Origin of the sequence: Cohnella abietis (genome assembly GCF_004295585.1) — a bacterium.
Lineage (GTDB): Bacteria > Bacillota > Bacilli > Paenibacillales > Paenibacillaceae > Cohnella > Cohnella abietis.
Window position 1 is genome coordinate 760,514 of sequence record NZ_AP019400.1, and the last position, 230,686, is coordinate 991,199.

General features: G+C 44.7%; 177 protein-coding genes, 1 tRNA gene, 1 pseudogene and 2 riboswitches (2 of these 181 cut by a window edge). Of the genes and pseudogenes, 136 read left to right on the forward strand and 43 right to left on the reverse strand.

All coding sequences use genetic code 11. The annotated features are described in order from the left end of the window. Positions 1 to 2,252, forward strand: the 3' portion of a protein-coding gene (locus KCTCHS21_RS03130) for an S-layer homology domain-containing protein (RefSeq protein WP_130605077.1). 505 nt of this gene lie to the left of the window's left edge; only the last 2,252 of its 2,757 coding nucleotides appear in the window; the start codon falls outside the window, past its left edge; it ends in the stop codon at positions 2,250 to 2,252. A 159-nt stretch (positions 2,253 to 2,411) separates the two neighbouring features. Next, positions 2,412 to 3,104 carry a Crp/Fnr family transcriptional regulator gene (locus KCTCHS21_RS03135; RefSeq protein ID WP_130605078.1) on the forward strand — a complete coding sequence of 231 codons (693 nt, stop codon included), beginning with the start codon at positions 2,412 to 2,414 and terminating at the stop codon, positions 3,102 to 3,104. Between the two features lie 60 nt (positions 3,105 to 3,164). Here KCTCHS21_RS03135 and KCTCHS21_RS03140 read toward each other — a convergent pair whose 3' ends face one another. Together KCTCHS21_RS03140 and KCTCHS21_RS03145 are read right to left on the reverse strand one after the other, a co-directional pair. After that, positions 3,165 to 3,935, reverse strand: coding sequence for a response regulator (locus tag KCTCHS21_RS03140; RefSeq protein WP_130616322.1), 771 nt, complete (start codon positions 3,933 to 3,935; stop codon positions 3,165 to 3,167). Then, positions 3,907 to 6,870 (reverse strand): histidine kinase, encoded by a 2,964-nt coding sequence (locus tag KCTCHS21_RS03145; RefSeq protein WP_130605079.1) that lies wholly within the window; start codon positions 6,868 to 6,870, stop codon positions 3,907 to 3,909. Before KCTCHS21_RS03145 ends, KCTCHS21_RS03140 begins: the two co-directional genes overlap by 29 nt. Positions 6,871 to 7,032: 162 nt before the next feature. On the opposite strand from KCTCHS21_RS03145, the gene KCTCHS21_RS03150 reads away from it, so the two are divergent. The 6 genes from KCTCHS21_RS03150 to KCTCHS21_RS03175 all read left to right on the forward strand — a co-directional run bounded on the left by KCTCHS21_RS03150 (position 7,033) and on the right by KCTCHS21_RS03175 (position 16,603). After that, positions 7,033 to 10,110, forward strand: coding sequence for an S-layer homology domain-containing protein (locus KCTCHS21_RS03150; RefSeq protein WP_130605080.1), 3,078 nt, complete (start codon positions 7,033 to 7,035; stop codon positions 10,108 to 10,110). Between the two features lie 152 nt (positions 10,111 to 10,262). After that, positions 10,263 to 11,009 (forward strand): YdbT family protein, encoded by a 747-nt coding sequence (locus KCTCHS21_RS03155; RefSeq protein ID WP_130605081.1) that lies wholly within the window; start codon positions 10,263 to 10,265, stop codon positions 11,007 to 11,009. Between the two features lie 199 nt (positions 11,010 to 11,208). Then, the gene (locus KCTCHS21_RS03160) at positions 11,209 to 12,558 is read left to right on the forward strand and encodes an ABC transporter substrate-binding protein (protein WP_157993933.1); all 1,350 of its coding nucleotides are present in this window, start codon (positions 11,209 to 11,211) and stop codon (positions 12,556 to 12,558) included. Between the two features lie 19 nt (positions 12,559 to 12,577). Then, a complete protein-coding gene (locus KCTCHS21_RS03165) occupies positions 12,578 to 13,894 on the forward strand; it encodes an ABC transporter substrate-binding protein (RefSeq protein ID WP_130605083.1) in 1,317 nt (438 codons plus the stop codon). 195 nt (positions 13,895 to 14,089) lie between these two features. Continuing rightward, positions 14,090 to 15,256 carry a YecA family protein gene (locus tag KCTCHS21_RS03170; RefSeq protein ID WP_130605084.1) on the forward strand — a complete coding sequence of 389 codons (1,167 nt, stop codon included), beginning with the start codon at positions 14,090 to 14,092 and terminating at the stop codon, positions 15,254 to 15,256. 231 nt (positions 15,257 to 15,487) lie between these two features. Continuing rightward, positions 15,488 to 16,603 (forward strand): copper amine oxidase N-terminal domain-containing protein, encoded by a 1,116-nt coding sequence (locus KCTCHS21_RS03175; protein ID WP_130605085.1) that lies wholly within the window; start codon positions 15,488 to 15,490, stop codon positions 16,601 to 16,603. 43 nt (positions 16,604 to 16,646) lie between these two features. Here KCTCHS21_RS03175 and KCTCHS21_RS03180 read toward each other — a convergent pair whose 3' ends face one another. Continuing rightward, on the reverse strand, positions 16,647 to 17,126 hold the full coding sequence (locus KCTCHS21_RS03180; RefSeq protein WP_130605086.1) for an ion transporter: 480 nt from the start codon (positions 17,124 to 17,126) through the stop codon (positions 16,647 to 16,649). An 89-nt stretch (positions 17,127 to 17,215) separates the two neighbouring features. Here KCTCHS21_RS03180 and KCTCHS21_RS03185 point away from each other — a divergent pair, with 89 nt between their 5' ends. Next, complete coding sequence (locus KCTCHS21_RS03185; protein ID WP_232058054.1) at positions 17,216 to 17,752, forward strand: DUF402 domain-containing protein; 537 nt, start codon at positions 17,216 to 17,218, stop codon at positions 17,750 to 17,752. Positions 17,753 to 17,765: 13 nt separating this feature from the next. Here the strand turns inward: KCTCHS21_RS03185 and KCTCHS21_RS03190 are convergent, their stop codons facing one another. Continuing rightward, the gene (locus tag KCTCHS21_RS03190) at positions 17,766 to 19,154 is read right to left on the reverse strand and encodes a sensor histidine kinase (protein WP_130605087.1); all 1,389 of its coding nucleotides are present in this window, start codon (positions 19,152 to 19,154) and stop codon (positions 17,766 to 17,768) included. Continuing rightward, positions 19,144 to 19,818, reverse strand: a complete 675-nt coding sequence (locus KCTCHS21_RS03195) for a response regulator transcription factor (protein WP_130605088.1) — start codon at positions 19,816 to 19,818, stop codon at positions 19,144 to 19,146. The genes KCTCHS21_RS03190 and KCTCHS21_RS03195 overlap by 11 nt, the downstream gene beginning before the upstream one ends. 142 nt (positions 19,819 to 19,960) lie before the next feature. Between KCTCHS21_RS03195 and KCTCHS21_RS03200 the strand changes: the two genes are divergently transcribed. The 3 genes and pseudogenes from KCTCHS21_RS03200 to KCTCHS21_RS03205 all read left to right on the forward strand — a co-directional run bounded on the left by KCTCHS21_RS03200 (position 19,961) and on the right by KCTCHS21_RS03205 (position 21,142). Then, entirely contained in the window at positions 19,961 to 20,767 is an 807-nt protein-coding gene (locus KCTCHS21_RS03200) for a hypothetical protein (RefSeq protein ID WP_130605089.1), read from the forward strand. Between the two features lie 57 nt (positions 20,768 to 20,824). Next, a pseudogene (locus KCTCHS21_RS31900) lies at positions 20,825 to 20,881 on the forward strand (S-layer homology domain-containing protein); the annotation flags it as partial. Positions 20,882 to 20,905: 24 nt separating this feature from the next. Beyond that, complete coding sequence (locus tag KCTCHS21_RS03205) at positions 20,906 to 21,142, forward strand: S-layer homology domain-containing protein (RefSeq protein ID WP_232058055.1); 237 nt, start codon at positions 20,906 to 20,908, stop codon at positions 21,140 to 21,142. Between the two features lie 366 nt (positions 21,143 to 21,508). On the opposite strand, the gene KCTCHS21_RS03210 is transcribed toward KCTCHS21_RS03205, so the two are convergent. Continuing rightward, complete coding sequence (locus KCTCHS21_RS03210) at positions 21,509 to 23,248, reverse strand: helix-turn-helix domain-containing protein (protein ID WP_130605091.1); 1,740 nt, start codon at positions 23,246 to 23,248, stop codon at positions 21,509 to 21,511. 181 nt (positions 23,249 to 23,429) lie between these two features. Here KCTCHS21_RS03210 and KCTCHS21_RS03215 point away from each other — a divergent pair, with 181 nt between their 5' ends. The 11 genes from KCTCHS21_RS03215 to KCTCHS21_RS03265 all read left to right on the forward strand — a co-directional run bounded on the left by KCTCHS21_RS03215 (position 23,430) and on the right by KCTCHS21_RS03265 (position 38,342). Beyond that, complete coding sequence (locus KCTCHS21_RS03215; protein WP_157993934.1) at positions 23,430 to 24,461, forward strand: uroporphyrinogen decarboxylase family protein; 1,032 nt, start codon at positions 23,430 to 23,432, stop codon at positions 24,459 to 24,461. A gap of 33 nt (positions 24,462 to 24,494) precedes the next feature. Next, complete coding sequence (locus KCTCHS21_RS03220; protein ID WP_130605093.1) at positions 24,495 to 25,529, forward strand: ABC transporter ATP-binding protein; 1,035 nt, start codon at positions 24,495 to 24,497, stop codon at positions 25,527 to 25,529. After that, complete coding sequence (locus KCTCHS21_RS03225; protein ID WP_148669477.1) at positions 25,498 to 26,481, forward strand: ABC transporter ATP-binding protein; 984 nt, start codon at positions 25,498 to 25,500, stop codon at positions 26,479 to 26,481. The genes KCTCHS21_RS03220 and KCTCHS21_RS03225 overlap by 32 nt, the downstream gene beginning before the upstream one ends. A gap of 27 nt (positions 26,482 to 26,508) precedes the next feature. Next, positions 26,509 to 27,465, forward strand: a complete 957-nt coding sequence (locus KCTCHS21_RS03230; RefSeq protein WP_130605095.1) for an ABC transporter permease — start codon at positions 26,509 to 26,511, stop codon at positions 27,463 to 27,465. Positions 27,466 to 27,526: 61 nt separating this feature from the next. Next, positions 27,527 to 28,396, forward strand: a complete 870-nt coding sequence (gene opp4C, locus KCTCHS21_RS03235; RefSeq protein ID WP_232058205.1) for an oligopeptide ABC transporter permease — start codon at positions 27,527 to 27,529, stop codon at positions 28,394 to 28,396. A gap of 51 nt (positions 28,397 to 28,447) precedes the next feature. After that, on the forward strand, positions 28,448 to 30,100 hold the full coding sequence (locus KCTCHS21_RS03240) for an ABC transporter substrate-binding protein (RefSeq protein WP_130605096.1): 1,653 nt from the start codon (positions 28,448 to 28,450) through the stop codon (positions 30,098 to 30,100). 23 nt (positions 30,101 to 30,123) lie between these two features. Continuing rightward, positions 30,124 to 31,515, forward strand: a complete 1,392-nt coding sequence (locus KCTCHS21_RS03245) for a M20/M25/M40 family metallo-hydrolase (protein WP_130605097.1) — start codon at positions 30,124 to 30,126, stop codon at positions 31,513 to 31,515. Between the two features lie 35 nt (positions 31,516 to 31,550). Next, complete coding sequence (locus KCTCHS21_RS03250) at positions 31,551 to 32,732, forward strand: metal-dependent hydrolase family protein (protein WP_130605098.1); 1,182 nt, start codon at positions 31,551 to 31,553, stop codon at positions 32,730 to 32,732. Positions 32,733 to 32,825: 93 nt separating this feature from the next. After that, positions 32,826 to 34,886, forward strand: coding sequence for a hydantoinase/oxoprolinase family protein (locus KCTCHS21_RS03255; RefSeq protein ID WP_232058056.1), 2,061 nt, complete (start codon positions 32,826 to 32,828; stop codon positions 34,884 to 34,886). After that, the gene (locus KCTCHS21_RS03260; protein ID WP_130605100.1) at positions 34,883 to 36,868 is read left to right on the forward strand and encodes a hydantoinase B/oxoprolinase family protein; all 1,986 of its coding nucleotides are present in this window, start codon (positions 34,883 to 34,885) and stop codon (positions 36,866 to 36,868) included. Before KCTCHS21_RS03255 ends, KCTCHS21_RS03260 begins: the two co-directional genes overlap by 4 nt. Before the next feature lie 28 nt (positions 36,869 to 36,896). Beyond that, the gene (locus tag KCTCHS21_RS03265; RefSeq protein WP_130605101.1) at positions 36,897 to 38,342 is read left to right on the forward strand and encodes an aldehyde dehydrogenase family protein; all 1,446 of its coding nucleotides are present in this window, start codon (positions 36,897 to 36,899) and stop codon (positions 38,340 to 38,342) included. A gap of 104 nt (positions 38,343 to 38,446) precedes the next feature. Here KCTCHS21_RS03265 and KCTCHS21_RS03270 read toward each other — a convergent pair whose 3' ends face one another. Further along, on the reverse strand, positions 38,447 to 39,259 hold the full coding sequence (locus KCTCHS21_RS03270) for an undecaprenyl-diphosphate phosphatase (RefSeq protein ID WP_130605102.1): 813 nt from the start codon (positions 39,257 to 39,259) through the stop codon (positions 38,447 to 38,449). A gap of 171 nt (positions 39,260 to 39,430) precedes the next feature. Here KCTCHS21_RS03270 and KCTCHS21_RS03275 point away from each other — a divergent pair, with 171 nt between their 5' ends. Further along, positions 39,431 to 40,261: a hypothetical protein gene (locus KCTCHS21_RS03275; RefSeq protein ID WP_130605103.1), complete on the forward strand. Its 831-nt coding sequence runs from the start codon at positions 39,431 to 39,433 to the stop codon at positions 40,259 to 40,261. Positions 40,262 to 40,877: 616 nt separating this feature from the next. Then, positions 40,878 to 41,561 (forward strand): hypothetical protein, encoded by a 684-nt coding sequence (locus KCTCHS21_RS03280; protein ID WP_130605104.1) that lies wholly within the window; start codon positions 40,878 to 40,880, stop codon positions 41,559 to 41,561. A gap of 78 nt (positions 41,562 to 41,639) precedes the next feature. Here the strand turns inward: KCTCHS21_RS03280 and KCTCHS21_RS03285 are convergent, their stop codons facing one another. Next, positions 41,640 to 44,783: a beta-galactosidase gene (locus KCTCHS21_RS03285; RefSeq protein WP_130605105.1), complete on the reverse strand. Its 3,144-nt coding sequence runs from the start codon at positions 44,781 to 44,783 to the stop codon at positions 41,640 to 41,642. A gap of 238 nt (positions 44,784 to 45,021) precedes the next feature. Here KCTCHS21_RS03285 and KCTCHS21_RS03290 point away from each other — a divergent pair, with 238 nt between their 5' ends. The 7 genes from KCTCHS21_RS03290 (at position 45,022) to KCTCHS21_RS03320 (ending at position 56,381) form a co-directional block, all read left to right on the forward strand. Next, the gene (locus tag KCTCHS21_RS03290) at positions 45,022 to 46,803 is read left to right on the forward strand and encodes a sensor histidine kinase (protein ID WP_232058057.1); all 1,782 of its coding nucleotides are present in this window, start codon (positions 45,022 to 45,024) and stop codon (positions 46,801 to 46,803) included. Continuing rightward, positions 46,778 to 48,394: a response regulator transcription factor gene (locus KCTCHS21_RS03295; protein WP_130605106.1), complete on the forward strand. Its 1,617-nt coding sequence runs from the start codon at positions 46,778 to 46,780 to the stop codon at positions 48,392 to 48,394. The genes KCTCHS21_RS03290 and KCTCHS21_RS03295 overlap by 26 nt, the downstream gene beginning before the upstream one ends. Positions 48,395 to 48,517: 123 nt before the next feature. Beyond that, positions 48,518 to 49,840 carry an extracellular solute-binding protein gene (locus KCTCHS21_RS03300; protein ID WP_130605107.1) on the forward strand — a complete coding sequence of 441 codons (1,323 nt, stop codon included), beginning with the start codon at positions 48,518 to 48,520 and terminating at the stop codon, positions 49,838 to 49,840. Positions 49,841 to 49,918: 78 nt separating this feature from the next. Further along, positions 49,919 to 50,806 carry a carbohydrate ABC transporter permease gene (locus KCTCHS21_RS03305; RefSeq protein ID WP_130605108.1) on the forward strand — a complete coding sequence of 296 codons (888 nt, stop codon included), beginning with the start codon at positions 49,919 to 49,921 and terminating at the stop codon, positions 50,804 to 50,806. Then, positions 50,799 to 51,632, forward strand: a complete 834-nt coding sequence (locus tag KCTCHS21_RS03310) for a carbohydrate ABC transporter permease (protein WP_130605109.1) — start codon at positions 50,799 to 50,801, stop codon at positions 51,630 to 51,632. Before KCTCHS21_RS03305 ends, KCTCHS21_RS03310 begins: the two co-directional genes overlap by 8 nt. Before the next feature lie 13 nt (positions 51,633 to 51,645). Continuing rightward, positions 51,646 to 52,971 (forward strand): glycoside hydrolase family 125 protein, encoded by a 1,326-nt coding sequence (locus tag KCTCHS21_RS03315; protein ID WP_130616326.1) that lies wholly within the window; start codon positions 51,646 to 51,648, stop codon positions 52,969 to 52,971. Positions 52,972 to 53,093: 122 nt separating this feature from the next. Further along, on the forward strand, positions 53,094 to 56,381 hold the full coding sequence (locus KCTCHS21_RS03320; RefSeq protein WP_130605110.1) for an S-layer homology domain-containing protein: 3,288 nt from the start codon (positions 53,094 to 53,096) through the stop codon (positions 56,379 to 56,381). Positions 56,382 to 56,750: 369 nt separating this feature from the next. Here KCTCHS21_RS03320 and KCTCHS21_RS03325 read toward each other — a convergent pair whose 3' ends face one another. The 5 genes from KCTCHS21_RS03325 to KCTCHS21_RS03345 are packed head-to-tail and all read right to left on the reverse strand — an operon-like array spanning position 56,751 to position 61,388. After that, the gene (locus KCTCHS21_RS03325; RefSeq protein WP_130605111.1) at positions 56,751 to 57,890 is read right to left on the reverse strand and encodes a hypothetical protein; all 1,140 of its coding nucleotides are present in this window, start codon (positions 57,888 to 57,890) and stop codon (positions 56,751 to 56,753) included. 11 nt (positions 57,891 to 57,901) lie between these two features. Continuing rightward, the gene (locus KCTCHS21_RS03330) at positions 57,902 to 59,200 is read right to left on the reverse strand and encodes a hypothetical protein (protein ID WP_130605112.1); all 1,299 of its coding nucleotides are present in this window, start codon (positions 59,198 to 59,200) and stop codon (positions 57,902 to 57,904) included. After that, positions 59,197 to 60,081, reverse strand: a complete 885-nt coding sequence (locus KCTCHS21_RS03335; RefSeq protein WP_130605113.1) for an ABC transporter ATP-binding protein — start codon at positions 60,079 to 60,081, stop codon at positions 59,197 to 59,199. The genes KCTCHS21_RS03330 and KCTCHS21_RS03335 overlap by 4 nt, the downstream gene beginning before the upstream one ends. 1 nt (position 60,082) lies before the next feature. Continuing rightward, a complete protein-coding gene (locus KCTCHS21_RS03340; protein WP_130605114.1) occupies positions 60,083 to 60,844 on the reverse strand; it encodes a hypothetical protein in 762 nt (253 codons plus the stop codon). After that, positions 60,819 to 61,388, reverse strand: a complete 570-nt coding sequence (locus KCTCHS21_RS03345; RefSeq protein ID WP_130605115.1) for an RNA polymerase sigma factor — start codon at positions 61,386 to 61,388, stop codon at positions 60,819 to 60,821. Before KCTCHS21_RS03345 ends, KCTCHS21_RS03340 begins: the two co-directional genes overlap by 26 nt. 484 nt (positions 61,389 to 61,872) lie before the next feature. Then, a riboswitch (cobalamin riboswitch) is annotated at positions 61,873 to 62,058 on the forward strand. A 153-nt stretch (positions 62,059 to 62,211) separates the two neighbouring features. Between KCTCHS21_RS03345 and KCTCHS21_RS03350 the strand changes: the two genes are divergently transcribed. Next, positions 62,212 to 70,284 carry a DUF4430 domain-containing protein gene (locus KCTCHS21_RS03350; protein WP_130605116.1) on the forward strand — a complete coding sequence of 2,691 codons (8,073 nt, stop codon included), beginning with the start codon at positions 62,212 to 62,214 and terminating at the stop codon, positions 70,282 to 70,284. Positions 70,285 to 70,721: 437 nt separating this feature from the next. Here the strand turns inward: KCTCHS21_RS03350 and KCTCHS21_RS03355 are convergent, their stop codons facing one another. Continuing rightward, positions 70,722 to 71,723 (reverse strand): NADP-dependent oxidoreductase, encoded by a 1,002-nt coding sequence (locus tag KCTCHS21_RS03355; RefSeq protein ID WP_130605117.1) that lies wholly within the window; start codon positions 71,721 to 71,723, stop codon positions 70,722 to 70,724. A gap of 60 nt (positions 71,724 to 71,783) precedes the next feature. Then, entirely contained in the window at positions 71,784 to 72,122 is a 339-nt protein-coding gene (locus KCTCHS21_RS03360) for an ArsR/SmtB family transcription factor (RefSeq protein WP_130605118.1), read from the reverse strand. A gap of 307 nt (positions 72,123 to 72,429) precedes the next feature. On the opposite strand from KCTCHS21_RS03360, the gene KCTCHS21_RS03365 reads away from it, so the two are divergent. The 14 genes from KCTCHS21_RS03365 (at position 72,430) to KCTCHS21_RS03430 (ending at position 97,138) form a co-directional block, all read left to right on the forward strand. Next, positions 72,430 to 77,976, forward strand: a complete 5,547-nt coding sequence (locus tag KCTCHS21_RS03365) for an S-layer homology domain-containing protein (RefSeq protein ID WP_130605119.1) — start codon at positions 72,430 to 72,432, stop codon at positions 77,974 to 77,976. A gap of 257 nt (positions 77,977 to 78,233) precedes the next feature. After that, positions 78,234 to 78,662: a MerR family transcriptional regulator gene (locus tag KCTCHS21_RS03370; RefSeq protein ID WP_130605120.1), complete on the forward strand. Its 429-nt coding sequence runs from the start codon at positions 78,234 to 78,236 to the stop codon at positions 78,660 to 78,662. A gap of 51 nt (positions 78,663 to 78,713) precedes the next feature. Next, entirely contained in the window at positions 78,714 to 79,370 is a 657-nt protein-coding gene (locus KCTCHS21_RS03375; protein ID WP_130605121.1) for an MBL fold metallo-hydrolase, read from the forward strand. Between the two features lie 235 nt (positions 79,371 to 79,605). Then, positions 79,606 to 80,913: an ABC transporter substrate-binding protein gene (locus KCTCHS21_RS03380; protein ID WP_130605122.1), complete on the forward strand. Its 1,308-nt coding sequence runs from the start codon at positions 79,606 to 79,608 to the stop codon at positions 80,911 to 80,913. A 67-nt stretch (positions 80,914 to 80,980) separates the two neighbouring features. Beyond that, positions 80,981 to 82,699, forward strand: a complete 1,719-nt coding sequence (locus tag KCTCHS21_RS03385) for a cache domain-containing sensor histidine kinase (RefSeq protein ID WP_130605123.1) — start codon at positions 80,981 to 80,983, stop codon at positions 82,697 to 82,699. Beyond that, entirely contained in the window at positions 82,677 to 84,278 is a 1,602-nt protein-coding gene (locus KCTCHS21_RS03390; RefSeq protein WP_130605124.1) for a response regulator transcription factor, read from the forward strand. Before KCTCHS21_RS03385 ends, KCTCHS21_RS03390 begins: the two co-directional genes overlap by 23 nt. Before the next feature lie 76 nt (positions 84,279 to 84,354). Next, the gene (locus tag KCTCHS21_RS03395) at positions 84,355 to 85,218 is read left to right on the forward strand and encodes a carbohydrate ABC transporter permease (protein WP_130605125.1); all 864 of its coding nucleotides are present in this window, start codon (positions 84,355 to 84,357) and stop codon (positions 85,216 to 85,218) included. A 1-nt stretch (position 85,219) separates the two neighbouring features. Continuing rightward, positions 85,220 to 86,047, forward strand: a complete 828-nt coding sequence (locus KCTCHS21_RS03400) for a carbohydrate ABC transporter permease (RefSeq protein ID WP_130605126.1) — start codon at positions 85,220 to 85,222, stop codon at positions 86,045 to 86,047. 15 nt (positions 86,048 to 86,062) lie between these two features. After that, positions 86,063 to 87,814, forward strand: coding sequence for a class I mannose-6-phosphate isomerase (locus tag KCTCHS21_RS03405; protein ID WP_130605127.1), 1,752 nt, complete (start codon positions 86,063 to 86,065; stop codon positions 87,812 to 87,814). Between the two features lie 13 nt (positions 87,815 to 87,827). Continuing rightward, positions 87,828 to 88,760 carry an ROK family protein gene (locus KCTCHS21_RS03410; RefSeq protein WP_157993935.1) on the forward strand — a complete coding sequence of 311 codons (933 nt, stop codon included), beginning with the start codon at positions 87,828 to 87,830 and terminating at the stop codon, positions 88,758 to 88,760. A gap of 286 nt (positions 88,761 to 89,046) precedes the next feature. Continuing rightward, positions 89,047 to 91,080 (forward strand): sensor histidine kinase, encoded by a 2,034-nt coding sequence (locus KCTCHS21_RS03415; protein ID WP_162309257.1) that lies wholly within the window; start codon positions 89,047 to 89,049, stop codon positions 91,078 to 91,080. Between the two features lie 193 nt (positions 91,081 to 91,273). Further along, positions 91,274 to 91,972, forward strand: a complete 699-nt coding sequence (locus KCTCHS21_RS03420; RefSeq protein WP_162309258.1) for a response regulator transcription factor — start codon at positions 91,274 to 91,276, stop codon at positions 91,970 to 91,972. Between the two features lie 19 nt (positions 91,973 to 91,991). Then, entirely contained in the window at positions 91,992 to 95,108 is a 3,117-nt protein-coding gene (locus KCTCHS21_RS03425) for an RCC1 domain-containing protein (RefSeq protein WP_130605131.1), read from the forward strand. A 194-nt stretch (positions 95,109 to 95,302) separates the two neighbouring features. Continuing rightward, entirely contained in the window at positions 95,303 to 97,138 is a 1,836-nt protein-coding gene (locus KCTCHS21_RS03430; RefSeq protein ID WP_130605132.1) for a glycerophosphoryl diester phosphodiesterase membrane domain-containing protein, read from the forward strand. Between the two features lie 136 nt (positions 97,139 to 97,274). Here KCTCHS21_RS03430 and KCTCHS21_RS03435 read toward each other — a convergent pair whose 3' ends face one another. Next, a complete protein-coding gene (locus KCTCHS21_RS03435) occupies positions 97,275 to 97,904 on the reverse strand; it encodes a YfbR-like 5'-deoxynucleotidase (protein ID WP_130605133.1) in 630 nt (209 codons plus the stop codon). 170 nt (positions 97,905 to 98,074) lie between these two features. Here KCTCHS21_RS03435 and KCTCHS21_RS03440 point away from each other — a divergent pair, with 170 nt between their 5' ends. Then, positions 98,075 to 99,223: a glycerate kinase gene (locus KCTCHS21_RS03440; protein ID WP_130605134.1), complete on the forward strand. Its 1,149-nt coding sequence runs from the start codon at positions 98,075 to 98,077 to the stop codon at positions 99,221 to 99,223. A gap of 327 nt (positions 99,224 to 99,550) precedes the next feature. Here the strand turns inward: KCTCHS21_RS03440 and KCTCHS21_RS03445 are convergent, their stop codons facing one another. The 4 genes from KCTCHS21_RS03445 to KCTCHS21_RS03460 form a co-directional block, all read right to left on the reverse strand. Next, on the reverse strand, positions 99,551 to 99,973 hold the full coding sequence (locus KCTCHS21_RS03445) for a hypothetical protein (protein WP_130605135.1): 423 nt from the start codon (positions 99,971 to 99,973) through the stop codon (positions 99,551 to 99,553). A 96-nt stretch (positions 99,974 to 100,069) separates the two neighbouring features. Next, positions 100,070 to 100,873, reverse strand: coding sequence for a WYL domain-containing protein (locus tag KCTCHS21_RS03450; RefSeq protein WP_130605136.1), 804 nt, complete (start codon positions 100,871 to 100,873; stop codon positions 100,070 to 100,072). Further along, positions 100,860 to 102,173 carry a helix-turn-helix transcriptional regulator gene (locus KCTCHS21_RS03455; protein WP_130605137.1) on the reverse strand — a complete coding sequence of 438 codons (1,314 nt, stop codon included), beginning with the start codon at positions 102,171 to 102,173 and terminating at the stop codon, positions 100,860 to 100,862. The genes KCTCHS21_RS03450 and KCTCHS21_RS03455 overlap by 14 nt, the downstream gene beginning before the upstream one ends. A 131-nt stretch (positions 102,174 to 102,304) precedes the next feature. Next, complete coding sequence (locus KCTCHS21_RS03460) at positions 102,305 to 102,871, reverse strand: TetR/AcrR family transcriptional regulator (protein ID WP_130605138.1); 567 nt, start codon at positions 102,869 to 102,871, stop codon at positions 102,305 to 102,307. A 282-nt stretch (positions 102,872 to 103,153) separates the two neighbouring features. On the opposite strand from KCTCHS21_RS03460, the gene KCTCHS21_RS03465 reads away from it, so the two are divergent. The 20 genes from KCTCHS21_RS03465 (at position 103,154) to KCTCHS21_RS03555 (ending at position 130,720) form a co-directional block, all read left to right on the forward strand. Beyond that, the gene (locus KCTCHS21_RS03465) at positions 103,154 to 103,786 is read left to right on the forward strand and encodes a biotin/lipoyl-containing protein (RefSeq protein ID WP_130605139.1); all 633 of its coding nucleotides are present in this window, start codon (positions 103,154 to 103,156) and stop codon (positions 103,784 to 103,786) included. After that, positions 103,770 to 104,942 (forward strand): ABC transporter permease, encoded by a 1,173-nt coding sequence (locus KCTCHS21_RS03470; RefSeq protein WP_130605140.1) that lies wholly within the window; start codon positions 103,770 to 103,772, stop codon positions 104,940 to 104,942. The genes KCTCHS21_RS03465 and KCTCHS21_RS03470 overlap by 17 nt, the downstream gene beginning before the upstream one ends. A 114-nt stretch (positions 104,943 to 105,056) precedes the next feature. Beyond that, positions 105,057 to 105,143: transfer RNA gene (locus tag KCTCHS21_RS30740), tRNA-Arg, on the forward strand. Positions 105,144 to 105,467: 324 nt separating this feature from the next. After that, complete coding sequence (locus KCTCHS21_RS03475; protein ID WP_130605141.1) at positions 105,468 to 106,973, forward strand: TROVE domain-containing protein; 1,506 nt, start codon at positions 105,468 to 105,470, stop codon at positions 106,971 to 106,973. A 304-nt stretch (positions 106,974 to 107,277) separates the two neighbouring features. After that, positions 107,278 to 108,060 (forward strand): nucleotidyltransferase domain-containing protein, encoded by a 783-nt coding sequence (locus tag KCTCHS21_RS03480; RefSeq protein ID WP_130605142.1) that lies wholly within the window; start codon positions 107,278 to 107,280, stop codon positions 108,058 to 108,060. 680 nt (positions 108,061 to 108,740) lie between these two features. After that, positions 108,741 to 110,567 carry a sensor histidine kinase gene (locus tag KCTCHS21_RS03485; RefSeq protein WP_162309259.1) on the forward strand — a complete coding sequence of 609 codons (1,827 nt, stop codon included), beginning with the start codon at positions 108,741 to 108,743 and terminating at the stop codon, positions 110,565 to 110,567. Further along, entirely contained in the window at positions 110,548 to 111,696 is a 1,149-nt protein-coding gene (locus KCTCHS21_RS03490) for a response regulator (RefSeq protein WP_130605144.1), read from the forward strand. Before KCTCHS21_RS03485 ends, KCTCHS21_RS03490 begins: the two co-directional genes overlap by 20 nt. 54 nt (positions 111,697 to 111,750) lie before the next feature. Then, a complete protein-coding gene (locus KCTCHS21_RS03495; protein ID WP_130605145.1) occupies positions 111,751 to 113,769 on the forward strand; it encodes a hypothetical protein in 2,019 nt (672 codons plus the stop codon). 94 nt (positions 113,770 to 113,863) lie between these two features. Then, positions 113,864 to 115,507 (forward strand): helix-turn-helix domain-containing protein, encoded by a 1,644-nt coding sequence (locus KCTCHS21_RS03500; protein ID WP_130605146.1) that lies wholly within the window; start codon positions 113,864 to 113,866, stop codon positions 115,505 to 115,507. Between the two features lie 149 nt (positions 115,508 to 115,656). Beyond that, on the forward strand, positions 115,657 to 116,649 hold the full coding sequence (locus KCTCHS21_RS03505; protein ID WP_130605147.1) for an ABC transporter substrate-binding protein: 993 nt from the start codon (positions 115,657 to 115,659) through the stop codon (positions 116,647 to 116,649). A gap of 23 nt (positions 116,650 to 116,672) precedes the next feature. Next, complete coding sequence (locus tag KCTCHS21_RS03510; protein WP_130605148.1) at positions 116,673 to 117,692, forward strand: FecCD family ABC transporter permease; 1,020 nt, start codon at positions 116,673 to 116,675, stop codon at positions 117,690 to 117,692. After that, positions 117,693 to 118,682, forward strand: a complete 990-nt coding sequence (locus KCTCHS21_RS03515; RefSeq protein WP_232058058.1) for a FecCD family ABC transporter permease — start codon at positions 117,693 to 117,695, stop codon at positions 118,680 to 118,682. A gap of 581 nt (positions 118,683 to 119,263) precedes the next feature. After that, the gene (locus tag KCTCHS21_RS03520) at positions 119,264 to 120,367 is read left to right on the forward strand and encodes a GntR family transcriptional regulator (RefSeq protein ID WP_130605149.1); all 1,104 of its coding nucleotides are present in this window, start codon (positions 119,264 to 119,266) and stop codon (positions 120,365 to 120,367) included. A 303-nt stretch (positions 120,368 to 120,670) separates the two neighbouring features. Beyond that, positions 120,671 to 122,002, forward strand: a complete 1,332-nt coding sequence (locus KCTCHS21_RS03525; protein WP_130605150.1) for an ABC transporter substrate-binding protein — start codon at positions 120,671 to 120,673, stop codon at positions 122,000 to 122,002. An 83-nt stretch (positions 122,003 to 122,085) separates the two neighbouring features. Then, on the forward strand, positions 122,086 to 122,967 hold the full coding sequence (locus KCTCHS21_RS03530; RefSeq protein ID WP_157993936.1) for a carbohydrate ABC transporter permease: 882 nt from the start codon (positions 122,086 to 122,088) through the stop codon (positions 122,965 to 122,967). Between the two features lie 5 nt (positions 122,968 to 122,972). Next, positions 122,973 to 123,797: a carbohydrate ABC transporter permease gene (locus tag KCTCHS21_RS03535; RefSeq protein ID WP_130605152.1), complete on the forward strand. Its 825-nt coding sequence runs from the start codon at positions 122,973 to 122,975 to the stop codon at positions 123,795 to 123,797. Between the two features lie 34 nt (positions 123,798 to 123,831). Then, positions 123,832 to 126,861, forward strand: a complete 3,030-nt coding sequence (locus KCTCHS21_RS03540; protein WP_130605153.1) for an alpha-mannosidase — start codon at positions 123,832 to 123,834, stop codon at positions 126,859 to 126,861. A gap of 259 nt (positions 126,862 to 127,120) precedes the next feature. Beyond that, the gene (locus tag KCTCHS21_RS03545) at positions 127,121 to 127,858 is read left to right on the forward strand and encodes a hypothetical protein (protein WP_130605154.1); all 738 of its coding nucleotides are present in this window, start codon (positions 127,121 to 127,123) and stop codon (positions 127,856 to 127,858) included. 12 nt (positions 127,859 to 127,870) lie between these two features. After that, positions 127,871 to 129,559, forward strand: a complete 1,689-nt coding sequence (locus tag KCTCHS21_RS03550; RefSeq protein WP_130605155.1) for a vWA domain-containing protein — start codon at positions 127,871 to 127,873, stop codon at positions 129,557 to 129,559. 21 nt (positions 129,560 to 129,580) lie between these two features. Further along, positions 129,581 to 130,720, forward strand: coding sequence for a toxic anion resistance protein (locus KCTCHS21_RS03555; RefSeq protein WP_130605156.1), 1,140 nt, complete (start codon positions 129,581 to 129,583; stop codon positions 130,718 to 130,720). Positions 130,721 to 131,248: 528 nt separating this feature from the next. On the opposite strand, the gene KCTCHS21_RS03560 is transcribed toward KCTCHS21_RS03555, so the two are convergent. Beyond that, a complete protein-coding gene (locus tag KCTCHS21_RS03560) occupies positions 131,249 to 132,742 on the reverse strand; it encodes a DHA2 family efflux MFS transporter permease subunit (protein ID WP_130616328.1) in 1,494 nt (497 codons plus the stop codon). A 228-nt stretch (positions 132,743 to 132,970) separates the two neighbouring features. On the opposite strand from KCTCHS21_RS03560, the gene KCTCHS21_RS03565 reads away from it, so the two are divergent. Further along, positions 132,971 to 133,576 (forward strand): TetR/AcrR family transcriptional regulator, encoded by a 606-nt coding sequence (locus KCTCHS21_RS03565; protein ID WP_130605157.1) that lies wholly within the window; start codon positions 132,971 to 132,973, stop codon positions 133,574 to 133,576. 67 nt (positions 133,577 to 133,643) lie between these two features. Here the strand turns inward: KCTCHS21_RS03565 and KCTCHS21_RS03570 are convergent, their stop codons facing one another. Next, positions 133,644 to 134,075: a toxin-antitoxin system TumE family protein gene (locus KCTCHS21_RS03570; protein ID WP_130605158.1), complete on the reverse strand. Its 432-nt coding sequence runs from the start codon at positions 134,073 to 134,075 to the stop codon at positions 133,644 to 133,646. Beyond that, a complete protein-coding gene (locus KCTCHS21_RS03575) occupies positions 134,065 to 134,745 on the reverse strand; it encodes a hypothetical protein (RefSeq protein WP_130605159.1) in 681 nt (226 codons plus the stop codon). Before KCTCHS21_RS03575 ends, KCTCHS21_RS03570 begins: the two co-directional genes overlap by 11 nt. A gap of 256 nt (positions 134,746 to 135,001) precedes the next feature. On the opposite strand from KCTCHS21_RS03575, the gene KCTCHS21_RS03580 reads away from it, so the two are divergent. The 11 genes from KCTCHS21_RS03580 (at position 135,002) to mutT (ending at position 148,979) form a co-directional block, all read left to right on the forward strand. Continuing rightward, complete coding sequence (locus KCTCHS21_RS03580) at positions 135,002 to 135,586, forward strand: TetR/AcrR family transcriptional regulator (RefSeq protein WP_130605160.1); 585 nt, start codon at positions 135,002 to 135,004, stop codon at positions 135,584 to 135,586. Positions 135,587 to 135,598: 12 nt separating this feature from the next. Beyond that, on the forward strand, positions 135,599 to 136,354 hold the full coding sequence (locus KCTCHS21_RS03585) for a glycosyltransferase (RefSeq protein WP_232058059.1): 756 nt from the start codon (positions 135,599 to 135,601) through the stop codon (positions 136,352 to 136,354). A gap of 199 nt (positions 136,355 to 136,553) precedes the next feature. After that, a complete protein-coding gene (locus tag KCTCHS21_RS03590) occupies positions 136,554 to 137,852 on the forward strand; it encodes a family 43 glycosylhydrolase (protein ID WP_197726501.1) in 1,299 nt (432 codons plus the stop codon). A 187-nt stretch (positions 137,853 to 138,039) separates the two neighbouring features. After that, complete coding sequence (locus KCTCHS21_RS03595) at positions 138,040 to 139,197, forward strand: MFS transporter (protein ID WP_130605163.1); 1,158 nt, start codon at positions 138,040 to 138,042, stop codon at positions 139,195 to 139,197. Positions 139,198 to 139,317: 120 nt separating this feature from the next. Then, positions 139,318 to 139,815 (forward strand): hypothetical protein, encoded by a 498-nt coding sequence (locus KCTCHS21_RS03600; RefSeq protein WP_130605164.1) that lies wholly within the window; start codon positions 139,318 to 139,320, stop codon positions 139,813 to 139,815. A gap of 20 nt (positions 139,816 to 139,835) precedes the next feature. Then, entirely contained in the window at positions 139,836 to 140,366 is a 531-nt protein-coding gene (locus tag KCTCHS21_RS03605; RefSeq protein WP_130605165.1) for a hypothetical protein, read from the forward strand. Between the two features lie 139 nt (positions 140,367 to 140,505). Next, on the forward strand, positions 140,506 to 141,132 hold the full coding sequence (locus tag KCTCHS21_RS03610; protein ID WP_130605166.1) for a hypothetical protein: 627 nt from the start codon (positions 140,506 to 140,508) through the stop codon (positions 141,130 to 141,132). A 137-nt stretch (positions 141,133 to 141,269) separates the two neighbouring features. After that, on the forward strand, positions 141,270 to 144,077 hold the full coding sequence (locus KCTCHS21_RS03615) for an S-layer homology domain-containing protein (protein WP_130605167.1): 2,808 nt from the start codon (positions 141,270 to 141,272) through the stop codon (positions 144,075 to 144,077). 416 nt (positions 144,078 to 144,493) lie between these two features. After that, complete coding sequence (locus KCTCHS21_RS03620) at positions 144,494 to 145,369, forward strand: phosphorothioated DNA-binding restriction endonuclease (RefSeq protein WP_130605168.1); 876 nt, start codon at positions 144,494 to 144,496, stop codon at positions 145,367 to 145,369. 43 nt (positions 145,370 to 145,412) lie between these two features. Beyond that, positions 145,413 to 148,574, forward strand: coding sequence for a DEAD/DEAH box helicase (locus KCTCHS21_RS03625; RefSeq protein ID WP_130605169.1), 3,162 nt, complete (start codon positions 145,413 to 145,415; stop codon positions 148,572 to 148,574). Positions 148,575 to 148,586: 12 nt separating this feature from the next. Then, the gene (gene mutT, locus KCTCHS21_RS03630; RefSeq protein ID WP_130605170.1) at positions 148,587 to 148,979 is read left to right on the forward strand and encodes an 8-oxo-dGTP diphosphatase MutT; all 393 of its coding nucleotides are present in this window, start codon (positions 148,587 to 148,589) and stop codon (positions 148,977 to 148,979) included. Between the two features lie 9 nt (positions 148,980 to 148,988). On the opposite strand, the gene KCTCHS21_RS03635 is transcribed toward mutT, so the two are convergent. Then, positions 148,989 to 149,321: a helix-turn-helix domain-containing protein gene (locus KCTCHS21_RS03635; protein ID WP_130605171.1), complete on the reverse strand. Its 333-nt coding sequence runs from the start codon at positions 149,319 to 149,321 to the stop codon at positions 148,989 to 148,991. A gap of 129 nt (positions 149,322 to 149,450) precedes the next feature. On the opposite strand from KCTCHS21_RS03635, the gene KCTCHS21_RS30790 reads away from it, so the two are divergent. The 5 genes from KCTCHS21_RS30790 to KCTCHS21_RS03655 all read left to right on the forward strand — a co-directional run bounded on the left by KCTCHS21_RS30790 (position 149,451) and on the right by KCTCHS21_RS03655 (position 153,198). Then, on the forward strand, positions 149,451 to 149,621 hold the full coding sequence (locus KCTCHS21_RS30790) for a hypothetical protein (protein WP_157993937.1): 171 nt from the start codon (positions 149,451 to 149,453) through the stop codon (positions 149,619 to 149,621). Positions 149,622 to 149,791: 170 nt separating this feature from the next. Then, a complete protein-coding gene (locus KCTCHS21_RS03640) occupies positions 149,792 to 150,229 on the forward strand; it encodes a hypothetical protein (RefSeq protein WP_130605172.1) in 438 nt (145 codons plus the stop codon). Continuing rightward, positions 150,226 to 151,197: an MBOAT family protein gene (locus tag KCTCHS21_RS03645; protein ID WP_157993938.1), complete on the forward strand. Its 972-nt coding sequence runs from the start codon at positions 150,226 to 150,228 to the stop codon at positions 151,195 to 151,197. Before KCTCHS21_RS03640 ends, KCTCHS21_RS03645 begins: the two co-directional genes overlap by 4 nt. A gap of 71 nt (positions 151,198 to 151,268) precedes the next feature. Next, entirely contained in the window at positions 151,269 to 151,802 is a 534-nt protein-coding gene (locus tag KCTCHS21_RS03650; RefSeq protein ID WP_232058060.1) for a histidine phosphatase family protein, read from the forward strand. Positions 151,803 to 151,944: 142 nt separating this feature from the next. Next, positions 151,945 to 153,198 carry a hypothetical protein gene (locus KCTCHS21_RS03655; RefSeq protein WP_130605174.1) on the forward strand — a complete coding sequence of 418 codons (1,254 nt, stop codon included), beginning with the start codon at positions 151,945 to 151,947 and terminating at the stop codon, positions 153,196 to 153,198. Between the two features lie 117 nt (positions 153,199 to 153,315). Here the strand turns inward: KCTCHS21_RS03655 and KCTCHS21_RS03660 are convergent, their stop codons facing one another. Together KCTCHS21_RS03660 and KCTCHS21_RS03665 are read right to left on the reverse strand one after the other, a co-directional pair. Then, positions 153,316 to 153,963 (reverse strand): carbohydrate-binding family 9-like protein, encoded by a 648-nt coding sequence (locus KCTCHS21_RS03660; RefSeq protein ID WP_130605175.1) that lies wholly within the window; start codon positions 153,961 to 153,963, stop codon positions 153,316 to 153,318. An 89-nt stretch (positions 153,964 to 154,052) separates the two neighbouring features. Next, the gene (locus tag KCTCHS21_RS03665; protein WP_162309260.1) at positions 154,053 to 154,895 is read right to left on the reverse strand and encodes an AraC family transcriptional regulator; all 843 of its coding nucleotides are present in this window, start codon (positions 154,893 to 154,895) and stop codon (positions 154,053 to 154,055) included. A 143-nt stretch (positions 154,896 to 155,038) separates the two neighbouring features. Here KCTCHS21_RS03665 and KCTCHS21_RS03670 point away from each other — a divergent pair, with 143 nt between their 5' ends. From KCTCHS21_RS03670 to KCTCHS21_RS03680, 3 genes are all read left to right on the forward strand, one after another. Continuing rightward, positions 155,039 to 156,577 carry a glycoside hydrolase family 31 protein gene (locus tag KCTCHS21_RS03670; protein ID WP_130616330.1) on the forward strand — a complete coding sequence of 513 codons (1,539 nt, stop codon included), beginning with the start codon at positions 155,039 to 155,041 and terminating at the stop codon, positions 156,575 to 156,577. 199 nt (positions 156,578 to 156,776) lie between these two features. Next, a complete protein-coding gene (locus KCTCHS21_RS03675) occupies positions 156,777 to 157,106 on the forward strand; it encodes a helix-turn-helix domain-containing protein (RefSeq protein WP_130605177.1) in 330 nt (109 codons plus the stop codon). A 27-nt stretch (positions 157,107 to 157,133) separates the two neighbouring features. Beyond that, positions 157,134 to 157,424, forward strand: coding sequence for a hypothetical protein (locus KCTCHS21_RS03680; protein ID WP_130605178.1), 291 nt, complete (start codon positions 157,134 to 157,136; stop codon positions 157,422 to 157,424). Positions 157,425 to 157,520: 96 nt separating this feature from the next. Here the strand turns inward: KCTCHS21_RS03680 and dat are convergent, their stop codons facing one another. Continuing rightward, positions 157,521 to 158,357 carry a D-amino-acid transaminase gene (gene dat / locus KCTCHS21_RS03685; RefSeq protein WP_130605179.1) on the reverse strand — a complete coding sequence of 279 codons (837 nt, stop codon included), beginning with the start codon at positions 158,355 to 158,357 and terminating at the stop codon, positions 157,521 to 157,523. Positions 158,358 to 158,511: 154 nt separating this feature from the next. Further along, complete coding sequence (locus KCTCHS21_RS03690) at positions 158,512 to 158,796, reverse strand: hypothetical protein (RefSeq protein ID WP_130605180.1); 285 nt, start codon at positions 158,794 to 158,796, stop codon at positions 158,512 to 158,514. Between the two features lie 234 nt (positions 158,797 to 159,030). Here KCTCHS21_RS03690 and KCTCHS21_RS03695 point away from each other — a divergent pair, with 234 nt between their 5' ends. The 13 genes from KCTCHS21_RS03695 to KCTCHS21_RS03755 all read left to right on the forward strand — a co-directional run bounded on the left by KCTCHS21_RS03695 (position 159,031) and on the right by KCTCHS21_RS03755 (position 173,219). After that, complete coding sequence (locus KCTCHS21_RS03695; RefSeq protein ID WP_130605181.1) at positions 159,031 to 159,423, forward strand: hypothetical protein; 393 nt, start codon at positions 159,031 to 159,033, stop codon at positions 159,421 to 159,423. Further along, entirely contained in the window at positions 159,420 to 160,979 is a 1,560-nt protein-coding gene (locus KCTCHS21_RS03700; protein ID WP_130605182.1) for an alkaline phosphatase family protein, read from the forward strand. The genes KCTCHS21_RS03695 and KCTCHS21_RS03700 overlap by 4 nt, the downstream gene beginning before the upstream one ends. Beyond that, positions 160,930 to 161,688 (forward strand): glycosyltransferase family 2 protein, encoded by a 759-nt coding sequence (locus tag KCTCHS21_RS03705; RefSeq protein WP_130605183.1) that lies wholly within the window; start codon positions 160,930 to 160,932, stop codon positions 161,686 to 161,688. Before KCTCHS21_RS03700 ends, KCTCHS21_RS03705 begins: the two co-directional genes overlap by 50 nt. Positions 161,689 to 161,729: 41 nt before the next feature. Continuing rightward, the gene (locus KCTCHS21_RS03710) at positions 161,730 to 163,277 is read left to right on the forward strand and encodes a hypothetical protein (RefSeq protein WP_130605184.1); all 1,548 of its coding nucleotides are present in this window, start codon (positions 161,730 to 161,732) and stop codon (positions 163,275 to 163,277) included. Between the two features lie 39 nt (positions 163,278 to 163,316). Further along, complete coding sequence (locus KCTCHS21_RS03715) at positions 163,317 to 164,351, forward strand: hypothetical protein (protein WP_130605185.1); 1,035 nt, start codon at positions 163,317 to 163,319, stop codon at positions 164,349 to 164,351. Positions 164,352 to 164,382: 31 nt separating this feature from the next. Next, positions 164,383 to 165,864: a stalk domain-containing protein gene (locus tag KCTCHS21_RS03720; RefSeq protein WP_130605186.1), complete on the forward strand. Its 1,482-nt coding sequence runs from the start codon at positions 164,383 to 164,385 to the stop codon at positions 165,862 to 165,864. 84 nt (positions 165,865 to 165,948) lie between these two features. Then, on the forward strand, positions 165,949 to 166,872 hold the full coding sequence (locus KCTCHS21_RS03725; RefSeq protein ID WP_130605187.1) for an FTR1 family iron permease: 924 nt from the start codon (positions 165,949 to 165,951) through the stop codon (positions 166,870 to 166,872). Between the two features lie 57 nt (positions 166,873 to 166,929). Further along, positions 166,930 to 167,694 carry a Rossmann-fold NAD(P)-binding domain-containing protein gene (locus KCTCHS21_RS03730; RefSeq protein ID WP_130605188.1) on the forward strand — a complete coding sequence of 255 codons (765 nt, stop codon included), beginning with the start codon at positions 166,930 to 166,932 and terminating at the stop codon, positions 167,692 to 167,694. 126 nt (positions 167,695 to 167,820) lie between these two features. Beyond that, positions 167,821 to 168,498: a response regulator transcription factor gene (locus tag KCTCHS21_RS03735; RefSeq protein ID WP_130605189.1), complete on the forward strand. Its 678-nt coding sequence runs from the start codon at positions 167,821 to 167,823 to the stop codon at positions 168,496 to 168,498. A 32-nt stretch (positions 168,499 to 168,530) separates the two neighbouring features. After that, positions 168,531 to 169,937, forward strand: a complete 1,407-nt coding sequence (locus KCTCHS21_RS03740; protein WP_232058061.1) for a HAMP domain-containing sensor histidine kinase — start codon at positions 168,531 to 168,533, stop codon at positions 169,935 to 169,937. 17 nt (positions 169,938 to 169,954) lie between these two features. Next, on the forward strand, positions 169,955 to 171,049 hold the full coding sequence (locus KCTCHS21_RS03745; protein ID WP_232058062.1) for an extracellular solute-binding protein: 1,095 nt from the start codon (positions 169,955 to 169,957) through the stop codon (positions 171,047 to 171,049). A 35-nt stretch (positions 171,050 to 171,084) separates the two neighbouring features. Continuing rightward, the gene (locus KCTCHS21_RS03750) at positions 171,085 to 172,596 is read left to right on the forward strand and encodes a phytoene desaturase family protein (RefSeq protein ID WP_130605192.1); all 1,512 of its coding nucleotides are present in this window, start codon (positions 171,085 to 171,087) and stop codon (positions 172,594 to 172,596) included. Next, positions 172,593 to 173,219, forward strand: coding sequence for a hypothetical protein (locus tag KCTCHS21_RS03755; RefSeq protein WP_130605193.1), 627 nt, complete (start codon positions 172,593 to 172,595; stop codon positions 173,217 to 173,219). The genes KCTCHS21_RS03750 and KCTCHS21_RS03755 overlap by 4 nt, the downstream gene beginning before the upstream one ends. On the opposite strand, the gene KCTCHS21_RS03760 is transcribed toward KCTCHS21_RS03755, so the two are convergent. Then, on the reverse strand, positions 173,209 to 174,327 hold the full coding sequence (locus tag KCTCHS21_RS03760; protein ID WP_130605194.1) for a transglutaminase domain-containing protein: 1,119 nt from the start codon (positions 174,325 to 174,327) through the stop codon (positions 173,209 to 173,211). The genes KCTCHS21_RS03755 and KCTCHS21_RS03760 overlap by 11 nt on opposite strands. A gap of 80 nt (positions 174,328 to 174,407) precedes the next feature. Further along, positions 174,408 to 174,494, reverse strand: a riboswitch (cyclic di-GMP riboswitch). Positions 174,495 to 174,762: 268 nt separating this feature from the next. On the opposite strand from KCTCHS21_RS03760, the gene KCTCHS21_RS03765 reads away from it, so the two are divergent. Further along, entirely contained in the window at positions 174,763 to 176,448 is a 1,686-nt protein-coding gene (locus KCTCHS21_RS03765) for a methyl-accepting chemotaxis protein (protein ID WP_162309261.1), read from the forward strand. A gap of 48 nt (positions 176,449 to 176,496) precedes the next feature. Beyond that, the gene (locus KCTCHS21_RS03770; RefSeq protein WP_130605196.1) at positions 176,497 to 177,840 is read left to right on the forward strand and encodes a cytochrome P450; all 1,344 of its coding nucleotides are present in this window, start codon (positions 176,497 to 176,499) and stop codon (positions 177,838 to 177,840) included. 183 nt (positions 177,841 to 178,023) lie between these two features. On the opposite strand, the gene KCTCHS21_RS03775 is transcribed toward KCTCHS21_RS03770, so the two are convergent. Further along, positions 178,024 to 178,392, reverse strand: a complete 369-nt coding sequence (locus KCTCHS21_RS03775) for a helix-turn-helix domain-containing protein (RefSeq protein WP_130605197.1) — start codon at positions 178,390 to 178,392, stop codon at positions 178,024 to 178,026. Between the two features lie 295 nt (positions 178,393 to 178,687). Between KCTCHS21_RS03775 and KCTCHS21_RS03780 the strand changes: the two genes are divergently transcribed. Then, positions 178,688 to 179,020, forward strand: coding sequence for a LytTR family DNA-binding domain-containing protein (locus KCTCHS21_RS03780; RefSeq protein ID WP_157993939.1), 333 nt, complete (start codon positions 178,688 to 178,690; stop codon positions 179,018 to 179,020). A 71-nt stretch (positions 179,021 to 179,091) separates the two neighbouring features. Beyond that, on the forward strand, positions 179,092 to 179,376 hold the full coding sequence (locus KCTCHS21_RS30700; RefSeq protein ID WP_145988919.1) for a hypothetical protein: 285 nt from the start codon (positions 179,092 to 179,094) through the stop codon (positions 179,374 to 179,376). A gap of 847 nt (positions 179,377 to 180,223) precedes the next feature. Here the strand turns inward: KCTCHS21_RS30700 and KCTCHS21_RS03790 are convergent. Together KCTCHS21_RS03790 and KCTCHS21_RS03795 are read right to left on the reverse strand one after the other, a co-directional pair. Beyond that, positions 180,224 to 183,253 carry a DEAD/DEAH box helicase gene (locus KCTCHS21_RS03790; RefSeq protein WP_130605200.1) on the reverse strand — a complete coding sequence of 1,010 codons (3,030 nt, stop codon included), beginning with the start codon at positions 183,251 to 183,253 and terminating at the stop codon, positions 180,224 to 180,226. Further along, positions 183,250 to 184,902, reverse strand: coding sequence for an SWIM zinc finger family protein (locus tag KCTCHS21_RS03795; RefSeq protein WP_130605201.1), 1,653 nt, complete (start codon positions 184,900 to 184,902; stop codon positions 183,250 to 183,252). Before KCTCHS21_RS03795 ends, KCTCHS21_RS03790 begins: the two co-directional genes overlap by 4 nt. Positions 184,903 to 185,036: 134 nt before the next feature. Between KCTCHS21_RS03795 and KCTCHS21_RS31625 the strand changes: the two genes are divergently transcribed. After that, on the forward strand, positions 185,037 to 185,159 hold the full coding sequence (locus KCTCHS21_RS31625) for a hypothetical protein (RefSeq protein ID WP_331871787.1): 123 nt from the start codon (positions 185,037 to 185,039) through the stop codon (positions 185,157 to 185,159). Here the strand turns inward: KCTCHS21_RS31625 and KCTCHS21_RS03800 are convergent. Further along, a complete protein-coding gene (locus tag KCTCHS21_RS03800) occupies positions 185,152 to 186,057 on the reverse strand; it encodes a cation diffusion facilitator family transporter (RefSeq protein ID WP_130605202.1) in 906 nt (301 codons plus the stop codon). The two genes, KCTCHS21_RS31625 and KCTCHS21_RS03800, sit on opposite strands and share 8 nt — an antisense overlap. 245 nt (positions 186,058 to 186,302) lie before the next feature. Here KCTCHS21_RS03800 and KCTCHS21_RS03805 point away from each other — a divergent pair, with 245 nt between their 5' ends. The 14 genes from KCTCHS21_RS03805 to KCTCHS21_RS03870 all read left to right on the forward strand — a co-directional run bounded on the left by KCTCHS21_RS03805 (position 186,303) and on the right by KCTCHS21_RS03870 (position 199,082). Beyond that, positions 186,303 to 186,728: a MarR family winged helix-turn-helix transcriptional regulator gene (locus KCTCHS21_RS03805; RefSeq protein WP_130605203.1), complete on the forward strand. Its 426-nt coding sequence runs from the start codon at positions 186,303 to 186,305 to the stop codon at positions 186,726 to 186,728. Between the two features lie 68 nt (positions 186,729 to 186,796). Then, positions 186,797 to 188,077, forward strand: coding sequence for an MFS transporter (locus KCTCHS21_RS03810; RefSeq protein WP_130605204.1), 1,281 nt, complete (start codon positions 186,797 to 186,799; stop codon positions 188,075 to 188,077). A gap of 201 nt (positions 188,078 to 188,278) precedes the next feature. Beyond that, positions 188,279 to 189,388, forward strand: a complete 1,110-nt coding sequence (locus KCTCHS21_RS03815) for a site-2 protease family protein (RefSeq protein WP_408621790.1) — start codon at positions 188,279 to 188,281, stop codon at positions 189,386 to 189,388. Between the two features lie 678 nt (positions 189,389 to 190,066). Then, on the forward strand, positions 190,067 to 190,267 hold the full coding sequence (locus KCTCHS21_RS03820; protein WP_130605206.1) for a hypothetical protein: 201 nt from the start codon (positions 190,067 to 190,069) through the stop codon (positions 190,265 to 190,267). A 73-nt stretch (positions 190,268 to 190,340) separates the two neighbouring features. After that, positions 190,341 to 190,949 carry a TetR/AcrR family transcriptional regulator gene (locus tag KCTCHS21_RS03825; protein WP_130605207.1) on the forward strand — a complete coding sequence of 203 codons (609 nt, stop codon included), beginning with the start codon at positions 190,341 to 190,343 and terminating at the stop codon, positions 190,947 to 190,949. Between the two features lie 40 nt (positions 190,950 to 190,989). Further along, positions 190,990 to 192,231 (forward strand): MFS transporter, encoded by a 1,242-nt coding sequence (locus KCTCHS21_RS03830; RefSeq protein ID WP_130605208.1) that lies wholly within the window; start codon positions 190,990 to 190,992, stop codon positions 192,229 to 192,231. A gap of 95 nt (positions 192,232 to 192,326) precedes the next feature. After that, positions 192,327 to 192,524: a hypothetical protein gene (locus tag KCTCHS21_RS03835; protein ID WP_130605209.1), complete on the forward strand. Its 198-nt coding sequence runs from the start codon at positions 192,327 to 192,329 to the stop codon at positions 192,522 to 192,524. A gap of 17 nt (positions 192,525 to 192,541) precedes the next feature. Further along, the gene (locus tag KCTCHS21_RS03840) at positions 192,542 to 192,973 is read left to right on the forward strand and encodes a peptidylprolyl isomerase (RefSeq protein ID WP_130605210.1); all 432 of its coding nucleotides are present in this window, start codon (positions 192,542 to 192,544) and stop codon (positions 192,971 to 192,973) included. Positions 192,974 to 193,114: 141 nt separating this feature from the next. Next, on the forward strand, positions 193,115 to 194,746 hold the full coding sequence (locus KCTCHS21_RS03845) for an ABC transporter substrate-binding protein (protein WP_130605211.1): 1,632 nt from the start codon (positions 193,115 to 193,117) through the stop codon (positions 194,744 to 194,746). An 87-nt stretch (positions 194,747 to 194,833) separates the two neighbouring features. Beyond that, entirely contained in the window at positions 194,834 to 195,784 is a 951-nt protein-coding gene (locus tag KCTCHS21_RS03850) for an ABC transporter permease (protein ID WP_130605212.1), read from the forward strand. Positions 195,785 to 195,788: 4 nt separating this feature from the next. Then, the gene (locus KCTCHS21_RS03855; RefSeq protein ID WP_130605213.1) at positions 195,789 to 196,634 is read left to right on the forward strand and encodes an ABC transporter permease; all 846 of its coding nucleotides are present in this window, start codon (positions 195,789 to 195,791) and stop codon (positions 196,632 to 196,634) included. A gap of 46 nt (positions 196,635 to 196,680) precedes the next feature. After that, complete coding sequence (locus tag KCTCHS21_RS03860) at positions 196,681 to 197,667, forward strand: ABC transporter ATP-binding protein (RefSeq protein WP_130605214.1); 987 nt, start codon at positions 196,681 to 196,683, stop codon at positions 197,665 to 197,667. Beyond that, on the forward strand, positions 197,660 to 198,586 hold the full coding sequence (locus KCTCHS21_RS03865) for an ABC transporter ATP-binding protein (RefSeq protein ID WP_232058063.1): 927 nt from the start codon (positions 197,660 to 197,662) through the stop codon (positions 198,584 to 198,586). Before KCTCHS21_RS03860 ends, KCTCHS21_RS03865 begins: the two co-directional genes overlap by 8 nt. A 49-nt stretch (positions 198,587 to 198,635) precedes the next feature. Continuing rightward, positions 198,636 to 199,082 (forward strand): hypothetical protein, encoded by a 447-nt coding sequence (locus KCTCHS21_RS03870; RefSeq protein WP_130605216.1) that lies wholly within the window; start codon positions 198,636 to 198,638, stop codon positions 199,080 to 199,082. Positions 199,083 to 199,204: 122 nt separating this feature from the next. Here the strand turns inward: KCTCHS21_RS03870 and KCTCHS21_RS03875 are convergent, their stop codons facing one another. Further along, a complete protein-coding gene (locus KCTCHS21_RS03875; protein ID WP_130605217.1) occupies positions 199,205 to 200,335 on the reverse strand; it encodes a ParB/RepB/Spo0J family partition protein in 1,131 nt (376 codons plus the stop codon). Positions 200,336 to 200,566: 231 nt separating this feature from the next. Between KCTCHS21_RS03875 and map the strand changes: the two genes are divergently transcribed. Further along, positions 200,567 to 201,313: a type I methionyl aminopeptidase gene (map, locus tag KCTCHS21_RS03880; RefSeq protein WP_130605218.1), complete on the forward strand. Its 747-nt coding sequence runs from the start codon at positions 200,567 to 200,569 to the stop codon at positions 201,311 to 201,313. 34 nt (positions 201,314 to 201,347) lie between these two features. Then, on the forward strand, positions 201,348 to 202,007 hold the full coding sequence (gene rnhA / locus KCTCHS21_RS03885; protein WP_130605219.1) for a ribonuclease H: 660 nt from the start codon (positions 201,348 to 201,350) through the stop codon (positions 202,005 to 202,007). 2 nt (positions 202,008 to 202,009) lie between these two features. On the opposite strand, the gene KCTCHS21_RS30795 is transcribed toward rnhA, so the two are convergent. Next, positions 202,010 to 202,180 (reverse strand): hypothetical protein, encoded by a 171-nt coding sequence (locus KCTCHS21_RS30795; RefSeq protein WP_157993941.1) that lies wholly within the window; start codon positions 202,178 to 202,180, stop codon positions 202,010 to 202,012. 27 nt (positions 202,181 to 202,207) lie between these two features. Continuing rightward, the gene (locus KCTCHS21_RS03890; protein ID WP_130616331.1) at positions 202,208 to 202,393 is read right to left on the reverse strand and encodes a hypothetical protein; all 186 of its coding nucleotides are present in this window, start codon (positions 202,391 to 202,393) and stop codon (positions 202,208 to 202,210) included. Positions 202,394 to 202,492: 99 nt separating this feature from the next. Between KCTCHS21_RS03890 and KCTCHS21_RS31905 the strand changes: the two genes are divergently transcribed. Beyond that, entirely contained in the window at positions 202,493 to 202,627 is a 135-nt protein-coding gene (locus KCTCHS21_RS31905) for a hypothetical protein (RefSeq protein WP_269472742.1), read from the forward strand. Between the two features lie 725 nt (positions 202,628 to 203,352). On the opposite strand, the gene KCTCHS21_RS03895 is transcribed toward KCTCHS21_RS31905, so the two are convergent. From KCTCHS21_RS03895 to KCTCHS21_RS03905, 3 genes are all read right to left on the reverse strand, one after another. Then, positions 203,353 to 204,231 (reverse strand): carbohydrate ABC transporter permease, encoded by an 879-nt coding sequence (locus KCTCHS21_RS03895; protein ID WP_130605220.1) that lies wholly within the window; start codon positions 204,229 to 204,231, stop codon positions 203,353 to 203,355. A gap of 45 nt (positions 204,232 to 204,276) precedes the next feature. Then, on the reverse strand, positions 204,277 to 205,167 hold the full coding sequence (locus KCTCHS21_RS03900; RefSeq protein WP_130605221.1) for a carbohydrate ABC transporter permease: 891 nt from the start codon (positions 205,165 to 205,167) through the stop codon (positions 204,277 to 204,279). A gap of 73 nt (positions 205,168 to 205,240) precedes the next feature. After that, the gene (locus tag KCTCHS21_RS03905) at positions 205,241 to 206,512 is read right to left on the reverse strand and encodes an ABC transporter substrate-binding protein (protein WP_130605222.1); all 1,272 of its coding nucleotides are present in this window, start codon (positions 206,510 to 206,512) and stop codon (positions 205,241 to 205,243) included. A 497-nt stretch (positions 206,513 to 207,009) separates the two neighbouring features. On the opposite strand from KCTCHS21_RS03905, the gene KCTCHS21_RS03910 reads away from it, so the two are divergent. Next, the gene (locus KCTCHS21_RS03910) at positions 207,010 to 208,785 is read left to right on the forward strand and encodes an S-layer homology domain-containing protein (RefSeq protein WP_162309262.1); all 1,776 of its coding nucleotides are present in this window, start codon (positions 207,010 to 207,012) and stop codon (positions 208,783 to 208,785) included. A gap of 17 nt (positions 208,786 to 208,802) precedes the next feature. Beyond that, on the forward strand, positions 208,803 to 211,400 hold the full coding sequence (locus KCTCHS21_RS03915; RefSeq protein WP_130605224.1) for a hypothetical protein: 2,598 nt from the start codon (positions 208,803 to 208,805) through the stop codon (positions 211,398 to 211,400). Between the two features lie 48 nt (positions 211,401 to 211,448). On the opposite strand, the gene KCTCHS21_RS03920 is transcribed toward KCTCHS21_RS03915, so the two are convergent. Further along, positions 211,449 to 212,162 carry a GntR family transcriptional regulator gene (locus KCTCHS21_RS03920; RefSeq protein ID WP_130605225.1) on the reverse strand — a complete coding sequence of 238 codons (714 nt, stop codon included), beginning with the start codon at positions 212,160 to 212,162 and terminating at the stop codon, positions 211,449 to 211,451. A 342-nt stretch (positions 212,163 to 212,504) separates the two neighbouring features. On the opposite strand from KCTCHS21_RS03920, the gene KCTCHS21_RS03925 reads away from it, so the two are divergent. Next, complete coding sequence (locus KCTCHS21_RS03925) at positions 212,505 to 213,824, forward strand: 6-phospho-beta-glucosidase (RefSeq protein WP_130605226.1); 1,320 nt, start codon at positions 212,505 to 212,507, stop codon at positions 213,822 to 213,824. Further along, positions 213,821 to 214,552 (forward strand): glucosamine-6-phosphate deaminase, encoded by a 732-nt coding sequence (gene nagB / locus KCTCHS21_RS03930; RefSeq protein ID WP_130605227.1) that lies wholly within the window; start codon positions 213,821 to 213,823, stop codon positions 214,550 to 214,552. The genes KCTCHS21_RS03925 and nagB overlap by 4 nt, the downstream gene beginning before the upstream one ends. A gap of 108 nt (positions 214,553 to 214,660) precedes the next feature. Here the strand turns inward: nagB and KCTCHS21_RS03935 are convergent, their stop codons facing one another. After that, positions 214,661 to 215,539 carry a DNA-methyltransferase gene (locus KCTCHS21_RS03935; RefSeq protein ID WP_197726502.1) on the reverse strand — a complete coding sequence of 293 codons (879 nt, stop codon included), beginning with the start codon at positions 215,537 to 215,539 and terminating at the stop codon, positions 214,661 to 214,663. Between the two features lie 219 nt (positions 215,540 to 215,758). On the opposite strand from KCTCHS21_RS03935, the gene KCTCHS21_RS03940 reads away from it, so the two are divergent. Then, positions 215,759 to 217,102, forward strand: a complete 1,344-nt coding sequence (locus KCTCHS21_RS03940) for a cryptochrome/photolyase family protein (RefSeq protein WP_130605229.1) — start codon at positions 215,759 to 215,761, stop codon at positions 217,100 to 217,102. 74 nt (positions 217,103 to 217,176) lie between these two features. Beyond that, complete coding sequence (locus KCTCHS21_RS03945; RefSeq protein ID WP_130605230.1) at positions 217,177 to 220,788, forward strand: Npt1/Npt2 family nucleotide transporter; 3,612 nt, start codon at positions 217,177 to 217,179, stop codon at positions 220,786 to 220,788. 406 nt (positions 220,789 to 221,194) lie between these two features. Here KCTCHS21_RS03945 and KCTCHS21_RS03950 read toward each other — a convergent pair whose 3' ends face one another. Further along, positions 221,195 to 221,989, reverse strand: coding sequence for a hypothetical protein (locus tag KCTCHS21_RS03950; RefSeq protein ID WP_162309263.1), 795 nt, complete (start codon positions 221,987 to 221,989; stop codon positions 221,195 to 221,197). Positions 221,990 to 222,382: 393 nt separating this feature from the next. Here KCTCHS21_RS03950 and KCTCHS21_RS03955 point away from each other — a divergent pair, with 393 nt between their 5' ends. After that, positions 222,383 to 223,051, forward strand: a complete 669-nt coding sequence (locus tag KCTCHS21_RS03955; RefSeq protein ID WP_130605232.1) for a hypothetical protein — start codon at positions 222,383 to 222,385, stop codon at positions 223,049 to 223,051. 762 nt (positions 223,052 to 223,813) lie between these two features. On the opposite strand, the gene KCTCHS21_RS03960 is transcribed toward KCTCHS21_RS03955, so the two are convergent. Further along, entirely contained in the window at positions 223,814 to 224,512 is a 699-nt protein-coding gene (locus KCTCHS21_RS03960; RefSeq protein WP_130605233.1) for a peptidylprolyl isomerase, read from the reverse strand. A 169-nt stretch (positions 224,513 to 224,681) separates the two neighbouring features. On the opposite strand from KCTCHS21_RS03960, the gene KCTCHS21_RS03965 reads away from it, so the two are divergent. The 6 genes from KCTCHS21_RS03965 to KCTCHS21_RS03990 all read left to right on the forward strand — a co-directional run. After that, on the forward strand, positions 224,682 to 226,424 hold the full coding sequence (locus KCTCHS21_RS03965; protein WP_408621755.1) for an ABC transporter ATP-binding protein: 1,743 nt from the start codon (positions 224,682 to 224,684) through the stop codon (positions 226,422 to 226,424). Then, the gene (locus KCTCHS21_RS03970; RefSeq protein ID WP_130605234.1) at positions 226,405 to 228,237 is read left to right on the forward strand and encodes an ABC transporter ATP-binding protein; all 1,833 of its coding nucleotides are present in this window, start codon (positions 226,405 to 226,407) and stop codon (positions 228,235 to 228,237) included. The genes KCTCHS21_RS03965 and KCTCHS21_RS03970 overlap by 20 nt, the downstream gene beginning before the upstream one ends. Positions 228,238 to 228,404: 167 nt before the next feature. Further along, the gene (locus KCTCHS21_RS03975) at positions 228,405 to 229,097 is read left to right on the forward strand and encodes a phosphatase PAP2 family protein (protein ID WP_232058064.1); all 693 of its coding nucleotides are present in this window, start codon (positions 228,405 to 228,407) and stop codon (positions 229,095 to 229,097) included. After that, entirely contained in the window at positions 229,081 to 229,671 is a 591-nt protein-coding gene (locus KCTCHS21_RS03980) for a class I SAM-dependent methyltransferase (protein WP_179952657.1), read from the forward strand. Before KCTCHS21_RS03975 ends, KCTCHS21_RS03980 begins: the two co-directional genes overlap by 17 nt. 61 nt (positions 229,672 to 229,732) lie before the next feature. Then, positions 229,733 to 230,431, forward strand: coding sequence for a response regulator transcription factor (locus KCTCHS21_RS03985; protein ID WP_130605235.1), 699 nt, complete (start codon positions 229,733 to 229,735; stop codon positions 230,429 to 230,431). Beyond that, a protein-coding gene (locus KCTCHS21_RS03990; protein ID WP_232058065.1) for a sensor histidine kinase crosses the window boundary here: on the forward strand, positions 230,421 to 230,686 show its beginning. It continues 811 nt past the right edge of the window; only the first 266 of its 1,077 coding nucleotides appear in the window; the start codon lies at positions 230,421 to 230,423; its stop codon lies off the right edge, out of view. The genes KCTCHS21_RS03985 and KCTCHS21_RS03990 overlap by 11 nt, the downstream gene beginning before the upstream one ends.

The window sequence follows — 230,686 nt, forward strand, 5'->3', positions numbered from 1 at the left end:
TAGATGCCATTCATCAATTCGAGTGGTTATACAGCTACGACACAAATCCAGGTATGTTCCATTCCAATGAAACAGCTCTTTGGGGACCAAGACTTGATAAGAATACGTTGAAAAACGATAAAAATAAAACCTTTGAAGCTATCGAGTGGCTGAAAAATAACTATCCGGAAAGCTATGTATTGCTTAACCATCCATCTAGACACAATGGTGGCAGCGGTGTTGTTAATATTGAAGATATGCGCAAAATGAATGATATTGCTCCTGAAATTGTTTTTGGTATGGAAGGATTGCCTGGTAACCATATGGCAGCCGGTGGGAATCGAGCTGAATTAGTCGACATATACGGCGGAGCTGACGTCATGGTCGCAAAGGTCGGCGGAATGTGGGATGCTATGCTTGGTGAAGGTCGCCACTTCTGGAATTTCACAAATTCCGACTTTCATTTTAAGGTGAGCAGCAATCGGAATTACTCAAGCGGTTACTGGCCTAGCGAGTACTCCCGGAACAATACTTGGGTCGAAGGTAACAGCTTTAAGGATGTTGTAGAAGGTATGCGTTCAGGTAAATCCTATGCCGTCTATGGGGATCTTATCAACGCACTTGATTTTAAAGCAATTGGTAATGGAAATCAGGCTGAAATGGGCGAGAACCTACAAGTAACTGAAGGTGATCTTACAACAATAAGCATTCGCTTCAAGAGCCCGGAGCACAACAACTATGCACCTATTAGCCCGCATAATTCCTCAGTCACTAATAAAATCAATGTCGATCATGTCGATCTGATTTCTGGAGAAGTTACTGGCAAGCTCGATGAAAGTCAATATGCCAGCAATAAGACCAATGACACGACGAAAGTTATTAAACGTTTTACGAAAGACGATTGGGGACAACCGGATGCAGAAGGCTATTATACTGTTTCCTATAAAGTACCTGCTGATACTAGCCGTTATTATCGTTTGCGTGGTACGAACCTTGGTACAGACGTCGCAGGCTTCACAGCTAACGGCGAGCCTTTAAAAGATCAGTCATTTGACTATAGTGGTAGTCCTTCACCAGAGCAGAACGAGGAACGCTTCAATAATATTAATGACCGTAACTATACAGGCTTATGGTTCTATTCTAACCCGATCTTTGTAAATGTTGCTGCGCTAAGCGATGAGCAGGCAGTTACTGATACCGTTGCTAATTTAACTTCAACACTTGGTGATACTAGTGCGATTATCGCAAACATTGCTCTCCCTACTGAAGGGTTGCATGGTACTCAGATTGAATGGAAGAGTAGTCATGTGAATACCATTCGTATCGACAACAATAATGCGATTGTTACACGTCCATCCGCTGGCATGGCAGATATGAATGTTACACTAACTGCAACGATATCTCGCGGGAATCAAAGCATAGATAAACCCTATACCTTTATCGTGAAAGCTTATCCTTCTACTAGTTTGCCAGATAACAGCTCTAGCAAGCCGAATACGTCCGTCACAGGTGGTGGAGGAACAGCTACCGCTAATTCAAATGGTAGTGTTACATTTACACCGGATAAAGGTTACCAAGTTAAAGATGTTACAGTTAATGGAGTATCTAAGGGAGCACTCACTCAAGTGACAGGTCTGAAATCTACTGACCAAGTTGTTGTGACCTTCGAGAAAATTTCGGAGCCTCAGAAGCCGACTGATCCAACCGAGCCTACTAAGCCTGCTGTCACATTTCATGATGTTACGAATCATTGGGCGGCTTTATCCATTAGCTATGTAGTAGAACATGAGTTGTTCACGGGTACTGCGGCAAATACGTTTAGCCCTGACACAACGATGACTCGTGGTATGCTGGTCACGGTTATGCACCGCTTAGCTGGTAAGCCTAATCAAGCTGGTTCAAATCCGTTCAAAGATGTTAATACGAACGCGTATTACAATGATGCAGTAGTATGGGCAAGCCAGAATAGCATCGTTAATGGGGTTAATAGTACTCACTTCGCTCCAGATCAATCTATTACTCGTGAGCAGCTTGCACAGATATTGTTTAATTATGCTAAAGCAAACAAATTGAATATGAACGCTAGCCAGTCATTAGCCGCTTTCACAGATGCTAACAAAATCTCAACATGGGCAGCTGATGCGGTGAAGTGGTCCGTGAGCAACCAATTACTTTCTGGTAAGGGTAATGGCACGCTTGATCCAACGGGCGTCGCAACACGTGCTGAAGTCGCAGCCATTATTAATCGTTTTATGATTGCCTTCAATAAATAATCAGAAGTACAATTTTCAATGATATAGCTTGAATACGGTAGATGCTGTTAACTCAGTGTCTGCCGTATTTTTGTTTTTATAACCGCTTCATCTATCAATATTTATTAATGTTATAATTAACAAAAAGATATATTGCTTATACTGGAGGCAACTCTCAAGATGAACCCACAATTATTACGAGATTTCCCATTCTTCGAGCATCTTGATGATGAGTATTTGACTGAAATTGCTAAGTTATGTATCGAGCGTAGTTATACAAAGGGAGAGACCATCTTTTTTGAAGGTGAGGAGGGAGAGGAGCTCTTTCTCGTTATATCAGGAGTTGTTCAGATCTATCAGGATAACCATTCTAGGGATGTGATTTTTTCTATTTTTAGAGAAGGGGATTTTTTCGGAGAGATGGCTTTGCTGCAAAATGAAAAGGTACGCTCTGCTTCCGCGAGGACGATCGAGAAGTCTACTTTATGCATTTTGAAAAAACGCGATTTCATTCCCTTAGTTAAAAGCAAGCCTGAAATACTGATCGGCATTCTGGAAACAACCTTAGATCGTCTTCGTGATGCCAATAATTTAATCATGGACTTGACCATTCTCGACGTGCGCACGCGCATTGCTCGCTTGCTGCTACGACTGACAGAACAGCATGGAGTGCCCTCTGATGAAGGTGTTCTCATCGATGTGAAACTAACGCATCAGCACCTGGCAGATATGACGGGAACGGCACGCGAGACAGTGACAAAATCATTACTTGAATTACAAACCGATAATCTGATACGTATTGATCAGAAGAAAATACTCGTGTGTAACATAGATAAACTAAGAAATATACTCGACGCAGTCGCTAGAGCATAATATTGTAGCCTGCTCCAGTCGCGACTCAGTCGAAACAGGCTATCATTTGCATCTCGTTTTTTACTCGATAGAATCCCAACGATAAGCCCACAGATATCCTTTTGATTTAAGCAGCACGGAATCAGGGCCTTCTTTGGGCTCTAGTAAAATACTATTATTGGCCTTCATCATGTATCCATCGTTTATGCGTTCGATGACAATGGGGATATCCAGCTCCATGAACAGCTGCCGCATTCGGTAGATAGTATTATACAGATTGGATAGCGCTCGCTTGTCCTCCACATTGGTCCAGAGATCATCGATAATTCTCCACTTCAAACACAATTTGCCTTCATGAAGCAGAAAATAGTAAAAAAGCTCCTCCGTTATTCGGGTAGGCCACTTGATGAGCTGCTCCCCCTTCTTAACGAATGCATCGTCATAGAGGCGGACATGCAGTTCATTCTTATGGGTGTGCTGACTTTTTAGGCCGTAATATTTTTGAAGGCGTTCGTCTAGTTGTTTGACTATATTCGGGGTCATTGGCTTCAGAATATAGTCCAGAGCCTGTACGCGAAAAGCTTCAATAGCATATTGCTTGTGAGCTGTTGAGAAGACCACAGGTACGTCAATGCCGTTCTCCACTAAATTCTGAGCCAATTGTAGTCCCGTCATTCTTGGCATTTCAATGTCGAGCACGAGTACGTCCACATCTAATTTCGGTATTTCCTGCAATGCTTCGAATGGAGATTCAAAGCAGCCTACAATTTGAAAGGGGCCGTAGGTTTCAAGCAATCGGGCATGTAGCCCGAGAATCGGTTTCTCATCCTCTACGATAACTACTTTCCACATCATGTCGTCCCTCCTTAATGGGAATCGTTAAATGAATTGTTGTTCCTTTGCCGGGAATGGACCTGAGCTCCAGGCTACCTTGGCTGAGATCTTGCACACGTCGGCGTACATTCGTAAATCCGATGCCAGCGTTAGCGTTCTTTTCCCCCATTAATTGTGCACATTGCATTTCTGTCATGCCCACACCATCATCGGAAATTAGAATGTTCAAGAGAGATTCTTGTGCGGAAATCGTCACCTGAACATGTCCCGGCCCTTCTTTCTCAAATAAGCCATGGCGAATTGAATTTTCCACTAAGGGTTGTAAGAGCAAACTTGGAATTAAAATATTATCAGCTGTAATTAGGGGATCAATGCTATAAGCGAACGTTAATCGTTCACCGAATCTAGCCTTCTCTACTTCTACATAGGCTTCAATAATTTCAAGTTCCTTGTAAAGAGTAGAATATTGTCCATCCCGACTCGTTTCAAAAATATATCGTAAAAAGGAACTAAGCATCGTAAGAAGATAAGCTGCACGCACGCCATCCGTGTAACAGAAAGCAATAATATTGCTAAGCGCATTATATAGAAAGTGCGGTTTGATTTGAGTTTGCAGAAATGCCATTTCATAATCAATAGCTTTCAGCAGGGATTGCTTCGTTTGTTCAACAGCATTTAAGCGGGCCATCAATGTCTCTTTGGAGAAAGGCTTCATTAAATAATCATTTGCACCGGAAGCAAAAATCATTTCAATATTTCTGGGATATTCGGAGGAGGTCATCATTAAGATCGGCAGATCCATTAAAGATGCCTGCTTACGAATATGTTGAAGCAATTGTAGACTATTCCTGTTACCGGGGATGATATCATCAATGATCATCATCGCTATTTCTGGGTGGTTATTATAATAGTTAAGTGCCTCTTGAGCTGTATAAGCGATTTGTATCTTGTAGGACTCATTTAGCATGCCGCTCATGACTTCCGCGTGCATCACATCGTCTTCTACAATGAGGATCGTTCGTTGCTCGCGATCTTCCATGAGCATTCCAGATGGTATGGCGAATTTATGTTTTATTGCTGTGGCCGGATTTTTGTATTCACTGAAACCCAGTTTGATTGTGAAGCCAATACCGTTCTCCATACTTTCATACGTAATACTTCCTTTCATTTGCTGAATGAGCTCCTCCGTCATCATGAGCCCAGAGGGATGCTGCCGATCTATGTTCGCTGTCGGTGACTCGCGGGTTGTTGTTACTCTAAGCAGGACATCCGTCCCAACATGAAGGGATTCAATGGTCAGGCTGTCATCTGAGGTATCGTGAGATATCTCTGTCATAATGCGTAGAAGTACTTGCGTCAGCCGTTGCTCGTCTGTCCACACGTACAACTGCTCCGAAATATTTTCGTTTATTTGAATTCGCTTCTTCGCGAATGTAAGCTGCATCAGTTGGATGACATGGAGCATGACCATCCGAAGATTGGTTGATTTAAGATCAATTGCGTAATCATCAAATCGAATGCGAGTAAAATCGTGTAAATCTCTCAATAAATAAACCATGTTCTCCATTAACTGCTCTGCTAGGTATAATTGCTCGCCTTGCTTCTTTGGATTGTGTTCGCGAGTAATTGACTTTATTAAATGTACAGTATCGTGTAGAGGTCTCTGCAAATCTTGCGTTGTAACCTTCAAGAAATCATCCTTCGCATTGTTAGCCTTCTGCAATCTAGCTGTCAGTTGTTCCGATTCCTCGGCTCGATTCATCAAACGTATGCCTAAAAATACGTTCATCGCGATAACAAACCCCACCAGCCCGATTCTGTTCATACCGTTGCGACCGGAGAAGAAAAGACTATCCATGGAGCCGCTGACTGCGAACAAGGCTAGAAAAAAGAGCATAGACATGAGAATGAGGGCTTCATTTTTACGTATACCAATGCGGTTTTTTACAGTCAAATAGAATATGCGAATGATAATTCCTATGAATAATCCATCGGTGTAATAAAAGAACTCGTACTGTGCCCAAGACAGGGTTCTGGCCGGTAAAATAATATTAAATAACGTATAGATCAGTATGGGAAGGAACAGCAGAAGCAGCGTTCTTTGCTTCATAATGGTAGGAATCATTTTCACAATAAAGGCAATTAGCAATAGGGAGCTTAGGAATGTAAAGGTGTCTTGCATGCGAAAGTAGAGATCAAAAGGAATTGATGGGAACTCCCGAATCAACAGTCGCTCCCCTCGCAGCACAACGACCAAGGCTAGCAGCAGAAAGTACAATCCACTATACAGGAAAGCCTCATCTTTCGTTCGAAGCAAATAGATTGTCAGATGAAACATGCTGAATAACAGCAAGCATAAGACGGCTGTCCATTCCAATGAAAGATCGCGATTCACGTCCTCCTTCATTAGCTCAGCATCGCCGATATCGATTGGGAGGATGATGCCACCTCTAGCATTATAGAAGTTGGATACGTGAATGGTGATGAGAACTTGCCGGCTATCCGGTTTAAAATACACTTCAAAAGAACGATTATCTGGAGCTGTCTCTTGTTTAGAGGAAGCTACTTTTCCGTTTTCTGATATTTTTTTACCATCAATGTAGAGAGAATTAGCGGACCAAATATTTCTGACACGAAGACCAATATCGGACCAGTTATCTGGTAGATACACGATTAATTGGTAGGAGCCCCATTGTACATTGGATGCCCAAGGACCTGGTACGTGCTCATTATTCGCTTCTATTAAAAAGTCTGTAGGATCGACAAAAGAATCGGCTGTGAATTTCCAATCGCCTGCTAACGATACAAAGGGTGAATCAACGAGCTCTCGTAGGTCAAGCACACCGTCTACAGCTTTAATTTTGACTGAGCCTGTGCCCTTATCACTAAAAATCATATAGACAATGGCGATCAAGGCGCATATAGCTGTCAAGAAGCCAACCCATCTTTTCATATGTAGTCACATCCCTATGATTACTATAATACGAGAACAATCTCACAAAAAACTACCAAAGAGTTGTTAAGGAGAGTTTGAGAGTTTTTTGAGAGAAACCTCTGTTATGTTGGAAATAGTTCTCAGTTGCTTTCTAACACTTACAGGATGGTGGATGAACAGATGAAGAAAAAAATGGTTTCATTGTTTGTGGCATTAATAATGATAGTAACAAATACGTCAATGGCGTATGCACTATCTCCAGTAGCAGAGGTGTATTACAGCTTCGGAACGAGTAAATATGATTCTAGCCAGTATGAGAGCGCATTAAACGATGCGATAAAAGCTAAGCTAGTTGCAGCAGGTGTGAATCCTAAATATTTTAGTATTATGGATGCGAACGCAAACCCTGCATCTGTAACGGATGTAACTTATGTACATAGCGGTTATGACAGCTGGTATAATGGTTCCATTCCAGAAGTAGAAACTGCAGATTACAACCACGTCCAAATTGGAAATAATGGTAAATCAGTAACCTTCTACGGTTATACTGCACCTGCTTATAAGGATTTCATGCTAACGGATGCAAATCCTACCGGTAAGAAGATCATAACCTTTGACATGGATGAATCTAAGGTAAATTATCATAGTATGGAAGGCGGCGGCTTTCTATTCAATAGTAAGATCAGTAGTGAAGGGAAACTAAGCGGTTATGTGATTCTATATGTCGAAGGAAGCATAAAAATTTATAAGCTTGATGGATTGGATGCGACAAAATTTCATAATGAGTCTGGGAATCCATTGAGCAGTATGTCAGGGCCAGGTGTCACCCTGATCGGTACTTATGCGAAAGGGGCTTCCACGCAACACAGTATTAAAATTAATGCGACCGATACGAAGCTGAATATGTGGGATAATGGTGTGCAGATTATTAAAGATTTAGCCCTTACAACCGTATATGGAGATGAATTTGGTCCCTTTGTTAGTTATAAAAGCCATGGTTGCGGGATTATATCGATTTTTGCATTCGATAACATGAAATTGTTTACGACATCGGATAAGAAATTAGATACTGCAGTGGAGGAAATTTACTGGGAGCCAAATTCACCGGTACGCTACGTGATCAATGTTAATGACGATAATGACGAGTATTGGACAGATGACACGAAGAAAACCAGTCTGACCGATACGCTCAATAACAATGGCACGCAATATATTGGAGTAACTAGTGTGACTGGTGCGACTTATGAGAAAGAAAAAGAATTCGTCGATAACCTTTTGAAAGGCGGACTGATTCTTGATAAAGATAAACAGGGCGCCGATATTATCGATGCCATTGCCTCTCGTATAGCAGATCAGATTATTAATGGCTATAAGGATGCTATTCTGGCCATCGAAACGGCAGAAAGCAAGACGGATATCCAATTTGATTCTGGTGACACGAAAACTTCAGTTAAAAAAGATATTACGCTACAACAAGACGATAAAGTAACAACGGTATGGTCTTCAGACCAGCCTTCGATTATCGCAGCGGACGGAACCGTTACAAGACCGGTAACGACTCAAAAAGGAATTTACGTTAACTTGAAAGCAACAATTACAGAAGGTGAATTAACAAGCGAGAAAATATTCACAGTCTTTGTTGCTGCGGCAGATCCTGCTCCATTAACAACTTTGTCGGCTGTTGAAGGCGACAAGCAAATTACATTAAACTTTCCAGCTCTAGGGCAGACTTCTAGCATAATTGTTGAGCAATCTACAGACGGTACAACCTTTACTCCAGCTACTACAGCCGAGACGTTGGATAAGGATTCAACGAGCGCAACCGTAACAGGTTTAACGAATGGTACAACTTATTATTTCCGCATATTTGTTGGGTCTGGTTTTTATGCAGGTTTGTCCAATGTTGTTACTGTTAAGCCTATAGCAACTGTAATACCAGTAACACCTTCAGATGAGCAACCTACAATGAATACGAAGGTAACTGTGTCCGACCCATCTAACGGGGGCAAAGTTGTTCAGGACAAAATTACGAAGATAATTGGAGAAGACTTAAAGGTATCGGGGAAAATAAAATCGGCAAATGGCCAAGAGCTTAATGTGCCGGCAATTGTAATGAATGCAGATGGCAGCTTTACGCTTCCGAAGGTTGCACCAGGCGAGTATAAATTATCTTTGAATGTTACTGCGCCTAACGGAGAGAAGCTAGCTGGTCCTGTTGGCAAGCTAATTGTCGATAGCCAAGGAAATGCAACCTTATCGGTCGATTTGATTGATCCATATGGTACGATTGTAGATACAATAACAAAACAGCCAATTGCTGGCGTGAATATGCAATTATACTGGGCAGATACGGAGTTAAATCGTTCCAAAGGTAGAACTCCAGGAACTCTTGTTAATCTGCCTGAACTACCTAATTTCGCACCGAACAAAAATCATAATCCGCAGATTAGTTCGGCCAGTGGTGAATATGGCTGGATGGTTTACGCAGATGGAGACTACTATTTCTTGGGTGAGAAGGCCGGATACATCGTATTTGACAGCCGTAATGATAAGCGTAATGAGAAATTTGGAGATGACAGTTATATTAAGGATGGAATCATCCATGTTGGCGAATCCATCGTACAATTTAGCTTCTCCCATCAGCCTAAAGTGAAAGCTATAGGCGATCATAGTCCTTACATGGTCGGACTGCCTAACGGTGCTTTCCAACCAGAACGTGGAATTACCCGTGCTGAGGTTGCTGCGATCTTGTCACGCTTGTACACACCTGTCAAGAAAGCAAAGAACGTATCGTATGTAGATGTGAAAGCATCAAATTGGGCTTATGGTGCTATCGCGAGTGCAACCCAAAGCCAATGGATGATCGGTAATGGCAAAGACATGTTCCAGCCTAATAAACAAGTGACTCGTGCAGAATTCGCACAAACTCTCTTGAATGTGTATAAGTGGAATGTTGTTCATGAGAGCACGTTCACTGATGTACAGAAGCACTGGGCTAATGATGCAATTGCAACTGTCGAGAAACAAGGCGTCCTGTTTGATTTCACAGAGACTGCTTTCAATCCGAATCAAGCGATTACGAGATTAGAAGTTGTTAGGATCTTCAACAAACTGCTCGAGCGTCAGCCTTGGCATGTAAGCATTAAGCCAAAATGGAGCGATGTTGGAGAAGATCATAAGTACTATACAGATATTATGGAAGCTTCGATTCAGCATCCATTCGAGAATTTCGAAACTGGAATTGAGAATTGGAAATAATAGAAGCATATTATTGAACGACAAAGAGCACCTTGTTAGGTGCTCTTTGTCGTTGTGTGGCTAACACGAGCGTTATCTTAGCTGTGTACGAATATTGGGGAATAGTGTAAGCTGGTGAACGGAGAGATTACAACGGTTGGGAGGCACTGGGATTGTACAGTCACAGCAGGACAAACAAACAAAAGAAGCAAATAGATAGACCAGAGAACGAGTCTTGCCTGATGCTCATCTTGAAGTTTTTCGGCTCCATTGGTGTTGCGGGGATAGTCTGTTATTTACTGATTTCGATAGATGGTGTCATCGAGGCGATGCAGGTGAAGGCATTTGCTCACTCGGGCAGCTTGTTGTTCGTATTGTCGGCGGGAACGCTCACCCGTTTCTTAATATTATTTTTCTCATTGCTCGCAATCGTGATTTTATTCCTTGCTTTCCGAAGCGCGAATAGTCGGAAGACCAGAGTGTTGTTCGGCAGCTCTATCCTTGCCGTGTTAGCGGGGGTGTTCTTGTATTTCTTCTTATCGTTCGATCATTACTACGACGTGACGAAAGATACTATCTTTTACAAGAAAGGGATTACGACTAAGGAAAAGTCCTATTCGATAGAGGATGTATCGAGCGTGCAAGTCTCGTATCATTATCGGCCTAGTTCGAAAGGACGTGGGACTGTCCTGATTGATTATATGGTTACCATGAGGAACTGGGAGAGATTCAACGCCTTTAATGCCAGTCAGTTTTCTCAAAATATTGTGGAATTCGACAAGCTGCTTACGAGTAAGGGAATTCCGATTACAAGAGATCCACCGGGAGATAGCTATCTCTCAATCTTATGCGATTACGAAGAAGGAAAAAGCTGTCCCGTATGGATAGACTACATATATGGATTGAGCAAGCCTGAGTAAAATACACATATGGGCATAATGGACGGACCACCTGGGCAGGTGGTTTTTCTGTATGTTAAAGCCACTCATGCTTGTAAATCCCCGGCATTGTACCCCCAACAAGTAGAATAGAATCGCAACTAATTATCATAATATATCCCCTGTTTTACTAGGATCAACCACGATAAGATGTAAAAAGACGATGGGCGGGGGAGTGTCTATGAAAAGAAAATTCGTGATAGGATCTATAGCTGTTGCAGTCTTATTTTCTACTCAGGCTTGCACGAAAGTAGAAAAGGTCAAAGAGCCGGTTACATTAAAGGTTTGGAGCTGGGAAGGCAACTATGGTACCTATGCAACGGATTTCGCAGGGGCGCATCAGGGCATTCGTTTAGTACGAGTAGCTCCTATTGACGAAACTAATCCAATGAACGAATACGACCCGGACAAAATTAAACAAAGGTTCGAGCAAACTATACAAGCGATTGATGAGCTACAGCCTGATGTTCTACTTCTGGAGATGCCCCAGTACATAAAGCTGGCAAGAGAAGGCAAGCTGGTATCCCTAGAGCAGAGAGTGAAGGAGAAGAGTTTTAACGAGGCAACGTATTCACCGTCCTTACTGACAATGCTACGCATACAGGGTAATGATGAGCTTTACGGACTTTCGGATAACTTGTACAGCGAAGCTATCTATTATAACAAAACCCTTTTGAACAAAAATCAAATACCGCTCCCGCAGAGCTCTATGTCATGGGAAGAAACTTTGCGCTTAGCTAACAGGGTAACCAATACCAACGCAGGAATAGCAGGTTACTTTGCTGGCACTGATGAGAGAACGAGAGCATGGGTTACCATTTCCGGGATCGGAATGACATCTAAGCTGCAATATGTAAATGCTAAAGAGAAGAAAGTAACAATTAATACGCCAGCGTGGGCAAAAATTTGGCAGATGGTTCTTGATGGTTACAAATCAGGGGCGATCATCGAAAACACGAAAGAAATGTCCGTTAACCGAGGGGGCCACAATTACTATAAGCCTGAAGATTCATACGGTTTATTCTTATCGGGTAAAGCGGCGATGATTAAGGCGAGCCCGGGGTTCAAGGATATTCTGAACGAACAGAAGGTTGGATTCGAATGGGGAGTTGTAGCGGAGCCGAGCGATCCGACTCTGAACGAGGGAATTTCCATGCAGCCTTTAAACATTTACGCCATAAGCGCTGCATCCCCCTACAAAGATGAGGCTTGGCAGTTAATTGATTACTTGGTTGGCGAAGAGAGGCAGAAACAGCAAGCTGCCGTCATAAGTATGGGGGGGCTTCCAGCCCGAATACATGCGGATCAAGGTGAGGTGAGCTTCATTAAGCCTTTTATAGAGTTAGCACCATCACCTGTAGGGCAGTTCGTTGAATTTTACCGGGACGACATCCCTATCTCGTTCTTAGATAGCTTCTACAATTTAGCTAATGCTTACTTCCTTAAGCTGTTGGACGGAACACTAAGTGTGGACGAAGCGCTCAAGCAGCTTCAGGAGGAAGCGCAAGTGGAATTGAACAAGTTCAAGTAGACCAGGGGGGGGGTAGCCCATGTACAAAATTTTGGCTCTAATCTCCTTCTTGTTGATCGGAACGTTTCTGTCCGGATGTCAGACAAACTCTAAGGAAAAGCATAATGAACAAGGAACATTAGTCGTTCTAGATACGGACGAACAACGATTCCGCACAGAATATCTGGGTACAATTAATAGATCGTACCCGAAGCTGGAGGTCGTGCTCGTTCCGTATGAGAACTATAGGAATGAACAGGCGAAGCAAGGCAACCTCTCTAATCAGGAGATTTTAAGTGGCGCTATTGAACATTTTATACCTGATATTATCATCGCTCGGGAGCAATCCGATTTTAAGAAGCTGATGAGTGACAATAGGTTAGCTCCGCTTGATAGAGGAATTAAATCAGACAAATACGATCAGGACCCTTTAGATCCGAAACTCATTTCGGCTTTACAAGGGGATGATGGACTGCAATATGCGTTATCCTCTCATTTTACTAGTACAGTGCTTTATTATAATCGGTCAGCCTTCCAGCAGGCTGGTGTAGCAGCGCCTTTCGATGGAATGACATGGGAGGAAGTTTATTTAACTGCCGCTCGCTTCTCAGGTAATAGCACAAACAACAATAAACAATATGGGCTATACCTTCCCAATGCGAACAGCGCGTTTTCAGCTATTCTGAACCTGGCTTATGAAGAGGGAATTGGCTTTTTCACTCCGAAAAAAGAGCTTGCCCTACATACACCGGAATGGATCAAAGTATGGGAGACGGTAACAAAGGCTGTTCGCTCAGGGACTCTATTTCCTTTTGGTCAAGATGCTGCAGGTGAAGATCCGATTAAACAGTTTAGTGAAGGGAAAATGGCTATGATCTATGGTGATGATAAGCTGCTCACCCAGATCACTGATCGGAAAGCGGATTGGGCGATGGTTTCGGAGCCTTTTCATTCGAAACAACCGGATGTTGGAAAGAATTATCGCTATCTTCAATACATGGGGTTATCCGTGAACGCCCCGCATCGGGAATTGGCTTGGGAGGTAATGAAGCTATTGAACGGGGAAAAAGCTGCTTTGTCCTTTTCCGGTCAAGGGATTCCTATTCGTAAGGCAGTTGCTAATACTAGCTATAATAATTTCGATCTAAAGCCTTTTTATTCTTTGAGACCCAATGATTCTGAAGCGGCAGACCTTGCTCCGACCGGATTAAATCCGGAGTTCTATTTGGATTTGTATTCGGAAGGTGATAAGAAAGTGAAAGAGGTTATAGAGAGTAAGGTGACCATAGATCAGGCTTTACTTGAATTGGAGGAGCTAGGGCAGGCTCTGGTAAAACGTTATACGAAAGCAGAGTGAAGGCGTAAACGGACATATGGGGCATTAATCAAGCTTCGGCGAATCGTGGTTTTGCATAGCCATGGTTCGCCTCTTTTATTTGTAATTAAGCAACGAGCAGTATAAATCTATGATACACTGGAAATCAAATAGATATGTTTTTATCGTGGCTTATACAGGTATACTATCTAGAGGAAATAAAAAGGATGGATCATAATGGATTTTTCAAAACTCATAAGAGAAGCGAACATAGAGCATGCGATTAAAGGGGAAGTAAAGACAAAGCTGAGCGACATTCTTCAGCTTTTTTCCAAAGCTAGCTTGCTTACGGTAGCAAAGAATTACGAGCTTTCAGGGCGATCCAAGATGAATAAGCAGGAGCTTGTGGATTCGCTGTTCGAAACGGTTACGGATGTTAGCGAATTGGAGTCTGTGCTGATTATTACGGAGGAAAAAGGGTGGGATTTGTTCCAAAGCCTTGTAAATACTCCGTATGTCCAAGAAGAAACGTTTAACCCAGGGATGTATTTGTTTTTGCTGGAACGGAGCTTGCTGTTTTCATTCTATTATGAGGACAAGCTCTACTACACCATTCCGGAAGAAATTAAGGAAACTTATAAGCAATTGCTACAGGGAACGTTTCTTGAAGCTCGTGATCGCTATCAATTAATTAATCAGTATGTTACCGCATCATCGAATCTGTATGGGGCATGTAAGCTAGACAAGGTAGTCGAAATTTTTAATGCTCAGAATGAAAAGCAATTAGACCAGAAAGAGTTTATTCATTTTTATAGCATGGCTTCCAGCAAGCATCAACAATGGTATTTATATCAAGGGTACATTTTTAGCAATGATTTTGAATCAGATGATCAAGACGAAGACTTAGAAGCACATCTAGAGAGAACCAAGCATAAACCGTATTATACTCCACCTAAAGCGGAGTTTTTGAAACACGCGGATTCTGGATATTATCGAAAAACTGCACAACTAGATAACTTGAAAGCTTTTATTTTAAAGAACATGTGCAAGGATAAACAGCTTGTAGAAGTACTTATGGATGATATTCAGCTTGTTTGCTCAATGGAAAGGCCAATGAGTGATGTCATTAACGAGTTAGAGAGAAGAAACATCATTTTTGATAATCAGGGACAAGTTCAGGCGATTATGCCACTGATCATAGACGTCTATAATAATACGAGAATTTGGTCTAATAACGGTTATACACCTGCGGAGTTAGGGGCAATATCTGGTAAAACTACACCCAAATTTAGTCCTGCCATACCAAAGTTTAGTACTGCCACACCAAAACCGAGTAAAATAGGTAGAAATGACCCTTGCACGTGTGGGAGCGGGAAAAAGTACAAAAAATGCTGCGGCCAATGAGCTGTAATGGCGGAGTAACAATATTTATGAGCTAGAAGTATACCATTCATAATAATAGCTGCATGTGCAGCAAATCAAATGGACCGTTCTAAAGTTAATTTAGGGCGGTCTTTTGTGTGCTTTGCAGTGCATTCGACTAAGGTGCGAAAGCCACCATTCCAATAATTGCTTGCTGCAACCTATTGCGCTTAGCCTTCGTCAAACATGTATCACAGCTAGGGATGGTGCATAATGATGAAAAATAAAAAAATAGCCTTATCCGGACTAATCGTAGCAACTGCTGCTTCATTGTTTTCTGCTCCGCCATCGCATGCGGCAGAAGTAATTAACTCCGTACAATTTAAGTGGGGTCAACCTTCTTATACGAATAGCACAGGTAAACATCTCCTGGCGGTAGCACCTTATGAGCTTCATGGACATTCCATGGTTCCACTTCGGGCATTGACTGAATCACTTGGTACAAGCATCAACTGGAATAAAGCGAGTCAGACCGCTACTTTGTCAGGGAAGTCTTTCGGGCAAATTAAACTATCGGTAAACACCAATATAGCTATCAATGCGAAGGGTGAGAAGATAAAGCTTCCGGAACAAGTTAAGGTGGTAAAAGGAAGCCTGTTCGTGCCAGCTAGAAGTATAGCAGCTCTTATAGGGGCCAAGGCGAATTGGACATCCTCAACGCGTACAATTACGATTACGAAAATCGCTGATGTTAATGCCATTAAGCTTAGCTATCAGTTTGATAAAAATAACGAGGGCTGGAAAGGGGGATTTTCCGATCTTCCGGTCGATTATAATCAAGATATCTACGAATTGAAGCATGCCAGAGAGCTTCTACCTGTCGGAGATGCTAACAAGACCAATTATGGTTTGAAGCTTCAGGGGCATAACAGAAGTGATGATTTATTCATGTTTCTTTCCCGCAATGTTGGAGGGTTTGTGCCGAATGCCACCTATCAAGTTAAGCTAAATTTTGCGATTTATACAGATGTGGCCGATGGAATGATGGGAATTGGAGGATCTCCGGGTAACTCAGTCATAGTCAAGGCGGGAATCCTCAATAAGGAGCCTTTATCGGTTGAAACGGCTGGAGCTGGCGAAAAGTATTATAGGATGAATATTGACAAAGGGAACCAAACGACAGGCGGTACGGACGTGAAGGTACTTGGCAATATCGCTAAGCCAGACTCCGAGAAGCAAGGGTATCAACGTAAGGACTTTGAGTATAACGCTACTGTGAAAACAAACGCGAAAGGCGAGCTCTTCCTGCTGGTTGGCGTTGATTCGGGGTATGAGGGACTGACAACATTGTATTTCGACGATATTAATGTAACGGCTACGCAAAAATAAAAAAAAGGCTACCGACAAGGGAATGTCGGTAGCCTTTTGCAGCTTAGCTCAGTTTATTAGTAGTCTCTTTTTCTAATACTTCAATTCCTTTTACTGCTTTCGAAGCTTTTTTGCCAATTTTGTACGATTTAGCTAGCTTAACGCTTTTGGTTGCTTTGAATAGCTTCATCGATTTTAGCGATTTTAATGCCTTTAAGGATTTTAATCCTTTTACAGCTTTAAGCCCTGTTAATGAACCGACTCCGACAACTGCATCAATAAACTGTGTCACTGAAATCGAAGTTCCAACAGCTAATATGCTTAACCATTGTTCCTTAAAAAACGTACGGGCATTCTTGGTCATAAAGAACAGCACAATTAACTCAACAATGTAAAACCAAAGAATATAGTGAGCTATAGTGTCCAGCGGCGCTTTGATGTCTTTGGAAACAGAAGTGAAGCCTAGGATGGTGACAAATACTAGAAATAAAGAGAGAATAAACGATAAAATGAGATACCACTTCTTAAAATATTTGCGTTCCATCTTTGTTCCTCATTTGTCGTTTTATTGTTGTGTATAGATTTATTATCTTCCAAAGTATGCTGATTGTCTAGAAAGGTGGGTTATAGATTTTGAGAGGTATAGTCGTAGATTACATGAACAATGAGGAGATTAACATACGAGCGTTGAAATACGGCGACCATCCTCATTATGAGTGGAAGACCACATTGCTTGAGAGGACAGATACGCATGTCTTTGTACTAGGTCATTATGGACGGAAGCTGCAGCATTATACCAAAGGAAAAATTTTCACGGTTGAGAACTGGACGATAGAGTTTTTTTCATTTGATTCCTGGTTTACGGTGAGCGTAGACATAGTGGAAGGAAAAATCACGTCGTACTACTGTAACATTAGTGAACCAGCACGAATGGATGGAAATAAGGTATCATTTGTTGACCTAGATATCGATCTGATCAACAAAGAGGGCAAGTGGACTGTCGTAGACGAGGATGAATTCATTGTTAATTCGGTAAAATTCTCGTATCCACCAGATTTAATAGAAAAGGTTAGGCAGGAGCTCGCGAGCTTGCAGAAACGTATAGAAATGAAGAGCTTCCCGTTCGATGGAGCTATCGAGAAGTTTATTGAAGGTATTCCACAGCGTTAGTGAGAATATCTCGTCAAATCCAAGGAAGCTGAACTTTAAAAGAGCTACCCTCTCCAAGATGGCTTGTGACTCGAATGTTACCACCACTGGAGTCTACGATAGTTTTGGCGATAGCTAGACCCAAGCCATGACCGCCTGTTTGGCGTGTCCGGGATTTATCTTGTCTATAAAAACGGTCGAAAATACGAGGGAGCGCATCTGCAGGGATACCGATACCGGAATCCTTCACTTCAAAGGTGAAGAAGCGTACCCCTCGATCTACTCCTTCCGCAATTGTAATCTGAACAAACCCATTATCCGGTGTATATTTAATTGCATTATCAATTAACAACACTAATAGCTGCGTTAGCCTCTCTATGTCGCCTGTAACCATCAGCTTGGTTGGAGCATGCAAAGTCATAGAAATGTCCTTGGCTTTTGCCATTGCGCTCAGCTTATCGATAACTTGAGTAGCCGTTGACCTGGCATCGAATAGCGTTTGCTCCCCTAATCCCTCATCGGAATCGGAGCGGGCGAGACGCAGAAGGTTGCCAGACAGCCTCGTCATGGAGCTAACCTCAGCCTTTAAGCCATTAAGCACTTTGCGGGAAAAGGAATCTACATTCTCCGCACTCTCGTCAAGCTGGAGCGCTTCTATTGAAGCGAGCATCACGCTTAATGGTGTGCGCAATTCATGGGAAGCATCCGCGACAAACTCGCGCTGCCTTGCATAGGCATTGGCAATAGGAACCATTGCTTTACGGGACATCAAATGACTGAACCATGTAGCCAGTACAAAGAACAGCAAAGCCATCCCAATCAGTAAAATAAGCAACCAGCGGAAGAGGTCGTGTTGGAATGTGACCTCTTTACCGATATATAATGTAGCAATTTTATGCCCTTTCACCTGCAAGCTTCGATGAGTGACAATGAATTTAGCATTTTCACCAGTTGTTTGGTATTTTTCCATTTTTGCTGAGGGGCTGCTGAAGGTTTGCAAAGTAATCATATCAATTTGTTTACCCCTGAATTGACCATTAATTATTAAGGCCATTACTTGCTCTCGCAGCTCGGCTTGAATCTCATCTCCCAACTGAATAGATCCATTCTCGGCCACCAAATAATAGAAGGATTGATCGGTACTAATGGAGAAGGTATCCTCGACAGATCGAGGAGGTGGTCTCTTCGGATTGTTGTCCTGATCAGCCCAAGCTTGAAGGTTAGACAGATCGTGGTCAGCGAGATTGTTCAGCCGCCGATGCTGATCGTTCCAGATGAACACATATAGAAGCGTATATACAATAATGACGAATAGGCTTAGAAACACAATGAGAACGCCACTGTATTGCCAAGATAGCTTTTTGTGCGTTTTATGGAATACATCATCCTTAAGCCGTCGTTTTGTTCCCCAGCTATGATTCAATTTTGTATCCAACACCTCTCACGCTATGAATGAGCTCCCGCGAACCGGATAACTCTAGCTTCTTACGTATGAATTTGATAGTGGCGTCTATCGTTTTTAGATTAACGTCGGTATCCAATCCCCACACCTTGTCCATGATTACTTCTCGTGATAGAGTACGGCCCCTATTCTGAAGTAACAAGTCTAGGATTTGAAATTCACGCGGCGTTAGCTGTATTTCGTGCTGACCTTGAATGACAATTTGGCTCGTGCGCTGGAGCTTCAGTGCACCGATCTGAACCACGTCATCTTGAAGGGGGACGAAGTTGCGTCTTGTTAATGCACGCATTCGCGCTAACAGCTCATCCATCTCGAAAGGTTTAACGAGATAATCATCGGCTCCCGCATCCAGTCCTTCCACTCGATCCTGCAGTGAATCCTTTGCCGTTAGCATGAGAATAGCGCCAAGATAGCCTGTTTTGCGAAGTCTGGCACACGTATCACGACCATCTCCATCCGGCATCATCCAATCAAGCACGACAATGTCATAGCTCGAAGCGAGCGCATAATCGAATGCGTCGTTCCCTGTCGTTACCCAATCTATGGTGCAGCCTGTTTTCTTCTTCAGGATATGTACGGTCAATTCACCGAGCTGGATATCATCTTCCGCCAATAAAATCTTCATCCCGAACCTCTTTTCGATCAGCCTATTGTCCATTTTCATCCAGTATAATCGAATCGCTGTGCTCTTTCACCGTATTTTCACCAAGTGCACGTAATATAGGCTTCAGGAAAACAAATCCAAGTTGAAGAAAGGAAGTTATCACATGAAAAAGAAATCAAGGCTCCTAATTACAGGTTCGCTCGTAGTCACTCTAGTTATCGGTGGGGGAATCGCAATTAACAACAGCGGGGTAAGCAGAGCTTGGGCAGCAGAGGCGGTATCGACTGCGGATTCGGCAACGAAGGCACCAACAGATAAGCCAGCTAGTGAAGCTGGCAAGGTAGAGGGGAAGGGAGAAAAGAGAAATAAGGGGTGCGAAGGGGATAAAGGAGTGGGTGGCCCGAAGAAAGATCATCCAGCTGGATCAAAAGGAACAAAGCCGTCCGAAGAATCAGCATCTAACAATCCATCCGAACAGGCCGTAAATACAGTCGTTATATCAGGTGGTTTTAAGACAGATCCTGAGGATCACGGCAGACCGGTTGTACTCATTGCCGCAGCTCTTGGGGTTCCTACTGACGTGTTCAGAGAAGCCTTTAGCGGAGTAACCCCTGCTGGATCGGGAGAGCCAAGCTCTGAGCTCGCTCAAAAAAATAAAGCGGCTCTTCTTAAAGTTCTTGAGCCCTATGGTATCACGAGTGAACGCTTGGATGAGGTATCCAACTACTATCGCTATAAGGCAAGTAAAGGAGAGACCTGGACAAAGACTGCAGCAAGTGCAACAGTGACGGTTACGAATGGGGTTATGACGGGAGTGAAGATTACGAATGCGGGAGCAGGGTACTCTTCCAATCCAACCATAACCATTAAGGGACCAGATGGTAAGGTTGTTACTGCGACAGCTACAGTGTCCTATTCCAAAGATTTTAAGACCAATGGTCGTATTTCAGCTATTACTATTAATAAATAAATCTGAAAGAACACCCCCGTCACTTCGCATTTTTGCGGCTGTGATGCGTACCATTTAATTAATGGGTTCGAAGATGGAACATTCCGGCCAAACGATAAGATTACGCGTGAACAGGCAGCGGTTATTATATCTAAGGCAATGGCGGTCACAGGCTTGAAAGGTAAGCTTTCTGTTCAATCCATGGAAGAGACACTTCTTCCGTATGCGGATGCAGCAGAGGTGTCCACTTGGTCGAAAAACAGCATCGCTGACAGTGTACATGCTGGTATTATTTCCGGCAGAAGCAGCACCGAGCTGGCAACTAAGGCTTATATAACGAGAGCAGAGGTAGTCGTGATGATCAAGCGTTTGCTCGAAAAATCAGATTTGATTTAATGGCGAAAAAGTAAAAAGGCGTTGGTACCGGTATAAACTACCTGTACTAACGCCTTTTTTACTTTGAGCGACAAAACGTGCAACACGCACCGATTCAGCCGTATCTGAGCCGCGTAGTTCGAAAAAAACGTACAACGCCAACCAGACCAGCCGCTCCTGAGTCACATAACTCGAAAATTTCGTACAACACCAACAAATCAAGCCGCTCCTGAGCCACATAACTCTAAAAAATCGTACAACACCAATAAATCCAGCGTTTCTGAGTCAAATAGCTCGAAAATTTCGTACATCGCTCACCAATCTAGTCACTTCCAGCCGCGTAGTTCGAAAAAACCTTATAACGATAACGAACCACTCACTCACCACTCAATGAGCCAAACCTTCCCCACTCGTCGATTCATTCATCTCGTCCTTCACCAAATCGTATGCCCGGATGGCGACTTCAAGGCATAGCCGCCGTTCCGCGTTCAAATAATTGCTCCCCAGCAATTCCTTCAGTTTATCTAGTCGATGGTACAGCGTTTGACGGTGTATAAACAGCTTTTCGGCGGTTTCTTGCTTCGCGCCCATGCAAGATAAATATTGGTCAAGTGTTTGGAGCAACGGTGTGTCATTCTGCTGATCGTGCGCCAACAAGCTCCCTAGATGATACTGCACGAATTGAATTAATTGACTCGTATTTCCGATGCTTTTGAGCATTTGATAGATGCCCATGTCCTCGTAGAATGCGCTCATGGATGTTCTAGCAAGCAAACGAGTAACGGACACGACATCGAGTGCCTCTCGATAGCTCTGAGCGGCATCGCGTAACCGAGTTTTCATATGCCCGAAGCCAGCATGAAGCTGTAGATTGTTGCCTGGTCTGAGGCGATTCGATTTTTTGAGCAGCTCAATTACTTTACGCAGAGCTTGCTTGACCTTCTCCCACTGCGCTTCTGTGTTCGCGAAGGTTTCCCGGATACAAAGCAAATGTATGACGTTATGATGCAGCAACAGCAAATTGTAAATACCGTGTGTGGACAATAAGGAGCGAAGTAGCATGACCACATCTTGATTAAGCATTTTGACAGATTGATGCTCATCAGAATATTCGGGACGCTCCAATACGACGATTCCGGAGACGAACAAATACTTGCCATCGCTTAATGCTGGCAAGCCTATTTGCGCTAGCATTTGATCCTCGTGGGACACTTCACCGAACAAAATATCTTGAATTAAGCGAGAGTACCCATCGCTAGATCTATCATCCAGAAAAAGCTTGCGCAGCAATATTTGCTCTGCCGTCTTGCTAGCGTACTCCAGTAATAACGCTATATATATTTCAGAAACGATTTGTTGATTTTGAGGAGGCAGAACAAGACCAATATAGGACAATACTTGTCCGAGTCCGACGATCGGTTGAGACAAAACATTCCTACCATCTGGCAAAGTCACCTTAAGGCGTCTTCTTGCAGAACCAGGGAGGGAGTCAATTGTGCTGCCGAATTGCTCCAAGGTTTCGTTGAAGCTTGAAGAGCCCGAAGAATCCGAAGAGTCCAGTGTGTCTGCTATGAACAATGAAGGCTCTACGATGGAATGATAGATCACTTGTAGAGAGGAGTACTCATGAACAATACGCAGAATGGTAGGCATATCGGTAGCTTTTAGAGTAGCTTGCTGCAGCTTGTGAGAAAATTCGCTCAATGCATTCAAGCGATCATCCTGATTATGGAGCAATAGCAGTGACTGTATATGCTGCAGCAGATCGGGGATAGATGCCTGATCGTTGACAATAAGAATAGGAAATTGCCTATCACCTGCTGCCTGGATGAAAGAATCTAGCAAAGGCTGGTTAGTTGTCATCGATATGCATAGACCAACGGCACCTTGCTGCTTCAGGACATCGATAAAATCGCTTGAATCGTTCTGGTTTCGAATAAGATCGAGATCGTCGGTTACGAGGAGAGTGTCTTGTGCAAATTCGACCTGTTTGTCGGTCAGAACACGCACTTTGCGAATGGGCAGATGCCAATCCTGCTCGGTTCCAAAGACGCTGGTATTTGAAGAGCTGAAGTGTAATAGCAGGCGTTGAATAGTGAATGGCTTCGTGATGATGTTCGCCTCCAAACGATAGATTGCTAATGTGTCTTCATACGAAACGCAACATGAATGGTGGTATTTACTAGACGTTATGTACAACAAAACATCTAAAAGAGTAGTGTATAATAAATTTATTAAATATCCAAGTTATTTTATCGGATATCGTGTATATCGAAAAAATTATCGTCTCAAAGGGGAATATCGGCATATGACTCAGAATAAAAGAGATCGATTTAATCGTATTCTCATTCAAAAAGAGGTAGCGGATCGACCGCTCGTCTCCGCTTGGCGACATTTTATAGAGGCGGAACGGGATAGTGCTGCACTTGCGGCTGCAACCGTTGCTTTTCAACGACAATATGATTGGGACTTTGTCAAAATAAATCCACGCACAACCTACTACGCCGAAGCTTGGGGCAATGAATACGACTATGAGGCCTATGACGGGGTAGTGCCAGCTACATTGAAAGCGCGTATTGGACAAGCCTCCGACTTGCGCCGAATTACGGCCCGCACGGCCGAGGAGCCTTCCTTTAAGGAGCAGCTGGATGTTATTTCACGAGTACGCCAGGCGCTCGGTCCCGATGTGCCGATTGTGCAAACCTTATTCTCGCCACTAGCTGTGCTGGAATATTTGAGCGGGCATCGTACACTTGCGGCTTACCGGCCTGCTGTTCGGTCGGCAACACCGCTGCCTGATCTTTTGGCGGCGGCCCCTGAAGATGCGCATGCTGCATTGCAAGCTATTACGGATACACTGGTCAACTACGTCAAGGCAGCGCTTGAAGCGGGAGCCGATGGCATCTTCTATGCGGTTCTTGGACAGGCACGCGACGGTTATTTGACGGAGTCCGAGTATGAGAGCTTTGGTCGTACGTATGATTTGAAGCTCCTGCAGGCGATAGCACCTACGCCAGTTATTTTGCATACCTGCGGTCCTGAAGCGCATCCTGAGCGGTTTGCTGATTATCCGATTTCTGCGTTGCATTGGGCGGATTTGGCACAAGGCAATCCGGGCTTGCAGCAGGGTGAGCAGTGGCTTGACGGACGCGTTGCAATGGGCGGCGTCGACGAGCGTTTGTTCTCCGAGGCGAGCTCGGTCGAACTGATTACGAAGCAGGCTCAGTTAGCAATAGAACAGCTGAGAAATCGTCCGTTTATATTGTCTGCTGGCTGCGGAGTGCCGCTTAATACTGCGGATGAGGCACTGAAAGCACTCCGGGCTGCAGTGGAATCTTGAAGATAAGCTGTCACTAAGAGAGGAGGGGGAAGCATGCAGCCCATTTTGGAGCTACAGCATGTACAGGTTACTTTTCGAACGGAGAAGGACGAGGTTGCTCCGGTTGAAGACGTCGACTTTAGTCTCCATAAAGGCGAAACGATTGCTATCGTCGGTGAATCAGGGAGTGGCAAAAGCGTAACGACCCTCTCCATCATGGGACTGCTAGGGAAGTACGGGAAGGTTAAGCGAGGGCAAATCCTGTTCGACGGTCTCGATATTACGAAGCTGTCGAACAAAGAGCTTAACCGAATTCGCGGCAATGAAATCGCTATGATTTTTCAAGAGCCGATGAGCGCACTGAACCCGGTGTTCACCATTGGCTATCAGCTAGTTGAGCAAATCCGCAAGCATAAGAAGCTGGGACGCAATGAAGCACGTAGCGAAGCCGAGCAAATGCTGAGGAAAGTAGGCATTGCGCGGTCGGAGTCTGTTATGCGTGAATATCCGTACGCGTTGTCTGGAGGTATGCTTCAGCGGGTCATGATTGCCATGGCGATGTCCTGCAAGCCGAGGGTTTTAATTGCAGACGAGCCGACTACGGCGCTGGACGTTACGATTCAAGCCCAGATATTGCGGCTGATGAAGCAGCTAAAGCAAGAGCTGGACACCTCCATTCTCCTTATTACGCACGATATGAATGTCGTGGCAGAGATGGCCGATCGGGTCATCGTGATGTATGCGGGTGAGATCGTTGAGGAGGCGGATGTGTTCCAGCTGTTCGATAATCATCGTCATCCTTATACCAAAGGCTTGCTGGAATGTATTCCGCACATTGGTGCCGGTCCGCATACGAGATTAGCCTCGATTCCGGGAACGGTTCCGATGCCGCAGCATATGCCGAAAGGCTGCCGGTTTCAGGATAGATGTCCTGATGTGATGGAGCGGTGTAGAAGTCAGCATCCGCCTTTGCTCGATGCGGGCGATGGGCACAAAGCGCGCTGTTGGCTTGTCGCAGAGCGAGATAGGGAAGGAAGTGAGGGGGATGACATTGTCAATGAAAGCGGTAGGACAACAGCCCTTGCTTGAAGTTAGTCAGTTGAAAAAGCATTATCCGGTTCAAAAGGGTTTTCTGGCTCGCACCGTGCAGCATGTTAAAGCCGTGGACGGGGTTTCTTTCTCCGTCCGCCAAGGTAGCACATTGGGTATTATCGGGGAGTCTGGCTGCGGTAAATCCACTTTAGGCAGACTCATTCTCCAGCTGGAAAAGCCGACAGAGGGCAGCATTCAGTTTCAGGGAGAGGAATTAACGGGCAGAACTCAGCGCCAGCTTCGTCCCATACGGACGCAGATGCAAATTGTGTTTCAAGATCCGTATTCCTCTCTGAACCCACGACTAAGAATCGGGAGTCAGCTTGCAGAGCCGATTCGCGTGCACGGGCTGCTGGAGGGCGCTGCAATCGACAGACGAGTCGAGGAATTGCTGGACATTGTCGGGTTATCCAAGCATCATCGTTCCCGCTATTTACACGAATTTTCAGGCGGGCAGCGACAACGGATCGGCATTGCTCGTGCACTTGCTGTTAACCCAAAGCTTATCCTATGTGACGAGCCTGTATCTGCGCTGGATGTTTCGATCCAGGCTCAGATCTTGAACCTGCTTAAGGATTTGCAACGGGAGCTAGAACTGACTTACGTGTTCATTGCGCATGGTTTGGGAGCCGTCAATTATATTAGCGATCGCGTCGGTGTCATGTATCTTGGCAAAATGGTCGAGATCGCAGACAACGAGCAGCTGTTCGCAGCACCGAGGCATCCCTACACGGCAGCGCTGCTTGCTTCACATCCTCCTGCTAGTCCGTATCATCGCAAACAGGAAGAGCAAGTGCTACAGGGCGACATTCCGAGTCCGCTGAATCCCCCTGCTGGCTGTAGGTTTCATACACGTTGCCCTTATGTTCAGGAGCGTTGTCGCAAGGAGAGTCCCGAGCTGACGGGCGAAGAAAATCATCTTGTAGCCTGTCATTACCCATTGCATTAGAGAAAGCTCCTGATTGGGAGGAAGAGCATGTTAAATTACCTCATACGTCGTATTCTCATAGCCATTCCTGTGCTGGCAGGCATTACGCTGTTTAACTTTCTGATTATTAATCTAGCGCCAGGCAATCCGGTGGATATGTTTATTAATCCCTCTATGAGTCAGGCTGATATCGATCTACGCAAGGAGCAGCTAGGAATTAATGATCCCATCTATATCCAGTATTTTAGGTGGCTGGGCAACTTGCTTCAGGGGGATTTCGGATATTCGTATTCCAGCTATGAGCCGGTTATGCAGGCGGTTGGAGCCCGAATTGGACCGACGCTTCTGTTGATGGGAGTTTCCCTGCTGCTAGCTTATATCATTGCGGTCCCAATCGGTATCCTGAGCGCAAGAAAGCAATACTCCTGGTTGGATTATACGGCAACCTCCTTCTCTTTTCTCGGGGTTTCAATTCCGAACTTTGTTCTAGGTCTGGGAGGCATATATTTGTTTGCGCTAACCTGGAAAATACTTCCCACAGGAGGGATGTATACACTCGGCAAAGAGAAAACGTTTGTCGATCTGCTTCATCACTTGATCATGCCTGCTTGTATACTGGCCACTGCCTCGGCGGGTAGCATGGTCCGGTATATCAGGTCTAGCGTACTGGAGGTGCTGGGGCAGGATTACTTACGAACTGCCCGAGCCAAAGGGATTTCGGAATTCATGGTAATCAACAAGCATGCACTCCGCAATGCTATGATCCCCATCATTACAGTTGTCGGGCTTGATGTTCCGCTATTGTTCGGTGGGGCGGTTATTACAGAGCAAGTGTTCCAATGGCCTGGCATGGGGCAATTAATGATTCAATCGATTGGGTCGCGTGATTACCCGACACTGATGGCAATCAATTTGGTTGCGGCGGTTGCCGTACTGGTTGCCAACATACTGGCGGATATCGCGTATGCGGTGGCGGACCCAACCATTAAATACAATAAGCGATGAAGGGGGTGATGTCTTGAGGGAAAATTCAATGTCGACGGTTAACGGGGATGGCGACGTTTCTATGGAGCAATTCCAGATGGAGGCAGCCAGCGGCTGGAGGACGGCGGCAAGGCGATTTTTCCGACACAAGCTTGCAGGTGTGGGCTTCGTCCTATTCATCCTGCTTGTATTAATGGCACTGCTGGCACCTTTAGTGGCACCTCATGATCCTTATGCAATCGGCAAATCCTATCAGTCCCCATCCTGGTCATCCGGCCATTGGCTTGGAACGGATCAGAGTGGGCGCGACGTTCTAAGCAGATTAATGTACGCTGCTCGCGTATCTTTATCTGTCGGAGTTGGCGCAGTAGCTATTTATGTGGTTATAGGGACGCTGATTGGAGCGGTTGCCGGTTATTACGGTGGATGGGTGGACAGCTTGGCCATGCGTGCAACAGATGTATTCATGTCCTTTCCTTATTTAATGGTCATTCTGGTCATGGTCAGCGTGCTTGGGCCTAGTCTAGGAAATATCATTTTGGCGCTTGGTCTGCTCGGCTGGCCAGCGGTAGCCAGGTTGATAAGAGGCGGAGTATTGTCGATCAAGGAAAAATCTTTCGTCAAGGCGGGAATTGCGCTGGGGTATAGCACTCCGAGGCTGTTGTTCAGGCACATTTTGCCTAATGTCATCGCCCCCGTTCTGGTCAATGCCACCTTCGGCATCGCCGTGGCGATCATTACGGAAGCATCGCTTAGCTTTCTTGGGATGGGCGTTCAGCCGCCTACAGCAAGCTGGGGTAATATGCTAACGGAAGCTCAATCCTTCTCGACATTGACCAATCGTCCATGGCTGTGGGTTCCCCCGGCTAGCATGATCGTTCTTGCGGTCGTTTCGATTAATTTTATGGGTGATGGATTGCGCGATGTAATGGACCCTAAGGGAAGACGGTAAGACAAGTTAGAAAAAACTATCATAGTCACACCTACTGGAGGAAAATTGAAAATGAAAAAATCAGTACATCGATCACTTTTATTACTTGTTCTATTAGCTGTTGCCGTGCTTACGGCATGCAGTAACAATAACGCGGAGCCAGAGAAGACTAGTCAGTCCTCACCTTCTGCTAGCAGTGAAGCTCCGGCAGCGGCAGCAGAGAAAACGTTGTTCGTCGGCTTGTCCATTCCGCCGATTGCTTTTAACCCGCTAGCTAATGGCGACATCGCGTCAACGTACGTACAAGGTTTCCTTTTCGATCCATTGCTCGTTATGGACGGACCACTTAGCTTCGTTCCTAAGCTGGCTACTTCAATCGAAACAACAGACAATCAGAATTACACTATTCATCTAGATAGCAAAGCTGTATGGTCTGACGGTACTCCGCTCACTTCAGACGATCTGATTTTCACGCTTAACCGCGCTGCAGATCCGCAAGTACAATCCGTCTATGGTGCTTATGTTTCTATTCTTGAAGGAGTGGAAGCAAGTGGAAAGCTACCGGAAGGTCAAAGCGAAATCCCATCTGTTAAGAAAGTGGACGAGCATACGGTAACCTTGACGACAAAACAACCAGTAGACCCGAACCTTTTGAAAGAGCAAATCGGCTCCAAAATTCTGATTTTGCCTAAACACATCTTGGAGAATGTAGCCAAGGATCAATTGGCACAAGATCCGTTCATGCTGAACCCAACGGTTACAAGCGGAGCGTTCAAGTTTGTGAAGTATGAGAAAGACCAGTACGTACAGCTGGCTGCCAATAAGGATTATTATCAAGGCGCTCCTAAGCTTAGCAATGTATATATTAAAATTTTGACAACACCTAACCTGGTTGCTCAATTGCAAAGTGGCGAAATCCACATGACTTCCGGCGGCTCGCCATCGAAGATCCCGGTTCAGGATTATAGCACAATTCAAGGCCTGTCCAACGTAAATAGTAGCATTGAGAAGACGTTGAATTTCCAATCCGTAATACTCAATCAGAACACTGTGAAGCAGAAAGAGCTTCGTCAAGCGATTGCTTATGGTATTGATCGCAAGTTTATCGTCGATGAGCTGCTTGCAGGATCAGGTGAGATCGTTAACGGTCCGTTCACTTCGTTACATGCGTACCATAATTCTAATGTGAAATCTTATGACCATGATATCGCTAAGTCCAAAGAATTGTTCGAGAAGGCTGGCTGGAACTTCAAGGATACGCTTCGTTTAGTTGTTCCTACAGGCAATCAGATTCGTGAGCAGGTCGCCAACATCATTGTGGAAAATCTTCGTCAGGTAGGCGTGAAGGTTCAAATCTCGACGTTCGACTTCCCGACAGTAATGCAGAAAGCTAAAGCGGGAGATTATGATTTGCTGCTCATGGGCTACACCTTTACAATGGATCCCGATTACACTTCTCTCTACGGTAGCAACGAGCCTTACAACTTTATGAAATATACAAGCGAAGAAAACGATCGTCTATTACTAGAAGGTAAGAACGAGGCAGATCCAGAGAAACGTAAAGTCATTTACAACCGTCTGCAGGAGCTATGGCAGGAAGACTTGCCGCTTATCGCTCTGTATTCCGATCCTGACTTCATTGCTGTTTCGAAGAAGGTTATCAAGGGTGGACCTAAAGTATTTGGAACTTTCGCTGAGCTGCAAAATTGGGATATTAACGAATAAAGATTTCAGAAGGAGCTGGAGATATGTCTAACGATTTCGTGAGCCAGTTGACGGAGAAGGCGGAGGACATCTATCCAGAGGCGTTGAGGCTGCTGGAGGGATTGATTGCAATCCCTTCGGTAGCTGCACAGCACCGGGAAATTCCGACGGCGGTTTCTTATATCCGCGAAACGATTGATCAATGGGGTGGCCAAACGGTAGTGTTGGATGATCTTCCCGGCAATCCGGTTGTTTACGGCTATTTTCCCGCTGGTCCGGGAGGGAATGCACAGCGTACGCTGCTGTTCTACAATCATTACGATGTTCAGCCGGAGGAGCCGCTTGAGGAATGGGAGTCGGCTCCCTTCGAGCTGACGGAACGTGACGGCAAGCTAATCGGGCGAGGTGTCGGTGACAACAAGGGGGATATTGCTGCTCGTCTGGCGGCGGTGCGAATTATGCAAAGCCTGCCCGGAGGCCTGCCTTGCAACGTGAAGTTTATGTTGGAGGGTGAGGAGGAGATTGGCAGTCCGAATCTAGCTCCCTACGTGGACAAGTACAAGGACCTTTTTGCGGCGGATGCCTGCATATGGGAGTTCGGGTATAAGGATGAATCCGAGCGTCTTGGACTGGTAGCGGGGTTAAAAGGCTTGCTATACGTCGAGTTGAACTGCCAGAACGCCGATCACGATCAGCATTCGCTGACTAGTGGCTACATCGACAATCCCATTTTCCGATTAACACACGCTTTGGCATCCTTGAAGGACGAGCAGGGGCACGTACGGATTGAAGGCTTCTACGAGGATGTTCAGCCGCCAACGGAAGAGGAGCTGCAGGCTGTATTAAATCTACCTTTCGACGAGGAGAAAATAAAACAGCTATACGGCTTAAGGCTTCCGCTGCTAACTGAGCGATCGGGCAAAGACCCGCGTATCGTAACGGCTTTCGACCCTTTGCTTACCGTTTGTGGTATCCATGGCGGGTACACGGGCGAGGGTGCAAAGACGCTAGTCCCACGCGAGGCATCAGCTAAGCTTGAAGTTCGGTTAGTAGCTGGACAAGATCCGAAGAAGGTTGTACATCTTCTAAGAGCACATCTAGAGCGTCATGGCTTCGGAGAAATTCAGGTGACAGTCATTAATGATAAGCAGCGTGGATATCGCTCAGATTTTTCTGATCCTTTCGTAAAGCTGGTCAAATCGACAGCCGAAGAAGTGTATAAGGACGGCGTGACGATCACTCCAAGTCACCCCGGCTGTGGGCCGATCTACGATCTCGGTAACGTTCTCCAGCTTCCGATTGTTAGTACGGGCATTGGATGGATTGGGTCCAAGTACCACGCTCCGAACGAATGTGTAAGAATAGATGATTTCAAGCAAGGCATTGTGCATATTGCGCTTCTCCTCAGCCGTTTCGGACAGCTGACACAGGATTAAGAGGGAACGCAGCCCAAGACAGGAGCTTACATCTTATGAAAATACTTAAAAACTGCGTTTTAATAGATGGAATTTCTCAAGAACCCGTTGATGGAGCTTATGTTGTCATTGATGGAGATACAATTGTAGCAACTGGGCGCGGTGATTATGCTTCTTTTGCGGGCGAGGTGATTGATTGTCAGGGGAGCTATGTACTTCCCGGCTTAATCGATACGCACGTGCATTTAATCTGGAACGGCTCTTCTCACCCGCAATCTGTCATCGCGGGCGCTGATCCGGAAATGGTGACCTTGCATGCTTATCGTCATGCTTTGCAGACGTTATCGCTCGGTGTCACCTCCGTTCGGGATTTAGCTTCGCCATTTAAGACTGTATTGCAGGTTCGTAATGCCATTAATCAAAAGCTGCTCACGGGTCCTACTATTGTAGCTTCTGGACCTTCCATTAGTATGACGGGTGGCCATATTCATTACATCGGGGTTGAAGCCGATGGCGCTGATGAAGTGCGCAAGGTAACACGTAATCTGCTTAAACAAGGCGCTGATGTCATTAAGGTTATGGCAACAGGTGGCATCTATACAAATGGCGAAGAGCCTGGCTCAGTTCAGATGACACTGGAAGAGTTAAAGGCTGCCCGTGAGGAAGCAAGCAAAAAAAATAAAAAAACCGCTGCACACGCACAAGGCTTGCAAGGTATTATTAACTGTCTAGATGCGGGCATCGAGACGATTGAGCACGGTATTTATGCCGATAAGCATGCGCTTAAGCGTATGAAAGAGCTTGGTACTTATCTTGTGCCGACGATGATCGTATTTCGCAATCTAGCTTCGGATAGTGGTATTCCGGCTTGGGCTCACAAGAAGGTTCAGCATGTATTGGAGCCACATCGTAGCATGCTTGAGCAAGCGGTCTCGATGAAGCTAAATATTGCTACAGGAACGGACTGCGGCTCACCGGCGACACCGCCGAAATATTATTTCGACGAGCTGATCATTATGCAGGAAGCGGGAATGACTCCAATGGAGGTTATTCATGCTTCTACTAGAGTGGCTGCCGCTTGTATCGATTTGCACGATCGCGGTACAATTCAAGAAGGGAAAAAGGCGGATTTGCTCATTTTGCAGGAAAATCCGTTGCACGACTTGAATGTACTTAGAGGAGACAAGCAAGTGGTTAAGGATGGCCAGTGGGTAAGCGGAAAGCTCTTGCTGATTTAACGATTTGATAGAGACTGCCTGTTGCAACACCATTGCCAGGCAGTCCTTCTCATTATATTGAAGCTCTACATGACAATAGGGAGGCATAAGTACTTGAGTAAGTCTAAAATACGCCTTGGCATTGATATAGGTGGAACCTTTACGGATCTTACCGTATACGAAGAGCAGACAGGCGCCACGCTCAGCCTGAAAACTCCGACAGTAGCCGATGACCCTGTGCAGGGAATTGCAAATGGGCTTATCTTGCTTAAGAACAAAGGACTTACCGTCGATCAGATTCACTATTTCGTACATGGTACAACGATCGGGCTAAACACATTATTGCAACGCAAAGGCGCCAAAACAGCGTTGTTCGTCACAGAAGGGTTTCGCGATATTTTACATTTGCAGCGTTTAAGATTGCCTATACCTTATGATTTTCGTTCCCGGCTCCCGGAGCCACTTATTCCACGTAAGCATGTGTATCCCATTCGGGAAAGAATGCTTCAGGATGGAACCATTAGAACTCCATTGGATTTAACTGAGCTGGATGCGGCGATCGATGCTGCTGTAGCGGCCAAGGTTGAGGGAATCGTAGTATGCTTTCTTCATAGTTACAAAAACGCCGAACACGAGCTTAGGGCAGCCGAGCGTATCAAGGAACGGACAGGTGGTCGTATGGAGGTAACGCTTTCCTCCGTATTATGGCCGCAGATGCGGGAATATGAGCGCGCAGTAATGGCTACCGTAAATTTATATATATTACCTACTTGCAAAAGATACTTTCAAACGCTTGCTGAACGCCTCATTGCAGAAGGGGTTGAGGCAACGCCATTTATTACACAATCTAATGGCGGACTCATGGACATTAGCACGGCTACAGAGGCTCCTGTAAGAACGTTGTTCTCAGGTCCTGCGGGTGGAATTGTTGGTGCTGTCCGGGTAGCGGAGTCTGCTGGAATTCGCAACGTCATTACATTGGATATGGGCGGAACAAGCGCAGATATTTCTATTATTGATAATTTGCAGCCTTCCTTCGTACAGAGCAATCATCTTGCAGGCTTTCCTATTATTCTCCCTGCCGTTTCGATTTTCTCCGTGGGGGCGGGTGGAGGCTCGTTCGCTTGGATAGACAAGGGCGGATTGCTTAAGGTCGGTCCGGAATCCGTTGGCTCTAATCCTGGACCTGCTTGTTATGGAACGGGTGACAAGGCTGCAATGACCGACGCGTTTTTGCTATGCGGCTATATTAATCCAGAACGGTTCGCAGCAGGTAACGTGAAGCTGTATCCCGAATTATCTGCGGCTGTTCTTCAGCCTATTGCCGACTATCTGGAGACGGAGGTTTGGGAAGCTGCTGACAAAATGGTACAGGTTGCCGTGGCGAATATGTATGCCGAATTAAGTGGCATTATCGAGCAGCATGGCCTGGATCCGCGTGATTTCAGCTTGATGGGCTTTGGAGGAGCTGGCCCCGTTGTGGCTAATTTCCTTGCGGATGAGATCGGCGCGGATTCCGTGCTTATTCCGCCAAGCCCAGGTACCTTGTGTGCGCTAGGGTCATTGATGGCTGATTTTGCTTACGATGCGGTGCAAGCTCGTTATGAGAAGCTGGAGCAAATTCCGCTTTTGGTGCTTCGTGGCGAATATCGCAAGCTGGTCAAGCAAGCAGAAGCCTGGCTAAACGAGCAGCAAATTAACGGATTAGCTGAACAAAGCATTTTATATTATATGGATATTCGATATGTAGGACAGGCTTTTGAGCTGGAATTGCCCATTACGGAAAAGCAGCTTAAGCGGAAGGATTATCGTAGCGTCATTAAAGCTTTCCATGAGCTACATCAAATGCAATACGGACATCATGATGAAAATGCAGAATTGGAAGTCATTCAATTAAGGGTGCGAATTCTTGGACATACGATTAAGCCGGGAATTAAGCAAGTAGAGGCAGCGACTCAGCCACCGATCAGCAGAGGCAAACGTCGAATGATCGGTAGAGGACGTGAGTATGAAGCGACGATATATTGGAGGAACGAGCTGCTGGATGGACATGAAGTAGCTGGCCCTGCAATTGTAGAGCAGGACGATACGACTGTTGTCATTCTGGATGGCTGGCAAGGTCGGGTAGACGGTCGCGGGAATCTGATTGTGCGGCGGAAGGAGGAACTGCGATGAGGACGGATCCGGTAACTTTAGAAATTATGCGCAGCTACTTCAACGCGATTGCCAGTGGCATGGGGCACATTATTGAAAGAACCTCGATGACAACGTTCGTTAAGGAGTCGGCGGATTTTGCTACAGCTCTCGCAGCTCCTTCCGGGCAGTTTTTCGTTTATCCGCAATCGGTTGGAGTTACGATTTTCATGGGATTAAGCCTTCAGCAGGCAATCTCGAATTGCGAGCCGCTAGAGCCAGGGGATATTGTTATTACGAATGATCCCTACACAACAGATGGCTTAGCCACTCATTTGCCGGATGTACACGTATTTAAGCCTATTTTTATAGATGGAGAACTGATTAGCTATGCATGGGCGTTTGTGCATTGCAGCGATGTGGGCGGACTAGTTCCAGCGAGTATTTCTCCATTGGCTACGGATATTCATCAGGAGGGCTTGCGCATCCCACCGGTTAAGCTTCACCGAGCGGGAAAGGTAAACAAGGACGTGCTTTCCTTTCTAGACAGCAACAGCCGGGTTCCCGGTCTGAACATGGGAGACATTAATGCCATGATTGCTGCAGTGAATACAGCGGAGACGCGTGTTCATACGATGGTAAGCAAATTTGGTATTGAAGCGGTTCGGCATTCTATGTTTGATTTGCTAGAACAGGGGGAGCAGCGCTCACGCCAAGTCATCGCCGCGATCCCGGATGGGAGCTATACGTTCGCCGACTACCTGGATGACGATATGGTATCGGACATTCCGATTCGCCTGGCTTTGACGCTTACGATTAAGGGAACGGAAATGATTTTGGATTTTACAAAATGTGATTCTCAGGTAAGTACGGCCTTTAATCTAGTTACGAATGGCAAGCCGCATTCATTTATGCTACAAGGACTAATCAACTATATTATTAGCTCTGATCCTTATATTCCCGTCAACGGGGGCATTATTGCGCCGATTAGTGTCATTGCGCCTCGCGGAAGCATCGTAAATCCCGAATATCCTGCATCTGTTGGGGTTCGGCATGCTATAACGATGAGGCTTTACAGCGCTGTACTGGGAGCTCTTTCGCAGGCCGTTCCTGAGCTGGTGCCGGCTGCTGGAGCGGGACAGGCCGCCATCGTCGTGCTTTCAACTCCAGGGGACGACGGCAAGTCGCGTCAGATGGCAGTTGTTGAGCCAATGGGCGGTGGAGGCGGCGGGCAGAGTGATATGGACGGCGTCGATGGCATTGATCATGCTTCGGGCTTTCTTCAGAACACACCTATTGAAAGTCTGGAGCAGCATATCGATGTTATGGTTCATCGCTATGAGCTTTTGCCGAATACGGGAGGAGCAGGACTACATCGTGGTGGTCATGCAATCGGACTGGACTTTGAGATCATGAAGCCTGAATCGATTGTAACGGCTCGGGGCTTGGAACGGATGAGCTTCCAGCCGTGGGGACTGACTGGCGGTAAGGCAGGAGCACTGGGTCATATCGTGCTAAACCCTGAAGGTGAGAACAAGAAAGTACCGAAGATTAGCGTGCTGACACCTGAGCTCGGTGATATTGTAAGTATCCGTTCTCCGGGAGGCGGGGGCTGGGGTAATCCGTTGGATCGCTCGCCTGAATTAGTCGTACAAGAGGTGGCTGACGGCTTGTTAAGTGTTAAGCAGGCGGCTGAACAGTACGGCGTCGTTGTGGCCGAATTGATCGTAGATGAGTCTGGACAGCTATTTACTTGGGATACTTTGGCTACAGAAGAGCTGCGCGCCGAGCGTCAACGCCAGATTGCCGGCATTGTACAGCCGTTGTGGCAATTCGGAGCTGCGCGTGAAGCTTATGAGCAACGTTTTACGCCGGAGGCTAGTGATACGCTTGCAGTGCTGCTGTTAGAGCTTCCGCCATCGTTGAGATGGCATCGGAAACAGGAAATTCACAAGAGTTTGGCCGACCACGAGGGCCCCATTCTTGCGGAAGATGTGAATAGGGTATGGTCACATGGTCACTAGGGAAATAAGTGTAATGAGGTGTATATAGATGCAGCAGCAATACGATTTATGGATTGGTGGTCAGTGGCAGCAGGCTAGTCAATATGAGACTTTGTATAATCCGTATAACGGGGAGGCTCTGACCCGTATTGGGCAGGGCTCACCGACCGATGCTGAACGTGCAATTGAAGCGGCTCATTCGGCGTTTGCTTCATACAGCTTAATGTCTGCATTTCAGCGCAGCGAGATTCTATACCGTGTGGCGGAAATATTCGGGCGGCGCAGGGAGGAATTAGCAGCTGTTATCGCGTTAGAGGCTGCTAAACCTCTAAAAGCGGCGAGGGCTGAAATTGTGCGGACTATTGAAACCTATAGGTTTGCCGCCGAAGCAGCAAAAAGCGTAACTGGAGAGCAGATTGCGATGGATGCGGCCGAGGGTGGTCAAGGTCGGATCGGATTTACGGTCCGATTGCCGCTCGGCGTTGTAACAGCAATAACCCCCTTTAATTTCCCGTTTAATCTAGTTGCCCATAAGGTTGGACCTGCTCTTGCAGCAGGCAATACCATTGTGCTGAAGCCTGCGGAGCAGACGCCAATCAGTTCGTTGCTGCTAGCAGATATTTTCACTGAGGCTGGTCTGCCTCCCGGTGTGCTTAATATCGTAACCGGCAAAGGTGCGGAGCTGGGCGAGGTATTGACGAGTCATCCCCTTGTGAAGAAAGTCAGCTTTACTGGTAGTCATGCGGTTGGCGAAATCATTCTGCGGCGAGCGGGATTGCGGCGCACGACATTGGAGCTTGGATCTAATGCGGCTCTTATTGTAGATAAGGGAACTGATGTGGATGCGATAATCGATCGTTGCGTAAGCGGAGCATTCGGTTATAATGGGCAGGTTTGTATTTCGTTACAGCGCATTTTAGTTCATCAATCGCTCTACTCTCGTTTTGTGGAACGATTCGCAGCGGCAGCCTTCAAGCTCGTAATAGGTTCACCGTTGGAAGAAAATACGGACATTACCTCCCTTATATCAGATAAGGCGGCTGAACGGATTGCTTTATGGGTTGAAGAAGCGGTTACGGCGGGTGCTTCAGTAGTAACGGGTGGACAGTTATCGAGGGACAAGGAGAAGGGGAACAATATTTATACGCCTACTGTCCTGACTGATGTCCCCCATTCAGCTAAAGTATGGACCGAAGAAGTATTTGGGCCTGTGGCAGTCATTCAGTCCTTCGGTGACCTGCCTGAAGCGATCCGTGAAGTTAATGCATCTCGTTACGGCTTAATGGCGGGCGTGTATACGCCGGATATTAATAGCGCCTTTATGGCAGCCCGTCAGTTAGAGGCGGGAGGGGTCGTCATTAACGACATCCCGACTTTCCGTGTTGACCATATGCCGTATGGCGGAGCGAAGGACAGCGGTAAGGGAACCGAGGGAGTCAGCTATGCGATACAGGAGATGACGCAATTAAAGCTGATTTCATTTAACTTGAGTTAGATTTGCTGATCAGTTTCGCTATATCCATTTCGGAATAACCTCAAACATAAAGAGCTTTCGCTATCCAAAAGACAGCGAAAGCTCTTTATGTTTGAAATGAAATGTTACAGAAAAATGAGCAACAGTATTCCTGCAACGAAGCAGTAATAAGCGAAGTACTTCAAATTTCCTCTAGCCATAATCCCCATAAACCAACGCATGGAGAAGTAAGTGACGATTAGAGTGGTAAGGAATGCAATAAGGTAGGGAATAGCCAGCTGCGAGCGGTTCGGATCGCTTGCGATATCGGAAGCGCCCAGCACGAGTCCGCCTATACTTATTGGAATATAGAGCATAAATGAAAATTTCAGAGCCGTTTCTTGCTTCATCCCAACGGCGATAGAGGTAATGACCGTCGCGCCTGAGCGGCTTATGCCGGGAATAAGGGCAATAGCTTGGGCAAGACCGACGAGCACTGCGTCCTTAGTCGACAAGTCGCCGTCCATTTTGCGACCGCGAAGGTTACGGATTAGCCATAATGCGACCCCCGTAAGCAGTAGGGCGATAGAAACCGTATGAACAGACGAAAATATTTCTTCAATTTTATCCTTGAATAGTGCAGCAACGATTACGGCTGGAATGGTACCAATGATAATGTACAAGCAGAATAGGAAATCCGCCTTATATTCTGCTTTGCGAGTGAGAAGGAAACGAACAGCACCCACGATCAGGTTCCCGATATCTTTCCGGAAAATAAAACAAATTGCAATTAGGGAAGCCGTGTTTGTTAAGATTTCAAACGACAGCCCGTTCTGCTTAATGCCGAGTAGTTTCTGAGCGATGATCAAATGACCGCTTGACGAGACGGGAATAGGCTCTGTCGCACCTTGAACGAATCCTAGAAACAGATACTTAAACCACAGTATGATATCTTCCAAAGCTACACCCTACTTTTTTTCATGATACAGATTATAATATCGTAATCTATGAATAGATGACAATAGAGCTAGAGAATTGGTTTTGTAATATTAAGAAGTATTAATCAGCCTAAATATTCGTGTATAATTTACAAGTAGTGGTCTATTATCTCAAATTGAGTAGGTGATTGAGTGAAGAAATTAGTTTATTTGTTGGTTGGTATTTTTCTTATGAGTAGTATCATCCAGTTGGTAGTACCTGTAGCCTCAGCGACTTCATCAACGTATTCAGGTAGGCTTAAAGGGGAGCAGCTAGGCTTTGCTTATGCGGACGAATCGGGAAAGCGTTTGTTAGGATTTCGCAGCAATAATCCTAAACGTTTTGTGCAAGCATACTATGCCCCGGGCAAAGCATTAAATGTTAAATATGTGAAGCATCAGACTAGGACGGAAGAAAGTAATGGCCGACAAACCCAGTGGAATTTTGATCAGGATGAGGGGGATTTGTTTAATATCGTTAAGGGGAAAATTCCGGGCAATGAGAGCGTTCTGCTCGCGGAGAAAAATGCTTTTCAAGGCCACGAATTTCTGAAATATAAGCCTGTAAGTAAAGGTTCTTTATCCAAAAGCATCGTTAGTAATATCGAGAAGGCGAAGAAGCGTAAGGTGGCAACGCAAGCGTTGATTGGTCAAGCATCTGGGGAAGTAGAGATTGCCCTTGTTGTGTTCGAGAGAATTAAAGGGAAAGCCCCATTGGCGAGTCTCGTGTTGTCAACCAAATCGGGGCTTTTCTTCGAGGATTTCATCGGTAATGACAATGAGATGTCCACTTGGCGCGTTGATGATGGTGGAACAATAACAGCGGAAATGTTTAAGATTCTATTCGTCTCCAAGTCGAAGGCAGGTTACTCATTCGGCTTCGAGTGGGGCGGTGCCGAGGGCTATGCATTGAAGGTTCTCCAGCAGAAAGGTAAGCTATTCCGCACCGTGCTGGAAGACTCTCGTTATGCCGCCCCGGTGTGATGAATGATGGAGTAAAAAAACATGCTTAAATCTAAAAGTGTTGGTACAGGAGATTCCTGCATCAGCACTTTTTTTATTAGCGATGCTAGACAGTTTATAATCTACCGTATCCTACCATATCCTACCATATCCTACCATATCCTACCGTATCCTACCGTATCCTACCGTATCCTACCGTATCCTACCGTATTCCACTACTTCCGCTACAATCTGCACCCAATACATTCCGCAACCGATTACGACCTCTAACGAACTGTATCGTCCTTATTACCAATAAATGGACTACTTATTTTTTCTTACGAACTCCAGTGGCGCTATTGAGTAAAATATAGGGAGAAAGGGGCTACTTTACTGGATATAAGATGTCACGGAGTCAACCGTTTATGCTTGATATATTATTGGCCGATATCTATCAACTATATTTTATAATGCTAGGAAAATATACCCATATATAGTACTATGTATTGGGAGAACATTATAGCGGGGGACGATATGAAAGAGGATTGAACGGAGTTGGGTTGGAGAGGCTGTTGCAAAATGTTGAATGAAGAAAATGTTTGATCAGACAGCTAGAGTTTTGGCAAAACCACAAAATATAAAAGGGTGAGTAGCACGAATGGAACGGTTTTGGGGAGCTTGTTTTGTATTATTGATTATATTGTATGGTTCTCAAGCGATATCAGGGGATTTTGATGAAGCTTATAATCAAAAGGTAATTCTTTCTTCATATGCGGTTGTAGGTGAGATTGATAACATTTTTGATTCTAGTAAGTTGGAAGCTGAAAGCTACAATAAGAGCTATGAAAAAGCGAGTTTAGTCGCTGCTATTGAGGACTATAAGCCTTCACTTAAAAAGCTGACTGCCGGCAATAGACGGACAATTGCCTCCGCGTTCGGAGAAACAGATTTACGTTATCATATCAAATTGAAATCGGGTAACTTTGTACCAACCACACTCGATTTTTCAACTAATATTCTTTACAACTATTCATATATCGTTAACACGCCGTCTAAATTGCTTCATAATATTAAGACTGATTTTGCAATGGAGAAGGAATTTGCCGGTTCAGGTGCTCTTATTCGTGAGATAGGGACGGGGATGAAGTTTACGTTCCTCGCGTGGGACATCTTACATGCGATTACTGGATTGGGAGTAGCGTTTGTTATGCTGTTTGTAGGTTGCTTCATTGGTCTATTATTCCACCCTATAGATAGCGTCGTGAACTTTTTCCCAGTGTTATGGAATCTTTGCGTTACGACTTGGCATGCAATTTCCTATATATTTAACTTATTTAAATAAGACCCCTCTACCCCGCAACAAAACCCCCACAACCATTAGCGGTTGTGGGGGTTCTCTTCTCTTACACCTAATTATATCCTAAGACTGAACAATTACGTTAACTTCATGAGGACGGTAAACCGACAGTAGCTTACCATTGCTATCAGTAGCAAACATTACTGTACGCTCGCTCTCTAGCGTGAAGGAATACGTTTGATTCGTAGTCGGATTTGTTATGCGAATGTCGGTATCTGCACCGAACTCGGAAACGATGATAAATAAATCGCCATCGTTGAAGCTTAGCTTACGACCATATACGCCTGTGTATTCGCCGCCTTGCTCCCAGATAAGCTCAGGTGTAACGCCTGCTTGTTGGATCGCGTGACGGTACAATGTGGCGATAGAATCCGTACGATCGTTCATTTCTACAGGCAATCCGCACCAGAGAAGCTTACCTTTACCGAGCTTCACCTCTTGCACAGTGGAAATGGATTTTGAAGCTTTAACATTTGCTTCAGCTAACACAACTTCTTTCGCTAGCTTGGCAATTTTACGTCCTCCATAAGAGAGAGGTACATTCTGTCCATCTAGTGTGAACATTTCTTCGCGCAACACATTACCTAGCTTACGGGTGCCGAGCTCCTCACTAAGACGTTCAATCTTATGCCAGTATTCGTCCAAACTGATTGGTCCGGTGAATAGAAGTGTTGTATCGTGCTTAGAGACATGGTCAAGCAGCTGCTCCATAGCCGCGTCACTGAAGTTATGCGGACTTGGCACGATTATCAGCTTCGCAGGCTGTTCGTTTAACGCATCCAGCTGATATTCGCCCATGGCGCGGAAATGCACATTCATATCGTAAGCGAGCACTCGCGTTGCGCGGCTCGTTGCTTCGACCGCGAAGCGACGGTTGGATAGATCGTTTGAGTAAGGGAAAACCATCACGATATCCTCTAGCTTACGCCCTACGAACAAGTCGCGGATTTCGCCCATGAATTGACCGAAATCGTAGGATACGTTCGCTTCAGGTTTTTCTGTACCATCTGCACGTAGTGCCCCAATATTCGATTCATTAACGTTGTTCATGAAGTAATTGGTGTTCCACAGCCATTGGACCGCTCCAGCACCACCAGTGGAAAATGCATAAGCATATTTACGTTCAAGCATATTACGCAATTCCTCTTCGCTCCGCTTAGCCATTCCATCCGGCGTTTCCACATACATGATGCCCGTTTCCTGAATGACATTCGGCTTGTACGGTGTCTTGGCGAATATACCATCCCACAAGAGCTGATCCATCAGCCACCAAGAATGGTTGGTCGTGTAATCCATCGCTTCTTCATAGAAAAATGGGGATGGGCGCTGAGCATTTAATCCCTCGTCCTGCCCAATTGTAATGAGCTGATTAGGTGCGATAGAACGGATTGTTGCATTGATCTCATTCGCCCAACGATTCAGCATGTCCATTGAAAATAACGAATAGTCCAGCCAACGAGTGCCTTTTTTACCAGAATGCATATCCTGTACGTCCGAATTGATCTCAATGGCTTCTGGGATGGTGACGGATTCGAAATCAGGAAGAGTGGCTGGTGTCATACCCCAACGTTCCTGGAGTACACGAATCGATTCGTGACGATTTTTCAGCCATTCGATATAAGCCTTCTTCTCAAAAGGATCGTTAGAGCTGCGCGGGCCTTTAGAAAAAATTTGCTTCGGATCAAACATGGATGGTTCGTTGATCAGATCCCAATGGACGTTCGACGTGTGTGTATGGCGTGACACGATCGATACGATAAAACGTTTTTGCGCTTCTACACTACGCGGATCGAGGTAGGGATTTAAGCCTTCCCATAGCTCTGGCGTGAACGAGAAGAAGCAGAATGTTAGCTCTAAATCGTGCTTCTTCGCCGTCATGACAAAAGCGTCAATCGCCCGCAAAACTTCTTCCGACGCATGACCATCGAGTAGCATGATTTGTCGGTATGCTGTCCATATGCCGGTACGAATATAGTTAATGCCAGCATTTTTCATCGCAGCCATGTCTCGATCCCATACCGCTACATTCGGCAGGAATAGGAAGTTGCGCGCTACGTCGCTGGTCATATAGGTCATACCTACGAGAGGTAAAGGACGACCATTTTTGTAGAAATAGTCACGATCGCAGGTTAGCATTTCGCCTTCTCGCAGCATTTGCTCATCCCAGCACCAAATACTTTGACGCAACGTCTTCTGTTCTCCCGTGTTTGAAATCAGATCGGCGCGCATCGTATATTGCCCCGCAGTTAATTCTAACGGTACGTTAATCGTAATCGACTGTTGCTCATTAGAGCTTGCCAAAGTGTACGATTGTGTCCATTCGGCATGAGGCTCACCGCTCTCGTCTTTACCGAAGATAAGCTTCAAAGTCCATTCTTTATTGGAGCGATCTTGGAGTGAAGGGGCATGGCTACCGAGTGCTTGCCATTGGAACTTAAACTTAGCACGATCGCCCGGATCATAGCTGGCATATCCCGGTTTTAACCATACTTCCGTAACGCCGCGGGAACAATACTCTGCCCATGCTAATATGGCATCCCCGCCATCAGCATTCCAGAACGATGCTCGAAGTGGCTGATTGACGAACATCCACCGTCCTCCGGCATATACTCCCCGATTATTTTCGAGTAAAACAACCGGAGCTGCTACTGTACGGCCTTCTTTAGATATGGCAGTTACAAGGGGGTGAATATGAGCGTTCATCGGTCCTAAAGAGCCCATTTCATGTGGTATCGAAGTTTCCTTCGTCACATGTAGAATCAAACTGAATGTCGGCTCAATGGTTAACCCGCTAATGTAGGGCGCAAATACGGGATTGTCTGTTGTGGCTACATAATGGTCAAAAGGTTCAGGCTGAACCGGCATCGCCTCATGAATGTTTAATTGCTGATGGTAGGACGTTTGTTCAAGCTCGACCTGCCATTGTCCATTTTCACGGTACACGGGAATACGGAACGGAGCTCCTCCAGTACTTAGTAAAGAGCCTCCACGCTCCAAATAACTTACGATATGATTCCAGCTATTTTTAGGGAAATAGGGTGCATGCAAGTTAACGAAGCATCCGCCCTCTAACGATGTGAGAGCTTGGTCAAGCTCATCGGCGCTGACGAGATGTGCTCCTTCTTGGAGCTTTCTTAAAGATGCTTCATTGATATCGTCTCCATGATAAGGAAGTGATGGATCATATAAAACAACGATGTTATTCATAGTTGATTGTCCCCTTTCGACACGATACTCATAATAAACAAACATTATCATGTCTCAAAGATTAGAAATATAAAAAAAACAATGGAAATGTCCAATAATCTACGGGAAACCTAATGGAAAATGGATAAGAATCTCGACAGGTTAGCGTGTTTCGCTTTGAGATTATGTATGCTATATTCATTTTCTGAAAGGATGTAGGGGAAGATGATATTCGAATGGGAATGAGGTGAACACAATCGTGGCACGTAAGGTTGGGAAGCGATTTATTAGTTTGCAGCACAAGATTTTGTTTTTCACATTGATTATGGTGCTTATTCCACTGATGGTGGTTGGCATTTTGTCTTATGTAAAATCATCAGAAATTATCCGTCAGAAGGTTAGCGTGTCTGACTTAAATACGGTAACGCAAATTGGGCAAAACCTTGAATTTATGTTTGATTACTTTAATGACACCTATCTTTTTATGACGCAATCAACCGAAGTAAGGCGATTTCTGAAAATGAGGACGGACGTCGACCCGATAGCCTATAACGATCAGAAATCAATAACGGAGCAGCTACTGACGAATTTACCAAATATGAAAACCTTCTTGCATTCCATTCAGCTCGAAGGATTGTACGGTAACCGATTAAATGCACGAGGAGCTGTGCGTTCGTTAGAGCCCGAGAAAGTTGCTGAGATATTAATAAGCAAAGGGAAGCCGATTTGGTATTCTAATGAAGTCGTATTGGGCAATGGGAGGAAAAAGAAGGTCATTACGTATGAGAGGGAGATTAAAGACATTAATAATATCTCCATTCCACTTGGTGTTCTACAAATGAATATGGATCTGGAAGCCGTTAATCGATTGCTGGAGAGCCGTCTTAGCGGTAATGCTGATGGATTTTATCTGTTAGATGAGAATAATTCCATCGTTGCATCTACAAACGTGAATCACGAAAACAATGTAATTTCAGATATTATTGGTGGCCCACTGTCGATGGGAAATCCAGAGGGGTATATGGAGCTGAAGATCAATGGGACTCCTTATCTCGTAACCTACGATAAGATTAAACCCTTGGAGTGGCATGTGCTCCATCTCGTGCCAGCACAAGAATTGCTGAAAGAAAATCAAATCATACTTCAAATTATTATCATTACGATTATTATTACCTTTTTCGTGTGCGCGGTAATGGCCTTTCTATTCTCCAGACAAATCATCTGGCCAATTCGAAAGCTTAGCCGTTTGATGAGCCAGGTAGAAGGGCAAGATTTTAAAGCCCGCATTACAGTATCAGGGAACGATGAGATTACGCAATTAGAGCTGAGCTTTAATAAAATGCTTGTCCGCTTGCAGGAATTGATTTCAGAAGTATACACAGCGCAGATTAATAAGAAGGAAGCGGAATTAAAAGCCTTCCAAGCGCAAATAAATCCACACTTCCTCTATAACACATTGGACACGATTTACTGGATGAGCCGTATGGAGAAAGCATTCGAGACATCGGAGCTTGTGCAGGCATTATCAAAGCTGTTCCGTCTTAGCCTGAATAGTGGACGAGAAATAACGACCGTTCGCGATGAGGTCGAGCATCTTCACCATTATGTCGTTATCCAGCAAAAAAGGTATGAGGATATGATTGATTTTCAAATTTCAGTTGATGAAGAAACGCTGGATTGCCATACGGTGAAATTAATTTTACAGCCGATTGTTGAGAATGCGATTGTACATGGGATTGAGAAGAAGGGTGACTCTGGTATTATCCGTGTGGAAATCAAGCGTGAAGACGATTTCCTCGTTTTCTATATTTACGATTCAGGTGATGGTGTTGATCTTGAGGACATCCAACGCTATCTAGAGCAATATGGCGAGAACAACAAAGGATTTGCCGTGAAAAATATGAATGACCGTATTCAATTGTATTTTGGCACACAATACGGTATTGAGTTTATGAACCAGCCAGAAGGAACGGTCGTTAAAGTGGTACAACCTTGGTTTAGGGGAGAAATGACAGATGATCAAGCTGATGATCGTAGATGATGAATCCATTATTCGCAAAGGAATTCGTACCTCCATTGATTGGTGGGCTTTGCAAGTGGAAATTGTGGGCGAAGCACGCAATGGCAAACAGGCGTTGGAATTGGTGGAGCAATTAAAGCCAGATATTGTGCTCACCGACATTCGCATGCCGCACATGGACGGATTAGAATTCGCGCAGCAACTAAAGCAGCAATTCCCGTATATCAAAATCATTATTTTAAGTGGATATGATGATTTTAACTATGCCAGGAAGGCACTGAAGATTGGTGTGACCGAATATCTAATGAAGCCAGTAGGTGCGGAGGAATTAACTGCACTTGTCAGCAGAATTGGGGCAGAGATTGCCGAGGAAAAGCGTCAAAATGAAAAAGAGCAAAGCAATCAATTTCTGATGCGTGAGAATTTCCCTTTAATTCAGCGAAAGTGGCTAAACCGCTTGTTAAAAGGGGAAACCAGAATCAATGATGCGATGCTGGATAAAGCCAATCAGCTGCGCATTCCTTTAGATGGTCCAGAGTACGGAGTCGTCGTTGTGGATGTCGATGATTTCCGGTTAAATACAGAGCATGTTTCGGATCGAGAAAAGGAATTGATCCATTATTCCATTAACAACATTGTAGAGGAAGTATTCTCGTCGGTGTTTCTATGCACGGCCTGTCACAGTGATTTCGACAACATTAATGTGCTGTTGAATGCCAATATGCAGAATAAGCACCGTATCATGGAATGCTGTAACGAAGCGCAGCGTTGCATAGCACGTTATATGAAGCTGTCCGTCACGATCGGTGTAGGTAATTATGTGAGCCAGCTTTCCGAAATTCAGGAGAGCTATCGTCAGGCCGTATACGCCATGCAATGTAAGGTTTACCGTGGTAAAGGGCAAATTATTGCTTACCATGAGGTGGAATCGGAAATTCAAGGGGAGTCATCCAAGCGTGCGGTTCTGCTACCATCAGAGGATGAGAAGGAATTGCTGGAATACCTGAGCACCATGGATAAAGAGAAGATCGACGAGCTGCTCGAAAATCGGTTTACGCAGTTTGCTCAGTCCTTTGTCTCGTATGAGAATATTAAGAACATAAGCCTGAAATGGGTCATATTAGCGATAGCGCATTTGGAGCAAATGGGGATAGACCTCAGTGGCAGTAAGCAATTGGTCTTGAATCCCTACACTGAAATCGAAAAATATGAAACGACTGACGATATCCAGCGATGGTTAGGCGGTTTATTTACTTTATTTATCGATTCGATCGCAGCATACAAAAATGTACGATATAAAAACATCGTTTCCGTTGCTATTAAGTATATCCAAGAGCATTACTCAGAAGAAATAAGGCTGGAGGATATTTCTGCTCAGGTTTTTGTGACGCCGAATTATTTTAGCCGAATTTTCAAGGAAGAGACAGGACAGCATTTTACGGAGTGGTTAAATAAGTACCGTGTGGAGAAGGCAAAGATATTATTGAAGGATGTTAGCGCGAAAATTTATGAAGTAGCGGAACGGGTAGGCTACAACGATTACAAATATTTCACGCATATTTTTAAAAAGGCCACAGGGTTAACGCCGAAAGAGTACCGAAATCAGCTCTAAATAATCAAACGGATAGATTAACGGATGTTTTCATAGATATGTCTACTTATTTAACCCCGAATCTTTTATATACTCACCTTATCATCAAATGAAGCAAGCTCAAACATAAAGGGGGAGTTGTTTTTGAAGAAAAGTTTAAGAGGGTTAACGTCATCTGTGCTTATTGCGAGTGTGGTGCTTCTGGCAGCCTGTGGTTCGAATGACTCTAAAGAGGGAACAGACGGAGCAAAGCCGAAAGAGAAAATTAAATTCATGCACATGTATGATAAAAACTCTTCGCAACCAAGTCACCAAGCGGATCTGATCGAAAACTTCAAAAAAGAACATCCAGATGTAACCTTTGAAGAAGAAATTCAATCTCATGATAATTATGAAACGAAAATTAAAACATTGGCTGCAGCAAACGGATTACCAGATGTGTTTCTCGTTAAACCATCGATGATATCGACGTTCGTAGACAATGAATTACTTCTTCCGCTTAATGATCTGTTAGACAAGAGCGAAGACTGGAAGAATGGTTTCGTTGAGGGAATTATAGAGCCTTATACGATTGATGGCAAAACATATGGCGTTCAAATGTCAGGCGGTCCTACACATGTTATTTATTACAACAAGGATTTGATCGCTAAAGCGGGATTCTCAGAATTCCCGAAAACTTGGACTGAGTTCGAAGCATTAATTAAAGAGCTGGTCAAACAAAAGATTACGCCAATTGCACTTGGTAACAAAGGAAAATGGGTTGCGAATTCCTCCTACATTAGCACATTAGGCGACCGCTTCACGGGTACGGAATGGTTTAACAGCCTAGTTGCTAATAACGGCGCGAAATTTACAGATCCTGAATTCGTACAAGCGTTGAGCACATTGCAAAACCTTGTAAACATCGGTGCATTTAACAAGGATATGAACAGTATCGATAACAATCAACAAAGAACTATTTATTATAACGGTAAAGCAGCAATGTTTATTGAAGGCTCTTGGGCAGCGAATGCTGTTGAAACAAGTGCACCGAAAGAAATTGTAGAGAAAACAGGTCTAGCAGTATTCCCTGCAATTGAAGGAGCTAAAGGTGCACAGAACAGTGTATCCGGCGGCGGTGGTTGGGCTTATGCAGTCAATGCCAAAGTAGATCCAGCGAAATTGGATGATATTCAAAAATTGCTAAAAAGCTTAACTGATTCTAATGCTGCGAAATTGGTGCTTGAGTATGGAGATATTCCTTCTAGTAAAGTAGAGAACATCGAAAGCCTTGAGCTAACACCAATGAGCAAAGAGCTTATTAAATTGCTTGAAACAACGAAATATTCTCCAATCTATGATACTCGTTTGTCTCCAGGCTTGACGGAGCTAATGAATACAACAATGCAAGATCTGATGATTGGTAAATACACGCCTCAACAAGCAGCAGAGATTATGCAGAAGGAATACGAGAGCGAATTGAAGTAATAAAAAAGCGTTTATCGATATTCTCCTGAGCATAATGCTCAGGAGAATATTATTTTCAAAGTTCAAAGGAGGAGCAGCATGAATGATTCATCGGCCATCCGCCCCAAACGGATTACATTCTTAATCTATTTGTTGCCGAGTATAATATTGTTTGCTTTTATGGTTCTCGTTCCGGTCCTCTTAGCTGTACGTTACAGCTTTTTTAAGTGGTCTGGTGGTCCCAAAATGGAATTCATCGGGCTCGATAATTATAAGGTTTTGATTACAGATGGCAATTTCTGGAATGCTTTTGTGAACAATTTACTTATTGTCTTTTTTAGTGTGTTCGGTCAGATTGGAATAGCTTTCGTTATCAGTATTTTCTTGATGTCGAAGGTTGTGAAGTGGAAAGGATTTCATCGTACCGTCATCTTCATCCCCGTCGTTCTTTCATCCGTCGTAATCGGGTTTTTATGGGGAATGATTTATAACCAGGATGCAGGGATGCTGAACTGGATGCTACGGACCATCGGCTTAGAGTCGTGGATAAAACCATGGCTGGATGATCCGAATCTTGTTATGTACTCCGTTACGGTACCGATTGTTTGGCAATATATCGGGTTCTACCTGATTATCTTTCTGGCTGCCATGCAAAGCATTAATAGTGAGGTCTATGAGATGGCCGAGCTTGATGGTGCAACAGGATTTAAGAAAATGCGATACATTACACTTCCGTTATTGTCCTCCACGATAAAAATCGCCATCATGCTCTGTATTGCAGGGAATATGAAGGCGTTCGATAGCATTTTCGTTATGACAGGTGGCGGACCGGGCAGCAGCTCGACCGTTATGGCACAGTATGCATACGACACTTCGTTTAAATCGTACAAGCTTGGTTACGGTAGTACAATATCCGTCGGCATTATGGTCTTAAGCGTTGGTTTGATTATTATTAGCCGTATGATTGGAGGGAGAAACCGTGACTAAGGCAGCAAATAGAATCGGGCAAATCGGGGTTAACGTCTTTTTGTTCGCTATATCATTGTCGTGTATTTTCCCTTTAATATGGATGCTTTACTCTTCCTTAAAAACTTCGCAAGAATTTAATCTCAATATTATGTCATTGCCTTCTAACCCTCAGTTCCAAAACTATATTGATGCGTTCAAAATAGGGAAGATGGGCACGTATTTCTGGAATAGTGCTTTTGTTAGCTTGTTTACTGTTGTTTTCACTATACTATTTGGCTTTTTTACAGCCTATATTATCGCGCGGTTTAAGTTTCCTTTCCGCGGCATTATTTATTTCATGTTTTTGACGGGTATGCTTATTCCGATTCACGGCCTACTCATTCCCATCTTTGTTGAATTCAAAGCATTGGGCCTATTAGATAAGAAAATTACGCTCATTTTTCCTTATGTAGCCTTTAATTTATCGATGGCGGTTTTCCTGTTCGAGAACTTTATTAAGACGGTACCGATTGATGTAGAGGAAGCGGCTTGTATCGATGGTAGTAGCTCAACAAACACGGTAATGCGCATCGTATTTCCACTCTGCTTACCAGTTATTTCGACGGCGATCATCTTATTTTTCCTTGGCGCTTGGAACGAATTCCCGTTTGGGCTTGTACTGATTAAGAGTCCGGAATTGCGAACCTTGCCAATCGGTCTCACTAATTTCAACGGACAGTATACAGCCAACTATACGCAGATGCTAGCGGCAATGGTTATTGTGGTCTTGCCTGTTGTAGTTGTTTACTTGGCCTTTGCCAAGAAGGTTATGCAGGGAATGACAGCTGGTGCTGTAAAAGGATAAGGAGAGCTGAATGATGGAGCGTTTTAGACTGCCGAAAATTGATTTAGGTTCATTTCCCCTTCCCGAAGGTGTAGAGAAGGTATTACAAACGGCAGAGCAGAAGCTGGCGCATCGCCCTAAGCTGCTTAAGCTGTTTAAGAATTGTTTTCCTAATACGTTAGAAACGACGACCAAATTGATGGATGACGGTACGACCTTTGTAATAACAGGCGATATTCCAGCTATGTGGCTACGTGATTCTGTTGAACAGGTGCGTCATTACTTGCCCTTTGCCAAGGACGATGTAGAGCTACAACGGATTATTGGCGGTTTGATTCGACGTCAAATGTTTTATATTCTCAAAGATCCTTATGCTAATGCTTTTAATGAGGGGCCGAATGATTGGCATTGGGATGCTAATGATGAAACGGATATGTCCCCTTGGGTGTGGGAACGGAAGTTTGAACTAGACTCGATATGCTTTCCGATGCAGCTTGCCTACTCTTTATGGAAAGAAACCGGAAAGACAGACATATTCGATGAGAATTTCCGGCTAGCTATGCGTCAAACGGTTGATTTGTGGAAGGTGGAGCAGCGTCATGAGCAGCAATCGCCTTATACGTTCATGCGTCGGAATTGTCCTGCTATTGACACTCTTCGCAACGAAGGGAAGGGAATGTCAGTTAATTATACCGGAATGATCTGGTCTGGATTCCGTCCAAGCGATGATGCATGTGATTTCCATTATAATATTCCTTCGAATATGTTCGTTGTTGCAGTGCTTCGCCAAATGCAGGAGATTGCGCGATATGTGTTCCGTGACGAGCTATTCGTTAAGGAAATGGAAAAGCTTGAGGAAGAGATCGAGCATGGTATACGTCTATATGGTGTTGTTAATCACGCTAAATATGGACAAATATATGCCTATGAAACAGATGGATTCGGCAATCATTGCTTAATGGATGATGCAGGCACTCCATCGCTAATGTCGATCCCGTATCTCGGATACACAACGAATGAAGATCCGATTTATCAGAATACGCGGAAATTCATTCTTAGTAAGGATAATCCTTATTATTATGAAGGTAAAATAGCAAAAGGTATCGGTAGTCCTCATACACCACCTGACTATGTGTGGCATTTGGCGCTTTCTATGCAAGGATTGACAGCTTCCAGTAATGAAGAAATGATGGAAGTGATCAATATGATGGAAGCAACGGATGCGAATACCGGTTATATGCATGAAGGATTTCATGCCGACGATCCGGCGATATTTACACGATCATGGTTTGCGTGGTCCAACAGCATGTTCTCTATGCTAATATACAAGGCTATGGAACGTGATCTTTTTGATAATTAATCGTACCCCCCATTTGGGGGATTTTTTTATTTGGATAAAACTGCTATTATTAATGATTGAACAAAAGGTCGAAACTAGTCGATTTATAGGATTAGAATAAAAATGGTATTGGAGGACTAGAAATGAAGTTAGGGAAAACAATGAAGCATCTAAGAAGGTCACTCTTCAGTGTAATTCTAGTAATGGCACTATTGATAGGATCTGTAGCCAATGCGGCCGCATTTAAGGATGTGAACGAGGGTTATTGGGCAAGTAAACAGATTCAAGAATGGAACGACAAGGGTCTAATTAAAGGTTATGCAGATGGTTCGTTCAAGCCTAATGGCACAGTGACAAGAGCGGAATTTATGTCTTTTGTGAATAGTGGTTTTGGCTTTACGGAAGAAAAAGAGGTTAGCTTTAGCGATGTGAAAAAGGGAGCCTGGTATGAAGGGACTGTGAAGAAGGCAGTCGCTGCGGGCTATATTAGCGGTTCCCAAGACGGAACCATTAAACCGGACCTGTTGATCACTCGGCAAGAGGTTGCTACCATCATCGTGAAACTTGCTAAGCTTACAGGAAATGAAGCAGCGGCAGCCGTATTCAAGGATGAGATTCCACAATGGAGCAAGGAAGCGATTGGCGCTGTCGTGGAGCATGAATATATGAAGGGCTATGCCAACGGAACCTTTGGCCCATCCAAATCCATAACGCGTGCAGAAGCTATCGTTGTGCTTGACCGCGTGATTAAGGCCGTACAACCTGAGCTGTGGACGATTGATAAAGCAGGAACCCACGGTCCAGCGGAGGGGAAACAGATCGTAGAAGGTAACGTCAGCATTACAGCAGCAGGTGTGACGCTGCAGAATGTGACGATCAAAGGAAATCTAGTCATCGCGGGATCGGTTGGCGAAGGCGACGTCTTCCTTAAAGGCGTAACCGTTAAGGGAAATACCCAAATTAACGGTGGTGGAGAAAACAGTATACATTTGGATGACACGATTCTTGTCAATGTAACTGTTAACAAGAAGAGCGGTAAAATACGTATTGTTGTTAGAGGCGCTTCAAGCTTCGAAAGTATCACGTTAGATTCAAACGTATTGTTGGACTTAGGCAATAAAGTAACAGTTGAGAAAGCTATTATTAATGCGATTGCAAACATAATCGGTGAAGGTGCAGTAAATAAAGCCATCATCAATATCTCAGGCGTAACGTTCGACAAAGCACCGAAGAGCGTTGAGACGGCCAAAGACATTCAGGCTCCAACGATCAAACCTACTACCCCTATAATAATTGGTGGTGGTGGTAATGACGGTGGTGTTGTACGTGATACGACACCTCCTGTGTTATCCAATGTATCTTCCGTGTCCGTCTATATTGGTGGTAATGTATTGGCAACAAGTAATGAAGCAGGAAGCCTATACTTAGTTCCAGCAGCAACGGATAAAACTATCGCCGCCTTAAATGCAGCATTGGCAACGGGTGGTAGTAAAGTTACTGCTGTAGCAAATGTATCAGTTCGCTTAAGTACATTGAATTTCCCAGCAGGACAATATGTTGTGTATGCCGTAGATGCAGCAGGCAATATATCAATTGCATCGGAAGCTATTAAAGTCGAAGAAATACCTGCAGGCTCTATACCAATCGCAACCGAGAAAGACTTGGCTGATATTGGTGAAGATAGCGATAGTAGTCTAGGTGGGCACTATATTCAAGTTGCGGACATTGATTTAGGAAGTTTCAAAGAAGACGGGGGCTGGAACCCTATTGGATCAGAAGATCCATTCACAGGGGTTTTTAACGGTAACGGGTTCACAATATCTAATCTAAATATCGACAGGGAAGATTCAAACAAACAAGGCTTATTTGGCTTCATAAGTGATACTTCAATACTAATTAATGTTGCATTAGTAGGTGTGAAGGTTATAGGTCAATACAATGTCGGCGGCCTGGTTGGCTATAATGAAGGTATTATAGATAACAGTTATGTGACAGGGAATGTTTCAGGTCAAGGAGCTGTCGGCGGCCTGGTTGGAGTGAATGATGGTACTATAAAAAAGAGTTATACCAACGTTGTTATAGAAGGGTCTACAAGTGAAGGTGAAGAAGAAGACTACTACTCTTTCGGAGGCCTGGTAGGCGACAATTATGCTACTATAGTCGATAGTTATTCTATAGGAAATGTGTCAGGTCATTATTCTGTCGGCGGCCTGGTTGGCTATAATGAAGGTAAAGTAACTACCAGCCATGCCACAGGGGCTGTTACAGGTCAAAATGATTATGTCGGAGGCTTAGTAGGCGATAATTATGGCGAAATAACTGGTAGCTCTGCCACAGGTGCTGTTGCAGGTCAAGATTCTGTTGGAGGCTTGGTTGGAGCAAATGGTAATGAATGGTCTTGGGGTTCAATATCTACTAGCTCTGCCACAGGTGCTGTTACAGGTTTAAGTAATATCGGTGGACTGGTTGGTAAAAATTATGGCCCTATAAATGAGAGTCATGCCACAGGTGCCGTTACAGGTGAATCTGTTGTTGGAGGCTTAGTTGGCAATAACGGTAATAACGGTAATAACGGTAATAACGGTAATAAAGGTATTATAGACGTCAGTTATGCCACAGGGGCTGTTACATTGTCTTATACAGGTGATGTAATAGATGAAGAAAGGTACGGCGCATTCGGAGGCTTGGTTGGCTTGAATTCTGGCGAAATAACTAAGAGTTATGCCACAGGGATTGTTGTAAGTCAATTTTTTGTCGGAGGCTTAGTTGGCATAAATTTTGGCGGAATAACTGATAGCTCTGCTACAGTGGCAGTTACAGGTTTAGGTAATATCGGAGGCCTGGTTGGTTGGAATGGGAGTAATGCTTTTATTACTAACAGCTTTGCCACAGGCGCTGTAACAGGTCAATTTTTTGTCGGAGGCTTGGCCGGGCATAATGAAGGTGAAATAACTGATAGCTCTGCCACAGGGGCTGTTACAGGTGAAAGTGCTGTTGGAGGCCTGGTTGGTGGAAATTCTGGGCGTATTACTACCAGCTCTGCCACCGGGGTTGTTACAGGTAATGATTATGTCGGAGGTTTGGTTGGCGATAATGAGGGCTATATAGCATTCACCTATGCTAAAGGTAATGTTACTGGTAAAGACTATGTCGGAGGCTTGGTTGGCGGTAATGATGGCACCATCTATAAGAGCTATGCCTTAAATGCAGTGATAAGTAGTCTAGGTTCAAATTATGGTCGAATTACTGGTGAGAATTTTGAAAGCTTATCAAATAACTTTGCAAATCCAGATATGATCGAGCAATCTGGAAAAACATTTGGCGAAAAGGGTTTAGGTACTAAGGATGGAGAAGACATTTCTCCAACTGATTCTATTTTAATTGATCCGACTCAAACAATTAAAGATGAATATAATGATCAGGCACCCTAATTACTAAAATAACACAAACAGAACAAGAACCTATCGCATTTTGCGGTAGGTTCTTGTTCTTATTATTAGGTCAACCAGAGAGGGTTGGCCTTGTTTCTTAGGTGCTTAAAGATGGCGGTTGCCGGGAGAGCGTGCAGCTTCTAGGGGCGTTAGCTAACGAACCGGGATGAGCTTATTACCTCTAAAATGGCTTCTTATTTTTTTTAACGAGCTTCAATAGCTCTATTGAGTTGTTTTTAGGAGAAATAGAGCTACTTTGCTGCATATTAAATGACTGGGGTTCATTACAAAATAAAACCATCGTATTTTGAGCAAATAAGAGCTGCTAGGTTCGTTAGCCAGCTAGCTGTTCCGTTGTCGGAATAGTACTTAAATGTCAGCAAGCCGTTCCCTTTTCCATTTCACTGCAACCAGAGTGGCTGCTGCCGCAATTAACCCCAGATAGGCTAATGGCTGAGTATATTGTGAGTAGCGAATGTTGATGGAATCGCCGATCATAACATCGAACAACACACCTAATACAATGTAGAGTAGAGGTACCTGAGCTCCGATAATCGTTATGTAATTAGGTGCGAGGCTTGAAATGAACAGCGTGAATAGTGTAACAATCATTCCCAGTGCATACAAAGCGACTACTGTCAGGACTATGTATTGGAGAAAGGTTAGATCATACCAAAAGGCACCGTAGTTAAATACCGAATTGATGTTAGAGTTGAAAAACATACTCACATGATTAGCAGAATACAGCAGGAAAAAACAGATTAGCTGTGCAGTAATGATGAGGAATGCCGCTACCATAGCTGCTGCTATTTTCTTTCTGAACATTTTTCTTCCTATTTTGGCGGTATACTGCAGATCTATCACGTGATTTTTTCTGTCCATGATAAACATTGGAGAGATGATAAAGCTAACACTTAACACGACCAGTACAGACACATAGGTTATTAGACTTTTATAATTCTCAAAAACAATGTAGGGGAAGATGGCTGTGACTCCTTCATTTTCCACCACTTGCTTGATTCTGGCTGCTTGCTCCTCTTTAATTGGCTTCATATAAGTAAGGAGTTTATCGGTTTCTTTGTGTTCATAGCTCTTAATAAGATTTTCTCTGACCTGTAATTCATAAAATGGATTGCTTCCGGGCTCATTGTACTCCTTTGAACGAAGGGCTCCCAATTCAGAATCAAACGGCATATTTCTAAAATCCTCATAAGTCGTGACTCCAGCATCTACAAAGCCTTTATGGGATTGTAGGTAATGCTCTACTTCTACTATCTGATCCTTATATCGCTGCTGAAAATGCTGAAACTCCTCTTCGTCCATATGTGTGCCATAATCCTTCTGCATTTGCACACTTATACGATAGTCATCTAGAGCCGGTCTGCCGTTAGGGAAGTGTTCAAAATAAAAGCTAATAAATAGTTGATACATTATAGCACTAATGAACAGAAGCAATGCCACCATTTTCAGATTGAATACCTTCCTAATTTCATGGCTTATGATTCTCATATACGATCTCCTTAGTTTATATTCTGTTTCATAAACCTTTTGATACTAAGCCAGCACAATGTAAGAAGGAGTAATGACCAGGCAGCGATTGTAATGATTTCATAGTATTTAGATGTGCCGAATGCTCCACCCTCCATAAACCGATTTTGTGGATTTAGAACAAGATTGAAGGGGGTATATACGCTCAGGAGCACGGCGTTTGAGTCGAAAGGAACAACGCTTGGAAGGAGCAGAATGAGTCCGAATAAAATAGCAAAGCCTGCAAAAATATAGTAACTATTACGGATAAAAGTAGACAGCACGAAGGTCACGGCGCTAAAAAGCAATTGGCAGGCATAAACTAGCGCCACAGAGCACAATAAAAAGGTCAAAAAGGACATATTCCACCAGGATATATAAGGAAGCTTATACTCTGCGTTAAAAAAACTACTGATGGGCACATGCCATAGCCTGGAATAATCGTAAATAATGAAATAGGCTGCAAAAGTAAGTCCTACCAGAATAGTGGTCACAATACCGCTAGCTACAATGGAGACGAGAAGCTTGTCCACCGCCAGCTTTCGGCCCCGTTTCGTGGAATAGGCAAGCAGATGCGTTCTATGTTCAAACTCATATTTGCTTATATATCCGGTAATTAAGACGACTAGAATCATGATTTGGAACAGCAAAGCTCGTAGCAGTGTTTTGAATAGCAGGGTGTGCATTTGGTAATGAGGTCCGCTATAGAACAGGTTTTTGTGTTCTCCGTTCTGAATAAGTGTATCTAGCCGTTCAGTTAATTTGGCGTAATTCTTTCTGACGGTTTCTGCAGCTTGTCCGCTTAAGCCGTACTTTCCGATTTCATCTTCAGCAATCAGCATTAAATCCAGTTTATTGTAGGTATTATCGATTTCCTGGATCTTGAAATAATACATTTCTATAACGCGCAGCTCATGTATGAAATCTAGCTCTGCGGGGCTGTAAAGCTCAGGCTGTTGATGTACATAGCGTTTGTAGTTGTCATATTCAAAAAAATCCCCTGCATACGTGTAAGCTGTACCGCTTTTGCGCTCCGTTAATTCATTCATTTCGCCAAGCTGTGTGGAATAATATTTTTGAAAATCATTTTCCATATCAGCATCAATCACATAACCAAAACGGTCTACAAGCTTGTTCAGGATCTTTAAATCATCCTTGACGTAAATATGGCTATAGATAAGGGAAAGATTGAAGGCCAAAAACACTGCGATCAGCGTCAGAATGACAGGTGAAGTAAAGGCTTTTTTAAGCTCATAACTATGGATGCGCAGATCTAGCTTCTTTTTGTTCATCCTCTTACTTCCTGGGCGGCAGCTTCGTCCTGATAAATATACAGAAACACATCCTCCAGGCTTGGAGATACAGCTTTCCATAGGGGGTTTGCTGCTTCCTTGCTAATAAATCGGATCTTTAGCTTGCCTTCCTCTTGCTTCTCTGACAAGGATAAGTAGTGCTTTCTGAATTCAGATGCAGCATCATAATCGATTTCCGTTTCGTATACCCATCCTTCGATTACTTTGCAGATGCTCGCGATACTGTCTTTATACAGCACTTGACTGTCCTTAATCATCACAATTTCGTTGGCTATCGATTCCACGTCGGAAACGATATGCGTAGATAGGATAACAATCCTATCCCTCGCCAGCTCCGTCAGTAAATTTCTGAAGCGCACTCGTTCCTTGGGGTCCAGCCCAGCAGTTGGCTCATCCAGAATCAATATTTTAGGATCATTAAGCATAGCTTGCGCAATGCCTACTCGCTGAATCATGCCCCCGGAAAATTTCTTCATCTTCTTGTTCATGACCTGCTCAAGCGCTACCAGCTTCAGAAGCTCCTGTACACGCCTCTTGGCCTTGCTAGCAGGTAACCCTTTAAGAGCTGAAATATAAAGCAAATATTTCTTAGGGCTATCATTTTTGTAATATCCGAACTCTTGGGGGAGATAGCCGAGCAGCTCACGGTAGCGCTCATCCATTCTAATAATACTTTCACCCTTGTAGAGGATCTCACCTTCGCTTGGAAATAGTAAGGTCGCGAGCATCTTAATAAGCGTTGTTTTGCCGGCACCATTAGGAGCTAACAAACCGTATACCCCATTGGTGAATTCAAGATTAATCCCTTTAAGGGCACAAAAGCTGCCGAAATTCTTGCTTACCTGATTAACTGTTAACATGCTAAATCACGCCTCCTGTGCTTCTGAACGTTATCAGCTTTTTGAGATGTTTGATATAGAGGGGAAAACAAGTGACTGCTATAACCACATAGACATAGATGGGCAATTTGCTGAGAAATAGCGTATAGAGCTCGGTACTGAAATTGAGCAATAAGAGGTTAAGGAGTACCCAGCCGATGGTTAGGCCATATTTGGCGATGGTTGATGAAATCCGGATAATCATATATAAGAAGGCTGTTGAAAATAAAAATAACGATGTGGTCGATACCATTAATGCATAGAAGAAGCTGATCTGCTGAAAGGAAACGGTGATGAAATAAATCAAAGCGGCATTCAAGATCATGCAAATTAGGCTAAATGCAAGCATGCGGAAAGCGGCTAGCTGGTACACGTTGTACTTGCACACCATTTCCACCTCGTAGTTAACCCTATTCTTTTTTTGGATAAAGAAGAGCACTGAGGTTAACAGATACAGCAAGGGAGAGAGAATAAAAATATAAGCGTAAACAAAATCACTTGTAATCGCCGGATTATAATGGGCTTCAAAGGCTACGAATAAGAGTACAAAGAAGCCTAGTGAAAGGGCGAAAATAATTTCCGTTATATCGCGGAACAAATATTTGAAGCCGAGCTGCCTATACATGTTTATGAGATAGGAGTAGAAGGACTCTTGAGCGACTAAACCTTCTTTTACTATGATTTTGATTTGTGCTTCGATGATGCTGTCATCCGGAAAATCAATCGTGAATGGCTCTCGATCCATGGGTATCCGCCTCCAGACTTTTTTTGATCTTTTTGATCATGGAATAGTACTTTGTTTTTACTGTGGACTCAGAGAACTGCAGAAGTGCAGATATTTCCACAAACGTATATTCCGCAAAAAATTTCAGCCTGAATATTTGCTGGGCAGATACGTCCATTTGGTTGACTACAGCGACAATATCCTCAACCTGCTGTTTGTTCTCGACCATTAGCGTGAAATCTACTGTACCGATCAATTCATCCTCTAAGGTTACAGAGGCACGGCTGATTTTATAAGCTTTGGAGCGATAGTAATCGATAATTCGATTCGTTGCTATTTTGTACAGCCAGGTACGGAATGAGGCCCGTTTTCCATCAAAGTGAGGAAGAGATTGCAGCATATTAATGAATATTTCCTGCGTCAAATCCATAGCTATTTCTTTGTTCATCGTCTGTTTGTAGACATAGGCGTAAATCTGCTTATAGTAACTGGAAACGAGTGCATCGGCTGCACCCTGACTAGATTTCAGCTTAATTTGCTTAATCCATGTAGACTCTGTATCCATAACACCTCTCACTTCCGTAGCGAAGTACTGCTCACAACATATATGCGTAATAGGATTGGGAAAAGTTTTATTTGGTTTGGTTGAGCGTGGTCGCCTACAATCTTAATGACTTTTCAAAAGTTGATTTTGAAAACAAATTCTCTTTAGTAGTACTGCACTATGGGGTCGAAGGAAATTTATTATATAGTTATCTAGAGTTAAATAACACTAGTAATTGCTTGTGCCCACGCATGACGATTAACTACAGCTTCTGTCATTAGCGTTATAAAAACTGCATATGCTGGTAGAACATGGACAATGCTTACCCACAATAGAACCGGAGCGCTGATTCTTCACTTTTTCCTCAGTAACTAACGATTGCACATCATTGTGAAATGGGGTAATCTTCTATGAGCGACCCAATAGTATTACTTAAGTTTCATAATACTATTGATGGTAGAAATGGGAAAACCAATGGTATAGTCGGCAGTATTAAATTACAACTTCATATACTTAGGTACATGGCGCTATGTTTACATAGCTAAGAATGGAAGATCAGTGCAAATCTGACGCGGTCCCGCCACTGTAATGCTGAGTATGCTAACGTGTTTCCACTGTATTTAATATACGGGAAGGAGTTAGTCATACGATGAAGCTAAGCCAGGATACATGCCATTTACTTTTTCTACGATTTCACGAGGATGAGAGGAGAGATGTTTAACTGTGCATTTATATGGGCATTGGTTTGTCCTTATATCCGTTTGTAAAACACCTTTCACAATGACTAGTGAGAGGTGTCTTTTTGTTCTACAAAAATATATCAAGATTTAGGAGATGGATCATTTTGCTACAAAAAACATGGAAAAAATACATGGCCTTATACTTGGCATTACTGATGATGTTTTCAGTGTTCAGCCCAACATCTGCGATGGCAGCAGGGGACATTTCAAGTGCCGAGGGCACCAAGGGATATGTAACGGTATCTGTTGAGAAATTCACATTGGGACAAGGCTACTTTATTGAGCCAGTTCTTGTTCCTTTTCAGGAAGGAGACAATGCTGCAGCCGTTATTTCAGAGCTCTTGGGAGAAGGTCGCTACCAGAGTGTAGGCAACGTAGAGAATAGCTTTTATTTGTCTAGCGTATACGATCCGGGCGCAGGAGCAGTAAATATCCCTTCTTATATCTTGCAAGCTCTTGGAGGGAAAGTCGGCGATCGAACTGATAAGGATTGGTTAGGCCAATTTGATTACTACACCAATTCGGGATGGATGTTTGCTGTCAACAATTCCTTCCCGAATGTCGGCTCTTCGGCAAAATTTGTTGAAAACGGCGATGTCATTCGTTGGCAATACACGCTCTTCGGGCTGGGGGCAGACTTAGGGGAAAACTCAGAAAGTCATAGCAAGCTTATTGAGACTGCCAATAAGGATGCATTAACTAAAAAAGTAGCAGAGATCAACAGCAGCACACATAAAACAGAAATTCTTGCTGATGTAGCTGTTCAGTCAGCTTACAATAACGCTTATAATGCACTCAAGAATATGGAAAGCAGCCAGTCTGTCGTTAACACTGCACTGAAAGCTTTGGTTGGAGCATTGGGTGAGAGCGTTGAACTGAATACGGCTGAATTGGTAGCCTCTATAGAAGCGGCGGAGATTAACAAAGCTTCTGCTAAGGTAAGTATTGACGGGTACGATGTAAGCACAATGGATTATTGGGTTGTAAAAGCAGACTTTGACGCATTGGTCGAAGTAATTGTATCGGCTCAACAGTTAGTCTTTAATTCTAATGCCTCACAAGAAGAGGTGGACGCAAAGGTATTGGCGCTTGATCAAGCTCAAACGGCCTTTAATCAAGCCAAGAAACAAGGCCTATTAGAAGAGGGAACTCAACCGAAATATAATATTACGTTTACGGTAGCACCTAAAACCACTAAATTAGAGCTGTATAATTCCAAAAATCAGCTCGTGGATATCGGCGATGGTGAAGCGGGCACTTATAGAGTATATAAATCTTCTTTATCTGCCGGAGTCTATAGCTATAAAGGGATTGACGCTAGCGGAAACTCTATTGGTGGAGGCAAGTTAACAGTAACGACGGAGCTGAACCAAACATTTTCATTCCGTCAATTGAACCTTAAAGCCGGTAATTCAGGATGGAATGCTGATTTAGATTATACGGTAAGGATCGGTCAGGACAGTCCGAGCGACACTTCTTTGATTTTGGGAACGAAGGTGGCTACGGGTCAATATCCCGTACTTGTTCTTACGGGCAAAACCTATTTTTATTCTTTTGCGCCAAATGCATCGCGGGAAGCCGAAGGTTATCTTGCACTTAACAGCAGCGTTACGGTCACGTTAGCCACTACAGCACAAAATATTAGTGGGACGATACCTTTCTCGGGAATCATTACTTTTAAGGTACCTGAGAAAGCTACATTGTTCGTAGGTCGGAAAACAAAACATTTTGTTTCGTTTGAACAAGTCGAGCCTTTGGAAACGACGATTCAAGAGGGTAAGCGGGTGTATCGCTACAAGCTGGGGGACAACCAGGAATATAACTACCGGGTAAGTCAAGAAGGTAAACTGACGAACACAGGGATATTTAGAGCGAATGCAGCGAGTGCAGCAATGGAAATTACGGAACAACAATTAAATGTTCTTTCACCTCACTCGATTCTAAACCGCGGAACTCATTTCGAAGGGAATATTTATCTCAATATTAATGAACAAAATCACTTGAAGCTGGCAGCACCCGGCGATACATTTAAATTATTAAGTTTACGCAGCTGGCAAGCTTTAATTGAAGGTGTCGGTAATTATTTCTTTGAACCTGATTTTTATTATGAAATTATTTCCGGCCAAGACGTCATTGATATTGTAAAAGGCGAGCCGGGCAGCTATTCAACGATCCGTGCGAAAGAAAACGGAACGGCGATTGTTAAAGTGACTTATGATGCTCTTAAGGTAAACGGGTCTACTTATATTACAAATGAAAAAGATGCTTATGGAGCAATTTGGCCGGAAAATGTCGGCTTGTTCGTTGTGACGGTAGGTCAAGGCAAGACAGGTATTGTAACCGGCATCGAGAGCAACAAGACGCGCAATCAGAAGGCCAATGAGAACAAGACGGGCAATGACGTCATGAACCTTCAGAATGGCGCATTCGATGCGGATATCGATAGTGTGTACTTCTTGAATACGGAGTCGGGAGCAACCTATACGTTCACCCCATCCGCAGGCAGCGCAGTCAGCGTACTCCGTCCTGAAATCAATCATAAGGCGGAAAGCGTATCTTATGGAGACGTTACATTCTCTACAAAGAATGTGACTGCAAATGCTGACGGATCGTTCAGTGTGCTACTGACGGAAGGTCGTAATATTGTCAAGGTGGAAAAAGCAGGTCTGGCCGAATACCAGGTCATGACGGCTAGGCCGCTGACTGTGACAGTCGATAATTTGACTCATCCAGGTAAAGAGGTTGGTCCGGGAGATCAAGTCAAGGTTGTATTGAATGGGATGTCGTTCCCGGCCAACAAGCTATCGGGCATATACAATTTTAATGCTCAGCTCAGATTTCTTGGAGGATCGAACCGGACATTGATTGCAACTCCTGCTGCTAAACAATATAACATTACAACGCAGGGTAATATCTTGGAATTCAAGGTGCCACAAGATCTAGAAGGCGGCTATAGTCTCAATGACGGACATCTTAAATTGGGCTTTTACGGCAGTCCTATTGGGGATCATCGTAATATTGATCCGCTAATAGGTGCTAATCCTAATTTTACGGCGTTGGAGAGAGAAGGATACTATAGTATTTTTCCTAAGCTCGTAATTGTTAAGGGGGCGGAAAAGGCTTCTCTGCGGCTTGCCATTGATGATGCTAAGAAACAACTGGTATCGGTCTCCGTGAGCACGGATGGAAGTGATGTTCTTCAGAGCGGCTATTGGGTGACTGAAGCAGAATACAGTCAATTAGCACAGCTTATTCAATCCGCCCAAGCATTAATAGCTGACAAAAATGCCAGCCAAGATGCAGTGGATGCCAAAGTACTAGCGCTAGATCAATCGCGCGATGCATTTAGCAAGGCCAAACAATTTGGATCGAAAAAAGTAGTTATCAATGTTAACGAACTGCTGAATAAGCATTTGTCTTACTTGGTGAAATCTGTAAGTATTCCAACATTCGGCACGAGTGATGGGGAATGGAGTATTCTTGCTCTTGCTCGCGCGAAATATAAGGTTCCTGAAGGCTATTATGCCACCTATTACAGCAATGTGGTACGTGAAGTCATAAGCTTAATGCCTAAAGGAAAGCTGCATTCTGCTAAGGGCACGGAGCATTCCAGACTGATCTTAGGCCTTACGGCAATTGGCAAGGACATCGAAAACGTTGCCGGGTATAATATCAGTGCAGCGCTAGCCGACTTTAATTATGTCACCAGGCAAGGGATTAACGGACCAATCTTTGCGCTGATTGCGTTCGACAGTCATCAATATGACATCCCTGTACGAGATGGGATTGACAACCCAACTACACGCGACAAACTGATTGACTATATTGTGAATAATGAAGTTGCCGGTGGAGGCTGGTCCTTGTCGGGGGCTGCTGATCCGGACATAACCGCAATGGCGCTTCAAGCTTTAGCTCCTTATTATGCGGAGAAGGCAAAGGTTAAATCGGCTGTAGATCGTGCAATTATTTGGCTTTCTTCTGTTCAGAATGCGGCTGGTGGTTACTCCAGCAGTGGCGCAGAAAATGTCCAAAGCGTCGCCCAAGTGATTGTTGCATTAACCACTCTGGGTATTGATCCGCATACCGATAAGAGGTTTAACAAGAAAGGCCACTCCGCAGTCGATAATTTGCTGACCTATGCGGTGCCGACTGGTGGATTTGTTCATCCCAAAGGTGGAAGTGTGAATGGGATGGCAACGGACCAAGCTACCTATGCCCTTGTTGCCTATGCCCGTTATCTGAACGGAGAAACCAGTCTGTATGATATGACAGATGTTGTCATTGATGTGACAAAGCCGATGGGTACGGTGGTCCTTCCGGATGACGATCAGCCTATCGATATTCCTAACGATGGTAAGGACTACACGATATTAGTGAAAGAATCGGATCGTGATAAGCAGGTTTCCGTTAAGCTGTCTGATTCTACGCAATCAAAAGCATTCATTAATTTGCCAGGCAATTCGGCGTTGCCGAATCTGACTGTCTCCAGAGGAAGCATCATAGCTGAATTCCCTAAAGGAATTACAATGGAAGGCGGGTCTAGTCAAACGCTTGAATTGATCACGTCCAATAATAAAAATGATGCTGCTCTTAAGTCGAACCTGATCAGTTTAATAGATACGAATCAGCAATTAAATGACGTTCACGAGTTTTTTACAATCGGCGGAGACCATTCGATCCACTTTACGAATGGATTTGTGGCTCTTACCTTTAAAGGCATGAAGGGTAAAAAAGCTGCATTTATTCAAAACGGCCAGCTTTCCTCGATTCAAACGTTTGCTAGTGATCTGGAAGGTTCGGAGAGCGGAAAGCATGAGTATGCGTATGAAATTGAAAATGATCTCATTGTTAAAACGAATCACTTTACAGACTTTGTCGTCTATTCGGTTAAGGACAAAACGGATGGCGGTGTCGTTACAGAACCTGTAAAAGCAACGATTCAATTATCGATTGACAAGCTAACGATAAATAAAGGATATGTATTATCGTCAACAACAGTTGAATTTACCCCGGGCGAATCGGCTTGGGATGTTTTGAAAAGAGAGATGGATAAGCGCGGTATCTCTTATAAATATTCCTTCTCGAATAAATACAATAGCGTATATGTTGAGTCTATTGCAGGCGATGGAGAATTTGATCATGGCAGCGGTAGCGGTTGGATGTATAGTGTCAATGGGAATTTCCCGAATTACGGTGCGAGTCAGTATAAGCTGAGCCAGGGAGATAGACTAGAGTTGCGCTACACGACCAATTATGGTGTAGATTTGGGCCGTGGTACTTCGGGAGCGGAAAAGGCTTCTCTGCGGCTGGCCGTTGATGATGCTAAGAAACAACTGGGATCGGTCTCCGTGAGCATGGACGGAAGCGATGTTCTTCTGAGCAACTATTGGGTGACGGAAGAAGTGTACAGTCAATTAGCGCAGCTTATTGAATCCGCCCAAGCATTAATAGCGGATGAAAATGCCAGCCACGATACAGTGGATGCCAAAGTACTAGCGCTAGACCAATCGCGCGATGCGTTTAGCAAGGCCAAACAATTTGGATCGAAAAAAGAAGCTCTCAATGTAAACGAACAGCTGAATAAGCATTTATCTTACTTGGTGAAATCTGTAAGCAATCCAACATTCGGCACGAGTGACGGGGAATGGAGTATTCTTGCTCTTGCTCGCGCGAAATATAAGGTTCCTGAAGGCTATTACGCCACTTATTACAGCAATGTGGTTCGTGAAGTCAAAAGATTAATGTCAGAAGGAAAGCTGCATGCCGCTAAGGGCACGGAGCATTCCAGGCTTATCTTAGGCCTTACGGCAATTGGCAAGGACATCGAAAACGTTGCCGGGTATAATATCAGTGCAGCGCTAGCCGACTTTGATTATGTCACCCAGCAAGGGATTAACGGACCAATTTTTGCGCTGATTGCGGTCGACAGTCATCAATATGACATCCCCGTAAGTAACGGGATTGCCAACCCAACTACACGCGAAAAACTGATTGACTATATTGTGAATCATGAAGTTGCTGGTGGAGGCTGGTCCTTGTCGGGGGCTGCTGATCCGGACATAACCGCAATGGCGCTTCAAGCTTTAGCTCCGTACGCGGAGAAGGCAAAGGTTAAAGCGGCTGTAGATCGTGCAATTCTTTGGCTTTCTTCTGTTCAGAACGAGGCTGGTGGTTATTCCAGCGGTGGCGAGGAAAATGTCCAAAGCGTCGCCCAAGTGATTGTTGCATTAACCACTCTGGGTATTGATCCGCATACCGATAAGAGGTTTAACAAGAACGGCCACTCCGCAGTCGATAATTTGCTGACCTATGCGGTGCCGACTGGTGGATTTGTTCATCCCAAAGGTGGAAGTGTGAATGGGATGGCAACGGACCAAGCTACCTATGCCCTTGTCGCCTATACCCGTTATCTGAACGGAGAAACCAGTCTGTATGATATGACAGATGTTGACATTGATGTGACAGAGCCTATTGGTACGGTGGACCTTCCGGATGACGGTCAGCCAATCATAATTTCTGACGACGGTAAGGACTACACGATTCACGTAAAAGAATCGGATAGTGATAAGCAGGTGTCCGTCAAGCTGCCTGATTCTGCGCAATCAAAAGCATTCATTAATTTTCCAGGAAATGCGGCGTTGCCGAATCTGACTGTCTCAAGAGGAAGCATCATAACCGAATTCCCTAAAGGGATTACAATGGATGGCGGATCTAATCAAACGCTTGAATTGATCACGTCCAATAATAAAAATGATGCTACTCTTAAGTCGAACCTGATCGGTTTAATAGATACAAATCAGCAATTAAATGATGTTAACGAGTTTTTTACAATGGGCGGAGACCATTCGATCCACTTTACGAATGGATTTGTGACCCTTACCTTTAAAGGCATGAAGGGTAAAAAAGCGGCATTTATTCAAAATGGCCAGATTTCTTCGATTCAAACGTTTCCTAGCGACCTGAAAGGGTTGGAGAGCGGAAAGCAAGAGTATGCATATGCGTATGCGTATGAAATTGAAAATGATCTCATTGTTAAAACGAATCACTTTACAGACTTTGTCGTCTATTCGGTTAAGGACAAAACCGATGGCGGTGTCGTTACAGAACCTGTAAAAGCAACGATTCAATTATCGATTGACAAGCTGACGATAAATAAAGGATATGTATTATCGCCAACAACAGTTGAATTTACCCCGGGTGAATCGGCTTGGGATGTTTTGAAAAGAGAGATGGATAAGCGCGGTATCTCTTATAGATATTCCTTCTCGAATAAATACAATAGCGTATATGTTGAGTCTATTGCAGACGATGGAGAATTCGATCATGGCAGCGGTAGCGGCTGGATGTATAGTGTCAATGGTACTTTCCCGAATTATGGTGCGAGCAACTATAAGCTGAACCAGGGAGATAGACTGCAATGGCGCTACACGACCGATTATGGTAAAGATGTGGGCGGCTATGTTCCTGACTCAGACACGAAAGATCCATGTGCGAAAGATCCAGGTACGAAAGATTCAGGTACGAAAGATTCATGTACGAAAGATCCAGTTACGGGAGGTCCAGGTGCGGGCGGTCCAGGTACAAAAGATCCGGGCACAAAAGAGCCTGAGAAGGAACAAAAGGCTTTGGCATATTTGTACAAGGATAGCGCCAAAGTATCCACATGGGCTTACGATCTCATTCTAGAAGCAACACAGAAAGGGTTTGTTCAAGGGAATAACGGTAAGCTGAATCCAAAAGACGAGATTACTAGAGCTGAATTTGCTAAGTTAATTGTTGAAGTCTTTAACGTTAAAGCAGATGGAGAGAGTGCCAATTCTTTCCGTGACGTCAAGGCAACGAACTGGTTCTATCCGTTCGTTAACGTAGCTTATGCAGCCGGGATTGTGACCGGGTACAAGGGTCAATTCCTGCCGAATGCTACGATCACAAGAGAAGAAATGGCGGTCATGATTGCAAGAGTGTTGAAGCGGGAGCCGGTTCAATCCAGCGTAATCTACAAAGACCGTGATCAAATTGCGTCATGGGCACAAAATCAGGTTGCGGACATCTCAGCGTTAAACATTATGATGGGTAACGCTGAGCAATTTAATCCGAAGGGTGTCGTAACCAGAGAGATGGCTTTCGTTGTTGCAATGAGAGCATATCAATACAGCAAGAACCAAGAAGTGAAATAGGTACTGAAACGAAAAGAACACTGACCTCATGCGGTCGGTGTTCTTTTATTATCTACCCTATCCTACCGCATCCCACTACTTTCGCTACATGCCGCATGCCGATGACCTCGCCTGCGGCATCGCGCATGCAGAGGGAAGTGTGTGTGTGTACTAGCTAACGAACCGTATCGAACTTATTACCGATAAATGGACTACTTATTTGTTCTTACGAACTTCAGTAGCGTTATTGAGTAAAATATAGGAGGAACGGTGCTACTTTAATGGATATAAGATGTCTGGAGCTCGTTAAAATATAAAACCATTAGATTTTGAGTAAATAAGAGTTACTGAGTTCGTAAGCCATATGTTATATGCCACGCATTCCATTTCTGAATAATCTCCGACATAAACGTTTAACGTCGTGAAAAGACGGTGTCAGCCGTTTATGCTTTTTTGAATTACTTTATTTTTATGACTACCTTTCCTTTAGCTCTTCCACTTTCAAGGTAATGAAACGATTGCCCTGCATCTTGTAAATTAAACACTTTATCAATAACGGGAATGATGTGACCCTCTTCTATAAACTCCTTTATTATCTTTAATTGCGCTCCACTAGGTTTCATAAAGAGGAAATGATATTCCGCGTGGCTTTTCTTCTCGAGAGCTGTGATCTTACGGCTCACTATGGATAGAATGGCCGTCTTCAGCCAACCTAATTTTGCTTCTTTACCAAATCTCGAGTTGGGCAGGCCGGAGATCGATACTATTTTTCCGTTTGGTTTCAGTACTTGGAATGATTTATCCAAGGCTGCTCCTCCTAAAGTATCGTACACCGCGTCATAGTCCTTAAGCAGCTCTTCAAAATTCTCTGTTTTATAATTAATGATTTGATCGGCACCCAGTGATTTGACCAAATTATAACCTTTATCGCTTGCAGTAGTAGCGACATAAGCGCCCATTAGCTTGGCTAGTTGGATAGCGAAGGTGCCTACGCCTCCTGATCCTGCATGAATCAAAATCCTTTGTCCTTTTTGAAGCTTCAAAATATAATAAAAGGCTTGGTAAGTCGTAAGCCCGACCAGTGGTATTGATGCCGCTTCTTCAAAGCTTAAGTTCCGTGGCTTCAGAGAAATATCATCTTCATGAATGGCAATATATTCAGCTAATGTTCCGATCCTGCTTTTGCGAGGTCTTCCATATACTTCATCACCGGGTTTAAATGCGTTCACGAGTTTACCAACCTTGATGACTACCCCAGAGAAATCATTTCCCAAAATTAAAGGTAAGTCATACTTTAGCAGGAATTTAGCTTTTCCCTCCTTTATTTTGAAATCGATAGGGTTTAAGCTGGCTGCATATATTTCTACTAACACATCATGCTCTCCGATATTAGGCGTCGGTCTATCAGCCATTATTAAGGGAACATTTTTTCCGTATCTCTCAATGATCATAGCCTTCATCTAAATCACTCCAATTCCGTTCATTCGTTCAAACATATAAACCAATAATATAAAAAAATCTTATTCTATTGAAGATTGCAAAGAGCTGTTACATTGAGCTTCAATAACCGCAATTAAAGATTTAAGCTGTTCTAACGGTTTGCGGAGAGTTAAGATATAGTAATTTTCTACGCTCTTTTTTTCGAAGCTAACATAGCCAGACTGTCTTAACACCTTCAAATGATGGGAGACAGCAGGCCGGGACAAATTAATATGCTCCGCTATAGTATTAACATTAAGTCCACTTTTATGTTGTGCAAGAAGCAAAATGATGGCTTGACGTTTTTCGTCAGTCAGTACATCCAGCAACGGGATAGATTCTTTGAATTGCTGTACAATGTGCTCCACGTTTTGGCTCATACACTCCACCTCCCGTTCATTCGTTTAATCTCATAAACGTATTATAACGAACTTTTTGATAAAATCAAGCGAAAATGTACCATTACTGCTCCGCCATATATATCCACAACCGCATGAGGTTGATGGATTTTTGCTGCACGTTGACCTCAAATCACGTTTGTCAATCAAAATCCAGAGTTAATATAGCCCAAACTTAAGAGCCTAATGGATTTAATATATTCCAATCATAATTGAAATACATCATGAGAGAGGGGATTTACATCAAGTGAATAGGACAACTAGACCAACATCAAAGCTAATTTTAACAATGTTAGTGGTGCTTTTAGCTATTTCTGGACTTGCAACGCCAATGACAGTAAAGACAGCATCGGCAGCAGCACCTGCGGCAATTCCGTCACAAATTGCAATAAGTATAGCTGGGGGCGCAGAAGAAGGTAAATCGGCGATGAGTTTTAATTGGTTAACTGATCTGACGGTGAACAATTCAGTAATTGTTTACGGTAAATCATCTAACTTAGCTGATGGTGTAATCAAAAACGCCACAATGAGTACTCCAGCTGCTGCAAATATTATTCCAGTGAATAAACAAACTAACTTTAAAGCAATTAATTCCTTTAATGTTGTTATTCAGGATCTTATCCCTGAAACAAAGTATTATTATAAAGTTGGTAACGATAGCAACGGATATAGCGCTATCGCTAGCTTTACCGCACCTGCGAATCCTAACGATAAGAAGCCGTTCTCTTTTGTTGTCAGCCCTGATACACAGGGAACATCTGTAAGTACATATGACAACACAAAAAAGTTATACGACTATATTAAGGCGAATGAACAAGATGCTGCGTTTCTTATCCATAATGGCGATATAGTAGAGGATGCGAGTTATTCTGACTATTGGCAGTATTTCTTTGATGCAGCTGATAATCTTTTGAGTACACTGCCAATCATGGCAACCCCTGGGAATCATGACAGTGCAACCTATGACCAAAATCTCGTACAGATTAACGCTAGATTTAACTATTCATCTTTACGTCAACCAAGTGGTCTGTCTCCAGCTGCTGCTGGCACAGTATATTCCTTTGAATACGGAGACGCTTTGTTTATTTCTCTAAATTCTAATGCTTCTACAGCAGACAACAATATTCAATATAAATTTTTGGCAGACGAAACTGCAGCAACGACTAAGGCATGGAAAATCTTAAATATGCATGCAGGCCCCTATGATCCGGGTTCAAGTCACTACACACTTGACAATGTGACAGGAAAAAAACTTACCGATGCTGGCGTCGATCTGGTACTCACCGGTCATGAGCATGCCTATGCCAGATCTACATTAAGGACAACCTCAACTGCAGCAGGCGCAGGAAGCGTTGAAAAGGCAAAATTCGGCGAAGCGCCTACCTATGTTATAGGCGGATCAGTATACAATTATGGTTACAGCCTGGACGCTCGGGACAGCTCATCCTGGAATGACTTTTTTTATGACCTTCGCATCAACAAAACGGGTACAGGTGGGGGAGCCATTTATTCACCCGGTGTGTACAGTAAAGTGGAGGTTACGAGCAATTCGATAATCTATAAAGCGTACTATAAAGCGACAGGCTCTGAAAATCCTTTCCGTGTTATCGATACATTCACTATTACCAAATCAGGGGATAAGATTACCCAGCCGATCGGCGGCGGTAAAGCGCCTACCTCCACAACATTCATGTTCGACTCCTTTAAACAAGAGGTAGGCAAGTATATTGCGCGCTTTAACTGGGTAACGCCAGTAACAACTAAGGAAACGCAGCTCTATTATGCTAAAAAATCAGATTTTGAAAGCAATGGCGGAAAGTTTACAAATGTTATTGTGGGAACGAATAACACTGTAGACCTTTCAAGCAACATTGCAAATGCGAACTATAACAGTGCTGGAACGTCATACTCAGTAGCGGCGATCCAAAGTCATAAGGCAGAGACGACCGTTCTTGATCCGGGTACAGAATATGTATACAGCGTTGGCGACGGTTCAAGGAATGTGACGAACGTTGTATCTCCGGCCAGCTTTAGCACGCCTGCCAGCAATCTCGACACATTTAACTTTACTTGGATTTCCGACTCTCAGCAAAATTCATCCAGCTATGATGCAACCCTTAATCTTTATACTCAACATGCCCAAAAAGCGCTTAATCAGGCATTTGTTGATTTTCCGGATGCTTCATTTGTAATGAGCTCGGGAGACCAAGTCAACTTTGGGTTCGACACCTGGGAGTGGGACGCTTTTTTTGAGGCGAATGCAGATACCTTTGCGCGTGTACCGCTTTACATGGCGACAGGAAACCATGAGTACGATGGTGCAGGCAACAGCTGGGCACCGAACAATAGCTGGAACTCGGTAGACCCCACGCTGCAAAATCTATTAGGACGCCAAAACCCTCCTAAAAATGGCGCGTCCTATTACGGTGGCGGCGACGGTACGCAGCGAATGGTTGCGGGAATTGACAAATTACAGTATGAGTCAAGCAACTACTATTATATTTATGGCGACACGCTATTCTTAGTAATGGACTATCAGGATCAGAGCACCCCCTCGCAAATTAAAGCGCAGGAAGACTGGATGAAGTCAGTCGTGAAGCAAAACCCGACTAAGTGGCGAGTTGCGGTATTTCACAAATCTCTTTTCGGATATCGGATGGCAACCCCTGTATTATCCTGGACAAACGCTTTTGATCAAGCAGGAATTGATGTGGTGCTTATGGGACACGACCATGTTTATGTCCGCACCAATCTCTTTGCGAATGGGGCAAGCATTGATCCACAGGCTTACGGCGACGGTACCACCTATATCACTAACTATTCTTCCAATAATGACAGACGTGGAGGCTTATACACGAAAGACCCTACTAAAGTTGCTTATGTCGATGTAAGAGCAGTAGGGCCTGGATATGCCAATATTTCTATTTCACCAACGGAAATTAGGGTGACAAGCAAGGGATATGATACCGATGGCGTACTGGTAATGGGGGATACTAACGCACTTGTTACCAACAAGCCGCGTACACCCAATTTGTCCGGATGGATTTATCCTGCGGTTCCACAGGACACTAACGAGTTTACAATAAAGAGTGTTGCCGTTACAGGGATTGCTAAAGAAGGACAAACCCTGAGTGCAGCCGTTACTCCATCAAGCGCTACCGCTACTTTCAGATGGGAACGCTCAACGGACGGTTCATCTTGGACAGCTATTACAGGTGAAACATCATCGAATTATAAGATCAAAACGGCAGATGTAAGTATGTATTTACGCTCCGTTGCTACGGGAACATTGTTTTATAACGGAGTCGCAACTAGCTCCGCCACAGCTAAAGTCACACCTTTAGGCGGGAATAGCGCAGTAACAGTAAAAATCAAAACAGCAAATGATTTGGTTGCAATATCAGCGGGATTTGGCACATCCGCCTATCCGGTTGATGGGAAATACGAGTTATCAGCGGATATTGATATGAATGATGTGACATTTTCAGCAATCGGTGGAGGCACCACGGCAACTCCATTTATTGGTACATTTAACGGAAGAGGTTATACAATACGAAATCTAAAAATTTCGAGCAGCAACAACAACACTGGCTTCTTCGCTTATTTAGGTGCAGGCAGCAGAGTTGTAAATCTTAAATTAGTGAATGTTGATATTACCGGAAGCAATAGCACAGGTGCCATTGCCGGGACTTCTTCTGGAACAATTGAAAATAGCTATGTGGATGGAAAGGTAACCGGTAGTGGGTACACAGGCGGTATTGTAGGTTTGCTCTATGCGGGCACCTTGCAAAATTCTTTCGTATCCGCAGAAGTTAGTGGGAAAACAGTTGGAGGCTTGATTGGAGGCACCAATTATAACAATTCAGGTTCGCCTATTTCCAAACCAGATACGACAACGGGAAATGTTATTATTAATAACTTTGTGAAGGGGACGGTCACAGGGCTTGTCGGAGGCCAATATTTCGCTGCTGTTGTTGGTGATATGGGTGGTTCTTCAGGCAGTCTGCTCAAAACCTTGAATGGCAATATTGTGACCAATACAGTAAATGAGGTAACACCTGGTAAAATAGCGGGCTATTGGTCTGGCAGCAGGCCGATCATCGATTCAAATCAGGTCAACTACTATGACAGTAGCAAGTTAACCACAAGTGGACTGCCTTCAAGTATCTCCCCTGTTTTTGTAGGAAAAACGGCTTCTGATCTTGCACAAAAAACAGCTTTTGAGGCCTTGGGATGGGACTTTACAATCGCTTGGGATTGGGATGCAATTAAAAATGTTCCCGTACCCAAAACGATTATTATTGGCGGCGAAGAAGAAGATGAGTTTGCCCTAACTGTAGATGGAGGAACCATTACGGTAGACGGAAATGCGGTAGACAGTCCTGTACAGATTAAAGAGGACTCACAAGTTACTGTAAGTGCTACTGTTCCAGAGGGACAACGCTTTGTAAGATGGACTGCGACAGGTCTTACGAATGAGAGTTATACAGCAAATCCATTAACATTTACGATGCCGGTAAATCAAGTTACATTAAAGGCTGAGTATGAAAACATAACAATCATAAACGTTGATTTGAGCGATCTTATGGTGGGAGGCACGACAGTAAGCGGATTTAGCGCCAACACAACGAGCTACACGGTGAATGTGCCAAACAACCAATCTTCCTTAACGGTTACGGCTATCGCGGTAGATGCGAAAGCTACTGTTGCAATTGCAGGCGGTGACAATCTGGTCGTAGGAGACAACACCGTAACGGTTACCGTAACGGCAGAAGATGGAGAGACAACGAAGGTTTACACGATTATCGTAAAACGAGCGGCTGCCCAAGGGGGCGGCGGAATTGTAACGCCTGTCCAAGATAACAAACAAACGTTGCCTGCCGGCACCGGCGGCACGGCCCAGTTTACGAATAATGCCGTTACGATTACGGTTCCTGCCGGAGCAACGGAGAAACAATTGACAATTACAGTTGATAAGGTGTTGAATACTTCGCAGCTCTTAAGCAATAAAGACGTTCTTCTTAGCCCGGTGTATGAAATTTTGAAAAGCTTTACGGAAAATTTCTTGAAGCCGATCACTCTTACCATCACGTTCGATCCGAAAACGATCGGCGCGAATCAAATCGCATCTCTCTTCTATTATGATGAGGCGAAAAAGGGTTGGGTGGAAATCGGAGGCAAGGTGAGTGGCGACCGGATTACAGCGGAAGTCAATCATTTCACGAAGTTCGCGGTATTCGCCGTAGATACGAAGGTTGAAGAAAGTCCCGAAAACAAACCTGAAGAAAACGTGGAAGTGAAGTTCAGCGATATTGCAGGCCACTGGGCGGAAGCAAGCATTAAGCAAGTAGCTGCTCAGGGCATTGTCGGAGGCTATGCCGACGGTACATTCAAGCCGAAGAGCGAGGTTACCCGCGCTGAGTTTGCGGTCTTGCTGGCCCGTATGCTGAAGCTGCAAGGAAACGGAGCTGCTTTGAAGTTTACCGATAATTCAAGCATCGGCGCATGGGCGAAGCAAGAGATCGCACAGGCTGTGCAAGCCGGAATCGTGAATGGTTACGGGGATGGCAGCTTCAGACCGAACGCTAAGATTAGCCGCGCCGAGATGGTGGCGATGATAGCAAATGCGCTTGGACTCGCTAAGAAAGCCAATGCGGTGACCGCGTTCGCAGATGACGCCGAGATTCCGGCATGGACGAAAGCGGCGGTTGCGGCTACTGTGGAGAACGGTATCGTTCAAGGCGTCAGCGGCAACAAATTTGCACCTAAACAAACGGCAACAAGAGCCGAGGCGGCGGTAGTCCTGCTTAAAGCTCTCGCGTTCGCCAGCAAGTAAAACTTCATTTGTTCCATAAAACCAAGCCCCCGGCTCTTGAGCCGGGGGCTTGGCGATTTTCCTTGATTCCACCATATAAATTCACAGCCTTACGGTTGTGGATTTTGTTGTGCTTATGACATCGTCCTCTCTGTTATGACTTATTATAATGCTTGACCTTGGAGTATGCTCCAATGATACGCTAGATGCATGAAGTCATGAATAGTTAACAAGGAATAGCGAAAGCTTTAAACTGTATTAACTTGGAGGAATCATAGATGCGGATCAAGCAATTTACAGAGAAGTATGGGATTTCTGGAGATACAGCTAGATATTATGAGGATGAAGGCTTGCTGCAGCCGCTTCGTTTGGAGAATGGATATCGTGATTATGATGAGGGCTGTGAGCAAGCGTTAAAGTTTATTATAGTGCTTAAGAAATTAGGATTTTCCTTACAAGAAATAAAATCCATGCTGCAGCTGCAGCAAAGCCCGAGTTCCACACCGTGCAATGTAAACTCGCAGTCCATGTTCACCGTCAAAATGGATTACATTAGACAACAAGTTTTATTTTATCAATCAGCGCTTAAGGCGTTAGAACTGGTTACAGAGTTAATGGAGAACGGACAATTTCAGAAGAATCAGCAAATGCTCAATCAATTATTCAATGAAATGTACAGCAGTATGAATAGCGGAATTAATTCTTAGCATGGATTCTTGCAACTTATTTATTCAAATCATTTTGAGGGGGTAGCAAGAATGAAGGTGCGGAAAATTTCTAATCATATTACGAAGCTTGAGGTAGGGATAGGCCTTAAATTTAGCGCATGGCTTGTACAAGGTGAAGACGGTGTGACCATTATTGATACAGGTCTGCCATTTATGGGAAAGGCCATTTTGCGAGAAGCGAAGAAGCTTGGAAAGGTAACGGCTGTCTTACTGACACATGGGCATGGCGATCATGTTGGGGGCTTGTCTTACATTGCTAAGGAGGCACGCATTCCTGTATATGCACACAAGGTGGAGCTTAAATATATTGAGGGGAAGGAACCATTTCCTGGCAAAAAAAAGCCGGAGCATCTGGTTGAGGTTGGTCTCGTAAAGCCGCTTCCAACTGACGAGAACCATCAGTTAGTGCCGATACAAGGACTTATTCCGTATCATACACCAGGACATTCTCCTGGACATGTGGTCTATTATCACCCCGAAGATTCCGTATTAATTAGCGGGGATTTGTTCACCTCCAAGCGAGGGAAGCTGCAGAAGCCTTTAAAGATGTTTACACCCAATATGAGCGAAGCGATTGCTAGCGGCGCAATTGTTAGAGAACTAAAGCCAAGTCTTGTCAGCATTACACACAGCAAGGATGTTTACCATGCCTTTGACCATATTGATCAGTATTTACAGCAGAGCTAGTATAAAGCTTAGCTTTATCTCTATTGAGGCCACTCAACAAGTTCATATCTTATAATAGAGTAGGCCCATGCGAAATTGCATGGGCCTCTCACAGTCGTTTCGAATTACTTCTCACTAAAAATTTTACAAGATATCAATAAATTCTCTATATTTTCTCCTGGTTGTTCTTTTTATAATCAAAACACGGTAAACGTTTTCAGAGCGTTTGACCTACACGACTGAGGGGGTTTCATGAATGAGAATGAGGAAGAGTGGGGTTATAATATTATTGTTTGCGTTGATTCTAACCATGCTCTCTGCATGCGGTGGAAGTAAGAAGAATGAAGAGACGAGCTCGCCATCAAAGAGCAATGAACAAGAGGGCCAGAAGAAAGAAGCCATTAAAGCAGATTTTTTCTATGACAATCCAGCTTGGACAGACTACTTGAAGGAAATCAATCCGATTCTATTAAAGAATAGCAATACGGAATTGAAGGCTGTGCCTTATAATGAGCCTACTTCTTTTCAAACGGCTGTACGTGTCGGTTTTACAACCGATAATGCGGCCGATATCTTTAAATGGTGGAATGGCTACCAGATGAAGGATCTTGTCGATGCAGGACATCTTGCGGATATGACGGATGAATGGAAGGCAATGATCGCTGACGGAGTGGATCCAGCGATGGCCGATACCTTAACCTTCGATGGAAAAATTTACGGAATCCCGGCTGGTGTTCACTACTGGGTTATGTTCTACAATAAGAAGGTATTCGAGAAATATAGCTTGCAGCCACCGACAACCTGGGATGAGTTCTTGAGCATTAACGAAACGTTGAAGACGAATGGTGTGACTCCAATTGGCACAACGACAATTGATGTATGGAATGGTTTTCTCTGGTTCGAGGAATTCATGGTCCGTAGCTATCCAGATGTCTATGCTAAACTAGTCGTTGGAGAGGCGAAATATACAGATCCTGAAGTTGTTGAAGCGATGACGACTTGGGAATCGTTCTACAATAAAGGATATTTCGCTAAGCCTCTAGATTTCCAGAATGAAATTGCACCAGCCTTTGCCAAAGAGCAATTTGCGATGTTTATGATGGGAAGCTGGTACTCGGACTACTTCAAAGGAGCAGGAATGGAGCCAGGGACAGATTTTGGTTCGTTCATACTGCCAGCGATCAATCCTGCTGCGGGCAATGTCGTCATCTCAGAGGTTACTCCGTTCCTGGTTTCAGAGAAATCTAAGCATAAAGAAGACGCTATTAAAGCCGTGGTAGCCTTGACTAAGAAAGAAGCAAATGAAAAGGTGCTTTCGCTCTATGGTGGAGTGCCGATTCGTAAGGATATTGAATCCAAGGATCCGATTATTAATGGCTTGGTAAACGAAATTACAGCGGGACAATACAAGACGATTACTCGTTTCTGGGAGGCAACTCCATCTGAGCTTTCCGAATATGCATCCAGTGAATTTATTCGCTTCATGCACAATCCGGACCAGTTGAATCTTGTACTTGAGAACATACAGAAGAAGGCCGACCAATATTGGGCCGAGCATAAATAGTAGGTGGCAGCAGGGGACCCGTATATAGGGGTTCCCTGATTGTGTTTATTTTGGAGGGGTATACAACATGTCTATCACATTTCCCAACCGATTGGTTGGTATCCTTGTCATTACGGTGCTCATCCCAACCTTGCTGATCAATCTCTTTACTTTTACCTATATAAAGAAGGAGATGCAATCAGATGCTGCATCGTGGCTTCAAGGGATGACAAGAAATACGGGGGAGACGATGGATAGCTACATTCAATTATTGAATGGAATCACCAGAAACCCTGCTTTCGATTACACGTTAAATAATATTTTGGAAAGACACTTGAATAATCAGGAAGGTCAATTAGGCTATTCTTTCGAGGAGACGGCTCAAATTAATGGATCGCTAACGATGATGCGTGAAACAGATCGCAATAAAATCGTGTCTATTGAAATCTATGACCGTAACGGGAATCGGTTTCTCTTGGGTAATAGAAGTGGTGGAACCAATTCGGATTGGATAGAAAAAACCAAAGAGCTTGAAGGAGCTACTTATTTGCTACCACCTTTCCAAGGTGAAGACGGTAGGCCAGTGTCTGCCATTTCAAGAATGCTATACAATCCTCAAACCTTTCATGAGGTGGGCATGATTCGTATGTTCTATAGGTTAGACTTTAGTCTGGAACCAGATAGCGACTTGCTAAGCCGTGGCGGGAACCTCTATTTAGTGGATGATCAAGGGCAGGTTATTTTCGATCTACAGCAAAAGTGCTTAGGTTGGAAATTATCCTCTTGTGTCGGATCGGACCATTTCCAGAGCAGCTATGTATCGGCGATTACGAAATGGACCTTAGTGACTGCCATGCCGAAAGATCAGCTTTTCATCAAGGTTAATCAGACCCAAAAGGTTATTCTGGTCATTAACTTATTTTTCTTTATTATCGCCTTGTTCATTATTGTAAGTGTCAGTTATCGGATGTCTTCACCTATCAAACGGTTAAGCAGGTTAATGCTCACCGCGCCGAAGCACCATTTTAACATCGATATACCAGATACGAAAAGAACAGATGAGATCGGTATTATGACGACAAGTCTTCAATATATGGTTGACCATATTCATGAGTTAATTGCGGAAGTTATGTCTATCGAGCAAAGACGCAAGACATCTGAGATTGCCTCTTTACAAGCGCAGATTAACCCTCATTTTCTGTACAACACATTAAGTATGATTGTGATGCAAGCGGAGATAGACGGCAATTATAATATCTCTACGATGGGCTCCAAATTAGGAAGACTGCTCCGTTATTCCATTGGTAAAGAAAAGGAATGGGTAAATGTACAGAAAGAGTGTGAACATATTGGACTTTATATGGAGGTTATGAAATTCCGATATCCTAAGCTGGTCTTAGAATTGCAGATAGATGATAAGGTTCTAAATTGGCGAATGATCAAGTTATTGCTACAGCCGATTGTTGAGAATGCCATCATTCATGGGATCGTTCCCAATGGACAAGAAGGCACCATTCGGATTGAAATGAAGGAGCTGCATATTAACGGAGATGAGAGGCTTCTTATACGAATTCAGGATAATGGAATCGGTATGGAAGTTGATCAGCTTCAGGATATTAAAGATTCGTTAATAGGTATGGGAGGGCTAACGAAGGAAAGCATTGGCATACGAAATGTTTATGAAAGAATACACCTAGCTTATACGAAAGGAAGAGTTCATTTTGACATCGAGAGTAGTATCGGACAAGGAACTATCTACACCATCGAGCTTCCTAAGGTGGCAGATGAAGTTATTGATCGTAGATGATGAAGAGCTACTGCGCACAGGCTTATGCAAAATGATAGAGCGAATGGAGCTTCCTATCACCGTAGTAGGCGCGGCTTGCGACGGTGTTGAGGGCTTGAAAATGATGGAGATAGATGAGCCTAATGTTGTTTTAACCGACATTCGCATGCCGAACATCGATGGCTTGGCGCTTATCAGAAAACTCTCAGAGCAGTACCCTAGGGTACGCACCATTATTCTTAGCGGGTATGATGATTTCGATTATGCCAAGCAAGCGATTAAGCTAGGATGCAAGGATTATCTAGTTAAACCGCCAGACTTTGCAGAGCTTAGCGAGCTGCTTAGCGCGATATACCAGGAATTCTCTCAGGAGCGTGAGGAGCTCATCCAGTTGAGCCAGAAAAACGAGCTCCTAGTCCGCAATCAATTGTTACTGCAAACCGATTATCTTCGAAAGCTAATTTCAGGTAAACCCAATGCTTCAATCAGTGAGATAAAGGAACAGGCAGAGAGGCTAAACATTAGTTTCCTATCAGATGCTTATAGACTTGCGATACTTAATTTCGAAAATCGCCATGAATTACTCCAGAAGTACACACCTAAGGAGATTGGCTTATTACAATACGCTTGTTGGAATATTACGTCGGAGATTACACAGGGAGCACCATGCTTCTATGATGAGCTGGAACAGTTAATCATTATGCTACCGGAGAGTTATTCCTACGAGGAAAGCTGTGAGAAGCTACAGGAAATACGCAAGAGTATTACCCATTATCTAGGTTTGTCTGTTACCGCTGTGCTCTCAAATTTCTACTCCCTTCAATTAATGAATGAAGGATACTCCGAAGCTAAACGGCTACTAACCTTACGTCTCTTACGCGAGAAGAGCGTCCTGATTACTGTAAGGGAAGCGCGCGCCCACATTAATGAAGATATTCAGCCACTTATGCAGCCACTTAGAGAGCTGCAGCTGCTTGACACATACAGCGATATCGAGCGCCAATTGAAGCAATGGGTAATAGCTGTGAAAGGTTCAGCGTATACGCCTGCAGCCTTGGAAAGGCTTAAGCAAGAGCTCCGGATAGCGTTAATTGTGCTAGTTCGTAAATTATCTATACAAGAGGATAATTTGGGAGATCATGAAACTATTAAATGGCTTGAGCAAATGGATATGGCCGATTCCTTTACGGATTGCATCAAGCCTGTTCTTCAGGTAATCAATCAAGCAAATAAACAACAAGAGACTCATAGCCCCTACCAGAGTCAGTCGGTGGATAAAGCCATCGCCTTTATCCGCGCTAACTATAACCAAGATATCAATCTGACTATGATATCAGAGCACGTGAATAAGAACCCAGCCTACTTCAGCGTCATGTTTAAGAAGAAGACAGGTTTAGGCGTGATCGAATATCTTACGGATTTCCGGATGGAGTTAGCCAAGAAGCTACTTGTGGAAACACAGATGAAAACCTATCAGATTGCTGAATCTACGGGATACAATGATCCTGCCTATTTCTCGAACACCTTCAAACGCCACAGTGGCACAACTCCACAAGAATATCGAAATTCAGCGACTATAGATTCTACAAGAAATCCATAGATCGTCTATTATCCCCCTTTCCTTTTGTATTTAGAATGATAGTACGGTTGTCAGGATAAATACAGGAGGAAAGTGGATGAAGTACTTAAAGAAACACGGCGTTGCATTGTGTTATACGTTGCCCGCTGCGATTATTATTACCGCGTTTTTTATAACCTCGATTTTGTATACCTTCTATGTCAGCTTCACTAACGATAATGGGCTGGGTGCTCCCAAATGGGTAGGGTTTGAGAATTACGTTAACATATTTCGAGACTTAACGTATATTACCTCGCTGAAAAATACCTTCATATGGGTTGTTGCAACATTGGTATTTCCGGTAGGGCTTGGATTGCTGTTTAGTGTCCTGCTGCAGAATATCAAGGGTCAGCGTTTTTTTAAGAATATTTTTTATCTTCCTTACGCCATGTCCCTTACTGTTGTGGGAGTCATTTGGGTTTTTCTGTTCTCGCAAACTGGAATTAATTTTTTGTTGAATAAAATAGGCATGGAGTGGCTTGCGATGGAATGGTTGAGCACTCCTCCTTACAATACGTATGCTATGATCGTCGCTTCGGTCTGGCAAGGAACCGGAACGAATATGCTGTTATTCCTCATTGGATTGGGCGCCCTGCCTAAAGATCCCTTCGAGGCAGCTTCCATCGATGGTGCCAGCCGGCTGCGCACTTTCTGGAGCATCACGCTCCCTTTGCTGAATCCGATAACAATAGTCGTTATGGGGATGGCCTTAGTAAACAGCTTCAAAATATTCGATCTTATCTGGGTCATGACTATGGGGGGGCCATATCGTTCATCTGAGACGCTTGCAGTCACGATGTACAGAGAATCCTTCGTGCTGTTTCACTTTGGACAAGGCGCGGCAATCTCCATTGTGCTGACTATCGCATCTATTGCCGTATCTTGGTTCTATCTCAGGAAAACGATAGTAAAGGAGGCTTAACATGAATAGGCTCGCTAGAATCTCCTCGTACAGCTTAATTATCGTGCTTGCGGTTGTATGGGTGCTTCCAATTGGACTAGTGCTCATGAACGCAACTAAATCGTTCCAAGACTACACGCATGGAAATATGTGGACATGGCCTCAATCGTTCCATCTGTTCGCGAACATGAAAGAAGCCCTGAACATGGGGAATCTGGGTCGTGGAATGCTGAACAGCTTTTTGTACAGCTTCTTAGGTGCAATTCTAAGTATATTCATTGCAGCGTTAGCCGCATTTGGAATTGTTATATTGCGCCTAAAAGGTGGGTTTTATTGGTTCCTGCTCATTTACAGCGGTACAATATTTCCTTTCCAAATGTACCTGGTTCCCTTGTTTAAGGGTTATCAGAAGCTAGGGATCTACGATACCTTCTGGGGCATGCTTCTGTTCTATATAGCAATTGCGATCCCTTTCTGTCTATTTTTGCTCCGCAATTATATGACAACGATCCCTTATGAATTTATTGAGGCGGCACAAATAGATGGATTTAGAAGCTTCGGTATATTTTCCAGAATTATATGCCCTCTCCTTATCCCGCCGATCTCTGTGCTCATTCTGTTTCAATTCACGTGGATTTGGAACGATCTCATATTCGGAATGACCTTAAGCCGCTCAGAAACCGTTCGTCCTGTTATGGCTGGCCTATCGACCATGCAAGGGATGTTCTTCCGCTCTGGTATCACTACATTGATGGCGGGAATCGTTCTAACGTCTATACCGACCTTAATCTTATTCTTTGCTCTGCAACGTAACTTTATTAAAGGAATGCTACTAACTGTTAAATCATAGAGGAGTGAATCTCGGATGTTGAATTACGATAAAGAGCCGTTTACGAGAATTAAAGATTGGAATGAGCAAGCATGGAGAGGTTATGAGGCTATTGCCAAAGAGATTTTCAGAAGTGTGAATGGACAATTGAAAAGCATAATAACGATTGAATGTTATCCTGCTGTTCGAGTGCAGGAAATTGTTAAGGGCTTGCTGGTTAACCTTCAAGAACCGAATGTGAAGGTTATTGAATCAGAAATCGCAGCTAAATCTATTAACGAAGTAGAAACGATGATTAGTCGCTTCCTTACAGATGACCGGGTATTCGGGTACATGGCTCCCTTTGGAATTGAGGAGTTCTATGATAAAGACAAGCTGGAACAGCTTCGTGCTGAAGTTAATGCCGTATCGAAAGGTATCGTAATCGTTATCGGGACAGGAGCCTCCTTAATTGCCAAAGGCGATTGCACCATCTATGCAGACTTGGCTCGTTGGGAAATTCAACAGCGATACCGTAGCCGTGAGTTTGGCAATTGGCTAGTCGATAATCAAGACGAGGAAATTCTTCGTAAATATAAAAGAGGATTTTTTATCGAATGGCGTGCCGCTGATCGGCTCAAACGTTCGTTACTGCCAGAGTCTCATTACTATCTGGATACCAACCAGAAGGATGATCCGAAGCTTGTTAGCAAGGAAGCGCTGTTCGATAGCTTTAAGCAAATGATAAGCCAGCCTTTCCGCCTCGTGCCTTATTTTGACCCTGGTGTGTGGGGAGGAAATTGGCTACAGGAGCATATCGGCTTAGAGGAACAAACGAACCCGTATGCGTGGGGCTTTGACGGCGTACCGGAAGAGAATAGCGTTTACATGCTGTTCGGTGATATTCGTCTTGAAGTCCCTTCAATCAATTTAGTTTTCTTCGAACCGACTGCTTTGTTGGGGGAGCGAGTCTATGCAAGGTTCGGTGCGGAGTTTCCGATTCGCTTCGATTTCCTGGATACGATGGGCGGAGGGAATCTCAGCCTACAGGTTCATCCACTTACCGACTATATTCGACAGACATTCGGGATGAACTACACGCAAGACGAGAGCTATTATATGTTGGATACCGGGCCGGGGGCAAATGTATACCTAGGATTGAAGGAAGGTATCAATCCGCAGGAGATGCTAGCAGATTTAGAACGGGCCCAAGCCGGAGAAGCCTCGTTTCCTGCTGAGCAATATGTAAATGTGTTCCCGGCTAAGAAGCACGATCACTTCTCGATTCCCGCAGGAACAGTCCATTGCTCGAGTACGAATGGGATGGTACTGGAGATTAGCGCGACTCCATATATCTTTACCTTCAAACTATGGGATTGGGACCAGGTTGGATTAGATGGCAAACCTAGACCGATCCACCTTGAGCATGGTGCCCGTAATATCAAGTGGGATCGATCGACGGAATGGGTGGAGAAGGAATTGATTAATCCCATCGTACTGATTGCGCAGGGGGACAACTGGTCGGAGGAGAGGACGGGCTTGCACGAGACTCAATTTATTGAGACGCGTAGACATTGGTTTAAGGGAAACACACCTCACCACACGAACGGCGGAGTACAAATTCTGAATTTGGTCGAAGGCGAAGAAGTGATCGTTGAAAGTCCGACGAGTGCTTTCGCACCGTTCGTTGTCCATTATGCAGAAACCTTCATTGTACCGGCAGCAGTAGGGGCTTATACGATTCGTCCTAGTGAAAGAAGTATTGAAGGAAATCATGGCACAATCAAGGCTTTTGTACGACAGGGGTAAGGTGGCTGAGAAGATGATCATCACCATTGATTTCGGGGGAACGAATATAAAAATTGGTCTTGTGGACCAAGGAAAGATCGTGGGACGTTCGAATCTCCCCTCGTATTCTGATAAGGGTATGATCGTCCGATTATCGGACGTAGAACAAGAAATTAAAGTGTTATTGAAGAGGCAAGGCAGCTCCATTTCCGATTGCTCGGGTCTTGGAATCGCAACGCCAGGTTTAGTTGATGTAGAGAACTGCGTCATTCTATCGATTAATGAGAAATATTCGGATGCAGTGGGCTTTAACTTTCAGGACTGGGCGAGGGAAGCCTTCTCTTTACCCATGGTGCTTGAGAATGATGCTCGTGCTGCATTACTTGGAGAAATCGCGTATGGCGTGGCAGAAGGTGAGAAGGATGCTGTCCTCTTAACTTTCGGAACTGGAATTGGAACTGCCGTGATCATGAACGGACAAGTGGTGAGAGGTAAACACTCTCAGGCGGGGATATTAGGCGGGCATTTCACAACAGATGTATATGGGAATGAATGTAATTGTGGCAACCTAGGATGCTTGGAAGCACAAGCTGGCCATTGGGCATTGTCTTATTCTGTTAAGCAACATCCGACCTATTTTAACAGTGTATTGTCTAAGTGTTCAAGTCTGGGATACAGTGATATTATAGAGGCTGCTCAGCAAGGTGATCAGGTAGGGGTCGACGTATTGGAAGGCTTACTGAACCATTGGAGCGCGGGTATCGTAAATATGATTCATGCCTATGATCCCGAGACTGTTATCTTAAGTGGTGGATTAATGAAAGCGAGCGACTTCATTGTTCCGATTTTACGTGAAAGAGTTAGACAGAGAAGCTGGACGCCTTGGGGCGATGTAAAAATGGTCGTTGCCAATGACCCTGATGTTTCGGTTTTGTTGGGATTAGCTTCGCTGGTTTGCGAGGAATGACATAGGATTGAGGTCAGCCAGAAACTTCTGGTTGGCCTCTTTTTTGGTGTGCCACGCATGGCGATTAACTAGGTGGTGAAAGTCCGCTATAGGGGGTTGTAGTTACCAACCGCTAGCCTCGAGCTGAAGTATAAGCAATTGGAGGCAAACTCTTAATCCGCTCTTAAACTAGGCAGGCTATTATGTTATTATTTCCGCTGGATTCTATGCGAATGAGGCGGGACGGAGTAAACTTAGGGAAATGATTGCGTTGTCGGCAGTGTCGGAAGGGGGAAGCGGGATAGACATGAGTAGACCAAGGTTTTTACAAGCAGCGTGGATTGTAATTGTTATAATAGCTATTAGCTCAGTCTTGATCGCAGTTCCGGCGTATGCAGGCACATCCGAGAGCAAACCCGCCGTGACAAGAATAATATGGGACTCTTATTATTACGGAGGCGTACCGGAAGGGCAGGTGCCTGGTCAATGGCAGCCGTTCGCATCGATAGATTCCGATCGTGAGGGCGCGAAAGCGGGCGAGGAACTGTGGCTGAGAGCGAAATTGCCTTACCAAAATAACTCTACTAACCAGCTAATGGTTTATTCATACGTAGTTAAACCCTATGAGATATCCTTGTTGGTGGATGGCAAACCGGTCTTTGCATCGGACAAGCTTCTGCCTCCGGGCTTTATTTCGTGGAAAATCGTCGCCTACGAGGCCGGAGCAAGCGATCAGGTGCTGCTTGCGCGCCTTTCTCCGCATCACAACTTGGAGAAAGGCTTTGAGGTATGGTTAGGAGGTACATCCGACCTAGCGCTTAAGCTGATGCGGACGGAGGCGCCGATGTGGGCCGGGGCTATCGTGCTAGCATTGTTGTGCGCGATTTCGTTTGTTTTATATTTATTGTATCGCAGCCAGGTGCTGTTTATTTATTTTGCCGTATTTTTCGCCAGCATTGCTATCGACTTAACCGTTCTGTGGGGGGGATGGCAATATGCCATCCGCCCGGAGTCGCTCATGACTTGGGGATCCGTCATCCACTTGAATTGGTATATCGGTCATGCCAGCGGCATTCTGGTCACTCATGCGATTGTCGGCACAAAAGGAAGTAAGTGGATACGGAATTTAGGTTACGCGGTTATGTTTTACGGGATTGTTGCCTTAGCTGGATGGTTATTATTCGGGGAACGAGTGCAGCTGCTGTTCTATCAGCTATTCTACGAATATATTTCGCCGGGTCTTTTGCTCGTTCTGATCGTTGTGCTGTTCCGTGCTCTTAAGCGGCGAAGGGATGCGGAAATAAAAGTATTCGCGATCGGCAACGTGCTATTCGTGGGAGGGCTTGCTTTCGGTCGAGCGGTGAGCGGGCAATTCGGACTTTTCCCTTCGACGCAAACACTGTTGACATCGCAGCACGCGCTTGCCCAAATTAGTTGGACCTTTATCGGCTTCGGCGGAGCACTGTGCTGTCTCGGTATTATTATCATCATGCGCCTGCTGCGCATGACACGGCTTCATTCCACGAACATGGCACTCCAGAAAGTGAACGGTGAGCTGCAGAATGCCAATGAGAAATTATCACGCATCGACGATATTCGCAGCAATATGTACTCCGAGGTAAGCCATGAATTAAATACGCCGATAACGGCGATCAAAGGTTATGTCCAGCTTATGTTAAACGGCACGATACCACCCGGTGAAACTCGTTACCTACAAGTGATTCATGATAAAACGTTAGTCATGGAGCGAATGGTTGACGATATGCTGGAAATTGCCAGGCTGGAAAATAAGCATATTAAATTCGATTACGAGCTGCTTCCCTTTTCGGAGTTCTTTGAGCACCTGTGCAGCAAGGTGCAATTGGATATGCTGGAACAAGGCTTTGTTTTCATATGGACGCCTCTTCAGGATGAGTCTGAGCGATCGGGACGAAGCGCGGCAATATATGCCGATCCGATGCGCGTGGAGCAAGTCGTAGTAAATATGTTGTCGAACGCTCGTAAATTTACGCCCGCGGGCGGCGTTATCCAAGTTGAAGCAAAGATTGATGAGTCGGAAGCTATGAAAGAGAAAGTAATCATTCGGATCAGCGACAGTGGCCACGGAATCATCAAGGAGGAGCAAGAGCATATTTTTGAGAGATACTATCGGGGACAGGCGGCCAAGACAAGTGAGGTTACAGGAACCGGGCTTGGACTGACGATTTGTAGGGAGATCATGAGCGCGCACCTTGGAGAGATCGGACTTGAAAGCTCATCCGACTTCGGGAGCACTTTCTACATCTGCTTTCCGTTGCGATTTGTTGATTTGCGGGAGCAGGAAGAAGCGGGGGAAAAGTAGGAGACGGAGTAATGGCCAGTCTCTTTTTTTTGCGCCAGCTTGTATGATGAAGGTATAAATGACTTGGATTCTCTTAATCTACTCTTAAACTGGCTCCACTACGCTATACAAAGTGTCCGTGTCATATCTGAACGTATTTCAAACGATTTTATCGAATATAAACGGAATGAATAGGGAGAGGAAGGTACTGAATATGTCGGACACGCACATTATGATTGTTGAAGATGAACGCGATATTCGTGAATTGCTACGGTTATGCGTGGAGAGCTGCGGGTATCGCGTGACGACCGCCGGAAGCGTTAGAGAAGCACGCGCGCTGCTTGATCAAGAAATTCCGAATTTGGCTTTGCTGGATATTAATCTTCCCGATGGGGACGGGATGGGACTGTGCGCCGAAATCCGCAGTCGCTCGGATATTCCGGTTATTCTGGTTACCTGCCGCAAGGAAGGCGGCGATATCGTAGCCGGTCTAGAAGGAGGGGCGAACGATTATATCGTAAAGCCCTTTGACGTCGAGGTCGTGAAGGCACGTATTCGGACGCAGCTGCGCAGTTATGCCTATTGGAAACAATCGAATGACAAGAACGGATTGCGCAACCATGATTTGGAGATCGATTTGCAGGGCTGCGACGTTAAGATTGGAGGAAAGACGATCGGATTATCCGCCAAAGAACGTCAGCTGCTTCTCTTTCTAGCGAATCATCCTAATCAGGTATTCAGCGCAAGCTTGCTGTACGACCGCATCTGGGGGCTGGACGGGACGGGCGAGGAGAATACCGTGAGCGTTCATATCCGTTATTTGCGCAAAAAATTGGAGAGTAACCCTTCCGAGCCTAAGTATATTCAAACGGTTCGCGGCTTCGGTTACAAGTTCTGCTGGACGGAAGATTGAGCACACTGGAGGATACGAAGTGAAAAAGCTTACCTATATTCTACTATTTCTGCTATTTGCCGAGCAGTTGACGGGCTATAGGATCGCTAACGCGGATAGCGCGCAGGCACCATTAACGGTGCGGTCTGTTGCTGCGGGCAATTATGTAATGCTAGCCCTAATGAGCAACGGGACGGTCATGTCCTGGGGGAGAAACATCGAAGGACAGTTGGGCGTAGGTGCGACGGGCAATCGCGGATACGCTTCGGTAGTCAAAGACGGGAACGGTCAACCTTTATCCGACGTTATCGCGATATCCGCGGGATCGGGTCATTCGATCGCGCTTAAAAGCGATGGGACGGTCTATTCTTGGGGCACCAACTCAGCGGGGCAGCTTGGTCGTAGCGGTACCACGAATGTAGCTATCAAGATCACAGGATTCTCCAATAAGAAAATCACACAAATATCGGCGGGCGAATCTCATGTCGTCGCGCTTGACGAAGAGGGTCATGTGTGGGCTTGGGGAAGTAATATATACGGTCAGATCGGCAATGGAACAGTGACGACTATGGTTTCGACTCCTGTTCAAGTTATGGCGTCCAGCTCCGTCGTGCTTGGCGGCATTAAAGCTGTAGCGGGAGGGCAGCTTCATTCGCTAGCAATAACCGACTCAGGCGAAGTGCTGGCCTGGGGAATGAACACCAATGGTCAATTGGGGGACGGGACGCAATCGACTAGAGCCTATCCGGTATCGGTTATTGACGGGAACGGTGACCATCTATCCGGGGTGAAGCTGTTGTCGGCGAAGGGTTATAACTCCCGTGCGCTTAAGGCGGATAACACGCTGTGGGCATGGGGAGACAACTCCAAGGGGCAGCTTGGAACAGGCGATTACTCCTTTTCAACCAAAGCCCTTCCCGTTCTTGGAGCGGACGGCCAACCTTTCGGCGATGTGAAGGATATGGCTGCAGGATTTCTACATACCGTTGCGGTAAAAAATGACGGAACGTTATGGACGTGGGGCTCCAATAATAATTCGGGTACAGCAACCTATCAATTAGGAAGAAGCTGGAGTCAAATTTCGGATCCGTTGCCCGGTCAAGTAACCGAAACCGAAAGCGGCGATCCGGTTACCGACGTGGCAGCGGTCGTTGCCGGCAACGCTCACACGAGTATAGTCAAGAGCGATGGCTCCGTCTGGAGCGTAGGTGGTAATCTTGCCAATGTATTGGGAGGCAACCGTCCCGAGACCACATTCATACAGAAGCTGGCTCAAATCACCTTGAGTACAGCTACGAGAACAAAATGGTCTGCGGAATCGGCAACCTCCGCAAGAGCTGGAGATTCTGTATCGGTTACCTTGCAGCTATTTAATAATGAAGGCAACGCTCTTAATATTGCTACCGACAATGTACAGATGACTGCGAGTCGGGGATCTGTCGGACCCGTAACCTATGCGGGTGCAGGAAAATATACCGCGCAATTCAGATCCGAATCTGTGGGGAAGAGCGATATTACTGCTACGGTTAACGGTTTGGCATTTTCTACTAAGATAAGCGTGCAGGTAGCTCCCGGAGCACCAAGCGCAAACATGTCTACCCTGATTGTAACGCCGAGCCAGGAGGTTACCGCCGATGGGGCCAGCTTCTTTAAGCTGACTTTGGAGCTCAAGGATGCATTGGGGAACGCCATGATATCGAGCGTGCCGAATGTGTCATTAGGGGCCACGCGCGGAACGGTAGGTGCAGTAACCGAGCTTGGATTCGGCCAATACGAGGCTCGATTGACTTCCACGGAAGCGGGAGCGTCCACGGTGAGCGTCTATCTCGACGATCTTTCTTTGGGACTCACCGCGGGAGTGGTTTTCCGGTCGGGCGATGCCGATGCAGGTAACTCTGAGCTGAAGGCGGATTCCGGACCGGTTCCGGCCAATGGGCAGAATACGGCGACAATTGCATTGAAGCTCCACGATTCATTCGGCAATGCCTTGACGCAAAGCGGGGGTGAAGTGGAATTCGTTACAGACTTAGGGGAAGTCGGTAGCGTGACGGAAACGACCTATGGCCGGTATTCTGCGCATATCTCGTCACATATCGCCGGCAAGGCTACAATCCGGGCCATTCGCGAGGGGACTCAGCTGGGGCAAGCGGTTGAGATCGATTTTGTTCCTTTCGTAAAGCGGATCGCTTTTGGAGCGGAAGAGTATGAGACATTGACAGGAAAGACCGTTGCGACGACGGTAACCGCTTATTACTGGAATGGGGAAACGGAGAATGTGACCTCTCAGACCACGTTTGTCGTATCCCATCCGACGATAGCCTCCGTTAACGCCAGTGGCGTCGTGACCGGATTGAGTCCGGGCAACATTACGTTGATTGCGCAGTTCAAAGGAATCGAGACGACCGTTCCCGTAGTTATCACGAGGGTTGTTCCCAACCCTGACCCCGATCCAGACCCCGGAAATTCCGGCGTGACAGATCCAGGGACAGATCCGAAACCGGGGAATCCCGGCGGGAAAGATCCAGAGACAGATCCGAAACCAGGGAATCCCGGCGGAGGTAGTCCTAATCCGTCACAGCCCGACACGGGAACGAAGCAACCTGTATCTTTTACTGATGTATCTGGTCACTGGGCTCACTCGGCCATTGTTCTAGCCGTGGATAAAGGGATCGTTGCCGGCTACCCGGATGGAACCTTCCGTCCTCAAGAGCAAGTAACTAGAGCCGAATTCGCAGTCATGCTTGCAAGAGCACTCGGGTTAAACAAAGGTAAGCCCGAGGAGCAGGTCCGACACGGCAATGAAACTTGGCCGACCTGGGCTAATGCTGCGATCGGAAAGCTGGTGGATATCGGGGTTTTCCAAGGGTACCCAGGTGGCAACTTTGATCCGAGCCGTAAAATGACCCGAGCGGAAATGACTGTTGTTATCTACCGCGCCATTAAGTTTGCGAATCCGACGTTTAAGGGCGACGGCCAGACAGCAAGTCATTCTTTCGCCGATGCCGACAGCATTCCGTTGTGGGGGAAAGAAGCGTATGAAGCGGTTATTAGCGAGCAAATCATCGTAGGCGATGCCCATAATAAGTTGCGTCCAATGGACCTCATTAATCGCGCGGAAGCAGTTACGATGTTATTACGTTTGTTACAAAAGGTATAAGGAAAGGTAGTGCTAGCCTGAATCGGCAAAAGCCTCATGCGGAAGTCCCGCTTGGGGCTTTTGCCGATCTAGAGAAGAGATACTTTCAGGGTTGCTTGTTTGCTCTTAACGGTAGCTCTTAAGTATAGTAGGAGTATGTTGATTGTTATCTAAAAATAGAAAAGGTGCAGTCCGTTAGTGGAAGCAGGTGCAAAATGATGAGCGAGGTTCCAAAGGTTCCGATACACAAGCAGATTACCGATATTTTTCGGATTCTTGCTTTTTCTTACAGGGAAATAATTATTTTCGAGCTTCTATATAAGACGCTAACGTTATTTATTTTTATTCCGGCCATTTCATCCATATTTCGTGGACTTCTTCGCTTAGGCGGGTTTGCCGGAGCTACCAATTACGAGCTGCTGCAATTTGCGATGAGTAAGTATGGCTTGTTATGCATGCTGATTCTGATTCCTATCGCCACATTACTGATTTTTTTAGAGTTTTCGGTTCTAATTATTCTCTCGTATCACGGTCAGAAAAGGCAGCGAATCGGGCTTATTCCTGCGTTTTTACAGTCACTTTCCTATCTTCCGTCTTTGTTCAAATATGGATTTCTAGGATTGGTAATCTACTTGCTGCTGTTTCTTCCGCTTGGAGCGGGGGTGGGCGCTTCGCTATTGCCTTCTTTGGAAATTCCGAACTTTATCTCGGGCGAGCTTGTAAAAACAGGCGGAGGAATACTGCTGCTGATCGGCGTGTTGGGAGTTATGTTATTTTTCAATGCTCGCTGGATCTTTTTGCTTCCTATTGTGGTGATCGAGGGGGCGGCAAGCTTTCGGAAGGCGGCGAAAAAAAGCGCTGCACTTCTTAAAAAAAGATATATCCGCATAACAGTGGTCATTGTGTCGGTAGTACTGTTGTATCTGCTCGTTGTCATGCTGCTGATGATAGTCATAATGGGAGCTGTGGGCCTTTTATACTTCCTGTGGGAGAAGCAGACGGTATTTGCTGGCGTTGTGAGGGGAGTTGCTTTGAAGAGTAGTATATTATCCCTCTATCTGGCCTCACTATTTGTTATTCCACTGTACATTACGACAATTACCCGGTTATACATGGTTAAAGCAGACCCCGATCATGCCGTGCTACATCTTCCTGAGCCGAAGAGCCGGGAGGAACGTTCCATTCAGAATCAGGGATTGCTGCAGAAGCATAAAAGAAAGCTGATTGTACTCGGCTCAGCTACTGTCTTTGCATCGGCACTTTCTCTACTGCCAGCCATTGGTGAAATTCAGATAGCGGATCATAAAGTTGAGATTATGGCTCATAGAGGATACATTTCCCAAGGACCGGAAAATACGATCGAAGCCATACAGGGTGCTATTGAGGCAAAGGCGGATTATGCAGAAATTGATGTATTGGAAACCAAAGATGGGGAACTTGCTGTCATACACGATACCAACTTAAAGCGTCTGACAGGTATCCATGCACAGGTGTATGATCTGACAATGGATGAATTACGAAAGCTGCAAGTGAAGCAGGGGAATTTCACAGGACGAATTAGTAGTCTGGCAGAAGTGATGGATAAGGCCAGAGGCAAAATAAAGCTAAACATTGAAATCAAAACACATGGCAAAGAACAAAATCTGGTGGATACATTCATCCGGATTGTGCGTGATAATCATTTTGAAAATGAATGTATTGTGCAGTCGTTAGATTATGAAATCGTGCAGCAGGTCAAAGCCGCGGCGCCTGAGCTTCAGGTGGGATATATTATTTTTGCCGGTGTTCCGGATATGGGGCGAATTCGTGCCGATTTTGTCGTTATGGAAGAATATATGGTCAAAGAATCGGTCGTTGCTTCGGCCAAACGGCATAACAAGCCTCTCTATGTCTGGACAGTAAATAACACAGAAAGCATGGGACGTTTTTTCAGCATGGGTGTCGACGGTATCATAACAGATTACCCCGAGGATGCGATTTCCGTTGATGATGAGCTTAGAAAGAGTCCACTGTTGGTGTTGACCCAGTGGTTTAATAATTTGAAATTTTGAGTGTTAGCCATAACCGGAAATAAAGCCTCATGCGGAGGTCCCGCTTGGGGCTTTTACCAATCTATAGAAGAGATTTTGGGTTAATGGAGTTAATTTATGGTGTTAAAGAGGGGAATAACATAAGGGGGAGCAGTATCTAAGACGCTAACGCTTCATTCGTAATCTTTGCAATATCGATGGGGGATCTTGAGCCTTCACTAACCAAATCGGGTAAAATATTTTCCAGAAAATACTGAACGCAATGAAGCTTGATTTTTTTTATTTTGATAAGAGCGCTTCGATACATCACGACGAATTCTTTCTCCGTATTCCCGCTTTGTAGCTCTGCAAAGGCCTCATAGATTTGATCCATTTTATCAGCAACCTCTAATATTTGCCCTTCAACGGAATCGTCTTTGCCTTCGCGTAGCTGCCTGCGGAATGTAGGTTTGAGATCCTCTGGGATATGCTCGTCAATGAAATGAGTGATCATTCCTTCTTCTACTTTTTGCAGCATGGCCCGCAGCTCTAGTGAATAATGCTTCACAGGTGTTTTAATATCTCCGATAAAAATTTCACCGTAATCGTGACTGCTTGTTATTTCGTATAGCTTTTTCCAGTCCACAGTGACTCCATTGCTTTCTTCAATATCCGCCAATGTTTTGGCATATTGAACAACCTTCCAAGAATGAGCGGATACACTATGTTCCTGGAACTTGAATTTACCTGGGCAACGAATAATTCGTTCTAAATCGGTCAGCGATTGGAAGTACGTATGAATACCCATATTTTCAGTTCCTTTCTCAGATGAATGTATGGTAAGTTGCTTTACGTTCAGTATACAATCTATTTGTTATTGGATTATTAACTCCATAAGGAAGTTACTGGGGAGGCCAACAACGCCATTAAATAGTGGGGAGTAAGTATAGAGTTGAAAAGAGAAAAGGAGGAGAAGTTATGCGGGTTATTGCGGCACCTGATTCATTTAAAGGCTCGGCATCAGCGGATGAGCTATGCGCTAGCATTTCACGGGGGGTGAAGCGGGTATACCCTGATGCTATCGTGTCTATGCATCCGCTGGCAGATGGAGGGGAAGGAACGGCAGAACTATTAGTTCGCTCTACGTTCGGAACCTGGAGGGAAGTTACGGTTTCGGATCCGCTAGGCAGACCGGTTCAAGCTGCTTACGGTGTGCTTGGTGATGGCAAGACGGCTGTTATCGAGATGGCGAGAGCGAGTGGACTTCCTCTGCTGAAGGACGAGGAGCGGAATCCACTGGTTGCCTCAAGTCGGGGAACAGGTGAGCTTATTCGCAATGCGTTAGACATGGGATTCAGGAGCTTTATCATCGGTCTTGGTGGAAGTGCCACGAATGATGGGGGCATGGGGCTACTTCGTGCGCTTGGAATGGAATTTTACGGGGCGGATGGAGAACGATTAGCGGAAGGTGGAGGCTCGCTTAGGGAGTTAGTCCAATTCGATGAGTCAGGCTTGGATACACGACTTACGGAATGCAGCTTTAGGACAGCGGGAGATGTCACGAATCCGCTAGTTGGTCCCAATGGTGCTTCCGCAGTATTTGGTCCACAGAAGGGTGCTGATGCAATAGCAGTTGCCCGCCTTGATGAAGGTTTGAATAAACTTGCAGATCTGATTTTTGCGCAGAAAGGGCTGGAAGTAAGGGAGATGGAAGGCGGAGGGGCTGCTGGTGGAATAGCGGCTTCATTAGCGGTATTCCTGCATTCCGAAATTCATCCGGGAATCGATCTTATTTTACAAGCGACTGGGTTTGAGGCTGCCTTGGAAAATGCCGATTTTGTCGTGACAGGAGAAGGCAGACTGGATGAGCAGACCTTATCAGGTAAAACGATAGCTGGTGTCTGCCGATACGCCCGAAAGTATGGAGTACCTGTACTGGGGATTTGTGGAGGCAAGGAACTAACGGCGAATGAGCTTGATGAACTGGGTCTTACAGCTGCATTCTCAGCAGTTCAGGGACCATGCTCCCTACAGGAAGCAATCCCTCGAACAACCGAATGGGTTGAAGAAACGACGCTGCAGCTATTTCGCTTAGTTCGAGCGACTGGTTTCACGTCTCGTCACTAACAGTTGGGCGCAACTTGAGGAGATAGTGCACCGTGGATGACACGGTAACAAACTGCAAAACCTACAGCCTACTGGCTGTGGGTTTTGCACGATCCCACAGCCGCACACCTTACTAGCAAACTCCCGCTTCACCCCCGCCCCCGCTCTAGTCAGCAAAAAGTAACAATAGAGAACTCACCGTTCACTAACACCCCCGCCAGCCTGCAAAAAGTAACAATAGAGAACTCACCGTTCACTAACGCCCTCGCCAGTCAGCAAAAAGCAGCAATAGAGAACCCACCGTTCACTAAGTCCGCCTACAGCCTGAAAAAAGTAACAATAGAGAACTCAGCGTTCACTAACACCCCTGCGACCCTGAAAAAAGTAACAATAGATAGAGAACCCACCGTTCACTAACACCCTCGTCAGCCCGCAAAAAGCAACAATAGAGAACCCACCGTTCACTAACACCCTCGTCAGCCCGCAAAAAGCAACAATAGAGAACCCACCGTTCACTAACACCCTCGTCAGCCCGCAAAAAGCAACAATAGAGAACCCACCGTTCACTAACGCCTCCGCCGGCCCGGCAAAAGCAACAATAGAGAACCCACCGTTCACTAACACCCCCGCCAGCTCGCAAAAAGCAACAATAGAGAACTCAGCGTTCACTAACACCCCTGCGACCCTGTAAAAAGTAACAATAGAGAACTCAGCGTTCACTAACGCCCCCGCGATCCCGCAAAAAGAAACAATAGAGAACTTACCGTTCACTAACTCCGCCTACAGCCCGCAAAAAGTAACCCCCCGTTCACTACCGCCCCCGTCAGCCGACAAACTGCACCAATAGAAGCGAGCCTCCATCCCGATTCACTCCACTACTCCATAACGCGCAAGCGCCTTAGAAGCGGACTCTTTCATCCGACGTATGAGTTTATCGCCCTCTACAATTCGTACCCGCATTCCTAGAAAACGAACTTTAGATAACAGGAATTCACTTTCATCTGCTAGGAATGTAACACGAAGCCGATAGGTATTCGAATCTTCCTCGTAGTTAACTGTTTTCTCGAAGCAAGAGAAAGCATACAAAATACGAGACAGCTCCTGATTGTATGTTTGAACAATCTCAATGACAGCTTGCTCCTGGCGACTGTCAAGCAGATCGGCAAGCTTTACTTTCAGCATTCGGGCATGAGCATCAGGTAGCGCCACTTCTTCAATGGAGACGATGTTGAGAAGCTTCGATGACATTAGCGTGTGATGTCGGGTGTTGTACCAGATTAAGTACCATTCTCGCTTTATCATGGAGTACTCCAGCTTATAGGGAAACCCAGACTGATCCGTTTTTACACCACCATGTTTAATTCGGTAGGAGATCCGTATACCTCCACTACGTATCATAATCCGGCGCAGAGTACGCAGAAGAGGATGATAGACTTGCTTCTCACGGCTTCTTGCCTTTTCAATGATGACTTCTTTAATATCAGTAGATGTTTCAGCCTCCAGCATCAGCTTTAGCTTTTCTAATGTCCCAGTTGTAAAGGCGTCGGAGGATGCCGGGTGCTCTAATAATGTTTTCAACCAACCCCGCTCCTGAGAGGTTAATGCTAGGGAACCTGCTTCGTCTAGGCGAGTGATGACCTGATAATTAAAAATTTTCTCAAACAGGTTCATAATAAGCTTGTATCTCCTTCCATTCCGCGATGAACTCCCGCCTTAACGAAGCTGGCTCCAGTACCTCACAGCTAGAACCGAAGCTGCGAAGCCACGGCTTAATCTCGAATAATCCATTAACTATAATTTCATAGAGAAAAGTAGAATCAGACTCTTCTGTAATCGTGCCCCACTGTCCTTGAGAAAGCACCCGTTCCTTAACAAAGTTGGGCCCAAAGCTATCGGGATTGTGGAATCGAGCAATGACCTTCATCGAACGGCCTGTATCGGTCACCCAGCTATATCTCAGTTGTTCCTCTAAGTTAGTAAGCTTATGTGCAAATTCCGCTTCCTCGACGGTATCCTCTTGCTCGATTTGTGTTAATCCTTCCATCCTGAACTTCATAATTCCTTGCCGAGAATTGTGAGCAACGAGGTACCACCGTCCGTATTGATGGTCGTATATGACACGAAGGGGAATGACGATTACTGCAACACCCTCCGTTTCGCGTTCGAAGAGTGGATTCGTATTTTTGGAGGCATAACTCTTCGTTCTTTTTGGCGATAGATAAAGAAAACTCAGCTTTTTTCTCTGCTGAATAGCTAGAAAAACAGTATATAAATGCGCTTCATCCAAAATGCGAGAATGATAGTGATACTTATAGAGGTAGGGCTCCACTACAGTCACATCCAAGCCCCTCTGCCGGAGTGCCTTTTTCAAATTATCACGCAGCAAGTATCCTTGAACGGATGGAACCTGCGTATTAGCCATAATATCAACAAAGTCATAGAGGTCGATAAGCTCATCATCGGATAATCGGGTCACTAAGTCATTTGCAGCTTTGTAGCCATAGGGACGACTACCCTTAGATTTTAAGATGACACCAATCTCTTCTAAATATTTAAGATCACCACGAATTGTTTTTTCATCAGGGAGAGAAAAAGTATCAGGCATATTTTCACTGCAGGCGTCCATCACCTCTAAGGTCGTCAGGGACTTGTGCTGCAGCGCCGTCAATATTAAGGATAACCGAATGCTTTCTGATTCCTTTAGGGATTTGGCACGAAAAAGAAAGAGGAGTAGCGGATCGGCAGACTCGTAGTAATTGTATCGCAGGCCCTCCGATAGCTCTTTTCCTTGATCCTGTGGGAGACGCTGATAAACAGTGTTCATAATTTCCTTGAGATTACGTAATGTCTTATCAAACGTATGTACGGATATACCGAGGCGTTCTGCGAACTGCTGTCGGCTGTAAGCACCGCCGGCGAGCGATAGCATGCGGAGGAATTGAATTTCTTTATCAAAGCTTTCCTTTGCCATTTGTGTTCCCCCAACTCTTTGCCGAACATGTCATTAAGACTATTGTAACAATGATGAATGTTGGGGGAAATGGAAATATTTCGAGAGAAATATAATCAGGCTTTTTACAGATGTGTAGGATTTGGAAGAAATCAGGTCATAACTAGCGCTTTAGCATGCTGCTTTCCTGATGTTAGGAGGCTGTCACTTAGCTTGGAATCATTAACAGATCGCGCCAGAACAAGCGTCCCGACCATGGTGCTGAGCAGAAAACTACCTGTAGATTTATCGATTCCAGCTATATCGGATATAAAATCAATCATTCGCTCCAGCTCTTGGGTGAAGATTTGACGAATCTCTTCTGACGAACGGGATATTTCACCAGAAAGGGCAGGTAAAATGCAGCCCATCTCCGTCACATCACGGTGATATTGGCTTAAATAGTAATCAATGACCGCATTGATTTTGGGTCCTTGCTTCTGTTGCTCCGCGGCTTCTTGCAATAGTTGGAGCGTATCGCTGATGGCATATCGGCAGGCTTCGGCGACGAGCTGTTCTTTGTTGTCAAAATGTGAGTAGAACCCGCCATGAGTTAGGCCAGCACCTTTCATAATGAAAGGGACACTTATGTCGCGGATACCATTTGTTCGAAAAGCTTGAGCGGCACTTTGGATGATCTTGCCTCTAACTTTTAGCTTATGGCCTTCGGGATAAGGCATCTCAAATCACTCCATTAGGCATAGACTTATTTTAAAATATTATAATCATCATAATAAAGGGTGTCAATTTCCCTTTGCCTTCATCAGCTAGAAGTAAGAATAAACGTAGCTATTGACTGGTTTAAAATATGATGACTATAATATATTATGATCATAATATTTAGAGCTTCATTTTTAGGAGGAATAAGGGCATGAGGGTATAAAAGCACAGCTAAAATCATGATGAATTGAAACGAAAAGCAGGATAGTTAGAAACATTCATGGAGAGGGAGAGATAGAACAATGAAGCTTAAAGTGGGATTGTATATTGGAATAGCGTTAGTGGTTATCGCAGGGGGTTCGCTTCTTGCTGCTAAAGGTAAGGATGCAGTTAGCCAGGCTGAGAGCAGGAAACAAGGTGTGCTTGAGGCGGAGCAAAAAACAATCGTGTATGACAAAAGTGCCGGGACAATCGTCAAGATAAACGCGGCTATAGGTGATTCCGTCAAACAGGGAGAGATTCTATTTAAGGTTAAATTAGCCGAAGGAGGCGAAGCAGATGTGCTTTCGCCGGATGACGGATTAATTAACAAAATCGTTGTAAAGCCGGGGGATCAGCTCACGCAAGGGATGCCAGTTGCAATTGTGCAAAAGAATGTCTATTACACAGACCTCTATGTACAAGAAAGTGAAATTCAAAAGCTTGAGGTTAATAAAAGTGTCAATGTTCAGTTTCCGTATCTGAAGCGTCCTGCACAGGTCGATGGAGTTGTCGCTTCGATTTCGGCCGCCCCCCAGTTTGCTAGCTTGCGTATGACGCGCGAGAAAGGGCAGGCAGATTTAAGCATGTTTCATGTCAGAATATCTATAGACTCAATCGCTGGTCTACTTCCGGGTATGACTGCGGAGGTGGACCTCGATGAAATCGCTAATTGAGGAGTGGAAGTACGTAGCAGGCAGTAAATTTCTCATTTTTATTTTTATCGCCCCGCTTATTGCCGCTTTGTTTTTTGGATTAATGTTTTCGAAAAACCAAATCAGTAAATCACCAGTAGTTGTGATTGATGAGGATCACAGCTCTTATTCGCGGCAGTTGGTATCTAAAATGAATGCTTCCCAATATATGAAGGTCATGAATGTATTCGCCAGCCGCATGGATCCCGAAACATTGCTGGCAAATGAGCAAGCTGTAGCGGTTATCATGATTCCCGACCAGTTGGAGCTGCGCAAGCTACAGGGAGTGTCTTCGAATATCGGGATTTTAATGGATAACACGATGCCCTCAGGACTAACCGGTATTCGTACAGCTATTCAGGAGATTATCACGACGGAAAATATGACTCTTTCGATGACCCGTCTCGCTCAACAAGGGATGGATGCTGAAGCATCGAAAGGGCTTATATCCCCGCTGTCCCTCCAACAGAGAATGCTGTTTAATCCGACGACAAGCTATGTCGGCTTTATGGTTCTTGGATTTGTGAACATTATCGTGTTAATAATTACAACCAGCGCTGCAGGATCCATTGCCCCTCGTCTCCGAAAAGAAGGGAAGCTGTTTGCAAACGGTAAATCCCCTGCACAGCTTTGGGTTCGAATTGTGCCTTACGCTGTTCTGAGTACATTTTCGTTGCTCCTAAGCTATGGATTATTAAAACAAGTGGGAAATATGCGGTTTGAAGCGGCGCCATATCTTTTTATTATCCCATTGTTAGTATATTCATTTGCTTTGTCTGTCATGGGGTTATTGATCGGTTATTCAGCTAAAGACGCGTCAAAAGTGGGTTCGCGGACAAGCCTTGTATTGTACCCGTCATTCCTCGCTACGGGAATTCAGTTGACACCGCTTGCGTTTCCGGCGTTTTTCCAAGTTACCGCATGGGCGTTGCCGATGAACTGGCTTAACCGTTTAATACGTGGAATGGCATTTCGGAATGGGGTGCTAACCGCCTATAGCTTGGAAATGGGGGCATTGCTAATTATTATTGGCGTAGCGTCGTTGTTAATCGGATTGCTGTTTCTACGGGAAGCGCGTAAAGCTAATTCCTCCTTGGGGCAGCAGGCAGATTCGGGAGTTTCGTCAGTTAGCGGTTAAGTAGAGGATTATGATTCAAATCGTGGGGGATTTTTCTAAGTCGTCATACTTTCACCATGTTCGAGGCCCTCCAAATGAGCGAAGATAAGTGCAGGAAGCTTTTACCGGAAGGTAGCAGCGGAATAAATCATTGAGGCGTATGTAAGGGTTACTTCGACTTCTAATCGGCTTGTCGTTGGTTCGAGTCCAACTCTCGCTGTATAGGCGGGATAGCTCAGATGGTAGAGCAGCATGTTCCTTTACGACCTTTTCCTCAATGATTTCTTTATAAGCTTAATGGGAGCGAGGCGTTAGAGAGGGCTACTTCAAAAGTATAGGAACGGTAATTATCGGTTAGCTGGTGTGCCGTGTGCCTTCTCAACACATTTCCTCGCTCTTCTACAATTACATATTACCGGCGAGGCGCCGGGGAGGGTTTCTTCGCACTCAGCGCACTGAAATTTCTTGGGCATTATGGCAGGTTCGAGTCCTGCAGTTTACCTTCCCCGCCTTTTCCTCGCCGGTTCCATTAAGGAGACGATTAAGATGAGCTTTGCTAAAAAACTTTTTTCCGTTATGAGACCGACAACCCTAAATAAAGACGGCTATCCAGCATACACACGTTCAGATGAAGAGCAATATGTGCAGACGCTGGTGACGAATACATTCGGCAATACCTTCTATGCAGATCAGCATGAGCTTCTAGCTGAAGCGGGTGAGCTGCATCAGGCAATGGCGCAGAGCAACCCACAGTTCATGGCCAAAGCAATTGTCTATGCGCGGAATGAAGGGTATATGAGATTGCAGCCCTTGTTCGGATTAGCCGTGTTGTCCGCTTACCGACCTGACTTGTTTGCGAAAATCTTCTTGAAGGTTGTTAAAATTCCATCTGATTTGTCTGATTTTCTGACGATCATGCAAGGACTAGGTCGTGGAGAAGGTGGTCGTGCGGTTAAGCGGCAGGTGAATCGCTTCCTGTCAGGCGTGTCCGAATACTGGGCGATAAAGTATAACGGTCGGGGACGTGGCTACAGCTTGGGCGATGCCATTGCAACAGCTCACCCGAAGCCAGTGGACCTCAAGCAACAAGCGTTATACCGTTACTTGCGTGGCCAAGAAGCTAATCTCTCATTATTGCCTCAAGTGGATGCGTTGGAACAATTAAAGCGTGCGGCTTCGGAAGTAGAGCAATTGCATTGGATTGAGACGGGGAAGCTACCTCACGAAGTAGTCACAGGTGCAGTTAAGACTACAAAAGCAGTATGGGAAGCGTTGCTTCAACAAATGCCGACCTTCGCCTTGCTAAGGCACTTAAATACGCTTGAGCGCGCAGGTGTTTTCGAGGATCGCTACAACCTTGAACTGGCGGCTAGCCGTTTAACCGATCAACGCGCTTTGCAGAAAGCTAAGATTCTCCCGTTCCGATTCGCTAAGGCGTTCCGGCAGGTTAATAATCCAGTCTTACGGGATGCGCTTAGGGATGCAGTGGAATACACTTTCTCCAACCTGCCTGATATGGAGGACAAAACAGCGATATTCCTCGACATTTCGGGTTCGATGAATGGTGAGTACTTGCAGATTGGTTCGGTGTTCGCGCTGGCGTTGTATAAGAAAACACAGGGCAATTCCCTGTTCTGGCTGTTCGACACAGAGGTCGAGGATGCTAGACCTTCTCGGCGCGATAGCATTCTGACGCAGGCAGATATGATTCACACACGTGGAGGTACAGATACGGGAGCGCCTATTCGGAAGATGCTTGAAGAGCGTCGCAAGGTTGATCAAATTGTAATCATCACGGATGAGCAACAGAATAGCGGAAGCCCATTCTATGAAGCTTTACTGAAATATAGGTCTAAGATCAACCCGAGTGTCAAGGCATTCATAATCGACATTGCACCTTATCGGAGTGCGATGGTGCCTCCGCTAGACAGCAACACGTTCTATATCTATGGCTGGAGCGATACTGTGCTGAGCTACATTGCGCAGACGGCGAAAGGTTACGGATCGATGGTGCAAAAGATAGAAGAAATCGACTTGGACGCAGAAAAGTAAAATAGATACGAGAGTAAAGGCGAGCACAACCCGCCAACGGGAATGTTGGACCTCCCTCGTTAGACGCAGGGCCAAGTCTAAATCAATGACAAATGAGCCCAGTATTGTAACAAAAATGCGCTTGAGCATGGAAGTAATGTGTACTGCTTAATGTAACGACCACGTGCTGATTTACTGAGATAGGTGAGGGTGGGGAAGGGGATTTTGCAGCTATTAAGTCGGTTTTTTTCTAGCATAAACGCCGTTCGGCATTAAAAAGAGTGCTGGGACAGCTGTTTATGCTTACATAGGGGTGAATGAGAAGATGAAAGACATACGGGAAGTTATAGCAGAACAATTAAGTCGCATAGAACTGGAAGAGCAAGTCCGCATTCTGTATGCCTGCGAGTCGGGCAGCAGAGCTTGGGGATTTCCGTCTCAGGATAGTGATTATGATGTTCGTTTTATATATATTCGTCAGCCGGACTGGTATTTATCTATCTACGATAAGCGGGATGTAATCGAGCGTCCGATCAGTGACATGCTTGATATCAGTGGTTGGGATTTGCGCAAGGCTCTGAATTTGTATCGCAAGTCGAACCCACCGCTGCTTGAATGGTTGCAATCTACAATCTGTTATTCTGAGCAATACAGTGTCATGGAGCGGCTTCGGGAGATTTCTCCACTAACTTTTTCGCCAAAATCCTGTATGTACCACTATTTGAACATGGCTCGAGGAAACTATCGGATGTACTTGCAAGGAGATCAAGTAAGGATCAAGAAATATTTTTATGTGCTGCGGCCCGTTCTTGCTTGCGAGTGGATTGAGACATATGACGAAATGCCGCCGATGTCATTCGATGTGCTCGTAGATAGGCTCATACCAGAAGGTAGCGAGCTATGGTTGGAAATACAGAAGCTGCTTATACGTAAGAAATCCGGTGAGGAATTGGATTATGAGCCGCGGCTGAGCCCGATCAACGAATATCTTGAAGAGCGGTTGCATTATTATGAGCAAACAGCCGAATCAATGAAATCAGGCAAAGCAACGCTCGACGGTCAACTTGACGAGATGTTCCGCTCCTCCTTAAAGGAAGTATGGAGCTGAGTGATGTGGATGATAAAAGATTGTTCTATTTAGGTGAGTAAAAAGAAGCAGTAGTTAATAAACAAACAAAGGAGCTGCAACATATGTGCAGCTTCTTTGTTTATTCTATTTATTATTTACGGGGCGAAAGATATCAGCTCGGCTGTATGCCGCTGAGAGCGTACTAAATGGCGGAAAACCGAGGTTTGTTGGTCTGTAAGCCGCTATCAGCGTACTAATTAGTGGAAAACCGGGTATAGGAGGTCTGTAAGCCGTTCTCAGCGGACTAATTGGTGGAAAAGCGAGGTTTGTTGGTCTGTAAGCCGCTACGAGCGTACTAAATGGTCGAAAACCGGATGTAGGAGATCTGCAAGCCGCTGGGAGCGCACTAATTGGTGGAAAACCGGGTGTAGGAGATCTGTAAGCCGCTACCAGCGTACTAATTGGTGGAAAAGCGGGTGTAGGAGATCTGCAAGCCGCTACGAGCGGACTAATTAGTGGAAAAGCGAGGTTTGTTGGTTTGCAAGACGCTGAGAAAGTACTAATCAGCAGCAAACCGGCTAATCGTTGGTCTGCACAAATTTCGACTTTATTCACTCTTATATTTACAGCCGTGGATAGATGGTATAATAAATTCGACAAGTTTAATCGGATTGACGCCGGGCTGGTTACATATGAGTAGGATGGTTGGAGGTGCTGTTGTGGACACGAGACAATGGATGTCAATATTGCTTAGTTTGGCGACAGCACTGATGCTGTTCGTGATGTACCTGTCCTACCGGAAACGCCATCTTCAGGTCGCTCGGACGATGATTTTCGTTATGCTAGCTGCATCCTGTTATGCATTCGGCTATGCATTCGAAATTTTGAGCGAAAGCCTAGAAGGTGTGAAGCTGTCTCTCCAATTTGAATATTTGGGTATCCCCTTTGTCTCGGCGTTTTGGCTTCTGTTAGTTATCCAATTCACGGGTACAGCGGCTCGACATCGTAAGCTGCTGGTGTTGCTACTTTTTGTCATACCGATAGCGACCTTTGTCCTTCATCTAACTAATGATTGGCATCATCTTATTTATATAGAGTATGTACGGAATGCGGAGTCAGCCATTCCCGTGTACTATACCGTTAAAGGGCCTTGGTATTCGGTACATGCCTTCTATAATTATACGATTCTCCTGTTTGGTATTTTGCTGTTTATCCCAATGTACCTGCGTTCTTTACCTATTGTAAGGAAACAAATCGCCGTTCTCATTGTGGGTGCGGCTACACCTATGCTATTTAATATTGCTTATATGTTTGGCAAAGTTATCGATTTCACCCCATTTGGGTTCGCTGCCTCGGGCGTCGTATATGCATGGGGTATTTTTCGATTCCATCTGCTTCGTCTCACCCCCCTTGCGTTTGCTAAGGTGTTCGATACCATCCGTGACGGCGTTGTTTTGCTAGATTATGAGGATCAGATTATTAATCACAATAAAGCAGCGGAAGAAGTATTTCCGGAGCTGAGTGGAACGAAGAGCTTTCCTGCGCAAGGAAAGGATGTCCTGTCTGCCTACCCAGAGCTGTTGCAGCGGATTTCCGCCTCCGATAGCCAGGATGAACGATTTACTTTTCAAAGCTATCAGTCCGATCGGCACAAGCACTACATTTGTAGCTTGTCCTTTATCTACGATACGGGAGTGACCCCGATTGGGAAAATGCTGATGTTTAACGATGTTACGGAATTAATGGAAAATGAGGCGAAGCTGCGCGAGAAGTCCCAACGGCTGTCTCAGCTGAACGAATTTAAGGACAAGCTGTTTACGGTTGTGGCCCACGATATTCGCGATCCTATAGCTCTTCTCGTCAGTCTGACTGAGCTGCTGGGTGAGGAGCCAACGGATGCTGATATTGCACATGCCGAAGTATTCCAAGAAATTAGAAGGCAAGTAAGTAGCACCTTTCATCTTGTCGATAATTTGCTTGACTGGTATCGCAGTCAGAATGGGGCAGTTTCTTTTCGTCCGGTGGTATGGAACCTGCAGCAGGTTGTTCGGCAGGCGTTATCACTCGCTGGAGCTAGAGCCAACATGAAGCAGATTCAGATGATTGAGCTTGTTGACGAGTCGTTGACGGTGAACGCCGATAAAGAAATGCTTGACCTCATTCTCCGAAACTTACTATCGAATGCCATTAAGTTTACTGGAATCGGCGGCAGGATTGAAATCGGAGCCACTATGGAAGGCGGACTGGTTCATATTTCAGTAAGAGACAATGGGGCTGGAATAGATGAGGAGACATCCAGGCTACTGCGGCAAGAAGAGCTGTTTTTCAAGAAGCCGGGCTTTGTGAATGAGGGAGGAGAGGAAGTGAGATTTGGGCTTGTCCTAACTCGCGAATTTCTCCGAATTCACGGCGGGAGCCTACAGTTTGAAAGTATACCTGGAGAGGGAACGACTTTTATTATCGCTTTGCCTGGCTCCGCCAGTGGCAGAGAAACGATAAGTAGCGATAGAACGGGGGTGAGGGCTAATGAAAGTTATATTGGTTGATGATGAGCCCGTAATGCATCTTATTATGAAAAAAATGCTAATCAAGCTGCCAGGGGTCCAGGTAGCTGGAGCTTTCGCGGATACGCAGACTGCAGCCACGTTTCTGGACGAGAACAGTGACATCGGGCTGGCTTTTGTGGACATCTCCATGCCGGGAGAAAGTGGAATGACATTTGCAGCCAAGATGGAAGAGGCGGGCTCCAACACCCGCATTGTATTTGTAACCTCGCATAAGGAATTCGCTCTTAAAGCATACGAGCTGTCCGTCGTAGATTATTTGGTTAAACCAGTGTCTCAAGAGCGGCTGGAACGGACAGTTAATCGTGTGCTAGCGGGAAGAGACTCTTTACGAACGCAGTTACCAGAGGATTCGGCTGCCCGGGGGCTAGGTGATATTGTCATCACGACGCTCGGAGACTTCTCCATACAGAATGAGGCAGTGCGTGTCAAATGGATTTCGAGCAAAAGCGCAGAATTGTTCGCCTATTTACTGCTGTATCGGGGCAAGCGAATTGCTCGTTCCCGACTAGTTACAGATATTTTTGGAGCAATGACTATGGAAGGCGCTGAAAAATATTTGAATACGACCGTCTACCAGCTGCGCAAGTCATTGGAGCCACTTGGTTTGCGGAAAGCTATTCAATCTGAAAATGACGGTTACGCATTGGAGTTAAGTAACGCAACTATCGACTACGAGGAGTTCGAACAGAGGGTTGGAAATCTGGAGAGCATAACTGCTGATGATGTGGAAAGCTTGCTGCAGGCTGAGAGGCTGTACACAGGAGATTTATTCGGTAGTAAAGCTTATGTATGGGCGATTTATGAGACGGAGCGCCTTGCTGAGCTATATGTGTCCTTCGTCAAAAGGTTATCCGAGGCGCTAATTTCTTTTCAGAATACAGCTACCGCAGCGAAGCTGCTGCTTAAGCTATATGCCCGCAATCCTCTGGATGAATCTGTCGTAAGACTGCTTATGCAGATACATGGGCAAGACGGGAATAAGAAAGGATTGACCGCTCAATATACTGATTATGTAAAGCTTTTGGGCAGGGAGCTTGGTATTCGCCCATCCAAGGAATTGATTCTGCTGTATGACTCGCTTGTGAACGAGTTTGTCGACAACAAATAATAGATATTATCATGGCACTTCCCCATACCTTCACCTATGAAAAGGAGTATCCTTGTGCGCAGAAAAATAATCATCGTTGCAGCTCTTATCGCTATGTTAGTTACTTCTGTATCTGTTGTATCCGCAAAGGATTCCTCTAGAATCCGCACTACTGTAGCATTCACTTACTCGTTATCCTCTGATAAAAGTGAAGTCATTCCAACCGTGACAGTAACCTCTCAGGATTATTCTACAGGCTCTGCACAGCAGCAATCGTATTCTTTTCCCAATCAGAAAATCAGTATACCGGCTAATGCCAGCTACAATGAAATGGACACCTCTAAGCCAGAAAGCCTGAGAACTTCATGCGGAAGCTACACGGGTACTTATCACTTTCAAATGTCATCAGGTCTGAAAGCCTATCAAGTAGATTGCTACTCCGTATATAACAACAAAACGGGGAATAGAACTCAGCCTAAGCATTCTCGTATTCTAGAATTTGACTTGAAGACAAAGAAGCTCAGAGTACTTCGCAGCGTAGATAGTGATTCGGAATATACAGGATATGTGGGCTTGGAAATGTATCGTAATTTCAAAGGCTATGCTGTGAAGACGGATGAAAAAGCGGTAGCTCACGAAGATTATAGCTCGAAGAAGGTACAGGTGTATTCTCTAGAAACCAATAAGCCTATTGCCGTACTTAATGATTATCCACGAGAAGAAAGTATAAACCCGTTGACGGGTAACTATGACAAGATATTAGATATCCAAGCTGTTGTCATCCAAGAGTATGAGCTTTTGAAGGGTAACGCGGCTAATTATGGCTATTCTATTTCGTACGCGGGGAAAAGCTACCTAGTGAAAAACTATCAGCTATACGCTGATGGACGCAAAACGGAGCTTTTTGGAAATAAAAATATAGCAACCAAACGATGGGAAAAGAAAATCGGAAGCCTCCGTTACGCTTATTATTATGATAGTAAGAAGAAGGCGTGGTTCGTCGGCTATTCCAAAGGGGGAAGCTATTTTCCTCTCAGTGAGTCTTCTGCTATGGCAATTGCTTCATTTTCTCCGAATGATAAGTACTTACTTATCTCGAATTATTTTACCGATCCGAAAACACGAAAGAGAACGGGCAAATATACCACAACTGTTGTTGATACCAGCACGGCCAAGGTCTTACATGTACTTCCCGCCTTTGAGGAATACAATAGGGATCATGGCTTCCAATGGATAAGCGACGACCTGGTTTATGTTCGATTCAACAACCCCAATTATTCTGGTTATTTGCATGTGCCAACTGGCATTCTGACTAAGCATGAAGGAGAAAGATATTACGATAATGCAAGCTTGTATTCAGGCAGCTATTCGAATCTTCTCACACCTGAATCGCCGTATGAAATTCTCATTGATGGCAGGAATGTTAGCTACTCCACTCAGGGGCCTTTCCATCTTTACAAGGGAGAGGAACAGTGGATGATTCCGCTAGATGACTTTGCCAGAGGTATAGGCGCTGCTGTCAAAACCACTAAGAGCGGCTGGCAAGTAAGTCAAAACAATCAAGTGCTGGACATTTCCCGAGAGAAGGCAGTCATTTTCCGAAATCAAGCATTCGTGCCGTTTGCAAGCCTTACTGAAAACCTGGGTATTGTTGCAGCTATTGAAGTTAATTACAAGCTTCTGCTGTTTACTAATCAAATAACAGAGGAACAATTGAAAGTGGCTTTTCCTAAAGCGACTCTTGTTGATTACGACTTTAAGGCTCTTATTGACGGTAAGCTTACTTCCTTAGATGAATCGACGCGAGAAGTCTATCACATGTATAGAGTAGAAGGCGAAACGCTTGTTCTTTTTCAAAATGGTCATTTGGTAAGCGTGATCGGTGCGAGCTATCCTTCAAAAACGGCTCGTGGAGTTGAACTGCACGAGGGTAAGGGGAAAAATGCCATGTTGAAAAAATACGGTACAGTAAAGCCAAAGAAAGACGGGGAAATGCAGCTATATACGTATAAAATGAATGATTACGATATGACCTTTGCTACCGGTAATGATCTAGTCAAGGCTGTTTACTTCACCTTTCATAATCAAGAATAGCATCAATACAGCATATGTAGTCCGATCCACAGCCGCTTGAGGTTGTGGATTTATGGCGTGCCCGGCATAATAATGGATAGATGAAGGAATACCAATGATAATTAAGCCTCATGCGGAGGATTGGAAAATGACCTTGGCAAAACAGATAAATGAGATGATTTTTCATATCTTTCATGTGGAGCATACGAGTTGTACAGATCAAACAGAGTTGAGCTCGCATTTTGTATCAACCTATCAGGTAATATTCGTAAGTAAGGGCAAGGGAAGAATAGAGATTAATGGTGAGGTCCATCTTGCAGAGGCGGGAAAAACATTTTTTCTCCAAAAGGGGAAGAAGGTTCAAATCACTTCTAATGCGCAGGAACCGCTGGAGTTCTATGAGATAGCCTATTCCTATAAGAGTCGTTATCAAACGAATGGGACATGGCAATTATATAAGGAAGAAGGAATAACTTTCCCGATTGAGGGAGAGGTGTATATCGGAAATCATTCGCAGGCGCTCCACTTGTTCGAGCAGCTGTATGTGAGTGCTCAAGAGCAGGAGGATCTGCGGCAATATCGGCAAAAAAGCTTGTTTATGGAATTTATCTACATCGTTCTAAAGGGGATTTCGGAGCAACAGCACGATATTGTCAAGGGTATGGAGCATACCTTTAACTATTTGAAAACTCACTATATGGAAATGATTTCGTTGGATTTTCTGGCTGAGATGGCGGGATTTAGTCCCAGCTATTACTCTCGCTTGTTTAAGAAGATTAAAGGCGTCAGCCCAACAACCTACATTACCAAGCTGAGAATTGAACGTGCCAAGGAATTGCTCGTGTTATCCAATAGCTCCTATCAAGACATTGCACAATCGGTTGGCTATAAGGAGGAGTCCTATTTTAGTCGAATGTTCAAGAAAGAAACGGGCCATTCTCCAGCTCATTATTTGAAATTAAAACGCAAGAAAATTGCTATTATGAGACATACCTTTAACGGTGACCTGCTGGCACTCGGCGTGACTCCTCATGTATCTGTCCGCTTATCGGATTGGGACAACTTTCACCTTAAGGATCAATTGAAGGATTCACGTGTCATCGCGATCTATGATTCGCATAGCTTGGATGATTTGATTCGATTTGAGCCAGATATCATTGTTAGTGACCGGGAGTGGGGGAATAAGAACGAAGACTTATCGTTAATTGCCCCAACGGTTGTTATTTCTTACTGGGAGCTTGATTGGCGGCAGAGATTTCTGCAGATTGCCAATGTGATTGGCAAGCATAAGGAAGCGAGAGGCTGGCTGACCCGGTATGACAGGAAAGCAATGCAGGCTCAGGTAAGCATAAAGGCATATATCGGTGATAAAACGGTGCTGATCCTGAGAATTATCGGGGGTAAGCTAAGGGTTTATGGGATGGATCGCAATATAGGCTGTGTATTGTACGAGGATCTTCAAATCACTCCGCCACAGGAAGTGAGGGCGATCAAGTGGAGGAAGGCAATTCTGACTGAGGACTTGCCCAAGTATGGGGCGGATATGATCTTAATTATGTGTTCACCCAAAAGAAGAGATCAGAAGCTATGGGAGCAGGTACAATTAAGCTCTGAATGGCAAGGCTTAACTGCTGTGCGCAGTTCTCAGTGGCATCTAATTGATATATACCCATGGATCGACTATTCAGCACTAAGTCATGAGTTGATGATTGATCGTATCCTCAGCTTACTTACACCTTCCAATAAAACTTCCAAATAACAAAAAGCTTCAAAAAACGGAACAAAATACTTCATGGTTTATTTAAAAGCTATCCTATATAATCTGTTAAGCGGGGTCATTGAGAATGATTTTCAATATTAACTCGTAAATATGACAACTACAGATAGCTCACAGGAGGAGTCCAAACCATGTTTCGTGTAAAAACGTCAGTAGTATCCATTTTGTTAATTGCAGGTCTATTATTGTTGGCTGGTTGTGGTTCTAATAATAAAGAAAATGTTGGTTCGAACACACCAAGCCCAAGCGGGGAAACACCTGCTGCTACAGAATCGGGAGCTCCGTCACAAAATAAGATCATTAAGCATGTATGGGGTGAAGCAACAATTAAAGAAACACCTGTAAGAATTGTTGCCCTAGATTATGCATTCATCGATATGCTTAGCGTGCTTGATATAAAGCCAGTTGCGACAGTAGGGATTGGGGAGTCGGGATTTCCAGATTACCTTAAGGATCAAGTGAGTGGAGATGGGATTACGAATGTAGGACAAGCTAAGCAGCCGAACCTGGAAGTGCTTAGATCTGTGAAGCCTGATCTTATTCTTGCCAATCCAGATCGTCACGAGATGATTAAGGATCAGCTTTCGGATATTGCACCTACTATTGCCTTTGACGATGATAACTACCAAATGGTGCTTGCGAACTTAAGTCTTCTTGCGGATGCGGTGGGTAAGAAGGAGCAAGGGGATAAGGTCATTCAAACGATCGAAGCGAAGATCAAGGAAGGCAAGGAAAGAATGCAAACAGCTCCGAGTGCTCTGGTTGTTGGCGCATTTGAAGATGATTCGACCGTGTGGCTCAAAAGCTCTTTCGTTGGTTCCATACTTAGCGGTATTGGTGTTAATTACTTATTCGATGGTACAAAGGATAACTCAGCTGCTGAAAGTAAGACGGATATCGCGAAGCTTAGTCTGGAGCGACTAGGTGAGTATAATCCAGACTATATTTTCCTATATGGCGAGCCTGAGAAATGGCTGAAAAATCCAATATATAAAAACCTACAGGCTGTTAAAGATAACAAGGCTATTACAGTAAGTAGAGATCTCTGGTCTAAGGGTCGTGGACCACGTGCGGCAGAGCTCATTATTGATCAGGCTTTGCAAACAATGGCAGGAGATAAATAATAACATACCCCGGAGGTAGAGCGGTGAACCAACTGCAATCGGGCATGCGGGGGCAGACAAAGTCTGCTCCTTATCTGTTCGTAGGATTCATTATACTTGCCATTATTCTCGGAAGTATTGGCACATTTGTCGGTGTGAAGGGTTTACACTGGAGCAATTTCTCGGATTTGTTTAACTATGATGAGTCGAATTTATTGGCTTACAAGGTTTGGGAGGTTAGGCTGCCAAGAGTCACATTGGCTATTATACTCGGGGCTGGACTGGCTGTAGCCGGATGTCTGCTGCAAGGGATAACAAGAAATCCTTTATCTGATTCAGAGATTATTGGCATTAATCAAGGAGCAAGCTTTTTTGTTGTTCTATCCTTAGTTATGTTCGGATTGAAGGATGTAACAGTTACTATTCTTATAGCTGGATTTGTAGGTGCCGCAGTTGGAGGGAGCCTTGTCTTAATTCTGTCTCAGAGTGGCGCGTATTCAGGGACGCGTCTGCTGCTAGCGGGTGTCTCGATTACTTTATTTATGGGCTCTTTAACGACCGGATTACTGATTCTTCAGGAAGATAAATTATCTGAAATTCTCTACTGGATGGCGGGAAAGCTGTCAGGAGCGAACTGGATGGATGTGAAGCTCAGCCTGCTTTGTGTTGTTCCAGGCACGCTGATTATCTTATTGTTCGCGAGAGCGTTTAATATCTTTTCTCTAGGTGAGGAAATGGCAATGGGATTAGGGCAGAATGTGGTTAGGCTCCGCAGGCTCGCATTTGTCATCGTCATTCTAATTGTCGGAGGGGCAGTTGCACTGGCAGGACCAATCGGATTCGTAGGATTAATAGTTCCTCATATGATAAGATCCTTGGTTGGAACTGACTATCGTCTTGTATTTCCTCTATCAGCATTAGCTGGGATCAACCTGCTGCTCGCTGCTGACATAAGTGGACAGTGGCTTTGGTACCCTTCGGATATCCCCGTTGGTATTATTACAGCTCTTCTAGGCACCCCCTTCTTTCTTTATTTGATGCGGCGCAAAATGGGGGACGGCTAAGTGAACATTCATAACATACGACGGTTTAGATTAACGATACTTGTTTGCTGCTTGCTGCTGGTGATTGCTATCGTGCTTAGCTTGCGTCTTGGGGCAGTAAACATTCCCTTTGCTCAGTTGATAGAAGAACTGACTCAGCGTGATGGCATTATCTACGATTATCGGCTGCCTCGCTTAATTATTGCGGTCTGTATTGGTACTAATATGGCGATTGCTGGGGCAGTGCTGCAAGGTGTGACAAGGAACCCGCTTGCTGCGCCCGATGTTATTGGGATCACCGCTGGTGGTGGATTAGCTACAGTTATTCTCATTTTAGCTATTCCTCAGTTTACTCAGAGCATGCTTCCTTTTTTTGCGTTTGGTGGGTCCATATGTGCAGGCTTGCTCGTTTTTATTTTAGCGTACCAAAAAGGAATCAAGCCTAATCGTCTCGCACTTTGCGGCGTTGCTGTAAGCAGCGGCTTACAGGCAGTTATTACGTTATTTATTGTAAAATATTCACCTTCTGCGTCACAAGCACTCGTATGGCTCAAAGGGAGCTTATATGCTCGAACCTGGGATCATGTGGAGCTACTGTGGCCTTGGACTGTAGTAGGTACAATATTGGCGCTATTGAGCTATCGTCAGTTAAATGTACTATTACTGAGTGAAGATACGATACTGGGCTTAGGTTCCAAAATAAATCGAGTAAGGCTGCGGTTAATTATCATCTCGGTCGCATTAGCCGGGAGCGCGGTAGCGGCTGCGGGTAACATCGGTTTTATCGGCCTAGTCATTCCGCATCTCGCCCGTCTGTTAGTGGGCTCTGATTTCCGTCTAACCTTACCCACCTCAGCGTTGCTTGGAGCAGTATTAGTGGTTTTTGCTGATACAGTAGGACGTATTGTGATGCCTCCTATAGAGATCCCTGTTGGCATCATTACCTCGCTAATCGGTGCACCTTATTTTGTTTACTTGCTGCTCAAGGGCCGAATAGTGGGGAAAGCCTGAAGTGAAAGGTGCAGGAACGGCTTAGTTTCCGTTCTGCCTAGCAAGGCATGCTTCTTATTTCAACTGTGGATTTGCGGGTTAAGTACTCTATCCTCTATTCGGCATCAGCGTACGGATAACGCACTGAGGGCTACTAAGAACGGCGCTTTCAGGCACCAGCGAGCGAATAACGCACTGAGGGCTACTAAGAACGGTGTTTTTAGGCATCAGCGAGCGAATAACGCACTGAGGGCTACTAAGAATGGCGCATTTAGGCATCAGCGAGCGGATAACGCACTGAGGGCTACTAAGAACGGCGCTTTCAGGCATCAGTAAGCAAATAACGCACTGAGGGCTACTAAGAACGGCGGTTTTAAGCACCAGCGAGCAAATAACGCACTGAGGGCTACTAAGAATGGCGGTTTTAGGCATCAGAGAGCGAATAACGCACTGAGGGCTACTAAGAACGGCGGGAGCGAGCGAAATCCGAGGGGGAGAAGCTACTTAATGTCCCCATATTGAGTCCCTTCCCCGCTCCAATTGACACAGTTGATACAAATGTAATATAGTCGATGTATTCAAGGATCTGGGAAGGAAAAATTATGTCGAAATATCCGTATGCCAAAATTAAGGAAGATATTAAGAAACGAGTAATGGAAGGCGAGTGGGTCGGAGATAAGCGGTTGCCTTCTAGCCGTGACTTTGCTCAAGCCTACAAGTCGAGCGTTAATACAGTGGAGAAAGCCATTAAGGAGCTGTGCACAGAAGGGCTGCTGAAACGGGATAATCGCAGAGGTACCTTCATTGATCGCGGTCTCGTATCTCAGATCGGGCATAGTCATTCTGGTCTTGTTGCCGCATCCGTCATCGGGATCGACAACCTGCTGTGGGCGACTGCATTGCGTGGAATCGAAGATGTCTTGCACCTTCATGGCTTTCACTTGCTCAGCTATAGTGACGATAGAAGTCTAGATAAGCTGGAAGCATTGGTGAAAGGTGCGGTTGCCAAAGGGGTAGACGGTGTGATTTTAAGCCCTATCTTTGACAAAAACCATGAAGGACGTAATCAAGCTCTGTATCAACTATTAACGAGCAGCGGAATTAAGGTTGTATTTCTGGATCGCCACTTATATAACAGCGACATCCCATTTGTAACTAGTGATAATGTAGCTGGTGCCTATAAACTAACAAAGATGCTCATAGAAAAAGGACATCGGCGTATTTTATTTATCCGAAATTCCGACATAAGTACCCTTAATGAACGTTTGCTAGGGGTTAAACAAGCATTTCTTGATTCTGGAATCGAGTTCGACCCGGATCTGGATTTGCTCATTCCAACACAATTCGAGAACTTTCTAGAAGAGTTTGACGCATACAGCACCCAGGTGGCAGATAAGATTAAGGAAATTCAGTGCACTGCTATTTTCACTGCGAACGACCAAATTGCTGAGGCAGTTATTAATGCACTTGAGCAACTTCAAATAAATATTCCAGAAGACATATCACTTGTGACGTACGACGCGATTAACCTAAATCGTAAGCTTAAGCTTAATGTGACGGGAATTAATCAACCTTTTTACGATATGGGTAGAGCTGCGGCTACTCAGCTAATGAATCTTTTGAACGGTAAGGATCACTTTAATGTGATGGGGCAAATATGCTCAGCGGAAATCAATATCGGAAGTACGATAGCTGAAGTGAAATAAGGCGCGCTATAGGGATCGGAAAAGGTTAATCGGAGGCTAGCACCTTGCTAGTCTCTTTATTACTGTATCATCTGTATTAAAACATAAATAATATTTACGTTTTAATTGACACAGTTAAATCTTTATTCTATTATCAGGATATAAAAGTAACACAGATTATTGTTATCTGTATCACTTCAATGATACAGATGCAGAAATGTAATGAACAAAAAGAGTAAAAGCTGCACTCAATCTGGTTGTAAGCGCTGACACTTCAATCGAATTAGAAAGCGCTTCAATATATATTTTAAGGGGGCATCATCTGTGAAAAAATGGTATAGCAAGCTATCGCTCGTCATGTTGACTGCTGTATTAATGGCAGGAGTACTTGCAGCCTGTGGAAGTAATTCCGAAAAGAACAGCGAAAATTCACCGTCAGCTTCAGGCTCACCGAGCAAAGCGCCATCGGGTAAAAAAGAGAAGCTGGTCTATTACGGATTTTCCGAGTGGGTCACAGATCCGAATTACGCACCTGTATTCGAGGAATTGAAAAATAAGTTCGAAAGCGAAAATCCCGGCTTTGAGGTTGAATTCCAAAGCGATCCATGGGGCACATGGGAAACGAAGTACAAAGTCATGTTCGCGAGCGGCAATGAGCCTGACGTATTTATCGTGAATAACCCTGATTTCCCTACTTTTGCAAATGCCGGATATTTACTTGATCTAGATGCTTCATTGGGTGCAGATTCTTTCACGGACTTTTTCCCCGGCATTCTAGACATGTACAAGTGGAACGGAAAAAATATGGCGCTCCCTTATACGACTGATGCACGGGTGCTCTGGTATAACAAGGAAATTTTCAAGCAAGCAGGTCTTGATCCAGAGAAACCACCAGCGACTTGGAGCGAGCTGAAGGAATATGCACTGCAAATCTCAAAAGCTACGAATGGTAAAGTAGCAGGATTCGGTATGGATCTTGGCTTACAGGCTTTCCCGGCAGAGAGCTTATTCACAGCTAGTAACGGCTCGATTATTCAAGTGGACGGCAGCGGCAATATTACTCCGACAGTTAATACAGCTGAATTTAAGGACTACTTGCAGTTACTTACAGATATGAAGCCAGCCTACGAGGCCGACTACTCAACGTTGGATCACCATAAGGTAGGTACTTTGTTTGCTCAACAAAAAGTAGCTATGGTTATTGCGGGTACATGGGTAACGGATCAGAACGAAGATTTGAAAAATGCGACTTTCTACGGCCAAGCTCTCGTTCCGAAATTTAATGAAAGCGCACCGAACGGTTCTTTTGGCGGCGGCTTCGGAATCGGTGTATCTGCCAAGAGCAAGCATTCTAAAGAAGCTGTTAAGCTAGCTCAGATGCTAACATCCGTTGACTTCAATGCACGTACGATGAGCGATGTGCCAGCTAATAATTCATCGTTAGCTGTATCTAAATTCGCTACTGATCCTGCATACAAGATTTTCATGGATCAAATCAAGTTTGCAAGGCAATCGCAGCCTAAAACGTTGTTCTACAAAGAGATCGACTCTGCGGTGTATGATTCAGTATCGAAAGTCATCATCAACGGACTCTCTATAGAAGATGGTATTAAAGATTTGGAAAACAAAATGAATAAGGTTATTTCTGAAAAGTAAGCAGGCCAGGGCAAAGGGAGGTTAATTGAAGCTTTACTCCCTTTGCCCGATTTTGCTAAATGAACTTCCCGGGAGACATGCAGATGATTCGAAAACGGCTTTTTCGAAAAACCGTTCCTTACTTGTACCTAATGCCATCTCTACTTATCATTGTAAGCTTATTAGCGTATCCATTGGTCTACAATTTGTATGTAAGTCTTCATCGTTGGCGACTAAGTCGACCTGATAAGCCCTTCATTGGTTTGGATAATTTCAAATCAGTGCTGACGGATGATGTATTCATGGGCGTTATGGGGACGACTATCCTCTGGACCGTTATCGGTGTTGCCTTGCAAATGACGATAGGAATGCTCAGTGCACTTTATGTAGATGAGAGACGCAGAAGCAAGGGTGTTCTAAGATCATTACTGCTACTGCCTTGGGTACTTCCAGGAGTTGTTACGGCTCTAATGTGGAGTTGGATGCTGCAGTCCGATATGGGGATTGTGAATGTCATTCTCCAATTTTTCCATCTAACGGATCATGACATTTCATGGCTCGGTTCAGATATGGCATTGTGGACCTTAATTCTTGTGAACACATGGAAGGCATTTCCGTTCTGGTTTCTGATGCTGCTGGCTGGATTGCAGGATATTCCGAATGATCAGATAGAAGCGGCCAAAATAGACGGTGCCAGATGGTTTAATGTGGTGAGATACATTAAGATTCCTCATCTCATGCCGATGATTGGCGCAACTGGGGTCATTACGACAATATGGACGCTCAATTATTTCGACTTGATCTGGGTGACAACCAAGGGTGGACCGGTGGATGCGACATCTACCTTGCCTATTTATACTTACCGACTTGCATTTGAATTTTTTGACTTTGGCAAATCATCCGCGATGGCTCTTATCAGCCTTGTACTAATTGGTGTGATTTGTTCGCCGTATATGCGTGCGATGCTAAAGTCGATAAGGGAGTGAACAGCTTGAGAGGCATAAGATTAGGGAGCCATTTGCTGCTCATGGCATTCATCGCCATCATCATATTATTCCCCTTGTATTGGCTGTTAGTTACATCACTTAAGAATAACGCGGAGATCTTTGCCACTCCACCTACGCTGTTTTCGAAGCAATTCAGCTGGGACCATTATTCCAGTGTTTTTCGCACATCAGCCATTCCAACTTACTTCTATAACTCTATCGTGATTGCAGTTGTGACGATTGCTGTGGTCTTATCTGTAGCAAGCTTAGCGGCTTACAGCATGACTCGGTATAAGTTCAAAGGGAAGCTGACCTATTTTACAATTATACTGTTTGCTCAGGTTATGCCCTTAACAACATTAATTGTTCCCCTCTATATCATGTGGGGCAAATTTCAAATGCTCAATTCCTATACGAGCATCATCCTCTCTTACTGTGCCATTCTGTTGCCTATGGCTATTTGGCTATTAACCGGTTATTTCAAAGGCGTACCGAAGGACATCGATGAAGCTGCTACAATCGACGGTTGTTCGTCTCTAGGCATTCTGTTCCGTATGGTACTGCCGCTAGCGCGATCAGGACTTGTTGCTGTCGGCTTAACCGTCTGTATTACAGTATGGCAGGAAATTATGATTTCAATGACGTTCGTTAGCTCAGATGCGATGAGAACATTGCCTGCTGGAATCAACACATTTATTACGAGATCGGGTATCCAGTGGGGACCGCTGAATGCTTCCGGAATCGTCACTACTCTGCCAGTGCTTCTTATTTTTATTGTATTCCAGAAGGCACTTGTTAAAGGGCTTACAGCTGGAGCAACCAAAGGGTAAGAGCATCTCATCAGGAAACACGGAGGATTCAAATATGCAGTCAAGGGAATGGCTTTATCATATTGAGAAGTGGTTGAGAGAGAAGGAAAACCACCTTTACCGTACAGTCCAAGATATATCCTTTCAGTATTACCTCGTTAATTCATGGCTGCCGTATGAGAAGGCGGTTCAAGGCTCGTTCGGTCCTATCGCTGTAAATACTCAGTGGGGGATAAAGTGGCAATATGGTTGGTTTAAGGGAACAGTTGTCATTCCGCCCGAGGCTACAGGAGAGCGTATTGAGCTAAAGCTGAACCTTGGCGGCGAAAGTACAATCTATGTGAATGGGAAGCTGGCAGGAGCGCAGGATCTGCAGCACAATGGTGTAACGTTAACCAGAAGCGCTGTACCAGGTCAAATATTCGAAATAGTGGCAGAAGCGTATTCGGGTCACGATCGGGAATTACCGATTTATGGTCAATCTCGTATTGTCATTCTTAATGAAGAGCTTTATCAATTTTATATTGATTTGAATGCTTTGTTTCAATTGCGCAATAGTCTGGATTCAAGCTCCTTGCGGGTCAGCGAGATTGATAATGGCTTCTTGAAGCTGATCGCACTGCTAGACTGGAATGCTGTAGGAATTGAGCTTGAGCAGTTAGCACGGCAGGGCAGGGAAATACTGAGACCGTTACTCGAGTGTGTGAATGGATCGACAGCACCAAAGCTGTTTATGATGGGACAATCACATCTGGATATTGCTTGGCTGTGGCCGATTGAAGAGACTAAGCGCAAGATTGCCCGTACTCTATCAAACCAATTAGCTCTATTAGATGAATATCCAGAATACCGTTATGTGCAGAGTCAGCCTTATTTATTTCATATGGTTAAAGATCTCTATCCAGAGCTATATGGAAGAATAAAGCATTATGTCTCGGAGGGAAGAATTATTCCTGAAGGTGGCATGTGGGTTGAGCCGGACACGAATATCCCTAGCGGTGAAAGCTTAATCCGTCAGTTTCTATATGGTAAGCAGTTCTTCAGAGGGGAATTCGGAGTAGATAATAAAATGCTATGGCTTCCGGATGTGTTCGGCTACTCAGGAAACCTGCCCCAGATAATGAGGAAGTGTGGTATCCAATATTTTGCCTCAGTGAAAATGTACCAAATCTATGATAATATCGTTGATCCCTTCCCTTATAATACGTTCACATGGGAAGGAATCGATGGTTCGACTGTACCTGTTCACTTGCTTGATTACGGTCCTTTTCCAAACCCGGCGGACGTCTCTTATGTCAATTTTCAATGGAACGAGAGAATTCAGAAGGAAGGCATCTCGACCCGTCTCGTTCAGTTCGGATATGGGGATGGAGGCGGTGGAGCGAATCGCGATGATCTAGAATCTCTGCGTAGAATGGGCAATCTAGAAGGAGTGCCTCAGACGGTTATTAGCTCACCTTTGGACTATTTCGAGGACTTACAGGAACGAGGCATGCCCGACGCCCATTATTTTGGCGAACTGTATTATCCAGCACATCGAGGAACGCTTACTTCACAAGCGAAGATGAAGAAGGGGAACCGCGCCGTAGAATTAGCATTAAGGGAAGCTGAGGTATGGGGTGCGCTGTCTTCCATGAACGGGAATCTTTCCTATCCGCAAGAAGATTTAGATGAGCTATGGAGAAGGCTGTTGCTCCTTCAGTTCCACGATATTTTGCCGGGCACCTCAATTACGAGAGTGCATGAAGAGGCTGAGCGGGAGTTCGACGCAGTGCTCCAATCGGCTAATCAGCTCTCTCTTCTAGCAAGGCAGTCTTTAACGGACGGTTCGAGCGAAGGAATTACTTTCTTTAACTCGCTGCCATGGGAGCGTACTGCAATTGTTGAACTACCGGATACCTTTGAAGGAGCTACAGATGTGGCTGGAGCGCGTTTACGCGTACAACCTCAGCAGGGCATGCATTTAGCACAGCTAACAATTCCAGCAATGGGCTATGTTTCTATTACTCCAGCAAGTAGTGAAGTAGTCACAAATACACTTCGAGTGACGAACGAAGGTATAGAAAACCAATGGTTAAGGATCAGCTTGAATGAATGGGGCGAGATTACGAGCATTTGGGATAAGGAAGCAAATTCGGAATGGGCGAATGGGCTTTGTAATCAATTTCTCATGTACCGAGATCAGCCTTCAAGCTATGATGCTTGGGAATTAGACCGTCGGTATGCCTCCTCGGCAATTCCACTTCAAGAGAAGGCTCGAATAACTGTCATCGCTGAGGGTCCACTCGTTGCCACGATTCGAGTAGAGAGAAGCCTTAACCAATCTCACTTGGTCCAGGATATTTGCCTGGAAGTAGATAGTAGGCGAATTGAATTCCGTACTCGTCTGGATTGGAAGGAGAAGCATAAGCTGCTGAAGGTGGGCTTTGATGTTAACCTTCATTCGAATGAGGTATTAAATGAAATCCAGTTTGGATATGTTAAACGTCCCAATCACTTCTCTCGTCCACACGATTCAGATCGATATGAGGTAAGCCAACACAAGTGGTCTACGTTAGTTGAGGGAGATAGATGCTTCTCTCTTCTCAATGATTGTAAGTATGGGCTGAATGTAAATGGTAAGCAAATGAATTTGACCTTGCTGCGCTCACCGACTTATCCCGATGAGCGGGCTGACGAAGGCCAGCATGAATTTACTTATGCTTTGCATGTCTGGAATGAAGGCTTCACAAGCAATCCTGTTGTTCGGGAAGCATATGAGCTAAATTGTCCGGTGTTATCAGTATCTGGCAGCGTAGAGCAGCCGTTTGGGCTTTTGCAGTGTAATCGCGCCAATATTATCGTCGATTCAATCAAGATGGCTCAGGATTACTCCGGAGACTGGATTGCGAGAGTATACGAGGCCAAAGGCACGTCAACCAATAGCGTGTTATCCTTAGGAGTTGCCATTCAGAAGGCATGGGAAACCGATATGCTGGAAGAGGTGCACGTCAAAGATCTGACCGCGAACAGTAACGGGGTAGCTCTATCGTTAGCTCCCTTCGAGGTTAAGACGATTCGTTTCAAACCTTTGAACTCTAAATGAAACTAGCCGACATCGAAAGCTCCATGATGTCGGCTTATTTTTTGTTTTCGCATGATGAAACTCCGGGTGTTCTTCATCGTAAGATAATATAATAATCATTTATAACAGAACGAATGAAAATCCAGTTAGCATACCGATGATCAGTTCATTCATAATGTGGTAGAATATACCTTAGGTTGTTAATATTCGTGTAGAATTAGGTCGATTTAATAGATTAAATTCCTGCGTATTTCTTATTGAGGGTTAGGGGGTCGAAGTATTGACGGGAACAAACTACATTAAGCTATTTGGAATTATTGTTGGCGTGGCGGTATTGAATATTTTAGTGCTCTCACCCGGGTTTATTGGGGTAGAAATAGGTGGAAGTGCTCTCATGACCGCAACAGGGGTAACTTTGTTGTTCGCCAGTGCCGTTGTATTAATTTACGGGAGTTATACCTTACTGTTTAAGCAGCCTGTTGCTCTACCTGTCAAACAAATCCAAACGCACGAGGATTATATTGAGGCTTTGTCTAAATTCAAACGTGTAAAAGCTCTGGAAGGTAATATTTCTCTTGGTTTAGAGCAGCTGGATCGGATGAAGAAGAAGAAGGAAACTTTATTAAATGTCCTTAACGAAAGATTTGATACGACCGAGTTAAGCTACAAGAAATTTGCTTCAGTCACTTATGAGGTTGAGAAGCTATTTTACCTTAATGTAAGAAGTATTTTGAACAGGCTTAGTATTTTTGACGAATCGGAATATGAAAGTGTCATGAGTAGGAAGCCAACGCTGTTTTCTCCGGAGCTCCTCCAAGAAAAGAGGAAAGTGTATAGCGAGTATTTGTCTTTCTTGAGTAGCTCTGTAGGTTCTAACGAGGAAATCCTGTTAAAGCTTGATAAGCTACTGTTGGAAATATCTCGATTAGATAGCTTTGAACCGGGTGATATCGAGAATATGCCTTGTATACAGGAAATAGATTCATTAATTAAGCAAACCAAATATTATAAACAGTAAGAGGTGCAAAGGATGGCAAAGAAAAGTAAATTTTTCCTACTAACAGGTGGTCTCGTTCTTCTAGTATTCGCTATTGTATACGTGGGGGTCAATCTAACTACCAATTTGGGGAAAACAAAAAATCAAGTAAACTCGGAAGACGCAGGTAAGCGATTAAACAAGCTATACTCCAATATTTCAGTAAGGCAGGACACACCAATTAAGGGTCAGATAGACCTTGATCCTGTTGATGTAGCGAATTCGTTGCCAGATATATCTAAGTTCCCAATAACTGTTGATAACACGACCAATAATTTTGTAGAAATCTTTTCTTCTATCGAAAAAGCAGGGACTGGTGTTGACGGTTGGTTGACGGAAGTAGCAACGGAGTTTAACAAGGCCAATATTGTTGTGGATGGAAAACCTGTTTCTGTTAAGCTTCGTAATATTGCTTCAGGTACAGCCGCTGATTATATTAAATCGGGTAAGTATGTGCCAGACGCTTACACGCCTTCAAATGAATTATGGGGTGAAATGGTTAAAGCAAGTGGGGTGAAGACTCAGCTTGTTACTAATCGTCTCGTCGGAAATGTACCCGGAATTGTTATATCCAAAGCGAAATACGATGTTTTAGTGGATAAATACGGATCGGTAAATGTCAAAACCATTACGGAAGCCATATCTAATAATGAGTTTTCTATGGGATATACAGATCCCTTTGCCAGCTCTACGGGCTTAAATTTTCTCGTAACAGCTCTTAATACTTTTGACAGCTCTAATATTTTGGGAGAGAAAGCTGTTCAGGGGTTTGAAAAGTTTCAAGCCAATGTCCCTTTTATTGCGTCTACAACGATACAAATGCGTGATGCGGCTAAATCGGGCATGCTAGACGGATTTGTTTTGGAATATCAAACTTATTTCAATGCGGCGGATTTGAAGAGTGGTTATGTTTTCACCCCTTTTGGTGTGAGGCATGATAGCCCGTTGTACGCTTTAGGTGATGTATCTCAAGCAAAGCTAGATATCATTAAGAAGTTTGCAGAATTTGTTGCTCAAGAAAAGTATCAAAAATTAGGGCTAAAAAAAGGCTTCAATAACCTTGAGGAATACAAGTCGGAGCTGACTACAGTAGACGGTAACCTTTTATCTTCAGCGCAGAAGATTTGGAAAGAAAAGAAAAATGGAAATAGACCTATTGCTGCTGTGTTTGTAACGGATGTATCCGGTAGCATGGGTGGTGAACCTTTGAACCGTTTGAAGGAGTCACTGTTAAAAGGTCAAAAGTATTTAGGCAAGGACAATAGTATCGGTCTTGTTTCGTATTCTAGTGATGTCACGATTAATTTGCCTATTGGGAAATACGACACTAATCACCAGTCCATGTTCGTTGGTGCAGTGAACAGCCTTCAAGCTGGTGGCGGTACGGCTACCTTTGATGGAATTGTTGTAGCATTGAAAATGCTTCAAGATGAGTTAGTTGCTAATCCCAATATTAAACCAGTCATCTTCGTCTTGAGCGATGGTGAAACGAATGAGGGCTACGAGCTTAAGGACATTAAGAGCTTAATTGAGACCTACAAAACTCCAATCTACACTATCGGATATAATGCCAACATTAAAGCACTTCAAAGTATTTCGAGTATTAACGAGGCAGCTAGTATTAATGCAGATACAGATGATGTTGTCTATAAGATTGGAAACTTGTTTAATGCTCAAATGTAACTAAATTAGAGGAGGATTCAGATGTCATTTTCGATGGAAGTAGCAAGTCCAGAAGAGATAAAGGTAGCCATTGAGGAAGAGGTAAAGCCTGTACCCGAGGAGGTTGCCAAGCTTAAAGAGGTAGCGGAATCGAATGTAGCCACGATCATGGGGCTAGATGTTGAATCACTCGAGAAGCGGAAAGAAATACTACAATCGATTGACACGTTCGGCCTAAATACAATGAAATCATCCTCTGATAAAAATACATTGCTTCAAGTGTCCGTAGGCAACCTCTCCAAAACGGGAGATGAGGGCGGTCAGGTAGCTAAGGGCCTTGCTGCTCTGCATACGCAGCTCAAGGATTTGGATCCGAGTGTAATAGATTTTGCTAAGACCGGTTTGCTTGGCAAGCTGTTTAATCCACTTCGTGCTTACTTCCTTAGGTATCAAAAAGCCGATGGAGTCATTGCAGATATTGTTGTCTCTTTGGATAAAGGTAAATTGACTCTTAAGAACGATAATACCACTCTGGAGATCGAGCAACAGACGCTTCGTGACTTGACCAAAAAGCTTCAAAAGGAAATTCAGCTTGGGGCATTAATGGATGAGTCAATCGAATCACAGATTGAAGCTGCCAAACAACGTAATGAAAGTCCTGATAAGATCAGGTTCATTACCGAAGAAGTACTGTTCCCTCTGCGCCAGCGGGTTATGGACCTGCAGCAGATGCTCGTAGTCAACCAACAGGGGATTATGGCCATTGAAGTGGTCATTAGGAACAATAAAGAGCTGATTCGCGGAGTAGACAGAGCTAAGAATGTTACGATATCGGCATTGAAGATTTCCGTTACTGTAGCTAGTGCTCTCTACAATCAGAAGATTGTATTGAAAAAGATTGAGCTTCTCAATCAAACCACGAATGATCTGATCGCCAGCACTTCTAGAATGCTGAAAAATCAAGGCGCAGAGATTCATAAGCAATCACTTCAAGCGACTGTCTCGGTAGAGACATTGAAACAAGCCTTTACAGATGTGCTGTCTGCCTTGGATTCTATTAGCACCTACAAGCAGGAAGCCCTGCCTAAAATGCGTGATACAATCATTCAGTTCCGCGAAATGGCTGATAATGGCGAGAAGCAGATTCAACGTCTAGAAAGAGGACATAAGCTGGGTCTGTAATAGCGGGGTTTCCTCTGAAAAGAGGGGCAAGAGCCAATGGCGAGAGTTAGTAGGAGCCGCCGCGTAACTCCGCACAAAACTGCCTAAGTGGTGGGAATTAGAAGGAGCCGCCGCGTAACTCCTCACAAAAGCTGCCTAAGTGGTGGGAATTAGAAGGAGCCGCCGCGTAACTCCGCACAAAACTGCCTAAGTGGCGGGAGTTAGTAGTAGAAGCCGCGCAACTCTACGCAAAAGCTGCCTGGGTGGCGGGAATTAGTAGGAGAAGCCGCGTAACTCCGCACAAAACTGCCTAAATGGTGGGAATTAGTAGGAGAAGCCGCGTAACTCCGCACTAAAACTGCCTGAGTGGCGGGAGTTAGTAGGAGAAGCCGCGCAACTCTGCGCAAAAGCTGCCTGAGTGGCGGGAATTAGAAGGAGCCGCTGCGCAACTCCTCACAAAAGCTGCCAGAGTGGCTGATAGAAAACGCCAATCCACAAACCTCATACGAGGCTATGGATTGGCGTTTTTTTACTCTTTATTTTTCGAGTCTACGATTGCCGAGCCTTTGTTTTGTTTAGGGTTACTCCGGTTTCTTCGTCTTCCTCAACCTGCCCCGTACGTTTAATGAAGATAGAAAGCAGCAGTCCGACAACTCCAATCCCGATAATGACAAGGTACGCATCATTAATACCCTGAATAGACGCCTCCATCATCATATGCTCCTTGGAAGAATCCCCGCCTGATGCCATCATATCTTGAAGATGATTTTTGGTGCTGGTCATCATAATCGTAACAAGTAGAGAGGTACCAATTCCACCTGCAACCTGCTTGATAGTGTTGGAAATGGCTGTACCATGCGCATACAGTCTCTTAGGCAGTTGGTTCAGACCCGCCGTAGTGATCGGCATCAGGAACATTGCCATCCCGAAGCGCCGTCCTGTGGACATGAGAAGTAAATAAGTATAGCTAGTAGAATCAGTTAGATTAACGAAGCCAATTGTAGTCACAATTGTAATAATCATCCCGATAATGGACAGCCATTTTGCTCCAAACCGATCGAACAGTTTTCCTGTTATCGGCATCATGAACCCCATCAGAAGCGCGCCAGGGAGCATCAATAGTCCAGATTCCAGAGCTGTGTATCCACGTGCGCTTTGCAGGTACAGTGGAAGCAGCATCATATCTGCATACATAACCATCGTAACCGCAATATTGATTACAGTCGTCAGGGAGAACATGCTGTACTTGAACGCTCTGAGATCAAGAAGTGGATCTTTGGAAATGAGTTGTCGCCAGACAAACAAAATGAGGGAGACAACACCTACAGCGAGAGATATAATGACTTCCCAGCTTGACCATCCCTTGCTTCCTGCACTACTGAAGCCATAAAGCAAAGCTCCAAACCCGATTGTTGAGAGAATGACACCCCAGATATCAAGCTTGGGATAGCTTCGTTCCGAAACATTTTTCAGATAGAAAAAGGCGACAGCAATAACAAGAATGGCAAACGGAATCATTCCATAGAACAGAGTGCGCCAGGAATAATGCTCAATGACATAACCCGCGATTGTAGGCCCGATAGCAGGGGCGAAAATAATGGCGAAACCGACCATTCCCATAGCGGCTCCCCGCTTATCTGCAGGAAAGACGGTTAGAATGACAGTCATCAGTAGCGGCATGATAATACCAGCACCGGCTGCTTGAATCAAACGACCAACTAGCAAAATGTCGAAATTGGAGGCAACTGCCGAAACAATTGTTCCTCCGAGAAATAAAATCATGGCGCTCTGGAACAGCTCACGTGTAGTAAACCGTTGCATTAGAAATGCAGTTATCGGAATAAGTACCCCATTAACCAGCATATAGCCGGTTGTTAGCCATTGTGCCGTTGATGCTGCAATGCTAAAGTCGACCATTAGCTCTGGCAGCGCAACGCTCATAATGGTTTGATTCAGAACGGCGATGAACGCCCCTAGAATCATTACAAACAACAGGGGGCCTTTCTTAATAGATCCGATGTCAAATGCTGAATTGCTACTCATCATGCTCAATCCCTTCAAATTCATTGTTAAACTAATAAACACTTTGTTGTATACTAAACTCAATGTAAAAAATTATATTCATCTCGCTTCTTTTTCACAAGCAACAGCTTTTTGAAAAATGTTTATTAGTTTACGGTTGAGCGGAATCTGTAGTCTATGCGAAAAATAAATTACAAATAGCAAGGTATGTGTCGTTAAGAATTTTAAGAAGAAAGGAACTGAAAATCCATGCCAACAAAAACACCACGTACGGATCCGCGTGTGCTACGCACGCGGCAGTTGATTCGAGATGCATTTATCCAGCTTCTTCAGGAGATTGAGCTTGAGAAAATAACTGTAAATCGAATTACAGAGCGGGCTACCATTAACCGTGTCACTTTCTATCTTCATTACAGGGACATTCCGGACATGCTGGAGAAGATGGCAGATGAAATGATTAATGACATTCGAACTATCTATCACAGTATTCCGAATCAATCTAGCTCTACAGATCTCGATTGGTCCAGACTGGTCAAATTACTTGAGTATATTGCAGAAAATGCGAATTTTTATAAGACGCTGCTCTCTTCCAAACGTATACCGGTCTTTACCGAACGTCTTCAGAAGCTAATGGTTGAAGTGATTACTGGTAGAGTCGAGAGTCGAGAAAAATCCGCCTCTTCTTTAGCGGCAAGCATTCCGCAAGATATCATAATCTGGTACGGCTCCTCGGCCTTCATCGGTACAATTATTTTTTGGCTTCGCAATGACATGCCCTACACGCCGGTTTATCTCGCCAAACAGCTTTCTCTACTGGCTACGTTTAAGCTTAAGAACTTACAACTACTGGAGTGATTAATCCTGAAAAATACCCCAACCACTTTAGGTTGGGGCAGAGGAAACATATTTATGAGTGAGTTTTTTACTCTATTGCAGAACGTGAGGGAATAATTGAGAAAATAATGATTCCTTCAACTATAGAATATAAATCTTTGTGAGCATAATTTGGGAAGCGATCCATGTTGGATAGAATAGAATTTTTAGGCGGATGCACATGATAGGGCTCGGTTGCAGTCTGATATCGTTTGTCTAATTCATGGGGCTCGCTGTGGTATTGGGCTTTTATGTAGCCGTTTGCATCTTCCCAATCATAATAATATTTATTGATTATACCGGATTTGTTTGTATATTCGGTTATGTATAAGAGTGAACCATCGAGGAATGGGATTGTAGCTCTAAGTGAATAAATAGTTGAATGCTGACCAGAACGGTCGCTTAAGTGGATATCCCCCAATAACCCGTGGCCAAGCTCTCGTTTAATTAGCTCAAGATTACTACGTGGTCTACCGATCACCTGTTATCTCCTTCATAACATAACGCCATTCATCGGCATCACGAGTCCATTTCCAATCGTCAGAAGAATTTGGGTCTCCTATGCGCGACACAACTTCCTCGTACTTACCGTTATATTTGGATTCGAAGGTTAATAGAAGCTGAACGAGGTTTTTCATTCGTTCGACTTCATCATACACAGGCTCTTGTGACTTCTGATACTCATATTCTTGAATTACCTCGCGAATAACTGTTTCCTTACCATTAGTTGATCGATAAATAGCAGTGATGGGAATTCTAGCCTGTTTAAAAGACTGTTTATCATCCATGCTAGGAAATAAAATACGTTTATCACGTAACCAATTATTGATAGTCGTTGTCGAGACTCCAAAATAAGTGGCTATTTGTCCAGTTGTATACAAGAGGGGTTTTTCAATTTCCGTTGAAGATTCAAAGGCTAATTGAAGTAATTGGTTAAAGGCATCTGATAATTGCTTCGGAGTAAGACTGTCCAATGTATTCAGATTGATATAGGGGTTAAAATGTTGGGCTAACAGATCAGAATGATGTATTTGATTTAATAAATTGTAAATGAACTTAAAAGCAGCTATTCCATATTGCGGATTAAGTTCAATATCTCGAGAAATCTCATTCTCAACAATTTTGCGATCTTCGTAAGTTATCACAAACATCACCTCACCCCCATCATAACAAATAGTTAGCTGAACTACAACTAAACTTAAACCAAACGAAAAGTAAACTTAAATACCTATTATCAATTTAATCAAATGATGAACCGTGTATACCTCAAGAATGAATTAGAATAATCCCCATTCAAATGTTACAGATCTGCAAATTATTACCTCAAGACATTGACATCTATCTTGTTAAAATTATACATTATACATACCGAACGTTCGGTATGTCGCTAAAGATCGGAGGAAGAGAGTGAAACAGGATGACAAGATAGAAGGGACTACAAAGGATAGGATTGTAGACATTTCCAAAGCTCTGTTCGCACAAAAGGGCTATGCGGCAACCTCGATCCAAGATATTTGCGATGCGGTGCAATGCAGTAAGGGAGCTATTTATCATCATTTTAAGAATAAGGAAGAGCTCTTTGTATACTTAACGGAACAGGCATTTACAACGTCATGGGATCAGTGGGTTTCATTGGCTGCGAAGTATACAACTATGATTGAGAAGCTTTACGCATTTGCTGATTATTTTGTAGATACTATGCATAGACCGCTGTCGAAGGCTGCGGAGGAATTTTTGAAAAATGCCGCTAATGAAGCAACCCAGCAGAAATTCATCACAATTATTAGCGAGTACATGAATAATTTCGAAGAGTTTATTAAGGAAGGCATTACCTCAGGTGAATTTAAGCAAGAGGACCCTAAGGAGCTCGCATTCATCATATTAAGCTTCTACTCGGGCCTGGGTGATAGCAATGCTTTCCTGAGTAAAGAAGCTATGAAGCCTCTATTCCATAAAGCAACAACGCTTCTACTAGATGGTATTAGACCATAGGAGGGCATGTGTATGTTTATTGGGGTTAATGAGCAAGCTCATGTGGATTTGACTGTTATTATTCCGGCTCATAATGAAGAGAAATATATTCAAAGATGTCTAGATTCCATTCAGAAAGCAGCTGCTTCTTTCCAAGGCACTGTTGAAGTCATTGTCGTTCTCAATCGTTGTACGGATAAGACCCAGCAGATTGCCGAGTCATACCATTGTGTAACGATTACGGAAGATAGTAAGAACTTGTCCATAATCCGAAACACAGGGGTACGTGCAGCAAGAGGAGAGATCATTGTCACCATTGATGCCGATAGCTGGATGGGAGATAATATGCTGCTGGAGATTGACCGCCTCTTAAAGACAGGTACATATATTGGCGGTGGGGCAGGCAATATGAAATTTGAACGGGTCTCTCTGGGTATTATTGCTTCGGCACTCGTTATCTTGCTCCCACTTATGCTCAAATACGGTAACATTGCCGTTGGGATGTTCTGGTGTTATAAAAAGGATTTCGAAGCCATCCACGGGTTTGATGAGAGCATGCTTATGACAGAGGACGCGGATTTCGCGAAGCGCTTGAAGCAGTGGGGGAAGAAGCAGGGGAAAATGTTCGGGGCAATCAAGAAAGCAGCTTTGTTTACTTCAACCAGGAAGTTCGACACGTTGGGTGACTGGGCAATATTTAGAAATCCCAAAATTATAGTGGGCTACTGGACTGGCGGGAAAAATCGAAAAGCCGCAGATCTCGCTTACTATGAGGATCAAAAAAGATAAATGAATAGCTACGAGCTCCCGAACCGCTGCAGCACTTGGTACATGCTGAACGGTTCTTTTTTGTCCGCAAAGTCATCTTTCAAAAGTTATTTTTGAATTGACTATATTGTTTAATATCGTCTCATGGCGACACATTGGTGTGACGGGTTATTCTGAAGTAGACATTTTTAAAATCAAGTTTTACAGGAGGATTATGATTATGAGCACTAAGGTAACATCCATGAACCCTTTAATTACAACGATATTTACAGCCGACCCCTCAGCTCATGTCTGGGAGGACGGTAAGGTTTATATTTATGCTTCACATGATATGGACCCGGCTAGAGGCTGCGATCTAATGGATAGATATCATGTCTTCTCATCGGAGGACATGGTGAACTGGGTGGACGAGGGTGAAATTCTCCGCTCGGACGATGTGGCTTGGGGTAGACCGGAGGGTGGCTTCATGTGGGCGCCCGACTGTGCGTATAAGAATGGGACTTACTATTTCTATTACCCGCATCCTAGCGGTTCAAGCTGGAACGACACTTGGAAAATGGGGGTAGCGACAAGCGATAGCCCGGCTAGTGGCTTTACCGATCGGGGCTACATCCCGGGGCTTGGCGGATTTGCCATGATTGATCCGTGCGTGCTAGTGGATGAGGATGAGCGAGCGTATATGTATTATGGTGGCGGCAGTAAGTGCGCAGGTGGAGAGCTTAACGATGATATGATTTCCATTAAGGGCGAGATGCGTGAGATGGAAGGGCTAGAGGATTTTCATGAAGCGGCATGGGTTTTTAAGAGAGCTGGCATCTATTATTTGACCTATGCAGATAATCTAGATAATCATAACCGTATGAGGTATGCGACAAGTGAGAATCCGCTTGGACCGTGGACATATAGGGGGATCTTCCTAGAACCGACAGGCTGTTCCACTACCCATGGCTCTGTGACGGAATATAAGGGACAATGGTATCTGTTCTATCATAATCAGGACATTTCGGGCCAAGGCAACTTAAGAAGCGTATGTATCGATTATTTACATTTTAACGAAGATGGAACAATCCAAACGGTCGTACAGACCAAGGAAGGCGTCAGATCGGTTGGGGCTGCTCCTACTCCAAATCCATTGGAAACAACCTATTCCGCTGAAAATAGTACTGTAGGCGGAGGAGCGAAAGTCTCAACTAATGAGCAGGGGGAAGGTTTTATCCACGATTTGCATCTCGCAGGCTCTTATAGTCAATTCGATCATGTCGATGGTGCTAATGGCGGCCGAGCGACGATTAACATTGCTTACGCAACAGATGAGCGTCTAGCTAAATTGCACCTCATGGTCAATGATATAGACTGGTCCTTACTCAACGCTCTTTCAACCGGTGGTCCAGCTGAATTTACCGGCATTGCAAGTATTACGGTTTCGTTGCAGCCCGGCAATAATAATAGTATTAGACTTTCAGGTGGTAGGGGCGGAATTAGTGTTGCAAGCATTACCGTCACCCCATTTCTGGATTAAAAACGTTTGGGAAAAGATTAAGCTTTTATTGCTATTCATAGAATGTAGTTTCATCGCATATTATCGGAAGAGTCCCATTGCCTCAGGCGTTTGGGCTCTTTCTATTCTATTAAAAAAGGGATTATTTGTTGGAAGCAGAGATGTTATGATGAATGGAAACAACCGTAACATTTGAGGAGAGACATCGTTGAAGACATTAGCTAGCTATTACTTTTTCTTTTATTTGGGCATGTCCGTACTTATGCCGTATACGAGTCTATATTTTAGCGATAGGGGCTTTACTCTCACGCAGGTTGGACTCATCTTATCCTTATGGGCTTTGGTAAGTATCGTTGCGCAACCTGTTATGGGGATGATCAATGATCGAATCAACAATCCGCGGAAAATATTGATGATATGCGCAATAGCGGCTCCTCTGCTTGGAATGGGATTTAATATGGTAGAGAGTTTGTTTGGAATTCTCGTTTTATCACTCTTTTTTGCATGGTTTCAGTCCTCTGCTGGACCCATTGGCGATGCGATGTCTGTGGAGATCGCTAGTAAACAAGGCTTCACCTTTGGTAGCGTGAGACTGTGGGGAGCGTTAAGCTATGCGGTGGGGACATTCACTACTGGCATTCTCTACGATAAATTCGGATATAACAATATATTTATATACTATTTAATCGTGAGTTTAACCATCTGCGTAGTACTTCTATTTCTGCCTGCAACCAAGGTTACTCGGAGAAAAATGACGTTATTCGGACAGATGGGGGAGGTTATTCGGAATAAACGCTTTATGATATTTGTTTTTACTAGCATGCTGGTAATAATGTCTGCGACGATTAACTTGAGTTTTTTGCCGCTGTACTTTAAGGAAATGGGCTTTAATAAAAGCTGGATCGGTAGCGCTTTTGCGATTGCTGCCATTATAGAGGTTCCAATGTTCTGGGTAGCAACTAAGCTTAGCCGGAAAATAGGCAGATATCAATTACTTTGCGTGGCTGCGGCGATTTATGGCATTCAGTACTTCACTCTGTTTATTTTCTCAGATGTCTATTTAACGCTTGGCGTTCAACTTATGAATGGGGTCGCATTTGCATTTATTGCAGGAACAGCTGTAGAAGTCGTACAAAGCTACGCGACCGAAGGAACGAGTGCAACATTGCAAACCGTACATGCTGCTGTAACGTGGGGGATTGGCGGGATCGTCGGCAATGCGATGGGTGGCATGATCGTAGATCACTGGGGTGCTCCCTTCCTCTATTTCATTCTATTTTGTCTTTGTGCGACGGCGTGTGTTTTGTATATCTCGACTAGGCATTACCAGCAAACTGTTGGGGAAAGCTCCGCAACTAACTCATAGCCGATTACGTTATATTGTTGAAACAAAAAATGGTTAAATAAGGATGGATCTTATATCATAAGGAAATTATTTGGCGTCATTGCTGTTACGGCTGTAGTTATTATTGGCTTGATGATTACGATGAGCGTAGAAAAGAGCATTGAAAACAGCATTGAAAAGCCAAATAGACAGTATGTTTCGATTCTTGGAATGAATATGCATGAAGAGGAATCAACAAGGGATAAAATGGAACAACTCCATATAGAGCTTAACCATTTAGTAGGAGCAGGGAACACTGATTATTTAGTGTGGGGACAATATATTGAAGCGCATTGGGATGAATTTTATGAAAGTCCCTATTTGAACGTATCATTCTTAACAGAACTAAGCATTCACGTTAGCCTTGAGGTTGTGGCTGAGGATATTCACAAGGTCATCGATTTAGTGGCTATTGCAAAACAAAAGAAGAGTGTTAAGGCTATTCGCTACGCTGACAAAATCGTTAACGACTTAAATGGTTGGCTATATAACCCGAACCAAGAGGACGATGTGTATTGGGGTGCAACTGCAACGTTACAAGGAGATGGAGATCAGAAGGTCATTCGTAGGATTAATAAATTTATCAATAATAATAGGTAAGTTAAACAGGGGGGATAGCTTTGCAAACTAGATATCGTGTCATCCTCGTTGTAGTGGTTGCTCTAATACTCTCATTTATCTTTTATCTGTTAGAAAGCAAGCAAAGTAACCAGCACAATTACAGAGAACGTGAAGGTGAATATGTTCGGATTATAGAGCGTATGATTGTATCCACTCTGAAGGAGGAGGTATACATCACTGAGCAAGAACGAAATAATACTACTGTATGGAAGCAATTATTTGAACAATATGGAGAGCGGTTTTCCGTTGAGACACTAAGCTTCGAGAGAATCCCGAACGATAACAGTGAGATACATAAACTACTTCCTCCAAATGCAAAGCCATCCAGCTTTGAAAAAGATGATTCAGCATTTTACATCAGTTATACCATTGGAAGTAAACGTTACTACTTGGCATACTATGATGCAGGCAATAGAGTCGTCAAAAGCATCTACTTATTACAAGACAATCCCGACAATACTGTAAAGTATATGAATGAAAATAATGAGAAGTATACCCCGACTGTTAGTGTTCCGTTTTATCGAAAATGAACTGATTAGTCTTTTCTGTAGTATAAAATATAACCAGCCGGTGCCGCATGGTGCCGGTTAGTTGCATGTTGAATGTTATTCTGGGACAAGTAGGGTACTAAACAACATAGTACCTTTTTTTGGCATTCACCTCTAAAAGTTGGAACTCAGCAAGGAGCGACGGACTATAGATGTCAAAAAGTATTCGGAAAAATCTGTAGAATCTACTCTGATTACTAATTATTCAGCTTGGTTCGGTAAGCCGATCCGGATTATTAACAGTGGAGATATAAAAAAATTACAGATAGAAAAGGATACTTATTTACTGGAAAAGCTGAAATCAACGGAAAATAAGGAAACATACCTTGTCACCTATCCTGGCGGGAACGTTTATACAGTAGAAGATGTAAACCACTCAGGATTTCTAATGACGTACGATAAGAATGGCGACATTGTGTTCGGTGTTCAAGCTTATTCAAACAATCAAAGAATACTTTCACCGGGCGAAGAATATTATCCACCGGGCAGTCTGGTAACGGCTACCTATGACCAATACCATGAACGACAAGGAAATGCATTTATTTTTATCGTATCCCTTGTTTTCCTTGTTTATAGTTGGTATGTGTTCCGTAAAGAATCACTTCAAAGATTTCTATTCAAATTATCATACCGGCTTTGGGTTCTAGCCATTCCGAATACTGCTGGAGCTGAATATGCTTATGAGCTTCCTGGTGCTCTTGTAATTGATTTAGTACTAAGATTTATTCCTTGGGCGAGGATCTGGTAAAAAAATAATAAATTTAGTCAATTATCCCTATAAATTTATGTTTATAGGCTCTTTTTGATGAAGTTTGTCATTTTGCGGTCATTGGGGTGTGATAGGATTACGTTTGGCTCAAGTACAATTATAGGAGGAAAATAGTTATGAAGAATAAGATTTTTAAGCAGTTCGTTTCATATGTAATGATTGTATCTCTACTCTTTACATCGGTTGGTGTAGCTTATGGCGCATCGACAGCCGTGACATCGGACATTAAGGGACACTGGGCAGAAGCTCAGATATCTACTTGGATTGATAATGGATTTATTAAAGGTTATGAGGATGGGAGCTTCAAACCGGAGAATCAAATTACAAGAGCAGAATTCTTTACTTTGATTAATCGTTCTTTCGGGTTCACAGAAGAGACAGCCATCTCATTCAGTGATGTTAAAACAGGAACTTGGGTATACTCGGAGGTTGCAAAAGCAGTAAAAGCGGCCTACATAACAGGTTATGAGGACGGCACTATTGGCGCAAGCAAGCCTATTACGAGACAAGAAGCGGCATCTATCGTGGATCGTCTTCTTGGCCTTTCTTCAACGGAAAGCGCAACTGCGGTTTTTACTGATTCTGGCTCTATCGCATCTTGGGCGAAAGCTTCCGTGAATGCTACCGTTGCTAAAGGGATTTTGAAGGGCTACACCGACAATAGCTTCAAGCCAAACAAATCTATTACACGTGCAGAAGCGGTGGCAACCTTAGATCGCGCGGCTGCAGCTAAAGTGACAGCTTACAACAAAGCAGGAACTTACGGCCCAGCAACAGGAACGGAAACCATTAATGGCGATGTTACTATTAACGTAGCAGGTGTAACCTTACAAAACTTAGTTATTAATGGCAAGCTGTTATTCGCAGCCGGTATTGGTAAAGGAGACGCCTTCTTAACTAACGTAACCGTCAAAGGCGAGACTACCGTAAATGGTGGGGGAGCAAACAGTCTTCATTTCAAGGATTCAAAATTGGGTAAAATTATTATCAGGGCTTTAGAGCAAGTACGTTTGGTTGCTGAGGGTTCAACAGTAATTGAATTAGTCGAAGCTTCTTCGGCTGCAATCATTCAAGAAGAAGGCACGACGGGTCAAGGCTTCGGCGATATCATCTTGAATAAGGATTTGCCTGCTGGTTCAGTTGTCGTATTAATAGGTAAATTCGGCAAGGTGAGCATTCTTGGAGACAAAGTGAAGATTGAATTGCCTGATGGGACAACGATTGATATATTCCAAACAGATACAGATGTAACGGTATCCGGAAAAGGAAAAATAATCAAAGCAGTGCTGGGGAAGGACTCCAAAACAACGTTTGAAAACCAGCCAACGGAAATCGTTGGAGGAACTGTAGTACCTGGTTCTGGTCCAGTTACTAATCCAAGCACGCCAACATCTCCTGTAGCGCAAAAGGGAATTGTAATAGGAACTGTATACACTAATAACTTTTACGATGAGTCGCTCGCTAGCGTAGCCGTAAGCGTGTACGCAGGTGTTCAAGATAGCGGCACTTTAGTGGACACTGTGGTCACAGATGACGATGGTAAATATTCGATCAGCAATGTTCCTGCTGGCCAATTTTATTTGAAGTTCGTAAAAGAAGGCTACATGGATAGAACGATTACTCCAGCTAATCACACAGTAACAGCAAACGCTACAACCGACGCTTCGGCATCTTTTATGTACTTTAATCTAGTTAGGGGATATCTAAAAGATACAAGCGGCAACCCAATTAGTTCGTACCTTGTAAACTTATACGATGATAGTGGAAAATCCGATTATGATTTGCAAACATTAACAGCAGACGACGGATCTTTTGAATTCTACGATGTTCCAGATAGTGATGAAGTGTATATCTATGTACCAAGCGGATTTTATCAGTACTATGGTGATGAAGTTGGTCCAGTTAAGGCAGATGGACTAACTATTTTGGAACCAATTGTCCTTAAAATCGAGGAAACACGTCTAAGTAATCTGGTTTTAAGCGGAGCCACACTCAGCCCTGCATTCTCACCGGATGATTGGTATCAAACGGCTAGTGTCCCTAATAATGTATCCAACACAACCATAACGTCTACATCGATGCATCCTAACGGGTATGTAACCTTCGATGCTGATGTTATTAATGGAATAGCTCAACTTAATGAAGGGAATAATTGGATCCAAATTTACTCTCATTCGGAAAGTGGAAACTATAGAACATACCAGGTTAATGTGTATAGGGAAACTACTGAACAAGCGGATGCTATAGCGAAAATTACTTTAAGAGACGAATCCACCCTTGTCCAAGAACTAAACAAAGTTACAAGGTTAGGGACAGCTGTTGATGAGTTTGTGTCACAATATAAAATCGCCATTGCTAACGCAGCTCCTAACTCATTGGACACGTCGGGTAAAATCGCTGATTTGGTAAATCGTATAAACCTCCAAGAAGATGATAATAGACTAGCTTCTCTAAGTTTAAGTGGAGTGACACTTAACTCACCATTCTCTCCCGATATAAAGCAATACACAGCAACCGTATCGAATACCGTTACAAGTACAAAAGTAACTGCTACGGCGATAAATGAGAAGGCTGAGATAGAATTTGATAATGATGATGCTACATTTAATCTAAAAGAAGGGCGTACCAATGAAATTAGGGTTTATGTATATCCTGAGTATCAAGATGAAACCTTGTACACAATTTATGTTTATAGGCAACCGGGGCAAGCGCAATTGGATGCTATTGCAAAGATCCGGGCAGCTACGGATACCGCTTCTGTATCAAGAATTACAATAAATGATTTAAACACTGCCGCAGGAGAAGATATTGCTTATTCTGATTATTTATCAGATTATCAAGGGGAGTTATTAAGATATAAGAGTCGATCGACTCTAAATACGGCAGATGATATTGCTAAATTTATTAATGAAAGTATCAGATAACAGAAATAATATCATTTTATATGCATTCTAACGTTAGTACCATAAAACAGCGGTAGCCTAGGACTTTAATCTGTCCAAGACTACCGCTGTTTTTATATTTGAGCCAGTGTAAACCTTCAAAGACTTAATCCGCTCTTAAAGTAGGTAAGCTATAGTGTTACTATCTCTGTCAGAATTCTATGTTACCCATTATTTCACCTATGCTCTCAAACTATATGTATAACATTTCCTTATTTAATTTTATAATACCATTTTTTGTGGCGAAATGAACAACGATCATAAGCAGTTATTTTTTTAATAGAGTAAATTTTGTAAAAAGCTCTGTGGTTATAATGTAAAATGCAGGCATTCCTAAATTGGCAGAGAACTTATATACTTAAGCACGCTTAATGTCGGTTATTCTCGAGGTATGATAAATGAATGCTGAAGAATTAAAAAAGAAAATCTCGAACTTGTCGATATGGAAAAAGAACGGGCAAAGGGCGCCACATAAACCTTTGCTTCTTTTGTATGCTTTGAGTATGCTTCAACAAAACGTTACTCTTTTGCCCTACGAAGAGATTCGAATGAAAATAAGAAAGCTTCTCTTTGAGTTCGGTCCTATGAGAAAGTCCTACCATCCGGCGGAACCATTCGTAAGGTTGACGACAGATGGCATCTGGAATCTGAACATACCAATAAATAAACGTCAAATTTTCGAAAAACAGCTTATTATTGATCACGCTGTTGGAGGCTTTTCTGATGCGGTGCTTAGTTTATTAAAGGGAAACGGAAAGCTCATTCAAGAAGTAGTTGAGCAACTGCTTAATGATCATTTTCCTGAGACTATGCATCAGGACATAACGGAGGAATTGAGTCTTCAACTATCATGGGTTACAAATCGAAGAAGAGACCCTAATTTTCGAAACAAGATATTAAAGGCTTACGAGTTTAGCTGTGCAATATGCGGCTTTAACGTTAGACTGGGTCATAATTTGATTGCAGTTGATGCTGCGCATATTCAATGGCATCAAGCTGGCGGACCGGATATTGAGGAAAATGGGGTTGCTCTATGCTCCCTCCATCACAAACTATTTGACCGAGGAGTATTCACCATTACGGGGGATAGGCAAGTGCTTGTTGCGGAAGAGGCGCATGGAACACAAGGTTTCGAGGAGTGGCTCATGAGATATCATGGAAAAACAATCCGTTCTCCAATACGTCCGGTATATCAGCCCAAAGAAAGCTTTATTGAATGGCATGTTCGGGAAGTATTTAGAGGACCGGCAAGATATAGAGTTAATGATGGATAGATCATTATATAGATGCGACAATAAAGAGAGGGGACTTCCCCCAATGAAACAAGGCCTCTATGAGCAAGTAATCAACCAACTTACGGCTAATCAACTGACTAACTTAGATACATCCTCATTCGAGATCGGCAAAGAAAAGCTTGATGTCGAAGAAGCGCGTAAGCTGCTATCCAACTACATCGGTCTTGTAACTCGTAGAGCCTTGAAGATGGTGCGTGAGCAGACTAACAATGACGAGGAGCTTATTTTAGCTCAAGTCCAAACCTGTAACGAGATGATATCGACGCTGAAGGGCAGCCTTGGACAGGAAGAGTGCGACTTGCTGAAGCTGGACGAGCAGGGCGAAGTACTGACGTATATCTATTCCAAAATCAATCACATTCGCTCCTTCAAGAATGAGAAAATCATTCGTCCGGCGACTCCCTTGTCCCAAAGCTCCTTATTCACTGGCTCTCACTCCGAGCCGAATATGCTGCATGAGTTAAAGCACGAGATCGTTACATCCGATAGGATTGATTTTCTCGTCTCGTTCATCAAGTGGAGCGGTCTTCGCATTCTCATGGAACAGCTAGAAACCTTTACTTCTAATGGAGGTCAACTCCGTGTCATCACGACGACGTACATGGAAGCGACCGACTATAAAGCGATCATCGAGCTGAGTAAGCTGCCCAACACTGAAATCAAAATCTCATACGATACAGATCGGACACGACTGCATGCGAAAGCGTATGTGTTCAAACGTGATACCGGATTTACTACTGCTTATGTCGGCTCCTCTAACCTGTCTAATCCCGCTCTCACAAGTGGTCTGGAGTGGAATCTTAAGGTGACGGAGAAGGACTCTTATGATGTCCTGAAGAAAATCGAGGCGACGTTCGAGAGCTACTGGAACGATCGGGAATTCCGTAGCTTCACACCGTCCGACACCGAGCACGAACAACTGCTTAAGCAAGCCCTCCTACCGAACAAATCCGGTGCGCAGGGCTCGCTTTATTTTCCGTTCGAGATTACGCCTTACGATTACCAGAAAGAAATTCTCGAGAAGCTAGAAGCCCAAAGAACATTATATGGACGTACTAATAATCTAGTCGTTGCCGCTACGGGTGTGGGTAAAACCGTCGTGTCGGCGTTCGACTACAAGAGATTTGCCGAGAAAAGACCACAAGCGAGACTGCTGTTTGTCGCTCATCGGGAAGAAATTCTGAGACAGAGCCGGGATACTTTCCGCTATATCATAAAGGACTTAAACTTCGGCGAGCTACATGTGGGCAGCAACCAAGCACAAGGCTTGGATCATCTGTTCATCAGCATTCAGAGCTTTAATTCTATGAGGCTTACGGACAACACAACATCTGAGTTCTACGATTTCATCGTTGTGGATGAGTTTCACCACGCAGCAGCTCCTTCCTATCAAAAACTGCTCTCCTACTATAAGCCGCAGATTCTGCTAGGACTAACCGCAACGCCGGAACGGATGGACAGCAAAGACGTGCTTGGTTACTTTGGGGATACGATTGCAGCCGAAATCCGCCTCACGGATGCAATCGACCGGAAGCTACTTAGTCCATTTCAATATTTTGGCGTGACTGACCAAGTCGATCTCTCTCAGGTGAAGTGGTCGCGACGTGGGTACGATCTTGCTGAGCTCGAAAACTTATACACGAATAATAAAATCCGGGTCATGCAGATCCTGAACAGTATGAAGAAGTACGTTACTGATATGGAGCAAGTCAAGGGGCTTGGATTCTGTGTCGGCGTTGATCATGCCATCTATATGGCTAAAGTTTTCGAGGAAGCGGGATTGCCTGCCATTGCGCTTCATGGTAAATCGAGCGACGATGACCGTAGACAAGCAAAAGCCCGGCTCACGAGTGGCGAGATCAAAATGATCTTCGTAGTGGATCTATATAATGAAGGAGTCGATATTCCGGCGGTCAATACGATTCTATTCCTACGGCCCACGGAGAGTTTAACGGTATTTCTCCAACAATTAGGGCGTGGCTTGAGGCTTGCAGAAGGGAAAGAGTGCCTAACCGTGCTTGATTTTATCGGACAAGCCCATCAGGACTACAACTTTCAGGATAAGTACCGAGCATTAATTGGTCACACGAAGCATTCCGTTCAGCACTATGTTGAGAATGGATTTTCAAGTCTGCCCAGAGGTAGCTTTATTCAATTGGAGAAACAGACAAAAGCATATATCCTTCGTAACCTGAAACAAGCGATAACAAATCGTAGAAGCTTGATTCATAAGATCAAATATTTTGAGGGAGATACTGGATTAGATCTCTCGTTAGCAAATTTCGTGCGTTATCATGGACTAAGCTTGTACGAGTTATATGGTGGAAGAAATGGGAATCGAACATTTAATGGTCTTAAAGAAGAAGCGGGTGTTGCGGAAGCTCGAGAGGGATACTCATGGAGTAACTCCGACTTTGTCGCCAAAAGAGTTCCAGCCCTCCTCAACTTGAATTCTCGGAGGCTGATAAAGTTCCTCCTGACTTATCTTGAGAATGGTGTTCCCCCGCGCTCGGAAGAGGAGCGGCTGATGCTGAATGTTTTTTATTATACTTTTTATCGGTCCGAGCCGGCCAAACATGGATTTGCTGACGTGGATGGGGCGATTCAAACTACACTTGCCTATCCCGCTTTTCGCGAAGAAGTCATCGAAATCTTGAAGTACAAGCTAACGCATCTCGACTTCGTGGACAGGCCTAATGAGTTCCCTTTTACATGCCCACTCGACATCCATTGTAGCTACTCCATGGATCAGATCTTAGCCGCGTTTGGCTACTGGAACGAAGAAAAGGCACCGAGCTTCCGGGAAGGCGTAAAGTACTTTGAAGATAAAATGACTGACATCTTCTTTATTACCTTAAACAAGTCAGATAAGGATTTCTCGCCCTCTACGCTATACGAAGACTATGCGATCAATGAGCGATTGTTTCACTGGCAGACGCAGAGCCGGACGTCGGAGGACTCCAAGACGGCGCAGCGATACATTCATCATAAGCAGATGGGATCGCGGATCGCCTTGTTCGTTCGGGAGTATAAAGAAGAGAATAACTATACTTCTCCGTTTGTTTTTCTAGGTGAGGCGGAATATATAAAGCATGAGGGAAATAAGCCGATGAGCTTCGTCTGGCGATTAAAAGTAGATATGCCTCCAGCGATGGTGCCGGCTGCAAATAAAGTTATCGTGTAGGAAGTGAGTCGAATGATTGAAGTGGCAGCGGCCATTATTGAGAACGGACAAGGACGAATATTAATTGCGAGGCGGAAAAAGGGGAAGTCCCAAGAAGGTTTATGGGAATTTCCCGGAGGGAAGCTGGAGCCTGGCGAGTCGCCGGAAGCGTGCCTCGTTCGAGAGCTGCAAGAGGAAATGGGGATCGAGATCTCGCCTTACTCTTATTTCGGGGAAAACGAGCATGATTATGGAACGGTTCAGATCAAGCTAATTGCTTATCTGGCTACATATTCACATGGCGAAATAAGGCTAGTCGATCACGACGATTATCGTTGGTCGAAGCGCGAAGAGCTTCGAGAGTATGAGTGGGCTCCTGCTGATGTTCCTTTTGTGGATTGGCTGATAGACAGAGATCTATCGTAGTCCACCAATCTATTTGAACAAAGCATTCAAAACATTAAACGCTTTTTCAATTTCCGCATCCTCTTTATCCACAAGTAACTCGACAATCTTCCGGATTGTCGAGTTTTTCTTTTCTATATCTGGAAGTTTCCCGTTATTAAACAACTCGAAGAAATTGACTCCAAGAGCTTCGGAAACTTTTTCTAGACTTTGAAGCGTAACGTTCCTCTCGCCCCTCTCAAGATCGCCAATGTATGAATGGGAGGTACTAGCTAATTCAGCAAGCTGCTCTTGGGTTAGTCCTTTTGCCTTTCTAATGCTGCCCACTCGCACACCGATCAACTGATAAATGGATTCTTGCATATCATTGTCCACGCTCCTAATAAGAAGTGTAGACAAAACTAGATGATTGGATAACCCTACTATAAGATCAATATTAATCTCATTAGGTTAATTTACTATTATTCCGAGGTGAAACAAGGAGTGATATGCATGAACAAATGGATTAGTGAAATTTTAACGAAGAGATACGAAGCATTATCGGAGGAATCCAAGAGTAAGGAGGAGTTGATATCATTAGTTGAACAGGCTAACAATTACGAGAAATTATTGATTGGTGAATTGTCAGATGATGGTGTGAAAGTATTGAATACGCCGATCTAAAGCAGCATTATAGCCTTAAGTAGCATGTAGATTTCAGCAGGGTACTACACCAAGTAGTACCTTTTTTTGGCATTCACCCATAGAAGTTGGAACTAAGCAAGGAGCGGTGGGCTAGCTATAATTTGAGGTAGAGGAAGTGTTAAAGGGTCCAAAGTTGAGGAGGAAATGAAATGAGTCAAGCGTCGAGGATATGGGCTGATTTGATCATATGGGCAGGGTATATGCAGCTGGGAGTGGTGGTCGGAAGTCTTGCCATTCCCTATCTACTTCAATGGCGTCAAGAATTGTCTTCTATTCGGCCGTTGATCAGACAGGTGTTCTGGACGTATGCGGCTTATATTTTATGCACCAATCTGTTTATGGCCATTCTGTCTATCTTCCTTGCCCCGAAATTGGTAGATGGTTCAGAGCTGTCTAATGCCATATGCATCTTTATTACGCTTTATTGGGGGGCTCGTATAGGCATTCAGTTTTTCTATTTTGACAAAAAAGGACTACCGAGTAGTGGGATTTATCGTTACGGGGAATGGTTGCTTATTCTGTGCTTCGCTTTCTTCACGATCGTATATGGCAGAGTGGCGCTTATAAGTATTTGGGGGATGTCATGATGGCTGCTTCTGTATTGCTTATCGTTATATGTATTCCGGTGCTCGGTTACCGGATTTCTCAATTACAGTTGCTCGTTGTTAAACGCAGTTTAGTATGGGCAATGGCGCTCTGCTCTATAGTGCTTGCAGATCTAATTATGTTCGCTCAACCCGCGGGGTTAAGGATGGCAGCTATTATCTGGGTGTTATTATATGCGATGAAATCCGTTGTTTACGTTGAAAGCTCGAGTCGGGATAAGCGGGTGCTGCCCGTAAGTCATTGGATTACCTTTCACCTCTGGATTGGAATGAGACCCTATGTATTCGCTAAAAGAAAAAATAAACCGTACGATGATGCCGGCAAATATATTAGGCTTGGAATTGTTCGATTGATGATTGGTTTGGGGTTGGTGGCTCTATCGTGGCTAGTATGGCAATCGGCTGCTCAATGGAATTGGAATCATCGTTTCAGTCTGATTGGGACGAGCTGCTTCTTATTAATGGGCTTAAGCTTTGTGGGACATTTTGGCATACTGAATATTTTGGCGGGTATTTGGAGGTATGTCGGATTTGACTGCCAGCAATTATTCCGCAATCCGATGATGTCGAGAAGCTTGAATGAATTCTGGAGTCGGCGTTGGAATTTAGCTTTTTCGGAAATGACGACTTTGGCCGTATACCGTCCGTTGGCGGGTGTTTTCGGTAAAGAAGGGGCGGCGTTCGCATCCTTCCTGTTCTCGGGAATTCTCCATGAGCTGGCAATAACGGTACCCGTTCGGCAGGGCTATGGAATGCCTTTACTCTATTTTTTTATTCATGGCTGTTGCATTGCAATAGAGCGTATGTTGGATAAAAGAGGACTGTCGGTTTCCAGAATTCCGTGGATAGGTCGAGCATGGACGATGCTTTGGTTGATTTTTCCGGTCTTCCTCTTGTTTAATCGTTACTTTCTGACAGCTATCGTATGGCCGATTATAGGAATTTATTAAATTTTAGTTGGGATGAATGCTATTATGGGACAAGTAAGATGTTGAGCTTTAAGAAAGAAAGGTGAAGGACATTGAAAATCGGTTTGGTTAGACATTTTAAGGTGATGAAAGATTACCCTAAGGGGAAACGATATAGCGCAAGTGACGTGACGCAATGGTTTCAAGAATACGATCTCGCTGAGATCGAAGAGGGAAGCACCGACTTATGCGGGATTGAGTGGAATCAATGTCTCGTAAGTGATATGACGAGAGCAAGAATAACTGCGGAGAAAATATTCGAGGGAACCATACTCGTAAAAGCCGATCTAAGGGAAATTCCTGCACCTAAGTTTACTACGAAGCTTAAGCTGCCGTTCTTAGGGTGGCTAATATTAATACGGCTCTCCGTACTAATGAATCGTCAGACCCGTCAGGATATCAAAATTGCGAAGGAGCGCATCAATAAGGTACTCGATGAGGCGGTCGCATCTGACTTAGAAAATGTACTGATCGTAAGTCATGCAGCATTAATGATGTACATGAGCAGAGAGCTAATCAAGCGAGGCTTCCACGGCCCTAAGCTCGGATACCCAACTAACGGGAAGCTTTATGTTTTTGAGGGGTAGGGGATAGAAATCCCTATCATTATGAAGGGTTTTTTTTGACTTTAATATAGCAGGAAATAAACTAACTAAGATCGAACTTATAATCCAGATAGCCAACAAAACCAAAGCACTACATAATCAACCCAACCCAAGGTGGTCCAAAATGAAAAAGTACCTCACAAAAGTACTCCTACTTAGCTTAACGCTAGTTTTCTGCATCGCGGCATCAAATGCTAACATGAATGTGACTAAAGACTTGCCCCTGCTGGACGATCGGGGAGGTAATTGGGTTCTTAAGAATGCCAAAGAATTTGACCTCAAATGGTCTATACAAGACGATAGTCCTTACCAAAAGTTTGAATTAGACAAGGGACCGAATGGGCTGGTATACGTTCAAAGCTTCAATCATCTCTCTGCGATTGACTCGAGCACAGGAGAGACAGTGTGGAAGAAGAGCTCGGAATGGAAGGGATCAAATCAGAATGAAGTCGGGCTTGATGGTAGCGTGTATAAATTTGACTACGGGAATAGCAAGAAAATAAATAGTAAAACGATCCAATTAAATATAACTCGCTATAGCTCTGAGGGAGTAGTTACAACCTTCAAGAATATTAAAGCAAGTTCGCCGAATGGGGTTCAGTGGTCTCACTATTCCCAAACGATCCATGCAGCCAACTCCAATGGCGATTTCACTATTCTTACGGACAAAGGACTGCTTTCCTTGAAGCCGAACGGCTCTAAGAAATGGTTGCTAAGTAGCCTAAATACGGTCAAGGGTAAGCTGAATCTAATGGACTTGAAGGATATATACGCAGATAACAAAGGGAATATTGTGATTAAGTTTGAGAAAGAGCTCGCTTCTATTAATGCGGATGGTAAGGTGAATTGGGTACGCCCTTACAAGCTTAACAATAATAAGGGAGTCTATTCTATAACGCAAAACGGTTACTTTCTTGAGGTCATCCATGAAGTAAACTCTCAAGCTTATACTCCGAAATTATACAGCATCACGAGTAAAGGATTAATTGCCGTGAAGGATGTTTCTGTCATTAACAAGGAGCTTAACAACTCGGACAAGAACGGCGGATTGTATCAGTTAGAAGACAATACGAATGAGCTCACAAATCTAGATTATTTTAAGGGAAATGCCAAATGGGTATATGGTCTAACGAAGTCGGAGAAGCAGGGCGGACATGAATTGTATAACGGTTCTCTGACTACAGACTCTCAGGGGAATGCCTATTTCGGAAGTAATGTAGGTACCGTCTATTCTTTAGATAACAAAGGCAAACCAAGATTCACTATTAAGATGAGAAACGGGATCATTGCCTTTCCCGACATTGTAGCTATTAGCGATAAGTTAATTGTAGTAACCGTTAATAATCAAATTGCTTGCATTGAGAAAATAGGGAAATAGCAGGTGGAAATCGAGCTCGGTTTGCAGATGAAAGGTTATTTAGTTAAGAGGATAGAAATGGCCGCTTCTCGGTATTAACCGGAAGCGGCCATTTTTCTATATGAGGCGTAAAGGATATTAAGATGACGCACCAAATATGATTTGTCCAAAATCGGAGCTGCGATGGAAATCAGGTGTCTCAGACGTTACGAGATTCCAGCTGAGGTAATGGGGAGCAGGCGTGTCATCACCACATTTGTAGAAATTCCCACTCATAACGGCCCCGGATACCGCTTCAAAATCAGGAAAGAGGCTGCTAATAAATGTGAAAGGAATACGGAACTCCAACTCCCAATAGCGCCTGCCAAATTCCGAATCTGTTAATCCGGTTGCTGGTTTAATCTGAAATATTTCGGTAGTCATGTCGGCTACTTGAGTAAGATCATTTCTTCCGGTCCCAAGACCAAGCAGTAGCGTGCCTGCTGCATTTAATTCAAAGTTTAGATAGCGCTGATCGAGAGCGGGAACCGGTTGGAAGAAAAACTCCACGCAGCTGTCCCTGCACACGGGATCATTCGACTTAAAATACGTTATGGTAGGGTCATCCTCGTACGTCTGGAATTGGATATGAAGTGAATCGCTAGAGTAATAGATACGAGCCTTTACTTCAGGCTTGTAATCATTGTCCGGCCATAGGTGATGATCAAGAATAAGCGGATCGATTGTGCTCCAGATAGCTGCACTGTCATCATTTGAGTGCTTTATGACGATACTATTTTTTTTCATTTCTGTTGGTTACCCCCATGAGTAGAGTTACTTTAAAACAGTATCACAAACATATCCCGATTTCCATCTATAACCAGGTAAGCTGCACACTATGTCCGCTTACGGAACTGGACAGGGGTACATCCTCGGTATCGCTTGAATAGCTCGTCTAAATATTGAATGGTGCCAAAGCCAGTTTGTTCGGCGATTAAGGTGATGGACAGATTGCTGTCACGTATAAGCGCTTCTGCTTTGCTAATTCGATAGAGGTGGATATATTCTGTAAAGGTTCTCCCAACGGTATGCTTAAATACGCGACAGAAATGATACGGACTCATGCAGGCAATTTTTGCAGCATCGCTCACTAGCAGCCTTTCCGCGTAATGGGATTCAATATGGGAAATCACTTCCTTTAACCTCTCCGCTCGTTGTAGGGCTGACAGGTCCCGCGAATTGCTTCCGGTTGATGTTACACCATACTCACGGGACAGCTCAAGTAGTAATACGTGCAGATAGGACTTGATGGCAACCTCGTATCCCTCTTTTTTACGTGTGAATTCATGAATAATAGAGCGGATTACGGCTGTACTGGCATCATATATTGTATCTCCGGGTTTAATGAGAACTGGAAGCATCATCTTTCCCGTTAGGAGGGAACGTGAAGCTACATTCATGAAATCAGAGCTTGCCAGACGACTCCGATCGAGCAATATCGTGTAATACATAGGAGGTTTGTCGACGACATAACCACTATGAATGACACCTTCCCCAATTAGAAAAAGATCACCTTTCGTACCAAACAATGATTTACCACCAATATGTAGCTCTATTTGACCTTCAGTAATAAAAATGAGCTCTAAACAATCGTTATGCCAATGGGGAGAGAAAATCGTTACGCCATCGCATTCAGGCTCGAACAAATTGAACGGATATGTATCGTCTAGCATTGACATGTATTGGTTTGAACCGGAAGCACTCATCGGCATCGCCTCTATATGCGCAAGATTGTGTAAAAATATAGCATTGTTATCCGTAGATTGTGTCTCGATTGTACCCTATGATGAAAGCAATATAAAGAGGGAAGGAATTGAGGAACATGGGGAGCCAGCAGCTACACATTCAATTGAAAGAGGGGGAAGCTTGGTGGGGTGGCGATGTTACGGATGGAATACATATGCCTTTCGGTAGAAAACCCTTTGAAAGAGACTTGACGATTGGTATATCCGGTAATCAGGCTGCTCCGCTTCTTGTTTCGAGCCATGGTCGTTATGTATGGTCCGAGCATCCCATTCGATATAGCTTCGCAAACGGTGCTCTAACTGTAGCCTGTGATGCGGGTGAAGTTGTGTTGGAGGATCGTGGGACTGATCTGCGTAGCGCATTTCTTGCATCGGCCAAGAACCATTTTCCTTCCACGGGAACACTGCCTGACGCACGCTTTTTCACAGTGCCGCAGTACAATTTGTGGATTGAGCTTCAATACGAGCCGACACAGGATAAGACGATCGAATATGCCGAGAGTGTGCTGGCAAATGGTTTTCCACCTGGAGTCATTATGATTGATGATAATTGGATGGAGGATTACGGGGTTTGGAAGTTCCGTTCCGACCGTTTTCCCGATCCGAAAGCAATGACAGATAAGCTGCATGAGATGGGATTCCAAGTCATGCTATGGACATGTCCATTCGTCAGTCCGGATAATGCGGCGAATTTCCGGATGCTGGAGAGGGAGGGCTTTCTGCTTCAGGATGAGCATGGGGAAGTGGCCATTCGCAGATGGTGGAACGGCTATAGCGCTGTGCTGGACTGCACGAATAAGGATGCCGTTGATTGGTATTGTGGGCAGCTAGGGCAATTAATCGACGACTATGGAATTGATGGCTTTAAGCTGGACGCAGGAGACCCTGAATATTACAGAGCTTCGGACCGAAGTGCAGTGCCCCTTCATCCGAATGAGCATTGTGAGGCTTGGGCTATTGTGGGGCTTCGTTATTCCTTTAATGAGTACAGAGCCTGCTGGAAGCAAGCGGGGCAGCCATTGGTGCAGAGACTGAGGGATAAGAATCATACGTGGGATGAGAACGGATTAGCCTCGCTTATTCCGAACGGTCTGGCACAAGGACTTACAGGCTATGCTTATATTTGCCCAGATATGATTGGCGGTGGAATGCTTGGTGACGTCGAAAATAACCCGGATTTTCGCGTTGATCAAGAATTGTTTGTTCGTTATGCGCAGTGTTCGGCATTATTTCCAATGATGCAGTTCTCAACAGCACCATGGCGTGTATTGGATCAGGAGCATCTTGAATATTGTAAGGCTACAGCTAGGCTTCACTCGGAGCTGGGAGACACCTTTCTTGAACTAGCACACCATTCATCGCAGACCGGAGAGCCAATCATGCGGCATATGGCTTACGTATTTCCGGATGGAGGCTTTGAAGAGGTAACTGATCAGTTTTTAGTTGGTGATGATATTCTTGTTGCTCCTGTTATTATGAAGGGAACGCGTAGCCGTACAATCTCTTTCCCTGGTGCGGAATGGCAGGGAGACGATGGGAGCATTGTAGCCGGACCTTGCACACGCAGCGTCGAAGCTCCACTTTCCCGCCTTCCATGGTATCGCCGGAGAGAGTAGCAAGTGGTGGGTTTCTGAGCAGATTTACGCCTCAACTAGTCGTTGCATCGGAGAGCATCACATTGTGATGCTCTTTTTTGATATTATTCGTCGCTTATCTGCTCATTTTCCACACGAGTTTAACCTATAGGTCGAAATTGAATTTATGTGTATGTAAGAGGAGGTGGAGGATTGTTATAGTCTGATTGGGTGATGAACATTGAGCTTTGATTATTCTATAATTGGTTATCGAATTAAGAAAGCTAGGGAAGACAAAGGGATTACGCAAGAAACTCTAGCTGAGTCTATGGACGTGTCCAATGCTTATATAAGCAAGATTGAAAGAGGCCGAACACCAGTTAATCTCGATAATTTGGATAAAATATGTACCGTTCTCGAGACGACTACGGATTATATTTTGCGTGGAACGAGTACGACTAACGATGAATATATGCGGAATGAAATTATAGATATGCTGGAAGGCTGCTCACCGGAAAAAATTAAGCTGATCGCAAATGTGATTAAGCCGATTATTGATTATAAAGGGTAATGTCGTGATAGAAGGAGGCTGCTATTTTTGGCTTTGGATCTGGAATTAGCTGAGATATTCATCCAGAACAAGCTGCAGGCAATTGAAATGTCACACCTTTATGTTCGTACTCAGAGCAAGAGTCTAGTTATTTTCTCAATGGAACAGGATGAAGAGGCTATAAGGGCTATTCTGACCCAGTTTAGTGGAGATGAATTTCTTCTAAGCATTGCTGACCCTCGAGGGGAGTGGCAGTTGATTCCGCACACTGGAACATTGACCGAAATGGTAGAAGTGTTGACCGATGAGCTGACTTTTGCTTTGGCTAGATGGCCCTGATTAATAGATATTAAAGCAAATGCCGCGCTAACCTCCCCCGTGAAGGGAAGATTAGCGCGGCATTTCTGTTTATGCTGAGTGCACTTATTACGATGCTCAAAGCGTTAAAGCACTTAAACGTTCTGACAACGCCTGAGTTATGGTTCCTGGTTTACCGCTCCCAATGACTGTGTCGTCATGATATCGGACGACAGGCATAACCTCCAAAGTCGTACTCGTCAGGAAAGCCTCATCCGCATTGCGAAGCTCCTCAGGAGTAAACGGCTGCTCGTGAAAGGGGATATCGAGCTCTTGGGCAATTCTTTTGACAGCTATCCGTGTAATCCCTGCCAAAATTTGATTGGTGAGTGGTGCGGTGCGGATAGCTCCTTTCTCAACAATGTAGATATTGGAGCTGGAGCCTTCGGTAACATATCCGTCCCGCACAAGAACGGCTTCTAAACAATCATTATCTGCTGCTACTTGTTTAGCCAAAATGTTCGGGAGCAGATTTAGAGATTTAATATGACAATTCAACCAGCGTTCATCAGGGTGCATCCATACCGCTGCACCGTTCTCCTTCAATTCGACTGGAGTGGCACGAGAAGGCTTGGCTGTCATTGAAATAGAAACAGGACAATTAGGAAAAGTATGATTTCTAGGGGCGATGCCCCTGGTCACCTGTAAATAAATATCGAGATCAGCAAGACCGCTTCTATCTATTAGTTGATGAATGATGGTCTGGAAGAACGCCCTGTCTGAATCCAACTGAAGTCGGATTGCCTCTGCGCTGCGATACAATCTGTCCAAATGCTCATCAAGCATAAAGGGCTTCCCGCCATATATTCTAATAACCTCATATACTCCATCTCCGAATTGATGTCCTCTTTCCTCAATAGGGAGAGCTGGCTCATCCAATGCTAGAAAAACACCATTTAAGTAGGCAATGCTCATGTGATTACCCTCCTTCCGTTTGCTAGTTCCAAACTAACCCATTAAGCTGCATTCGTCCAATCAAACAATTATATGTCGGCTATAACAAGAATTTTACCGAATTTTGTATTCATAGGTTGACTCGTTAAATAGTTCAATACTAGCGTCCTGCTGGCTAGTTTGGAGTTACAGATATCTCAGCTTCTATATCGAGGTCTATATCAAGATCTAACTCCGCTTCTAATTCCAATTCTAACTCGGCATCTATATCCGCATCTAGCTCCGCTTCTATGTCATCATAAGCTTCTATTTCGTTCCTCAGCTTGTCGTTTTCCTCTTTGATCGTTTTCAATTCCTTTTGTATTTGATCCAAGTCCTCTGAAGAATTATTGCCGGTTGAACAGCCGGAGAGAATAAGTGCCGTGAGAAGTAGAGTTGTGCAGAGTTTAATGATTGTCATTGCGCACCTCAATTAGTATTTTTTTCCTAGTAGTATAACACTTCTAGATGACAGATTACGACACATACTTTTTTGGAGGATTAGGTTGGGTCTGTTGTTTTTAATAATAAATATGCTTTTCACATCATTCTCTCATTTTCGCTCGCTATAATTAGCGTAGACCTGTAATGATTATCATTCTCATCATGCAACAATCAATGATTGTGTGACTAATGAGCGGAAGGTGGTGCGGTTATGGAACTGCGATCCATGCATGTGATTAGGCATAACCTTCGCAAACGTAATCCAAGGTGGAAGCATAGATCACTCCGAATGAAGTATTTAATTCTGGAGCTGTTAGGTGAGACAGAAAGCTTAACCGTACTAGAACTCACAGAGCTTCTGCCCAATAACTCCTTGTCCGTACGAAAAGTTATCCATGGCTTAATGATAAGTGGCTTAGTTGAAAGAGCTGAGGAAGATAGTGATCTGCTCGTCATAACGCTGTCTGGAGCCCGAGTGTTGAGGGCAGCGCTCAAAGAAAGGCGCGAGTGGCTGAAATGTAATCCAGATGTAGGTTCGAGTCACGGGCTAGCATTGTTAACTCAGTTTAATTCTAATGGCACTAAGGAAAGGACATTCGTATGAAAAAAGCTTCATCCTTTGAAATCGTGGCGGCAAGATGCTGGAATTTGCTCAACGAAGGTAAGCCGTTCACACCGATCTTCGTTGTTGGAACGTTTGCCCTTTTCCGGCTCGATCAATGGACGAACGGTGATTTCTGGCTAGCGGCGGGCTTAAGCCTGTTGCTGCTGCTGCCGTTGTTCGCTATCTATTATTATTTTGATTTTCCATTGTTACTGCGAAACTACTTATGGTTGCCGGTTGTAGCAGCTTTGCTCGTATGGGAGCCTCCGCATAATCTATCTCTTTATGCGACTGCCATTGGTTTATATTTCTTCTTTACCGTTTTCTTCTGGGGAACCCTGTATTATCGATTGCGAATTGGCACAACCTTGTGGAACTTTAAGCGGTTCTGGAAGCTTGTGCTCAAGAACAGTGATTCGACAAGCGGCAATGCACAGGAACAGCTACCGAAGCTGCTGTTGCTGCTGTTTCTATGGAATCATCTTTACATAGGCATCGATTTAACTGGTGAAGGGTATTTGTCGTCCACTCATTTCTCGGAAGCTGTCGTCCCTCTATATTTGTTCATTGGTTGTATTCTGCTGTTTGCCTGGATTCTCCATGCTAATTTGTTTGATTGGAAGCCGAAGGAAACAGCACCATTGACGGAAAGTCCGGATGCTACAGGCAAAGCGGTCAATGAGAAGGTCATTGTCATTGTGGTAGATGGGATGCGTAAAGAGCGGTTTGAAGAGGCTGATGCCCCATTCTTAAAGAAGCTTAGGGCAGAAGGAACGGAATATACACAGATGGAAACGGTTTATCCTGCTCGGACGGTCGTATGCTTCTCATCCATGTTCACCGGAGCTTATCCGAAGGAGCATGGAATCCGCTCGAATATGGTATGGAGGCTTGGCATTAGAGTTGAGAGCATCTTTGATTCGCTGCGCAAGGTGAATAAGAAAGGAAGACTGCTCGGTATTGCCCACCTGATCGACTCAATGGGCGACGATGTGGAGAGCGTGACCGCAGTCATGCACAATGATCGAGCTGACCGCAATATTATTGAGCGTGCCAAGAAAATCATGGCCGAGCAGGATCCTGATCTGCTTGTTGTTCAGCTAATCGGGGTCGATCAAACCGGTCATAGTAGAGGTGTGCTGTACGACGAATATTTACAAAAGATTGCAGAGGCCGATAGGCTGATCGAGGAATATGTAGGCTGGCTGAATGAACAGGGGATGATGCGTAATACGACGCTAATCCTATGTGCGGATCATGGGCAAGCCGATGGGATCGGGGGGCATGGACATCTAGATGAAGGGGAGAGATTCGTACCTTTTTTCCTTAATGGACCAACCATTAAGCAAGGCCACCGGGTAGACGAAAGACATTCTTTAATTTCAATGGCTCCTACACTTTCTTTCTTGCTGGGTGCACCTTACCCGAATGGAAGTCGTGGACGGGTTTTATCAGATGCATTCAAGCCGCAATCGAAATCGGGGAGCGGGGGAAAGGAGACAAGTAATGAAAGTAAAGGAACACAAGAAATTAGTCGTATTCATTCCAGCGCATAACGAGGAAGGCGACATCGGTGAGGTCATCTCCCGTATTCCTCGAAATTTTCACCCGGATTATAAAGTAGAGGTCGTTGTTATCGATGACGGGTCTTCGGATCAGACGGTAACTGTAGCTAAGCAGGCGGGAGCCGATCGTATTATCTCCTTCAAGGAGAATAGGGGGCTGGGAGCAGCAGTTAGAGAGGGGTTAGCTCAATGCTGTCTAATGGATGCGGATATTGGACTGATGATCGATGCAGACAATGAGTATCCCCCGGAGCAAATTCCTGAGGTCGTCGCTCCTATCATGGAGGGAAGTGCTGACTACACCTTTGGCTCAAGGTTCAAAGGCCGGATTAAGGGGATGAAGCTTCACCGGAGATTAGGGAATTATGCGTTTACGCTGCTGCAGTCATTATTGTTGAGAAAGTGGATTACGGATGGGCAATCGGGTATGCGTGGTTTTTCCCGGGAGGCAATGGAAAAGGCAGACATTATTCATGATTACAACTATGCGCAGGTAATAACCTTAAATTTGTTGAGACAAGGCTTTCGGCTGCAAGAGGTTCCTATTCATTACCAGGTAAGGACGAAAGGGCAGTCTTTTATTCGATTTCATAAGTACGTGATCTCTGTTTTGCCAGCCATCTACAAGGAAATGAGACGGCCTGTTAAACGAGTGCCAGCACCTGAAATAAGAAGGAAAGTGCAAGAGAATCTGATGTAAGGAGTTGTAAGAGATGCTTAGCTTAGCGGGAGGGGCAAGGAATGTCTCATCGATTCGTTCGGGGTATCATGTTATTCGCTGCCGTAGCCGTCCTCATTGGATTGTTTCTAGCGAATTTGACGTTGGCCAGTCCGTTCGTACGTTCATGGGATGAGGTTGACTTCGTATTCGCGCTGGACCGTTACGATTTACTTGCTATGCAGCCCCATTTTCCCGGATATCCGTATTTTATTGCTGGGGCGACAATCCTTCATCAATGGATTTCAGATCCGGTAAAAGCATTAATTACATTAAATGCATTACTTGCACTAAGCTCGGCTATCCCCATTGCTTTGTTGGCTAAGAGATATATGAGGCTCCAGACTGCAGCTTGGGCTTCTGTATGGATACTCACGATGCCTTATTTATGGCTCATGGGCTCAAGGCCGATGTCTGAATGCGCCGGAATAGCTGTGCTGTGGTGGTTTCTGTGGAGTGTAAGGGAGGCAGCAGAGAAACCGCGTTCGACCTGGCGTCATGCCGTCGCTTTGCTGTTATTTAGTCTACTAATGGGGATTCGGCTATCGTTCTTCCCATTCGGTATAGGTCTAGTATTACTCTGGCTACATCAATATAGAAGCTTCGCTGGTTATAGGGCACGAATTGCCCGGTTAATTCTCTCGATTGTCTCCGCGATAGGTGCTCAGTTGATCTGGGTGTCAGGACTTGTCATGTCTGAAGGGACATTAGGCGGCTTCTGGAAGCTGTCGAATGCCTTCGTTGCGGGCCACTTCTCGGAGTGGGGAGGGGGTATTACTGCGGCTGAAATGTCCCTCCCAGCAAGAATAGTTAAGCTTATTGCAAGCAATCTCATTACGGATGTGCTGCTTAGCCGTTCTATTGTTATCGGAGCTTTCTGTTTTGTGCTGCTCTTATTGATTGTTTGGGGATTAGGTTTGCTGCGAGAAAAAAAACCGGAAAGTGGCGCGGAACTAAGGTACGGCCTATGGCTCGGCATTTGTGTTGCAGCTTATGTGTTGTGGGCGCTACTTGGTCAGAATATTGAGAAGCCACGTCATATCGCACCGATTGCAGGGCCATTAATGTTAGCGTTCTATATTCTGGCTATTAGAACATCCCAATCTTTGACCCAATCGGTAACAGCTACCCGAAGTAAATACTTGTTCATTGCTGTTGGTAGGGGAATTTGCTTTACATTGGCGGCGGTCGTAATCTCTCAAATCGTGCATGGGGCAAATTTACTTAAAATGCAGGCTAATGAGAAACCAGCAGTTTACCAGATGCATGAGTATATGGATGAACTGAAGCAGCCGCTCATTGTATACACCTGGGAAGAAACCCGCGTGCTTCAGTACTTGCATGCCGATTACGAGCACCGCAGAATTCTGACCTTTAATTATTTCAATGCGCTAGCAGATGCTAATCCCGAACGTAAAGTGCTTCTTACTGATCATGTGCTGGAGGGCTTCTACCTTCAGAATGCCAGCATTCGAGACTATGTTGATCCCATCGCACAATTTAGCTCGAGCTCTTTATTTGACCCGGTATACTCCCAAATCACATTGTACGAATGGAAAAAGCACAATTAGATTTCAAGATAAGCTACATAGGCAAGGGAGAGTGTTCAAGTGTCTAAATGGATTAGACTCGGACTGGTCGCTATGCTTCTACTCTTATGGGTCGCTCCAGTCCAAGTATCGGCTTATTCCTACGGGGATGCCAACACGGAGGATATCGCCGAAACCTTTAAGCTCATTGAAGCTTCATTAAGTGGGGCTTCACCGAATTGGAAAACGGTAAGAGAAGCATATAAGACACGCCGGTCGGAAATTAAGTCCCACTTCGGTGAAGCAGTTGCAATAACGCTTGATAAGAACATAGAAGCAAAGGAAGCCGAGCTTCTGACGGCCAATTTCAAGGCTGTGCTTGTTTTAAATCTGGATCGTCGGTTCACCTATGCCTCGAAGGATGTGAAGGACTATGCCGGGGCAAAGCTTCTACTAGCTAAAGCCAAGGCGACCTTCGATACGCTAGCTCCTTACATCTCTTCTGGTACAGATGAGATCAATAAAGCGTTTGACGATGCGTTAGATGCACTTGGAAATCCCGGCTTGTTCGGAGTAGGGAAGAAGGAGGTAGATCCTGAAACCTTCAAGGAAAGAGTAGGCTTCATCCATAAGAAGGTTAAGCCGCTGTTTCCATATAAGGCGTATGTTAAACCAGCGCCAGAGGTGAAGGAACAGGAAAAGCTACCGGTTAAGCCACAGGAAAAGCCTACACCGAGCAAAGAGCCTGTAGCATCTATTCAGCCATCTCCTGACAAAGAGCCTGTTGTGGAGGAAGTAGTCGCAACACCCGAAGCGCCGGCAACTCCTAGCGCTAGCGCAACTCCAAGCCCTAGCCCTAGCGAAGAGCCTCAGGAAGAGGTTCCCTCGAGTCCAGAGGAAACAGCTTCAGAATCTGCTTCAGCTTCCCCTAGTGAAGAACTCGCCGAGCCAACGCCGTCTGAACCTGAACCCAGTGAGACACCAAGTGATGCCGAGCATGCTCCAATGGAGCGGGCCGACAAGACGAACACGGGTGTAACGGTGCTCGTAATTGGTGGAGTAATCGTGCTCGGTGGTGGAGTGTTCTGGTTTATCCGTAAAAAAGGATTCATTTAATTTTATTTTAACTATAAGAGGAGAGATTTCATTGCGTAAATTATTGTCTACCGTACTTAGTCTTACCCTTGCTCTATCAACTGTGTTCATGTTAGCTTCGGTCGTTAGCGCCGAATCCAAGTTCAAGATTACTGAGGATGCGGAGCTTGCAGCTCGCATTAAAGCGTTCGCAGAAATTAAAGAACTGTTCACTGACAAGACGGATCTTGCAGCAGTAAAAGCATTCTATGAGAGCCATTTCCAAGCAGAAACCAAACGAATTGATGCCACGATCAAAGCTGATGATCCGAAGATCGACGAGAACATTTTATTCGTACTCAATAATGCGATTAAAGGAACACTGAACGCAAACCAAGCCAAGCAAGCCGTAGACAAAGGGCTTCAGTGGTACTTCTATTTTGCACTGCGTGATTTGATTAGCAATAAAGTTAGACCTGCAATAGCTAAAGAAGATTTCACTACAGCTAAAGTAGAGTTCGATAAAGTCGTTCAAATCTACGAGGGCGTTATTCAAAGCACGGTTACGAAACGGGACGGTACTTATAGCTTAGATATGGTCGGAATTCTCAAGGGAACGATCGATCAATTGCTTAAGGATATCGCAGATAAGAACGCGAATGATTTCAACGTACATCGCCAGGTGCTAGACAAAACGATTATCAAAACCTACGCGCTAGCAACGTTTACTTATGCGACCAACATTCCGAAGAAACCAGCTGCTGATCAACCAACTGCAGTAACTGAAGGCTACTTCTTATTTCTTCCGGTTTATACCTACTTAAGAGGAGGCAGCCCGGACGATGCAAACTATGTTCTAAATACATTTGCTTCTGGAGACGCCAGTAAGGTAGATCCGGATAAAATCCAAGCGGCCCTTCAGCGCACAATGATCGGTAAGGTATCCGAATATGTAACGAATGCTTATGTGAAGTTGGCGGCTGGTGACCTGCAAGGAGCTCGCGGCTACGCTATGGAAGGCAACATGTTCTTATCTACTCAAGAAGTATTTTTCTCCAAAGAGGATTACGCTTCCGCTGCGAATTACGCACAACAGTTTGCTACTGCGGTTGATAACTCCAATCTGGCAGCAGCAAAATCAGCTTCCTATCAAATGCTGAAATACCTCGTCGTTAAAGACGGTATTCAATTAACGATCGGTGAGAAATCCTATTCGGTTGATGGTCAAGCCCGCACAGCGACAAGTGCACCTTATATTACTAGCAAAACTTACCGTACGCTCGTTCCTGTTCGTTTGATTGCAGATGCAATTAATGCGGAAGTAAGCTACGTAGGCGCTACGAAAACAGTAAAAATCGTCAAAGACGGCAAAACAACTGAGCTGAAGGTCGGCTCTGATGTAATCGTTCAGGATGGCAAGGCTAATGAAACCGTTAAGCTGGATCAACCAGTTGTTCTCGATAATGGCAGTGCATTCATTCCACTCCGCGCTGTCGCTGAGCTCTTCGGCAAAAGAGTGTTCAATGACAAGAAAGAAATTATCATATTGAGATAATCTAGCTCCTATCCGGGACGCTTGCGCTTATTGCGCAAGTGTCTTCCGGGTATTATTTCACATGATGATGAGGGGAGATATGAAATGGATTTACAGTCTTTTCTGATTACCTTTCGGGAAGCGCTCGAAGCGATCCTGATTGTTGGCGTAATCTTAACTTACTTGAAAAAAATCGAGCAAAAACAATGGAATAAGTGGGTATGGGTAGGGGTTGTTCTTGCTTTAATCGCGAGCTACGGTGTGGCACTCGTATTTCAAACTGTCCTTACGGGATTTGCCACAATGGGCAGTCAGAATTATTTGAAGATCGGAATAATGCTTGTTTCCTGCGTGCTGCTGTCGCATATGGTTCTGTTCATGAGCCAGCAAAGTCGGAATTTGCAAGGTAAGGTGGAAAATAAAATTACAGCGATCCTCACGGTCGGTGGGGCGCTTAACATGATTGCCCATTCCTTTCTTGTTGTCGTTAGGGAAGGTGTGGAGACTGTATTTTTCTTTGCAGCTATAACGGGCGGGGATATCCAGAAGGCTCTGCAAAGCTGGGGCGCATTGTTCGGATTGCTGCTCGCAATCGTTATCGGCTGGTTATTTTTCAAGAGCACGAAGAAGATTCAATTAAAAACTTTCTTCCGAATAACAAGCATTTTCCTCATGATGATCGCTGGAGGGCTCCTCGTCCAAGCTGTCGGAATTATGCAGGATATTGGCATGATGGGGACGGTTTACAAGACACCCGGCGGAGAGGTCGGCGAGCTGTATAATCTGACGGCTATTATGCCTGAGCATCCCTTGGATGAGGTGCAGTACTTACGTGATACTGGTAATCAGCCACTCATTAACGGACAGGTAGGCATTTTCTTCAAAGCATTTTTAGGCTACACGCAGAATCCATCGGTAGAGGAATTTGTTCTATATTGGGCTTTTTATCTCGTTATTCTTATTCTTCTGGGCATGCAGAAGAAGCGTCACGAGAAGGTGAACCAAGAGCTTAATCAAGATGCGGCATAAGCAAAACAAGCGAGAATCACACATCAGTCATCAGTCATCTTGAGGAGGGAACTACAATTGAAAATAGGAATTATAGGCTTCGGCCATGTGGGTAAGGCGATGTTTAAGCTGTTTCCCGAAGCAGCCATTTACGATGAACCTCTTGAGCTGGGAAGCCGTTCGGATATGAGCGAGGTAGATGCGGCATTCGTCTGTGTGCCTACCCCTGAGGCTTCAGATGGAAGCTGCGATACATCACTTGTCGAGGAAGTAATCGATTGGCTTGAAGCCAAGGTCATCATTATTCGTTCAACTGTTTCAGTAGGCTTCACAGAGCGTTTAGTAGCAGCGACGGGCAAGCGTATCGTTTTCCAGCCAGAATATTATGGAGAGACCGCAGCGCATCCTTTTGCAGAGCTTGCCTCTCGTTCATGGTTAACCTTCGGCGGAGCTACTCAAGACGTCAAGCTAGCAGTGAAAGCTTATCAAAGCATCTGCAATGCCGAGGTGAAGTTTGTCCTAACGGATGCACGTACAGCAGAGCTAGCTAAGTATATGGAAAACTGCTATTTAGCGTTAAAAGTTACGTTCTGCAATGAATTTTACAATATTGCCGAAGCCTTTAATGTCGATTACAACGAATTGCGAGAGGTATGGCTTGAAGATCCGAGAATAGGAAGAAGCCATACCTTCGTCTACGAGGACAATCGTGGTTTTTCGGGCAAATGCTTGCCTAAGGACTTGAATGCAATGATTCATCAATCGGAAAATCAGGGGCTCGATGTTGGACTGCTCCGCTCTGTGCGGGAAAGAAACAAAGGCTTTTTTCAAAACAAGGATTGAAAACGCTGTAAATTTGCAATAGAATGGGACTTATAATGATAATCATTATCAATTAAGTGCGTCCCATTTGTTATGGTTCTTCCGGCCTTACAATTAAGCATGGGTCATGCGGAAGGAAGGGATAGCATGAAAAAGATACTGCTCATTGAAGACGAGAGAAATATGTCACGCTTTATCGAGCTGGAGCTTAGCCACGAATCCTTTGCTGTGACTGTCGCATCAGAGGGGAATTCAGGGCTCCAAATCGCATTAGCGGAGGACTGGGATATTATTCTACTAGATCTCATGCTGCCAGGAATAGATGGTCTTGAAATATGCAAGCAGATTCGCTCTGTGAAGTACACACCGATCATTATGCTCAGTGCAAGGGACAGTGTAACAGACAGAGTATCGGGGTTAGACTGCGGTGCTGACGACTATCTTCCGAAGCCCTTTGCCATTGAGGAGCTGCTAGCGCGAATGCGAGTAGTGCTCAGAAGGCAACAGGAAATTCAGGGGGACAGGCTCCCCGTACTTGTCTTTCAAGATTTAAGCCTGGATCCGAACACGAGAATCGTTCTTCGGGCTGGTAAGCCAATCGAACTGACCAAACGGGAATATGACTTGTTAGCCGTATTCTTGAGCAATGCAAATCGTGTGCTGGATCGGGAAACTTTGTTGGATAAGGTATGGGGCTTCGAAGCAGTCGTAGATACGAACGTAGTGGATGTGTATGTCCGCTACCTACGCCGCAAAATCGATGTTTCCAGCGAGAATGGCTACATACAAACTTTAAGGGGCATCGGATACGTGATGAGAAAATGAGCTTAAAGCGATGGATGGGCTTCTACTCCCGCATGCCAGTTAAACTCAAGCTGACCTTAGGGTCGGCTGTTTTGCTTACGATGCTGTTCGTAGGCTACAACGCGCTTCAATACGTTCTCATGGAGAAGTGGATGATCCAGCGAGAGAAGAGTAATGCGCAGCGAAACATGAACGGCATCCTTAATTATTTTCTTGAGCGGGAGTCCGGGTTTACACAGGAGCAGCTCCCCGAGATTCGGCACTATTTGGATAAGATTAATCGAGACGACCAACGGATTCGAATTATGGATGCTAAAGGGAAGCCTGTCATTACCGTAACGAATAATGTGTCCGAGCAGTGGGTGGAGCCGCAGCCGATTTCCCGGCAGGAGGTTTTTATTTCTAGAGGGGGCGAGCATACTCTTCTAGTGATGAGAAGTCCGTTAACGATCTTTGAGTTTAAGGGCACGATTGAGATCGTTAAGAGCATGGCGGAATATGAGGAGTGGAGTGCAGCTATCTCTCGCTTTATGGTTTATTTTACATTGGCTGCGGTAGTGTTAAGCGTTCTGGTTGGCTGGCTATTGTCCTGGAGGCTGCTTAAGCCACTTCAGGCTATGGCGCAGACGATTAGGAATGTTAAAAATAAAGGGCTGCATGAGCGGACGAAGCCCCCCGCCAATGGGGATGAAATATCGACCCTCATGCTATTGTTCAATGAAATGATGGATCAGGTAGAAGAAGCTTTCCGTCAGCAGAGTAGATTTGTTGAGGATGCATCTCACGAGCTCAGAACGCCAATTGCCATCATTGAGGGCCATCTGGCATTGCTGCAGAGATGGGGCAAAGAGCATCCAGCCGTCCTTGAAGAGTCCCTTCAGGCTTCGCTACAGGAGTTCACCCGCTTGAAGGGTCTTGTACTAGAGCTGCTAGCTTTGTCCCGTGCTGAGAAAAATAGCCTAGCTCCTACCCCCTTATTAACGGACTTAGATGATCACATTAGGGTAATGGTCAAACGAGTAGCTCCAATCTATCGAGGCTTCCAACTGGTAACGAAGCTAGAACCACTGGGTGGCGCGACAGTTCTCATATCCGTTGAGCACCTTGAGCAAATTATGCTCATCATTATAGATAATGCCGTTAAATATTCCCTTCATAATACAACCATTTTAATTTCACTCATGTTGCGCGGCGAGTATGTATGCCTTGATATTACCGACTACGGAATAGGTATTCCAGCCAAGGATTTACCTTACGTAATGGACCGTTTCTATCGGGTTGATAAAGCTAGAAGCCGGGATATGGGAGGCAACGGCTTAGGCCTTGCGATTGCTAAGCGTTTAGTTGAACGTTACAAAGGGAAGCTTGAGATCGACAGTCGAGAAGCTGTGGGTACGACAGTATCTATTATCCTTCCTATTTCAACAGATGGGGAGCAACGATTGGAAGGTGCCGTTTAATGAAGGGAGGGGATTTAATGAAGCGGATTACGATAATGGTTGTGATGATGCTGATTTGTGCGGGCTGCGGAATAAGTGGCTCTGGGAAAATGGGGCAAGAAAACGCTCAGCAGTCAAATGACGGCTCGCAGCTCCAAACCCATGCTTCCGTGAGGAAGGGGCAAGCCGTTACCGTATATACGGCTAGACATTACGCGGCGGACACCGCTTTGTTCGCTGCCTTCACCAAGGAAACCGGTATTGAGGTAAACGAGATAAAAGGCACGGCTGAGGAATTGGTTGAGCTGATGAAGCGGGAGGGAGAGTCATCCGATGCGGATCTCTTTTTCACCGTGGATGGAGGAGTATTAAACTATGCTAAACGCAGTGGCGTGCTTAAGCCTCTTTTTTCAGATAAGATAGATCAACAGGTTCCTCCGAAGTGGCGGGAACCCGAGCATTATTGGATTGGTGTTACCACACGGGCAAGGGTGATTGTCTATGCGAAGGATAGGGTTCGGAGAGAGGAATTATCAACCTACGAGAGTTTAACCGAAGATAAATGGAAGGGTAGGGTTCTCGTTAGATCCCACTCCAATTTGTACAATCAATCTCTACTCGCGTCATTTATTGCCCTGAATGGAGAAGAGCGTGCGGAGCAATGGGCAAACGGCATCGTTAAAAATCTAGCACGTGCTCCTGAAGGGGGAGACCGGGACCAAGCAAAAGCAATTGCTGAGGGTATCGGGGATGTCGCGATTATGAACACGTATTACGTGGGTCAGCTTTCGGTATCAGCCGATTCGGCGGAGGCACGTATTCCGGACGGGCTGGGTGTGTTCTTTCCTAATCAAGAGACGACAGGGGCACATCTTAATATAAGTGGGATCGGTCTCGCTCGCTATTCCAGTAACGAAGGAAATGCCTTGAAGCTGGTCGAATATATGACGAGCAAGGAAGGTCAGTCGCTATTGGCGCAAGGGAGCTTCGAATTTCCGGTTAATGAGGATGCGGAGGTGCCGGAGCTATTAAAATCTTGGGGAACCTTTAAGACTCAGAAGCTCGATTTTGCTGATTTCGAGACATATAGACAGAAAGCGATTGGCATATTTGAAAGAGTAGGCTGGTTGTAAGGCAATGAAATAAATATGGAAAAGGAATAAAACATATGGGCGGCGAGCGGATAGGTGTACTTGGGGCAGGAATCGGCGGATTAATTGCAGCGATCTATTTGGCACAAGCGGGATATCAAGTAACTATCCTAGAGAAGGCTGCTTACGCAGGGGGTAGTGCTGGTCATTATACTCGTGGTGGGCGAACCTATCCAACTGGGGCAACAATGGCTTATGGACTAGAATCCAATGGGATTTTTCGCGAATTGTTAGATGAGATTGGCGTGGATATCCATGCTGTTGCTATGGAGCATGCCGTGGATGTCGTTCTCCCTGACCGTACGGTGTCACTCTATCAGGATCGACAGCTATGGGAACAGGAGCTAGCTGCTGTATTCCACGAGCGGTCGGACTCCGTGCTACGCTTCTGGAGGGAGCTTTCTCAGGTAGCGGAGCAGGTAATTGCAGTTACTAGATCCCGGGTTGCTTTTCCTCTTAACCGACTTTACCAGCTCGGTAGCTTCCCTAAGCTCATTCTCCGCAAGCCAATTAAGCTGCTGCGACTAGCTCCTTACAGCCTACAAACAGTTGAAGACTTACTTCGTAAGCATGGCTTAAGTGACTATACTGTTTTTCGCTCCTTCCTGAATGCTCAGCTAGTCGATGCCGCTCAGACGGATTGTAAGCATGCAGCTCTTCTGCCCTCGGCGCTTGCACTGGATATTTATCGCTATGGAAGCTTTGCCATTGAGGGAGGCTTCGGTGGTCTTGTTGAGAAATTGGAGGAGCGATTTATTCAGCTTGGAGGGCAGCTGCTACATCGTAAGCCGGTGACAGAGATGCGTTATGAGAGTAAGCAGTGGCTAATTAGCAGTAGAACACAGGAGTACGTATTTGACACAATCGTTAACGCAACGGGCCTCCAATGGGACGGAAAAGCATTAGTCGAAGCTGAGACGATTGAGGGCTGGGGAGCTTTCAGAATTGATGCTATCGTATCGGAGGAACTGACTAATCAGCTGCATCAAACATTAACGAAATTAGGGCATCCGTTTGCTTGGCAGATCGTTCCAACTCAAGATCAGAAGCTGCTTCCGGAGAGTAATGGCCCCGTATATGTGACCGCTCATCCTGCCGCTAATGATGATAATCAGGAACGCGCTAGGGAGATTCTGCTCACCATTTCAGTTCATTTACCAGCGAGAGACTGGAAGGGGAAAGAGAAAGCCGATTATAACTTGGCTAAAGAGAGTATGATTACGGCAATCGTGAGTGAGGTCGAGAAGGTTTATCCAGAATTTCGTCAGCATTTAATACATATACAGGCTGGAACACCAACGACTTATAAGAAGTATGTCGGTAAAAGCCGAGTGGGAGGCTTTCCACTTACCGTCCGTAATGCCATTCGTAAGCCTAGTGGCAGTAAGGGAGCTCATCCGGCGTTAGTGTTTGCAGGCGAGCAAGTATTCCCCGGGCCCGGAACACTCTCAGCAGCGCTAAGCGGATTTTATGCAGCCCGTGCGGTAATGGGACGGAACCCAAATAAGGCTAGGAGGATTAACCGATGAACTTGTTTCAGATGAAATCGACTACAGATGGGGTCAATCGCATGGCGGCTTACCTCGAGCATAACTATGTAAGTATTGGCTGGTCAGGCTTAGGCGACTTGGAAAATTCGAGCAGGGAGGAATTGAAGGAGCGCTTAGCTAGTGTCTATAATGTTCATGGCCAAGAGCTAGAAGCTGCATTGGAGGAGGTTAGCACCTTCGTACATGACATGACGGATGGAGATTATGTCATAGTTGGCGATGAGGACGAGGTGCATTTGGGTGATCTAGGTGATTATTTTTATGTAGGCAGTCTTGAAGCTGAAGAAGTAGATGGGAGTCATAGGAGAGGAGTAACTTGGTTAAAGAGTCTTCCTCGCTTAGAGCTGAAAGGCGAGCTGCAGCATTTGCTCAACCATTCTAGCAACGTATCGAGATTTGGTTTGCCCGTTACCTCCACTTTAATAGAAAGCTGGTTATCTAAGTCATTGGAAGAAACGGGAAATCAGATGCGAGTCGACCCGAAGCTTGTTGAGGAAGCGCTCCATATACTAAGTCAGGCTATGCGCAGTGAGGACATGGATCGTCGGGAACGGGCTGCAATAGCCATATTACAATATGCACAGCCCCGTCTTAATATTTAAGAGTTATACGAAGAAGCTTGTCGTTAGTTCCGGACCGGGTATAGTTTTCATACGTATAACTGACGCCAGAGAGCCCCTTCTGGGCGGCGAAAGCTTTTTTCATGTCGGACATAAGGGTGGCCCCTCTTGTATATCGAATAACCAATTCCTTCTGGCGTTTGCTTACCGCTGCGGTGATTTTGTCTGTTAGACTCTTTAAGCTTGTTGCTGTATAGGCGTCGGTGAGATAGAGATAACCCAACTGCTCGTATAGCTTATTATAGAAGGCTGCCTTGGACGAATCTTTTTTGGCTAGCGAGCTTAGTGTCTGATCGTACGAAGTTACAGCTTTAGGATAAAGGGAGGACCTTTCCCATCTGTGGTCTTTCTCAATCTGAGCATCCGTTAAATTGTAATAGCTATAATCCACTCTACCTTTAACATCTGGCACGGGATCATCCCAAGTCGTGTCAAGATGGTACCACTTGCCGTCTAGCTGGACTAGGTTCCAGGTATGAGCAATCCCTCGCGACGTGCCTTCAACGATTTTCACCGGAATACCAGCCTGATTCATCATCTCATAGGTCAGGACAGCGTAGCCTTGACAGACGGTTTTGCCGTTAACAAGACCATCATAAGCAGAGTGCGCGATGAGGCGGGTATCATAAGCGACGCGAGTAACAATCCAGTCGTGAATGGCTTTAACCTTCTGATGATCATTCATCCCACGGGTCAAAATTTGATCCAGTGTTTTGGCAACTATTTTCTTAACCTCATTCGTCTGAGCTAAGGTTTCCCAATAGGTAAACTGGAAAGTTATATTTGCTGTATCGTCCTCTATAGTAGCATCGTAACCAAAGGTCTTAACCGTATAATGCATATAATCGTCTGATTGAACGGCTGCGTTCAAAGTGTCTCGTATATTCTGCTTTAGAGTAGCTCTTGGTGCGGAATAAGTGACAGTAAGTGAGCTGAGACGCTCATTTAGCGCATCTATAATTTCTTGCTGAAGCTCATCCTGTGATGTCGAGCTTTCTGCTGCTCGTACTATTGAGGGCTTGAATTCTGCTGTAATGTAGCTAGTCCCTAATAGAACTGCACATGCGAGTAAAATTGATCTTATATTCACAGTGACCTAACCTCCTTCATACGGGTTAAAAATAAAACAAAAAAGACTCTATTTCCAGAGTCTGCCGCGTGTGGAATATTCGTGGCAGCCCGGCGGTCGTAACCTTGATGGTCTGTAGATCCGTAGCTTTGCGTCCTAGCGTTTCCACTAGTTTGCCTTTTATAGTTATTGCTTGCAATATACCACAATAAACGAACTATTTCGAGCAAATAGTATTTATGAATTCATTCACACAATTGACTCATAACGATATAAAACCTTTTTTTAATTGTGACAATCGTTTGGTTTTTCAGTTCAAACCCCTTATATTTAGGTATATATAACCAAACAATAGAGGCTAAGCAGCATGGAGGGAATATGATGGGATCACAAAAGGTTGGAAAGAGGCTTAAGATTACTATACGGAGAAAGCTTTTATTCGTATGTTCTTTGCTTATGGTTGTTCCTATTCTTGTTTTAGGAGGAGTAACCTACATCCAAATAACGAAAGAGACGACCACTCTGCTAGAGAACGGGCTGAAGAACAGCGTAGAGATGGCCGGTGAGGTATTAACCTCCTTGAACAATTCCGTCCGTAACGGGTCCATGACTTTGGAGGAAGCGCAGGAAAGTTTACGAGTAATTCTTTTGGGTGATAAACAGAAGGATGGACAACGCACAATTAATAAAGCGATCGATTTGGGAGAGAACGGTTATTTCTTCATTCTTGATGAAAAGGGAACCCTATTGGCGCATCCTAAGCTTGAGGGACAGAATATATGGGATAAAGAGGCCTCTGATGGGACTTACTACATACAGGACATGGTGAAAGCTGCGAAAAATGGCGGAGGATTTACGCATTATGACTGGCCTCTCCCGGAATCCACAAAGGAAGCAAGTAAAGTTGTGTTTGCGAATTTATCTCCCGAGTGGGGATGGGTTATTGCAGCGGGTTCTTATGAGCAGGATTATAACGGTGTTCAGAAGAGTATTATGAAAACAATGGTCATTACGCTCGGAATTTGTTTGCTAATAGGAAGCAGCATTCTAACGTTCTTTGCCCTTCATATCTCGCGACCTATTATACGAATTTCAGAGCAAGCGCAACGTATGGCAGATGGAGACTTAAGTGGGGAGGATGTTATTGTCACAAGCAAGGATGAGGTTGGATTGCTTACTGCCTCATTCAACAGCTTGAATAACAATCTCAAGGAGCTCGCTGGTAACCAACTGTTAAGCGCCAATGCTTTGGCATCATCCTCTGCTCGGTTATCGAATATTATCGGAGAGACAGTGCAAGCCGTTCACCAGTCTTCGCAATCTCTTTCTGAGCTTGCTATTAACAATGAAACACAAGCAGTTAGCATTGAGGAAACCTCTAGGGCAATGGAAGAGATGACGGACGGTATAGGGCGCATTGCCTCTTCCTCCACAACGACATTCGAAGCATCAGCGGCGACGTTAGAAGAAGCGGAAGCAGGTAATGAGCTCATTATGCAATCCTCTGCACAGATGAAGTCAGTGAGCCGAACAGTCGCTGATCTCAGTGCAGTCATTCATCAGCTCAACGAACGTTCCCACCAAATAGGTGAGATTGCTGTAGCGATCAGGGATATTTCCTCACAGACGAATCTTCTGGCTCTGAACGCTTCAATAGAAGCAGCCAGAGCGGGAGAGCACGGCAAAGGCTTCGCCGTCGTCGCTAGTGAAATTCGTAAGCTCGCCGAGCGCTCTGATGAATCCGCAGCACAGGTAACTGAGCTGATCGAACATATCGTCGAGGATATTACAGATGCAGGCTTAGCTATGCAGAAGGGTGAGCATGAGGTAGTAGCAGGGGCAGCCTCCATTAATCTAACAGGAGAAGCTTTTGCTCGAATTCTTGAGGCGACTCGTAGTGTCGTAGGTCAAGCTGAGGAAGCATCGGCTGCGGCAGAGGAGATGTCAGCCAGCGCTCAGGAAATTTCAGCGTCATTGCAGCAGATGGAAAGTGTTTCATCGAAATCCTCAGGAGCGGCAAATAGTATATCGGCAGTATCTGAGGAGCAGCTGGCTTCCTTGGAGGAAATCTCAGCGTCGGCCAACAATCTAACCCAAATGTCGGACAATATGAAGCAGCTATCCAATAAATTCAAGATTTAGCTTGGAAGCACCGTCAACATTAACAGGTTCACGAAGGGGAGAACGATTGTGACTCGAGTGTATGGTATTCCAACCTCACGGACAGCCAATTTCATCAAGTTTCAACGGGACCCCCTTGGGTTTCTGGTAGATGCATTGCCAATGGGTGATGTTGTATCGTTGAGGACTAGCTCGTTGCGCCCTACTTTTGTTGTGAATTCACCTGATTTTGTCCAAGAAATTCTTGTGCATCAAGAGCAGCATTTCCGCAAGGGGAGAAGCTCTAACGTTCTGCGCAGAACCATTGGGGACGGTCTTCTAACCTCAGAGCATTCGGTTCATAAGCAGCAGAAGAAATATTTAATACCCGTATTCTATAAGGAACGCATTCAGACTTATGCTCAGATTGTTCGGGATGAAACCTTGCGACTTGCGGATTCTCTTGAGGAGGGGCAGCCTGTTCCGATGCATGAGATTATGATGCAGCTGACGCTGGGAATTATCGCGCGTAGCTTGTTCAACACCGAGCTTGCTGGAGACAAGGCTGAGCTTGCGGAAGCGGTGGATGTGACCATTCGTCAGAGTGCGGGTACTATCTTTTCACCTATTATTTTACCCTTCTCTGTTCCAACGCCAGGTAATGTCAGGCATAAACGGGCTATTCGGACTTTGGAGGCCATGATATATGAGACGATATCGAAGGCAAAACAAGACCCAGAAGCTTATGCGGACACCATGCTGGGGCTATTGCTCGATACGAAGGATGAGTCAGGGGGCTCTCTGAGCGACCAAGAAATTCGTGATCAGATGATGACGATGCTGTTAGCTGGACATGAGACGACGGCCAATGCTCTAGTATGGGCTTGGTACTGTCTGGAGCGTACTCCGGACGCATTGCATCGCATGTATGCGGAGCTGAATCAGATTAGAGAGAAGGAAGAGCAGTCTGGCCAGCAACTGACTGCTTATGAGCATTATCGGGAGATGAGCTTCACTAAGCAGATCGTGCAAGAGACGCTTCGACTGTATCCTCCAGCGTGGGCAATTCTTCGGGAATCAAACCGTGCGTTGGATATGTTGGGGGATCATTTTCCGAACAATAGCAGCTTTCTAATCAGTCCCTATGCAATCCATCGGAATGACAAGGTGTTCGGTGATGCTTCCTCATTCCGCCCAGACCGGTTTGATGGTGGGGTGTCTCAATGGGCTCGATTTGCTTATTTTCCGTTCGGAGGTGGCTCCAGGGGATGCATTGGCTCGCAGTTTGCCTTACTCGAAGCCGGTCTCATTATGGGCACACTTGCTGAAAAATTTGAGTTCACATCCTCTCCCGGACAAGGTGAGGCCATACCAGAGCCCCTAGTATCCCTGCGCATAAAAAATGGTCGGTGGATGGTGCCGAAGCGTAGGTAGTGGGGCAGCGGGTGAGTGGTAACGGATAAGATAAGTGGATAAACGATACCGGTGATGGCAGTGGATAAGCAGCAAAGTTAAAGGGTAGCGGATAAACAGTAACTGTCCCTGCATTGGATGATGAGTAGTAGTGGATTCACAGTTACTATGTCGGCATCGTTATCCGCAATGGCTTTAATTAGCCTAGCGTGAGCTGTCAGTCGAATATTTATCGTGCTCTCCTAATATCTCCCGCACGACATTCCGCACCATTTTTACCTGATCAGGCATCTGGTTTCTCAAGGTTGTTAGAATTTCCTGCAAATCAGATTCGGACTCTGTACGCTTCTCTTCTTCATCAAGATAGGTAAACAATTGTGCTATACTCACGTCTAATGCGGCGGAGATCTTAGCGAGATTAAGGAGGGAGATATTTTTCTCTCCTCTTTCAATCTGTCCAATATAGGAATAATGAAAGCCACCCTTCTCCCCCAGCAGCTCCTGCGACATGTCACGTTCTTTCCTGAGGCTTCGAATACGTTTCCCCACGAGCTTAAGAATATTGATTTCCATCCTATTTTTCACACCTCTTTAATTAAGGCAATTATTAATAACGTTAAGCTATGTATGTGTACATAAAGGTGCTTGTAGTGCAGTAAAACTCAGCTCTGATTAAAGTGTAGAGAAACGGCTGAAGGGAATGAATGAGTCGATGAATATAGTTTTTGATAAAAATAGTATTCATTGATATTATTTAAAGCTATAATTAAGATGTTAAGTTATTAATGGGCTGAATTATGGTGTTCATTAATATCATTTCCGATGGTACGGATTGTATTCTATGTCACTTGAGAATGAGGGAAGAGTGATGCTGTTACCGATGCTGAATACAAAAGGGGACTTCTGTTTGTTGGATGCGCAGAACATTGTTTATTTGCAGACCAACGGGGCAGGGGAACTAGCTATCTATTCCTATGATGAAAAATATAGAGTGTTATCCAAGGTGAAGGATTGGACTTTGCTGCTGCAAGATGCGGGGTTTATCCGGATAGACCGAGGGACAGTTGTGAACACAAGAAGTATTGAGGCCTTTGACGCGGACTTAAATGTGATAAAGCTGAGGACAAGCAACGGGGGACTATGGGTGCCTGTTTCCCGCAAAATGAATCAGGAAGTAGCGAATCATTTTCCACAAAAATAATACACACTAACGTTTAGATTAGTTGAGATTAGTCAAATCTAGTAAAGGAATCAAATTTACTAGAGTAGGCGATGACAATGCTCTTAACCGGATTAGCAGGAGTGCTAGCTACGGTGGCTGTTATAGTAACAATCCGTACGATGTTATCCTCCTCAATAGGCAAAGTGTTAGCAATGGTTGTTATGGCAGTAGGAGCAACTTTAGGCGTGACAGTGGATACAATCGCTTTAAGCTCAGGTGTCACAGCGATGACAGCAGCTTCGTTTGGTATAGTTTGTGGCGCGTCCTTGGTAATCGTGTGCAATAATGCATTACATAAGCGGATAAAGAAAGCCAAATTGGAGCGGCATTTTTGATGTCTAAGGGAATCTCCAAGGGGATTTCTATCGGAATGCTAATGTAACGTCTAAGTTAACTTCTAATGGAGTTTCTATCGGGATGTCTAACTTAACTTCTAAGGTAGATTCTAACGGTAAAAGACACTAACCCAGACAGGGTAGCGCCTTTTATCGTTTTTTTGATATGGAGCTGCTTCGTTGCGTACTTCAACTTTATACACTAACTGTAGCCTCGATTAACTAAGCCCACCGAATATTGCCATCCGCGCCGAAAAAACACACTGAGGGCTACTAAGCTCGTCGCAAAAGCTCATCTGCGGCGAAATAACGCACTGAGGGCTACTAAGGGAGCAGCAAAAGCTCATCCGCGTCGGAATAACGCACTGAGGGCTACTAAGATCGCCGTAAAAGCCCATCTTCGTCGGAATAACGCACTGAGGGCTACTAAGGGAGCCGCAAAAGCTCATCCTCGGCGAAATAACGCACTGAGGGCTACTAAGATCGTCGCAAAAGCTCATCCGCGCCGGAATAACGCACTGAGGGCTACTAAGATCACCGCAAAAGCTCATCTGCAGCGAAATAACGCACTGAGGGCTACTAAGATCGTCGGAAATGCTCATCCGCGTCGGAATAGCGCACTGAGGGCTACTAAGATCGACGAAATTGCTCATCCGCGGCGGAATAACGCACTGAGGGCTACTAAGTTGCCACAAATGTTACTATCCGAGCCACGCATACTCAACCCCGGGGGATTAAAATAGATAGCCCCACCTGCTCCGAACGAGTCAATTCGACCGCTCGGAGCAGGTGGGGCTAAGTCGCCCGCCAATCCGCAGCGCATCTTCGGCTCAATTAGCAGCCAACTTTACCCAATCACGCTCCGGCGTAGGGTAAAGAGGTCCTTCAGCTCGTCCGTGGAAAGCTCGGTTATCCAGCCTTCGGAGGAGGAGATGACGTTCTCGCTAAGCTGCTGCTTGCTTTCGAGCATCTCATCGATGCGCTCCTCCAGTGTGCCGAGGGAGATAAACTTGTGTACTTGAACATCACGAGTCTGGCCTATGCGGTAGGCGCGGTCTGTTGCTTGGTTCTCGACGGCCGGATTCCACCAACGGTCGAAGTGAAATACGTGGTTTGCCGCGGTCAGGTTTAGGCCGACACCGCCTGCTTTAAGTGAGAGAATAAACGCGTTCGGCTGATCAGCAGCAGGGGGTTGCTCGGCTGATTGGAACTGGTCAATCATGCGATCGCGAGCTGCCTTAGACGTGCTTCCGTTCAGGTAAAGCACAGGCTCCTGAAGCTCTTGCTCAAGAACAAGCTTGAGCATTTCCCCCATGCCAATGTACTGTGTGAAAATAAGGCAGCGCTCGCCCTCTTCTCGAAGCTCTTTAACCATTGCGAGCAGGCGTTCCAGCTTCGAAGATCGGCTAATTAACAATTCGGTATCGAGGATTGTACCATCAGCCGACACCGCAGCCGCAGCAGAACTTGAACCTGACGCGCTAACAGATCCCAATGCCAAAGCCGCTGCAGAAGCATCCTCAGGCAAAGCTTCCTTCGTCAGCAGTATCGGGTGATCACATAGCTGCTTAAGCCGAGTAAGCGTAGCAAGGATAGCTCCCTTACGTTCGATGCCCTCAAGCTTCTGCATTTTCTCCATGAGTTCATTAACTGTTTGCTCATAGAGCGCGCCTTGCTCTGCAGTCAGATTGACATAGGTTTTCATCTCGTTCTTATCTGGTAAATCAAGCTGGATAGCAGGGTCTCTTTTCTTCCGGCGCAGCATGAAAGGCTTAATCAACCGCTGAAGGTCGGCCGTACGCTGCCCATCCTTTTCTTTCTCTATCGCATTAGCGAACTGATTGTTAAATTCGCGAGAGCTTCCCAAATAGCCTGGGTTAATAAAATCGTATAGAGACCAAAGCTCCGCCAATCGATTCTCGATAGGCGTTCCGGTGAGCGCGATGCGATGCTTTGCAGGAAGGCTTCGCACAACAGTGGATTGTTTGGTTTGAGCATTTTTAATATTTTGTGCCTCATCAAGACTAATAGAGGTCCAGGTTAGACCCTGCAGCGTTTCTTGATCAAGAGAGCAAGTTGCGTAAGAGGTAAGCACAACATCTGCGTTCATCGCTTCCTCAACAAACGCTTCTCCTACAAGGCGACCGCTTCCGTAATGCAGCATAACCTTCAGAGAAGGAGCAAACCGGTTAATTTCCTTCTGCCAATTACCCAGAACAGAGGTTGGACAAATAATGAGCGAAGGTCGCTTGTTGGGATCAGCATCAGGTGTGTTTTCTTTAATATGCAGCAGGTAAGCAATCAACTGCACGGTTTTGCCAAGCCCCATGTCGTCTGCAAGGCAAGCACCGAGACCAAACCGGCGCAGGAAGGAAAGCCATGCGTAGCCTTCCTGCTGATAAGGCCGGAGCTCCGCTCGGAGTCCATCCGGAACAGCTAGCTTCGGATGCTCCGTCTGCTGATTCAGCTGGCTGATTAGCTTGATTAGATGCTCGTTCAGCTCGACTTCGAGCCTAACACGCTCAGCATTCTCAGCTTCTTCCTCGGCGGAGCTCCCATCCTCTGCTGGGATGCTCTCTGAACTTCCAAGAAGGTGAAGCTGCAGCACGTCCTGGAAGGAAAGACCTTGATTTTTATCAACACTGGCCATTGCTCTGCGAATTTGAGCGAGCAAAGCAGGGTCGAGCTGAATCCATTCTCCCCTGAAGCGTACAAGCCTTACATTCTTCGCCACAAGCTCTGCGAATTCAGCTTCAGACAAATCGATTTCACCAATAGCAATGCGCCAATTGAAATCGATAATAGAATCAAGCCCGAACAACGAGCCGCCAGCTCGGCTTCCTTCACCGGAGCTAACCTTAGCACGAAGCCGAGGCTTCTTCCGACTAGCAGCTTCCCACCATGCGGGAAGAAGCACTTGCCATCCGGATTCCAGCAGGCGCTGGCTGTCCGCAGTTAAGAACCGCCAAGCTACCTCATCATTCAGTTCACCGGAAAGAATATCCTCGTTCTCTGTATTCAGAATTCCCGCAGGAAGACTTACTCGCAGTCTCTCCAGCCAACTGGCAGAGCGCTGCCTAATATGTGTTGTCCACTCGCTAGGCCACGACCCAAAAACCTCGCCGTAATCATTCATCCGAACATGTGAAATTCCGGCAGCGTCCCGTTTATTTTGCAGGACAAGCTGAAGACGCCATGCAGCCACCTCATCATCGGGTTCAAGCAGCTGTAAAGCCGGGCGGAAGGGAGCGTTGTCTGCTTTCCAGCCAATGGAGACTAACCATTCCTTCTCGTCCATGCCTGTAGCAACGGTATGATTTTTAGAGAAAAGCAGGGGATGCTCTCTCCTCAAATCGGAAGCCGTCGCCTCAGTCCCATAGTGATTATGAAAAACTGAAGCAGAGAAGGCTGCCTTCAACGCTTCGACAAAGTCAGGTTCAGTGCTCAATTCATCAAATAAAGCCCGTTCATCTGACTCTAAAATCTCTTCATCCCAAGTCCATTGCAGCTTACCCGATTGGAAAGCAGAATAGCTAGGAATGTAATGTTTGTCATCGATTAATGCACCTAGTAAGGGAGCGATTTGCACTAAATGTGCCGCTAAGTCGGTCCAAATCCACTCTACATGTCTTAGAGACTTAGGCTCAGCGAAAAATGGAATGACCATCTCGGCGGGCAGTAGGACAAGCTCAAGCCCTTCGATATAACGGGTTTCTAGCTCGGTACCGTAGAAGGAAGCCTCGTGCCAAGCGAATAGAGCATGCTTAAGCGCTACTCCGGATGCATAGGTGTGCTCGTTATAAGAGCCGTGAATCAAAGCATTTCCTTGTCCATCAAAAATGGTTACTATACTGAGCGATTCCGTATACATACTCATTGCAGCAGTTTTCCTTTCCTAAGCTCCTCTTGCAGCGCCCGTAGCCGACTATTACGGCTTAAGAATGAGTCGAAAAAAAGCTCCCAACGCTGCTCTTGCTTCATTTTTTTGTATAGCTTAGCTAATCTTTTTAACATTTTAACGGCGGATTTGTAGGCATCCCGGTTTTTAAGAAGCACATATTTCTCAATAGCCTGGTGGTAGAAGGGGAGCAGCACCTCAGGAGCATTTTTCTCCAAGGGCTGTAGCTCAGCTACCCGGAAATCGAGAGGGTCGCTATTCATGGTCAGATGGTAGTCAATCCAGCGCTCCCACTTTTCATTAATCAACAGCTTCTCCTCGTATATAGCGCGAGAATGAGGAAGCATGGAAGCGAGAGTTTCCCACATTTGTTGCTCTGCTCGAGGCAAGTGTTGGGCGGCCAGATCCCAATAGCCAGCATAAACTAGAATACTAGGGCTTCGTCTTACAGTGAACAGAGGAGCAACTTCTATTAGCCAATTCGTCAAGCGTTCCCATTGCTCGTTCTGCGAAAGGTGCACTAGGAAAAATATGATACTATCCTCGGGGATATTATTCTTCTCTTGCGCCTTATTAAGCAGGCTTTTTGCGACATCATCATGACCTTGATACAGATGCATTCCGCTTTGGGCAATGGAGTAGGTAATTGAAGAGAGGGTTGATCCGAGCTCCTGTGCTTCTTGCGCAAGCTGCTTAAGCTCAGTTGAGCAAAGGTCCTCATTGTCCAAAGTGGGGGACATCCAGAGGGTCCAGGCGCCCAAGTAGTTATACAAGAAGTAATGTTTATCATTCTTTTCCACAAGCATTTTCTTACGTAAATGGATGATAGTTTGCGCGACTAGTGAGGCGTTATCGGGCTCAGCTGCCGGGATAATGATACTTTCAATCAGCTTCTCAACCGTTTCCTGTATATCGGAAGCTGCATGGTGAGCGTGATAAGCGAGATAAGAGTACATATATCCAGACTGATCCTGAGGCAGCTTCGATAGCTCGGAGAGAATGAATAGACGGGCATGTAGACTGAAAAAGAGATCTAAAACAGGTGGGAGCTCAGGTTTAATCTTATAAATGGCTTTTAGAGCGTCTTGGGAAAATTGTATATTCTGAGAGCGTTGACTTAAACGTGCAGTGCAGCGCTCAAACAATTCATGCCACTCATGCACACTCATACTTTTCATTTGAGAAGCTTGCTCTTTAATCTCTGCTGCTTCTTTAGCCGCGTTACTTGCTTCAATTTTCTTAGCTTTGCTATAGCTCATCGCATGAGAAACAGGCTTAGCAGATGGTTGGGGTGCGGTGACCGATTTGGCGTTCACTAACGTGTGAATAGATCGATTATGAAGGTCTGCATATTTGAGGAGTGCTGCAAACATATGCTTGCAGAAGCCCTTCACCGGACAATCACAACGGCTTGTCGTGAAAAAATCCAAATCAATGGAGACATGATAATTTTCTGAGCCTTCCACAATAGCCTCTATAGAACGGTTAGAGGGCATCGTTAACTTTAGAACATGAGCTTGCTTAAAGTATTGAAAACCCCGATTCAGGGTAACGTCTTCGAAATTATCAGCTACGTCTTGAACGAGCATATTCCACTGATCATCATCAATTTCATAATTTGGTGTCATTATTGTAAGCTCCTAACCGATAAAGGGATCATGCTTTGCACCAGAATACTGCTAGATGCAATCGAGTAGATAGACTTGTTTCGATCAGTATAGCACATCCAATAATAGAGGGAAGAATCGAAGCAGGGCTTATTATGAAAATAGGGTTTCAGGTCAAAGGGTTGAATTCCGCGGCGATCATTTTATTTGCTGGGGGAGTTGAACTCGGAATCGGGGCATGCTTCTATAGACAAGAAAATGGAATGAAAATCACATGATTTTACTAGCCAAAGCCGGAAGAGCCGGAGCTTCAACCGGTTCAATGTGAATATGAACGTGCGAGATATGATGGACCTCATAAATTATTCTTTCTATATTTTCGGTGATTTCATGGCTTTCGCTTACGTTAAGCTGATAGTCCACTCCAATCGTGACGTCGACTAGCTTGTTGTTTCCATGGATGCGAGCTTTAATGTCGATGATCGCTTCCACTCCTGGGATTTCGTTAATGGTTTGCTGAATTTCCTGTAGCTCTGCATCATCGAAGCCATCGGTAAGCGCATGAGAGCTGTCACGAAAAATGCCCCAAGCTGTCTTACAAATAATACCTCCCACAAGTAAGGCTGTTAGAGGATCCAGCCATGGAAGTCCAAATTGAGAGCCGATAATTCCGATAAAGGCACCAACACTTACAAATGCGTCCGAGCGGTTGTCTTGTGCTGCTGCCATAAGGGCGTTGCTCTTTATTTTTTTAGCTAAACGGAAATTGTACAAATAAACAAAATAGATAACAACGGCACAAAAAATCGCTGTCCAAGCCGCAATGCTGTCGGGTGATTCTAAGCTCGGTGTGCGAAACTTCATTATGGCTTGATAGAGAACTTGAAGTCCGACCGCAAACATGATAAACGAGGCAATTAGCGCGGCCACTGTCTCGGCTCGAAAATGACCGTAACGGTGATCGTTATCCGCCGGTTTTCGCGAAATTTTTAAGCCGATTAAGACAGCAAGTGAGGCGACAATGTCGGTCGAGTTATTCAATCCGTCCGCCATCAGTGCTTCGGAATTCGTAGAATGCGCAATTGCTAGCTTCAGCGCCGATAAGATGATATAAGCGACAATACTTAACCATGCGCCTTTTTCGCCTAGCTTGATGTCATCATACTTGTTTTCCATTTGCCGCACCTCGCTCCCAAACTCATCGAAGTTAATGATACTAGACAGAAGTTGTGTGGGTCTAGAGAAACAGTTTTGCTGTTATCATTAAAAATAAGCATGGGTAAACAGTGTTGAGCAGCTCCAAAAAAGTGAGATGAATGCTATTCTTCACTCTGTAATATATGGAAAATAATATTGACAACTGATGAGAAAAGAAAATATATTAGTTGTACATACAAAATAAAAAAAGCAGGTGCATATATATGGATGATGGATTTCTGCGTAATTGCTTATTTTTCACCGCTAACCGCTTAAGCCGCTCCATTACGAGAATAGCAGAGGAAGAGTTTGCATCAACAGGATTAAGTCCCATGTATGGTTATCTTATTTTGCTGATCAATGGGAGTCCTGGGATTTCGCAGAAGGAGTTGTCTGAGAAGTTATCTATTACGCCATCGACATTGACGCGGTTTATGGATAAATTGGAAGGCAAAGGGCTGGCAGAGCGTAAGGTAAATGGGAAAACAGTTCAAGCCTATCCCACAGTTAAAGGTAAGGAATTGGAAGGAACGATACGTCAAGCCTCCAAGAGGCTAAAGGAAAGCTACTCTGAGATTCTTGGCTTTGATGATGGTGCAAAGCTTTCGGATGAAATTCAAGCTGCAAGCGAACAACTAGAGAAGAAATAAGCTATTTCTTCTTTTAATATAGTTGTATGTACAAACAAAATACAAAATAACAGGATTGAGGACTAAGCATGAGCGCGAATAAAGCTTCAAGTAAATTATATTACGGATGGATTGTTGTTCTAATTACTTTTATCACCTTACTAGTATCAGCAGGAATTCGTTCATTACCTAGCGTGCTTATGATTCCACTCGAAGGCGAATTTGGATGGAGTCGTGGTGGGATTTCTGGCGTGGTGTCCGTGGGGATATTTTTATATGGCTTAATGGGGCCATTCTCGGCAGCTTTGTTACTTAGATTTGGTATTCGGAGGATAATGGTAGTCGCCCTAGCAGTACTAGCGGTTAGCCTGTCGATCACTCCGTTGATGACGGCGTTATGGCAATTTCAATTCTTATGGGGCTTCGTTGCGGGACTTGGGACGGGTATGATGGCTAACGTGCTTGGTGTAACTGTTGCTAATCAATGGTTTACGAAGAGAAAGGGATTAGTGGTTGGGATGTTAACAGCCAGTGCTGCAACCGGTCAGCTTTTATTTATGCCCTTAATGGCCCAAATAACGATAGATATGGGATGGAGATATGCGGTATATGCTGGCGTAGCTGCTGTTCTCATTGTACTTGTTATTGTTGCCATCTGGATGAGAAACCATCCGCACGACGTCGGTGCCGCTTCTTATGGTACGGAGGAAGTTGTTAAGCCAACTCCTTTCAAGGGCAATATTTTTCTCACTCCATTACGTGTACTCCGATCTGCGCTTAAGGATTCTACCTTCTGGCTGCTTGCCGGGACATTTTTCTTCTGTGGGTTCTCAACTAACGGCTTAATTGGTACGCATTTGATACCTGCCTGCGGAGATATCGGAATTCCAGGTGTTGTAGCTGCTGGGTTCCTTGCATTAATGGGATTGTTTGATCTAGTAGGAACGACTTTGTCAGGATGGCTATCCGATAGATTCGACAGCAGATGGCTGCTGTTCTGGTACTACGCTCTTCGTGGTCTTTCGCTCCTGTTCTTACCTCAGGCGCTTCAGATGGGTTACGTTGAGATGATGATTTTTACCGTTTTCTATGGTCTGGATTGGATTGCTACCGTACCGCCTACTGTAAAAATATCATCGAATGTGTTCGGTAAAGAGCAGGCAGGTATGGTTTTTGGCTGGATCGTTGTCGCTCATCAGATCGGAGCTTCTGTTGCTGCATATGGAGCAGGGGTTATGCGTGATTGGTTAGGCTCATACTCTATTCCATTCATTGCGGCGGGCTTCGTTTGCTTCCTCGCAGCACTGATGGCAATTAAGATTTCTAAGGAGAGCGCGTCAGTAACGGTACAAATGAATAAAGCAATGTAACTCCCTTCTTCGGAGCTGGCACATATCAAGCCCAGGAAGCGGGCAGTAGACGTGACATCACGAACTTTTCTGACTAGGTTTAGGAGTATTTACGAAACTCGGGGGTAACCTATTTCGTATTTAAATGAGATAATAAAAGATATTTCATTTATGCTCTTTAACGAAAGGAAGTTAGAAGTGAATAATTCACGCGGCCGATCTATGCTGATGGGGATCGGAGTTTTCCTGCTAGCTAAGTTTAAGTGGGCATTGGCTATGCTGAAGTGGACTAAATTTGGTGGTACATTCATATCGATGATAGTAAGCTTGGGTGCATATGCCGCCTTATATGGTTGGAAGTTTGGGGTTGCTTTAGTATATTTGCTATTCGTCCATGAAATGGGTCATGTTATCGCGGCTAAGCGCAAAGGCATACCGACATCTCCAGCCTTCTTCATTCCATTCTTAGGTGCTATGATTTCGTTAAAAGAACGTCCAAAGGATGCAGCTACCGAAGCTTATATGGCTTATGGAGGTCCGCTTGCAGGGCTAATTTCCTTCTTGCCTGCAGTCGTGCTTTATCAATATACCGAGGAACCGTTCTGGGCGATGGTTATTTTCATGGGTGCGATGATTAACTTGTTTAATTTGCTGCCTGTATCGCCGTTGGACGGAGGGCGCATCGTCTCGGTGCTTTCCACGAAAATTTGGTTTGTAGGTCTATTATTGCTAGGTGTATTTGTTGCTGTTTCTCCAAGTCCGATACTCTTTCTTATTATTATCATGGGACTTTTCTCTTGGTGGAATCGAGCTAAAGAGGGGCATCGGAACGCCTTGCTTTCTTACGAGAGAGAGAAGCTTATGGCCTACCGGGATGCCATTGCACATTGGCCGACTTTAACAACTACTTGGAATCTTAAGCAAGCGTTGTCTGCTGAAATCTCCGCTGCTGCTCAGGCGGCACAATCGGTTGAGGGTAAACGGATGATTCCTTTCCTGCATGATGATGAGAGGCTAGCCCGTGAGAAGGCGAGGATGGACCGTCACTATGCCGATCTGACTATGAACCTGCTGCAAGAGTGGGAGCATCAGCCGGTGGAGTATGCAGATGCAGATCCATCGCGTCCAATTCCTTCGAAGCTCCTTGGCATTGCTCAACAGACAGCGGATAATAAGATTCAGCAGCTGGAAGACGAGCTGAAGCAAAATAGAGCCTATTATGTAGCGCCGGCCTCTGTTAAGTGGAAGGTGCTAGTAGCTTATCTCCTTCTAGCTGGAGTGTTATCGCTATTCATGGTATATGGACATAACCTAATGGAGCTATATCGTTAAAATAATAAAGGGGCACTTTCTCTACGTAAGTGGGGAGGTGTCTTTTTGCTTGCTGCTCCCCGTAGCCCCGAGCGAACCCCGTTGTACGAAAGAATCGGGTAACGCGCCCCATACAAGCCAGTAGCGTACCTCGTTGTACGAAAGAATCGAGTAACGCACCCCAAACAAGCCCCGAGCAGACCCTGTTGTACGAAGAAATCGAGTAACGCGTCCCAAGCAAGCCAGTATCCGACCCCGTTGTACGAAAGAATCGAGTAACGCACCCCAAACAAGCTCCAAGCGGACCCCGTTGTACGAAAGAATCGAGTAACGCGCCCCAAACAAGCTCCGAGCGGACCCTGTTGTACGAAGAAATCGAGTAACGCGCCCCAAACAAGCCAGTAGTGTACCCCGTTGTACGAAAGAATCGAGTAACGCGCCCCAAACAAGCCAGTAGCGGACTCCGTTGTACGAAGAAATCGAGTAACGCACCCCAAACAAGCTCCGAGCGAACCCCGTTGTACGAAGAAATCGAGTAACGCCCACGACAATGTAGATACAGGAAGGGCGGGGCTACAGCAGAAGGCGTACTCAAGAGAGAACAGCCTAGAAAACAGCCCCCCAAGGAGACGATTTTAGCCGCACATGTTACAATGAAGCTACTACATTATTCCGTACCAACCGACAGGATGAGCTGAAATGGAACTTAACAATTGTGATAGGTGCGGAAAACTACAGTTACAGAAGCGAGGCATCTTGTGTACAGATTGCCAGCAACTGTATTTTAACGAGTCTCGAGTCATTAAAGAATATATTAAGATGAACCCTAGAGCTACAATGATGGATATCGTCCAGCATACCGGATTGTCTGTAAAAAGAATCAAAGAGATTATTATCTAATCATAATTGTGAATTGTGTAATTTTTATTGCGTGATATAATTAGACCAACCGGTCGGTCTATGGGGGTGCGTGATGGCTAGAGGACGCTCTGACGGCGAAGAAACTAAAAGACGTATAACGGATAAAGCGAAGCAGCTATTTATACAAAAAGGCTATGCAGCTGTAACGATGAACGAGGTTTGTGAGGCAGCAGCGGTTAGTAAAGGTAGCCTATACCACCACTTCTCTAGTAAGGATGAGCTCCTGCTACAGGTGTCGGAAGAGGACGCGGAGCAATGGATAGCAGAATGGGATCGTATACGCCAGCGGCTAACCACAACAGAAGAACAATTGTATGCCCTTGCTGAGCATTATGCGAATGATTTTCAGAATCCGTTGGTTAAGGCTCTAGAGGAATTTTCTCGAAGTCGCGTCATTACGGATGATGTTTTTGAGCGTTTGCTGAAGGTAAGTGAGAATACATCGCTAGCTTGTCGTGATGTTCTCCGAGAGGGGATGGAGCAGGGGGAGCTTATTGCTGGGGACCTCGATAGGCTCGTTATTATTGTAAGCAGTGTGTTCGAGGGATTATCCAAGCTATATTATATAGATAATCGCGAAACAGCTGAGAAGCAGATTTGGGTAAGTGAATTTTATCGGGATGCAGTAAATCTTTTGTTGAATGGAATCCGCGCCAAGTGATGAGCATGTGGCGCTTTTTTTTGCAAATTAATTAGACCGGATGGTCGGTCTAGACGGAGGGCGTCAAGTGTTACTAAAAAACCGAATATTCCGCATCATCCTCGCTTCCGATATTATACAGCAGTCGGCAATATGGATACGTAATATGGCTTTGCTGTTCTTTATAATGGAGCAGACGAATGGGAATCCAATGGCAATATCACTGCTAACTATACTTGAGTACGCGCCTATATTCGTTTTTTCTATTATTGGTGGGCTGTTAGCTGACAGATGGAATCCGAAAAAAACAATGATTGCAGGAGACTTGCTTAGCGCAGCGTCTATCGCTGTCATCATCCTGTTGGTGGAGAGTAGCTGGTGGCAGGCTGTTTATGGTGCAGTGTTCGTATCGGCAATACTAAGTCAATTTTCCCAGCCATCGTCGGCTAAAATGTTCAAAAGCCACATCCCAGAAGAGGATGTTCCAAGCGCCATCGGGATTACGCAAAGCATGTCATCTTTGTTCATCATATTAGGACCCATTCTAGGAACTACAATCTATCAATGGGCAGGCTTGTCAGCTTCTCTCATTGTGCTTCCAGTATTATTTCTAATTTCTGCTGCCATTTTATCGTTCCTGCCTAAAGAGGTAGTAGTAGCAGAGAAAACAAAGTCTACGTTCCGTGCAGATTTGTCCGCAGGACTCCAGTTTGTTAACTCTGAGAAAAGCCTCAAGAAGTTGTTCCTTATCTTTTCTGTCATTGGCTTGGCAGCCGGTTTGGTGCAGCCGCTCGAAATTTTCATTGTGACAGAGAGGTTAGGATTGTCCAAGGAGCACTTGCAATGGTTTGTAGCTGCAGACGGAATCGGGCTGCTCATAGGGGCATTAATAACAGTGGTATTCACTGGCTTGTTAAGCTTGAGATATTTGTTCCCGGTCGCAGTATTTTTCCTTGGAGTTACTTTTGCTGTTGAAGCACTATCTGTGTGGCCCATACTAACAGGTGTATTCCGCTTCGCCAATGGCATCCTGCTGGCTATTGTTAATACGGCGGTGGGTAGCTACATTATCACCAAAATACCGACTGAGATGGTTGGAAGGGTAAATGGAATATTCACACCGATATCCATGGCTGCTTTATTGCTCGGAACATCATCAGCGGGTGTATTAGCTCAAATGTTGGGTATTCTCCCTGTTTATATAATGGCGGCTGTCATTTGTTGGATTGTCATAGGGCCTTCATTTAAGCTGCATTTTCAGAAAGACACAAAAAATGAATTAACTAACGGTGTTAATATTTAACAGGGAAATTGTTACTTTAGCGTTGAGGCCACTAAATAGCGTATAATGCCTTAAGTCAAAAAAGAGGTTACACATACAACAAGAGGAGTGCGCCCATGAGCAATACGCTAAAGGTTCAAGATCTTATCAACTTGTTACTTGCCATGAATCCTCGGGCTGACGTATTTCGGTATACCGAAAATGGGGAATATCGACCGTTAGTAGCCGATGAAGTCCAAGAAATATATGCACCTGAAGAGCTTGCCAAAACTGTGGCACATATTGGCGGCCCTAATGAGGAATACCATAAATAGTCAGCGAGGATAAGCAGATGAAAAAGGGTTCGATCACGCTCGAGAATGGACAAGTTGTGGTTATGGAATTGTTCGACCAAGATGCTCCCGGAACCGTAGCTAATTTCGAAAAGCTTGCGAATAAGGGCTTTTACAACGGACTGACCTTTCATCGCGTTGTTCGAGGCTTCGTGGCTCAGGGCGGCTGTCCAGACGGAACCGGTCGAGGTGGTACTGACAAGATTCCTTGTGAAACGGAAAATAATCCTCACAAGCACGTTCGGGGAATCATTTCTATGGCTCATTTTGGGACGAACACGGGAAGCTGTCAGTTTTTCATCTCGTATGCAGAGTTTGATTATTTGGATGGTCGCCATACTGTCTTTGGTAGGGTAATTTCAGGCATGGAGCATGTAGATGCACTGAAGCGCGGCGACAAAATGCTTGAGGTTAAGGTATGGAACGAATAAAGAGTGGTTCTGAAATTGTTTCCATATGAGGAGTGCGATTAGAAAATAAGTCATATTTTGATTGATTGCAATTCCAAGTAATCCGATGTAGTATGTTCACAGGATCATGATAAGCAACTAGAGATACGGAGGGTTTAGTTTATGCGTAATCGTAAAAGCGTGTTTGGAATCATTGTTGTGGTGCTGTTAACCTTGTTGGTTAGCGCATGCTCAGGAAATAACAACTCAGAATCATCCCCATCGGCTAGCCCATCAGAGTCTCAAGCTACTGGCTCGCAGCCAGCAGCTGGAGATCAGCCGAAAGATGGCGGAAATCTTATTATCGCGGTGGGTTCAGATCCAGTCGTTCTTAACCCCCTCTATGCTGGAGATCGTGTAAGCTTAACGATTGACCAAGCATTATATGCTCCATTGTTTCAAGTAAATAGCGGTAAGAAAACTTTTTACTTGGCAGATAGCCTGACGCCTTCTGCTGATAATCTAACGTATACATTGAAGCTGAAAAGCGGACTTACTTGGCATGATGGCGAGAAGCTCACTGCTGATGACGTAGTATTCACGATTGAGAAGATCCTTGATGAGAAGCAAAATAGCTTCCTAAGAGGTAACTTCATAATCGGTGGCAAACCAATCCAAGCGGTTAAGGTTGATGAGACGACAGTTGACTTCAAGCTTCCACAGGTGAATCCAGCTTTCGAATCGACTTTGGTACAGATTACACCGATTCCGAAGCACATCTTCGAGAATGAGGCGAATATTGAGAAAAGCACTAAGAACAATACACCAGTTGGCTCCGGTGCTTTCAAATTCAAAGAATACAAAACAGGTGAGTACGTTACTCTAGAGAGATTCGATAACTACTTTAGCGGCAAGCCTCATCTTGATTCGGTAACTTACCGAGTTGCTAAAGATACGAATGCAGCTAATCTTGCGCTTCAGAGCGGCGAAATTAACATTAAATATCTAGATCCGCAAGACGTACCTACAATCCAAGCAACGAATAAATTCGAGATTCTGCCTTACAGCGAAGGTCGCTTGGGTTACGTCATGTACAATCAGAACAGTGATACAGGCTTGCTTAAGAAGAAAGAAGTAAGACAAGCTTTAGCGTATGCTTTGAACCGTGAAGAGCTCATTCAAGTTGCTTACACATCCAAAGAATATGCAGACCCGGCTAAGTCAATTTTGACTCCAGATGTATTATTCCAAACGAATGATGTAGCTACCTTCGATAACGATGCGGAGAAGGCTAAGGAGCTCCTTAAGGCTGCTGGTGTTAAAAACCTCAAATTGCGCTTCATTGTAAAGAGCGGCGATAAAGCACAAGAAGCAATCTCGCTATACACGCAACAGAAGCTTAAAGCAATCGGTGTAGATGTTGAGCTTAAGAGCATGGATGCTTCTGCGTGGGTTGCTAAATTCATCGACCAGAAGGCAACAGATTATGAATTAGCCATTACGGGTTATATCATGAGCTTCGATCCAGATAGCTACAGCATTCTGTACACTTCCGATGGCAGCTCTAACTATTCGCACTATGCGAACAAAGAAGTGGATGAGCTCTTCAAGCAAGGTGCAGGCGAAGCCGATGCAGCTAAGCGCGAAGCGATCTACAAGAAGATTCAAGAAATTACAGCAGACGATGCAGCGATCTATCCGATTGCCTATACAAAAACGATTGTAGCCGTTGATAAGAAATACGGTGGCATCGAAGAGGCTGTCTTGAAGCCTGTTGTTATATTCGAAGACTTGTCCAAACTTTACCTGAAATAAGAAGCGGGCAAAAAATAAGCTGGAAAGTTCAGCTTATTTTTTTGTCGAGATACGGATAGATTCAGAAACAGCTGGGAGAAGAAGCGTATGAGACAACTCATCGTCAGAAGATTATTGCAAACCGTGCCATTGCTGATCTTTGTTTCAATAGCATGCTTTGCCATGATTAAGCTGGCGCCAGGAGATCCTGTGCTTTCCTTCGTTACGCCGAATATGCATGCAGAGGATATCGAACGCATCCGGCATAACCTAGGCTTAGATAAGCCAGGCTATGTCCAATATTTTATTTGGATTAAAGAAACCTTGTCAGGGAATTTGGGCTATTCTCTTATTAATCATAAGCCCGTTTTAGGACAGATTATGGAGAGACTACCTGCTACCGCTGGTTTGATGGGTGCTTCAATTGGATTAGCCGTTCTGCTAGCTATTCCTCTTGGGTTAGTGGCAGGAGCCAATCGTAATCGTTGGATCGATAAGCTAATTAATCTCTTTTCCTACATCGGCATTTCGGTTCCCTTGTTCTGGCTTGCTATATTGCTCATGTATTTTTTCTCAATAAAGCTTCAATGGCTGCCTAGCATGGGAATGCGAACGATTGGGGTTAACTCCACAATAGACGTTATTAAGCATGGTATCTTACCATGTACAGTTCTTGCCTTCGGATTTCTGGCGATATATGTTCGATATATTCGTTCAAGCACGATTGGACAGCTTAAAGAGGATTATGTGCAAATTCAGTATGCTTTCGGTTCAACGAAAAGGACCATCCTGTTCAGACACGTGCTGAAGCATGTGTTGCTACCGGTCATCACATTGCTCGGATTGTCTTTAGCTGAGCTTGTGGCCGGTGCTATTGTAACGGAAACGGTGTTCTCATGGCCGGGGATCGGCTCCCTTGGTATGACAGCTGTGAAAGGTATGGATTACCCCGTTATCATGGGAATTACGCTGTTCTCTTCCGTCATGCTGATCGTCGGTAATCTGTTAGCCGATATTCTGTACGGCATAACTGATCCGAGAATCAAAACAACGAGGTGATCACATGAATCGGAGTAAATGGCGTAGTGTCGGCAACGAGCTATTATCGAACGGGCTAGGAATTGCGGGTGTCGTTATCTTAGTCGTATTTACGCTAGCTGCGGCCTTAGCTTTCCTGTCCCCTCAGGATCCGAATGCCCTAAATGTTATGGAGCGTCTGAAGCCGCCTAGTGCAGGACATTGGTTCGGCACGGATGACTACGGCCGGGACTATTTCACAAGGGCTCTCTATGGCGGGAGAGTATCGCTTATGGTTGGGTTTTCTTCCATGATACTTGCTACTGGAATCGGAGTGGCAGTTGGGGTAATCAGCGGTTATTTCGGAGGACTTATTGATAACCTGCTTATGCGTTTCTTAGAAGTTGTAATGTCTATTCCGTCCTTTCTTATTCTGCTGCTGCTCAGTGTATTTCTGAAGCCGAGCGTTGGCAATATTATCGTTATTATTTCACTCTTGATGTGGATGAACATTGCACGGATTATCCGGGCCGAGACGATGTCGCTGAAAGAGCGGGAATATGTTCTCTATGCAAAGGCTTCGGGCCAAGGGGCTTTCGGCATTATTGGCCGTCATATTCTACCTAACCTGATGCCTGTCGTCATCGTAGGCGCAACTAATAATATTGCATCTGCGATTATGATGGAATCTTCCTTGAGCTTTCTTGGCTTTGGTGTGCAAGCTCCTAATGCAACTTGGGGTAGCATGCTTAACAATGCGCAGGGCTATATCGCGCAGGCTCCTTATCTGGCTTTGTTTCCCGGCTTGTTCATCCTATTGACGGTACTTAGCTTTAACGTTCTGGGTGATATCCTACGCGTAGGCTTTGAGCCGAAATTGATTCGAAGGTAGTCCGGTGGCAATAGTAACAGTAAGGTGCTAAGGAGTGAATAAGAAAATGACAGAACGGTTGCTAACTGTTGAGGAACTTAAAGTATCTTTCTACACCCGGAGCGGCGAGAATCAAGCGGTCCGCGGGATTAGCTTTCATATCGATGCTGGGGAAACGCTTGGAATTGTCGGAGAATCGGGTAGCGGCAAGAGTGTAACTGCTAAGGCCATTCTGGGCTTAATCCCTCCTCCCGGCAAAATCATAAGTGGAGATATTAACTATAGAGGAAAAAGCTTGTCCGGAATAGCCGAGAAAAAGTGGCGAGAGATTCGGGGTAATCAACTGGCGATGGTGTTTCAGGATCCCATGACGTCGCTTAACCCGGTAAAGAAAATCGGCGCACAAATGACGGAGGTTATCCGTAGACATCGGGGCTTAAGCAAAAGCGAGGCACTTAAAGAGGCTATTGAAGGCCTGCGAGAGGTTGGCATTACGGAGCCCGAGCGCCGCGTTGACCAGTATCCGCACGAATTCAGCGGAGGCATGAGGCAAAGGGTCATGATTGCCATGGCCCTTTCCTGCAAGCCGGAGCTGCTTATCGCTGATGAGCCTACTACTGCTTTGGATGTGACTATACAAGCTCAGATTCTTGATCTTCTCAAGGAGCTAAAGAAGAACTCCAATACAGCTGTTGCACTCATCACTCATGATCTGGGTGTAGTTGCACAGGTATGTACCCGTGTCATTGTTATGTACGGAGGAATGATTATGGAGGAAGGGGCAGTGGAGGACATCTTCTACCGCCCTGGACATCCGTACACTCAAGGGCTTCTACGCTCTGTGCCTAAACGGGGAGGCGGGTCCCGTGAGCGGCTAATTCCGATCGAAGGGACACCGCCTGACCTGCTTGATCCACCTCCAGGCTGTCCTTTCATGGAGCGTTGTCCGCATGCGTTCGCAAAATGTGTGGAACGTCCACCGATGTTCGAGGTTGGTCCGGGTCAACGTGCGATGTGCTGGTTGTTGGATAACGGAGGTGATTCCGGTGAGTGAGCTCAAGAGTAAAAGCGATGTACTCGTAGACGTTAGAAATTTGAAAAAGCATTTTTCCAAAGGTAAAGACATATGGGGACGCCATACTCAGGTGCTTAAAGCTGTAGACGGAGTCAGCTTCCAGATTCGCCAAGGTGAGACATTCGGCCTGGTAGGGGAATCAGGAAGCGGCAAGTCCACGGTAGGTCGTTGCCTTATTCGATTATATGATTATACTGATGGTGAGGTTTACTTCGACGGACATAATCTATCGAAGCTTGGCGAGAAGCAGCTTAAGCCTTTTCGCAGTCGTATTCAGACTATTTTCCAGGATCCGTACTCCTCTCTAAATCCAGGCATGAATGTGCTTGAGCTGATTGGGGAGCCCATGGATATTCATGGTGTATTCAAGGGAGACGAGCGTAAGGACGCGGTTGCTGAGCTTCTGAAAAAGGTAGGGCTCAAGAGCGAGCATCTGTATCGCTATCCTCATGAATTCAGTGGGGGGCAGCGCCAGCGTATCTCCATCGCGAGAGCGTTATCGGTTAGACCGGAGTTCGTTGTATGTGACGAGCCGATCTCTGCTCTAGACGTATCCGTGCAGGCTCAGGTCGTTAATATGCTGGAGGATTTGCAGAAAGAATTCGGACTTACGTACTTGTTCATCGCTCATGATTTGTCTATGGTGCGGCATATTTCTGACCGGATTGGCGTTATGTATGGTGGGCGGCTTGTCGAAGTTGCGCCTAGCGATGAATTGTATGAGAATCCACTGCATCCTTATACACAGGCACTTTTATCCGCTATTCCAGTACCCGATCCTCGTGTAGCAAGTCAACGAATATTAGTGAATAATAAGATTGAGGATTATGGGTCAGGTAGTGATGAAGCAGCCCAGCTACGCGAAGTAAGTCCAGGTCATTTTGTTGCAGGCCACTAATGGGCTAAGTAACTTATGTCATTCATTATACGAGGGAGGAAGCTGAGCAATGGGAACGGCAAGCAGAGTGAAATTATCTCAAATGGACGCATTGATGGTGGAATCGTTACGCGCACTCGGTTGGACAAACGACGAGCTAGTTCGTAAAGTAAAAGCAGGCGAGCTTCCTGTAGACGAAAGTCCGTTCCACTTCAAGTATGAGCTGCTTACCGCTTTTGCTGCGGAGGAGCCAGAGGTATTCGAAGCGTCAGTCACAGAAGGCTATCAGATTAAATACAATACGGTTCGCGGCATTCGGAGCTGGATCTTGATTACATTCGGGAAAGAGCCTGAGCTATTGCTAGAGGAAGGCCAAGAAGCTGTTCACGTTAGTCTAACAGCGGAAGAAAAAGAAAAGCTAGCGAACACCTTGTCGTTCGGCTGGGCGATTAATGAAGAAGGGCAAGCATCTTCTGAAGGAGCTAGTCTGTATCGTATCGAGCCCATACAACGCTAAGAGATGGTAAGCCAGCTCCTCCTCTGAAGAGAGGGGCGGGGGCATAGTAAGAGCCTTCAATTCCCTTTTTATTAAGGGTTTTGAAGGCTCTTTTAGAAGACTGGCTTGGAAGCTAGAAATTTCTACTGTTTGACAAGCATCATATCTTTAACCGTGCGCCACTCGGCCAAATGCTTCTCAAGATCCGCTATGAGAGTATCGACGTCCTGTACGAACTGATCTCTCTCCACGCCTTCAAGATTTGGCAAGTCTTTAGGGGAAAGGTGGCTAGGGGCAGGTAATGTCGCAAGCAATAAATTCAGCATGCCCTCGATGAAGCTCGTAGGGACAGGATCTTCCTCGAAAATTTCGATAGACTCTGGCGCAGCGGGTCTATTGGGGTTGTACTTAGGTATGTCTCTTGATGAGTTCTCTGGTGCTTTTGCCTTTGTCGGGCTAGCCTCACTAGCAGGCGTCGTCGAACTATTTTCCGCGGGATCGGTTGAAGTGTCAGCACTATTCACCATTTCTGGTTCAATGATGCTCTTGCTCTTGGCCCGTTCCTTCTTGTTATGCTCAAATGTAGACCAGGTCTCTAGAAGCTGGGGTCCCGTCTTGAACAATAGCTTTCCTTTAGTGCCATCGGAAATTTCCTTGTCCTTAAATAGGCGAGCAATCCGCTTGACGTCAGGAACGGACATTTCGTCTGTCGCCATTATCATGGCGAGGGAATCGCGATATTCCATCGGCAAGTCCTTAAGGGGCATCAGTTGATCCTCAGTTAGCTTGTCCTTGCGGATTTCCGTACCGTATACAATGAGGGCTCGCACGGCAGGACTAAACTTCAGTAGGTCCAGTTTGTTCTTGATGTAAGCTTCTGGCTTCCCGAGCTTGCCGGACATATACTTAATGGAGCTGCTGAATTTAGGGTCATTCAGTAGCTTGTTGAATGCCTCGGCTTCTTCAATCGGAGAGAAGCCTTGTCGAGTCAGATTTTCCGCGATTTGCTCCAAGTAGATTTCCATCTCATCCGTAACATTGGAAACGATACATGGAATCGTTGGACGGCCCAGCATTTTACAAGCTTTGTAGCGCCTGTTGCCGTAGATAATCTTAAATCTGCCATCATTCGTCGTTCTTACTTTGATCGGGGAAAGAAGGCCGAGCTCTTCAATGCTACTCATCAATTCTTGAAGCGCTTCTTCATCGAACTGATATCTAGGTTGATCTGTATCTTCATCTACTAGGTGTGTTTGAATTTCAATAATATCCATTTATTTTCTCCTATCATTTGATTAGGTCGTCAATGGATGCGACAATGGGAACATATGTATTATATAACAGGGTTTGATTCCTGGGAATAAGATTGCCTTATTCAACTGCTGCTAATCGCTGTTTGCTGACCGCTTTTGTCGGTTTATTTTGCGTGAGATAGAAGAAAGCTGTAAGGTAGGTAGTACAAGTATTTATCATATACGATATGAACCAAAGGGGACAGTAACCTAATGACTATACAATCTCAGCAGGATATCGAACAGCTAATGAAGATTGGCAAAATTGTCGCATTAACCATTGAAGAAATGAAAAAGAGCGCCGAGCCAGGTATGACAACAAGGGAGCTTGATCTCATTGGCAAGAGGATGCTCGATCGATACGGGGCTACTTCCGCTCCTATGAAGGATGTAGCTTTTCCAGCATATACTTGTATTAGCGTTAATGAAGAGGTTGCTCATGGTATTCCAGGTGATCGTATTTTGCAGGCGGGTGATTTAGTTAACATTGACGTCTCAGCAGAGCTAGATGGATTTTATGCCGATGCTGGACAGTCGTTCCAGATTCCCCCGGTCACCACTGAGATGGACAACCTATGCAAGTATACCTATTCTACAATGATGAAGGTCATCTCTAGCTTAAAGGCTGGAGTAAAGCTGAATCAGATTGGCAAAATCATGGAGGATGAGGCGCGGAAAGGCGGATATCGAATCATAGAGAATCTATGTAGTCACGGAGTGGGCAAGTCGCTTCATGAGGAGCCGATTAATATACTTCCTTATTATGATCGTAGCGAGCGAAGAGTATTGAAGGCTGGTCAGGTCATTACATTCGAGCCTTTCCTGTCTACAGGAGCTACTTATGTTGTTGAGCAGGGCGATGGCTGGACGTTAACTGTTCCGGATAATAGCCGCGTTGCCCAGCATGAGCATACCATTATTATTACGAATGACAAACCTATTATTGTTACCGCGTGCTAAGTTTTAGAAAATGGAGAAAAGAGGTCGCACATAGATGGCAGCTAAGCAAAAATATTACGTAGTCTGGGTCGGCAGAAAACCAGGCGTCTATACAAGCTGGGCCGACTGCCAAGAGCAGATCAATAAATTTGATGATGCTAAATTTAAGTCATACGAAACTAGGGCAGCAGCTGATGAAGCTTATAAAGCGGGATGGAAGAAGCATTGGGGGCAAGGTCAGGGGAAAGGGAAGGTTTCTAGCGGAAGCTCCTTCAAGCCTAGCTCCTCTGGGGTAGAGACGACTGAGGAAATTGACTATAACAGTATTTCCGTCGATGTAGGGACAAGTGGTAATCCTGGTCCGGTGGAATATAAAGGCGTGGATACGCAAACGGGCGAGGTTATTTTCTCCAAGGGACCTCTTAAGAAAGGGACGAACAATCTCGGAGAGTTTCTCGCCATCGTTCACGGATTGGCGTATTTGCAAAAAATCGGAAGCAACAAAACAGTGTATAGCGACTCTGTTAACGCACTGAAGTGGGTCAAACAAAAATCGGTGTCCTCAACATTAGTTAGGGACGAGTCGACCAAGGAAATATGGGAGCTGGTCGACCGTGCAATTGAATGGTTAAAGACCCATTCTTATTCGAATAAGGTCGTGAAATGGCAGACGAAGCAATGGGGTGAGATTAAGGCCGATTACGGGCGGAAATAAGCTCACTTAGTAGTTACCAAGCAATAAACTGCCAATAAGATAATGCTGGATATACCTACGTAAAATAGAGCTTTAAAGAAGGTTCCCGAGACCGTATTCGTTTCTATTTGGGGGTCGGGAGGTTTAGCATCATCGGATGCTGGAGTTTCTTGAATATCGTTGTAGGTTTGCAAAATAAAGACTCCTTTCTTTGTGCTTGATCATTTTGTTTTATAGACGACTAATATCGCACTTCTTTGATCAGTTTTGTTGGCAACGATTTGTTTGCCAATTGAACCGTAACAGATATTAATGACTTGGTCATCCTGAAGGGTAGCTAGGAATTCATTTGCTCTTTTCTCCGCTAGGGAACTGTCTGTATCTACAAACTCTTTAACTTGAACCATCTGCATGCTCCTCTCGCATAAATCAACAATACAGATAGCACCCCGCACATGACGCTGCGGAATGCCCATATGGGATCAACATAGCATGGAGAGCAGTAAGTGTCAACAAAAGGACGTAATAATAGGAAGAGAACGACACCTTGGGAGCAGATGCTCGAAAATTTCGAGCAACGGGTGTTTGGAGAGGCACGATTGGAGTTAGATGTACGATATTTTCGTGCAACAGGTGTTTGACGAGGTACGTTAGGAGTTAGATGTACGATATTTTCGAGTAACGGGTGTTTGGAGAGGCACGTTTGGAGTTAGATGTACGAATTTTTCGAACAACGGGTGTCTGGAGAGACACGTTAGGAGTTAGATGTACGAAACTTTCGAACAACGGGTGTAGTGAGAGGCATGTTTGGAGGCAGACGTTCGATATTTTCGAGCAACAGGTGTTTGGCGAGGCACGTTTCGAGGTAGATGTACGATATTTTCGAGTAACAGGTGTTTGGCGAGGTACGTTTGGAGACAGATATACGAAATTTTCGAGTAACAGGTGTTTGGAGAGGTACGGGAGGAGTTAGATGTACGATATTTTCGAATAACAGGTGTTTGGAGAGGTACGTTAGGAGTTAGATGTACGATATTTTCGAGTAACGGGTCTCGGGAGAGGTACGTTAGGAGGCAGATGTACGATATTTTCGAGTAACAGGTGTCGGAAGAGGCACGTTAGGAGGCAGATGTACGAAATTTTCGAGTAACAGATGTTTGGAGAGGCACGACCGGAGAGAGAGGCTCGAAATTTTCGAGCAACGGTTGTAGTGAGAGGCACGTTAGGAGGCAGATGTACGATATTTTCGAACAACGGGTCTCGGGAGAGGCACGGTTAGCTACATAATGTACAATTTGCTCCCAAGGAAGCAAACAAGCCCCCCAGCCAAGTGTCGGGGGGCTTGTTTGTGCTGCTAGAACTATACCTATTTAAGGGAGCCTTCCGTAAGTCCGCTTACGATGTGCTTGTGGAAAAATACATAAGCTAAGATCATCGGAATCGTGATTAGGGAAAGCGCAGAAAACAGCAACTTGTAGTTGGTCACATATCGGCTTGAGAATGCAAGGAGACCGACAGGTAAAGTTTTAAGATCATCATTCTGAATATAGAGCATGGCGAGCAACAATTCATTCCAAGCGTTCAGCGAGGAGAAGATAGCAACCGTAGCCAGGCCTGGCCCTAGCAAAGGAAGAATAATGCGAGTAAACAGAATGCGGTCGTTACACCCGTCAATCCGTGAGGCCTCAATCAAATCCTTAGGAATTGAGTCCAGAAAGGATTTTAACAAAAATACGGCCAAAGGCAATCCAACACCGATATACGGAAGGATAAGTCCCATATAAGAGTCTTTAAGATTTAATCGGTCGAAAATATAGCTCTGAGCGATGAAAAAGGATTGCAGGGGCATAAACAGTCCGATGACGAAAAGCATGAGCAATCCATTGCTTCCCCGGAAACGCAGCTTGCTGAAGGAGAAGGCTGCCATACTAGCAAACAGCAAAATGAAAATGACTGTTAATGATGTGACAATGACACTATTCGTAGCGTAGGTGCTAATATGGCCGATCTTCCAGGCGTCAACCCAGTTCTGAAAGTTAATATGGTCTGGAAACTTGAACGGGCTTGTGAATATATCACGATTTTCCCGGAAGGAGGACAGAACCAGCCATATCATTGGATAGAAGTAAAAACACGAGAGCACAATCATAAATCCATAATAAGAGATCCGGGACAGCCACTGAATCAAGCTATTACCGGTATTGTTATTTTCTCTGTCTTTTGCGCTTAAAGCGGCAGCCGCCATGGGTAGCACCTCTTTCTCTTTGAATCCTTACAGCATTACAGCACATTAATATTCTAACGATCCGCTGTCTTTTTTCTTCAGCTTATTGGTTAAGATACCAATAAAGGCAATGACAATGGACATGATTACCGCGAGAGCCGAACCATAGCCGATGCTCATATTGTTGAACACGACCTTAACAACATAAGTCGTTACAATTTCAGTGGAATTATAAGGGCCACCATTAGTCATGACATAGAAGAGATCGAAGGCTTGGAACCCACCTAATACGCACAACATGATAGCAACGTCTACTAGATCCCTAATCATTGGAATTTTTATTTTGAAGAAAATATCCCAGTTGGTTGCGCCGTCCAAGTATGCAGATTCATACATATCATTCGGGATTCGCTGAATTCCGGCATAGAAGATAGTCATGTAATAGCCTGCGTATACCCAGCCCGATACGAAGGTAACGGCATAGATAGCAAACTTAGGGTCTCCTAGCCATACTCGGGTCCAGCTTTCGAGTCCAACGCTGTTCAGTACGGCGTTTAACAATCCGAAATCGGAGTTGTACACGAACTTCCACAGGTAGGATACAACGATCATAGGGAGCATAACCGGTGTGAAAAAAGCGATACGGAACAATCCACTGCCTCGTCTGTTCATCGTAATTAAGCCAGCAAGTATCAGTCCGCAGAAAACTTCAAGGATAACGGTCAAAATAATGTAGATGAAAATGTGCCAGTAGGATAGCAAGTAGATTCGGTCATGGAAAGCGCGAGCGTAGTTGTCGAATCCGATGAAATTCATTTTGCCGAATCCGTTCCAATCATAGAAGCTGAACGCGAAGGTCAGGAGAATTGGAACTAGAATAGTTAGGCTGAACAACAATACGGAAGGGGCTACGAACAGGTAAGGAGAGATGCTAAATTTGTGTTTCTTGCGAATCATTGTTCCACCTCCATAGAGCATATACAGCAGGAGGCCGGCGTCGCGAAAGCGAATACGTCGGCCTCCTTAACGGTTATTTTTTCAATGGTGCTATCGTGTTGTCCAGTTCAGCAAGAGCAGCTCCAGGAGTTCTGACTCCTCCAAGAACTTGGGATATAGCCATGTTAAAGGCAGCTGCCACTTCGATGTTGTAGCCCGTATCTGGAGGAGAAACCAGCATAGTGGACTTTTTCATCATATCAATCAGGCTTAGGGAGAGGGCGTCTGTCTTTTCTGCGTCTACTCCGCCTTTGGCAATTGGGATTGCGCCTGCTTTAGCTAGTAATTCAGATGATTCAGGAGAGCTATAAAGCGCCATGAAATCTACAGCTTCTTGGAATAGCTTGGATTTCTGGTTAATTACAAAACCATTCTGAACACCAAGCACGCTTGTTTGGTCCCCTTTTCCATTCGGCATAGAAGGAAGGTTAAAGTAACCTAGCTCTAGTTCTGGAGCGCTTTCAAGAGCACTAGACACGAGCCAGCTACCAATAGGATGCATCGCAGCTTGACCATTAAAGAAGAGGACGTCGCCTTCATCATCGGAAATTGCGTTTACACTATTGTTGATGTATTGACTGTCCCACATTTGCTTGACGTAGCCGAATGCAGTGACAAAGTCAGGGGAATTAAATGGCTGTTCCAATTGAAGAGCAGCGCTGTAAGCTTCCTCACCGACAACACGTGAGATAAGGTGCGAAATCCAGTTTCCGCCCGGCCATAGTTCCTTGTTACCTGATGCAATGGGTGTGATATTAGCTGCTTTAATCTTTTCGCAAACGGCAATAAATTGTTCCCACGTTTGTGGGGGTTGAATACCTAGGTCAGTAAAGATCTTCTTGTTGTACCAAATGATATTGGATACATCGCTAGCTGTAGGAATCATATAGGTTTTACCTTCTAATTCCATCCCTTTGAAATCACCAGGCTCGAATGAGTTTTTCAATCCATCCTGTTTTAAAGCCTCTGTTAAATCCGCTGCGTATCCGCTTTCTATCCTTGTTTTAAGGCGTTCTCCAGCCCATTCGAAATAAATGTCAGGGGCATTGGCGCCCGTAAGTAAGTTTGGAAGACCAACAGATTGGTAGATGGCATCCTCTTGATAATTCAGCTCGACTTTAATATTGGGATGAGCGTCCTCATATTTACTTTTGATTTGTTCCCATACTTTAATGATGCCTTCACCAGGAGATACCATTGCAATTCGTAGAGTTGTATCCCTTTTTGAAGAAGAAGAAGATCCAGAACATCCTGCGATTGCTACTACAAGTGCGACTAGCATGAGTCCAATTATCATTTTTTTCATCGTTTATGTGCCCCTTTTGTAAGATTTATTTAGTAAAGCACCTCTAATTACAGGTTCGGACCAGACAATACGGGTTGAACTTCACCGCCTTCAGTGGGTATATTTGTAATTTAATGTATACAAACCATACAATGTTTCTGATTTGTAGTAACAATATAACTGCATTGTAATGATCGTAACAACATATTGTCAATGGATTTATTCCAGAATATTGAGGTTTTGAAGGTTTTTTTAGAAGAACTACTTATAGTGGGAAGTAGAAAAAAATCAAAAAAAGTTTGTTGTGATGAAATAAACATATTGACAATTTGTTATAATAATAAATAATAAAGTAATGAAATGTTACTACAATGTGACGAGGGGGACGGACAGGAATTACCCGTTATGTAATCGCTTTCTGATTGTGTGTGCATGTTTAAGGTAGGGATCAAGCAAGACTGTACAGAACGATGGTGGTCACAATTAAAATGGAGTTTCGAGTCGAGGGAGGAACAAAAGTGAGAAGAAAGCTAAAGAAAAGTATCATAATTGCGATGACGTCGACGATGGTGTTTACATACGGCCAGCTGTCGAGCGCGGCAACAGTAACGAAAGAAGTAATTCCAACGTGGGCTTCAGCCGAGCTAGCCTCGTGGAAGCAGCTTGGGCTCCTTAAAGGAGACCAGAACGGTTTAATTCAGCCAAACCAAGCGGTGACGAAGGCTGAGTTCCTTGCTTTCGTTAATCGAGTTTTTAATTACACTCTAACGAGTGATAAGTCATTTGGTGATGTAGCACCTACTGCATGGTACGCCAAGGATATTTCCAAAGCTGCAGCTGCGGGCATTGTGCTTGGAGATTCGAAGGGGAACGTAGCACCTTTAGAAATTTTGACTAGAGAAAAAGCTGCAATCATTCTAAGCCGTGTATTTGATGTTGCTTCATCGGCAAGCTCAGGTACTAAATTCGCAGATGACGGGAAAATTTCCTCATGGGCGGCGGAAGCTGTGTATGCCATGAAGGGTGCGGGCTACGTAGAGGGCACGGCCAACGGCTCGTTCCAGCCTCAGAAAGCATTGACCCGCGCAGAAGCAGTTAAAATGATTAACAATGTTATGGGACTTCTTATTGCAGATTCTGCTGCGCATGCAGATGTTAAAGGTGGAAATTTGGTCGTAAACACGGCTGGAGGATCTTTAACTAACGCGACAATTTCAGGCAACCTGTACATTACCCCAGGTGTTGGCGAAGGGGACTTCACGATCGAAGATTCTCAAATCGCCGGAACGGTATATGTACTGGGTGGTGGAGAGCATAGCGTTATTTTCAAAAACAGTAAGGCGAAGCATGTAAAGATTAATAAGCCGACTAGCCCACTTCGGTTTGTCATTAGCGGGAATTCCTCTGCAAATAGCATCGATGTTTTCTCTAGCGCAGAGATCGTAAATGAGACGTCAAATCCGATTGCTAGCTTAACTATCCTAGCAAGCTCGACGGATACGGTAAATGTAACGGGTGATGTTAAAGACTTGGTTGTGAATTCAGGATCGATATTAAATGTTGGAGAGTCCAACATCTCTAAGCTTACTTTCTCCAAGCTGGCTAAAGGCAGCAAAGCTAAGCTGAACAAAAAAGCAAAAGTTGCAAGCTTAGTTGCAGACGCCCCAGTGAGCATTACGGGAGAGGGTACTATCGATGAAGCTACAATTAACTCAGATGGTGTGGTATTGGATCAAGCACCAACTAAGCTGATTCTTAATGCAGCAAGCGCGAGCATTTCCGGTAAAGAAGTGAAGAAAGACCCAGGCACTATTACTGGGGGTGGAAGCGGTGGTCCAGTAGATCCGGGCACTCCAGTAGACATGAGTACTAAGCTGTATCCATATTCCGATGTTCTTTCTAAATTTAGCGATAATGGCGCACAAGGGGATGTGAAGAAATATATTCAGTTCCTTCAGGATCCTAGCTACAAGCCATCGATAGCGAATGAAATGACCTTCGTGCCAGATCTGGTGAATGCCAAAACTTTTGTTAACCAGAGCTTTACGGTTAAGCCTTCTATTTTTCCTTCTATGAGAGGGGTAAACACTTCTGTTCTTGTCGAAAATCGGACCCAATTGTGGATAGGTACTAATAAAGGAGTAACAAAGATCAATCTAGCAACCAATGAGATGACCGAATACACGACAAGTAATGAACAGCTTCTTGATGATTTTGTATTATTGTTAATTTCCGATGGCAGCACAGGTGTATATGCAATAACAGAAACAGGAGTATCTTATATCCGCAAATAAAGGAAGGAGATTTACATATGTTGAAAACAACTAAAAAGACTATGGTGGGAATATTAGCTGCCTCCTTAATGCTTACACTTCCCGTTAGTCAAGTTTTTGCATCAGTTGGAAAGCCTGCCAATGCCCAATATTCTGCTGTCCAGCTTAAAGCTACCCCGACTAAGGAAATGACCTATTATAAAGCGGGAGATAGTACAATTCCAAAAGACATTGTATGGGTAACGGAAAAGACAGATCTGACATTTCTTCCAAATGCGGTTACAGATGATGTCACTAGTGTAGTAAAGGATGCGGACGGCGTTTTCTGGATAGGAACAGAGAACGGTTTGCAACGCGTGGACTTTAAAGAGACGGATGCGAGAGATATTGTTCAGTATCTTGCGGGACCACAGTACCTCTATGGCGGAGACGATCATATTACAGGATTAGCAAGTGATGGCGAGGGCGGTATTTGGGCAAGAACAGCCACAGGTGTTACGCGTATTGCTATGCCTAAGAAGACACTGTATAAGAAGTCTACTGTTTACGAGAAATTGATCACACCAGTAAACGATCGGCTAGGGATGGTTACGGGTACTAACTTTACATTCACAGAAACTAATCCTGCTATAACATCTGTAAATTACAGCTCCCCTACAGGAGTATTTACAGGTCATCCTTCTTCAAGTGATAACGATGGCTTGTGGACTGCCATGTATGCGTTAGGCGAAATCTTTAGGTATTCAACGCTTAAAGGTGAATATGGTACAAATGCTTCCCCTGACCAGAAGGCTGAAATAACTGCAGCAAAATCTGCGGCGCTCAGAGCAACGAAAGCAGTCTTGTTGCTTGATTACGTGTCTGGACGTGGAAATGGCTATCCTGCTCGTTCTTACATGCTTACTAGTGAAGCAGGAGCGCAAACGAAAACAGGCGATGACTATGGATATCAACCAGAGGAAAATGGGTTCTGGTTCCACCACGTCGTTGGACCGGATGCAGTTAACCCTAATGGAATTATTCCAAGCCTAAGAAGGGATGAAGCTCCCATTGGCTATTCCATTGTAAGAGTAACAAGAGATTCTATGACTAAGAAGGGATCGACTCTTTTCCCATCTGGTGGTACAGATGTTATGAACTACAATGGAATCGCCCTAAGCCCAGCTGCAATAGATGGTCTTAATGAAACACGTCCTATTGGGCAAAAGCTGGGAGAAGATATTAAAACGAATATTGGTAAGGCAAATAAGCCTATTTATCAAGTTCTTCCAGTTATAACTACTAGTACGAATAATAACCTTAATTTCGAAGACAAAACAACTAGTAGTGCGAACCGTCCTCTATTCCAGCTTACAGCACCAGTTTACGAGCAAATACCGACCTTTTTCAATGACTTGCTTCCTAATATTATTGTCGACGGACATATTGATATGAATCAAATTGTATACAAAGCAGACACCTCTTCGGATGAAATAGCGGGGCATTCCGCGTTGTTCTTCGCCGCATATAAATATTTATGTGACGAGCCTGCTGATGTGGAAACGAATGAACTAAAGCGACTAATCGCTCAAGCTTCAAACCGTTTGACTAACCTAATTCTAGAGGATGACCATTACTATATTGAAGACGCAACTGGGAAGTCTACTCAATGGTCCCGCTGGTTGGCGCAATACTTCAATGACAGCGTGAGCCTTATGAAAGGAAACTCTCTCTGGAGCTTCAATGTCGGAGTGGATGAAGAAGGTGAAGATGCCTTATCCTACGGTTACGAAGACGGACCATTGAATGCTTTGGGAGTTATGGGGCTTCTCAAGACCGCGATGTACGTTACTGCTGCTGACTACCCAGAAAATCAGCAGAAATTCAGTTTAGCTTATGATTTAGCGTTTGACGGTGGATACAGTACAGAAGCTCCATTCGTAAATGGTAAGGGTTATATTGATCTAGCTAATGAGTACATTGAACGTAGATTAGTACGTCAAGCAACGAATGCTTATGGTACTAACGGTAATAAGTTAGTGACGGAGGAGGCTCCTGGATATGCGGTGCTTTCGAAAGATATTGATTGGAAAAAAAAGCTACAGATAGATACTAACATTAATGCAACCTTGCACCAGGACTGGACGCAATATATAAACTATTCAGATGAAGAGCTTGGATGGTTTCCTGTATTTCAGCTAATTATGTTGGAGAAAGATCCACAAAGACTTCAACAGATCGTATCTGCATTCGACCAATGGTACTCCAATGAAGTACGGGAGGAAAACCCATTCTATACTTTCCTCTATCAGTTAGCACATCCAACGTACACGAATGTGGATTTGAATTCTGCTGTAAGGTTCCTTTACCGCATGCCGCAATATCGCATCACGTTCAAGTCGCAATATAATCGTCAGGATGTTCTTTACATCGAGCCTGGTGATCGTGACAAACATTCTCAAACGAACTACGTTCTGACGCCAGACGAAAGACTGATTATTAAGAACAACAATAATCCGTTTAAAACGATTGAGGGTGAGTATTCCGTCAATCCGAATTTTAATTACAAGGTTCAAGATGAATTGGAAAGTGCTACAGTATTTACCCTCCCATACTGGATGGGGCGTTACTTCGGAATTATTGAAGAAGTGAAGTAAACCAACAACAAAAAAAGAGGGGTTCGCCCCTCTTTTTTTACGTTCATATTAGAAAAATCGTTCAATGGTGTAATTCGGGAAGTCGCCGCGGAACACGCCGAAGCTATATTCCAATGGAGTGTTATCGGATAAATAAGTGAAGGTTTTGATTTGTAGGCAAGGGGAGCCTTCCTTGACATTGAGCAGCTTTTTGGCTGTTTTATCAGCTAGGATTGGCTTAAGCTGTTCAACTGCACGGTGGACCTTGAGATTGTATTTGGTTTCAAGAAAGCTGAACAGAGAACCATCTGAGTAGTCATTGACTAGTCCAGGAGCCATACTCCAGGCAATGTGAGTTCTCTCATAGAGAAGGGGCTCATTGTCAGCATAGCGGACTCTTAGTAGCTGATTGATAGGAGCGCTGGGCGGAATGTTAAGAAACTCATCAAGTGGGGATTCAGCCGGAATAACCTTAGCTTCTAGTAGCTTGCTTTTAGGCTCTTTACCCTGCATGAGCACATCTTCCGTAAAGCTGCGCGTTTGGATTAGCTGCAGCTCCTTGCGTTTAACGAAGGTACCTCGTCCTTGAATACGCTCCAGAATTCCTTGGAACTCAAGCTCATTAAGAGCGAGACGTATTGTGGTACGGCTGGCATTGTATAAAATACACAATTCGGCTTCAGTTGGCAATTTTTGACCAACACTGTAAATGCCTGTTTGAATTTGCTTGAGAAGCTTCTCTTTAATGTTAAAGTACAAGGAACTAGTTTGACGCTTTGTCACTACAAATTTCCTCCACTAATCAATTTTATTTTATTATAACATAGCTATTAATGGTGTTAAAGTCAGGCTGTGTCAATCACATAATTGTCATGAATATGTTATTACAAAACGATTTTTGTATAAAAGAACTCATTCGACAAATTATGACAACCAACTTCTTACAGGTATTTGAGTGTATCTCTTAATGACAAATTTTGTTGACTAAATGTTATACCAAATACTATAATTTAATTAAAGGTTATAACAAATTAATTGTTGTTAATATCTAGATTGGATAGCGACGGAACAATACTGGTAAAAAGTAAACGCGTAAATCTTCAACTACAAGAGAGGTTGTTGTTAATGGTTCACAAAAAACAGTTAAAGGTAGCCGTCATTGGTGGAGGGTCATCGTACACGCCTGAATTGGTTGAAGGGCTTATTAAACGCCGGCATGAATTGCCTATTAAGGATCTCTATTTGGTGGACGTAGAATCCGGCCGGGAAAAGCTAGAAATCGTTGGGGCACTTGCTAAGCGAATGGTTGAGAAGGCTGGGGCAGATATTCGCATTCACCTTACGCTAGATAGAGCTGAGGCCATACGTGATGCTGACTTCGTAACCACTCAATTGAGAGTTGGTCAACTAGAGGCTCGGGGGTGGGACGAACGAATTCCGCTTAAGTACAATTGCATAGGCCAAGAGACGACAGGTGCTGGTGGCTTCGCTAAGGCACTTCGAACCATCCCAGTCATTCTCGATATTTGCAAGGAGATGGAGGAGCTTGCTCCGAATGCATTCCTACTGAACTTTACCAATCCGGCGGGCATTGTCACACAGGCTGCGCTAAAATACAGCAAAATTAAGACGATTGGCTTGTGCAATCTACCCATTGGCTTAAAGATGCAGATCGCTGAGTTCTACGAGGTTGATGTCTCCAAGGTTGATATTGAAATGATCGGCATTAACCATCTCAACTGGACAACCCGAATTATTGTCGACGGAGAGGATGTTTCTGAAGCGTTCTTGCTTAAGGCAGCCGGGGCAAAAGGCTTAACAATGAAGAACATTTCGGACCTCGAATGGGATGGACAATTCTTGCAATCTCTAGGGGCTTTACCTTGCAGCTATCACCGATATTATTACATGAAGGATGCCATGCTTGCAGAGCAGCTCGTGGACTTGCAAACAGAGGGTACACGCGCAGATGTCGTAAAGAAGGTCGAGCTAGAATTGTTCGAGCTCTATAAGGACCCTAGCTTATCTATTAAACCACCACAGCTAGAGCAAAGAGGCGGAGCTTACTATTCGGAGGTGGCGGTCAACTTAATGACCTCCATATACAATAACAAGAAGGATATCCAGACTGTTAATGTAAGAAACAATGGTATCATTCCATTTTTGCCAGACGATGCGTCAGTGGAGGTTAATTCCATCATTGATGCCGATGGAGCACATCCTATTCAGGTTACGAAACAAGTTGGTCCTGAAATAAGGGGCTTAATGCAATTGGTGAAGGCTTATGAGGAATTAACTGTAGAAGCAGCGGTTCATGGCAATCTTAAGGCTGCTTTGCAGGCATTAACTATCCACCCGTTGGTAGGCAATGCGGACACTGCACAGCTTATCCTGAATGACATCATGGAGCAAAATAAACCATTTCTCCCCCAATTCCAAAGATGAGATTCCATATCCTACCGACAGCCGCAGACATTCATGAACAGGTAGCAGACCAGTTCTGCAAGCTGTTAAGTGAACAGCCATTTTCCAAATTAGGCTTGGCAACTGGAAGCACGCCTATTGGGATTTATACATCATTAGTTAGACGATTTAGGGCAGGTGAGGTATCGTTTCGTAATGCAACCTCCTTTAACCTAGATGAATATGTGGGCATTTCCGAAGATCATCCGGAAAGCTATCATAGCTACATGGACAGCAAGCTGTTTCAACACATTGATCTTGCACCGGGGAGTAGTTACTTACCGAATGGCAATGCAACAGATCTGCAAGAGGAGTGTTCACGATACGACAATCTGCTTCGGGATGCAGGGCGTATCGATTTGCAGCTGGTTGGTATCGGTCATAATGGGCACATAGGGTTCAACGAGCCGGGAAGATCGCTACGCAGCGGAACTCACCTAGTGAAGCTGGATGAATCTACACGACAAGCAAATGCACGATTTTTCGATAGAATAGAGGATGTACCAACTCAGGCATTAACGATGGGGATGGATACCATTCTAAAAGCAAGAACGGTTCTGCTCGTTGTTACAGGCGCTGATAAGGCAGCTACTGTACATCGGGCTCTAACCGGCCCTATTGAGACGGAATGTCCCGCTTCCCTGCTTCAATTGCATCCGGATCTTCACGTCTATATGGACGTGGAGGCGGGGCTGCATTTTACCGAGTGACGGTAACATACACCCCAGCTCCTTAATCGCTCACAAATAACGCCGATTTCTACAGACGATTGTCTATGGAAATCGGCGTTTTTATTTATCTATAATACTTTGATAGGGTTACTCTTTCTGCTTAGAGGCCCCTTTGGATTGTTCCCGAAGCGTATTCCGATCCCAGAAGACACCTTCCGAATAACCTTGGATGGAGGTGTCGATGCTTGCGAGGTCGAGTCTTTTCTCGGTGAGGCAGCAGAAGGTTTCGTCGATTTCAATGCTTACGAAATGACGATTCAGTTTTTTTGCAACGGTAGATGTAGTACCTGCTCCGCCGAAAGGATCGAACACGACATCATGCTCATCAGAGCTTGCTAGAATGATCTTAGCGAGCAGCTTTTCCGGCTTCTGCGTCGGGTGGTCTGTATTTTCAGGCATCGACCAGAATGGAACCGTTAAATCCGTCCACAGATTAGAGGGGTGAGTGAGTCGGAAATTCCCGTCTGAATGCTCATCCCAATCTTTAGGCTTCCCGCTTTCGGTTCGATAGGGAGCGACAACCTTGCGCTTTACCTTAACGCGGTCTACATAAAACTTGTAGTCCTCTGATTTTGTGCAGTGCCAGATGTCCTCTGAAGCATTCTTCCAATTCGTTAATGCGCCCCGACCCTTTTCACGTTCCCAGGTAATTCGGTTAATGATGTTAAGATATTTAGAGGCAACCTCATAAATAGAATGGCTAGACCTCCAATCACCGCAGATATAGACCGTGGCGTTGGGCTTCAGTATGCGAATGATGCGGGAAAACCAAGAGTCCATCCATTGTGTATACTGTTGATTGTTCATCTGGGTAAAGGTTTTACCATTAAAGCTTTTCGTTAAATTATAGGGAGGGTCTATGAATAGTAGATCGACGAATTCATCTGGCAAGTAATCTAGCGCTTCAAAAAGATTCTGGTTAATTGTGCGATTAATGATTTCCTCGGGACTGGCTTTCGTGCTCAAAGTAATCAGCTGATCTCTATATTTTGTTATCTCGGATTCATTTAACGTGATTGTTCTGTTTCTATCTGCTCTCTTTTTCTCGTTATCCAGAACCAGCTACCCCCGCTCTAACCTATTCGATAAGATGTTATTTCTATTATAATAGGATAACTGAACTCTTTCACTTGTTATCTCGTATTATGGCGAGAATAGAGAAACTCAATAAGCGGAGATGACCACATGAAGCTGTTTATTCATCGCAAGGATTTACGAATTACGGATTTGCCAGCATTTGATTATATAAGGACGCTCGGTGATTCCAGCCTGCATATATTGATCCTTGACCCCTATTTGTTGCGTAATGGTAGGCATAATGAGCATAGTGGCGTTCAATTTCTGCGACATGCGGGTCGTCTTCGGGAAGCGTATGCCCGGGAAAATGCAACTCTGCATATCTATTATGGAGAACCTGCGATAGTCTTACGCTGGTTACTAGAGCAGCATCCTACTATAGATGAACTGATCTATCATCAGGACTTCACACCCTATGCTATTGGGCGAGATCGTCAAATAGCTCAAGTAGCTATGGACGCTGATGTTAGGGTCACAGCTTTGCCGGATCTCACACTTATCTCGCTAGCAAGCTTTCACCAGATGTCCGGACGAAGTGAAGGCTATAAGGTGTTCACACCCTTTTACCGCAAATGGTTGGATTACTTGCAGGATTTCTACCATCCTCCATTTACAACTAGCCTAAAGGAACTGTCTCCTATTGTAGGAGAGATTTCGGGGGATTCAGCGGAGTCATTTGTTGTACCGATGCATCTGCAAGAGGTGATGCTGGAGGAGAATCATCCGATTTCTCCCGAAGAGGTGTTAGAAGACTTTCTGGATGAGAAGATCGTACAATACGCAAACAACAGAGATAAGTATGCCATAGATGCTACGAGCGGGATTAGCCGTTTTTTGAATGTAGGTGCCATATCGGTAAGGACTGTCTATGAGAAGCTTATGCTACATTCAGACGCAGTCGAAAGCTGGAAACGCCAGCTAGCTTGGCGGGATTTCTATATTTATCAAGCTCATATGGACCCTCGTTTTTTCCGTTATGAGAAGGAGTTCGATCTCTCTCCACTGAATGAGCAATATTTTCGCGCATGGTCGGAGGGGAAGACTGGTATTCCTATTATCGATGCAGCGATGCGGGAGCTCAATGAGACAGGGTGCATGCCCAACCGACTGCGCATGGTAACAGCGATGTTTCTCACGAAAAATTTACTCTGTCCCTTTACCTACGGGGAACGGTACTTCCGTCTTAAGCTGATGGATTATGATAATGTGCTAAACCGCGGGGGATGGTTGTGGTGCTCATCGCTGGGGTTTGATGCTGCGCCTTATTTTCGAATTATGAACCCAGTCACACAATCGCAGACTCATGATCCTAGCGGTGCTTATCTTAGACGTTGGCTTCCGGAGCTTGCTCATTTAAGTGATAAACAAATTCATCTGCCCCAGCCGAATGCCATCGTGGATTTGAAGATTTCACGCGCAAGGGCTATTGAAGTCTACAAAAATATTGTTTGATAGGGCGTGTCTAGTTTAGCTCATTTACTGTATAATTTTTCTATTAGTGTTAAGAGGGAGAGTACAGTTAATAGATGCTGACCATAGGCGATAAAATGCTGCGTTTGATCTGGGGAAATACGGATGAAGATAAGAAAGAGAACACCCGGGTTATAGGGCTGTTCTTTTATTTGTTTTGCGTTGTTTCGGCCTCAACGCTAGGCAGAACAGCAGCGGATACATTGTTCCTGTCACGCTTCAATGCATCACAGCTGTCTTTGATGTATTTGCCACAGGCAGCATCGTTGATTATAGCCGGAATTCTCTTTCAGCGATATGGTAGCCGAGTTCGTCTGGACCGACTTATTTTCTTTCTTATCCCTGCTGTCTCTATACTCGTAGTGTTGTCCCGAATCGGTGTTGGACTAGACCTCGTTTGGGTTTATCCTACTATATATGTCGGTTACGACGTCATTAACTTTCTCATGATCGTCTGCTTCTGGCAGTTCGCATCCTCTGTCCTTGATCAACGGAAGGCTAAGAAAACCATTCCTCTAGTCGGAAGTGGGGGGATAGTTGGAGGGATCATAAGCGGTTTTGGGTTAAAGCTGATAGCGCCGCTGGTGGGCACCGCAAATCTGATCTATATTTACGCTGGACTCCAGCTACTCGCCTTAGTAGCGGTATTCTTCGTAAGACGGCTGAGTATGGGAGCAACAGAAGCCTTTGACAGCCCGCAACCTACCAAGACTAAATCGGATAAACGAACGAAGGAATCGAATGCCGGTCTATTCAAGAATGTCCCTCATTTGAAATATGTGGCTATTATGTCTGCTGCGCTCGTTATTTCTTTAACGCTTATTGATTACCAATTCAAAGTCATCTTAAGGGGCACTCTGCAAAATGATGCTTTGGCGGGGTTCATGGGTAGCTTCTATGGGTTTTCTGGCTTGTGTGCGTTGCTCGTACAGCTGTTCGTAGCGGGTAAGCTAGTAAGCCGTTTCGGAGTTATGACTTCGATTCTGGTATTCCCTGTTGCCTTATTCGCAGGAAGTATAGGCATTCTGTTCATCCCTGTTCTAGCAATGGCTATTCTAGTCAAGGGTAGTGATAAGGTTGTAGGTGACACGATTTATTCTTCGGTTAACCAGCTCATCATGTTTCCAATCTCTCCGAAATGGCGAAATCGAGCCAAGGGATTTCTTGATGGCGTTATTCGTAATGGAGCCAAGGGTGTTGCCGCGGTCAGCTTAATTATTCTATCGCCACTACTAAGCGCGCGGGAACTTAGCTTTATCATCGTCCCGTTGTTAGGTGTGGGGATTTATGCGGCTATTCGGGTTAAGAAGGCTTACTTGCAGATGCTTCTGTCTACATTAGAAAAGCGTGGTGACGAGCTTCAAGAAGGCGAGCTAGATCTGATGGATCCGGCCAGTCGTCAATTGTTAGTTGGAGCGCTCGGAAGTGCGGATCGCCAGCAAGCATTGTATGCGTTGCGGGTTTTAGGCAATTTGAATGAATTTGATCTAACTCCATACATTCCTGATTTGCTTCGTCATTCTTCTCCGGAGGTGAGTGTGGAAGCCTTGATCTATGTGGAGCGGACAAAGCCCACTGGCATGGAGAAAGAGCTTGTAAAAATATTAAGTGAGACTGCTACTAGTGATAAAAGAGTACAATCGCAGGCACTTATTGCGCTCGCGGCCTATGCTGAGGAGGAGTATCTGGAGATCATATCCCAGAGGCTGGAAGCAGATGAGGTTGAAATAAAGGCCGGGGCTATCGCGGGACTTATTAAATATTACGGAATTGAAGGGATGTTTCAGGCTGTTGGAACACTTAAAGCCTTAATTGAAAGTGCTAAAGAAGAAGAGAGAACAGCAATGGCTTCGCTCTTCGGTCGAATTGGCATTAGAGAGTTCTACAAGCCGCTCCTTTCTCTGCTGCAGGATCCATCGCCGGATGTTCGTAGATGTGCCTTAAGCTCTGCGGCAATATTACGCGTGCCTGAGCTTGTTCCCTATTTAGTACCTTTGCTCCAGGAAAGTAAAACTCGCTCGGATGCAATCGATACCTTGGCTTCATATGAAGATAAAGTCATTTTACCCCTGCTTGAGCCTTATCTTGATGGGGAAGTGGCTGCTTTGCACGTGCCTAAGGTATTTGAAAGAATAGGGACCAAGGTAGCCTTCCAGCATCTGATTCGGAAATATGCGGCGGTACGTTATGATATGCGGGGGAAGCTGCTTGAAGCAATGGTCGGGATACGAAGTAAAGATATTCAGGTAGATCATAAAGAAATTGAACGATTAGCTCTTATGGAGCTTAGAGACTATGGCCGTTTTGCTGCGCATAATAATTGGAATCCTGAGACTATCGATGATAATGAGGTGTGGAATGCTGTAGAGCAGCTACGCTCAGCGACATTCCGTAGGGTTTTTCAGCTGTTGGGTCTAGCTTATGATGTAAACACGATAGATGCGGTTTACCTTGGATGGAGCGAAGGAGACGCTAGAAGACAGGCCAATGCTACAGAGATCATGGACCAGATGCTTCAAGGTGAACTGCGTACAGAGCTGACCAAGTGGATGATGGCACCGCGGACGGCTACCTCGGAGAAAGGTGTCTCTTCAAAAGCGAGAAGCTGGAACTGGCTGTATGATCACGGGGACGAAGGAATACGTAGAGCTATTCATTTTGCGATGCTGGAAGAGGGGGGCGGCCTTCTGGTTGAGGAATTCAAGGATGGCGCTTTGCTGGCTAATAGGTCGGAAAATGAAGCTTTACGAGAGAGTATGTGGGCGATTCGGGCGCTTAGAAATGCATCCTTGTTCGAGGGATTCACGAGTAGAGATCTAATGTCTATCGTTCAGTATACAAAGTTAATTCAAGTTCCGATGGGGGAGCTCGTATTTCAGGAAAAAGACCCGGGAGATTCGCTGTACTTGATCAGAGAAGGTCGGGCAGGCGTGTATCGGGATGGGGATTTAGTGGATGAACAATTGGCGGGAGATAGCTTTGGTCAGACTTCAGTGCTGACAAGAAGACTGCGTACAGCTACTATTCGCGCGGAAACGGATTTAAGCTTGCTGCGTTTAGACTCCTCGGATTTCTATGAAGCAATGTTTGACAGGACAGAGCTGGCGTTGGAAATGATGAAAAGGCTGTCCCGTAAGCTCCGTTCAGCAATGGCTGATCAGAAGCAAACGGCTCAGGTGGAGACGGGTACTTCCGTGGAGCATGTAGCTCAAGGTGCTGCTACTGTGGAAGGTTCGGTCATCAATAATGAGTCGCAGAGTCAGGTGATATTGCGTAGAGTACTTGTGCTGCAGAAGATTGAGCTGTTCGCACATTTGTTTCCGGAAGACTTCATTCGTCTAGCGCACCGAGTGGAGGAGGTTGTCTATGAGCCGGGTGAAGTCATCTGCCGCTTGGATGAATATGGCGATACAATGTTCGGTATTATTGAAGGTGGCATTCGTGTTCACCGAGGTTCGGAAACTTTGGCTAATCTCGGAGTTGGGCAATGCTTCGGGGAGATGGCCATTATCGATAGCGGTCCTCGCTCAGCAGATTGCACGGCTGTAGAGCATACCGTCCTGCTGAGGCTGCATCGGCATCAGGTATTCTCCTTCTGCTTCCAGCAGATCGATGTGCTGAAAAGCATGGTCAAGGTGCTAGCCGACCGCTTGCGGGAGACTGCTTAGGTGGGGATTACCTCGCTCTGGCACCGACTAACTCGCGCGTTAAGCGGAGGCACGGACTAATTCGAGCGTGGCAGGGTGCAGATGTGCGTAGCTGAGCGGAGATGCCGACTAACTCGAGCTTGGTATGGTGCAAAGGTGGAGAGTTAAGCGGAGTGGCCGACTAATTCGAGCTTGGTATGATGCAGATGTGGGTAGCTAAGAGGAGAAGCCGACTAATTCGATCGTGGCAGGGTGCAGATGTGGAGAGTTAAGCGGAGATGCCGACTAATTCGACGTGACAGGGTGCAGATGTGGGTATCTAAGCGGAGTGACCGACTAATTCGCGTGTGGCAGTGTGCAGAGGGGAATTTTGAAATGAAGAAAGAGCCCGAGTGTCCTGGGCTCTTTCATTGTCTGTATCTTAGATTTAATCGTCATCATCACTGCGCTCAGGATGGTAGTTATAATCACTGTCTTTATTATTACTTTCTCCCCATGACCGCCCTGCATCGCTATCATATTGTTCAACCGTGTTTCGATCTAAATTCCACATCCGTGCGTTATCCGCTTGTATAGCTGCATTATCACGATCATTTTGCTTTCTCTTAGCGAGATCGTCACCATCATCATAAGAATTGTGACGATTTCTTTCGTCGTCACGCCCGCCGTAATAGTCGCCAGAGTATCCTTTAGAAGAGGAAACTTTGACACTGGCGAACATAAAGACGAGAAATGTAAAGATAAACAAAAATGGATATACATAAATCAATTTATCGTGTAAATAAAAGAAGGGTGCTTGCGAGAGTGCATAGGCGAATCTCGCTTTCAAGAAAGCGCCATCCAAAACAGATGTGAAAGATGCTTGTAAAATGGCATAAATGAAATAACAAAGCATATACAAGCTTAGCAGTCTTGTTGTACGTCTGAAGTACCAGCCGTATAACAAACAAGGCACAATAACAATGCTCATAATTTTTAATGGTTGGTGGATACTGGAGAGATTAAACATCAAGTATCCAAACATCCCGTACGAAATAGCAGCATATAAACGGCTCCATATATCGTATTTTTTCTTTTTGGCCAAATACAGCATGCATGTAAAAACTAACAAAAACACAACCGGATACCAGAATTGCGTCGGTGTATAGGACCACCATCCATAATACTCCTCATTCATCACGACATTAATAACCCCAATAAGGAGTGGGTGGAATAATTTCATATACAAAAAAGACAAAGCTAGGAATATAAAGAAGACATCTAATTTTCTTGCGTGCTTATACATGTATATTCATCCTTTTATAAAATATAAAATCCGAATGCTACTTCTATGTACTCTGATAAACCACCTCCTACTGAAAATAGTCGTAGCTCAAATAATACCATTTGAACTACCTCTTTAGCACTATGTTTTTTGAGAGGTGGATTGATTTTTGCTCCGTCCTGCTCTGCTCAAGATGCCGCTCTGTGGGAATCAGAATGATTATCTATTGCCAATTTTCAGGGGATTTGATATCTTAAATGTAATAACTAACGAAAATACGCGTGAAGCACACGCCACTAACTCCTTTTTGGAGCTGGTGGCGTTTTTATTTTCCTCGAAGGAGTGGTTGAGATGTTTGAGAAGAAGTATGCAGACTTTTGGAAGGAGCAAGTCCGGGGAGTTAGTGGTCAACGACTGGAGATGCTCCAAAGGGATTTAACGGGTACAAAAAAGCTGTTGGAGGGGGTGCTTTTGCCGGTTTTCGGTTCTTTTGAAGAGTTGTCTCTTGAGTATGAGTTGGTCAGTCTCTCAGGCACAAAAATATACGGAGATGTATGTCACCCTCAGCTTAGATTAGTGTTCGAGGAAGACCATTACGTCACCCATGCTGAGAAGATCACAAGAGACCGCTTCTCATTTGAGAGGGCACGAGCGCGCTCAGTGGCCGTACTTGGGTACACTTATTTTCCGTATAGTCGGGACGAGTTAGAGAAAAAGCCGGAATTTTGTCAAAGGAACCTGTACGAATTGATAGGGAGAATTGGAGGTGTTGAAAAATCAGGATTGTACCATTTACCTGTTTATGAGCGGGAGCTGATGAGATTCGCTATTTTACGTAATAAACCGTTTCAATTACCGGTAGCGTGTGAATGGCTTCAACTTAAGAGGGAGGCTTGCAGAAAAATAATAAAGAATTTGGAACTCAAAGATATGTTATACCCATTAGGCGGGGGGAGTGTTAGGTGTCACGAGTTTATGATAACAGAAAAGGGGGCGTCTTTGCTGTATCAGCGTACGTAGTCATGGGCTATTAAAGGAGAGACAATATTGTAGGAAAGACTGAGAAGAAATGAGTGGTTCCGCGTACTAATTCGTGCGTGGAGGGGAGCAGAGGTAGATAGTTAAGAGGAGCCGCCGACTAATTCGAGCGTGGCAGAGTGCGAAGGTGGAGAGTTAAGAGGAGCCGCCGACTAATTCGTGGGTGGCAAGGTGCGAAGGATGAAAGTTAAGAGGAGCCGCCGACTAATTCGAGCGTGGCAAGGTGCGGAGGTGGAGAGTTAAGAGGAGATGCCGACTAATTCGAGCGTGGCAAGGTGCGAAGGTGGAGAGCTAAGAGGAGCCGCCGACTAACTCGAGCGTGACAAGGTGCGGAGGTAGATAGTTAAGAGGAGCCGCCGACTAACTCGAGCGTGACAAGGTGCGAAGGTGGAGAGTTAAGAGGAGATGCTGACTAACTCGAGCGTTGCAAGGTTCGGAGGTGGAGAGTTAAGAGGAGATGCCGACTAATTCGAGCGTGACAAGGTGCGAAGGTGCAGAGTTAAGAGGAGCCGCCGACTAATTCGAGCGTGACAAGGTGCGAAGGATGAAAGTTAAGAGGAGATGCCGACTAATTCGAGCGTGGCAAGGTGCGGAGGTGGAGAGTTAAGAGGAGATGCCGACTAATTCGAGCGCTGTGGGGATCAGAGCTGCGCGAGCCTACATAAAAAAAGCCTTCAAAACCACAAAAACAGTGGTGTTGAAGGCTTTTGTACTAGATAAAGGGGAACTATTGGTTAAATGCTGTTACTTAATGATTTCCGGTTCTGGAGCATCGACACCGCGAGTGTCCACGGTAACCTTTTGCATAATTGGTGGTGTTGTTGGACGGTCGTTGGCGCCAGTAGGAAGAGCAACGATTTCGTTAACGACATCCATGCCTTCGATTACTTTACCGAACGCAGCATATGCTCCATCCAAATGAGGAGAATTTGCTACCATCAAGAAAAACTGGGAGCCAGCACTGTTTGGATCTTGCGCACGGGCCATGGATAATACGCCAGCCGTATGCTTAAGCTTGTTCTCAAAGCCATTCTGAGTAAACTCACCAGCGATAGAGTAGCCTGGGCCGCCCATGCCTGTTCCATCAGGATCGCCACCTTGAATCATGAAGCCAGGAATAACACGGTGGAAAATCGTGCCGTCGTAGAAGCCTTTTTTCACAAGGGAGATGAAATTGTTTACGCTATTTGGTGCAACTTTAGGGTAAAGCTCAACTTTAATTGTCTTACCGCTATCCATTTCAATAGTGACGATAGGGTTATCGCCAGATGTGTCTACTTCGCTCATTGGTGTAGCCTCCTGTGTGGGTGCAGCGCCGTTACCATTGGTAGCCGTTGCATCTGTTGAGTTATTTTTTCTTTCCTTATCTCCGCACCCTGTTAAGATGAGCAGAAGTGCAAAGATCGTAAGCAGCGAAACAACCAAGCGGTTTTTTGCAATCATGGATCAGGTCCCCTTGTCTCTTTTTCATTCTGTATCATATCATTTGCTGAGCACGGAATCCACCTTCAGGGTTTCCAGTCGCACTAAAATGTGGGTAAAATAGAAGTACAATGTTCATAGTTGCGGACACGGATTACTTTAGAGCGCCTAATGCACTGGGGGACACGTAGTGAAACAAGTTCTTTATTTTATTGGGAAATATCGTGTGGCTGCCTGGATGGCGGTTTTTCTAATGCTGGTTGAGCTTACTGTCGAGCTGGTCCAGCCTTTGCTTATTTCCAAAATTATTGATGAAGGAATCGCGTATCAGAATAGCTCTGTCGTGCTGTTATGGAGTGGTGTTCTAGTGGCGGGAACTCTCATTGCTTTCGGTGCTGGTATATTGAGCTCATTTTACGCGTCACATGTTAGCCAGAGCTTGGGCTACGACATCCGAGAATCGCTTTACGATAAGATGCAATCTTTCTCTTATGCGGTGTTTAATCGATTCGCCACCTCTTCTCTCATCACTCGCTTAACGAATGATGTTACACAGGTTCAGGATACGACGTTCATGGGGCTTCGTTTTATGCTGCGTGTGCCGTTGGTCGTCTTAGGTAGCATGATTATGGCGTTGGTTGTGCATGCGAAGCTTGGTTTTCTATTGCTTCTGACAGTGCCAGCGCTGCTCATATTTATTATTTGGATTGTCAAAAAAGCGGCTATGCTATTCAAAAAGGTTCAACAGAGGCTTGATAGGGTTAACGGAGTTATGCAGGAGAGCTTAACGGGGATGCGTCTTATACGGGTGTTCGTGCGTAAGGAACAGGAAGAAACAAGATTTGCTCGACATAGTGAGCAATTAATGCAGAGCTCGACCTCGGCTATGCGCTTAACAGAAATCACTTTGCCGTTTATTGTTCTTATTATGAATGCAGGGATTATTGCTGTTCTATGGTTTGGAAATCTAGAAATTCGAGCGGGCAGCGCAACTACCGGTGAGGTAGTAGCCATTGCAAACTATTCGCTTCGGACAGCGGGCGCACTATCAGCGCTATCTATGCTCATATCGACATTTTCAAGAGCTCGCGCTTCTGCAGGACGTATTAATGAGGTGCTTGTGACAGATAGTGAGTCGCGTACTGCAACAGAAGCAACGAAGGTATCAGGCGGAATAAGAGAGGGCAGCTTGGAGTTTGATAGCATTACCTTTCGATATCCGGATATGGAGGTTCCTGTGCTAGAGGATATTTCATTCCGTGCAAACCCAGGTGAAACGGTAGCTATATTGGGTGCAACGGGCTCAGGGAAATCTTCGCTAATACAGCTTATTCTTCGTTTATATGAGGAGAATAGTGGTGTCATCCGAATTGATGGTCGTGATATTCATGAGCTTGATATGCGAGCTCTTCACGATTCAATCGGGTACGTACCGCAGGAGGTTTTGTTGTTTACCGGGACGCTACGCGAAAATATAGCCTGGGGAATGGACAATGTAAGCATGGAGCAGGTAATCGAGGCTGCTAAGCTAGCGCAGATCCATGACACAATCATACAGCTTCCGAACGGCTATAATACGATGCTAGGGCAAAGGGGCATTAATCTTTCCGGTGGTCAGAAGCAACGGGTATCTATTGCTAGGGCACTCATCCGTAAGCCTGTTATTTTGCTGCTTGATGACAGCACGAGTGCTTTGGATGTGCGGACCGAAGCTGCACTACTGCAGGCACTTCAAGGTATGTCTTGCACAACTATTCTCATTACTCAGAAAATCAGCTCCACCTTAAACGCAGACCTCATTCTACTATTAGATGATGGCCGACTCATAGCTCAGGGTAATCATAAGCAGCTCATGGAAAATAACTCTTTGTATCGCCGCATCTATGAATCGCAATTCGGGGAGGAGGGGTCGCATGTGGGAAGCTCTAAGTGAGCCCTTCCGCTACAAGAAGTCGAAAGCAGTGATCAGCCTAGAGAAAACGATCCCTACTAAACGCGAGAAGCAGAAGGCGAAAGACTGGCAATCAACCATACGGCGAATAGGGAAATATCTTTCTCATCACAAAGGACGGCTAAGTCTTGTGCTGCTTATGGTCTTGTTGAGCTCAGGGCTAACCTTGCTCGGACCTTATTTGATCGGCAGGGCGATTGATCATTATTTGGCAGGTCCGGGAGGCACACCTTGGGTGTTATTTCTGGCAGGACTTGCAACCGTGTATGTTCTAAGCTCATTAATCGGCTGGTTGCAGAGCATATGGATGATTACTATATCTCAGGAGACAGTTTATAGGATGAGGGTGGAGCTATTCGGTCATCTACACCGGTTGCCCATTCCGTTCTTCGCCAAGCGTCAGCGCGGAGAATTGATGAGCCGTATGACCAATGACATGGATAACGTGAGCTCAACCTTAAATAGCTCTGCGATTCAAGTGTTTTCTAGCGTGCTCATTCTCATTGGAACGGTTACAGTAATGCTTTTTCTTAGTCCACTGCTTACCTTGCTCACATTTTTGATCGTTCCTGCTATGGTAGTGGGGATGAAGTGGATTACACGAAGAACTGGCGTATTGTTTAAGGAGCGGCAGCGCAATTTAGGGGAGTTGAACGGCTACATTGAAGAAACGCTCTCTGGTCAGCGTATCGTCAAAGCCTTCTCCCAAGAAAATAGAGTCATTGGCGAGTTCCGTCAGCGTAATGATCAAATCAGGCTTTCTGGCTTCTGGGCACAAACGATATCGGGGTTTGTTCCTAAGCTGATGAATGGGCTCAATAATATAAGCTTTGCCATCATTGCTGGTGTGGGAGGCATTCTGGCCATTCGTGGAGCGATAACCGTAGGTGTTATCGTTGTTTTCGTCGAGTATGCTAGGCAGTTTACTCGCCCGCTTAATGATCTAGCAAACCAGTGGAATACGTTGCTGTCAGCTATTGCAGGAGCGGAGCGGGTATTCGAAATTTTAGATGAAGAAGAGGAAGACAAGGATGAGAGCACGGCAATAACACTTGAAGCCATTCAGGGTGAAGTCGAGTTCTCTCATGTATCGTTTTCTTACAATAAAAGCGAACAGACACTTAAGGATATTAGCTTCAAGGCACAGGCTGGTGAAACAATAGCCATTATTGGTCCGACCGGGGCCGGTAAAACATCGCTCATCCAGCTGCTTTCTCGCTTCTACGAGGCGGATGGTGGACAGATTACTATCGATGGTCATGATATTACTTCAATTAAACGAGAGAGCCTTCGTTCTCATATGGCTTTTGTTCTGCAGGATTCCTTCTTATTCGAGGGGACGATTCGTGAAAATATACGTTATGGCAAACTTGATGCGACAGATGAACAAGTGGAAGAGGCTGCGAGATTAGCGAATGCGCATTCGTTCATTGTGCGGCTACCGGGCGGCTATGACAAAATTTTGCAAGGAGACGGCAGCGGCATTAGCCAAGGGCAGAAGCAGCTGCTTGCGATAGCGAGGGCAATTCTTGCTGATCCGGCTATTCTCGTTCTAGATGAAGCGACGAGTAGCATAGATACCGTTACGGAAATAAAAATTCAAGAGGGGCTGCAGCGGTTAATGGAAGGGCGCACTAGCTTTGTCATTGCCCATCGCTTAAATACAATTCGTAGGGCTGATCGTATCCTTGTCCTTAAAGACGGGAGTCTTCTTGAAGCAGGCTCACATGATGAGCTGGTGGCTAAAGGTAATCTTTACAGCGAGCTTTATTATGGGCATGGACAGCTTCTGTAGTTTACAACAAAAACAGCTTTCGCTAACCCAAAGATCAGCGAGGGCTGTTTTTGCTTAATCGCTATGGGGTGGGGTTCCTTCTTTATAATTTCTTCAGATTATCCACGAGTTGTTCCTTATCTTTATTTCTTATGATGTGTTCATCAAGTAATCCAAGGAAGCTGGAGATGATGAACATGAATTTGAACTTGAAAATAAGCTCAGGAAAACAAAGGAGAAGTGTGCAATATAAACCCCTACTGTGGCTACTCGTCATTCCACTATTGAACATCGTTTATGAACTGTTGAACCATTCTGGAGACAATGTTCATTCCTTAGTAACTTCTTTAGACGTCAGTACCCCCTTCATTCCTGTATTTATCATTCCCTATGTTCTTTGGTATCCGTTTCTGTTGGGTGTTTTAGTTCTCATTCTGCGAAAAAACGTGCAGAAGTATTACCAAACGGTGCTGGCTCTCTGCATGGGTCTCATCCTCTGCGACCTGATCTACATCTGCTTCCAAACGATGGTGCCACGGCCAGAGGTTGCTCCAAATGGGTTCCTTCATCAACTTGTATCCTTGGTTTACGCCAGCGATAAGCCATTCAACTGTTTTCCAAGCATTCATGTGCTGACGAGCACGCTGATGATCGCGGGTTCCTCTATTATAAGATGGAAAATTAGAATTCCGATTGTCGTGGTAGCCTGGAGTATTATTGCCTCCACCTTGTTTATAAAGCAGCATGTTATCGCCGATGTCATTGCTGGTATGCTGGCGGCTAAGCTCGTGTTCGAGCTGTCTGGGCGACTCCTGCCCTTCTTACAGAATCGCATGGCGACCCGCAATGCTAAGGGGGGACGTTATGAGAATCATAAGTAGAGAGACTCGTATCTTCCTCCGTAAATTTCTCGTTCAACCGAAGCAGATTGGAAGCGTCGTTCCGAGTTCGAAATTTCTGGCGAGTAAAATGGTCGGTTCCATTCCTTGGGATAACGTTGAAGCTGTAGCAGAGTTAGGTGCCGGTACTGGCGCCATAACTAGATATATTGCTGAAAGGGTACGTCCTAGCACCAAAGTGTATTTGTTTGAAAAAGACGCCAGAATGAGGAGGAAGCTAAAGGAAGATTACCCCGATTTTATCTGTTCTGCAAATGCCACTAATTTGTTCCCCGTTCTAAAGTCGAATGGGGATACGATAGGGGGGAAGCAGCTCGATTGCATCATTAGCGGGCTCCCGTTTTACAATTTCCCTCAAGTGGTCCGGGATCAACTCATGGAACAGATCGAAATCTCTTTGAAACCAGGTGGTTTATTCGTCGCCTTTCAATATTCACTTCAGATGAGGAAGCAGATGGCTAAGTTATTTAATATAGAGAGAATTTATTTTGTCCCGCTGAATTTCCCCCCGGCGTTCGTCTATGTTTGTCGGCAAAGGGTTGAGTCAGAAGGATGACTACAATTTACTCCCGGTATAGAATAGAGAGACGACAACCCTCGTGGAGGTTAGTGATCATATGGTGCTAAATAAGAATACCATTCTCATTGTCGATGACGATTCCGAAATACGTGACGTCATTCATATTTATTTGCGAAATGAAGGGTTTCGGGTGCTGGAAGCGGAGAATGGCTATCAGGCTTTAGACATCGTGAAAGCAGATTCTGTCCAACTTGTTATTTTAGACGTTATGATGCCCGAACTGGATGGAATCAAGGCTTGTTTGAAAATACGAGAAACGACTAACATTCCTATCATTATGCTGTCCGCCAAACAGGAGGACATCGATAAAATTACAGGGCTTTCGACGGGAGCAGATGATTATGTCACCAAACCGTTCAGTCCATTTGAGCTTATGGCAAGAGTCAAGGCCCAGCTTCGGCGTCAGGGTTATATAACTAGACCAAGCATTGATGCATCCGTCATATCTATTAACGAGATGAACATTGATATCGCACAGCACCAAGTGACCGTAAGGGGAAAAGATGTGCAGCTGACTCCGTTGGAATTCGCGATTCTTGAGCTTCTGGCCAGTCACAAGGGGCAAGTTTTCCATGCAGATAAAATCTACGAGAAGGTGTGGAAGGAACCGTCAGGATATTCGGACAACACGGTAATGGTTCATATTCGAAACATTCGGGAGAAAATAGAAGAAAACCCACGCCAGCCTCGTTATATCAAGACAGTATGGGGAGTGGGGTATAAAATTGAAAAATAAACTCCTTGCATTCCTCACTGGGAAGAGAAACATCCGTGTGCAAATGATTTGGGCGTCTTTTCTTAGTTTCTGGCTGGCGTTCATTGTAGCCGCCACTGTGCCTATTAAAGACATACCTTTTTTTCCGTATCAGTTAATGATATTCATTGCGGGCTTCTTCTTTACCTTTTTCTTCTTAACGCGTAAGACGATTCGTTATTTATTGACATTAGGTGATGGACTTACCGTCATCTCACAAGGGAATCTACATTATCG

Coding starts and splice junctions, on each gene's coding strand:
- KCTCHS21_RS03975 (WP_232058064.1), top strand. CDS start 228,405: ATGATGAACATGAATTTGAACTTGAAAATAAGCTCAGGAAAACAAAGG.
- KCTCHS21_RS03245 (WP_130605097.1), top strand. CDS start 30,124: ATGTCTAACGATTTCGTGAGCCAGTTGACGGAGAAGGCGGAGGACATC.
- KCTCHS21_RS03430 (WP_130605132.1), top strand. CDS start 95,303: ATGATGAGCGAGGTTCCAAAGGTTCCGATACACAAGCAGATTACCGAT.
- KCTCHS21_RS03900 (WP_130605221.1), bottom strand. CDS start 205,167: ATGATTCGCAAGAAACACAAATTTAGCATCTCTCCTTACCTGTTCGTA.
- KCTCHS21_RS03870 (WP_130605216.1), top strand. CDS start 198,636: ATGGGAACGGCAAGCAGAGTGAAATTATCTCAAATGGACGCATTGATG.
- KCTCHS21_RS03205 (WP_232058055.1), top strand. CDS start 20,906: ATGGCGGTCACAGGCTTGAAAGGTAAGCTTTCTGTTCAATCCATGGAA.
- KCTCHS21_RS03780 (WP_157993939.1), top strand. CDS start 178,688: ATGCTGTTACCGATGCTGAATACAAAAGGGGACTTCTGTTTGTTGGAT.
- KCTCHS21_RS03750 (WP_130605192.1), top strand. CDS start 171,085: ATGGGCGGCGAGCGGATAGGTGTACTTGGGGCAGGAATCGGCGGATTA.
- KCTCHS21_RS03690 (WP_130605180.1), bottom strand. CDS start 158,796: ATGACAATCATTAAACTCTGCACAACTCTACTTCTCACGGCACTTATT.
- KCTCHS21_RS03970 (WP_130605234.1), top strand. CDS start 226,405: ATGTGGGAAGCTCTAAGTGAGCCCTTCCGCTACAAGAAGTCGAAAGCA.
- KCTCHS21_RS03850 (WP_130605212.1), top strand. CDS start 194,834: ATGAGACAACTCATCGTCAGAAGATTATTGCAAACCGTGCCATTGCTG.
- KCTCHS21_RS03955 (WP_130605232.1), top strand. CDS start 222,383: ATGTTTGAGAAGAAGTATGCAGACTTTTGGAAGGAGCAAGTCCGGGGA.
- KCTCHS21_RS03520 (WP_130605149.1), top strand. CDS start 119,264: ATGTCGAAATATCCGTATGCCAAAATTAAGGAAGATATTAAGAAACGA.
- KCTCHS21_RS03160 (WP_157993933.1), top strand. CDS start 11,209: ATGAAAAGAAAATTCGTGATAGGATCTATAGCTGTTGCAGTCTTATTT.
- KCTCHS21_RS03905 (WP_130605222.1), bottom strand. CDS start 206,512: ATGAAAAAAATGATAATTGGACTCATGCTAGTCGCACTTGTAGTAGCA.
- KCTCHS21_RS03790 (WP_130605200.1), bottom strand. CDS start 183,253: ATGAGTATGTATACGGAATCGCTCAGTATAGTAACCATTTTTGATGGA.
- KCTCHS21_RS03655 (WP_130605174.1), top strand. CDS start 151,945: ATGAAAAAGTACCTCACAAAAGTACTCCTACTTAGCTTAACGCTAGTT.
- KCTCHS21_RS03360 (WP_130605118.1), bottom strand. CDS start 72,122: ATGAGCCAAAACGTGGAGCACATTGTACAGCAATTCAAAGAATCTATC.
- KCTCHS21_RS03370 (WP_130605120.1), top strand. CDS start 78,234: ATGCGGATCAAGCAATTTACAGAGAAGTATGGGATTTCTGGAGATACA.
- KCTCHS21_RS03840 (WP_130605210.1), top strand. CDS start 192,542: ATGAAAAAGGGTTCGATCACGCTCGAGAATGGACAAGTTGTGGTTATG.
- map (WP_130605218.1), top strand. CDS start 200,567: ATGACTATACAATCTCAGCAGGATATCGAACAGCTAATGAAGATTGGC.
- KCTCHS21_RS03455 (WP_130605137.1), bottom strand. CDS start 102,173: ATGGCAAAGGAAAGCTTTGATAAAGAAATTCAATTCCTCCGCATGCTA.
- KCTCHS21_RS03585 (WP_232058059.1), top strand. CDS start 135,599: ATGTTTATTGGGGTTAATGAGCAAGCTCATGTGGATTTGACTGTTATT.
- KCTCHS21_RS03575 (WP_130605159.1), bottom strand. CDS start 134,745: ATGTTTGTGATAACTTACGAAGATCGCAAAATTGTTGAGAATGAGATT.
- dat (WP_130605179.1), bottom strand. CDS start 158,357: ATGAGCATTGCCTACTTAAATGGTGTTTTTCTAGCATTGGATGAGCCA.
- KCTCHS21_RS03555 (WP_130605156.1), top strand. CDS start 129,581: ATGTCATTTTCGATGGAAGTAGCAAGTCCAGAAGAGATAAAGGTAGCC.
- KCTCHS21_RS03890 (WP_130616331.1), bottom strand. CDS start 202,393: ATGGTTCAAGTTAAAGAGTTTGTAGATACAGACAGTTCCCTAGCGGAG.
- KCTCHS21_RS03230 (WP_130605095.1), top strand. CDS start 26,509: ATGTTAAATTACCTCATACGTCGTATTCTCATAGCCATTCCTGTGCTG.
- KCTCHS21_RS03320 (WP_130605110.1), top strand. CDS start 53,094: ATGAAGTTAGGGAAAACAATGAAGCATCTAAGAAGGTCACTCTTCAGT.
- KCTCHS21_RS03260 (WP_130605100.1), top strand. CDS start 34,883: ATGAGGACGGATCCGGTAACTTTAGAAATTATGCGCAGCTACTTCAAC.
- KCTCHS21_RS03820 (WP_130605206.1), top strand. CDS start 190,067: ATGGAACTTAACAATTGTGATAGGTGCGGAAAACTACAGTTACAGAAG.
- mutT (WP_130605170.1), top strand. CDS start 148,587: ATGATTGAAGTGGCAGCGGCCATTATTGAGAACGGACAAGGACGAATA.
- KCTCHS21_RS03440 (WP_130605134.1), top strand. CDS start 98,075: ATGCGGGTTATTGCGGCACCTGATTCATTTAAAGGCTCGGCATCAGCG.
- KCTCHS21_RS03225 (WP_148669477.1), top strand. CDS start 25,498: ATGAAAGCGGTAGGACAACAGCCCTTGCTTGAAGTTAGTCAGTTGAAA.
- KCTCHS21_RS03165 (WP_130605083.1), top strand. CDS start 12,578: ATGTACAAAATTTTGGCTCTAATCTCCTTCTTGTTGATCGGAACGTTT.
- KCTCHS21_RS03240 (WP_130605096.1), top strand. CDS start 28,448: ATGAAAAAATCAGTACATCGATCACTTTTATTACTTGTTCTATTAGCT.
- KCTCHS21_RS03560 (WP_130616328.1), bottom strand. CDS start 132,742: ATGAGTAGCAATTCAGCATTTGACATCGGATCTATTAAGAAAGGCCCC.
- KCTCHS21_RS03150 (WP_130605080.1), top strand. CDS start 7,033: ATGAAGAAAAAAATGGTTTCATTGTTTGTGGCATTAATAATGATAGTA.
- KCTCHS21_RS03765 (WP_162309261.1), top strand. CDS start 174,763: ATGGTTGTTCCTATTCTTGTTTTAGGAGGAGTAACCTACATCCAAATA.
- KCTCHS21_RS03845 (WP_130605211.1), top strand. CDS start 193,115: ATGCGTAATCGTAAAAGCGTGTTTGGAATCATTGTTGTGGTGCTGTTA.
- KCTCHS21_RS03215 (WP_157993934.1), top strand. CDS start 23,430: ATGACTCAGAATAAAAGAGATCGATTTAATCGTATTCTCATTCAAAAA.
- KCTCHS21_RS03385 (WP_130605123.1), top strand. CDS start 80,981: ATGTCTATCACATTTCCCAACCGATTGGTTGGTATCCTTGTCATTACG.
- KCTCHS21_RS03800 (WP_130605202.1), bottom strand. CDS start 186,057: ATGGAAAACAAGTATGATGACATCAAGCTAGGCGAAAAAGGCGCATGG.
- KCTCHS21_RS03460 (WP_130605138.1), bottom strand. CDS start 102,871: ATGCCTTATCCCGAAGGCCATAAGCTAAAAGTTAGAGGCAAGATCATC.
- KCTCHS21_RS03135 (WP_130605078.1), top strand. CDS start 2,412: ATGAACCCACAATTATTACGAGATTTCCCATTCTTCGAGCATCTTGAT.
- KCTCHS21_RS03775 (WP_130605197.1), bottom strand. CDS start 178,392: ATGGAAATCAATATTCTTAAGCTCGTGGGGAAACGTATTCGAAGCCTC.
- KCTCHS21_RS03285 (WP_130605105.1), bottom strand. CDS start 44,783: ATGAATAACATCGTTGTTTTATATGATCCATCACTTCCTTATCATGGA.
- KCTCHS21_RS03925 (WP_130605226.1), top strand. CDS start 212,505: ATGGTTCACAAAAAACAGTTAAAGGTAGCCGTCATTGGTGGAGGGTCA.
- KCTCHS21_RS03145 (WP_130605079.1), bottom strand. CDS start 6,870: ATGAAAAGATGGGTTGGCTTCTTGACAGCTATATGCGCCTTGATCGCC.
- KCTCHS21_RS03795 (WP_130605201.1), bottom strand. CDS start 184,902: ATGACACCAAATTATGAAATTGATGATGATCAGTGGAATATGCTCGTT.
- KCTCHS21_RS03490 (WP_130605144.1), top strand. CDS start 110,548: ATGAAAGTTATATTGGTTGATGATGAGCCCGTAATGCATCTTATTATG.
- KCTCHS21_RS03470 (WP_130605140.1), top strand. CDS start 103,770: ATGAAATCGCTAATTGAGGAGTGGAAGTACGTAGCAGGCAGTAAATTT.
- KCTCHS21_RS03340 (WP_130605114.1), bottom strand. CDS start 60,844: ATGGATCGAGAGCCATTCACGATTGATTTTCCGGATGACAGCATCATC.
- KCTCHS21_RS03635 (WP_130605171.1), bottom strand. CDS start 149,321: ATGCAAGAATCCATTTATCAGTTGATCGGTGTGCGAGTGGGCAGCATT.
- KCTCHS21_RS31625 (WP_331871787.1), top strand. CDS start 185,037: ATGAAAATAGGGTTTCAGGTCAAAGGGTTGAATTCCGCGGCGATCATT.
- KCTCHS21_RS03265 (WP_130605101.1), top strand. CDS start 36,897: ATGCAGCAGCAATACGATTTATGGATTGGTGGTCAGTGGCAGCAGGCT.
- KCTCHS21_RS03315 (WP_130616326.1), top strand. CDS start 51,646: ATGGAGCGTTTTAGACTGCCGAAAATTGATTTAGGTTCATTTCCCCTT.
- KCTCHS21_RS03505 (WP_130605147.1), top strand. CDS start 115,657: ATGTTTCGTGTAAAAACGTCAGTAGTATCCATTTTGTTAATTGCAGGT.
- KCTCHS21_RS03175 (WP_130605085.1), top strand. CDS start 15,488: ATGATGAAAAATAAAAAAATAGCCTTATCCGGACTAATCGTAGCAACT.
- KCTCHS21_RS03980 (WP_179952657.1), top strand. CDS start 229,081: ATGAGAATCATAAGTAGAGAGACTCGTATCTTCCTCCGTAAATTTCTC.
- KCTCHS21_RS03305 (WP_130605108.1), top strand. CDS start 49,919: ATGAATGATTCATCGGCCATCCGCCCCAAACGGATTACATTCTTAATC.
- KCTCHS21_RS03590 (WP_197726501.1), top strand. CDS start 136,554: ATGAGCACTAAGGTAACATCCATGAACCCTTTAATTACAACGATATTT.
- KCTCHS21_RS03195 (WP_130605088.1), bottom strand. CDS start 19,818: ATGAAGATTTTATTGGCGGAAGATGATATCCAGCTCGGTGAATTGACC.
- KCTCHS21_RS03620 (WP_130605168.1), top strand. CDS start 144,494: ATGAATGCTGAAGAATTAAAAAAGAAAATCTCGAACTTGTCGATATGG.
- KCTCHS21_RS03740 (WP_232058061.1), top strand. CDS start 168,531: ATGCCAGTTAAACTCAAGCTGACCTTAGGGTCGGCTGTTTTGCTTACG.
- KCTCHS21_RS03960 (WP_130605233.1), bottom strand. CDS start 224,512: ATGATTGCAAAAAACCGCTTGGTTGTTTCGCTGCTTACGATCTTTGCA.
- KCTCHS21_RS03465 (WP_130605139.1), top strand. CDS start 103,154: ATGAAGCTTAAAGTGGGATTGTATATTGGAATAGCGTTAGTGGTTATC.
- KCTCHS21_RS03660 (WP_130605175.1), bottom strand. CDS start 153,963: ATGAAAAAAAATAGTATCGTCATAAAGCACTCAAATGATGACAGTGCA.
- KCTCHS21_RS03140 (WP_130616322.1), bottom strand. CDS start 3,935: ATGTGGAAAGTAGTTATCGTAGAGGATGAGAAACCGATTCTCGGGCTA.
- rnhA (WP_130605219.1), top strand. CDS start 201,348: ATGGCAGCTAAGCAAAAATATTACGTAGTCTGGGTCGGCAGAAAACCA.
- KCTCHS21_RS03600 (WP_130605164.1), top strand. CDS start 139,318: ATGAGCGTAGAAAAGAGCATTGAAAACAGCATTGAAAAGCCAAATAGA.
- KCTCHS21_RS03895 (WP_130605220.1), bottom strand. CDS start 204,231: ATGGCGGCTGCCGCTTTAAGCGCAAAAGACAGAGAAAATAACAATACC.
- KCTCHS21_RS03825 (WP_130605207.1), top strand. CDS start 190,341: ATGGCTAGAGGACGCTCTGACGGCGAAGAAACTAAAAGACGTATAACG.
- KCTCHS21_RS03810 (WP_130605204.1), top strand. CDS start 186,797: ATGAGCGCGAATAAAGCTTCAAGTAAATTATATTACGGATGGATTGTT.
- KCTCHS21_RS03640 (WP_130605172.1), top strand. CDS start 149,792: ATGAGTCAAGCGTCGAGGATATGGGCTGATTTGATCATATGGGCAGGG.
- KCTCHS21_RS03540 (WP_130605153.1), top strand. CDS start 123,832: ATGCAGTCAAGGGAATGGCTTTATCATATTGAGAAGTGGTTGAGAGAG.
- KCTCHS21_RS03410 (WP_157993935.1), top strand. CDS start 87,828: ATGATCATCACCATTGATTTCGGGGGAACGAATATAAAAATTGGTCTT.
- KCTCHS21_RS03860 (WP_130605214.1), top strand. CDS start 196,681: ATGACAGAACGGTTGCTAACTGTTGAGGAACTTAAAGTATCTTTCTAC.
- KCTCHS21_RS03355 (WP_130605117.1), bottom strand. CDS start 71,723: ATGAAGGCTATGATCATTGAGAGATACGGAAAAAATGTTCCCTTAATA.
- KCTCHS21_RS03855 (WP_130605213.1), top strand. CDS start 195,789: ATGAATCGGAGTAAATGGCGTAGTGTCGGCAACGAGCTATTATCGAAC.
- KCTCHS21_RS03295 (WP_130605106.1), top strand. CDS start 46,778: ATGATCAAGCTGATGATCGTAGATGATGAATCCATTATTCGCAAAGGA.
- KCTCHS21_RS03395 (WP_130605125.1), top strand. CDS start 84,355: ATGAAGTACTTAAAGAAACACGGCGTTGCATTGTGTTATACGTTGCCC.
- KCTCHS21_RS03645 (WP_157993938.1), top strand. CDS start 150,226: ATGATGGCTGCTTCTGTATTGCTTATCGTTATATGTATTCCGGTGCTC.
- KCTCHS21_RS03365 (WP_130605119.1), top strand. CDS start 72,430: ATGTTAGTGGTGCTTTTAGCTATTTCTGGACTTGCAACGCCAATGACA.
- KCTCHS21_RS03170 (WP_130605084.1), top strand. CDS start 14,090: ATGGATTTTTCAAAACTCATAAGAGAAGCGAACATAGAGCATGCGATT.
- KCTCHS21_RS03500 (WP_130605146.1), top strand. CDS start 113,864: ATGATAATTAAGCCTCATGCGGAGGATTGGAAAATGACCTTGGCAAAA.
- KCTCHS21_RS03400 (WP_130605126.1), top strand. CDS start 85,220: ATGAATAGGCTCGCTAGAATCTCCTCGTACAGCTTAATTATCGTGCTT.
- KCTCHS21_RS03945 (WP_130605230.1), top strand. CDS start 217,177: ATGCTGACCATAGGCGATAAAATGCTGCGTTTGATCTGGGGAAATACG.
- KCTCHS21_RS03625 (WP_130605169.1), top strand. CDS start 145,413: ATGAAACAAGGCCTCTATGAGCAAGTAATCAACCAACTTACGGCTAAT.
- opp4C (WP_232058205.1), top strand. CDS start 27,527: ATGGAGCAATTCCAGATGGAGGCAGCCAGCGGCTGGAGGACGGCGGCA.
- KCTCHS21_RS03375 (WP_130605121.1), top strand. CDS start 78,714: ATGAAGGTGCGGAAAATTTCTAATCATATTACGAAGCTTGAGGTAGGG.
- KCTCHS21_RS03420 (WP_162309258.1), top strand. CDS start 91,274: ATGTCGGACACGCACATTATGATTGTTGAAGATGAACGCGATATTCGT.
- KCTCHS21_RS03480 (WP_130605142.1), top strand. CDS start 107,278: ATGAAAGACATACGGGAAGTTATAGCAGAACAATTAAGTCGCATAGAA.
- KCTCHS21_RS03250 (WP_130605098.1), top strand. CDS start 31,551: ATGAAAATACTTAAAAACTGCGTTTTAATAGATGGAATTTCTCAAGAA.
- KCTCHS21_RS03710 (WP_130605184.1), top strand. CDS start 161,730: ATGTCTCATCGATTCGTTCGGGGTATCATGTTATTCGCTGCCGTAGCC.
- KCTCHS21_RS03695 (WP_130605181.1), top strand. CDS start 159,031: ATGGAACTGCGATCCATGCATGTGATTAGGCATAACCTTCGCAAACGT.
- KCTCHS21_RS03565 (WP_130605157.1), top strand. CDS start 132,971: ATGCCAACAAAAACACCACGTACGGATCCGCGTGTGCTACGCACGCGG.
- KCTCHS21_RS03830 (WP_130605208.1), top strand. CDS start 190,990: ATGGTCGGTCTAGACGGAGGGCGTCAAGTGTTACTAAAAAACCGAATA.
- KCTCHS21_RS03755 (WP_130605193.1), top strand. CDS start 172,593: ATGAACTTGTTTCAGATGAAATCGACTACAGATGGGGTCAATCGCATG.
- KCTCHS21_RS03390 (WP_130605124.1), top strand. CDS start 82,677: ATGAAGTTATTGATCGTAGATGATGAAGAGCTACTGCGCACAGGCTTA.
- KCTCHS21_RS03345 (WP_130605115.1), bottom strand. CDS start 61,388: ATGGATACAGAGTCTACATGGATTAAGCAAATTAAGCTGAAATCTAGT.
- KCTCHS21_RS03940 (WP_130605229.1), top strand. CDS start 215,759: ATGAAGCTGTTTATTCATCGCAAGGATTTACGAATTACGGATTTGCCA.
- KCTCHS21_RS03380 (WP_130605122.1), top strand. CDS start 79,606: ATGAGAATGAGGAAGAGTGGGGTTATAATATTATTGTTTGCGTTGATT.
- KCTCHS21_RS03405 (WP_130605127.1), top strand. CDS start 86,063: ATGTTGAATTACGATAAAGAGCCGTTTACGAGAATTAAAGATTGGAAT.
- KCTCHS21_RS03280 (WP_130605104.1), top strand. CDS start 40,878: ATGGAACGGTTTTGGGGAGCTTGTTTTGTATTATTGATTATATTGTAT.
- KCTCHS21_RS03415 (WP_162309257.1), top strand. CDS start 89,047: ATGAGTAGACCAAGGTTTTTACAAGCAGCGTGGATTGTAATTGTTATA.
- KCTCHS21_RS03815 (WP_408621790.1), top strand. CDS start 188,279: ATGCTGATGGGGATCGGAGTTTTCCTGCTAGCTAAGTTTAAGTGGGCA.
- KCTCHS21_RS03435 (WP_130605133.1), bottom strand. CDS start 97,904: ATGGGTATTCATACGTACTTCCAATCGCTGACCGATTTAGAACGAATT.
- KCTCHS21_RS03615 (WP_130605167.1), top strand. CDS start 141,270: ATGAAGAATAAGATTTTTAAGCAGTTCGTTTCATATGTAATGATTGTA.
- KCTCHS21_RS03915 (WP_130605224.1), top strand. CDS start 208,803: ATGTTGAAAACAACTAAAAAGACTATGGTGGGAATATTAGCTGCCTCC.
- KCTCHS21_RS03805 (WP_130605203.1), top strand. CDS start 186,303: ATGGATGATGGATTTCTGCGTAATTGCTTATTTTTCACCGCTAACCGC.
- KCTCHS21_RS03670 (WP_130616330.1), top strand. CDS start 155,039: ATGGGGAGCCAGCAGCTACACATTCAATTGAAAGAGGGGGAAGCTTGG.
- KCTCHS21_RS30700 (WP_145988919.1), top strand. CDS start 179,092: ATGACAATGCTCTTAACCGGATTAGCAGGAGTGCTAGCTACGGTGGCT.
- KCTCHS21_RS03550 (WP_130605155.1), top strand. CDS start 127,871: ATGGCAAAGAAAAGTAAATTTTTCCTACTAACAGGTGGTCTCGTTCTT.
- KCTCHS21_RS03220 (WP_130605093.1), top strand. CDS start 24,495: ATGCAGCCCATTTTGGAGCTACAGCATGTACAGGTTACTTTTCGAACG.
- KCTCHS21_RS30790 (WP_157993937.1), top strand. CDS start 149,451: ATGAACAAATGGATTAGTGAAATTTTAACGAAGAGATACGAAGCATTA.
- KCTCHS21_RS03330 (WP_130605112.1), bottom strand. CDS start 59,200: ATGAACAAAAAGAAGCTAGATCTGCGCATCCATAGTTATGAGCTTAAA.
- KCTCHS21_RS03835 (WP_130605209.1), top strand. CDS start 192,327: ATGAGCAATACGCTAAAGGTTCAAGATCTTATCAACTTGTTACTTGCC.
- KCTCHS21_RS03335 (WP_130605113.1), bottom strand. CDS start 60,081: ATGTTAACAGTTAATCAGGTAAGCAAGAATTTCGGCAGCTTTTGTGCC.
- KCTCHS21_RS03180 (WP_130605086.1), bottom strand. CDS start 17,126: ATGGAACGCAAATATTTTAAGAAGTGGTATCTCATTTTATCGTTTATT.
- KCTCHS21_RS03665 (WP_162309260.1), bottom strand. CDS start 154,895: ATGTCAATGCTAGACGATACATATCCGTTCAATTTGTTCGAGCCTGAA.
- KCTCHS21_RS03705 (WP_130605183.1), top strand. CDS start 160,930: ATGAAAGTAAAGGAACACAAGAAATTAGTCGTATTCATTCCAGCGCAT.
- KCTCHS21_RS03745 (WP_232058062.1), top strand. CDS start 169,955: ATGAAGCGGATTACGATAATGGTTGTGATGATGCTGATTTGTGCGGGC.
- nagB (WP_130605227.1), top strand. CDS start 213,821: ATGAGATTCCATATCCTACCGACAGCCGCAGACATTCATGAACAGGTA.
- KCTCHS21_RS03735 (WP_130605189.1), top strand. CDS start 167,821: ATGAAAAAGATACTGCTCATTGAAGACGAGAGAAATATGTCACGCTTT.
- KCTCHS21_RS03875 (WP_130605217.1), bottom strand. CDS start 200,335: ATGGATATTATTGAAATTCAAACACACCTAGTAGATGAAGATACAGAT.
- KCTCHS21_RS03950 (WP_162309263.1), bottom strand. CDS start 221,989: ATGAAATTATTCCACCCACTCCTTATTGGGGTTATTAATGTCGTGATG.
- KCTCHS21_RS03985 (WP_130605235.1), top strand. CDS start 229,733: ATGGTGCTAAATAAGAATACCATTCTCATTGTCGATGACGATTCCGAA.
- KCTCHS21_RS03450 (WP_130605136.1), bottom strand. CDS start 100,873: ATGAACCTGTTTGAGAAAATTTTTAATTATCAGGTCATCACTCGCCTA.
- KCTCHS21_RS03700 (WP_130605182.1), top strand. CDS start 159,420: ATGAAAAAAGCTTCATCCTTTGAAATCGTGGCGGCAAGATGCTGGAAT.
- KCTCHS21_RS03475 (WP_130605141.1), top strand. CDS start 105,468: ATGAGCTTTGCTAAAAAACTTTTTTCCGTTATGAGACCGACAACCCTA.
- KCTCHS21_RS03725 (WP_130605187.1), top strand. CDS start 165,949: ATGGATTTACAGTCTTTTCTGATTACCTTTCGGGAAGCGCTCGAAGCG.
- KCTCHS21_RS03325 (WP_130605111.1), bottom strand. CDS start 57,890: ATGAGAATCATAAGCCATGAAATTAGGAAGGTATTCAATCTGAAAATG.
- KCTCHS21_RS03200 (WP_130605089.1), top strand. CDS start 19,961: ATGAAAAAGAAATCAAGGCTCCTAATTACAGGTTCGCTCGTAGTCACT.
- KCTCHS21_RS03530 (WP_157993936.1), top strand. CDS start 122,086: ATGATTCGAAAACGGCTTTTTCGAAAAACCGTTCCTTACTTGTACCTA.